This is a genomic window from Rhizobium sp. FKY42, assembly GCF_005222835.1.
GTDB lineage: Bacteria > Pseudomonadota > Alphaproteobacteria > Rhizobiales > Rhizobiaceae > Neorhizobium.
This window is the reverse complement of sequence record NZ_STGA01000002.1, coordinates 1-210,617: the sequence shown is the minus strand read 5'-3', so window position 1 is coordinate 210,617 and position 210,617 is coordinate 1. Positions and strand designations below refer to the sequence as shown.

Genomic DNA, 210,617 nt, shown 5'->3' with positions numbered 1-210,617 from the left:
GCACGAACACGATCACCACGATTGTGACGGCGCAGGACGGCACGACGACGAAGAGCTACACGGTGACGGTGACACGCGCGGCGCCTGTGACCCTGGTACCGAAAGGCGGCGCACTTGGGGCCGGCAAAGTCGGACAAGCCTATAGCCAGAACATTTCCGCAACCGGGGGAACGTCGACCTCTGGTCCCTACACCTTTTCGGTGACCGGTTCACTGCCTGCGGGGTTGATGCTGTCGACCGCCGGATCCATCACCGGAATACCCACGGTTCCGGGAGAAAGCAGCTTCACCGTCACAGCGACAGACGCAGACGGCTCGACGGGCAGCGCCATCTACACGCTGCTGATCGAGGGGCAGATCAGCCTGTCGCCAGGGGCAGGGTCTCTCTCATCCGGGATTGTGGGAACGCCCTACAGCCAGGGGTTCACCGCTACAGGCGGCAAGGCACCCTACAGCTTCACAGTCGGCGGGACGTTGCCCACAGGCTTGAGCCTTTCGAGCAATGGTGCCCTGTCTGGTACGCCGACGGCAGCCGGGAATACGAGTTTCACGGTGACAGTAACGGATGCGGATAAGATCACTGCGTCTGGAACCTACAGCCTTGCGATTGTTGCAGCCGCCATCAAGCTTTCACCGAGCGGGGGCGAACTGGCGAAAGGAATGGCAGGCGAGCAATACAGCCAGCCAATCACTGCGACGGGTGGTGTTGGAGCAATAACCTTCAGTCTGGCATCGGGCGCCTTGCCGAAGGGCATGAGCCTGAACCTATCGACAGGAGAGCTGACAGGTCCGCTCGAAATTGGATCGGAGGGAGACTACAGCTTCGCTCTTCAGGCCCGTGATAGCACGGGTAACCTGGGAGGGGGTTCCTACAGCCTGAAGGTTGCGCCGCGAAGCGTGACGGTAACCGACAAGCAAATCGAGGTTCAGGCGGGATCGACGCCCGCTGACGTTCCGCTTCACCGGGGAGCGACAGGCGGTCCTTTCGTTACCGCCGAGAAAACCTTTGTCGAGCCGCCGAACGCAGGCACAGCAACAGTTATCCGCGGCCAGTTTGCCCAGGCAACGCCGACGGCGCCTGTTGGCTGGTACCTTCAGTTCACACCGAACCCCAGCTATGCGGGGCAGGTGAGAGTGGGTTTCCGGTTGACGAGCGCACTCGGCATATCGAACACCGGAACGGTGACCTACACGATCGCATTCGACAAGAAGAAGATCACCGAGGAGATAAATGGCCTTGTTGAGGATTTCGTTCGCGCGAGACAAAATCTTCTCGCCTCAACCATCAAGGTGCCGGACCTGATGAAGCGCCGACGATTGGAGGCGGCCAACGACCCTGTGACGACGCGCATTCAGCCATCGGCCGGCGGCGTGACCCTCGGTTTTTCCACCAGCCTGGTGCAGATGGATTCAGCACGTAGCGAAGGAACGCGCGGTTCCGGTGGATCTTTGTCACCCTTCAATATCTGGATCGATGGCACCTTCATGGCCCATAATCGCGAGCAGAACGGCGATCGTTGGGGAAGCTTTGCCATGATCTCGACCGGCGCAGATTACCTCGTCACGGACAAACTGTTGCTGGGTCTATCCTTCCACTATGACCGTATGACGGACCCGACTGACACAGACGCCGAACTGACCGGAAACGGTTGGCTGGCGGGGCCTTATGCCTCGATGGAAATCGCCAAGGGCGTTTTCTGGAATGCCAATATTCTCTACGGCGGTTCGGTGAACGACATCGACACCGAGTTCTGGGATGGCGATTTTGATACCAGTCGTTGGCTGTTCGACAGCTCGATCAACGGTGAATGGCGGTTGGACGAAGACACCGTTCTGGTCCCGAAACTGCGCGCGGTTTATCTGTCCGAAACGGTGAAGGATTATACCGTCAACAATGTTCAGGATGACAGGCTGGACATCAAGGGTTTCACAACCGAACAGTTGCGGGTGAGCCTTGGCGCGGACCTGGCGAGGGATATCCATCTGGAGAACGGAATGGTTCTGACGCCTAGGATCGGGGTCACGGGTGGCTATTCCGGGCTCGACGGTTCGGGCGCATTTGGCCAGGTTTCAGCGGGTCTGTCTCTTAATGCGGATGCGGCATGGACGCTTGATTTCGATCTGCTTTTCAACATTGACAATGGGGGCGAGAGGTCAACAGGCGCGCGCGCTCGGATCGGCGGGAGGTTCTAGCGAGGAGTTCTACAGTATTCGGGTCTAAACCCGGAAGTCGATCCAGATATTCCAGGGTGTGAAGCCTTGATCGTGATGAAAATCCAGGTCGCGGGAAAGTTCGATCAGCTCGAACTTTCCTTGGTCATGAGAGGAAGACCGGTCAGTTCGGCCAGATGGTCAGCGATGCCAGGAGCTGCCGCAATCACGGGGCCGCCCATGACAAGATCCGCTGACGTGACGGGAAATGTTCCGGTAGAGCCGCCAGCTTCCCGCACCATAAGGAGGCCGCCGAGACAATCCCACGCATTCATGAAGTATTCGACGTAACCATCGGTGCGGCCTTCCGCAACCCAAGCAAGGGCGAGAGCCCCGGAAGCGCCACGACGAACAGAGGCGCCTCCGGCAAAGACAGAGGTGAAAAGCGAGATATACTCGCCCTCGGGCGTATGGTGAGACCAACCAAGTTCTATACTGGCGGTTTCCAGTGTAGATGTCGCTGCAACCCTTAGCGGGACACCATTCTTTGTCGCGCCGTGTCCCCTCCGCGCTGTATAGAGTTCGCCACTAACAGGATTGTAGGTCGCAGCCAGTTCGGTCTGACCGTCCTGCACATAGGCGATCGCCACGCAGAAATGATCAATCCCACGGGCAAAATTCGCCGTTCCATCGATCGGATCGACGACCCATAGTCTGGAGCCGCCGGATCCGCCACCGCTTTCCTCCCCCAGCAGAGAATCCTCCGGGAATCGCGCTTTCAGCTGCGCAAACACACGTGCCTCGACGAGCCCATCGGCCTCTGTCAGGAAATCCTGGCGGCCCTTGAGGCTGAAATCGCCCGGACGCCGTTTGCGATAACAATCGAGCGCCAGATTACCAGCATCGCAAATGATATCGTGAAGGGCGGTTTCGCGCTTAACGAGCGAAGTGCTGCTCATAACTGCCTCCGGACTGCCGAACAGTCCTATACCTGTCGGGACTGATTACGCGGATTTTTGTGCAAAGAGATCTGGAATATCGGACAGGATCGTCTGCGCGCCGCGCTCGAAGAAATGCTGCGCCACCTCCGGCTCATTGACGGTCGCGACGGCAAATTCGATCCCGCTATCGGCCAGGATCTTCAGGGAATCTTCCGGGAGAAAGTCCCTTTGCAGATGCAGAATCTGGCATTGCGTTTCGTCGAGGAGTGCCTTTGGCTTCTTTGGTGGGATGACCACGGCGTAAGCCCGCGGAACGTTCGGCATCAGCCGTGCCGCAGCATGAATGGAGCGAATGGAAAAGCTGGCAAGGAACAGTCCTTCGTGATTGGCAGGCCACAGATCCTTCATCAACGCCAGAGCCACTTCCGCGGTCTCGATGTCATCGCCGGGTGTAGGCTTTAATTCCAGCTGGAGATTGATGCCGAGATCAAGAACGGTCTCCACCAGTTCTTCCAGCGTTGGAACCTTCGTGCCAGCAAATTCCGGTGCAAAATAGGCGCCGGCATCCAGTGCCCTTATCTCTTCCAGGGTCATGTTGCCCACAAAGCCGGAGCCGTTGGTCGTCCGATCAACGCGATCATCGTGAATGATCACCGGCTGCATGTCGCGGGTGAGCTTGACATCGATCTCAACCCAGCGCGCACCTTTTGCGGCAGCCGCACGAATAGCAGGAATGGTGTTTTCAGGCGCCAGAAGCGGTGCGCCACGATGGGCGATCAAGGCATCGGGAACCGCCACGTTGCGGCGTGCAATGGTGGCGGCGGGTCTCGGGTCGGTCAGATACACGGGGATCTTCTTTCTGTTGATTGATAAAAAAGGGGTTGCGCCGCGGTCAGGCCAACCGCGGCACCTGATTCGCGCAATTGCGCTCAGTTCTGGGTAACCTGATTGATGAAGCCCTTCTTGATCTCATCGCCGAAAGGCTTGGCCGCCCAGACGATCGAAAATTTGCGATCGGCTGCCGGGATGAGGGCAACGGCGCTATCGGCTTCCGGATGCTGTGGCGCGATGCCGAAGGATTTGGCGAATTCGGTCTGTGTCTTTGCGCTGGTCAGCCAGTTGATCAGCACGAGTGCTGCGGCCTTGTTCTTGGAATTGGCCGGAATGGCAATGACATTGCCGCCGCCGGGAAAGCCGAAGGAGGGGATATACATCTTGATATCCTTTGAGATCTCACCCTTGCGCTGCAGGGCAGCAAGCTGATCTTCCCAGGCTGCGATGATCTTGAACTCGCCACCGTTCAGGCGGGTGACGCTGTCTGCATTCGAAGCAGTGATGATGTAGCCGTTGCGATTATCTTTGAACCATTTCCAGGCCGGTGCCAGCTTGGCGATCTTTTCCGGCGAAGAAGCACCCTGCGCGTAATCGATATCTGTAACGATTGCGCGTGTGACGCTTTCGATAAAGCCAGGACCAGAGCTCCCATTCTCGACATTAAAGCCAAGCTCACCCGGGTTCTTTCTCATGAAGGCGACGAAGTCATCCAGCGTATGCGGCAGTTCGGATTGCGACACCCGGGCTGGATTGTAGGCAATCGCTGTCTGGTTACCCCAGAATGCAGGCGCATAGCCCTTATTGTCCGTACCTTCCATGACATAGCGAAGCTTGGCACCTTCCGGCAGCAAGGGCTTCAGAGGTCCGAAGAGAAGTTCCTCTGCCTTGAAGTTCTGAATTGAAGATCCGCCCAAAGAAATGACGTCGATATCACCCTGCTGGCGGTTCCGTTCCGCCAGAAACTTGTCCATATTGGTTTTACCATCACCATCCGGAATGGTGACCTTGATGCCATATTGGGTCTCGAAGGCCTTGACCTGCTCGCGCATGGCCGGCTGCGAATACCAATGAAACCAGTTGATCTGCCCTTCTTTCTTTGCCTGGGCCACGATCTCATCCCAGCTCATCTGTGCAAGATCCTTGGCGGCGGCCTCAGTCTGGATGCCGGCCAGCGGCAGAACGGCGGCGAGTGCAAACAATGCAACTTTTCTAAGCATGGCATCAAATCCTTGAGTGTTGTGAGTGAGTAAGAGCATCGTCATCATCCCTTTCCGGTCATGACTGCCGGGTCCGCGCTTTTGAGAAGTCGCTCGGCGATCAGCATCAGGAGTACGTTGGGGACGACGAGGATCAGGGAAACGGCCGCGGCATTGGGCCGGATGAAATTGTAACCGAGGTAGGAGTAGAGAATGGTTGGGACCGTCGTAAAATCCGGTGCGCCGACAATGTAGGAGATCGCGAACTCTTCGATGGACAGGATGAAAACAATGATCAGCGCGGCAAGCAGTCCGGGTTTCAGCACCGGAAGATAAGCCGTTCTGAAAACCACCATTCGAGAGGCTCCCAGATCGCGGGCCGCATCGATGAGATCCTGCCGCACCATCGAGAAGGATACGCTGAGCAGCCGGATCGCATAGGGTAGGAGACCGACCGTATGGCCGATCAGAATGCCCAGAAAGCGTGAATAGAGGCCAAGCTCGATCAGGAGCGCCGAGAAGAAAATGGCACTGACAAAGCCTGGCAGGATCAGCGGAACGAGTGTCAGCATCTGCGCAACTGCCTTGCCGGGAAATTCCATGCGGCCGAAGGCATAGGCTGTCGGCATGGCGAGCAGCAGGGTAAGGATGGAGACGCACGCCGCCAGCGTGTAGCTGTTGTACATCGCTTGCGGCAGTGCGCTCGTCGTCCAGATTTCCACCCAGCGGCGCAAGGAAAGCACCGGCGGAAGCACTGCGGGATAGGCCCATGGGGTTGATGGGTCCACCAGAGACCAAAGAACCGCCATGCAGAAGGGAAGGACCAGGGCGACGAAGAAGACGGCGAGCGCCAGCAGGATGAGAAGTTGACGCTGCCAGAAGAGTGTGGAGCGGGAGAGTGTGGTCATCGATTATCTCCCCATCCGACGAACGATAAGCTGCATCAAGCCTGCAAGGGTAAGTGAGCCGAAGAGCGAGAGCGCCATCAGCATGACGGCCACGACCGCCGCCTCATTCCAGCCATGGGCGGCATTGTCTGACTGAACGCGATGCATGAACTGCGCCATGGACTGAATGTTGGTCGGCCCTGCCACCACCTGGAAGGACCAGTCCCCCGCTGCTCCGATAAAGATCAGAATGAGCGCCGCCTGCAAGGCGCGCAGCGTAAGCGGCAAGATGACCCGCCGAAGGCGTGCGAGGCTGCCGGCACCGAGATCCCGGGCTGCATCCAGAATGTCGTCACCGATGGCGCGAACGGAGCCGGTGATGACGAGGAAGGCCAGGGGCATATTTTTCCAGACCTGCAGGATTACAACGCCAATGGCATAGCTGTCGTTCTGCATGCGGATTGGCCGGTCGATGAGGCCGAGTTTGACCAGGGCGACGTTCAGAAACCCCTGAAAGGAAATGAAGTTGACGAAAAGGAAGGCGGCCACCAGACCGTGGACGAGAAGCGGTGCCTTGATCATGGCGCTGATCAGATCGGAGCCTGGAAAGGGACGCCTGAGCCAAAGCGCCACCGGATAAGCGAGCATGACCGAGATGAGAGAACTCAGGATCGCGATACGTGCCGAGTACCAGAACACCCGCCAGAACTGGTTTTGCGAGAGCATGCCTTCCCAAAATTCCAGCGAGAAACGGTCGTCACCCGCGAAATTGAAGTATCCTATCGACTGCGACACGGCCATTCCCACCACGAGCGACATGAAGGCGACGATGGGAAAGAGTCCTGGAAGCAAAAGAAGGTAGGGAGTGAGTCGCTGCCGTTTCATCGGACAGCCTCGGCGAGAAATCGGATGGCATCAGGCGCAATCACGACACCGATGGTTTCACCCTCGGAGACGGGAGCAAACCCATGGGTCTGGATGCGATAGCGGTTTGTTGCGTCACCAAGCGGGTGGACGGAAAAGTCGCACTGGCTTCCCAGGAAGGTACGTGTGGTGACTCTGACTTCGAAGCGGTTCTGCGCGTCTGCAGTGGGCTTCGTGATTTGCGCGTCCTCCGGTCGCCAGCAGGCATAGATATGATCTGAGACCGGCGGGGTGTCCGAACGGACAACTGCTTCGCCCAGAGGGGAACTGACCTTGTATTCGCCCCGCGTGCGATCAACGTCGAGAATACGCAGCGGCATAATGTTGGCCGTGCCGATGAAATCAGCCACGAAGCGGTTGGCCGGAAAACGATAGATGTCTTCCGGACGTCCCATCTGTTCGATGACGCCCGCCCGCATGACGATGACGAGATCGGACATGGCAAGCGCTTCTGCCTGATCGTGGGTGACGTAGACGGCGGTGAACCCGTGCTCGCGCTGTAGCGCCCGTATCTCCATGCGTACATGATCCCGTAGCTTCGCATCGAGGTTGGACAGAGGTTCATCGAAGAGCATGACGCCGGGGCGGACTGCCATGGCGCGCGCAAGCGCCACGCGCTGCTGCTGTCCGCCGGAAAGTTGCCCCGGCAGCTTGCCCAGTTGCGAGGACAGGCCGACCTGCTCTGCAACTGCGGCAACCCGCGTGGCAATGTCCTGTGCGCCAAGCCTGCGCTGGCGAAGGCCGAACCCGATGTTGTCGGCAACCGTCAGATGCGGGAAGAGAGCATAGGACTGAAAGCACATGGCCGTGTCGCGCTTCTCTGGCGGCACGTCCTGCATGTCCTGACCCTTGATCTCAACCGTCCCACCATCAAGCGGAATGAAGCCGGCAATTGCTTTCAGAAGTGTGGTCTTGCCGCAGCCGGAAGGGCCCAGCAGAGTAACCAACTGTCCCTGGGATGCCTCGAAACTGATTTCGCTCAAGGCTTGGAATGTGCCGTAACGCAGACTTGCGCTGCGAACGGACAAAGCGGTCGACGCTTGTGCCACGGTGTTGCCCTCCCTGTAGATGAGCTCAATTCTGACGTTGAGCTTCCTTTATCATGCTTTGTGTATAATATTTATGACAGGTTTTTGACAGTTGTAAATAGCGATATCATCGGTAAAATTCGTTCTGAATGATAGGGAACATAGGTTGTGACCTTATGTTTTTATGTTTACTGCATAATTTTTACGGTTGCCCTGTGAGTATATTGCCGAGGGCGCCAAAAGCCTCTAGGGGTTGTGCGTCCGGGCTTAAGAGGTAAAGGCTGAGATGTCTGAGAAGATGAGCGATCTCTCGGGAAACGAGCGGATGATTCTCGAGATCGTGCGTAGGGCACCCAATATTCTACGGTCTGCCGTTGCGCCTGCCACCAATCTAACACAGCCTTCTGTGCACAGAATCATCGATCAGCTTCTGGAGATGGAATTGCTCACTCTGGGTGATCCGGTCATTCACGGGCGGGGCAAGCCGAGCCCTTCGCTCAAGCTGAATGCTGAAGCACGTTTTACTATTGGCATTTCCGTCAATACCGACAGCATAGCGTTCGGATTGTGCGATTTTTCCTGCCGTATCGTCTACGAGGAAATGCTGGATGTCGCGCCGACCAACAGGCGAGATACGCTTTTCGTTTTGAAAGAAAGACTGCGCGCGGTTCTGGCGGAGCGGGGAATTTCACCCGATAAGGTCGCCGGTATCGGGTTTTCGATGGCGGGTTTCTTTATTGGCCCTGAGCGATATTTCAATGCGCCGGAACTCCTGCGCGACTGGTCGCTGGTAGATTTACGCAAGGAACTGGAAACGCTCTTCGATCTTCCGGTCTGGACCGAAAACAACGGTACGACAGGCGCCATAGGCGAATCTGCCGTTGGCGCAGGCCGCGACTTTTCTACCTTTGGCTACCTTTCCTTCAATTACGGTTTTGGTGGAGGGATCGTTCTGGAAGGCAAACCGTTCTTCGGCGCCTTTGGCAACGCAGGGGAACTTAGCCGGGTCTTCAACCTGGAGGAGGGACCTTCGCGTCCGGCTCTTGGCGAATTGCTCAAGCGGCTGGACCGTTCAGGCATCGCGATCGCGAATATTCGTGAGTTGCGACAACGTTTCGACCCCACCTGGCCCCAGGTTTCCGAATGGGTCGAGGAGATTGCGCCCACACTTAACAGAGCGATCGACATGCTGCGCGCGGTCATCGATCCGGAGGCGATTGTATTCGGAGGTGAACTTCCACCCGCCCTGGGTGAGATGCTGATTGCCGTACCCCCTTCGCCAACCAAACCGCGATATGGTCTGGAGGCGGCATATCCGCACCGGCTGCTGAGCCCCATTCAATCGGATCCGGCAATTCTGGGCGCAGCGCTCATTCCGCTTATGGATCAGTATTTCGCCTGGTCGCTTCCAAAACCGTGAACAAGTGTCGTTGTAGTGGAGCGGGATCGGCTGCCTGTCGAGTGTCGCTTTGCAGACAACGGCCCCATAGCCGCCAGCGGTCTCATCGGTTCCCGCCAGTACCGTAATGATCTGACCGGCAACGTTAAAGGCGTCGCCTTCCCCCTGGCGCAGGACATAGGCAACTGATTTTCCCGGTAGGGTACGAAGTGATCCCGACATAAATTTTTCACCTCAAAATACTACTGTTTCAGGCTACGCTCGAAGAAACGCCGCAGCGGCGGCGGTGCCAGCCGGGCCGAATGGGTGCTGGTCATTTTGGGATTATCTTCGCAGAACTAGAGATGCGCGGCATCTGGCAACTCGAGTGCGGTGACTGGATATCCCGCCTGACGGAGGGTTTCGGCGAAATAGGCCGACTGGCCGGGGGATACCTCGCGATCTGCCTGCCAGTGCGCCAGAAGATCATAGACTCCGTAGATCCCTGAGAACGCTTTTGGCGTCGGGCAATCAACGGACGAAAGACCTGCGAGTGCTGCCAGATGCCCACCTGCAGAAGCCCCCAGAATGCCGATGAACCTTCGCAAGTGGGAGTACTTCCTGAAGGCTGCAGAACTGGGCAATCTGTCGCGTGTCGCTGAATAGCTGATATTTCGCAGCCGCGCCGAGGGTATTTTGGAAGAGATTGCGCGGGTTCCGGAGGAGGTTGTGCACGCGGCCAACGCGCCTTCCGGTCGGCTGGCCTTCGGTGCGCCTCCCTTCATGGGCCGCATACTGACTGGCAAGCTGGTGGCGGATTTCTTGGAGACCTATCCGCATGTGCGTCTACGTGTCCGCGGTGCGCACTCGCTTCAACTGAGGGAGGCCATCTTTTTCGGGATATCGATGTCGGGATAATGGCAGCTCCATTGACTGAACCTGATCTCCTGATCGAGCCTCTCCTGGAAGAGCAACTTTACCTCGTTGGACCAGTCGGCTGTGGACTTCGCTCCAACCAGCCGATCAGCCTTGATGACGTCGCAGATTGCAAACTGATTCTGACGCCGCGTCCAGATGGATTGCGCACCTTGATCGAGGCGGAGTTTGCCCGTATCGGCCGCAGGATCAAGGTTGCGGTTGAGACCGAATATGCGCCTATGGCCGATCTCATCCGGGGCAAAGTGGGTTAGGCGATCATGCCGTTTCTGCGGAATGGTGGATTCGCCGCTGACAGAGTTTGAATGGGCGCCGATAGATGGTCTTAAGGTGACATAGGTCATCGCTTTGCTGGGCGCATCCGAGCGGACGCTTGCGCCGCTCTGTCTTGTGGACATGATCAAAACCTTGACATTCGCCAATCTTCAGTTCGGGCGTTGGAAAGGCGACTGTTTGTGTCATCAACCCCTTTGATGTCCTGCACACGCTTCGATTGCACTCGACTTTTCTCCAAGCAACTGTTAATCCAGATAAATTTTTATCCTTAGCCGAAGGGGCACCTGAGAGGCTGTGCCTGCAGATGCTTTGAAAGCGTAGTCGGCGGAGCCGAGGTCATTTTTGCGACTGTATATTATATATAAGAATTTTTATTTTTTACTATGAATGTGATTAAACGATTCCTCAATGAATGGGGATCAACTTCACGATAGATCCGGACATCACTGGGCTTGGGCCTTACTATTTTAGGGAGGAAATATATTTGCTTTCGCTCGAGAACTTATCGTTTCGAAAGTCGATTTCCACGCTGGCGCTTGTGCCTTTGGCAGCAGTGGTCGGATTAGGTGCTCTTGTCTGCTTCAACAGCTACAAGCACTATCACAATCTGAGCCGTGCGGAGTTCATGGCCAAGCTCGCCCACGCGGGCGGTGAAATGATGATGGTCATGCCGATGGAAGCCGCCGTGCCGGTTGCCGAGCGTCCGCAGGTCCGCGCTAAGTCCGACACGCTGTACAAGGATATCATCGAGCAACTGGATGCGTTGAAGGCTTTGGGCTACGACGACCCGCTGACCCAGTCGCTTCGGGCCAAATTCGAGGCTACCTACGCCAAGATTCCTGAGTTCCGTCAGCTGCTGGATGCCAACAATTCCGATCCGCTGATGCCGCTGCGCTATGCGCAACCTGTCGCCTCGGCGGCGCTCGATCTGGCTTCCCGTGCCGGTACGTTGACGGATGACGTGGCGCTTGCGCGTGACATTCGCGGCTATCAGGCCTGGATGAAGCTCAATGAAGGCTATCTGGTTCTGAACCGGATGGGCCAAGCCTATATTCAGAAGGGGAGCTTCGGTAAGCCTGAGCAGGCGCGTTTTGACGGCGCTCTCACGCAAATCAGATTGAATGAACAGGCGTTCCGCGAACTCGTTTCTCCGGCGCTGCTCAGCCGCTACGATGCCTTCTTTGCCACTGCGGAAGGCAAGACGGTCGTTGAACTCATTAAGGCCATGGAAAGCCTGCAAGACTTCGCGGGCAAACCAGAAGACCTCACCGCATTTGCAAAAGCCATGGTTATTCGACGTGACTATGTGGCCGATTTGCTGCGGGAAAACGGTCAGATTCTGATCAGCGGTGCCAAGGAACGTCTCGATACCGCTCGCACCTCCATGATTGCGATGATGATCGGTCTCTCGGCATTCATCCTCCTTGTGATGGCGCTCAGCACAGGCATCACCCGCGCTCTGTCCAGTTCCATTCGCCGGATCACCCGGTCAACAACGGGCCTTGCCGACGGAGATACCTCGAGCGCTATTCCCTACACGCAGCGCACGGACGAAATCGGCGAGATGGCTCGCTCGGTTGATATCTTCCGACAGGCGGCAATCCGCAATCTGCAGCTTGAAGCAGAGGCCGCTTCAAGCCGCCAGCGTGCCGAAGAGGAACGCGCCGACATGCAGGCTCGCGCCGAAGCAGAAGCGGCGGCTCATCTTAACGAAGCCACTTCTGCCTTTGCCCAGGCAATCCGGCGTCTGGCTTCCGGTGACATGCTCTGCGAAATTCAGTCGCCACTTTCGCCACAGTTCGAAACACTGCGCGCAGACTTCAATCTGTCCATCGAGCAGTTGCGTGGGGCTCTGTTGAGCGTCAGCAATTCTGCCTCTATGGTCACGAGCGGGTCCCGCGAAATTTCCGATGCTTCGGATAGTCTCGCCAAGCGGACGGAACAGCAGGCTGCCTCGCTTGAACAGACTGCCGCGGCGCTGGAGGAAATCACAGCCAACGTGGTCTCCACATCCAAACGCGCTGCTGAAGCTCGCAATGTGGTGCGGGATGCGCGCCACCAGGCGGACCAGTCCGGTACCGTGGTGCGTAACGCGGTTTCGGCCATGCAGCGGATCGAGCAGGCATCGCACCAGATCAATCAGATCATCTCCGTGATTGATGAGATCGCCTTCCAGACGAACCTTCTGGCGCTCAATGCAGGCGTTGAGGCAGCGCGTGCGGGCGAGGCGGGCAAGGGTTTTGCGGTCGTTGCCCAGGAGGTACGTGAACTCGCTCAGCGTTCCGCCAATGCCGCCAAGGAGATCAAGACGCTGATCGGCAATTCGACTGCTGCCGTTTCGGAGGGGGTCAAGCTGGTTTCCGATACCGGCGAAGGGCTTGGCGCCATCGAGCAGCTGGTCCAGACGATCAACGGCCATATGGAAGCGATTGCAACCGCTGCGCAGGAACAATCCTCGGGGTTGGCGGAGGTCAACACTGCCGTCAACCATATGGATCAGGCAACACAGCAGAATGCCGCCATGGTGGAAGAGATGAATGCCGCAGGTGCGGGCCTTGCGCAGGAAAGCTTCAAGCTGAGCGATCTCCTGTCGCGGTTCCAGCTCGGTCATTCCGTCCAGCAGCTGCAGCAGATTGCAGGAAAGATGCGAAATCCTTCGCAGTCCGCAGCGTCGGCCCGATACAGGACAGGGACAGGGTACTGAGCCTGCGTCACGCTCTTGAAGCGACGCAATAGACCAAAATCGACTATCCCGGACCATGCAAGTGGTCCGGGATGTCTCATGGCGGAGTGATCGGCCTTACTTTCGGGGTTGCGATCATTCACCCGTTTCCTCCGGAAGATAGGAAAACTCTAAAGGATGGCGACGGCGCGACACCACCCCGCCGAGCCACCCTTGATCTTCACCGGTAGGCAGGAAACGGTAAAGCCTGCGGGTGGAAGCTCGTCGAGCTGGGTCAATTTCTCCATATGCATGAAAATGCCTTCACGCCCTGCCTTGTGACCTTCCCAGATCAGTCCGGCATCTTTCGTCTCGGCAAAGCGCTTCGCTGTGACAGGGAAGGGGGCGTCCCAGGACCAAGCGTCCGTTCCTGCAATGTGAACGCCCTTGTCCATCAGCCACAATGTGGCTTCGCGACCAATGCCGCATCCACGCCCCAGAAAATCTGGTCTGCCATAGGCGGCGCCCGCCGCCGTGTTGATGAGAACGATATCGAAGGGCTGTAGATCGTGCCCCGTCGCCTTGACGGCTGCCTCAAGGTCTGCCGCGGTCGCGACATATCCATCCGGCAGATCACGAAGATCAAGCTTCACTCCGGGACGGATACACCAGTCCAGCGGCACCTCATCAATGGTCCACGCCTTTTCACCCTTGTTCATGGTGGATGCAAAGTGCCATGGCGCATCGAGATGCGTTCCGGCATGGGCCGTCAGATTGAGTTGCTCTACAGCCCAGCCTTCAGCTCCGGGAACATCCGCAATATCGAGGCCCGGAAAAAAGCGCAGAACCTCCGCACTGCCTTCGGCGTGGGTCGTGTAGGTGATTTTGGGTCCCAATCCGGGTGGGTCCGCCGGGACATCGTTTTCGATAGCGACGGAAAGGTCGATGATCTTCATGAATCAATCTCCGGAGAATGTGGCGTGAACCAGCGTTTCGAGGTCAGCATCGGCGCGGAAGCCCATTGAAATGGCCAGGTTCGCATCAAGCGGTGGCATGCTTCCGAAAATCCGCCGCAGCCTGCCATCATCGCCGTAATGGATGGCCGGCCGGTTGCCGGTCACGCGCATCGCCGCCTCCGCAACCTCGGCTATCGTCGCATGAAGAACCGGTGGCTGTACGGTCGCCCCACTGCTCGGTAATGTCGCCGCGTGAATCAGGTTTTCCACTGCCGCGCTCCGCGACATCCACCAGCAGACGCTATCAGCCGGGACCGGGCATTCGAACGGTTCATTCGTCCGGATCTTGTGGAGCAACTGGCTCATGAACGCCGAGCCATGTCCGTTATCTGCCAAAGGTCTGGCGACTATGCCAGGAAAGCGCAGGCTGATCGTGCTGAGAACATTGCGCCGGGCCATGTCTGCCAGCATGATCTCTGTCATGAGTTTGTGCGCACCATAGGTCAGTTGTGGATGGCAGGGCGTGTCGGGTGTTACCGTCTTCTGGCCGAGATCGCCGTAAACGGCGATGGAAGAGGCAAAGACCAGCCGTGTATCGGATCGGCGCGCAGCGAGTTTCTCTGCAAGCATCAAGGGGCCGAGCAGATTGACCCTGTGACCCAGCGCCTGCTCCCGTTCCGCAAGACTACCCGGCAGGCTGGCGAGGTGGAAGACGATATCGAACCCGGGTTCAGCCAGTTCATGAAGAAAGACCGGATCTCCCAGATCACCCGGTATCATCTCCACAGGCCCGACGCCGATCATGGGAGAGGTCAGATCCGTCAGCACGATGCGTTCTGCCGTGCCAAACCGCTTGCAAACCACATCTGCCAGTCCGCGGCCAAGAAAACCATTGGCTCCTGTCACGAGGATCCGCATTATGCCTTTACCACCGCTTGATCGATAAGGCCGAAGGGCGCGGAACCATCCGGCAGGCGCGCTTCCATCCGGATGCGATCGCCCCATGTCAGAAAGGGTGTGCGGGACACCCCTTCATCAAGCAGTTCAATAACCCGAATCTCGGAAATGCAGGACGATCCTGCGGCCCGATCCGCATTCGATACCGTTCCGGAACCAAGAATGGTTCCGGCGGAGAGCCTGCGTGTGCGTGCGCTATGGGCGATCAACTGGCCGAAGGAGAAGTGCATTTCCTCGCCCTTAGCCCGCCCGACTTCGCGACTATTGATTTCCACATGCAGCCGAATATGCACACGCCCCTCGGCCCAGCATTCGCCCAGTTCGTCGGGCGTGATTGCAACCGGTGCGAAAGCTGTGGAGGGCTTGGCCTGCAGGAAACCGAAACCCGCCCGCATCTCGCGCGGGCCAAGCTTGCGCAGAGACCAGTCGTTGATCTGCACCAGCAGCCGCACATGGTTCAGCGCCTGTTCGGCCGAGGTTCCCATGGGCACGTCCGAGAGAACAACGCCGAACTCGCCCTCCATGTCGATTCCCAGCCCGTCATCCGGGAATTCCATATCGGCATGGGGCCCGCGCAGATCATCGCTTGCGCCTTGATAGATCAGCGGAATTGTCTCGAAATCCGGATTGGGCGGATTGTCGAACGCCTTGTCCATCAGTCGGCCATGATTGAGGAAGGCCGACGCATCCAGCCACTGTGGTGCGCGCGGCAGGGGGGCTAAGCAACGCTTCGGATCGAACGGGGTTGCGAATGGCTCATCGCCTGCGTTTAGCCGGTCGGAGAGAATCTGCAGCTTTGGTGCGACCTTGTCCCAGGTCTCAATGGCCGCAAGCAGGCTGTCGGCAATGCCCGTTGCCGGAATGGCGCGCGAAAGATCGCGTGAAACCACCCAGAGCTGACCGTCACGGCTTCCATCGTGGTAGGTTGCAAACTTCATGTCGAGCGTAATCCTGTTGTTATGGCGTGAATCTCGTCCTGCCGACCGGAAAGTCTGGCCGCGTCAGTGCTCTGTCAGCTGAGCAGCAAGCCCTGCCTCATAGGTGCCGGAAACGAGAATGAAGAGCATGCGGCACATCTTGCCGGAGCGATTGGCCCAGGCATGGTTGGTGCCGCGCTGGATCACCACAGAACCGGGCTTCAGCAACGCTTCGCCGTCGTCCACCATAAGCGTCATTTCCCCTTCAATGACAATGCCGTAATCGATGGACTCGGTCCGATGCATCAGGGGATGGGGGGAGTCTGCCTTAACTGTGGAAGCGGCCTTGTCACCGATCTGCTCGAAGGCCTCTCCCATGCGTTGTGCGCCGGTTTTCAAGAAATCTTCTGTGTCCGGGGGAATGTCCACGAAACGTATCCTGGTGCCGCCGGGAGGAGGAGGCAGCACCAGGGGGCCAATTGTTGGATCCGGCCCATTGTCAACAGGGGCCGGGGTCTCCGTGGTCGACCAGACTTCATGAAACACCGTACCGGGTATGGCGGCAATTTCGACCACTGTCGGCAGCGGGCCTGCCTCGGTGATGATGGAGCGTCCATCGGCGTCATGACCGGTAACGATGCGGCGAATGGGAGGAAAGTCCGTCATGCAGTTGTTGCCTTCAAGGAAGCGCCAGCCGACCGGGCGAGCGTAAAGCAGCCAATGGAGGTCGCGCCGACAAGGATGGCTGCCAAGCCGAGCGCTGAGAAGCCGAGATTTTCGCCGAGTGCACCCCCGATGATTGGTCCGAGGGCGGCCCCGAACATCACCATGGCCGGTGTTGCAGCCGCAGCGCGTCCGGTTGGATCGTACTTCGACAGCAGGCCGAAGACGAAGGTGTGGGTGAAGATCTGAACTGCGACGAACACGGCAGCGGCGGCCGCCCAGATCGGAAACGCGGTCGCCGACGTGACGATGATGGCAAGCACGACCTGCAGGGCAGGGCCAATCTGCGTGACCAACGGCCCGGAAACGCGGTTCTGCAGGAAGGAGGCAAGCGGTGCCGGAACCAGGAAGTTGACCAAGCCGAGAGCGATCAGGGCGCCGAGCACATGCGCCGGTTCGAAACCGCGAGCCTTGCCGATGACCTCCACAAAGGAGAAGACCATTGCCTGATTGAACGTCATGATGCTGATACCGAGAATGGTAAACCAGATCACACGGTTAAAGGGCTTCTTCTCATGCACTGAAATGCTGCTCGGATTGCGGAAGAGCGTCGCAGAAGCGATCGCTGCAATGGCCATGATGCCACCGAAGACCTGGAACAGAACCGGCCCACCACGCGCGATCAACAACTGCGGAACGGCAGTGAGAAGAACAATCGCAAACAGGCCGAGAGCCATTCCGGCTGCGGCAAACAGGCGATGCGGGTTGGCGGTCTGAGCCATCGTGCCGTGAACCATGGATAGAGCCATTCCAGCCGAGACACCCGCAACCAGATGCAGGCCTGCCAGAATCGGGAAGGCATTTTGGACAGAGGCGATCAGAAAGCCGATTGCCGCGATGGCAAAGCCGCCCGCAGCCACGAACTTCTGGTTCAACTGGTTGAAACGGTGAGACGCGAGGATGCTGGCACCGACAGCGCCGAGCAGGAAGAGCGTCGCCAGTGCGCCCGCTTGCTGCGGACTGAAGCCGAAGCGTTCTACCAGAGCACCGACCCAAATGGGCAGCGCCACGAGATCCAGCATTCCTGCACAGTGGCCAATGAGAAGTGCTGTGGTTCCGGCAATGCCATATTTCTGTCCTGACATGATAACTCCTCCAATCAAGTGTGACGCGCCAGGGGCGGGCGCGCGGTCTCCTCAACCGCTGCGCCGACGCGTCGTGGGGTTCAGATTGCTTCCGCAAGGGTCTTCATTGACACCTGCATGATGGTTGCATGCTCTTCCCGGCTTCCGCCGTGAATTTCGATATCGGCCAGCCGGCCCGAGTTCTCGACGACCATCCGGCATCGCTCCCAGCGCCGATCTTCGAAGGCAGTGAGCGATGATTGGGGATCGTTGCCGCGTGCCAGTTCCTCGGCCAGCACCATGGCATCCTCGATGCCGATGCAAGCGCCAGCCGCCAGATGCGGTGTCGTGGCATGAACAGCGTCGCCAATCAGGACAATCCGGCCTTTCGACCACGGGCGTGGCAGAAGCATTTGCTCCAGCGGGCGGTAGATGATCTGGTTTTCGGACGACAGGTCAGAGGCGATCCTGCGAATGATCGGAGAGGGGAAGCGCTCCAAAAGTGCCCGCAGCGTTTCCACGAAGGTTTCCGGCGCAACGAAATCGTTCGTTTCCCGGTCCTCTGTCAGGAACAGATAAGCCTGATCCCGACCAACGCCGTTCAACCCAACCTTCAATTTCGGACCCATCCACATGGTCACGGTATCGATATCTTCCGGCTTGGGAAGAACCGCGCGCCAGACGGACTGGCCGATGAAACGCGGCTTCGGCGCCTCGGGAAAGAGTTTCGCTCGCACCGAGGAATAGAGACCATCGGCACCGATCACCAGATCATAGCGTCCCTCGCTGCCATCGCTGAAGACGACGGTGGCCCCATTCTGGTCTTGTGTGAAATTTGTGAACGTGACACCGAGGCGGACCTTTGCAGATGAAGCACGCACGGCCTCCGACAGGATTTTGGCGAGCGCAGGCCGCATTATGCCGCCACCCCCCGGAATATCCGGTCCGGCGACGCGCGGTGTCGGAATGCGCGCGACAACGCTATCATCGGGGCCACGAATGATCAGGCCGTCGCTGGCATAGCCCTCTTCCAGAAAGCGTTCGATCAGTCCCAGATCCTTCAGGACGCGCAGTGTCGAGCCGTGAAGGCTGATGCCAGCGCCATAGGATCTCCATCCGGCATCGATCTCCACGAGATCGACCTCGAAGCCCTGTCGGGACAGCTGAAGTGCAGCCGTCATGCCAGCAAAGCCGCCTCCGATGACCAATATTGTCTTGATGCCGGAACTCATATCAATCCTCCCTCGCCTGGTGCGGCGGCGTATACATCGCCGTCTTCGTCCACGACGATCTCTACACGTGTCAGTTTCTGTCCGAGGCACGGCCCCAGAATACATTTGCCCGTATCCATTTCGAAAAGGGCATTGTGTGAATGGCAGGTGAGGTGGGTCCGCTCGCCATTCAGGTAGGCATCGGTTTTCCAGGCCATCGGCGTGCCGGAGGAATAATGCGGGCAAGCATCGAGCCAGGCATGCAGGACCCCGTTCTTTCTTAGAACGATAATCTTGCGCCTATATCCCTCCAATGGACCGAAACCTTTCACATGGCCCTCCCGCACCTCGGCCGCATGGCAGAGATGCAGCTTCTCGGAGGAAGCGTGAGGAAGGGCCGGTGTGGTTGACATGGAAATCCGCCTGCCTTGGGAACCGGTCAACCCTTTGCGCCGGGTGGAGGGCCGCCAGCCGGAGACCATTTTTCGCGATATTCGAACAGAACGATCTGCGAGGCCTCGGCACCGTTCGGCGCCTCGCGTGCGACCCATGTATCGTCGTGCTTGTCCATGTCGGCGTCGTATTCGAAGTGACAGCCAAGCGGGCTGTTGAAATACCAGAACCAGTTCGAGCCAAACTTGTGGCGTCCCGGACCCCAGAAGCTCTGATAGCCCTTCTTCACGAAGCGCGTGCCAGCCACCATCAGTTCGGTAGGGCCGCCCATGTGGAAGGCAAGATGCTCACAGCCCTTCATGTATTCCGGAGTGCGGATGAAGAAGAGCGTGTGGTGGTCATCATTGGCCTTGGGCCGCAGGAAGGGTCCGGCACCTGTTAGAACATCGGTGATGACGAAACCCAGTCGGTCGCAATAGAACTTGGTGGCGATATCGATATCCGGAACGAAAAGCACCACATGGGAAAGCGTGCGGGGAAGCGCGGGCATGTCTTCCCAAACGCCGATTTCGTTCGGTCCACGCTGGGCGGGAGCGCCGGGTGCATTGATCTTTTCCGCAGGCATATCAAGCTCGCGGCGGATCGTGACCTGAAACTTCAGCTCAAAGCCGTGATCGTCTTTCAGCTCGATTGAGCCATTGGACAGACGTGTCACACGACGATCCTTGCCCAGTTCTGCCTCGATGGCATCCAGATCCTCTGCCGAGCGAACACCATAGATCTGCTGGCGCAGCATGTTCGAGGTCGGCAGCGGTGGCGGCAGCGACGGATCGGACTTGTGGCGAATGATAACCCCGGTGCCGTCCAGCGTTTCGAAGAGGCCGCCCTTGTCGGTTACATCGACAGGCTTCAGGCCCCAGGCCGTCAGATACTCGATGGCGGCAGCGACATCGTCGACGCCGAAAACGAGATAATCAGGACCAATGATATTCATCGTGTTCTACTCCCAGATCCGAACCAGACGTCCGGCATATTCAGATTGCGGATGATCAACTGATCGTCGTACGACCGCCAAGAACTTCGGCCACCCAGTCGGCGATGTAGGCGCCCGCATTGGCAGAATTGTCGAAGCTGGAATGCTGCACGCCGCCTGTGCGCTCATCAAAGATCTTCAGTTCGCGCCTCGGACTGTTGATCAACTGGTCATAGGTGGCATGAGCCCATTGCAGCGGAATCTGGCTGTCCTTTTCGCCATGTGTGACGAGGAAGGGCACACGGATGCGATCCAGAACGCCGTCAAGGTGGACCTTCTCCGCGATCTGCATGAAATCGTCCATGTCCTTGGCACCCCAGACCCACATGACGTGGCTCCAGTAGTGCGGCACGGGGAAATTGCCTTCGCGCGCAAGGCGCTTCTTCTGCACATCGCGCCAGTCGTGATTGGCACCCCAGACCACGCCGCAGGCAAAACGCGGCTCAAACGCAACCGCACGCGGGCAATAGTATCCGCCGAGGGAAACACCTTCCATGCCAATGCGCTTCGCATCGACCTCAGGCTGGGTTTCCAGCCAGTCCACCACTCGGCTTGCCCAGTGCTCGCTGTCAAAGCGCGCGGTCATATTGTGCAGGCGCAAGGCTTCGCCTGTGCCGGGCTGATCCACGATCAGCGATGCGACACCACGTTTCGCCAGCCATGCGGGCAGGCCCACCAGAAACTTCATTTCCTTGGTGCTGTCCAGGCCGTTGACCTGAACGAGCAGCGGAGCGGCGCCATCGACGCCTTCGGCAGGCACATAGAGAGCGGAAAGGTGCTTGCCTTCATAAGGGATCTCCACGCGTCGACAGGTGGAGCCAGAGAGCTTCAGCCCCTTCTCAAAGGCTGCGAGAAAGCGTTGATAGAGTGCTGCGCGCCCTTCCGAACCGTGGGCCAGAAGCCGCTCAGCGGTCAACATATAGTTTGCAGCGCGAATAAGCTTGTCGCCGGCGGAAATCAGTCGGCCGCGGGCTTCATCTTCATCTGCCAGCGAAGCGAGCTTGTCCGCCATCTTGATCCAGGTTTCGCGAAAGGCCTGCGTACCGGCCGCGTCTGGAGCCTTCGCGGCCTCCTGCAGCGGAGCGCACATCTCCTCGATCTCACCCATCCGCGCACCCATCTCGATCGACAGGTTGACCGAGAGGTTCCAGACGTAGTTGGTCGGAAAATACTTGAACATTGGGTCTCCTCGAACTCGCCCGTTCAGGCGAACTTATCGGCGGGAGGCCCGTCCAGCCGCACAGTGTCAGGCATGCGGCGACGACAATTCCTCCCGCCGTCACGTGTAACTGCAAATATACTGTTTACAAAATTGCTTCGGTGAATGATGTGTATTTACGTTGTAAATGCTTCGGGGAGGCTTGAATGCGATTCAAAAACCTTGATCTGAACCTTCTGGTCGCGCTTGATACGCTGATTCAGGTCCGCAATGTCAGCCGAGCCGCAGAGGAGATGTTCATCACCCAGTCGGCCATGAGCAATGCTCTCGGGCGTCTGCGCGATTACTTTGATGATCCGTTGTTGATCCAGGTCGGACGAACAATGGAGCTTTCGCCGCTTGCGGTTTCACTCGCGCAGCCATTGCGCGATATCATCGTGAGGATCGAGGCAGCCGTCGTTTCAACGCCTTCCTTCGTGCCGGCTGAAACGACCCGCAGCATGAACCTCATCGTCTCCGATTACACCCTCAGTACCATCATGCCGTCCTTTCTGGGTCTGATTTCAAGGCTTGCGCCCCAGATGCAGATCCACTTCAAGCCGCAACAGAATTATCCGCATCTGCTTCTGGAGCGCGGCGAAGCCGACCTTCTCATTGCACCCACCATCTTCTGTTCCTCCACACATCCGTCTGAAGTGCTTCTTGAGGATGAGTTGGTTTGCCTTGTCGCGACTGATGGACCCTTTGCGAAAACTGGCCTGACAAAGAGCGATTTTCAGAAAGTTGGGCAGATCGTCATGCAGCCGCCGAACGGTGGTGAGAGCTTTGCGCAGCGGGTATGCAATGAAGCAGGTATCAAGATCTGTGCCGAAATATCGACGTATTCCTTTGCTTCTCTACCCTTGCTGATCGCGGGATCGGCACGGTTTGCCATTGTGCAGCAGCGATTGGGTAGAAGCTTTGCCAGCATGGGTGCAGTGAAGGTTGTGCCTTCGCCAATCCCGTTGCCGCGACTGCAACAGTCCATGCAATGGCACAGCTATCGTACGCGAGACCCAGCATTGAGCTGGCTTCGAGAGCAGATCCATAAGGCTGTGGAATTGGGTGGCTCTGCTGCCCCTTGAACCGGGGGATGCATTAGGTATGTTTGGTATTTATCATGAAAATACCAAGCATCACAAACGGCGATTTTACAAATATCAACAATGAAATTAGCTAGGTTCAAGGGTTGGCCGCGTACTGGTTCGATACGGCATGCGGGCAGGGGACGACGTTAGCTAGATATTGAGCGCCTGATACTATTGCAGGCGCTGAATTGTCGGAATGAACAATAGAATTTCTATTCCAGCGTTTGGTAGTATTACCATGCACTGGCGACGGTTATCTATTGTCTGGTTGATTATTCCTCTGCTCATCGAAAGCATGTCCGGTTGTTCCCTGTGTATGGCAGGCATTGCAGCGCGTGGCCATCCAACGTTTTGTTGAGGAGGAATGGAATGAGCAATAGGCAGATCTTCAAGCGTCTTGCATTGGCCGCACTGGTTTCGTGTTCGGCAATCGGTACGGTGGAGGCAGCAGAAAACGGCAACACGCAATATGCTCCGGGTTCGCCGCAGTTCTTCGCCGGTGGAATTCCACCATTTCCGGGTCTCTATTTCCTGTCCCAGACCAGCTACTATACGTCCGATCGCAACAATGATGCGAACGGCAACCAGATGCCGATCAACTTCAAGGTCAATGCGCTGGCCGAAACGATGCGGTTTCTCTACGTCAGTGACCTGAAGGTTGCAGGTGGTGATGTCTGGGCGCAGTTGGTCGTGCCGATGGTTCATCTGGATCTGACGCTTCCAATCGGCAACGACAAATCTTTCGCACTGGCAGATATGACCGCTACTGTCGGCGTGGCCTGGCACGTAGACCGTAACAATACATTCCTCATCGGTCTCGATATCGCCATGCCAACCGGAGGCTACGACAAGGCAGATTTTGCCAATGTCGGCTTGAACCACTGGTCGTTCCAGCCAGCGATCGGTTACCATTATCTCGATCCGCAGGGACTTGAAGTCGGTGCAACCGCCCGCCTGATTTTCAATACCGAGAATACCAGCACCGACTATAAGACCGGTACAGAATTCGTTCTAGACTATGCTGTCGGCTGGAATTTCGACAAGTGGCGTCTGGGCGCTGTCGGCTACTATCTGCAGCAACTGACAGACGATAAGGGGCCACGCGTAGCTGCCGACGGTCATCGCGGCAAGGGTTTCGCGATTGGTCCATCGATCACCTACAAGTTCAATCCCGGCCTGGAGATCAGCGCGTCCTGGCAGCATGATCTCGTTGCGGAAAACAAGTCGCAGGGTGATACGGTCTGGTTCAACTTCGCAACGAAGTTCTGATTTTCTCGACAGGCCCGGTTGACATGGTCCGGGCCTGTATTCGTCTTGAGCCGATCTCAGGACACCCGTATGGTCCTTGCCTTGCCTTGCCTTGCCTTGCCTTGGTTTGGTTTGGACGAGCCAGCTTTGCAATTGTCAAGAAATGGCTGCTGGGATAACGGGCTGTGTCTCTCCCGCTTTTTTGTCCGCCCTCCTGATCATCCAGTGCATGATCACATACTGGTCAGGCGGTGACCCCGCCAGAGACTGGGGCCGAGAGTGACAATGAAGCGTCAAAGCTTGCGGGGAAAGAACAAGGAAGACAAGCTGCTGCGTATCAAGATGCCGCTTTCGACCTCTTCCTATCCAAAGGCTTCGACGATACCACAACGCGCGAGATTGCGGCACGTGCCGGCGTCGGCACAGTCTTCGTCTACGCCGAGACCAAGAGAGACTTGCTGTTTCTCATCGTCAACGATGGACTCGAACGATGCATCGAAGATTCGTGCCCCGGATCAGCGTCGATAACTCTCTGCTGACCAATCTCCTGATAATCCTCCGGCTGCATTATCACTATTTCGCCGAAAACCCCGCAGTGTTGCGAGCGGCGTTGCGCACGCCGTGGCGCCAAACGGTGGCCGACACATGAAAGTAGATCTTGCTGCGCTCCCCATCACACCGATGGAGTTCGCAGACTGTGCCCCGGTCTGCCTGCTCGCGGGGGCCAGGATGATCCACCTTCATGTGCGGGATGGTCAGGACAAACATTGCCTCGACGTGCAATGCTGCAGGGCCGCACTGGATGCGGTGCGGGCACGTGTCGGTGATCGACTGATCATTCAGGTCACGACGGAGATGCCTACTATCAGGCCTACGGTTTCTTTTTCCTAGGCCGTTTTCCATGTCCTAACCATCCCGCGAAGGAAGAGGCCTACCGCCTGGAGCTGGCGGCCTACGACAAATTCGGGGCGCTTTTCGAGCTCCCTATCGTGCCCGTGACCGTGCCATTCGAAGCCGAAGGGGCCTTGTTGAACGAAATCCGTTTCTACCTGTGCAAACCCTTGGGCGTGGAAAAGCCACCGGTCCTGATTATGTGGAGCGGTGGCGTCCACTACATGTTCCAGCCGGAATGGGTGGAGGGCTCCCGCTATCCAGATAGCTATCTGATGGAACTGGTGGAAACCCGAAGCTGTATGCTCGGCGCGAACATCGACGCCGAATACATCGAGGGTTTTCGGGTCCTGTCGCTGCTTGATCAGGAGCTGCTGTCAAAGCCTTGCGCGCCGCATTTGCTGGTCAATGGCAAACACCGCAAGTCATACGCCGGTGATTATGAATGCCCTATCGAGCATTGGTTGAAGGCGAAGCGTCGCGTCTTTGCCGGCAATCAGGCTTTCGGCGGATACTTGCTGCAGGAAGCACTGAAGGCTGATTTCGATCCGAGCTTTTCCATAGAAATGGTGCTGGATCATGGCTCGTTGACGCCGCTGGAGCTTGCCGGGTTCGATCCGGATTTGCCCATCGTGCCAATCCTGTTCAACTGCGTGCAGCCACCCATACCAACCATGCGTCGCTACTACCAGTTCGGCAAGTTTCTTGGCGATGCCATTCGCCGTTACGACGGAGTGAAGCGCGTTGCAATCCTCGCCACTGGTGGCATCAGCCATGATATCGCAACGCCTCGAATGGGGATGGTCAACCGGGAATTCGACGAAAACCTGCTACAGCTCCTGGAAGCGGGCGATCCGGATGCGGTGTTAAACTATGCCACCGAGCAGGTGCATACCGCCGGAAATGGCGCCGAAGAAATCCGCATGTGGATTGCGGCGATGGGTGCCCCCAATGGCTTGCCATTCCGCCGCGCTTACGACCGTGCGGTCAATGACTGGTACACGGGTATCGGTACGGTCACTTCGGCCAAAGCGAATTGGCAGCTTCGGTGAGCAACCATGGCTGATCGTCGTAAGGCTCTCGTCATCGGCGGAGGTGTTGCCGGCATGTCTGCGGCCATCTCGCTTCGCGAAGCAGGGCTTGAAGTTCACGTTTGCGATCAGGACCCGCATTGGCGGGTCTACGGGGCTGGCATAACAATCACCTCTTGAAAATTGTCGTGACTGTGCCGCAAGTCTCACCATGCCGGTCAATGTAGCTGTCGGAGAGTTCGACGAGGCGACGCCACCACAAGCTGCAAAGGCCTTGGCCGACGCCATTGTCGGTGCGCGTTTTCAGATCACTGAGTGAGCTGCGCATATCCCGCTTTTTGAGCGGGCAGAAGCTGTGAATGCGATCTTGCGCGGTTCGGTCAAGCGAGCCTGAGCCGCAGACTTTCACCGCGGGCTGGTGTCCTGTCCGGTCCGCACATTGATGAATGCATGGTCATCGGGAGGGAAACAAATGACCGACAACATTGTCGCTGCCGCGGCCGACCAAAAGCCACCTGGCGTTCTGGACGCATCAAACCGTCCTGCGATTGGCGCAACCTTTGCTGCTACCGTGGGTCTTGTCTTCGGGCCCAGCACATTCCTGCTTTTCGTCTTCGGGGTGTTTGTCGAGCCTTTGTCAAAGACCTTTGGATGGTCGAAGCCTTCCATTCTTTTTGCAACGACCATTGTCTCACTGGTGATCATGGTCGTGTCTCCCCTGCAGGGCTATCTCATCGATCGGTTTCGGCGCGATTGCCAATGGCGGCATTGGCCTTGGTGCCGCCATGCTGCCGCCCATCTCACTTACATTATCCTGAACGGTTCGGTGCAATGGGCCTATGTCAATCTGGATGTGATCGTTTTGCTGATCGCGCTGCCGATCAAATTATGCGACTGCAAAACTGGCTGTCAGAAACGACGGATCGGACAAGGCTCAGATCGGTATGCTGAGCAACGGCTGAATAAGCGGATTGGGAAAGCGCCGTTTGATGGTCACGGCATAGAAAGATTCAACCATTCCGGGCAGTGCATCAAATTCCACGAGCGTGCCCGCCTCCAGTTCGCCCTTGACGACAATCGGCGGCAGTACGGCAAGGCCTGCTCCCTCGCGCGCAAGAAGTCGCATCATTGCCATATCGTCCACTTCGGCGGCGATTTGCGGCGTGATGCCAAGCCGTGCAACAAGTGCCTCGAACTGGGCGCGGACGCCACTTTCGAGCGTCGGTAATATGACGGGATGTGTTTCCAGTAGATCCGCCAGACCTGCACCCGGATGCCCGTAGGAAGGTTTTCCAATCAGGCCGATACGCTGCTGGTATACATGTTGCGCAATAAATGGCGTGACGGAATCGGCCATTGGCGCCTGGTTCAGAAGCACGATATCGAGGTTCAGCGTCTCCAGCGCGCGCAAGAGTTCTGCGGTACTTCCCGAACGCAGGATCATGTCAACATCCGTGCGTCCAAGGATAGGGCGAAGGAATTCGATCTGGAAGTTGCGAGACAGCGTCGCCAGTGCACCGATGCGGATAGCCCGGCGATTTCTACCGGTTTCTTTCAAAGTCTCGATCAGTTCTTCGCCAGCGGCGAAAATGGTGTCGGCACGGTCAAGCGCGATGCGTCCTGCCTCGGTCAGATAGAGTTGTCGCCCCCGCCGCTCGAACAGCGCATGCCCGAGCCGTTCCTCCAACTGCTTGATTTGAATTGATAATGCCGACTGGGAAAGGTTCAGGCGCTGTGCTGTACGCGTCAAGTTGCCGTCATGTGCGACAGCGCGGAAATAGCGAAGATGGTGATAGTTCAATTCGGACATAGTTCTATTTTATAGAACGTTTTTGAAGAAACAATGTATTTTTATTGCGATCACGGGCCTGATAACTCCTCTGTGAACAGCCCCTGTGACTCCCAGACAGGGGCCAAGATCGGAGAAATGCCATGATCCATGCAATACCGCTTCTCGCACCTCTGCTTTTAGCTGGTGCATCCTGGTATGCCTTCCGGTCGCCCGGCCTTCGTCCACGCCGCGCCATTCGTCTTGCCGAGCTTGCCGCTATCGCCGCCATTCTGGTTGGGGTGCTGTCAGGGCTTGTGCTTTACGCTTATGGTGCCGGAACCAGTCCGGCGATCGGTTACGGCTATGTTGCGCTGGCAAGCAGGCTCGATTTCGTCAGCCTGGTCATGCTGCTGCTTGTCTCCTACATTGGCTGGGTGGTGCTGCGCTATGCCGGCACCTTTCTCGATGGCGAGGAAAGACAAGGAGCCTTTACCGGCTGGATGACGGCAACGCTCGCGGCAGTCCTTCTGCTCGTCCAGTCAGGCACGCTTTTGCAGTTGGTCCTGGGTTGGGTCGGAACGAGCCTGTTGCTGCACCGGCTTCTGCTTTTCTATCCGCATCGGATCGCGGCCCGTCGCGCGGCGCGCAAGAAATTCATCGTTTCGCGAATCGGCGATGGCGCGCTGATCGGCGCGGTCATCCTGTTCGCAATTTCCTTTGGGACCGGTGACATAGCTGCCATCCTCGCTGCCGCGCGGGAAGGCGAAGGCCTGCCATTGACCCTGGCCGGCGCTACGCTGCTTGCCCTGGCGGCACTGTTGAAGTCCGCCCAATTTCCCACGCATGGCTGGCTGACGGAAGTGATGGAAACGCCCACGCCTGTCTCCGCTCTCCTGCATGCTGGTGTCGTCAACGCAGGTGGCTTCCTCTTGATCCGGTTTGCGGATGTCATGCTACAGGCGCCAATTGTACTGGCGGTTCTGGTCATGGTTGGCGGCTTCACGGCGCTCTTCGGCAGTCTGGTCATGCTCACCCAGTCGGCGGTCAAGACATCGCTCGCCTGGTCTACGGTCGCGCAGATGGGTTTCATGATCCTGCAATGTGGCCTGGCTCTCTTCCCGATCGCCCTCCTACACATTGTCGCCCATTCGCTTTACAAGGCCCATGCTTTCCTCGGGTCAGGCTCGGCGGTCGAAACGGTTGCCTCCATCCGTCGGCCAGGGCCGGTGGCTATCCCAAATGCCAAGGCGGTTGGCCGCGCCTTCGTACTGGCGCTTGCCATCTATGCGGTGATTGGCGTGCTCTTCGGCTTTGCCGACAAGCCGCCGCAGGCACTGGCACTTGGCGCAATCCTCATCTTCGGCGTCGCCTATCTCATCGCACAAGGTTTGGCCGATGCCGCCCCTTGGGCGCTCACCTGGCGCACGTCGCTGTATTCCATGTCGGCAGCCACGGCTTACTTCGCCCTTCAGCGGATCTCCGACAAGATGATGCATGGCACGCTGCCTGCAACCCCACAGCCCGGTCCGCTCGAATGGACCCTGATGCTGCTCGCCGTCGTCACCTTCGCCGTTGTGGCCGTGGCACAGTCGCTGTTTCCGCTCTGGGCCTATCATCCGGCAGCGGCGGGTCTGCGTGTACACCTCGCCAACGGCCTCTATGTGAATGCCATTTTCGATCGCCTGCTCGGCGGCTGGACGCTGTCCCGCCCTGCTTCCGCAACGCCTGCTGCCATCAAGGAATGAACCGATGACCGAAACGACAATCGACACGCTGCATGGTGAAGCGCTTGCTAAGGCAGCAGATCAGGCTGTCCGCTCCATCCCCCCGGCTTGGCCCCTGACGGCGACCGTTGCCGTCAATCCTTTCCTCGGGCAGATCAGCGAAACCTTCGAACAGACCTCTGCGCGGCTTTCGCGCATTGGCGGGGTGCGGCTTGCGCTACCGCGTGCCCATTATGCCGAAAAGGTGAGCAAGGGGGAGATCACAGACGAAGATCTCACCGCGGCTCTGCAATCCAGTGCTGCCGCCCAGGGGCTAGATCTGGTGGGGCTCAAGTCGGCGCTGACAACGGAACCCGCGCCCGTTGCACCACTGCCTACCATTGCCGATCTTGCCGCGCAGGCAACGGGCAAGGATTGGCCGGGTCTCGTGAGTGAGCGGATCGGTGCCTTCGCGGCCGGTTTCTTCGATCAGGGTCAGGCGCTCTGGGCCGCGTCGCGGCGCAATGGTCTCTATGCCGCCTGGCGCGCCTTTGCGACCCATGACCTGACGCCGGAGATCCTTGGTCTGAAAGGCTTCAGCATTCATGTCGATGAAACGCCGGAAACGCCGCAGGGTGCAATTGAGCGTGCAGCTGTCTCTCTCGGCCTTGGGCCTGAACCGGGAACCTATTTCCATCAACTGCTGCTGACGCTGGGTGGCTGGGCGCAATATGCCCGCCACATACACTTCAAGGCAGAGGTCGAAGGTCGCACGGATACGACGGCGCTAGAACTGCTGGCGATCCGGCTCGTTTACGAAGAGGCACTTTACGCGCGGCACAAGCCATCCATCGAAGGACAATGGCAGCGGGTGCGCCGCATTCATGCCGAGCCGGTCTCCGTTGAACGGGAGACCGTGATCGATGGCGTCCTGCAGCTTGCCGCAGAGCGCGCTGCGCAACGGCGGCTTGCTGCCACGCTAGCCGCAACGTCAGCCGCGAAGGTTGTGGAGCTGCGGCCCATGCTTCAGGCGGCCTTCTGCATCGATGTGCGCTCGGAGGTCTTCCGTCGTTCGCTCGAAAGCCTCGATCCCGCAATCCGCACGTTGGGCTTTGCCGGCTTCTTCGGGCTTGGCGCAAGTCACAAGGGTTTTGCGTCTGATGTGTCCGAGCACCGGCTGCCGGTCCTGCTCAAGCCGTCCGTCTTCACTTGCAGCGCGGTCGATCACGATGAGGAAGCCGATCGGCAGGCACGGTTTGGCGCCCGCGCCGTGCGTGCCTGGGGCCGTTTCAAGCTGGCTGCCGTCTCATCCTTCGCCTTTGTCGAAGCCATGGGGCCAGTCTATGCCGGCAAGCTCCTGCGCGATGGTCTGGGCTTCGGCAAAGGCCAAGGGCCGGATAAGGCAAAGCCCCGTTTCGCAGCGGATCTTGATCTCGATACGCGGGCGGTCTTTGCTGAAACGGTGCTGAAGGCCATGTCCTTGACCGAGGGCTTCGCACGCTATGTGCTGATTTCCGGCCACGGCGCCAATGTGGTCAACAATCCCTATGCCAGTGCGCTGCATTGCGGCGCCTGCGGCGGCTATGCGGGGGATGTCAATGCACGCCTCCTCGCCGATCTGCTGAATGACGCAGAGGTTCGCCGGAAGCTCGTCGATAAGGGCATCGCCATCCCGGCCGACACCGTCTTCATCGGCGGTCTGCATGACACGACGACCGATAGCGTTACGCTGTTCGAGGAGGATCTGGGTCACGATGTCCGGGCCGAGGATCTGGTACGGATCCGGCAGTGGCTGAGGCAAGCTGGCGGGTTGACGCGGGCAGAGCGGGCGCGGCGTCTTCCACGGGCAACTGCCGAAAACGTCATGGCACGCGCAAAGGACTGGTCCGAAGTTCGGCCTGAACTCGGGCTGGCCGGGTGCCGCGCCTTCATTGCCGCACCTCGGTCGCGGACAGCGGGCCGGTCGCTGGAGGGGCAGGCTTTCCTGCATGATTATGTCTGGAGCAGGGACGAAGGCTTCAAGGTGCTTGAGCTTATCCTCACGGCCCCGGTCGTCGTGGCCAGCTGGATCAGTCTCCAGTATTTCGGTTCCTCGGTCGCCCCCTCGTTGTTTGGTGCCGGAAACAAGCTGCTGCACAATGTCGTCGGCGGGATCGGGGTCGTTGAGGGCAATGGCGGCAATCTGCGTGCTGGCCTTCCCTGGCAGTCGGTGCATGATGGCGAAGGTTTTGTGCACGAACCACTGCGGCTGACGGTTGCTGTCGAAGCGCCCAAGGAAGCGATTTCAGACATCCTGCGGCGCCATCCTCAGGTCCGTGCTCTTTTCGACAATGGCTGGCTTTCCCTCTTTGCCATAGACGATCAGGGTCAGCTCGGCTGGCGCTATGAGAAGGATGGGATCTGGAAACTGGCGCAGGTTGACAGCCATTCGGAACGACGGCGGGTCGGTTGAGGTCAATTCTGAAGGATCAAGGGGCTTGCCGCTGCCGATACATCTTGCAAAGGTCGCCTCAATGATCGGAAAGGATTAACCTGATGTTCACCGCATGCACGTGGCTCAACGAACCGAAGGTGTGGTCTCTTGCTGGAGAAACGCTTCACGTAACGACCGACCATAACAGTGATTTCTGGCGACAGACGCACTATGGCTTCACGCGTGACAGTGGGCATTTTTTCGGTGCCACATGCGAGGGCAGCTTTTCCGCCTCATTGCGCGTAAAAGCTCGCTACCAGTCTCTTTATGACCAGGCAGGAATTATGGTCCGCATAGATGAGGCGTGTTGGATCAAAGCCGGCATCGAATGGACAGATGGAGCAGCGTGTATCGGTAGCGTCTTGACTGTCGAGCAGTCTGACTGGTCGACAGCAGTCTACGCCGGAGACGCCACGGACATACATCTGCGTGTGACCGTCGATGCAGGTGTGTTGAAACTTCAGATGTCTGACGATGGGTCTCGCTGGCAGTTGATGCGTCTGTGCCCATTTCCACTTGCTCGATCGTACACAGTTGGCCCCATGTGTTGCACGCCGGAGCGAGAAGGGCTGGAAGTGAATTTTTCGGAGTTTCGTGTCGGCCCGCCGCTCGGCAAGGATCTCCACGATTTGACCTGATGAGGATTGCAGTCAGTCCTACTTCATGTCCTGTCAGAGAGATCATAACGAAGCAGATGCTTTCCTGCTTTGTGGACACTCGAACGTTTAGGGAATGGCATCGCCGAGGCAACGGGAGGGCAGTCGCCCTCCGCCACTTCAATCAATCATCTGTTCAGACCGCTTTTTTCAAATCCATGGACTTCGGGTCGTAGGCGCGGCCAAAGCGATTAGTGAGCACATCCTCGAGCGAAATTTCCTCCTGGCGCACGAAGCCTCGCTGAGGAAGCCTGTCATTCGTCAGCAGATCCAGGACGGTCGTTATACCGGCAGCGGTCGTGATCTGGATTGCACTCATTCTCTTTCCGGCCACGACGCCAGCATAAACCTTATTAGCATAGCTCTCTTGGAGATATCTCCCGTCCTTCCAGCCGCAGACAGTCACGAAGATCACCACCACATCCTGCATTGTGGCAGGCAGCGCGTTCTCGAAAAGATCCTTCAGAACATCGCGTCGATTTTTCAAGTTGAGGTCGTTTAGAAGTGCCTTGATGATCGCCTGGTGGCCGGGATACCGTATCGTCCGATAATTCATCGTACGTACGCGACCCTCCAGACTCTTGGCGAGTGTACCGAGGCCACCGGATGTATTGAAGGCTTCGTAGGTCACGCCATCCAGCGAAAACTCTTCACGCTCTTCCATGGCTGGAACCATGACGAATTTGCCCTCGACGATCGCTTCGCAGGGTTCGATGTATTCGTTGATCAGCCCATCCGTGCTCCAGGTAAGATTGTAGTTGAGCGCATTCGACGGATATTGCGGCAGCGCACCAACGCGCATGCGTACGCTATCCAGGCTGTCGAAATTCTTCGTAAGGTCGTTTGCGACGATGGAGATGAAACCCGGCGCGAGCCCGCATTGCGGTATGAATGCGACGTTGGCGCCTTGCGCCAGTTGCTCCACCCGTTTCGTCGTGGCGACGTCTTCGGTAAGGTCGAGATAGTGAACGCCGCTCACTTTGGCAGCCTCGGCAATCAAGCCTGTGAGATTGAAAGGAGCGGCAGAGAGCACGGCGAACTTGCCCGTAAGGGCCTCGGTCAATTCCGCCCGGTCCGAGATGTCGAGCCTGATCGTGGTAATCGCGGGATGCTTGTCCAGGTTCGCCAGTTGCTGTTCGTTGCGATCTGCCACCGTGACCAGATAGTCTCCTGTGGATGCCAGCATGATCGCGATGGCTCCACCGATCTTGCCGCCACCAATAACAATTATGTTTTTCACGAGCGCCCCCTTCAGATGTCAACATGAAGAGTGTGTAGGGAGAGACTGTTGATTCATAGCTGGATTATGAGCGATATGTGGTATCGTTTTCTGCAAATCGCCGAGCAATCTGACCATAATGATGTTTCGATGCTGACTGAAAAAGATCGCGAGCTGCTGGCACTTCTTGGTGAGAATAGCCGTATCCCTGTAGCGACCTTGGCAAAGAAGCTCGGCCTGTCGCGAACCACGGTTCAGGCGCGGATAGAGCGGCTTGAACGCGAGGGTGTGATTGCGGGCTATGGCATCCGTCTGTCAGAACAGTATGCCTCCTCGCTCATCCGCGCCCATATCCTCATTACGATTGCACCCAAGGCCCTGTCACAGGTCGTTCGCGCGCTCGATAGGTTGAAGCCGGTGACTACTCTTCATTCCGTCAGCGGCAGCTTTGATCTCATTGCGCTCCTCGCCGCGCCATCCATTCTCGAGCTGGATCAAGCCATCGACGAGATCGGGAACATCGACGGCGTGGAGCGGACGCTGTCTTCAATCATACTTTCAACGCGAATCGCTCGATAAGCACGCAAGAGCAAAGGTCGTGCCTTGGCCAACCGATCGTCAGCGCTGATCGCTGACGCGCAGATTATAAACCAGCCTGGCGAGCCAATCCACGAATACCCTGACCTTGTTCGACAGGTGACGGGTCTGCGGATAGACGATATAGAGCGCCAGGCTCTCGCAATGCCAATTCCGCAAAACCTCGACAAGCTCTCCTCGCTCCAAAGCGTCTCGCACCATGAAACGCGGTGACTGCACGACGCCTAGCCCGGCGATAGCCGCAGTGACGTAGGACCGCGCATCGTTGACCGAGACCACGTAGCGCGGATTGATTTCGATCTTTTCCTCATTGTTCTGAAACTCTGCCGACATGACCCTGCCAGAGGTTGCGTTGAGATAACCAACGGAAAAATGATCCTGCTCCAGATCTCGCGGATGCTGCGTATGTGGATCGATCCCCAGAAGGTTGCCGAGCATGGTCTGCCGCAAGCGACGTCTCTAATGCCATCCGTAGCCAGAACGTTCAGGCTGCCGCAGGCAGGACTGGCGCATCGCCGAGCCAGCCGGGGGTCAATCTGCAATTGAACGTCAACGCGCAGGGCCGTCTGCGCACGCCGGAAGAGTTTGGAAATATCATCGTCAAGAGCGGTGCCAACGGAGAAATCACGCGTCTGCGAGACGTCGCCCGGATCGAACTCGGTGCCGCCGACTACTCGCTGCGCTCGCTGCTTGACGGTCGTCCGGCTGTGGCCGTCGCAGTGCTTCAGGCGCCGGGCTCAAATGCCATCGAGATTGCTGATAACGTCAAGGCGACGATGGATCAGCGGCAGCTCGCAATGCCGCAGGGCGTGAAATACGAGATCGTCTACGACACCACCAAGTTCGTGCGGGCCTCGATCGAAAAGGTCGTCGATACCCTGCTTGAAGCTATCGCGCTCGTCGTTCTCGTCTTCCTACAGACATGGCGCGCTTCCATCATCCCGCTGATCGCCGTTCCGGTGTCCATCATCGGTACCTCCGCAGTGATGTACGCATTCGGCTTTTCCATCAACGCGTTGACGCTGTTTGGTCTTGTTCTGGCGATCGCAATTTCGACCGTGATTTCAGCCATCAATTCGCTGACGCTGTCCGCCGCGCTTGCAGCACTTCTGCTCAAGGACCACCACGCCAAAAAAGATTGGCTGACAAGGTTCATGGATGCGATGTTCGGATGGTTTTTCCGCGGCTTCAATCGTGCGTTCGGCGCTGCATCCAACGGATATGGACGAACGGTCGGCGGGCTTTTGTCGCGCAAAAGTCTGGTCATGATTCTTTATCTGGCACTTGTGGGCGTGACCTACAGTATGTTCAGCGCGGTGCCGAATGGCTTCGTCCCGGCTCAGGACAAGCAATATCTCATCGGCTTCGCACAACTGCCCGATGGAGCAACGCTCGATCGCACTGAGGCTGTAATCAAACGGATGAGCGATATCGCGCTGGAACGGCCTGGCGTTGCCCATGCCATCGCCTTCCCAGGCTTGTCGATCAACGGGTTCACCATCGGCTCGAATGCAGGCATCGCCTTCGCAGTGCTCGATGACTTTGAAGAGCGCAAGACGCCTGAGCTTTCAGGTGGCGCCATTGCCATGGCACTGAACCAGAAGTTTGTCGGAATCCAGGATGCCTATATTGCCATGTTCCCGCCGCCGCCCGTCAACGGCTTGGGCACCACAGGTGGCTTCAAGCTCCAGATCGAAGATCGTGCCGGGCTTGAAAATCAGGCTTTGAACGAAGCGACCAAGGCAGTCCTCGCAAAGGCCTATCAGACACCGGAACTGGCCGGGATATTCTCGAGATTCCAGATCAATGTACCTCAGCTCTACGCCGATCTTGATCGTGGAAAGGCCAAGCAACTGGGCGTTTCCGTTCCTGATGTATTCGAGACGTTACAAATTTATCTGGGCTCGCTCTATGTCAACGACTTCAACGCTTTCGGGCGAACCTACAGCATCAGGGTTCAGGCAGATGCGAAATTTCGCGCCAAGCCGGAGGATATCGGCCAGCTCAAGGTTCGCTCCCAGTCTGGACAGATGATCCCGCTTTCGGCGCTGCTAAAGGTGGATGCCCAGACCGGCCCGGAACGCACGACCCGTTACAACAGCTTCCTTGCCGCTGATATCAATGGTGATCCGGCACCTGATTCTCTTCCGGTCAGGCAGAGGCGGCAATCACCAAGATCCTGATGACATCCATGGCCTTCATCATGGGGGTCGTGCCGCTCGTGCTTTCAACGGGTGCCGGCGCGGAAATGCGAGCTGCCATCGGGATCGTCGTCTTCTCGGGCATGATCGGCGTCACTTTCTTCGGGATTTTCATGACGCCCGTCTTCTACATGCTTGCCCGTTTGCTGACCGGCAGCCGCCCTCTGCGGCAGCATGGTGGTGTGCCAGCTTCTCCGGGTTTATCTCCAGCGGAGTAAGTTGGCATCCATGCCGCGCGGGCGCTTTTAGGAGAGGCCCGCGCGGTAATTTATCTTCAAGCAGGCCGCCATTCGACTGTGGTGTTATTTGCCGCCGATTGTTCAGATATGCCCGCTGTCCATAGCCTCCAGCAGGGCGGCGATGTAGCCATAGCAGAAGCTGAAGGCGACGCCGACGGGATCACGGCCGGAAATCGTTGGAACATGATCGGGCATGATCATGTATTTGTAGCCGACTTCCTTGTAGACCTTGAGCGAGCGAACCATGTCCATGTCGCCTTCGTCCGGGAAGGTTTCCATGAAGGACAGCTTGCCGCCGCGTATGTTGCGGTAGTGGACGTTGAAGATCTTGTCGCGGCTGCCGAACCAGCGAATGATATCGTCGATTTCGTCATGCGGATTGTCCAGCATTTCGCCGATCGACCCTTGGCAGAAGTTGAGGCCGTGGTAGGGGTTCTCGCGCATCAGCACGAATTTTTTCAGCCCTTCGACTGTACCCAGAACGCGGGTTACGCCCTTGTAACCGGGGGGCGTGTAAGGATCATGCGGATGGCACGCAAGACGAACGCGATTGCTTTCAGCTACGGGAACGACCCGTTCGAGGAAGTAGTCTATTCGCTCCCAGTTCTCGTCTTCGGATAAGACGCCTGCAAGGCCAGGCGCAGCATTCGGGTCGGCCTTTTCCCAACGCCATGCCTCGTTTAGTGAGCCGCCGCGACCTCGCTCCATCTCGGTGCGGGGAATGCCAATCAGATTGAGATTGTACTTGGCTGCAGGAATGCCGGCTTTCGCAATGTTTTCGATCATGCAGCACACCGCATCGATCTGCCGATCACGATCCGGTCCTGCGAGAAGAATATCCGGATAGGATGCCTTTTCGATTGGCTGCGAGGGCAGAGGTAGCTGGATCATATCGAGGATGAGTTCAAAGCTCTCGACCTTGTCTCTGTGCCGCTCAATATCATCCAGCGTCCAGCTTGCCGGGTCTCCCGGCGGATCGGCGCAGATGTGTTTCAGTCCCAACTGCGCCCAGACGCGAAAATCATCGTCGTCCCGTGCCGTGACCTGTGTACCAACATACATTTCGAATTCATCCCTGCTGATGATGCGTGACTGACGACAGCGCCTTACGGAGCCGGAACTGGCGGCGCGCGCTACAAACGCGGCGCGCCGCCTGTCACTCTAGGTCTGTCGTTTAGATAAGTCATCCATCATATGATGCGGAATGTTACCAAATAGAGGGCAGTCAGAGCACGCTGGCAGTCTGGTTGATCTCGCCGAAAAGCGGTTGGCCGCCAGGTAGCCTGGCCTCCATGCGAATATGTTCTCCGTTACGCATAAACAGGGTCGAAGCTTGACCATGATCCAGGATCTCGATGCCACACCGCTCCGCTATGCACGAAGAACCGACTTCGCGGGAAAAGGCGGGCTGTATAAGATGCGTTTTGCGCGCCGCTGCGGAGACGGATCTCAGCCGCAGTATGGCTTCAAGTGCACCCACAAGGTTCAGATCAAGTGCTCTGAGACGCATGTCTTTCCCCTGTCGAACTCGCCTGATTGTGACCGTTTTCCAAACGCATGACAACCCGACATGGGACGCGTGATGCTAAAGCGCGGCGCACTTTATTGGATTCAGTAGAGCCACGCTTTCGATCTTTTCTTGCCGCATGTACGTTATCGTTCAATCGAGGACGATTGAACGAGACATCCTGTAGGCTTATCCTTCGAAGCCAAGTGAGCGGGAGGCCTCGGAACCGGCATCCTTCAAAAGCGCAATATATTCCGGCTTGCGGTCTTCCTGGAAACGGAAGAGGGGAAACGAAATCGACATGGCTGCGATCGGTTTTCCAAGATGGTTGAAGATCGGAACGGCCATGCATCGTACGCCTGCTTCGCTTTCCTCTATCTCTTCGGCGAAACCACGTTCACGTGTCTTCTTGAGTTCTTCCGTGAAGCGACCGCGCTCGGTAATCGTGTTTGGTGCGAGAGGCATGAACTCCATTTTCGCAACACGATCGTTAATCTCTTCATCATTGCGCCATGCAAGAAGCGCCTTGCCAAGTGATGTGCTGTGGAGTGGGTTGCGGAGCCCAAGCGTTGATTTCATTGAAAGATTGAAGACGGAATCGTATTTGTGAATGTAGACCACGCGCTGGTCGCGATCATCCAGAATGCCGAGATTAACTGCCTCGCCTGTGGCGCGTGACAACCTCCCCATGGCGGTATCGGCTACTTTGAGCATATCTGCATGCTCGTTCAGCGAGCGCGCACCGAGGCTGAACAGCTTGAGCGTCAGGCCATATTTTTCCGTTTCCGGATCCTGTTCGACATAGCCCAGCTCTACCATCGTTTGTAACAGGCGATGGGCCGTGGTCTTGGACGTCATCGCTTTTTGCGCGAGATCGGCGAGGCTCGCCCGCTTGTCTTCAACGAGCGCCTCCATCACCGCGAAGACCTTCAGAACGGCGGCAACATTTTCGGTTTTGACTTGAAGATCTGACATGGGGTGCGTTTCACAAAAATTGGAATTGCATTCTGAAATTTAAAGTTCAGTCTGTCAACCAGCTGACCTGCTAAGCGTTCAGCAGAGCCTTCTTTCACAAGCCTAACCGAAAAAACAGGATTGAAAAGCGTCAAGGGATGTGATTTCTTATTTTCCGGAATGATATTCCGAAAATTTTTTTATGCGAGGAAGTGTTGCATGCATCCGCTGCTGAGGCAGAAACAGCATTTTATTCAGCGAGCGGAAGTCTGCGCTCTGATCGAGCGTTTGACGCATAATCTCGTCAACATCGAAGACAAGACTGGCGAGTTCCTGCTCCGCCTTGAAGATGGCCGCGTGATCGACACGAAGGGCTGGGCGGGCTGGGAATGGACGCACGGTATCGGTCTCTATGGGCTGTTGAAGTACTGGCAACTCACCGGCAGCAAGCAGGCGATGGATACCATCACCGGTTGGTTTGAGGCGCGGCTGGCAGAAGGCACGCCGACCAAGAACATCAACACGGTTGCGCCTTTTCTCACGCTTGCTCACCTGATGGAGCTTTCACCAAACCCACACTGGAAGCCCTACCTGGAAACCTGGGCTGAATGGGTGATGTACGAAATGCCGCGCACCCGCGAGGGCGGCTTGCAGCACATCGTCTACAACAACGTGAATGATCAGCAGATGTGGGACGACACGCTGATGATGAGCGTTCTGCCGCTTGCCAAGATCGGTCTCGTTCTCAACCGCCCGGAATTCGTCGAAGAAGCAAAGTATCAGTTTTTGATCCATACGCAGTATCTCATGGATACGCAGACAGGTTTGTGGTTCCACGGTTGGACGTTTGACGGCAATCACAATTTTGCCCGCGCTCGCTGGGCACGCGGCAATAGCTGGATCACGATCGCAATTCCCGAATTCATCGAGATGCTGGATCTGCCGGAGGCTGATTTTCTGCGGCGGCATCTGCTGTCTGTGCTTGATCGCCAAGCCGCAGCGCTCAAGGCACATCAGCATGCATCGGGTCTCTGGCATACCCTGATCGATGATCCGGGCAGCTATCTGGAAGCGTCCGCGACGGCAGGCTTCGCCTACGGCCTGATGAAGGGCGTTCGCAAGCGCTACCTGAGCCGCGACTATCTCGAAACAGCGGAACGGGCGATGCGCGGCGTTGTGGAGAAAATCAATCCGGAAGGTGAGTTGACGCAGGTGTCTTTTGGAACCGCCATGGGCAATGACCTCGATTTCTACCGTGAGATCAAGCTGACATCCATGCCCTATGGGCAGGCGATGGCCATGCTCTGCCTGACGGAACTTCTACGCAGCCACATTTGAGGTGAGTACATGCAGACGCATCTTCGGGAGGAAGGTGCGGGTGGGTGAACAAGGGTGAACAAGCGGCGAAGGCCGCCGGATCGATAAATCCGAAATCTGGAGGAGGATGACATGATGGAATTGACACGTCGGCGGCTTTTGGGAGCTGTCGGGGCAGGCGTTGCAGCAACTGCGCTTTCGGCCGTGCCCGCCAAGGCCGCAACGCGTATTCGCCACTACTGGTGGGGCAATCCTGAGCGTGACAAACGCACATTTGCCGTCATCGATACCTTCCAGAAGGCCAATCCCGGGATAGAGGTTTCCGGCGAGACGATTGGCTGGGGCGACTACTGGACAAAAATGGCAACCCAGACCGCGGGCCGTAATATGGCGGACCTCGTGCAGATGGATTATCGCTATCTGTTCGAATATGTACGCCGCGGTGCCCTGAAGCCGCTGGATGAATATGTCGGCAAGAGCCTGATGATCAAGGATTTCGATCAGGGCCCAATCGCCGGTGGCATGGTAGACGGCAAGCTCTATGCCCTGAACATTGGCTCCAACAGCCAGGTCATCGTGCATAACACGCGCGTCTTCAAGGAAGCCGGCGTCGATGTGGATCTGATCAACTGGACCTGGGATGACTTCGCCAAGGCCTGCGAACAGATTACCGCGAAGAGCGGCGGCAAGGTAAAGGGTTCCGACGACCTGTCGCTGATGATCGAGGCTTTCGAATCCTGGGTACGTCAGAACGGTCGCGAGTTCTACGGAGCCGATGGCAAGGTTGCGGCCACTGTGGACGATGTTGCCAGCTATTGGCAAATGTGGGCGGACCTTCGCAAGAAGGATGTCGTGCGCTCCAAGGACAAGACGGTCATCCTGGATCCGCCGCTCGCGGAATCCGGCGTTGCCGTTGGCGATACGGCCATGTCGCACTATTGGTCGAACCAGCTCGTCGGCATTCAGGCAGTCGCCAAGGACAAGATCGGTCCGGCCATGGTTCCGCATAAAAAGGGCGGCAAGCCTGGCCAGTTCATCAAGCCTTCCATGTTCATGTCGCTCTCGCGTGACACCAAGGATGCCGAAAGCGCGATCAAGTATATGAACGCCTGGGTCACGGATCCGGCCATTACCAAGATCCTCGGTCTCGAACGTGGTATTCCGGCGTCCAAGGCGGTTCGCGATGCGCTGGCACCGGGCTTGAACGAAACCGAAAAGCTGTCGGTCGCCTATTTCGATGCGATCCAGAGCAAGGTTGGACCGCTTCCACTTCCGGCTCCGAAGGGTGCGGGAGAGGTGCGGGACGCCTTCATGCGCATCGGCACCAGCGTTGTGCTCGATCGGGCCAAGGTGAAGGACGCGGCGGAACAGTTCATCGCCGATGCGTCCGATATCGTGGAACGCGCCCAGTAAAGGGTTTGATCTGCAAGAGCCCCGCAACAGGTGTGGCGGGGCTCCATCTCCCCACTGAAAGCAAGTTTCATGAGACGTTTCATCGCGCGAAACGCGCCTGCCTATGCCTTTTTGACGCCTTGGCTGCTCGGCTTCTTCCTGCTGGCGCTCGGCCCCATTCTGGCGTCGCTCTATCTGTCGTTCACGCGCTATGACATGGTCAACGCCCCCAGATGGGTTGGTCTAGCCAATTACGAATACATGTTCACGCGTGACCGGCGTTTCTGGAAGGCGTTAGAGGTGACCTTCACGTATGTGGCGCTGGCTGTTCCGGCCCGCCTGATCATGGCGCTCGGTGTCGCCATGCTGCTCGACAAGGGGCTGCGTACAATCGGCCTTTACCGCGCCATCTTCTATCTGCCGTCGCTGCTGGGTGCCTCGATTGCGATTGCCATTCTCTGGCGCCAGCTGTTTGCCGCCGATGGTGTGGTGAATGCTGTTCTTGGCTATTTCGGCATTCAGGGTGCCGCATGGATCACCAATCCGGATACGTCACTGTACACGCTCGTCGTGCTGGCCATGTGGCAGTTCGGCTCGCCGATGCTGATCTTCCTCGCCGGTTTGCGCGGTATTCCGAAGGATTTGTATGAGGCTGCGGAAATCGATGGCACGCCGAAATGGCGGCAGTTCACCCGCATAACGTTACCGCTTCTGGCGCCGGTCATCTTCTTCAATCTTGTTCTGCAGACGATTGAGGCATTCAAGACCTTTTCGAGCGCCTTCATCATTTCGAACGGCACCGGCGCACCGGCAGACAGCCTGCTGTTCTACACCGTCTATCTGTTCAACGAAGCCTTCAAGTTCTTCCGTATGGGCTATGCCTCGGCACTGGCCTGGGTTCTGTTGATCATCATTGCGATCTTCACGGCCATCTCATTCCTGACCTCGAAATACTGGGTGCATTATGAAAACGAGCGCGACTGACATTACCCTCGCGCAGGAGATGGAGGAAGCCGCGCGCGTGGCGCATGAGATGCGCGTAAAGCGTGACCAGCGCGCCCGGATGGGGCGTCTGCTCAAGCATCTCTTCCTGATCAGCGTCTCGATTGTGATGCTCTATCCACTGCTCTGGCTGCTTGCCTCATCACTGAAACCCGAGAATGATATCTTTGGCAGCCTCACGCTGTGGCCGACGGAATTTCAGTGGCACAACTATGTCGATGGCTGGCACGGCCTGCCTGTGAGCTTTACGATCTTCTACATAAACTCAACGATCGTGACGGTCCTTTCCGTCATCGGAAATTTGATTTCCTGCTCCTTTGCCGCCTATGCCTTTGCGCGCTTGCAGTTCACGGGACGCACGTTTCTGTTCGGCCTGATGATGATGACACTGATGATCCCCTATCACGTCGTGCTCATACCTCAGTATGTGCAGTTTCTGCGCCTGGGATGGGTAGATACCTATCTGCCGCTCGTCGTGCCACGCTTTCTGGCATCGGATGCATTCTTCATCTTCTTGATGGTGCAGTTCTTCCGCCAGTTGCCGCGTGAACTGGATGAGGCGGCGATGATCGATGGCTGCTCGCCCTTCAAGATTTATTGGGCGATCATTCTGCCGCTCTCACTCCCGGCGCTCGGCACAGCGGCCATCTTTTCACTGATCTGGACCTGGGAGGATTTCCTGGCTCCGCTCATCTATCTCAATGACATCAAGAGCTACACCGTGCCTTTGGCGCTGCGTCTTTTCCTCGATCAGGAAGGCCAGTCCTCCTACGGGCAGATGTTTGCGATGTCTGTTCTTTCGCTGGTTCCGGTGGTGATCGCCTTCCTCCTGTTCCAGAAGCTGATTGTTCGTGGCATCGCCACCTCCGGAATGAAGTAAGGAATCGCTTGAAATGGCTGGATTGACGCTTCGTAATGTCGGCAAGCGCTATGGCGCGCTGTCGATCATCCAGGGCCTGAACCTGGACATCCATGATGGTGAGTTTCTTGTGCTGGTTGGGCCATCCGGCTGTGGAAAGTCGACACTTCTGCGCATGATTGCTGGTCTGGAAGATATCAGCGAAGGAACGGTGGCGATCGGCAACAAGATCGTCAACGATCTGCCGGCTTCCAAGCGAGAGCTTTCGATGGTGTTCCAGTCCTACGCACTCTATCCGCACATGAGTGTGGCCAAGAACCTTGCCTTTGGCCTGCAGAATTTCAAGATGCCGAAAGCGGAAGTCGATAGACGTGTCGCCGAGGCAGCACGTATTCTGCAGATCGAAAAGCTAATGGATCGCAAACCGCGCCAGCTTTCCGGTGGACAGAAGCAGCGTGTTGCCATTGGCCGCGCGATTGTCCGTGAGCCGAAGCTCTTTCTGTTCGACGAGCCCCTTTCCAACCTTGATGCGGAACTGCGCGTTCAAATGCGCGCCGAGCTTGCCTCGCTTTATACGCGTCTCGGCACGACGATGATCTATGTTACGCACGATCAGGTGGAAGCCATGACCATGGCCAGCCGTATCGTGGTGCTGCGCGGCGGCAAGATAGAACAGGTGGGAACGCCGCAGGAGCTATACGAGAAGCCGCAAAACCTGTTTGTGGCAGGCTTCATCGGCTCTCCGAAGATCAACATGCTGAAGGCGAAGGTTTCCAACAACGAAGCCGTTGTGGATGGTCTGCCCGCGTTCGCGCTGCCTGTCCTTGGCACGACGGATCAGGAATTGACGCTATGCATACGCCCGGGAAGTGTGCGGATCGGCTCAGGTAAGGTCACTGCCGGTGGTACGATCAAGCTCGTCGAGTATCTTGGCAATGAAACGCTCATGCATGTCACCCTTTCATCCGGGCAAGTGCTTCTAGTCAGCGATAGTGGCAAAGTTAGCTATCGAATTGGAGACTCTGTCACGATTGGCTTTGACCCATTCGACCTGCATTATTTCAATGCGGCTGGGCAACGCATTGAACCCACAGAGAATGAAGGCAGAATACAGTGAAAATCGCTATTGTAGGATGCGGATCGCGGCACAAGATGTTCCGCGATTCCGTGATCGATGACTACGCCGATAAACACGAGATCGTCGCGCTTTGCGACAGCAATCCGCATCGGTTGAGCGAAGCGGCGCAAGCAGCCTCACAGCCGGGCACGAATGGCGTTGCAACCTATCTGGCCGATGATTTTGATCGTCTGATTGCCGAGCAGAGGCCAGATACAGTTGTTGTCGCAACGCCCGATTTCCTGCATTCGGATTATATCGTGCGCGCTTTCGAGGCAGGTTGCGATGTGATCTGCGAGAAGCCGCTGACGATCGATCTGTCCCGTCTGAAGATGATTATCGATGCGCAGAAACGCACCGGGCGTCAGGTCAAGGTCACTTTCAATTATCGTTACTCCCCAGCCCGTACGCAGATCCGCGAACTCATCGCGTCCGGTGCGATAGGAACCGTAACCGCTGTCGATTTCCGCTGGCATCTGGATCGCGTCCATGGCGCGGATTACTTCAGGCGCTGGCACCGTCAGAAGGAAAACTCGGGCGGGCTTCTGGTTCATAAATCCACCCACCATTTCGATCTGTTGAACTGGTGGCTGGGAACGGTTCCGACGCACGTATTCGCTTCAGGAAAGCGTGTCTTCTATCGTCCGGAGACTGCCATCGAATTTGGCCTCGAAGGACGCGGCCCTCGCTGTGCGGACTGTCCTGTCGCACATAAGTGCGACTTCGAGCTGAACATGGCGGAAGATGCTGCTTTGAAGAGCCTTTACCTCGATGCGGAGGCGGCCGATGGTTACTACCGCGACCTCTGTGTCTTCGACAAGGAAATCGGCATCGAAGATACGATGCAGGCGCATATCCGTTATGCATCCGGTGTGACGGCGAATTACACCCTGACGGCCTATTCGCCATGGGAAGGTCTGGAGATCAAGTTCCAGGGCACCAAGGGTGACATTACCCACCGCCACGTCGAGGTGCACGGAGTCTTCGGGGGCGAGCGCGCGCATGCGGACGAGGATGCGATCACCACGGAGCTTCATCTGGCGGGTGAGCAGCCGAGGATGCTGGACGTGCCCAAGGCCAAAGGGCATCACGGCGGAGCTGACCCCGTGATGCTGGGCTATATCTTCGATCCAGAAGGCATGGAGCCGGATCGCTTCAATCGCGCATCCGATCACGTAGCGGGTGCCTGGTCCATTCTGACCGGCATAGCGGCAAATGCTTCGATCGAAACTGGTTCGGTCGTCGATATTCAAGCCATGCTGCGGGCACGCGGCATTGAATTGGAGCGATAGCGATGAGGCCGCCCCTCAAGTTCGGCGTCATCGGCATTGACCACAACCATATCTATGGAATGATCAATGGTCTTGTGGGCGAGGGGGCGGAATTTGTAGGTTGGGCGACCAGCGCCGAAACGCCGCTCACACAGTGCCGCATGTTTGGTGAAGCCTATCCTGATGTGCCTATGCTGGAGCCGGAAGCGCTGCTTGAGGATGCTTCCGTCCAGCTGATCGTCTCTGCCGCAGTCAACGACCAGCGGGCAGGCATCGCGATTGCCGCTATGCAGGCGGGCAAGGACGCATTCGTGGACAAGCCCGGCTGCACATCACTTCAAGAGCTTGCCGCGATCCGTCGGTGCACCAACGCCACAGGCCGAAAATGGATTGTGTGTTTTTCGGAACGCCTCCAAGTCGAAAGCGTGACGCTGGCCGATCAATTGATTGCGGAAGGTCGTATCGGCAAAGTGGTGCAAACGGTGGGCTTGGGGCCACATCGCCACAATCCGCACCTGCGTTCGGACTGGTTCTGGGAGAGGTCTCGCTATGGCGGGATCCTGACGGATATCTGCGCCCACCAGTTCGACCAGTTTCTGCATTTCACCGGTTCGACTGAGGCGCGCGTTGTGAGCGCACATATAGGGAATGTGGCCAATCCAGATCGTCCAGATTTTCAGGACTTCGGCGAAGTTCTGCTGGAGGGCAATGGCGGACGTGGTTATGCGCGCGTGGATTGGTTGACCCCGGACGGGCTGCCGACCTGGGGTGATGGGCGCATGACGATACTCGGCACGCATGGCACTCTCGAGCTTCGAAAATACATTGATATCGCGGGACGACCCGGCAAGGATCATGTGTTTCTGGCGGATCAGAAAGGTGTCGAGCATTTCGAAGCGACCGGCGCCGGACTGCCATTCTTCGGTAAATTCTACACCGATATCATCGAGCGAACCGAGGTTGCGATGACGCAGGCCCATGCGTTTCTTGCGACAGAACTCGCGCTTTTGGCGCAGGCAAAGGCAGAAAGTCAGCAGTAATATGAGCAGTCGATTTCGCGTGGCAGTCATCGGAGCCGGTATCGGCAAGGCTCATGTGGTCGGATATCTGCAACTGCCAGAGGCGTTTGAAGTCGCCTGCGTTTGCGATCTCAATTTTGCCCGTGCTGAAGACGCAGCCAGCCTTGCACCCAGTGCGCAGGCCGTAACCAGTTTTGATGCGGTGCTTGCTGATCCGTCCATCGATATCGTCGACATTTGCCTGCCGCCGGGGTTGCACGTTTCCATGTCGATCAAGGCGCTTGAGGCGGGCAAGCATGTGGTGTGCGAAAAGCCCTTGGCCGGTTCGCTTGCAGACATGCGAAAGCTGATGTCGGCAGCCGAGAAAAGTACCGGTCGGCTGTTCCCGGTGTTTCAATATCGCTATGGCCAGAGCTATCTCGCAACGCATCGGCTGAAACAGGCAGGACTTCTTGGGCGTCCCTATGTGATTTCGCTGGAAACCCATTGGCAGCGCGGCGCGGATTACTACGCAGAGCGCTGGCGAGGAACTTGGGCGGGAGAGTTGGGCGGCGTCATCGTCAGCCACGCTTGCCATCTGCACAATCTCGCCACGCACCTGGCGGGCAATGTATGCGAGGTCGCCGCGTTTCTGGATACGCGGGTCAACCCCATCGAAACAGAGGATTGCGCTGCCATTTCCATGCGCACCACCGAAGGTGCAATGGTCACCTCGTCGATTACGCTGGGGTCTGCCGGAAACATTTCGCGCTTCAGGGCATGCTTTGAACAAGTGACGATCACGTCAAGCGATGAGCCTTACAGTGTCTGCTCAGTGCCGTGGACATTCAAAGCGCGTGACCCATCGCTCCAGCCTGAGGTGGATGCCATCGTGGCGCGTACGGAAGAGGTGCCGCCGCGCTTTCCCGGTTTCTTTGCCGATATCCATCGTGCACTAACGGGACAGCCGGATATATATCTCCCGACAATTGCGGAAGGCTTTCATTCTGCGGAGCTGATGACCGCTATCTATGCCTCTGCTCGTGGAAAATCCATCGTCCAGCTCCCGCTCGCAGAAGATCACGACGATCGCGATTTTCAACATTTGCTGATCTGAAAGGCGTGGGCAAACGGCCACGCTTGCTGAAAGTTTTATCGCTGTCGTTTCCGAACCTGAAAAAACATCGGATTGGCACTCAGAATCCCTTGGACAAAACCGATTGCGCACCATATCACGCCGCAGCGATTTTCCTTATATTTGGGGTTTCTGATGAGCCTTCAGTTCGTGTCCGCGCACTGGCCTCTCGGCGGCGGTGAGACCGGTGAACTCATTCGGCAGTTCGACTGGTCGCAGACTTCATTGGGGACCATATCCGAATGGCCGCAGCATTTGCGCATAAAGGTGAACTCCATCGTGAATTCTCCCATCCCGCAGGTTCTGATGTGGGGCGCGGATCATGTGATGATCTACAATGACGCCTATGTCGCAATTGCCGGTAGTTATCACCCAGGCGCTCTGGGTGCGCGCGTACAGGATATCTGGCCGGAGATCTGGGACTGGAACCGCAAGATCCTGGAAGCCGGTTTTCGCGGCGAGGTGCAGTCTTTCCGCGATCAGGTGATGACACTTTACCGGCACGGTGACGCGGAAGACGTAATTTTCGACCTATTCTATACGCCGATCTATTGCGAAGACGGCCGTGTGGACGGCGTCCTTTGCACTGTTCTTGAAAACACCGAGAAAGTCATTGCAGTTCGCGCATTGGCGGAAAGTCGCGAAGAACTGCGCCGACTGACCGATGCGATGCCGATCCTCGTCGGGTTTCTCGATCGCAACCACGTCTATCGCTTTGCAAATCAGGGCTACATCGAGTGGTTCGGGCTGAACGCAGACGAGGTTGTGGGCAAACACGCCCGAGAGGTGATTGGTCAAGCTTATTACGAAGCTCGAAAGCCGCTTCTCGACCGTGCACTGGCGGATGAGGTTGTGATTACGGACACGGTCATCCGGCGCCCGGACGGCGAGAGCCGCACAGCCGAAGTCCGCTATATCCCGCGCTCGACGTCCGAGGGCATGGTCGACGGCCTCTATATTCTGATCATCGACATAGAAAGTCGCAAGCAAAGCGAGATTGCACTTCGCCGGAGCAATGATCGATTCAAGGCGGCGGTCAATGCCGTTCATGGTGTGCTTTGGACCAACACAGCTGACGGGCGCATGGTTGGCCCACAGCCAGGATGGTCGTCTCTGACGGGCCAGAATTTCGAAGAATACCAAGGCTATGGTTGGTCCAATGCAGTCCATCCGGACGACAGGGCAGGCTCGATAGCCAGTTGGCGGGAAGCAGTCGCCGGAAAGACTACCTATGTATGGGAGCATCGTGTTCGCCGTCATGATGGCGTCTATCGCACGTTTTTCATCCGCGCGGTTCCAATTCTGGATGGTCAGGGTGAAATCGAGGAATGGGTCGGCGTTCATACGGACATTACTGAGCAGCGTCAGGCAGAACTTAGCCTTCAGGAACATGCAAGCAGCCTTGAACGCCAAATTCGTCATCGTCAGCGCGCCGAGGAACAGCTAAGGCAGCTTAATGAAAGCTTGGAAGCCCGCGTCGAATCTGAAATGGCAGAGCGTCGGCAGGCAGAGCGCGCACTTCAGCAGGCGCAGAAGATGGAAGCCATTGGTCAATTGACCGGCGGCGTTGCGCACGACTTCAATAACCTGCTGCAAGTGGTTCAGGGTAACCTCCAGCTTTTGCTGAAGGATGTTGCGGGCAACGGTCGCGCCGAACGGCGCGTCAGCAATGCGCTGGCCGGTGTCAGCCGTGGCGCGAAGCTTGCCAGCCAGCTTCTTGCTTTTGGACGGCGTCAGGCACTGGAACCGAGGGTCATCAACATCAGCCGTTTCATTGCCGGCATGGATGATCTGCTTCGACGCTCGTTGGGCGAGGCAATCGAGATCGAGGTCATAACGTCCGGCGGTCTATGGAATACCTATGCGGATCCAGCGCAGGTCGAGAACGCACTGCTGAACCTTGCGATCAATGCGCGCGATGCCATGGATGGTTCCGGCAAGCTGACAATCGAGGTTGGCAATGCAAGCCTCGACCAGGATTATGCGCGCACCCATGCGGAAGTCTCGCCCGGTCAGTATGTCATGCTGGCCGTCACCGATACCGGTTCGGGTATGCCTGCCGAAATTCTCGAAAAGGTCTTTGAACCGTTTTTCTCCACCAAGCCCGAAGGCAAGGGAACAGGCCTCGGACTGTCTATGGTTTACGGCTTCGTCAAGCAGTCCGGCGGACATATCAAGATCTACAGCGAAATCGGGCAGGGGACGACGGTCAAGATCTATCTTCCACGGTCCGTCGCTGACGAAGATCGCGAGGTCACAATCCAGACCGGTCCTATCGTTGGCGGTACGGAAACCGTTCTTGTTGTCGAAGATGACGAAGAGGTGCGCAATACTGTCGTCGAAACTCTTGCCGATCTCGGTTATCGGGTTCTCACGGCCAAGGATGCGCAGGCGGGCCTGAATGTCGTCGAGAGTGGCCTGCCCATCGACGTCATCTTCACCGACGTCGTCATGCCGGGTCCGATGAAAAGCCGGGAGATGGCGCGCCGCGCGAAGGAACGCCTGCCAAACCTTGCTGTCCTTTTCACGTCTGGTTACACAGAAAACTCGATTGTGCACGGCGGAATTTTGGATGCAGGTGTAGAACTTCTGTCCAAACCCTACTCACGGGAGGCGCTTGCGCGACGCATTCGCCATGTAATTGCCAACCAGAAGCAAACGGAGGTTGCTGAAACCGTGCTGCGTGATCGCACAGCGGTCGTGCCGCAAGCCTTGGCAAGCGAAACGATTGTCCTGCTGGTGGAAGACGATGTGCTGATCCGGTCGAGCACAGCGGAAATGCTTGCAGATTTCGGTTATCAGGTCATCGAAGCCGCCACCGGCGCTGAAGCTCTGGCGGCACTTGCGTCCGAACCAATCGACGTTCTCGTGACCGATGTTGGTCTCCCCGACATAGATGGCGGAAGCCTTGCGAAACGTGCGCTGGAACATAAGCCGGCGCTGCATGTGGTTTTCGCAACGGGTGAAACACATGCACCCCCGGGCGCGCCGGAGAAATCTACCCTTTTGCGCAAGCCTTACCATCAGGAACAGGTCAAGATTGCGCTGGAGAAAGTACTGACGTCTCAAGCGATTTGAGAACCTGGCGCCTTTCGTGGTCTGAGGAAACTGTGCCATAACATGCGCAGTTTTCTCAATAGCGCTTGTCTCCATGACCACAATGCAGCAACAACCGGTTGATCAGCGTCATGCGATCATATGGACCGGTGAATTTCGTGACCGTGATGTCGAGGCCCGCTATGCAGAAACTGCTCGGGCCGAGACACTCAACATCGCCCGCCTCTGCGTCATCGCGACGACAGTCGCGAGTGTATCCTTCGCCCCGATGGACCTGATGATGATCGAGGCGCCGGCACTCTACGAGTTTCTCGGCATTCGTTTCGGTCTTTCCGTTTTGTGCGTGGCAACCCTGCTTGCTCTGGCAAAAGCAAACTCTCAGCGGGAGATCGTGTTCGCGAGCTATGCGCAAACCATTATCTTCTTCTTTTTCAATGCGCTGATCTTCAATCATCCGGCTCTGACGCGGCACGGTGGTACGCTTATACCACTGATCGCAATCGCGCTGCCAATGTACTTGCCTGGCCGCGCTCTTCCGGTTGCTCTGGCCAGCGCCTACGCCTGGATTATCAGCCTGGTTTTTTGGGGCGTGTTGCGGCCCGATCCAGAAAGTCTGCTGGATCTTTCTTCCATTTTTCTGGTGGCGACTGTCGCTTATGTCGCAGGCAACATGGCCCGTATCCAGTTGAACCGCATGCGACGCGTCGAGTTCTTGCACATGGAGGAGATGCGACACATCAACCGCGAACTGATTGCTGCGAAGGATCGGGCCGAGGCAGGGGAACGGATCAAGAGCGAGTTTCTCGCGGTCATGAGCCATGAAATCCGCACGCCGATGAACGGCATCCTTGGGATGATTCAGCTCCTGCTGGGCGAGAAACTGAGCGCCTCGGTGCGGGAACGATTGAGCGTTGTACGTCGCTCCGCAGAGGCTTTGCGCGCCATTCTGGATGATGTGCTGGATCTCTCCAGTCTGGAACGCGGTGTGGATGTCGTTCTACATGAACCGGTCGATCTCGGGCGCCTGACGCAAGACGTTGTGGACCTTATGATGCCGCGCGCAAGGGAAAAAGCCATTGAATTGAGGCTTGTGCAGGAGGCAGCCTCCATTGGCTGGGTGCTGGGCGACGCGGCACGTCTGCGCCAAATCCTCTTCAATCTGGTAGGCAATGCGGTCAAGTTCACCGAGAAGGGCTATGTCGCTATCGATATACAGCGGGATCCGGTAGGGGATCGGGTCACGATTGGAGTCAAAGATAGCGGAATCGGCATCTCGCCGGACGAGATTCCCAACCTCTTCCAACCATTCGTGCAGGTTGATGCGACCATCAAGCGGCGTTTTGGCGGTTCGGGACTTGGCTTGGCTATCGTGCGGCGTCTCGTAGAGACCATGAAGGGAACGATCACGGTTCAAAGCGCGCCGGGAGAGGGGAGCGCTTTCCTCGTGAGCCTGCCACTCTTGCCAGTGGCGCCGGAACTCACCGTCGTCAATGCTGCCGGTGTCGACGAAACGATTGAAAAGCCGCGACTGAATATCCTTATCGTCGAGGACAATCCGGTGAACCAGGCTGTTGCATCCGGCCTTTTGACGGCGGCGGGGCATCGTTGTGAGGTTGTCGACGGCGGCCTGTCGGCACTCGAACGTATCCAGCAGCATTCATTCAATGTCGTCCTGATGGATCTGCAGATGCCGGGAATGGATGGTTTTGAAGCCACCCGACGAATTCGGGCGCTTGGCGGTGAAATCGGTGCGCTGCCGATCATCGCTCTGACGGCCAATGCTATGCGTGACGATATCGAGCGGTCACTCGCCGCAGGTATGGATGGGCATCTTTCCAAACCGATCGACATCGACGGCCTTTTGCGTCTTCTGGCGTCTTTACCGGAGAGAACGATGTCGATTTGTCCTCTAAAAAGAGGCGACGACATATTGCTCGTCGGAGATCTTCCGAAGACGCTCCAATTGCGGTTGCGCAGACTGGATTTGCGTTTGTTTCCCGCGCGGGACCTTTCGGCTGCTCGAACCATGCTGAAAGCCAAGCCCTTCGCAGCAGTGGTTGTAATCGACGGGTCAGACGATCTGCGAGATCTCAAGCCGCTTCTGCCCGCATCAACCTCCCTCGTCGTCTTCACGAACGAAGTATCCGTGTCAGGCGGCAAAGATCCTGAGCAAAATCGGGCAATTTCGCTCGGCTTGAATATCTCTGACGAGGAACTCGCCGCGCGTCTGCTGGGTGCACCAGTCGACGAAGATTCAATTATTCTGCCCGGCGAACAGACATATTCTAACGTGAACGACCTGTTCCTGAAGCACCTCGCAGATGAGTACGACCTTCTTCAGAATGCTGACATCACCGACGTCGGGCTGCGGGACATTGCCCACAGGTTGAAAGGAAGTGCGGCGAACATGGGAGATCAGATACTTGCCGAAGCCGCAGCGCAGGCGTTGACAGCAGAACCACAGCATCACATAGAAACTTGCTCGAAATTGCGGAACGCCGTTTATTTCAGCATATCCCGAATAAACGCAGTCAGTGCCGCAAATCAGCGGCGGAGTATCGAGTAACGTCATGAGTACAACGGTTCTTGTGGTTGAAGATGCGCCTGAGAGCCTGGAGCTGATCTGCTCATTTCTCAGACAGAACGGCATGACAACCTTCGCAGCCCGTTCCCTGGCGGAGATGCGCCAACGATTGCAAAGCCATCAGCCTGATATCATTCTTCTCGATGTGAACCTGCCGGATGGTGACGGTATTGAAGCTGCTCGCAAGCTCAGGCTCGGTTCTCTTTATGGGCTGATTTTTGTCACCGCGCGCGATTCCGATGACGATATTCTGGCAGGCCTGGACGCTGGAGGTGATGATTATGTTACCAAGCCCATCAATCTGAAAACGCTTCATGCGCGGATTCGAAGTGTGCTCCGGCGCTCACGGGAGCCGGTGATCACGTTCGACGGATGGATACTTGACGTCGTTCGCCGCGAGCTCTTTCGCCCGAATGGACAATTGCTTGAATTGACCGCCGGTGAGATGAACATACTAGTCGCCCTTGCCTCAAGGCCGGGTGAGCCACTTTCGCGAGACTTTCTGCTAGACGTCATAGCCAATCGCGATCCGACCTCGATCAGCGGACATACCGTCGACAATCTCATCGCCCGTCTACGAAAGAAGATGCAGTTGGACGGGAAAGACGCGCCGATAGCGACAGTCCGTGGTGTCGGTTATGCGCTCATCGTAGCCGCGACATAGGCATCGGATCGATTTCAATCGGTGATCGACCTAGCTGAATTAGCTCGAAATCCCGCCGACGCAGATTGAATTATCGGCGACGTAAACGAACCGAACGCCACCCGCTTCAAATGCTTGCCGAAGTTGTGCCTCGGTCGCACGATGAACATCGTGACGGCTGCCCTCGTAATCACGGATCGTGCTTCGCGACACACCGGATCGGTCAGCCAGATCCGTCTGCGTCCAATCCAGAAAGCCACGGGCCGCGCGACAGAGCGCAGGCGTCAAAATTTTGCTGCTATCGGGTTGACCCATCTCACTAAGCTGCCCATATTGGTCGACAGTGATCATATAGATCGTTTCTGCGCTGATTTCCAGAGGCTCTGCTTTGCAAGTCTGGATGGCGTGTTCTCAACCAGAAAGGTTTAAATCCTTGGGATAACGCTCGGGCCCTACATTCTTGTACTCATTGTTCTGTTGCCGTTTCTTGGCAGCCTGGCGTCGGCGTTCATTCTCAATACGACTTCTCGCGATCTACCAGTTGCGGTTGCAGCAACGGTAACCGCCTGCTGTCTCGCCCTTTGTATTCTGGCTTATCCGAACGTCGTCGACGGAAACGTGCTGCGCTTCGAAGCGGAATGGCTCCCGCAGTTCGGCCTTAACTTCACGCTGCGCATGGATGGTTTCGCCTGGATTTTCTCCACGCTGATCACCGCCATCGGTTTGCTGGTTGTTCTGTATGCCCGTTATTACATGTCGGAAGACGATCCGATCCCTCGATTCTTCTCGTTTCTTTTGGCGTTCATGGGCGCCATGCTTGGGATTGTCGTATCCGGCAACGTTATCTTGCTCTCCGTATTCTGGGAGCTCACAAGCATTTTCTCGTTCCTGCTGATCAGCTACTGGCACCACAATGCTGCAGCCCGCGATGGTGCGCGAATGGCGCTGACCATCACCGGTATCGGTGGCTTTTGCCTGCTGGTCGGTATGCTTCTGCTGGGTAACATCACCGGCACATATGATCTCGACAAGATCCTTGCTTCCGGCGACATGATCCGCGAACATCCACTCTATCTTCCGACACTGATTTTCATTCTTCTCGGCGCTTTGACCAAAAGCGCGCAGTTTCCGTTTCATTTCTGGCTGCCAAATGCGATGGCGGCACCGACCCCGGTTTCGGCCTTCCTCCACTCGGCAACCATGGTAAAGGCCGGCGTGTTTTTGCTGGTCCGTTTATGGCCCGCGCTTTCCGGTACATATGAATGGTTTTTCCTGGTCGGCCTTGCCGGAATGCTAACGCTCTTGCTGGGGGCCTATTTCGCCATTTTCCAGCAGGACTTGAAGGGGCTTCTGGCGTACTCGACAATCAGCCATCTAGGACTGATCACCACTCTGCTGAGCCTCGGTAGTCCGCTCGCGACCGTGGCCGCCATTTTTCATATGCTGAATCACGCGACCTTCAAGGCCTCGCTTTTCATGGCTGCGGGGATCATCGACCATGAAACGGGAACACGTGACATGCGCCGTCTCAGCGGCCTTTTGCGCTACCTACCCATTACGGCAACGCTTGCAATGGTCGCAAGTGCAGCCATGGCTGGAGTGCCGCTGTTGAACGGCTTTCTCTCGAAGGAGATGTTTTTCGCAGAAGCCGTCGAAACGCACGCCGATTCCTGGCTTGACCGGATCCTCCCCTATGTGGCGACGCTTGCTGGCGCGTTCAGCGTCACGTATTCACTTCGTTTCATTCATACCGTGTTTTTCGGACCGAAGCCTGAAGGTCTGCCAAAGTCGGAGCCGCACGAGCCGCCGCACTGGATGCGCTTCCCGATCGAGTTTCTCGTCATCGTCTGCCTCATCGTCGGGATCGTCCCCTCGATTTCTATCGCACCCTTTCTGTCGACTGCGGTCATGAGCGTACTCGGTGCAAAGACGCCTGAATACAGCCTTGCGATCTGGCACGGTTTCAACATCCCTCTTCTGATGAGCGCCATCGCTCTCATCGGTGGTGTCCTGATCTATGTTGCCATTCGTCGCTATCTGGCGACGTGTGAGGATGGACCGCCCTTCATTCGCCGTCTGCGCGGGCAGCGAATATTCGAGCGCGTTCTCGTTGCCGTTTCCTGGCGCTGGGCACGCTGGGCTGAGAGCAGGATTGGCACCCGCAATCTTCAGCCGCAACTGCGCTGGATTGTTTTTATCGGGTTCCTTGCCGGGTTGTTACCGCTATGGTTTGCGGGTTTCGAAGCGCGGCCTTTCGTCTTCACCGGCGTCGACCCAGCCTTCGCCGTGCTTTGGGTGCTGGGTGCGGGAATGTCGCTGGCTGCAGCCTATCTCGCCAAGTATCACCGGCTGGCGGCACTTGTCCTCCTGGGCGGCGTCGGCCTGGTCGTTTGCATAACATTCGTCTGGCTCTCTGCGCCTGATCTGGCGATCACCCAATTGCTGGTAGAAGTCGTGACGACCGTTCTGATTCTGTTGGGTTTGCGCTGGCTACCAAAACGGAATGCGCAATTGGTCGACCAGATGACGATTCGCGCACGGGCGCGGCGTTTCCGGGATCTGGTGCTCGCTGTTTCCTGCGGTATCGGCATGTCCTTCACCGCGTTTGCAGTCATGACGATGCCGGTGCCCGATGCGATTGCCAATTATTTCCTTGAGAATGCCTATTCCGAAGGGGGCGGGCGTAACGTCGTCAATGTCATTCTGGTCGATTTTCGCGGCTTCGACACGATGGGCGAAATTGCTGTGCTTGGTGTCGTCGCGTTGACCGTCTATGCGCTTCTGCGACGTTTCCGCCCAGCTGCCGACAGCTTTGCCGTGCCTGAACAGCAACGTATTCAGGCTCGGTTCGATGAGGAGCAGCCGGAACGTGCTCCGGGCGACACTGTGCGCGACTACCTGCTCGTACCATCCGTGATCATGCAATGGATGTTCCCCGTCATCATCACATTCGCGGTCTATCTTTTCATGCGCGGACATGACATGCCGGGCGGTGGATTCTCGGCGGGATTGACGATGTCGATCGCCTTCCTTCTCCAGTATCTCGCTGGGGGTACGCGCTGGGCGGAGGATCGCATCCGTATCCTGCCGCTTCGCTGGATGGGGGTCGGCCTCCTGACTGCAATGGCAACAGGAATGGGGGCCTGGCTGCTGGGCTATCCCTTCCTCACCTCGCATTTCCAGTATCTCGACCTGCCTCTTGTCGGCAAAGTACCGGCAGCGACCGCGCTCCTGTTCGATCTCGGCGTCTTCATGCTCGTTGTGGGCTCGACGGTGCTCATACTCGTGGCACTCGCGCACCAGTCGATCCGCATCAATCGCTTGCGGGCCATTGAAGCGGCCAAGGCGGAGGAAACCTGATGGAACTCATTTTATCTCTTGCCATCGGTGTGATGACTGGCTGCGGAGTCTGGCTGATCCTGCGTCCACGTACGTATCAGGTGATCGTCGGGCTTTCGCTTCTGTCCTACGCTGTGAATCTTTTCATTTTTGGCGTCGGCGGGGTGAAGAGCAACATGCCTCCGATCCTGTCGGACGATGTTCTTCCTGCCACACTTTCCGATCCGGTTCCGCAGGCATTGGTGCTGACGGCTATCGTCATCGGTTTCGCAACGACAGCTTTGTTCCTCGTTGTTCTTCTCGCATCCCGCGGGCTGACCGGTAACGACCATGTCGACGGACGCGAGGAACAGCGATGATCCAGTGGTCGCATCATCTGATTATCGCACCCATCCTTGTGCCTCTCCTCGCAAGCGCTCTGCTGCTCTTTCTGGACGAGCGTCAACGCGTCGCCAAAGCAATGATCAGCGTGATCTCGACGCTGCTTCTCGTAATCATCGCTTTCATACTGTTGAAGATCGAAAGTGGACCGAACGACTTTGGCGGCGTTTATCTGCTCGGGAACTGGGCTGCGCCATTTGGCATTGTCATGGTTCTGGATGGGCTTTCCGCACTCATGCTTTTCCTGGCGGCACTTCTCGGGATTGCGGCGCTGGTCTTCTCGCTTGCACGCTGGCATGCCAAAGGCGCGCATTTTCACAGCATGTTCCAGCTCTTGCTTGCGGGCCTGAACGGAGCCTTTCTAACCGGTGATCTGTTCAATCTCTTCGTCTTCTTCGAAGTCATGCTGGCTGCGTCCTACGGGCTCATGCTCCACGGATCTGGTCCGCTTCGCGTCAAGGCGGGCATGCACTATATTGCGGTCAATCTGGTGGCCGCACTCTTCTTCCTCATTGGTGTCAGTCTGATCTATGGAACGGCCGGCACGTTGAACATGGCGGATCTCGCCGCCCGCCTTCCGCAGATCGAGCCGGATCGCCTCATGCTATTGCAGGCAGGGGCGGGCGTACTTGGCGTGGCATTTCTCATCAAGGCCGGAATGTGGCCACTCTGCTTCTGGCTCCCAACCGCCTACAGTGCCGCCTCGGCCCCCGTCGCTGGAATTTTCGCAATTCTCAGCAAACTCGGCATTTATGTCATCCTTCGGCTGACAATGCTGTTGTTCGGCGATGGGCCGCTGGATGGATTTGGCGCGAACGCGCTTTTGCTAGGTGGCATGGTCACCTTGGTCTACGGCATTATCGGGGTGCTCGCTTCCCAGGCCCTTGGTCGCTTGGCCGGATTTTCGGTTCTTGTGTCATCCGGTACACTCCTGATGGTTCTCGGTATCAATGATGGCGTCGTTTCATCAGGCGCTTTGTTGTATCTCGTCAGTTCGACCTTCACTATCAGTGCGTTTTTCATGCTGATCGAGCTTGTGGAACGAGGTCAGGATGCGGGCGCGAACGTGCTCGCTGTTACCATGGAAGCCTATGGCGAGGGTGACGAGGAGGGTATCGAGGAAGCCGAAGGCGTGACGATGCCTGGAACAATGGCAATTCTCGGACTTTGCTTTGCCGCCTGTGGCATATTGCTTGCCGGACTGCCGCCCCTATCGGGTTTCATAGCGAAATTCGCCATGCTCTCAGCCATGTTCGGTGCTGGCGCAATCGGGGTGCCACCGACCGCTGCGGTATGGACCTTGATCGTTCTCGTTATCCTGTCCGGCGTTGCATCGCTGATCGCCATGACGCGCGTCGGTATCCGGACGTTCTGGAGCTCACTTGAAGGAACCGTTCCACGGGTCCTGGTCATCGAACTGACGCCTGTCATGTTCCTGCTGGCGCTGACTTTGCTGCTGACCGTATGGGCGGGGCCTGCGATGCAGTACATGGATACGACAATCCGCACACTGGGCAACCCTGCCAGTTACATTGAGGCCGTCCAGAAGGCGTATCGGGTTCCGGGATATCAGAGCGCACCGACGAAGGTGGGAGCCCCCTGATGCTTCCGTTCCCCATCCTAACCTTCTGTTTGATGATCATGTGGATGCTTCTCAATGGCTTCACGCTTGGTCACCTTATCCTCGGCTCTTTGGTCGGTTTTGTGGCTGGCTGGGCGCTCGCTTCCTTGCGTCCGGAGAAGCCTCGTCTCAAAAAATGGTATCTTTTGCCGAAACTGGCGGCGATCGTGATCGTAGATATCGTCCGCTCGAATTTTTCCGTGGCTCGATTGATAGTCATGGGAAAGAAAAGGCCTAACTCCTCCGGGTTTATCCTTTTGCCCGTTCAGACGGAAAATCCTTTTGCGCTCGCAGTTCTTGCCGTCATTCTGACATCCACGCCCGGATCGGCCTGGCTGGAATATGACTCACGCAACAAGACGGTGCTTTTGCATGTGCTCGATTTCATCGATCGAGACGAGTGGGTTGCGATGATCAAAAACCGATATGAAGTACTGTTGCTGGAGATTTTTGAATGAGTGCAATCATTCTGCTGACAGCCGTCTCTTTGGCTCAACTCATATTTGCACTTGCAATGGTCATCGCCTCCGTTCGGATGTTACGCGGACCGCGTGCTCAGGATCGGATTATCGCGCTGGACACGCTTTACATCAATGCAATGCTGCTTCTTGTCACATTCGGGATTGGGACAGGAAGGACAGCCTATTTCGAGGCGGCGCTCGTCATCGGAATGTTGGGTTTCGTGGCGACGGTCGCCATGGCGAAATTCCTGATGCGCGGGGAGGTGATTGAATGATGCAGCCGATTTCAGATTTTCCTCTTTGGGCAGCAATCGCGGTCGCCGTCTTTCTCCTGCTTGGTGCGATATTGACATTGATTGGAACGATCGGGTTCCTTCGCCTGCCTAGCTTTTACGAGCGGCTTCATGCGCCCACGCTGGGAACGAGCTGGGGTGTTGGCGGCACGATGGTTGCCTCCATGATCTTTTTTACGGTCGGCACGGAGCGATACGTTATCCACGAGATCCTCATCGGCGTCTTCGTGACAGTGACGACGCCGATAACCTTCATGCTTCTGGCACGAGCTGCTCTTCATCGCGACCGAGCGGAAGGCGATCAGCAGGTTCCTCATAAGATGGATCTCGGAGGTACGCGCGATGCCGACTAATGCATGTCGCGCTCAACCGGATTTGGTTGGGCGGAACGAACACATCAAGTCAAGGTCTTACAGCGTCGTTCGCGCGTTCAATTGAACGCGCCGCGCTGTAGGCGATTGCTCCCCTATAACGCGTCGAATTAATATAAATGGTAACTTATATATACCTAAATATTGCTAATTGATGGCGTGGTCCCGTCTGAGTATATTCGCAGTCAATGGTGAAGCCGCAAGCAAACTATTTGCTACTGTCTATTTCACCAAATTCGGATTCACTGACGTAACCGTTCAGAGGAAACAAAGATAATTTGAAGCATCTACTCGGGCCGCATGCATTTGCGGCCCTTTCTTTTTGCTGCATTACTTCAAATCTATGTCCGATGTGACGATGGCCCATTGTGCCATCTCGCCGAGCGTGGGTCCGGAAGAGAATGACTCCTTGATGGATTCATGCCTTTGAGGCGATTCCTCGCCCTTGCAAAACATGCTGACCAGAACCTCCAGTATTCGCGCCACGCGCGCATCCGCAATGGAATAGTAGATCTGCCGTGATTCGCGACGCGTCTGAACCACGCCTGCCTGCCGCAACTCTGCCAGTTGCTGGGAGAGGCCCGGCTGTTTGAACCCAAGTCCTTCTTGGATTTCGCCGACTGAGGCTTCGCGTCCAGACAGGAAGCAGAGCAGCATCAGTCTGCTTGAGGTTGAAAATAATCTAATAAATTCAGAGGCTTCGCCCGATGCTTCTATCATTTTCTCGAGTGGCAGGCTCGTTTTTGTCATCGTGAGCGCTCCCTGAAGTACCAGATATCCCCCGGTGGGATATCAGATGCGTCGTCAAGCGAAGTGGCGGCAGGCTCCATGAGCTTGTCGCCAACCTTCCAGCCTTCAGGGGTGAGCGCCTGCTCCCGATCCGATGTCTGCAAGGCCTCAACCAACCGCAGAAGCTCCGCAACAGAACGCCCAACCGTCATCGGATACCATACGATAGCGCGGATGATGCCGGTTGCATCGATGACGTAGGTTGCACGGACAGTGGCGCTTCCGGAAGAATGCCGGTCGAGCATGCCGTAGGCACGCGCAATAACCATGCCGGAGTCTTCGATCAGCGGGAAATCAATCCTGACGCCAAATCGCGTCTCTATATCCTGCAGCCAGGCCAGATGAGCATAGAGACTGTCGACCGAGAGCCCCAGAAGGGCACATTTCACACGTTCGAATTCAGGGGCCGCCTTTGCGAAGGCGATGAATTCGCTTGTGCAGACGGATGTAAAGTCGGCTGGATGCGAGAAGAGAAGCAGCCAGCGCCCTCTGTAATCTGACAGCCTCACGAGACCGTGTGTCGAACGTGCTGTGAATTCGGGGGCGGGATCATGAATGCGCAGGGTAGCTGCGCGTTCGGCGGTGCAATCTTCTGACAAGCGAATCTCCTGTTTTGCCAAAGAAATATATCGCGGTCGGCGTCAAACCCAAACCAAACATACATAGTTGCATAGTTACCGTAAATATGTATTAATTGACCAAACGGAGATTGTCGCTATGTCGGATGCGCCGCTGGAATTTGCCTCGAGTATCGTTGTTTCGTCCCTGGAGGAGTCGTCTTCCAGACCGTCGGTGAAATCGTTCTTTGATTCTGCGACCTATACGGTCACGCATGTCGTGCGTGATCCGCGCTCGAGCGCTTGTGCCATTATTGATAGCGTTCTCGATTACGATCCTGCATCAGGTCGGACAATGAATGCATCAGCGCGTGCAGTAATTGATTACGTAAAATCCGAAAGTCTCGAGGTTCAGTGGCTTCTTGAAACGCATGCGCATGCCGACCACCTGTCTGCCGCCCCGCTTTTGCAGAAAGAGCTTGGTGGACAGCTGGCGATTGGTCGCGAAATCATTCGTGTCCAGGAAGTCTTCGGCAAGATCTTCAATGCGGGGACGGAGTTTCAGCGCGACGGCAGTCAGTTCGACCAACTATTCCAGGATGGTGATCGATTCAAGATCGGCTCACTCGATGCGACTGTTCTTCATGTTCCAGGCCACACGCCTGCATGTCTTGCCTATGTGATTGGAGATGCGGTCTTCCCTGGCGATACCTTATTCATGCCGGACTACGGCACTGCCCGTTGTGATTTCCCCGGCGGTGATGCCCGCACCCTGTATCGCTCAATCAGGCGGTTGATGCAGTTGCCCGGTTCTGCGCGCATGTTCCTGTGCCATGACTACAAGGCGCCGGGCCGTGACAATTATGCGTGGGAAACTACGGTCGCGAAGCAACGTCAAGGCAATATTCATGTCCATGACGGGGTAACCGAAGACGAATTTGTGAAAATGCGGACAGAGCGGGACGCGACACTTGCGATGCCGAAGCTCATTCTGCCGTCGGTGCAGGTCAACATGCGCGCGGGCAAGCTGCCTGCGGCGGAAGAAAATGGCGTGCAGTACCTGAAAATTCCGATCAATACGCTTTGAGGACGGCAGTCAGCCATGTCTTATAGTTCATTCTTCTGGCCACTGGCCGGTGGCCTGTTGATCGGTCTGTCGGCCGCAATTTATCTTCTCCTGAATGGCCGCATTGCCGGGATTTCCGGTCTTGCCGCGTCCGCCTTTGGATTGACGGGCTCAGGCATCAGCGGGCTCGGCGTAGGCTTTCTAGGCGGAATTCTTGCAGGGGCAGCACTGGCAGCTTCATTCCTGCGGTTCCCCATTATTGAAGTGTCCTCATCGCCGGTTCTTCTGGTCGCGGGTGGTCTCATCGTTGGCTTCGGCACGCGGCTCGGCTCCGGGTGTACCAGCGGTCACGGTGTGTGCGGTCTGGCGCGCCTGTCTCCACGTTCCATCGTCGCGACAGTGGTTTTCATGTCGGTCGCTGCGGCCACGGTCCTGATCATGCGTCACTTTCCGGGGGGGCGCTCATGAATGCTCGGATTATCGTCGCCGGCGTCGCGGGTATCCTTTTCGGTATCGGTCTGGTCCTCTCGGATATGATCAATCCGGCGCGCGTTCTTGCCTTTCTCGATGTTGCCGGCGATTGGGATCCGTCCCTCGCTTTCGTCATGGGCGGTGCATTGATCCCATCGGCAATCGCGTATCGCATCAAGGCTCGCCTCCAAGCTCCAGTGTTCGATATCTCATTTCATGTTCCTGAAAATCGAAAGCTGGACCGTAAGTTGATCGCAGGCTCTGCCCTCTTTGGACTGGGCTGGGGTCTCGTCGGGTTGTGTCCGGGGCCGGCTTTCGCAGGTCTTGTTTTTGGCAGATGGGAAATCGTTCTTTTCGTCGCCGCGATGATCGGTGGCATGGGAATCCATCGCCTGTTCCAGAACCGTTTTGCGTGACGGCGGGAGATGAGACATGGTTCTTGATCCGATACAATACGGACTAGGGGGGCTCTCAGGTGCGCTGGTTGGCTTTACCCTTGGTCTCTTCGGGGGCGGGGGCTCGATCCTTGCGGTTCCACTTATGGTTTATCTGGTTGGTGTCCCGAATGCGCATATGGCAATCGGTACCAGCGCCTTTGCCGTCTCTGCCAATGCCTTCACAAACCTGTTGGGCCACGCTCGCGCCGGTCATGTGAAATGGCGGTGTGCTGGCGTGTATAGCGTTGCCGGTATTCTGGGAGCATTGGTCGGCTCCACTATCGGTAAGCTCGTCGATGGTCAAAAGCTGCTCATACTGTTTGCCTTCCTGATGATTTCCGTTGGAGTCCTCATGTTCTGGAAGCGCGGAGCGGAGGGGGATCCCGGTGCCCAATGTTCGAGAGAGAACGTTTCCAAAGTCGCTGGCTTTGGTGGGTTAACGGGAATTTTGTCCGGTTTCTTCGGCATTGGCGGAGGTTTTTTAATCGTACCGGGCCTGATTGCGTCTACAGGCATGCCCATTCTGTTCGCCGTTGGTTCTTCCCTTGTGGCAGTCACGGCCTTTGGGCTCACGACCGCCCTGAATTATGCGATCTCGGGTTATGTGGATTGGGCGCTTGCGGGAATTTTCATTGCGGGGGGTGTCGCAGGCGGGTTAGCCGGTGGGGTCGTTGCCGATCATCTGTCTACAAAAAAGGGAACTCTGAATACCCTCTTTGCCGGATTGATTTTCGCGGTCGCTCTTTACATGCTTTATCGTGGTTTCTGGGAGATTCTTGCCTGATACCCTTCAGGGTTGAACTACGAGGTCTTTGATTCTCTGGCTTGAAATGTTCTGGAATCTGTCGGTATGCTTTAGGAAGCGGTGGGCCTTGAGCACGCTTGGTTCACCCGACCTCCCCAGAGAAGGAACAACAAGATGACCTATTCGAACCGCCTGCGCGCTTCTGCGGTGGCGCTTGGTATTGTCATGGCCGGCACTTTTGGTGCGGCCGCACAGGCCAAGACCCTGACAATCTCATGGTGGGGCTATAACGGCGACAAGCTGAATGCCAACATCATCGCGCCGTTCAAGAAGATCTGCGGCTGCGACATCGTTTTCGAGACCGGCAACAACGCTGATCGTCTCAACAAGCTGAAGCTCCGCGATGGAAAGGGCGTCGATGTCATATACCTGACCGACAGTTTCTCGCAGATCGGAATCGCCGAAGGCCTCTTCCAGAAGGTTGATCCAGCAAAGCTGCCGAACCTCGCCGATCTCTATGATATCGCCAAGAACCCGCAAGGCGGTTACGGCCCCGCCTATACCATTGGGCGTGTTGGCATCGTCTACGACAGTGCCAAGGTCAATCCACCGATTACCTCTTGGAACGATCTTTGGCGGGCCGACCTCAAGGGTGCCGTCACGCTTCCGGGTATCACGACGACGGCTGGACCGATGGTGGTGCTGCAGGCTGGCAAAAACGCCAAGGTTGATGCTTTCAGCGATGCGGACAAGGCGTTCGAATCGATCGGCAAGCTGAAGGCCAACGTTACGAAGAACTACAACACCGGGTCGGAAATGGTGAATCTCGTCTCCACGGGCGAAGCCAAGGTTGCCGTCACGCAGGACTTCACACTGGCCTCGCTGAAGGCTGCAGTCCCGACAATGACTTGGGCGCAGCTCTCGGATGGCGATATCGCGACGCTCAACACAGTCAATATTCCGAAGGGCTCGGAGAATGTCGAACTGGCCTATCAGTTCATCAACTTCATTCTCTCCAAGGAAATCCAGCAGATCGAGGCGGAGCAGGGCGTTGACGCGCCAGTGTCGACGAAGGTGCAACTGACGCCGGAGCAGGCCAAAATCTGGACCTACGGGGCAGACATGATCTCCAAACTGAACCGTTTGGACTATGTGAAGCTGAACCAAGCGAAAACCGATTGGATTGATCGCTGGAACGAAATCTTCAGCAAGTAAGTCCGGATATTTGATGATATTTGGTGTCGGCCCGGTATTTTGCCAGGCCGACACACTTGATTGCACTGCAACATTTGGGCATTCTTGCTCCCTGGACGCGGCATGTGCCGTGAAAATTCTCCATTGAAATCTGGAAATCGCTCCCAATGAATGCTTGCGGACAGGTGGCTTCGAAACAAGATGGTTAAACGTTTAAGCCCTTGGCTTTTGGCGGGTCCCGCGACATTTCTGGTTCTGATCTTCTTGATCTTTCCTGTCGGTTCCACACTTTTGGCAACGTTGACGGATGCCAAGGGTTGGCTCGCTCCATATACGGCTTTCTTCAACAGCAGCCTGCGCCGCACGGTCCTGATGCGCACAATCGAGATTTCACTCATTACGACGGTTATCTCGGTCGTTCTTGGTTTTATCGCCGCCTATGTGGTTGCGCATATGCCGGGACGCCTGAAGAGTATCATGATTATCGCCGCTGTCTTTCCGCTTTTGACGGGCGTCGTGGTCCGTTCATTTGCGTGGTTGATCCTGCTTGGAAAGAACGGAATTTTGAATTCGGCGCTTCTTTCGCTTGGGCTGATCGCGGAGCCGTTTTCCATGCTCTACACCAAGGGCGCTGTCATTGCGGCCATGGTTTATCTGTTCGTACCGTTGATGATCCTGACCCTTGCAGGTGTCCTGGAAGGTATCCCCAAGGATGTGGTTGAGGCCGCGTCTTCGCTGGGCGCCACGCCGTTTGCCGTCTTCCGCCAGGTCATCCTGCCGCTTGCCATGCCGGGCCTCATCATTGGCGCCGTACTGGTTTTCACCGGAAGCTTTACCTCCTATGCCACTCCGCAACTTTTGGGCGGCGAACGCCAGATGATGATGGGAACCTTCCTCTATCAGCGGGCGATGGTGACGTTTGACTGGACTGGAGCCTCAACGGTTGCCGCCATCATGGTTGTCGTGACGATTGCCATCGTTGTCCTGATGACGCGGCTTGCGCGCCGCATGAACCCCATGGCGGCATGATCATGCAGACGAAACTTCACCCCGCACTGATTGCGATTGCCTCTCTGATTTTCCTGATTTTGATCGCGCCCTTGTTCATCATTCTGGGAGCGGCCGTCAGTGATACGCCATTCCTGACCTTTCCGCCTCAGGGTTTTACGCTGAAGTGGTTCAGCAATATCTTCCAGATCGAGGCCTTCCGCACCACAGCCATCACCAGCCTCCAGATCGCGTTTCTCGGAACATTTCTGGCTCTGCTGATCGGTATACCTGCGGCATATGCCTTGAACAGGTTCAAGATCCGTCTTCCATCCTGGCTTTCCAACGTCTTCGTCCTGCCAATTCTCGTGCCGGAAATTGTGCTTGGATTCTCTTTGATGAAGAACATCACGATCGGTCTGCAATTGCCGGTCTACACGACGCTGCTGCTCGGTCATACACTTCTGGTGCTGCCCTATGCGGTGCGAGTGGTGGGCGCGAGCCTCGCATCCTTTGATTTCTCCATTGAGGAGGCGGCAATCAGCTTGGGGTGCCCGCCGTTGAAAACCTTCCTCACCGTTGTGCTGCCCAATATCAGCGCCGGTGTGGTCGCCGCATTTATTCTCGCCTTCATCACATCGATCAACGATGTTTCGATCTCGCTTTTTCTCACCGGCCCAGGAGTTTCCACGCTGCCGATCCAGATTCTTGCGCATATGGAACAGTTCTTCGACCCCACCATCGCCTCGGTCTCGGTTCTCCTGATGCTGCTGACCGTTGGCGTGATGGCCATTGTAGAAGCCACCCTTGGCCTTACCTTCCTGACAAAGTGAACCGCTGTGACCGTATCTCTGACGCTCGAAAATGTTTCCGCCCATTACGGCTCCACGCAGGTGCTGAAGGATCTCACGCTTGCGGTGGCTGCCGGTGAACTTGTGTCTCTTCTGGGCGCCAGTGGGTGTGGCAAGACCACGACATTGCGGCTTGTGGCCGGGTTTCTTCAGCCAAGCAGCGGGACGATCCGCCTTGGCGACCGGGATCTTACACGCCTTCCCGCGCATCAGCGCGATATCGGCCTGGTATTCCAGAATTACGCCCTGTTCCCGCATCTTTCTGTCCGCGACAACGTGGCATTCGGATTGAAGCAGCGGGGAGTTGACGCGGCGGAGCGGAAAAAGCGCGCAGACCGCATGCTGGAGCGCGTCGGTCTTTCGAGCTTTGCAGACCGCATGCCCGCTGCCTTGTCCGGAGGTCAGAAGCAGCGCGTCGCGCTGGCCCGCGCTCTCGTCATCGAGCCGCCTCTGCTGATGTTCGATGAGCCGCTCTCAAATCTTGACGCTAAGCTGCGTGTCGACATGCGTGTCGAGATCCGACGCCTGCAACGGGCGAATGGCACGACCTCGCTCTACGTCACGCATGATCAGGAAGAGGCTTTTTCGATATCCGACCGTGTCGCCATCATGAATGCTGGCCGCATCATGCAGCTTGATACGCCGGAAGTGCTGTACCAGCGACCAGCCAATAGCTTCGTCGCGCGGTTCGTCGGGTTTGAAAATCTGATCGACATGACCGTCGTTGAGCGTCTCGGCGAAACGGTCACGGCCCGCACCAGGGACGGCGCACTGCTTCAGCTGTCGCAGGAACGCCTCGGGGCAATACCGGATCGATTCATTCTGGCTGCACGACCGGACGGTTTGGCCGTAGCGCGAGACGGAAGCGGAATTCCGGTAACCCTGGGAATCCGCACCTATCTTGGCCGCGCCTATCAGTACCAGTGCACAGCCGAGGGGCAAAGCTATCTCGGGAATGGCTCTCTCAGCGAACCGCTGGAGACGGGGGATCGCGCCGTTCTTTCACCAGTCCCGGAACAGTGCTGTATTCTGCCCGCAGACGTGTGATTCTCAGTCAGCCGGTCAGAAGACGACCGGCTGCACCTGTCCTGTCTGAACGTTTACGAGCCCTTGCGGAGCGTAATCGCTTGGCGCAACGAGTACCCAGCGCCACGGTGCGCATGTGAGAGTTGCAAAGGCCAAACGCTCTGGAAAACCGGGAAACCAGCGTGGGCTGAAGGTCGGTTCATACATCCAGTCGATTTTTTCGCCTTCCGCATAAAGCGTCTGCATCTCCTCATGCAAGGCTTGTGGCGGGCGGCACGTCATCAGTCCCGCCACCTCGTAGCGAACGGTCGCGACCACCTCTCCATCTCTGACAAGCGCCCAGCCACCGTCATTGGCGGCAATGGCGTTCACGGCTTTCGCCATGGCTTCATCAGAGGAGCCCACGCACCAGATATTATGCTTGTCATGCGCCATGGAGCAGGCAAGAGCCGTATTCTGCGTGCGAGGTCCGCAACCGATCCAGAACATTTTCGAGACGGCGCCCTTGCCCGAAAAGCGATCGACCACCGAAAACTTGGTAATGTTGCGGCTCTCGTCCCGCTGGACCTGCCCATCCGCGACCGGCAGTTCGAAGGTCAGAAAATCGTCATTCCAGTGAAACGGGCGCAGGATCGCGGCATGCATAGTTTCGCGCCCCGGCTCAGCATGGATGGCAAAATCCGAAGCGGTGAGGTCGCGTCCAATATTGATTGTCTTGGTCGCCCATTCCGGCCAGTCGATCTTTGGAACATCGAGCAGATACCTCTTGCCCTCAGAAACGTGCTGCCCATCAGCCCAGACTTTTGCGATCTCGAACCTCTGTACATCAGACAAGAGAACGATATCCGCGTAACGTCCCGGCGCGATCGATCCGACCCAGGGCGTTAGTCGCATGTGGCGAGCGGGATTGATGGTCGCGCACTGGATCGCGATTTCGGGTGCCAGTCCAGACTCGATAGCCAGCCGGACGTTATAGTCGGTTGCACCGATTTTCAGTGTATCCGATGCGCTGCGATCGTCCGTGGTGAAGGCGATCTGCGACCAGTCCTGGAGGCCCTTCTCCAAGAGACCCTTGATCACATCCGGCAGGCTGTGTGGGCGCAATTCCATGAACAGTCCATGGGTGAGCTTGTCCCAGAACTCTTCGAACGTCCACGCTTCGTGATCTGACGAAAGTCCGGCAGCGGCGAACGCGTTGATAGTGGGAATGTCGCGAATGCCAGCGGCATGTCCTTCCACGACGCCGCGCTGCTCGAAGGTGGCGCGGATCATCCCCCATAGCCGTTCATAAGAGGGATTGTCGCGGTTCCAGACGGCGGGCCAGTCCATAACCTCGTCAAGACCGGCAACCATGAGGCTTTCCTTGAGAAAGGCCTTCTGCTCGTCATAGCCAAGAAAGCCGCCACCGTGCTCGTATCCTGTTGGCGGTACGGCAGAGCCAGGCAAGGGAAAGATTTTGAGCGGCGATCCGGCCTCGCGTGCCTTCAGCCAGAATTCCAGCGTCTTGGCACCGTTCACGTTGGAAAACTCGTGGCTCGCCTCGCAGGTCCAGGTGTTGCCGCGGGGAAGCACAAGCGCTGCCTCGTATTCCGGTGTCAGATGTGAACTTTCGATATGCTTGTGGACCTCGCCCAAACCAGGGATTGCCGCCAGATCCGGTTCATGGACGCGCCGTGCGGTCTGGCCCGGATAGGTTCCTGCCGGACCGACATAGGCGATACGCCGGCCTTTGATGACGATCTCCTGATCCAGGCTCCAGGTGCGAGTCGCCACATCCAGAAGACGACCCACACGCAGGGCGATATCCGCAGGCTGTTTGCCGAGTGCAACGAGCGTCAACTCCTGACGGATTGCCACCTCTGCCGCTGAACTCGGGTTGATGTCCAAAGAGTGGCGGTTGGACGTACTGGTCATCGGGAAACTCCCTCGCTGGATGCGAGTACTGAAGGAAACTAAATCAGTTCAATGGAATAGATGCTTCACCGTAGTGCGGCAACTGCCAAATTAGCCGGTGGATCTCATACCGTGACACCTTCTTTTCCGTCTTCTTCGATGCGGCGGATAATCGGATAGACCACCTGACCGTCCTCTTCCCCGCGGGGAAAGTGCCCATCCCGGTGTCGCTTTTCGGCTTCCTTGTAGCCTGCGGGGCTGACGCCAATGTAGTGCTTGAACATGCGTGAGAAATAATAGCTATCCGCATAACCCACCATTTCCGCTGTATGTTTTACCGAGCGGCCAGCGGCCAGCAGGCCCATGGCACGTTCCATGCGCTTGAATTCCTGATATTTTGTTGGGGTTAGTCCAACTTGCCTTCGGAAGACGCGGCGGAAGTAATCGAGGTTGTAAGGAATCGAGGCTAGTACGATATCCACGATTGAGTCATTCAGCGGCTCGGCGGCAATACGGCTTGCGGCCACCATCACGGCGAGCGAAAGCGCGTCCGGGTTATCCACCGCCGGTTCCACCTGCTGGCGCCAACCAATGAACGCCGCCTCGATATACGCGATGAGAAAGACCATGAACATATGATGCTGGGCGAGGGTCGTCGATGAGAGAGGAGCCGTCTCCCGATAGTGGCTGACGAGCGGTTCCAGCATCTCCCAACGCGGCAGATGCACTGCGCGTCGTAGCTCCATCTGCTGGATCATATCCATTCGTCCGAATACATCCAGCGTAAAGTGTTGCGCGGCGCCGGTGTAAAGTTCGGATGACGTAGAGCGGCCGATGAAGCGGGTATTGGCGTCGATCAACAGGGCCATTCCGGGCTTCATATGCACGATCTCATCGCCGACCGAATAAGTCGCAGAGCCTGTAAGACATATGATAAGATCATGGACGCTATTTGATTTATCGATCATCCACGTCGGGGTGTGTAACATCTTGATAGTAGAGCGGGTAAGCTTCAAGGTCAGGGCGTGGACCGGAATAGCGCCGAGTGTGCCATGTTCGCTTTTATCCATCTTTTTGTCCCGAAGCCTCTATTCTCTTAAACTCGTATGACAAGGATATTACGCCCAACTGACGGAGTTGAACAGCTCCGTTGCCTGTTCAACGGGAGGAGCGGGTCAAGATCGTACCAATCACGCGAATTTTCGCTGTGCAGGTGGGGTTTTACCGACGACTTTAGATGCAGATTTCAGACTATAAGATTGTTGATCGTCCGGCCAATTGCGTGAGTGCTTCTAGACTCAAGTCTGGGGCTGGTCCGATGACGCAAATGCCGAATGCAGATTGCCCGAACTCGTATGACATGTTCTTCGGGCGCAGGAAATCCGGAGGTTCGGCATGAGCGGAGACAGCCGTTTCCTGGGGCTGGTTTACCTATCGCCCTACATCATCGGCCTGCTGGTGTTTACGGCACTGCCGTTCGCCGCATCCTTCTATCTGAGCTTTACGGACTACAACCTCATGAGCGCGCCGGTGTTTACCGGTATCGAGAACTACGTAAAGCTGTTTACCAGCGATCGTACGTTCCGCAAATCGCTCTGGGTGACGCTTGTCTACGTATTCACCACTGTTCCGCTGAAGCTTGCCTTCGCGCTCTTCATCGCAGTTATCCTGAACTACAAGCTGAAGTTCATCAATTTCTTCAGAACCGCCTTCTATGTGCCGTCGATCCTGGGTGGCTCCATCGCCATCGCCGTCATGTGGCGCTATCTGTTTGCCGATGTTGGCATCGTGAACATGGGCCTGGCTGCCATCGGCTTCGAGCCGGTCAACTGGTTCGGCGATCCAACCAATGCGCTGTTCACCATCACGCTTCTGCGGCTCTGGCAATTCGGCTCGGCCATGGTGATCTTCCTTGCGGCTTTGCAGAGCATCGACAAGTCTCTCTATGAGGCTGCCTCGATCGACGGTGCAGGCAAATTTGCCACCTTCTGGCACATCACCATGCCGCTGATCACGCCAGTCATCTTCTTCAACCTGATCATGCAGATGGTTCAGGCCTTCCAGGAGTTCAACGGCCCCTACATCATCACGCAGGGCGGTCCGCTGAAATCGACCTATCTCCTGCCACTCTACATCTACGAAGAGGCCTTTAAGCGCTTCGACATGGGTTACGCCTCCGCGATCGCCTGGGTTCTCTTTGCCATCATCATGGTCCTGACCGTCATCGCCTTCTGGTCCTCGCGCCATTGGGTTTACTACGCCGGCGACAAGAGGAGCTGATCCCGTGACAGATCACGCACTTTCCACTCCACTTTCCGTTGATCGCGAAGCGGAGCAGATCTTGAAGGCGCAGCGTCGCCGCCAGATCATCAGCGCCACTCTTCGCTATGGTGTGCTGTTTTCCGTTGGCCTGGTCATGCTCTATCCGCTGATCTGGCTGATTGGGGCTTCGTTCAAGCCAAACTCTGAGATCTTTGCAGGCGCCGGCTTCATTCCGCATGAGGGAACGGTCGCCGGTTATGTCAACGGCTGGCAAACATCGACGCCCTACACGTTCGGTCGCTTTTTCTGGAATACCTTCCTGATCGTGATCCCGAAGATCATCGGCACGGCGATCTCCTGCACCGCCGTGGCCTACGGTTTCGCCCGCTTCGATTTTCCAGGCAAGAAGATCCTGTTCGCGTCATTGATCGCGACGCTGCTCTTGCCGAACGTCGTAACGCGCATTCCGCAATATCTCTTGTTCCGCGATCTGGGCTGGCTTGATAGCTTCCTGCCGCTGTGGGTTCCATCTGCCTTCGCGGGTGATGCCTTCTTCGTCTTCATGCTCGTTCAGTTCCTGCGCGCCATTCCGCGCGACATGGAAGAGGCTGCTCGCGTGGATGGCGCTTCCACCTGGCAGGTTCTGCTGTTCATCGTGGTGCCGCTTCTGACGCCTGCTTTGATCTCGGTCTGCCTGTTCCAGTTCATGTGGACGATGAACGACTTCCTCGGTCCGCTCATCTACATCTCGTCGGTCGACAAATTCCCTGTCTCGCTGGCGCTCAAACTCTCGATCGATACCACCGAAGCCTTCGAGTGGAACCGCATCCTGGCCATGTCCGTGCTCACCATCATGCCTGCGCTGATAGTGTTCTTCGTGGCTCAGAAATATTTCATCGAAGGCATCTCCGCCGGTGGCGTGAAAGGATAAGACCATGGCTCGCTTGCAGCTTAGAAATCTTGAAAAGGATTATGGCGGCTTCAAAGCCGTGCATGGGATCAACCTCGATGTGAACGACGGCGAGTTCATGGTTCTGGTCGGGCCATCCGGTTGCGCCAAATCTACGACCTTGCGCATGATCGCGGGTCTTGAGCGGGTCACGGGCGGAGAAATCCGTATCGGCGATAACCTCGTCAACGACAAGGCACCCGGCGAGCGCGGTATTGCCATGGTGTTCCAGAATTATGCCCTTTATCCGCACATGAAGGTGCGAAAAAATCTCTCTTTCGGTTTGCGTCTGAAACGTCGTCCGAAGGATGAGATCGAGCAGGCGACCCGCGACGTGTCCAATATTCTCGAAATCGGGGATTATCTGGAGCGCCTCCCAAAGCAGCTTTCCGGTGGGCAGGCGCAGCGCGTCGCAGTGGGCCGCGCGCTCATCAAGAAGCCGCAGGTCTTTCTGTTCGATGAGCCGCTTTCCAACCTCGATGCGAAACTTCGCGCCTCAATGCGCGTCCGTATCACTGATCTTCACAAGCAGCTAAAGGCGGATGGTCTGCAATCCACCGTTGTCTATGTGACTCACGACCAGACGGAAGCCATGACCATGGGCGACCGCATATGCGTGATGAAAGAAGGCCGCATCATGCAGGTGGCCGATCCCGTCACGCTGTATAATCGTCCGGCCAATGCCTTTGTCGCAGGCTTTATCGGCAGCCCTGAAATGAACCTTCTGGATGCGGAACTGGCAGATACCACTCTTTCTATCGGCAGCCAGCGCCTTCTACTTGGATCGGACGTCATGGCGCGTTTGAGCCAGACCGCAGCGAAGCGCCTGACGCTTGGCGTTCGTCCGCAGCACTTCCGCGTGGCGTCGCCCGAGGAGACCGGCACGCTTGCTGGCAAGGTTTCCCACGTCGAGTTCATGGGCCACGAGGTTTATCTCTACGTGAAGGTCGAGGGCTGCCAGGTCATCGCCGTGGTGCCGTCTGCCCAGTACGATCGTAGCAAGATCAGCGGCGATACGGTCTATCTCGCACCGCAATCGGAAAACATCCATTTGTTCGACCGCATGAGCGGCGAGAACATCTCACTAGCCAAGCTTGATTAAACGCGTTCGGGGAGGAACGACCATGAAACTGACGAAACTTTTGCTCGCAACAGCCTTCGCAGCCACCAGCCTTGGGCAGGTTAGCCAGGCTGCCGATCTGCGAATGTCCTGGTGGGGCGGGGACAGCCGACATAAGGTGACACAGGAGGCTCTAAAGGTCTGCGGCGAGAAGTATGGGCACAAGATTGCTGCCGAGTTTACCGGCTTCGACGGCCATCTGGAAAAGGTGACCACGCAGATCGCAGGCGGGACCGAAGCCGATATCATGCAGATCAACTGGCCGTGGCTGCCGCTCTTCTCTATCAAAGGCGATGGCTTTGCCGATCTCAACCAGTTCAAGGATGTTATCGACCTCAGCCAGTGGTCGGCTGACGATCTGGCTGCTGGCACGATGAACGGCAAGCTGAACGGCTTGTCTGTATCGACGACGGGCCGCGTGTTCATGTTCAACAAGACGGCGCTCGACAAGGCAGGCGTTGCAATTCCCACCACCTGGGACGAACTCTTCAAGGCCGCCAAGGCGGTGAAGGAAAAGATCGGCCCTGATGCCTATCCGATGAATGCGGTCAAGGAGACGGCGGTTCTTCTAATCTCGCTGAATGCGACACAGTCGACGGGCAAGGATCTGGTCGATCCCGCAACCAAGAAGGTCGCCTGGAGCGCAGCGGAGCTAGCCAAGTCAATCGATTTCTATGGCAAGCTGGTGAAGGACGGCGTGGTCATGTCCCAGAAGGCGGTTGCCGCGGAAGGGAACCTCAACCTGTTTGAAAGCCCCAAATGGGCGGATGGCCGCATTTCCGGTTCCTATGAATGGGATTCGACCTTCTCCAAATATGCCGATCCACTGAAGGGCCAGAAGCTGGAGCCTGTCGCCATTCTCAAGGCAAGCGATGCGAAGACCGATGGTGTCTATCGCAAGCCCTCCATGGTCTTCTCGATCTCGAAGCGCTCGAAAGACCCGAAGGCTGCCGCCCAAATCGTCAACTGCTTGCTGAATGAGCCGGAAGCCATCAAGATCCTCGGTACTTCTCGCGGCCTTCCCGCCAGCAAGATTGCAGCCAAGACCTTGACGGATGGCGGTAAGATTGAGGCGGAACTTTTGAAGGCGCATGACATCATCGTCAAGGCGAGCGGCCCGACGGTCTCGCCGCTGAACGAGCATCCGGAAATCCGCTCCGTCTTCCTCGATGCGCTTGAAGAATACGCTTACGGACAGATTGATTCCAAGGAAGCCGCAGAAACCATCATTGATGGCGTGAACGGCGTCCTGAAGAAATTCTGATCCTCCCAGGGCCTCGCGCGCGCATGTCGCGCGGGGCCATCCTCTTTCCTTCCGAGGACATATCCATGTCGCGACTAGCGCTGATTGCCGTGAGCACCCGCACGGCGACCGTCAGCATCGATGCCGAACAGAGCCACTTTTTCCTACCCGCACTGGTAGACTGGTGTCTGATCAATGATGAAAATGAGACCGTTGCGACCGGGGTTGCCGATCGGGCCGTATTCACGATCCACGATCTGCAACCTTCGACACGATATCGCCTCCTGTGCGACAGAGAAGAGCTTGGTGTCGAAACGAGTAGGGAGAGCAGGCTCGTCAACATCGTCAACGAGGGTGCATCACCGGAATTGGACGATAATGCGCCACGTATACAAGCGGCGATCAATATGCTTCCGAATGATGCCACACTTGTCATTCCCGCTGGTACGTTCCGCACCGGGCCTCTGTTCCTGAAGAGCAGAATGACTTTGCTTCTGGAGGAAGGCGCTGTTCTCCTCGGTCATGAAAACCGGAAGCACTATCCTATCTTGCCTGCGCGACATGCCGACGGTCGCATTCTTGGAACTTGGGAAGGCGTGGCGGAAGCCTGCTTCGCCAGTCTCATAACCGCCATCGATTGCCAGAGGCTCAACATCACGGGTGCCGGTGTGATCAACGGTGGCGCCGATGCAGCCGATTGGTGGACGTGGCCGAAGGAAACCCGCGATGGCGCAAGGCGTCCCCGCACACTGTTCGTTTCGCATTCTGACCAAGTCCACGTGACTGGTTTGACGATATGCAATTCACCTTCCTGGACCGTTCATCCCGTCTTCTGCCGGGACTTTCTGGCTGCGGATCTGGACATATCCAACGATCCCCATTCGCCTAACACCGACGGTTTGAACCCGGAATGCAGCCGGGATGTTCGGTTGACGGGCATTCATTTTTCGGTCGGCGATGACTGTATCGCCATTAAGGCGGGCAAGAGAGATCCGAAAGGCGGACTGGACCAACCTTGCGAAGGCATTCTCATCGAGAATTGCCATATGCAGCGCGGGCATGGCGGCGTCGTCATCGGAAGCGAGATGAGCGGCACGGTGCGGGACGTTACGATCCGCAGATGTTCGCTGCGGGAAACTGATCGTGGCCTGCGCATCAAGACGAGGCGCGGACGCGGTGGTCAGGTGAGCAATGTTTCGCTGGACGATTGCTACATGGACCAGGTTGCAACGCCGCTCGTGATCAACGCATTCTATTTTTGTGATGCTGACGGAAAGTCCGATTACGTTCAGTCCCGCTCTCCGCTTCCTCTCACCGATGCTACGCCGATGATCTCCAGGATCCATCTTCGAAATGTCGTGGCGGACAACGTGGGCGTTGCCGCAGCCGCATTTTATGGCCTGCCAGAAGCGCCCGTGACAGGCATTTCAATCGAGAACTACCGGGTCACATTCGATCCGAATGCCAAACCGGATGTGCCGGACATGGCCTGCGGGTTCCTCCCCATCCGTCATGGCGGGATCATTGCAGAAAATGCCGAATTCGATCGCCGTGATGGCATTGTACTGACACCTACTTTGCTGAGTGTTTCCGCATGAACATAAACCTGCCTGACTATTTCGATGCGTATGCCCGAGACTACAGCCTCTACAAGGGAGGAGCCTCCTGCTACGAAGACGGCTGTCTGTATCGCGGTCTCATCATGCTGTACGAGGCAACGGGCGAGGAGCGCTGGTTCCGTCATCTTCAGCGGCTCGCAGACGCGCAGGTCGGGCCGAACGGTGAGCTGGCTGGCTATACGGCCGATGAATACAACATCGACAACGTGCTTCCTGGTCGTGCGTTTCTCTACCTTGCGGAGCGCACCGGCGACGATCGCTATCGCAGAGCGGCGGATCTGCTGGCGAAACAGCTGGAAACACATCCGCGGATTGATGCCGGACCGCATTGGCACAAACTACGCTACCCGCATCAGGTCTGGCTGGATGGCCTTTACATGGCTTTGCCATTCAAAGCGGAATATGCGGCTGCCGCCCGGCAGCCTGGGCTTGCCGAGCAGGCACTTGGCGAAATGCTGACGGCGCTTCGCCTGACTGAAGACAAGGATGCCAATCTCTATCGCCACGGCTACGATGAATCGCGGCAACAGAAATGGGCTGATCCGGTGACAGGTCTTTCACCCGCACATTGGGGACGCTCCCTCGGCTGGTTGGCCATGGCGCTCGTCGATCTGATCGACGCCTTGCCACCCGGAACCTCTACCGATCAGCTTTCTGCTAAGTTGCTGTCCCTTCTGCTGCGGCTACAGGAACTGCAACTTTCTGATGGCCGCTGGCTGCAGGTCATCGACCAGCCGGAGCTCCCCGGCAATTATGCAGAGAGTTCCGCGACGGCGATGCTGGCCTATGCGTACATGAAGGCTGCGCGCCTGCCCGGATTTTCACCCGCTTTGGCTAATGCCGGTCAAAAAGCTCTGGATGGGTTGATGGCCAGCGCCATGATCAAGAACGCAGATAGCCGAACCGTTCTCGGGAACATCTGCTGCGTGGCGGGGCTTGGTGGTTTCGATGGTAATTACCGGGACGGCACGCCCGAATATTATTTGACCGAGGTTCTGCGAGATGACGACATCAAGGGTGTCGCACCGCTTATGATGGCCTACGCGGAACTCTTCAGCGCAGGCGATGCAATGGCAAGGCAGGACAGGATACCTGCATAGACTTTGCCTATAGTTCGTGGATCTGAACATCCGGAACCACGGATTTTGCAATATCGCACAGATGTCGGTGATGGGTCAGGTAGATCACCTGACCCATGGTCGCCATCTGTCCGAACAGTCGAAAAACTTCCTCGGAACGAGGTTCGTCGAATGTTTCCATGATGTCGTCAGCGACAAAAGGGACGGACGGGCGAACGGCCGCGAACTCTTCGTAGCCGGCCAGTCTCAGCGCCAGATAGAGCTGATAGCGCGTACCCGTCGACATGGCATCCGAAAGTTTGGAACCCCCATCCCTGGTCACGCCGATTAGAATTTCCTTGCCACCATCGGGCTGGGTGCTGAGGCCTGAATATTCGTTTCGGGTCATTTGCCGAAACGCCGCAGAGGCCTTGGTCATCATCGAACTGCGATGCTTCTCGCGATAGAGGCTCAAGGCACTCTCGGCAGCCATGGTGCCGGCACGCAACCGAAGATACCGCTGGGCTTGCTCCTGAATATCGAGGATGATGGTTGCGCGCCGTGCTTCGAGGCGCGCAACCGCATCGTCTCCACCAACCGCGTCGATCCTGTCCTGCGCACGCGTTAGCTCTGCGTAGAGTTCGCGCGATCGCTGAGACAGGTTCTCAATCGTTTGCGTCAGCTGCTGGACATCCGACGCCGCGCGTTCCGCATCCAGATCAGTCAGCATGCGAACAGCATCATCCAGGTTATCCGCAGACAGCATGTCCAGTAACTGATGACGTAGTTCAAGTGAGCGTGCTTCTAAACGGTCGCGCTCCGCTGCACGCTCCAGATGTTGGCTGACCGAATCCAGACTCTCGACTCCGAAGAATAACGTGAATTCTGCCTTGCGCGACGCATGGGCCGCAAGCCTTACTTCGACAGCTTCCAGAGCTTCCTTCTGCCTTGCAAGATCGGCAAGGCGGGACTGCCGGTGCAATTGCAGTTGTTCAACCTCTTGCCTGCCGCGTTCCAGGCGGCTGGCGAGTGCAATCACATCCTCATCTGTCTCAGCCCATCCAACGGATGCGCCAAGCTCTCTAACCTGCGCGGTAAAGCGTGCGATATCTCGTGCCATCAGTTCCGTGCGATGGGCCAGCTGATCGCGTTGTCCAATGAGGCGGGGTAGATCCGTCAGTCGGTCGAGAACGCCACGGACCGCGGCCGGGTCCGTCTCTTGCGCGAACCAGGTCCGGTTCAGCGCATTGGTCCACTCTTCGTGCCATTCGTTTTGCGCCTGGCGTGCGTTCGCCAGATCCTGCTGGCGCTCGCTCAGATCCCGCTGCAACTCGCCCAGCCTGGTAGTTTGCTGGTGCCGCTCCCGTGCCTGTTCTTGACCTGCAGCCAGCCAGTCGCTGATGACATCAAGTTTGCCCTCAAAATCGGTTGGTGAAGTTTCAATATCTGGAATGTCCGAAAGCAGCAGGTTCAATTCATCAAGCTGCTGCCGTTCCGTCTTCTGTAACTCTCCCACTTTATCGTTGGCTTCAGCCCAGCTGTCGTAAGCGGAAAGATAGTCTGTCCGCGCTCTGGAGAAGCCGTCAATCCAGGATATCAGGGCCGGGATGTCTGCCCCTCTGCCGCGTTCGAAAGGCAGCACCTCCACCAGACGGTTCAGTAGATCCGTTCGTTCCTGGCTGATCTCGGCGAGTACCTCTTCGGTTTCGCGAAGTTTCACCGAAAGCGCCTGTCGCTCCTGCCGCAGCCGCCGCCACTCCACCAAATCCCCGGAGTGTGCAAGACGGCTGTCGCTGACCTTATCGTGCTCTTGCATCAGGGCGTCAAAGGCCTGAGCGGTCTCTGCGGTTAAACTGCTGAGATGCAGGTGCCATGCCTCGTTTCGACGTTGGCGTAGCGTGGATGCGGATGCGTCGTCGAAATTTTCCACTTCGCTTCGCGATGCTGCAAAACGTGCCTCGGTCTCCGCAAGCCGCGTTCGGGTTTCGCGCAGGCTTTCCTTCATCCGAGCCGTCTGCCTGTCCAACTCCGCAGACTGCTGTCGCCAAGCCTCCATCTGTCGAGGATCGGGCACTATCAGGGATCTAAGCTCGTCGGCGGTTCCCTCCCACGGCAGGAGAGCGGTCGCGGTCTGTTCTACCTGCCGGCGTAGTCGATCCAATCCGCGCGTCTCAAGCGCAATAAGGGAACGGGTATCGCTTTTGCGGAGCCGCTCGAGGATCACTGTCACCTGCCGGTCCTTCTTCTCATCACGTTCAGACGAGGAATGACCAGCCAGTTTCGCATCGGCCAGTTCAATGGCGGCTTCGATGCGTTCAACTTCGCGCTGAACGGTCTTCAACGTCGCACTGATGCCCGACCGCGTTTCGATCAAATCGCGAAGCTTGCCCGTCAGGGCCGGTGAAAGAATGAGCGTTTCGGGCTGCTTTTCACCTTCTTTGCCGAGCGCCCGCAGAGCCTGCTGGAGAAGCGCCTGACTTTCGGCCAACTCAAGTTGCCGTCTCTCGAGATCCTTCACTCCGGTGATATGGCGCGCCTTTTCGACCGTCAGCGTGGAGATCGCATCGGCTGCATCGCGGATCCCGGTATCGATGACAATCGCCGCAATCTCGCTTTCAAGCCGTTCGATAGAGGCCAACAGGCTGGCCTTCTCTGTTTCAAGCTGCGTTTCATCACGCATCGCCTCCGAAAGAAGAGCAGCCCATTCTCTGGGCGGGCGCGGAAGATCTGCCAGGGGCGCCAGAGCTTCTTCCGTTCGCCGAAGTTCACGCAGTAAAGGCAGCGCGCGCAACTCCGCCCGCAATCGCAGCGCCTGGAGCTGCGAGCCTGAAAGTTCTTCAAGGACTGCGCTGTAGTTCTTCTGAGCTTGATCGCGGGTCGAAACAAGACCGGCAAAGGCCGGGGCATAGGTGTCGATTTCATCCCGCTCCGCCTTTAGCCCAGCCAGCCTTTGCTTGAGCTCGGCCAGTTGCGTGGTGCGGGCTCGCTTCTTGTGGAAGGCGAAAGCTTCTTCCTCGGTCGCGTTCAAAACGCGGCTCAGCTCGGCAAGGCCTGCGCTTGCGGAAAACAGAAGCTCCCCCAGATCTCCCTTGCTTTCTACGATTGCGCGACCGCCATCCTGCAGAGAATGTTCATCCAGTGAGAACATGGCTCTGTACGAGTCGCGCGTCAGCCCGCCGAGTGCTGACGCAATAATCGCTTCCGGCAGCGGCTGCCCAGAGTGATCGAGTAGCCCGTTTGTTCGCTTCTTGATGCGGGTGAAATCCTGCCCACGACCGTCGATCTCCAGTCGACCACCAATTTGCATGGCGCTATAGGCATGCAGAAAATCGTAGGAACTCTTGTCGGGAATACCGAACAGCAGGTCGAGATAGGCAGAAAACGCCGTCGACTTTCCGGCCTCGTTGAGACCGTAGACGATATGGAGATCCGGGAAACCTTCGCGACGTGCTCCAAAGTCGAGCATCCGATCTGTAAACTTGCCGTAGCGCGTGAGATCAAGCCGGGAGAGACGCATCAGTTCTTCTCCCGATCAACGGCGGCCATTCGGGAAAGGATGTCTTCGCTGCCCTGTGTGATCAGCTGATCGACGAGGCTGTCGAAACTTTCGGTATCCCTTCCGGCAAACTGCCTTGCTTCCGCTGGAAGGTCATCAAGAAGCTGTGTCACAAGCTCGCGCACCTGCTCCCTGTAACCCGTCGAGGGGATGACCTGACCGTGGATGATCTCCTTCAGCTCAACCACCGGATCGCCACCTGACACGCCGACGGGCGCCGAGGGTAGGCGCACATCCAGCTCAAGCTTTTCGATCCAGACTCGCCCAGTCCGTTCCGCGCGCTGCTCGGCTTCAGCCAGAAGGAGATCCGTGTCGCGGCGCATCGTCCAGGCCAGAGGCGTCTCGCCGATCAGACGCAGACGCGCGACGAGATGGGTGGAGAGAGTGCGCGTTCTTTCGCGCTCCAGAGTGGAGCCGATGCGTTCGGCAAGATCGGTCCACCCCGTCAGGCCCGACACATCAACGTCGATGCGGGCGAACTGTGCAATGCTCGTCAGGCGTTCTTCGATCGCCAGACTACCATCGTCGCGAACAGTAACCAGGGTAACGCTTTTCTCTCCTGCTTCATTGATGTCGCGCCCCTGCGGCATGCCGGGCATGATGACCGTTCGTTCTCCGGCGTGATGCGTTCGCTGGTGAATATGGCCAAGAGCCCAGTAGTGAAAGCCGGAGGCGTGCAGTTCGCTGACGGAGCAGGGTGCATAGAGGTCATGCCCCGGAGCGCCGGCGAGGCTCGTATGCATGATGCCGATGTTGATGGCGCCGGAAACCGCTGGTTTGTATTTCGGCAGAAGGCTTTCCGGGGCCTGTGGCTTGGCAAAGCTAAGGCCGTGGATGGCGACGGTCTGGTTCCCGGCGTTCAACTCAACACTTTCGGCGCGCCCGGAAAACACTTTGACCGAAGGTGGGAGCACCAGTTCTTGTGTGATGCGGGATAGAGCATCGTGATTGCCGCGGATCTTGAAGACGTCGATATTTGCCTCATGCAGCCGCTGCATCTGTGTAGCGAGGAAGCGTGCGGTTTTCATCGAGGTCTGGTCGCCGTCGTAAAGATCTCCGGCGATGATCAGCGCATCGACCCGCTCTTCAAGGCAAAGATCGACGATACGCACAAGCGCCTGCCGTGTGGCATCACCAATGAGTTCTGCCAGCTCCGGATTGCGCAGCGAAAGGCTCCGCAGTGGAGAATCGAGGTGGATGTCGGCTGTATGTACGAACCTGAAAGCCATGCTCCCGTCTAACCGGAATAGCATTACCGTTCAACGTCTATCGATCTTTGCACACAACCATGAATCGGTGTCTGCGATCGAACTTCCATCCATCCTACTTTTCATTGACAACGGCAGGTTTCTCGCCATATTCAGCGCAAATTCCGAGGGGAGCGCCTGTACGGTGCTGAGATGGCGGTGAGCCGGACCCTTGAACCTGATCCGGGTCATGCCGGCGTAGGAACGGAAAATCGCTTGCAAAGCGCTGCTTCGCTTCATCCGCTGATCCTGATCGAATGTGATGATCGGGGAGCGGGCCGTGGCTTATTGCCCTGCCGACATGTTTGACCGCTGTAGCTTGCAACGTCGTGAGTGGCTTGCATGACGGTTCAGCGCACGCTCCTTGCTGTCATTCTGCTCCTCCTCGTCTGGCAAGGCGTCATCGTTTTTCTGGGGCCGCCGCGCTATCTCCTGCCAACGCCAATGGCCGTACTTGATGTCTATCTGAAGCAGGCAGGCTTTTTATTCCATCACAGCCTGCTGACAGCTAGCGAGATTGTCGCCGGGTTGGTTCTGGGTGCGATGCTGGGTGCTGGCACTGCCCTTGGCGTTGCAGCCTTCCCGAGAGCAGGACAGATTGTGTGGCCGCTTGTGCTGGTCCTCCAGGCTTTTCCGGTCTTTGTGCTCGCGCCACTTCTGGTCATATGGTTCGGATTCGGGATAGCCTCGAAAGTAGCGATGACCGTCATCATCATCTTCTTCCCAGTCGCCTCAGCCTTTTACGATGGCCTGCGCCGAACCGATAGCGCCATGCTGGATGCCGCGGCGCTGACGCAGGCGAGCCACTGGCAAACCCTTCGATATCTACGCCTTCCGCTGGCACTGCCCTCATTGGTTTCCGGTCTCAGGATAGCTGCCCCGCTGGCACCGCTGGGTGCGGTTGTTGGCGAATGGGTCGGCGCAGCGGGCGGCCTTGGCTTTGTCATGATGCAAGCCAATGCGCGTCTGCAGACCGATGTGATGTTTGCCGCCATGGGCGTGCTGGCCTTTTACACGCTTGCTCTTCGTCTCGGAGTAGACCGCGTGACGGCGGGCTTCGCTCCCTGGGCGCGCGAGTTCAATTACAAAACTCCTTTTTCCGCTCAATTCAAACCGGGACTTTCTTCATGAAACGCTTTCTTGCAGCGCTCGTCGCGCTGGCTGCTCTTGCCGTGCCTGCGTCTGCCTATGCCGCAGACAAGCTGAATGTTTTGCTGGAATGGTTCGTGAACCCCGATCATGCGCCGCTGGTTGTGGCACAGCAGAAGGGCTATTTCGCGGAGGCAGGACTTGAGGTGAAGCTCATTCCGCCTGCGGATCCCTCCGCCGTGCCGCGTCTTGTATCGACGGGCGAGGCAGATATCGGCATCCACTATCAGCCCAACCTCTATCTCGATACTACCGCTGGATTGCCGCTGGTGCGCTTCGGTACACTGGTCGAAACGCCGCTGAACACGGTGACAGTGCTGGCCAATGGGCCAATCAAGTCACTCAAGGATCTCAAGGGTAAGAAAATCGGCTTCTCGGTCTCCGGGTTCGAGGATGCAATGCTGAAGCGCATGCTGGCCGGGGAGGGCGTACAGCTCTCCGAGGTGGAGCTGGTCAACGTCAACTTCTCGCTCTCGCCAAGCCTGATTGCCGGGAAGGTGGACGCCACGATTGGCGGCTTTCGAAACTTCGAGCTGACCCAGATGCGGATCGAAGGTCATGAAGGCAAGGTATTCTTCCCCGAAGAGCACGGCGTGCCGGTTTACGACGAGCTTGTCTTCGTGACCCGCAAACAGCTTGCTGCAGATCCCCGTCTTCCGCGTTTTCTCCAGGCCGTGGAAAAGGCGGCCGTATATTTGACCAATCATCCGGATGAGGCTCTCGCCCTCTTTCTCAAGGCCTATCCCGATCTGGACAACGAGCTGAACCGAAAGGCCTTTGTCGACACGCTGCCACGCCTTGCCAAGCGACCTGCCGCGCTGGATCGTGCCCGCTATCAGCGCTTTGGCACCTTCATGGCCGAGAGTGGCTTGATCCCCAAGGCGCCAGCTGTAGACGATATTGCGGTGGAGCTGAAATGAGTGGCGTCAAGCGGCAGCCGACTGCTGAAGATGCAGGAGCGCTTCTGACCCGTGTTCGGGCCCAGAGGCCGCGTGTCCATTGCCTGATGAACACCGTGGTCCAGAAGTTTACAGCAGATGGCATCACCGTCGTGGGCGGTATTCCTTCGATGACCTCCTCCCGCGATGAAATCGCCGACTTCGTAGCAAAGGCAGATGCGCTGACCATCAATCTCGGCACATTGGATGCCGAGCGCCGGGCCGTGATCCGTATTGCAGTCGATGTGGCGAATGCCGGCGGGAAGCCGTGGATCATGGATCCTGTTCACTGCGATTATTCACCCGGCAGGCTGGAGTTCGCTCGCGAGCTTATTTCACTCGGCCCCACCATCGTGCGCGGCAATCGGGCAGAAATGAGCGTGATTGGCGATACGCGCGCCAGCCTTCGCATCCAGACCGGGCCGGTTGATGAACTGGCCGATGGCGAGCGGCGTGTTTCGGTCCGCAATGGTCATCCCTGGATGGCACAGGTTACTGGTACCGGGTGCCTCTCAGGTGGCGTTATTGCCGCCTTCATGGCAGTTGAGGCCGATGCCTTGGTTGCCGCGGCCTGCGCGTTGTCAGTCACCGGCAGTGCCGCCGAGATCGCCGCCACCCATGCACGTGGACCCGGAACATTCGAGCCAGCCTTTCTCGACGCACTTGCGTCTCTTGACGCGACTGAACTCAATCATCGGGTAAGGATAGAAGCATGAGACAGGTGGACTACAGATTGAACGCCATTGTCGACGCATCCTTAAGCGATGTAGGCCACCTGCCTGAACTGGCGGCGATTGCTGCGCAGAGCGGCGCCACCATTCTGCAGTATCGCGATAAATCCGCTTCCACCCGGATGATGATAGAACGAGCCTCAGCAATACGGCAGGCTATCGCTGCAACAGGAGTTCCGCTCGTCATCAACGATCGGGTCGATGTGGCGCTCGCTGCTGGGGTGGACGGTGTCCATCTCGGCGCGGAGGACATGGACGCCGAAACGGCCCGTCGCTTGCTGGGGCCGGATGCGATCATAGGCCTTACGGTCAAGAAGCCTGCTGATGCCGACTATGCGGGAAGCGCGCCCGTTAATTACGCCTGCATTGGCGGCGTGTTCGAGACTCTGTCAAAGGTCAATCCTGATCCGCCGCTAGGCCTGGAAGGTCTGCGCAACTTGCGAGACCAGATCCGACAGTTGAACCCGTCTCTCCCGGTCGGAGCGATTGCCGGAATTTCGGTGGACCGTATCGGCTCGGTCATCGCGCAAGGTGCGGATGGTGTTGCGGCCATTTCAGCTTTGTTCAGGGCATCGAATATTGCCGAAGCGACCGCATCCTTCCGCAGAGCTGTGGATGCTAGTTTGAAGGATCATGCACAATGACTGCCATTGCCCTGACGATAGCCGGATCCGATAGCGGGGGCGGCGCGGGAATTCAGGCTGATCTGAAGACCTTTTCCGCACTCGGAGTATATGGCGCCAGTGTTGTCACGGCGATCACCGCGCAGAACACACGCGGCGTCACGGCTGTGGAGGACATAACCTCGGCCATGATTGCAGCACAGATGCGCGCGGTCTTTTCAGATTTTCCGGTCAATGCGCTGAAGATCGGCATGGTGTCACGCAGTGAAACCATTGCAACCATTGCCGACGAATTGGCCGCTTTTGCGGGGCCGATTGTCGTGGACCCGGTAATGGTTGCCACCTCTGGCGATCGTTTGCTGCGGGAAGATGCGATCGAAACGCTGAGAAACCGACTGATACCGCTCGCTGCGGTCGTGACCCCCAATCTGCCTGAAGCGGCCTTGCTGACGGGCAGGCCGGTCGCGGAAAACGCAGATGAGATGCAGGTACAGGCACGACAGATATTGTCCCTCGGCGCAAAGGCCGTTCTCATCAAAGGCGGGCATGGCAGTTCGGCTGAAAGTACGGATTTCCTGATCACGGCAAACCAGACAGTGGATTTGACGGCAGAGCGCATCGAAACCAGCAATGATCACGGAACCGGCTGTACGCTGGCTGCCGCGCTGGCCGCGGAACTGGCAAAGGGAGCCTCTCTCGAAAAAGCTGCCCAATCCGCAAAATCCTATCTTCACGCCGCCCTGAAAGCGGGTGTGGCGTTGAAGGTTGGTTCAGGCCGCGGGCCGGTGCATCATTTCCATGGCTGGTGGACTGCTTGATTGCGGGCTTTCGCGATAGGCTGGAGCGGTTGCTGGGGAACGCGCTTGCAGGCCTCATGGCAGTCCTGCTTGTGCTGGTGCTGGCAAACGTCGCCGCCCGCTACCTGTTCCGGACCGGCTTTCTCGGGCAGGAAGAATTGGCGATCTGGCTGCATCTTGCGCTCATTGCGCTTGCGATGCCGCTTGCCTATCGTGGCCCTCTTTCCATGCGGTTCGATATCTTGCGGCGGTGGCTTCCAAGCTCTTGTGGAAGCACATTCGATATCGCTGCAGATGCAATCTCGGTTACGGCTGCGCTCGGGTTGGTCAATGGGGCGTCGTCCAGCATTTCAGCGATTGGAGGGGTATCGCCCACGCTTGGGCTACCGGAATGGATACGATTTTCCTTCTTCGTCACGGGTGGTCTGTTATTGCTCGTCATGCTCGGCTGCGATCGCGTGCTTGCCGGTAAGATACGGGGACTGTTCGTATCGCTGGTGATTGCCGGACTGCTTTACGGGTCATCGAAAATCGCGACGGTTGATAGCGATTGGCCGCCCAGCCTTTTCATGGCGCTGATCGCCGGGTTCGGCCTCCTGGTTTCGGCACCACTGGCACATGCTTTCCTCGCCGCCGCCTGTTTCGCTCCACTCTTCGGAGGCGCATTGCCGGAACCGGCACTCGTTTCGTCCGCCATCAATGGAATGTCGCGCTTTTTGCTTCTGTCGATTCCCTTCTTCCTTCTGGCCGGTGCATTGCTCACGGTTTCCGGCACCGCGGAGCGACTGGTCGCCTTTGCAGCCTCCCTTGTCGGTCATCGAAAGGGAGGACTGGCGCAGACTGTCCTGTTGACCAGTGTCATTTTTTCAGGTGCGTCTGGCTCATCCGTCGCGAACGCTGCCTTTGGCGCGTCCACGTTTCAGCCGCAACTGGTGCGAAATGGTTATCCACCTGCGCAGGCGGGAGCGATCATCGCTGCCTCTTCCGTACTCGACAATGTCATTCCGCCCTCTATTGCATTCCTGCTGCTGGCCTCGGCGACAAATCTCTCGGTCGGTTCGCTGCTGGCCGGAGGTTTTTTCGCGGGAGGTCTGATGGCGCTCTGCCTCGCCGTTGCGATAAGCCTGTCCGTGAGGGCCGGGCCATCCATGAATAAGGCAAGCAGTCGGCAGAGGTGGAGTGCGGCCAGAAGCGCAATTCCCGCATTTGGATTGGGTATTATCGTCGTTGCCGGAATCCGCTTTGGCGTTGTGACGCCGACGGAGGCAGCGGCGCTCGCCGCAGGCTTCACGCTTCTGCTGTCATTCGCCGCGCGTTCGGCTTCCCGCAGCATATGGTCGTGTTTTCGACAGTCGGCGTTGGAAGCGGGAGCCATCGGCCTGCTGATCGGATCTGCCGCGCCCTTTGCGTTTTTGCTCGCGGTGGATGGCGTAGCAGCCTCGTTGACGCAAATCGTCCATTCGCTGGGCAGTTCACCGGGGCTGGTTCTGTTGATGGCGAACCTTGTTCTGCTGGTCGCCGGTCTGGTGCTTGATATCGGTGCAGCGATCCTGCTGCTTGGTCCTATTCTTGTGCCGGCTGCCGCCGCAGCCGGTCTCGATCCCATCCATTTCGGCGTCATTCTGGTCGTCAACCTGATGATCCATGGCCTGACCCCGCCGCTCGGCATGCTCATCTATGTCGTCTCGGGCGTAACGTCCGTTCCTGCATCACAGCTGTTTCGCGCCGTCCTGCCTTATTTGGCTGCGCTGCTTGTATCCCTGTTTTTAATGTGCCTTGGCACGTTGCTTTTCTGAAAGGTCTCAGAACATGTCTGCCATTTCGCGCCGTCTTTTTGTGACAAGCACCATGACCGCTGCGCTCGCCGCACCGTTTCTGGCCCGTTCGGCATTCGCCAAGACGACGACGATCACGGTTGCCTCTCTCCTTGGCGAGGACAAGCCGGAGACGAAGATCTGGCGCTTCATCGCACAGCAGGTTGAAGCAAAACTGCCCGGTCGTTTCCGGTTCAACATCGTGCCGAACGGCGCGTTGGGCGGGGAAAAGGAGGTGGCAGAGGCGAGCCGCCTCGGTTCCGTGCAGGCAAGCCTCTCGACCGTTTCGGCTCTTTCCGGTTGGGTGCCGGAACTGCAGATCCTTGATCTGCCTTTCCTGTTCAAGGATCCGGCACATCTTCGCCGGATAGTCACAGGAACAACTGGAACGGAGCTTCAAGCGAAACTCGCGACACAGAATTTCATTGCCACGGCCTTTATCGACTATGGTGCTCGCCACCTGCTGACAAAGGAGCCGATTACGTCGCCGGAAGGACTTCGCGGAAAACGTATCCGGGTCATTCAAAGCCCGCTTCATACCAAGCTTTGGAGCGCCTATGGCGCCTCTCCCATCGGTATTCCAATCACGGAAACCTATAATGCACTTTCGACCGGCGTGGCGGATGCCATGGATCTGACGAAGTCAGCCTATGCCGGGTTCAAGCTTTACGAGGTCGTGCCGTATCTGACGCAAACCGCTCATATCCGCGCTTCTGGCGTGGTCTATTTTGCAGCAAGCTTTTGGGCCGGGCTCTCCGCGGAAGAGCAGGCGGTTATGACCAAGGCTGCGCAGGAGGGGGCGGAGTATTTCAACCGGCTGATTGTCGAAGATGAGACCCGATCGATGGAGCAGGCTGCCGCAAAGGGTGGAAAGGTCTTGCAGCCGGAAAACCTGGATGGCTGGAGAAACGGCGCGAGGTCCGTTTGGAGCGATTTCAGCGCGATCGTTGGCGGTATGCAGAAGATCGAGGCCATAGCCTCGGCGTGAATTTCAGTGCCGGTCGCTTCACAGGACAGCATCCAATCCGATAAAACGGGATGATGGAAACAAGTGAAAGTGACGAGCAAGAGACGAAGCCCACGCCACGCATGCTGGCCTGGGCCAAGAATTCTGCGGCCTACCGTCTCTCGAAGCGGATGATGACCGAGCGACAATTGGCTGATGCTATTGCACGCAAGGCGCGCGAAAAATTCGAGGGTATTACTGTGGAGCAAATAACTGCTCTGGCAGCGGAAGCTGTCGCATTTGGTTACAGCGTGAAGGCGTTGGACGACAACGCCTATGCCGATATCCGCGCGCGCTCCTCTCAACGTGCCGGAAAATCGAAGAAGGCAATCCGCCAGACGCTGGTGCAGAAGGGTGTGGCTCGCGAAATTGCCGACGAAGCGGTGAGTGAAGCAAACGACCTCCTAGCAGCCGTCATCTATGCCCGCCGCCGTGGCTTTGGACCCTTCAGACGGACGGAGCTGGATGACAAGCAGAAGGCGAAAGAGCTTTCGGCTTTTGCCCGTCAAGGTTTTTCATTCGAGGTTGGGGCCAAGGTATTCGCCATGGATCGCGATGAGGCGGAAGACATGCTCTCAGAGCAATCCTTCGGGTAGGCTTGAAGAAGAAAAGTGAATGCTTACGCTGGAAAATTGGCTAAAAAATTATGTTTTTATTTCAGTTGCATAGCATCGCGTCACCTTGATTTTCATGGGCAAATTTCAGAGCTTTGCGACCATACCCTCACCCTAATCTAAAGGAGGCATTAACCTTTATTTTTTACTCATAGTGATGCCATTTTGTACGCGGTCGGTATCATGCAATTCAATCGAAACAACTTCCCCAATTCCCTTCAGAACGAATCTTCTGCGGAACCCGATCCGCAGGGTCAACCCGTTCGGGATAACCGGATGACGACCGCCGCGCGCCCGCCGGAGGTGCCACTGGATCAGGCGCCGTGGCAGGCCGCATTCAAGCTTGCGCCGAATGTTCGCTTTACGCGCACGCCGGAGAGCGCCATTCCAAAGCGCACCCGTAACGAGCTTTCACCGCTGGCGCCGGAAGAACGCAAGCCCGCTGCGGAAAGCCGCCTGGTTGAGCCGCTCGATATGGCCAAGCCTGAAGCGGTAGCCGAAACGCTAGCGCCGGAATTGCTGGTAAATGCCCTGCAGGGGGCAGCGCAGGCCATGCAGCAGCCGGTTGCCAACCAGCCGGTTCAGCCGAAGGTTCGGCCGCAGCCATCACCGCGAGCTTTGATCGTGAAGCGGGCGCGCCCGAACTATCAGCCGGAGGAGCCCGAACAGAAGGCGGAAGAGGCGAAGGTAGAGACACCGACGCCCTTGTCGCAAGCGGTGCAGCCATCAGCGCCGCAGAGCCCGGAGGCTTCCGTCCAGCCAGAGTTGGCACAGCCGATGACTGCAAAGCCGGAAACCAGCCTGCCATGGCTTTCTGACTTTGCGTTCTTCGAGGGTGATTTGCCGGTTGCCGACGTCGCTGTCACCTCTGCTCCGGTCGCGACGCCATTCCTGCCGCGTCGTCCGGCCGAAGTCATTCGCCAACCACGTCCTGCCTTGCAAAATTCGATCGTTTCCCTTTATCGCGAAGTAAGGCGCGCAGAGCCGCAGACATCGGTTGCCGCAGTCGAGCCGGCCCAACCTCCGCAGGTTTCGGCTGCTGAGCCGGTTGCACCTTATGTCGCCGTTGCCAATCAGTTGACGATTTCCAATACGGTATCCTTCAACTGGACCACGGTGTGGCAGGGCACTCATTCGCTTGATGACCTTCCGCTGCTCGTTGAAGAGACGGCTCAGTCGCTGATAACCGCCACCGAGCATCAGGTTGCCGCGCCTGTTCCGGAAGTGGTGTTCGAACCGCCCGTTGCACAGGTGGCTCAGCCGCCCAGAACCATCGTACCGATCTCATCACGTCCGACTATTACGCTTCCTGGCCTTGACGATCATCGTACCGTGCGTCCGAGCGACGAGAATTACGAATTCCCGCCGATTTCTCTTCTGCAGCAGCCGTATGGACAGCAGACCGAGGCGCTGCAACCTGACGCGCTTCAGCAGAGCGCGGGCCTTCTGGAAAGCATTCTGGAGGATTTCGGCGTCAAGGGTGAAATCATCGATGTTCGCCCCGGTCCCGTTGTCACGCTTTACGAATTCGAACCAGCTCCGGGTGTCAAGTCGTCCCGTGTCATCGGTCTGGCCGACGATATCGCCCGTTCGATGTCAGCACTTTCGGCGCGCGTTGCGGTAGTCCCCGGACGTAACGTCATCGGTATCGAACTTCCGAACGCCGTGCGCGAAATGGTTTTCTTCCGCGAACTCATCGAGTGCGAGGATTATTGGGAGACCAAGCATCGCCTGCCGCTGTGCCTTGGCAAGACGATCGGTGGCGAGCCTGTCATTGCTGAATTGGCGAAGATGCCGCACCTGCTGGTCGCCGGGACAACCGGCTCCGGTAAGTCTGTTGCCATCAACACCATGATTCTATCGCTGCTGTACCGGCTTCGCCCGGAAGAGTGCCGCATGATCATGATCGACCCCAAGATGCTGGAACTGTCCGTCTATGACGGCATTCCACACCTGTTGACTCCGGTCGTGACCGATCCGAAGAAGGCCGTACTGGCGCTGAAATGGGCGGTTCGCGAAATGGAAGACCGCTATCGCAAGATGTCGCGTCTCGGCGTTCGCAATATCGATGGCTACAATCAGCGCGCGGCACAGGCGCGGGAGAAAGGCGAGACGATCACGGTCAGCGTCCAGACTGGCTTCGACAGGCATTCTGGCGAGATCGTCTACGAAGATCAGGAACTCGATCTCTCACCGATGCCATACATCGTCGTCATCGTCGACGAAATGGCTGACCTGATGATGGTCGCAGGCAAGGAGATCGAAGGCGCGATCCAGCGTCTGGCGCAGATGGCGCGTGCTGCCGGTATCCACCTGATCATGGCCACACAGCGTCCGTCAGTCGATGTCATTACCGGCACGATCAAGGCGAACTTCCCAACGCGCATTTCCTTCCAGGTCACATCCAAGATCGATAGCCGTACCATTCTGGGCGAGCAGGGTGCCGAGCATCTGCTGGGGCAGGGCGATATGCTGCACATGGCAGGCGGCGGACGTATCATGCGTGTGCATGGACCGTTCGTTTCCGATGCGGAAGTCGAACATGTCGTGACACATCTGAAGGCGCAGGGTCGTCCAGACTACCTGGGTACGGTCACTGAGGATGAGAGCGAAATCGAGGCCGAGGCCGAGGAAGAAAGCGCAGTATTCGACCGCACCAACATGGGTGCGGACGAGGGTGACGATCTGTACGAGAAGGCGATCAAGGTCGTCATGAAAGACCGCAAGTGCTCGACTTCCTACATCCAGCGGCGCCTGTCTATTGGTTACAACCGCGCGGCCTCGCTGGTCGAACGCATGGAACAGGAGGGTCTTGTCGGTCCTGCAAACCATGTCGGCAAGCGCGAGATCATTTCTGGGCGCACGCCCGGTTCTGACGAAGGCTGAATTGGACGGGGTGGCTTCACGCCACCCCGGTCCTTACGTGTTGCGGGCCGCCACATAGCGGTTTTGCGGCATTGAAAGACCCATGCAGCGGACTTCCATAGCGCCGCGGGGTCGCGATGATGAAACCGAGAATGACGCCAAGCAACATCCATGCGATCCAGAGCGCCAGCTTGACCGCCGTGCCACTGATGATTTCGGGCATATGACGCAGGATGACGTTTGGATCGAACATCATTTCGTGCACCCGGAAGAGAGCGTTCGACATACTTGCCTGTCATCGCGACAATCCAGCAGATCGCCAGGTAGATGATGGCGGCAAATGAAAAGATCTCGATTGGTATGCAGGTTGCGGACGCCAGATCCTGCACCATGCGTGTTATCTCCACGATTCCTAAGACCGAGCCCAGCGAGGAGGATTTTAGGATCATGATGGCCTCGTTCACGAGGGCCGGGAACGTCAACCTTAGCGCAATAGGCGCTTTGATGCGCATGAAAATCTGCCGGGGTGACAGACCTGCAATATCGGCAGCCTTGCTGATAGGCGCGCCGGCCTTCTTGAGAATGGCCACAGTCGCCTGCGCGATCGGCGATGTGAAGCGATAGCGCTCTATGCGAGCCTTGGTAATAGTTGCCGGTCATGCGACGACATCGAACTTCCCGGCCTCCAGACCGGGCAATACGCCTTCCCACGGCAGGGTTACCCATTCAATTTTTACGCCCAGTTCCTTGCCCGGTTCGGCGAACAGATCGACGTTAAGACCCGAATGCGTACCGGCTTCAATGAAATCGAACGGCGCGAAAGCCGTCCCTGTTCCGACCTTGAGAACCCCGGCAGTTTTTGCCTTCGCAAGGATATCCTCGGCGTGGGCACTCAGAGATGCGCCCAGGAAGAATACGGCACAGGCGGCCGCCTTGAGGAAATGTCTTTTCAGCATGATGGCTGCTCCCGTTTTCGAACTTGGTCGCCCGCAGCGATGTTCCCCTCGGATCTATGTTTTCTGCCTCTTTTGACTATACAAACAGAACGCTGGTTTCGGTCCGCATCGATGCTTTGTTTATAATATTTGCGTGTCTAAGTTTTGTGCAAATTTTTTGCCATCGAAACAACGAAGAACCCTGCTTCGGTCGATGCAGCGAAACGGACACACCCGACCAAACTTTCGGCATTATGGCCTCGTAGGGGTATTTCAATCCGATTGGCTGCACGCACAAGACTTTGTATAGGTTCATTCTTTGAACCGTCTCGTGCTTCGGCCGTAAATCGGTTTGTTATGAGATCGATGAAACGCCGGCCATGGAACGCAACCTATTACGCTATATCTGGAAGCATACCCGGCGGCAGCAGGTCTTCATCCTGGCCATCGTGCTGCTTTCCATGATCCCTTATTTCGCCGCGTTTGATTTGCCGAAGCAGATCATCAACGGGCCGATTCAGGGAAGCGGTTTTGAAACGGCGGACTCTACGGCGCTGTTCATGGAGTTCACCCTTGCGGTCCCGTTCACCGATCTGAGCTGGAGTTTCGAGGGCTTCGAGCTGGATCGGATGTCCATGCTCATGGCCTTGAGCGGTGTCTTTCTGTTTCTCGTCATCGTCAACGGCCTCTTCAAATTCTACATAAATACCTACAAGGGCCGTCTGGGTGAAAGGCTGTTGCGACGAATCCGTTTCGAACTGGTAGACCGGGTTCTACGGTTTCCGCCAAGCGCATTGAAACAGGCCCATGGAGCCGAAGTCTCAACGATGGTCAAAGACGAGGTGGAGCCGTTCGGCGGCTTTACCGGAGATGCTTTCGTTCAACCGGTCATGCTCGGCGGGCAGGCTGCGGCGGCGCTCTTCTTCATTTTCCTCCAAAATCTTGCGCTCGGGATGATCGCCTTCGTCATGGTTGCCATTCAGGTGGGCATCATTCCGAAAATGCGGCGTCGGCTCATCGATCTTGGACGTCAGCGCCAGATCACGGCGCGTCATCTGGCAGGAAAGGTGGGGGAGATCGTCGACGGCATCGATACGATCCACACTTACGATACGAGCAATTATGAGCGCGCAGATATCGCGCATCGGCTCGGCCATATCTACAAGATCCGCTACGAGCTCTATCAATGGAAATTTCTCGTTAAATTCGTGAATAACTTCCTCTCTCAGCTGACGCCGTTTCTGTTCTATTCCATCGGCGGCTACTTCGCGCTCAAGGGTTCGCTCGATGTTGGCCAGCTGGTTGCCGTCATCAACGCCTATAAAGACTTGCCGGGTCCGTTGAAGGAGTTGATCGACTGGGATCAGTCTCGCCAGGATGTTCAGGTCAAGTATGAGCAGGTTCTGGAACAATTTGAACCGGGGCAACTCGTCGATCCGTCCCTGCATGAGGTGAAGCCTGTTACGCCTGCCCATACGGGTACGGTTCTCGCGGCCCAGAATTTGACGGTTATCGACGGAAGTGGCGCAAAGACACTGGACAATGTGACACTTAAGATCGAGCGCGGAGAAACCGTTGCCATCATCGACAATTCAGGCAACGGGGGGGAGAGCCTGGCGGAATCCTTCGCCCGTATTGTCTGGCCTGCGTCCGGTCGCGTTAGTCTCGGCGATACCGATTTGCTGGAACTGCCGGAGGCGGTTTCAGGTCGGAAGATCACCTATGCTTCGGCAGACAGCTACTTCTTTCATGGCAGCCTGAAAGACAATCTGCTCTACGGATTGAAACACGCGCCGACGACGACCGTTTCCTATAGCGGTGAAGAAGCGGCCCATCGAAGCTGGGAGATCCGCGAGGCGGAACTGGCTGGCAATAGCGCGTTAGACCTCAATGCGGACTGGATAGATCGTCGTTCGACGTCAGTTCTGCGCGGGTTTGATGACGACCTCAAGCAATCACTGATGCGTGCGCTGGATGCTGTTCAGCTGACGCCGGATGTCATGGAGCTTGCGCTCCACTCCTATCTGGATCCGGAGGAAAACCCTGCGCTGGCGAGTCGGGTCGTCGAGATGCGTCATTCCTTGAGAGAAACCCTTCAGGCTGAAGGGCTCTCGAATATTGTCGCTCATTTTGACCCCGCGGCCTATAACCCCGAAGCGACCGTTGCGGAGAATCTTCTGTTTGCTGCAACAAGCATTTCATCCAGCTCTGATGGTGACGTAACCGAAAGCGAATATCTTTTCGAGGTGCTCGAAATCAGCGGTCTTTACGACATGCTCTATGAGATGGGCTTGAAAATCGCAGACGATCTGGTCGAGATCTTTGCGGATCTGCCACCGGAGCATCCATTCTTTCAGCAACTCGACCGCATCAATGCAGAGGACATCGCCAGCTATCAGCAATTGCTGCAGCGCATGCAGTCCCGCACAGGAGCAGGCATAACGGAACAGGAGGCGCGTTCAATCGTCCGCCTCAGTCTTCACTATATCGAGCCGCGCTATCGTTTCGGCGTCTTGTCGCAGGATATCATGGATGCGGTGGTGGCCGCGCGGGACAAGTTTTACGCCAATCTGCCCGTAAACCTGCGAGACCGGATCGAGCGATATGATCCCCACCGTTACATGGCTGCTGCTACGCTGCGCGAGAACGTGCTCTTCGGTAAACTTTCTAACCGGGTGGCGGATGCCCCGGCAAAGATCAGGAAGATTGCCGGCGAAATCATGCGCGAAAAGGGATTGTTCGAGAGCTTCATTGCGCTTGGGTTGAGCTTCGAAGTGGGGACGGGAGGGCGTCGCCTGACCCTCACGCAGCGCCACAAGCTGAGCCTTGCGCGGGCGCTGGTCAGACGTTCGGATTTCTACATCTTTAACCGCGCCCTGCCAGGATTGGATAGACGCGTCCAGGAGGAGATCGTTAAGGCTGTTATTGATTTCCTGAAGGAACAGGACAATGATCCGACAGTCATTTGGGTTCTTTCTAACACTTCCCTGTCACGTTTGTTTCATCGAGTGATTGTATTCGACCGCGGCACGGTTGCTGAAGACGGGACGTTCGAGGCGCTGGATCGGGACAGTGGAATATTCAGATCGTTGGTTGCCTGAGTAGGGAGGCGGCCGGCGCGTGAAGGGGGTATGCGGCGCAATGTTGCTGAGGGAAGAAGTCGAGCTGTTGCGGAACATTCCGTACTTCAACCGGGTGGATCCTTGTAAGCTCAAACTGCTTGCATTCGCTTCTCATCGCATCTGTTATGAGCCAGGCGACACGATTTTCATGCAAGGCGATGTTCCCGAAGCGACCTTCGTTCTTCTGAGTGGGAACGTTAGGCTCACCGCTTCCAGTCCATGCGGACGGTGTGAAACGACGCAAGCGGAACCAAACTCCATGCTGGGAGAGATGTGCCTCCTTTCCGACCAGCCGCGAGCCATGACCGCGACCGCCCTGACGCAAGCCGAGGCGCTGAAAATCAGTCGCGACTGCCTGCTGCGGCTCGTTTCCGACAATCCGAGAATGAGTTTCGAGATCAGCCGCGTCCTTGCCGAGACGCTTCGGGACCGTATGGGTCCGGTCGGGAAGCAATTTGCCCCCGCAGCAATTGTTTAGTAGTCAGCGCCGTCTGTAGTAGAAATAGCGACCTTCCGTGATGCTGGGGAGGCGAGGGAGCAGTTCCAGGTCTGGATGATCGAGGGGCAGGCCGCTGACCGCCACGCCGCCGCTTTTCAGCATGCCGGACACCATTTGCGGAAGCCATGTCAGGGTAATCGCGTCCTTGTCATCATAGCCTGTGCCGATATCGGCATGCACCAGTGCGGCCCGTCGGTCAACGAAGGCCTGGCCCGTTTCCCGGATCTCGCCCTCGACAAAATCTTCCGCTGCAGGTGTTGCAGAGGCATGTGAAGCGAGCTTCCGGTCAAAGGCGATGACGCGCCGCTCCGGGAAATTTTCCCGCAGATGGCTATAGGTTCTGCCATTCCCGAGACCGATTTCGAAAATCTCGCCTCCTTCCGGTAAGGCCAGGTTATCACGCACATGATTCAACAGATCGCGCTGGGCGCTCATGCGGTTGATGAAACTATCGAGTCTGCTCAAAATCTTCTCCAGTCGATCAGGCCTTGATGAGCTTGTCCGAGGTAATTCCCCGCCGCCCGTAGACATTGCGGGTATCGATGATCAACGGAGCCCACTGTTCTAGGCTCGCATAGTCGACCGCATCATGGTCGGTCGCGATCACAATCGCATCGAAATCGCTGACGGTCGCCTGATCGAGGTTCGCCGATCTGCGGCCCTTGAGGTGCCCGTATTCGCGTGTTTTGGGGATCTCTTCGAGGTACGGATCGTGATACTCCACCTGCGCACCGCGCTCGAGGATCAACTCCATCAGGCGGAGCGAGGGGCTCTCTCGAATGTCAGGCACGTTCTTTTTATAGGCCAAGCCCATGATCAAGACGCGTGAGCGGCTGAGCGCTTTGCCGAGGCGACGGTCGAGCCCTTCGGCAAGCTTTTCCACCACATAGCGTGGCATGGATGTGTTGATCTCGCCCGCGAGTTCTATGAAGCGGGTCGGCTGCTCAAACTCGCGTGACTTCCAAGTCAGATAGAAAGGGTCGATCGGAATGCAGTGACCGCCAAGGCCCGGACCCGGATAGAAAGGCATATAGCCGAACGGCTTGGTTTTGGCCGCCTCGATCACATCCCATACATCGATGCCCATTGCGTCATAGACGAGCTTCAACTCGTTGACGAGAGCGATGTTGACGGCGCGAAAGATGTTTTCCGTTAGCTTAACCGCCTCAGCTGTCCGCACGGAAGTAACGGGGACAATTCTATCGACCACGGCGCCATAGAAAGCCTTCATCATTTCACTGGCAAGCTCGCCATCGCCCGCGACGACCTTGGGTATCGTGGAGGTGTTGAAGTCGCGATTGCCGGGGTCTTCTCGTTCAGGCGAATAGCCGAGAAAGAAATCCTCACCCGCCTTCAAGCCGGAGGTTTCCAGAATGGGGCGCATGATCTCATCGGTCGTTCCGGGATAGGTGGTCGACTCCAGCGCGATCAACTGCCCGGGCCGCAGCACTTTCGCGATCTGGCGGCAGGTGTTTTCAACAAAACTCAAGTCCGGGTCACGGTAACGCGTCAGCGGCGTCGGAACGCAGATCGCAATTACATCGCATTCTGCAAGGCGCGCAAAATCATCTGTAGCGGAAAAGCGGCCTGCGCCTCGTTCGGCAGCAAGAACCTCACTTGGCACCGCCTCAATGTAGCTTTTGCCCGCGTCGATCCGCACCATTTTGTCGGCATCGATATCGAAACCAAGCGTCTGGAAGCCGGCGCGTGAAATGCTCATGGCGAGCGGCAGGCCGACATAGCCCAGACCGATCACACCGGCCTTGATCGTCTTTGAGCGGATCGCGGTGACAAGAGGATGGTTCGCGATCTCTGCCTGACTCAAGGGGTTTTCTCCGTGATGCTGCGATGTTTTGCGTGCGATGGTGCACGAAGCGCTTTTCCGTCGCGCTCAGTTGAGGTTCCATACCACCTGTGTCAAGGGTGCGGTAAAGGTTAGATAGGCAAGCACGGGCAGAAGCGCATCAATTAATTCTGATCGGCAGACTTGCAAAGAGTGGCGCACTCGTTCCTATCTCAGCACTATGAAAATCGCTTTCTATGCTCCACTGAAGTCTCCTCATCACGCTGTTCCTTCGGGGGACCGGCTGATGGCCCGTCAGTTGATAAGGGCCTTGACTATGGCAGGTCATGAGGTGGACGTCGTTTCAGAACTGCGCAGTTATTCAGCGACGCCGGACGTTGCGGAACAGTTCGCCATGGATGCCCAGCAGGAAATACGCCGTATCGATACCCTATGGGCCGATCAGGGGAAGCCAGACCTCTGGTTTTGCTATCATCCGTACTACAAGTCACCCGATCTCCTCGGACCGGATCTCTGTCGCAGGCATGGTATTCCCTACGTCACTGCAGAGTCGTCCTACTCGCGGCGGCGCAATATCGGCAATTGGGCGCTCTCGCAAGAAATTGTCCTTGAGGGATTGAGGCACGCAGCCGTCAACATCTGCCTGACCGAACGAGACCGACGGGGCATTCTGGATGCCGCCCCGGAGGCACGTTGTGAACGGCTGGCGCCGTTCATTGATGTGGCACCATTCCGGGACCTCGTCCCTCAACCCGAACAAGGGCATCTGATTACCGTTGCGATGATGCGTGAGGGCGATAAGCTCGATAGCTATCGGGCGCTCGCATCGGCGCTACAGCTCATCAAGGATGAAGACTGGCGGCTGTCGATCATTGGTGACGGACCAGCAAGAGCGGAGGTTGAAGGCTGCTTTTCAAACTTTTCGTCAAGCCGGATATCGTTTCTCGGTCAATTGCAGCCGCAGCAGATTGCTGATCATCTGTCGCGCGCCGGGATTTATGTCTGGCCGGGGCATGGAGAGGCTTACGGCTTGGCCTATCTAGAGGCACAAGCTGCGGGCGTGCCAGTCATCGCAGAAGAAACCGCCGGCGTGCCTGAAGTCGTATCTCACGGAGAGACCGGGCTGTTGACCAAATCTTCGGATCCAGAGGACTATGCCAACGCCATCCGATTGCTGGTAAGAGATGACGAACTGCGATCGAGACTGGCCGAAAAAGCCCGGCAGCGCGCCGAGAGCATCCATTCCCTTGAGGCTGCTGCCGTCCGTCTGGATGCCATCCTCCGTTCCAATTTGAGGTGATCATGTTCGAAACTCTGTGGCGCGACCGTCTGGATCAATTGGCTGCCGAGGGCCGCACTCTCACGCTCTGGCTGCGAGATGACGATGCGGTGGACGTGACGCCTGCTCTCGACCGGCTGATGGCTTTATGTTTGCAACATTCTGTTCCGCCAACGCTGGCGGTTATTCCGGAAAAGACCGGATTTCCGCTTGTCGAATATCTGGCACGCTTTCCAGACGTTGAAGTCGCCGTGCATGGGTGGTCTCATCAGAGCTATTCGAAGCCGCCCGCAAAGAAGCAGGAACTCGGCAACGATCGTCCTCTTCCGGTGATCCTGAACGAGATCCAGGCTGGCTTTGGCAAGCTGCAGGTGCTGCATGTTCAGCGTTTTATTCCCATGATGGTGCCGCCGTGGAACCGGATTTCCTCCGAGATTGCAGGGCAATTGCCAAAGCTGGGCTATAGGTCCCTGTCTGTCTTCGGGCGCGAAAAATCATTCCCGCTGCCGCTTCTCAATACGCATGTGGACATCATGAACTGGCATGGCGTACAGGGAGGGAGAGACGCTGAGACCTTGTACAAGGAACTCATTGCCTATCTCGATCAGCCGGTTGAGGCACTTGGGATTTTGACCCACCACCTCGTTCATGACGATGCTGCGTGGGACTTTCTGGAGAATTTCCTGCGCATGACGGCTGAGCACAAGGCGTGCCAATGGCGCCGTGCGTCGGAACTCATGGCAGGCTGATCTACCAGGATTTCCAGCCGATCAGCAGACCGTTGCCGGAGGCGATCGCGGCTGTCTGTGCTACTTCAACATCTTCGATGGGCGCACGGCGGGTAAGATTGGCGGCGACGAAAGCTGCATCGGGAACTGTGAATGTCGTGCGCCGGAACAAAAGCGTCATGATCAGCGGTCCCGTGGACCACCAGGCCGGGCCATCCGGCAGCCTGCGTGTGGCTTCGGGAATGAGGTCGAGAAGACGCGCAAAAACCGGGTGGCGTGCAGGCGTCGCAATGAATGAATTGGTCAACAATGCACCGCCGAGCCCTGTTTCGCGCGGTATATTCTCCAGCAGGGCAGACAATCCAATGAGGGGCAGGACATCCGGAAAGCTTAGGTCATCGCGTGCCGGATACCAGTCGCAATCCAGATAAATCCCACCCTGTGCATGCAAGATGAAATAGCGCGCTACATCAACCGCTCCCGGCAGGTCTCCCGCCTCCATCATTTCGATGAAGGCAGGATGTCGAGGAACACTCAAAGCTTCCAGGTCCGCCTCCCGCCACAGCCGATAGCGAAAGCCATTCTGCTCAGCATGGCGTTTCCACTTTGCCGCCGAGGGCGGAACAGGCAATTGCCCGAGCCAGATCTGATGCAAAAGACGCGGGACAGGCTGGCGGTTGAGTTCGTTCATGGCCCTGCGCTCCTCCAGACTGAACTCCGTGAGCGGCAAGAGGAGCGATGGCGGCGGGACAAGCAAAAACTGAAGGCCAGCTTTGGTAACGCTGTCCGAACGGAGCTTGGCGATTTTCATAAGCGCAGATTGAACCTTGCGCGGCATGCCAAGCGCGGTTTCGCTTCCCAACCGCAAGGCGGGACCCGCCATCGACAAATCTGCAATCGACGCAAGGACTGTTTCCGCAGCCTCCCATTCCCCAGCAGAAATGAGCTTACGCGCCTCTTCCAGCCTTTCGCGCGGTTCCTTGTTCTGCAGTTCGGGCTTGGTCATCGTAGCAATTGATCCATCGCAAGGGCGGCTGACGTTCTGAGTGGCAAAACTGCGAGGCTTGCCAAACAATCTGAAGTCGCCGTCATCCTACCGAAATCTTTCCGGTGCAAATGGCGCATCAGGTCTGCGTTGTTGTAGGCTTGGAACATAGACATAGGCAATATGCTGCGATACGGTCTTAAAAAACAAAGGGAACCCGCCCTGATCAAGAGACCGGACAGGGCTGCCGGGAAATACGTGAATGAATGAGCAGACCGACTTGCTCCGCATCGAAGGACTATCGGTGTCCTTCCCGCTGTGGGGCGGCAGCATCCATGCGGTCAAGAATATCAGCATGCGCATCCGGCCCGGCAAGGTAACGGCGCTGGTTGGTGAGTCCGGCTCTGGAAAATCCGTGCTTGGTCGTGCCATCATGGGCATCGAGACCCCCGCCGCTCGAACGAGTGGCCATATCTTTTTCAACGATCCTGATACCAAAGAGCGCATCGACCTGCTGGCCCTGCCCAACGAGGGCCGCAAGATGCGCAGCATCCGTGGCAATCGTATCGGTATGATCTTTCAGGAACCGATGACGTCCTTCTCGCCGATGCATACGATCGGCAACCAGATCGAGGAGGTCCTCAAGGTTCACACCGTACTGTCTCCGAAAGAGCGGCAGGAACGTTGCGAAGAAATGCTGTCGCTGGTCGGGTTTTCCAATCCTGCCCGTGCCTTCAACATGTATCCATTCGAGCTTTCCGGCGGCATGCGCCAGCGCGCCATGATTGCTATGGCGCTTGTCTGTGGACCTTCCTTGCTGATTGCCGACGAGCCGACGACCGCGCTGGACGTGACGATCCAGGCGCAGATCCTTAAACTGTTGCGTGAGCTTCAGTCGCGCCTCGGCATGGCCATGCTGCTCATCACGCATGATCTGGGTGTCGTGGCAAGCATGGCCGACGAAGTGGTTGTCGTCTATCGCGGCGAGGTCATGGAGGCGGGGCCCGTCGATGCAATCTTCCGGAATGCGCGCCATCCATACACGAAAGGCTTGATGGCCGCGGTGCCAGACTTCGAAATGCCTCGCGACGCACGGTTGAAGCCCTTGCGAGAAATTGAAGTCGATGCGGTGGGTCTCGTAGACCGCAAAACGCACGCAGACGCTAAGACTGATGTGGTGTTGAGCGTTCGAAACATATCCAAATCATTTGTCACGAAACGCGGCGGCGGCTTTGGTCTGGGCGCATCGCCCGCGACGCTTGCTGTCAATGACGTGAGTTTCGATATCCGACGCGGCGAAACGCTGGGCCTTGTGGGCGAGAGCGGTTGCGGCAAGACAACACTCAGCAAGATCCTGATGCGAGGCGTGACCGCAGATGCGGGCGAGGTGCTGTTTCAAAGCGAGCGCGGACCGATCGACGTTCTGAACGCGCGTGGCGAAGATCTCAACCTGTTGCGCCAGCGCATTCAGATGGTGTTTCAAGACCCGATCTCTTCGCTCTCCCCGCGTATGACGGTTCGAAATATCGTCAGCGAGCCGTTGGAAATCCATCAGCGTGGTGACTCCAAGGCACGCCTCGACGCCGTAAAGCGGCTGATCAGAGCCATCGGTCTGCCGGAAAACGCCATGGGTCGCTATCCGCACAGCTTTTCCGGCGGACAGCGCCAGCGCATAGGAATCGCACGGGCTCTGGCGCTTGGGCCGGATCTGCTGATTTGCGACGAGCCGGTTTCTGCGCTGGACGTATCCATTCAGGCCCAAATCCTCAATCTGATGAAGGATTTGAAGAAAGATCTCGGGCTGACCTATTTGTTCATTTCGCATAACCTTGCCGTGGTGAACTACATGGCAGACAGAGTTGCCGTCATGTATGCCGGACGCATTGTCGAGATTGCGCCTTGTGACGTGATCATGCGCAATCCGGTACATCCCTATACGAAGAAGCTTTTGGCTGCTGTCCCGACGCCGAATCTGGATAGGCCCCTCGACTTTGCTGCAATCGGTCAGCCGAGTGCCGAGGCTAAGAAGCAATGGGCACGCCAGTTTCTGGAGGATGCGCCGGGCGATCTTGCGCATGCAGATCTCGGGGAAGGCCATCTGGTGCTGGCGCGCCGCAATGTCGATGTGCGGGAGTTGCGTCCATGATCAGCCGTCGGCATGCGCTTGCTCTTCTTGCATCAACTCTTGTGCCAAATCGTGTGTTCGCGTCCTTTCAGGACTCTGAGTTTCTGCAATCTGGCGCGAACGGCTCATCCTTGCCGCCTGTTGCAGAACGCCTGCCCAAAACTCCACGCATCGTGAAGCTTGCGGAAACCGGTAAGCTGCCGGGGCGGCATGGCGGTACCGTTCGCATGATGATCGGCAGCCAGCGCGACATTCGCTATGCGCCGATTTTTTCCTACTCGCGACTTGCAGGCTACGACGAGCATCTCGAACTGACGCCGGACATCCTCGAAAGCTTCGAGATCAAGGAAGATCGGATTTTCACCTTCCGCCTGCGCGAGGGGCACAAGTGGTCGGATGGTAGTGACTTTACGTCCGATGATTTCCGCTACGTGTGGGACGACATGTTCCACAACAAGAAGCTCTACAAGGGCGGTGTCCCCGCTAGCCTGAAGATCGGCGGCAAGCCGCCCAAGTTCGAGGTGCTGGACCGGCTGACTGTCCGCTACAGCTGGGACGATGCAAATCCGGATTTTATGGCGGATATCGCCTCGCCGTCGCCGCTGCGTCTGATGCATCCAGCCAGCTATCTGAAGCAGTTCCATGTGAACTACCAAACAAAAGAGAAGCTTGACGAACTAATCAAGCAGCAGGGCGTCGAGGATTGGGTTGCCTTGCACCAGAAGATGTCGCGCACCGTGCGTCCCGAAAATCCCGATCTGCCGACCCTTGATGCATGGCGACCGCGAACGGCGCCTCCGGCGGGCCGTTTTGTCTTTGAGCGGAACCCCTATTACCATCGTGTCGATGAGAACGGGCTTCAGCTGCCTTACATCGACCGGATATTCATGGATGTAAGCGCTGGCGATCTCGTCGCTGCCAAGACCGGAACCGGCGAAAGTGATCTGCAGGTCACAAACCTGGACTTCGCCGATTACACCTTCCTGAAGAATGCGGAGGAGCGCTATCCTCTCACCGTCGACCTTTGGAAGCGGATTCAAGGGTCGCGCGTGGTTTTCTTCCCAAACCTCAATTGCAAGGATGAGGTCTGGCGAAAGCTGTGGCGGGATGTGCGTGTAAGGCGCGCTCTTTCCCTCGCGATCAACCGGCGCGAAATTAATAAAGCGGCGTTCTTTGGCCTCGCGCGTGAGAGTTCCAATACGATCCTTCCTGAAAGTCCATTATTCAAGCCGGAATATCGCGAAGCCTGGTCGGCATTCGACCCCTCGCTTGCCAATAAGTTGCTCGACGATGCGGGTCTTAACAGGCGTGGCGATGAGGGTGAGCGGTTGTTGCCGGACGGTCGCTCAGCCCGGATCATCATTGAAACCGCAGGCGAAAACACGGTCGAGGGCGATGTGCTCGAACTCGTTCGTGACCACTGGTCGGAGATCGGGATCAAGATCTTTGTTCGCGTCTCGCAGCGCGAACTGCTGCGGCGTCGCGTCAAGGGCGGCGATACGATAATGACCGTTGCGCAAGGGCTAGACAACGGCGTGCCTACGGCGGACATGTCGCCGAAGGAACTGGCGCCCACGACCGACGACCAGATGCACTGGCCGCTTTGGGGCCTCTATCATCTCTCCGGCGGCAGCGATGGCAAACCTTCCGATCTGCCGGAAGCGATTGCGCTGTCGAAGCTCTTTGCCGCATGGCGCAGTGCTTCCAGCCATGGGGAGCGGGAGCAAATCTGGCACGAAATGCTGAACATCTATACGGATCAGGTTTTCACGATCGGAACCGTCAATGCAACGCTTCAGCCTATCGTTCATTCCAGCCGCATGAGAAACATTCCCAAGGATGGACTCTACGGGTTCGACCCCATGTCCTATCTGGGCGTCTACATGCCTGACACTTTCTGGTACGACCATGCGTGAGATGATCCGATACATCGCCTGGCGCTTCATGGTGATGATACCCACACTTCTGCTCATCTCGATGCTGATCTTCACGATCATCGAGCTACCGCCGGGCGACTTTTTCGAAAGCTATGTGGAAGAGTTGAAGGCCATCGGCGAGAAGGCCGATATGCAGGAAATCGAAGATCTGAAGGCGCGCTATGGCTTCGATCAACCGATGCCGATCCGCTATCTCAACTGGGTCGGCGGAATGCTTCACGGCGATTTCGGCTATTCCTTCGAGTACCGAATGCCAGTGTCGGACGTGGTAGGCGACCGCCTGTGGCTGACGATCCTTGTGTCCACCGTTACGATCATCCTCACCTGGCTGCTGGCGTTTCCCATCGGCATCTATTCGGCCACGCACCAGTATAGCTGGGGCGATTACGGGTTGACGCTCTTCGGGCTGATCGGTCTCGCTGTCCCGAATTTCGTTCTGGCGCTCATTCTGATGTATCTGGCCAATATCTGGTTCGGCACCTCCATCGGTCACTTGATGGATCAGAAATATCTCTCCCAGCCGATGAGTTGGGAGAAGTTCAAATCGATCCTCGAACATATTTGGATCCCGGTCATTATCATCGGAACGGCAGGAACGGCAGGCATGGTCCGGCGCGTGCGCGCCAATCTTCTCGATGAGCTTCACAAGCAGTACGTTATGACGGCGCGCGCCAAAGGCCTCCATCCTTTCAAGGTGCTGATGAAATACCCCTTCCGCATGTCGCTCAATTTCTTCATTTCCGACATCGGGTCGATCCTGCCTGCCGTCATTTCCGGCGCTGAAATAACCGCAGTGGTTCTTTCTCTGGAAACAACGGGACCGATGCTTATCCGGGCGCTGCAGGCGCAGGACATGTATCTTGCTGGCTCATTCCTGATGTTCCTGGCTTTCTTGACGGTCGTCGGCGTGCTGGTTTCAGATATCGCGCTGGCCATCCTCGATCCGCGTATCCGCCTGCGGGGAGGGAGCACGAAGTGACGACGAAGCCTGGCACTGACGGGGACGTTCTGCCGCATTACGTGCGCGAAGCACCTTTCGATCCTTACGCGGATGATGCCGCATCGGGTAGTTCTGCGCTTGACGAAGCGTCTCAACTGAAACTGATGTGGTGGCGCTTTCGGCGTCACAAGCTGGCATTGTTTTCAGGGATCGCTCTGCTGATCATGTATTTCATGATCGTGATCGTGGAATTCCTCGCACCCTACAAGGTGCATACAAGGAACATGGATCATATTTTTGCCCCGCCGCAGAGCGTACATTTGTTCCATGATGGCCGGTTTGTTGGCCCCTTCGTCTACGGGCAGAAGATGACGCTCGACATGACGACCCTCCGGCGCGTCTATTCCGACGATACCGGCGACGTGCAGAAGCTGCGCTTCTTCTGCCGTGGCGAGCCCTATCGATTCTGGGGGCTGGTCGATGCGGATCTTCATCTGGTCTGCCCCGCAGAAAACGGGCACTTCTTTCTGCTGGGGACGGACAGGCTGGGCCGGGACATCTTTTCACGTATCCTGTATGGCGCACGGATCTCGTTGACCATCGGGCTTCTGGGCGTTGCGACGAGCTTCGTTCTCGGCATTGTGATCGGCGGCCTGGCGGGCTATTGGGGCGGCTGGTTCGATCTTGTCGTCCAGCGCATCATCGAGATGTTGCAGTCGATTCCCACCATTCCGCTCTGGCTTGCGCTTGCTGCAATAATGCCCGTGGATTGGAGCCCGCTCCTGGTCTATCTCGGAATTACCTTTATTCTCGGGCTGTTAGACTGGACCGGCCTGGCTCGTGCCGTCCGCTCAAAGCTGCTCGCTCTCCGCGAAGAGGACTATGTCCTTGCTGCTCAGCTCATGGGGGCGAAAAGCCCGCGTATCATCGGGCGGCATCTTGTGCCCGGGTTCATGTCACATCTGATCGCCAGTGCGACGCTCACGATTCCGAGCATGATCCTTGGCGAAACCACCCTTAGCTTCCTAGGTCTTGGGCTCCGGCCTCCGATCACCAGCTGGGGCGTGCTTCTGACGGAAGCCCGCTCCGTCAGTGTTCTTGCGCTTTACCCATGGCTCTTGTTACCTGTCATTCCGGTAATATTTGTCATCCTCGCCTTCAATTTTCTGGGCGACGGTCTTAGAGATGCAGCCGACCCGTATAAATGAGTTTGACCGGATTGCGCGGGTCGCGTTTTCCAGCCAATCGAATGTTCTAGGAGAAGCCAAGATCCATGTCGAAACGTCTTGGAAACGCTCGCATCCTTATGTACAGCCACGATACGTTCGGGCTTGGGCATCTTCGCCGTTGCCGGACTATCGCCCATTCGCTGGTTGAGGATTACCGAGGGCTGAACGTCCTCATTATTTCCGGCGCCACGATTGCCGGTGCGTTCGACTACCGCGCACGCGTCGATTTCGTGAAGATTCCGAGCGTTATCAAACTGCGCAATGGCGAATATACATCGATGGACCAGCATATCGATCTTCATGAGACTATGAAGATGCGGCAATCCATCATTCGGCACACTGCGGAAACGTTTGAACCCGACATATTCATCATAGACAAGGAGCCTCTCGGTTTGCGAGGCGAGGTGGAGGATACGCTGGTCTATCTCAAGACCAAGGGTACGACGCTTATTCTCGGACTTCGCGACGTGATGGATGCGCCACATCTTCTGGAGGCGGAGTGGAAACGCAACGATGTTCTGCGAAAGATCGGTGCTCTCTACGACGACGTCTGGATCTACGGACCTCCTGATTTCTATGATCCGCTGACTGGTATCAATGTACCACAGAATGTGCGTTCGAAGATGAATTTTGTGGGTTTCCTCCAGCGGAACGCTTCCAAGGATGCAGGCTTGCCCAATCCGGAAAAAGGCGATTATCTGCTGGTGACGACAGGTGGTGGCGGTGATGGGGCGGATCTTGTTCGCGATGTGATCGCTGCCTATGAGGCGGATGCGAGCCTGACGCACAAGGCGGTTATCGTGCTTGGACCATACATGTCGGCTGATCTGCGTAACCGTTTCCGCGAGGCCTGCGATGCGCATCCTCTTCTGGAAATCATCGAGTTCGACAACCGCATGGAAGATCGCATTGCCGGGGCGAAGGCTGTCGTTGCCATGGGCGGCTACAATACCTATTGCGAAATTCTGTCCTTTGATAAGCCAGCACTGATTGTGCCGCGCACGCAGCCGCGTGAAGAACAGTTGATCCGCGCTACCCGCGCATCGGAACTGGGGTTGGTCAGCATGCTGTCTGCGGAAGAATCGGCGGATAGTCTGAAATTTGCCTCCGCCATCAAAGACCTGCTAAAGCGGGATCCGCCGTCGGTCAGTGCGCCGGGCATGCAACTGGAAGGCCTGCCGAATATCTCGCGTATTGTCGCTGACTTGTTCAAGCGAAAGGGTGAGAAACATTTGCAGGTCGTGCAGGGTTCAGCGCAGTGACTTCCAGAAAGAAAATCGTTGTCCTGCTGAAGGGTTATCCGCGCCTTTCGGAGACCTTTATCGCACAGGAACTGCTCGGATTGGAGCGTGGGGGCTATCCGTTGGAACTGGTTGCCATGCGCAGGCCGACGGACAAGAAGCGCCATCCGGTTCACGACGAGATCAAGGCAAAGGTCTGGTATCTGCCGGAATATTTGCACGAGGAGCCCCTTCGTGTGCTGAAGGCGCTGGTGCAGGTTTGCCGCGCCAAGGGATTTGTAGGCGCGTTGAAAGCGTTCTGGGCGGATGTGAGGCGGGATTTTTCGCGCAACCGCTTCCGGCGTTTCGGTCAGGCTGCGGTGCTTGTGGCGGAATGGCCGCGTGATGCAGCGTGGCTGCACGTGCATTTCATTCATACGCCAGCCTCGGTCGCGCGCTATGCCAGCATGATTGGTGGCACACCGTGGAGTGTATCGGCCCATGCCAAGGACATCTGGACATCGGCGGATTGGGAGTTGGAGGAGAAACTCGCACACGCTGATTGGGCGGTAACGTGCACGAGGGTCGGATTCGAACAGCTGACCATGCTTTCGCAAGGACGAAACAACGTACATCTGAGCTATCATGGACTGGATCTTGATCGCTTTCCGCATTTTGCGGGATCAAGGCCTTTACGAACCGGTGCGGATGCGTTTGATCCTGTGCAGATCCTCAGCGTTGGGCGTGCTGTCAAGAAGAAGGGTTACGACGTTCTTCTGAAGGCGCTTGCCAAACTGCCGCCCGATCTGCACTGGCATTTCACCCATATCGGCGGTGGTGACGAGCTTTCGGCATTGAAGGCGCTTGCGAAAGAACTGGGTCTCCAGAAGCGGTTAACGTGGAAAGGCGCGCTGGACCAGCGGGATGTGCTTGAGCATTACCGGACCAGTGATGTGTTTGCGCTTGCCTGCCGGGTGACGTCGGATGGTGACCGGGACGGCCTGCCGAATGTGATGGTCGAGGCAGCCAGTCAGGGTCTGCCCGTGGTGTCCACCACAGTCTCGGGCATCGTCGAGTTGTTCGAGAACGAGACCAACAGTCTTCTCGTGGAATCCGAAGATATCGACCAACTGGCTGGCGCACTGGATCGGATGATCCGCGATCCGGCGCTGAGAGCCCGCCTGTCCGCCACTGCCGAGGCCAAGGTGCGAAGCGAGTTTGACTACCACAACAGCATTCGCGATCTCGACAGACTTTTCACGACAAGCTGGTCCAAGATCCCATGATATCCCGCGTGCATTCCACCGATCGCCGCAAGCGCGTTTTCTTTTATGTGCAACATTTGCTGGGCATCGGGCATCTTGTCCGTGCAAGCCGTATTGCGAAGGCGATGGCACAGGCGGGGTTGGACGTTACCGTTGTCACTGGTGGCAGCATCATAGAAGGGTTTCCGGGGGAGGGGGTTCGCCATGTGCAGCTTCCGGTGATACTGGCGTCCAACAGCAGCTTCTCCGGGCTGGCGGATGCGCACGGCAATCCGGTGGATGAGCCCTTCAAGCGTTTGCGTGTTGAAACACTTCTCTCTGCCTTCAGGCAGGCAGATCCAGACGCCGTTATCATCGAAGCTTTTCCGTTCGGGCGTCGCCAGATGCGTTTCGAACTTCTGCCACTGCTGGACGCCGTTCGCTCGCATCCGCGAAAGCCGCTGCTATTCAGCTCAGTGCGGGATATCCTGCAGGAAAATCGAAAGCCCGGCCGGGATGAAGAAACCGCAGCCCTGATTGAAGAGCATTTCGACGGGGTTCTGGTACATGGCGACGAAAATTTTGTCCGTCTCGAAGACACTTTTCCGCTCGCGAACCGAGTTGCAGGCAAGGTCTTCTACACAGGATTGGTCGCGCCGGAGCGGCCGCAGCCCGGCGAGGATCGTTTTGACGTCGTTGTCTCGGCAGGTGGCGGCGCGGTCGGTGCGCAATTGATCGAGGCAGCGATCGCAGCCCACGCCGAGCTCTCAGACACACGTCGGTGGTGCATCATAACGGGCCCAAATATGCCGCAGGCAGATTTCGAGCGGATTGAGTGCGAGACGCCGTCAAGCGTCAGCCTATTTCGTTTCCGCAGAGATTTTCCGAATCTGCTGATGAATGCTCAATTGTCGATTTCGCAAGCAGGATACAATACCGTCTGTGACCTGTTGCGGGCGAGCTGCAATAACGTGCTGATCCCCTTTGCGTCGGGTGGGGAAACGGAACAAAGCGTTCGAGCCGAGAAGCTGGAAGCGCTCGGTTTTGCGACCGTCGTGACAGAGGCAGATTTGAATGGCGTGACCCTCGCAGCAGCTATCTCAGCTGCAGAACGCTCGCCGCAACGGATGAAGCCTGCCCTTTCGCTGGATGGTGCGGCAAACACTGCATGCAAAATTATGGAGAAATTAAAAATTTGAGCTGCCGTTCGTCGCAACCTTAAGACAATACAGGATCATAAATTTGTCCTGATGCCTTGCTTCTTGATGGCTAAACATCAGACTGGAAACGCGGTCTCCCGAATCGAAATCTGCCGCTGCCGTTTTGAAAGCTTTCTCCATGACACCGAATGATCAGTCTGATCTTTTTAATCTTGCGCCCATTGCAATGTGGATGGAAGATTTTAGCGGCGTACGGCGTCAGTTGCAGGCGTGGAGAGCGGCTGGCATCAATGATATTCGTTCCTATTTGCGGGCCGACCTTTCACGCGTTGCTGCATGCGCCAGCCTGATCCGGGTCGTTGCCGTCAATCGCAAGACTCTGGAGCTCTTCGGCGCGACCGACCAAGCCCATCTGGTTGAGAGCCTTGGGCGGATATTTCGCGGCGAAATGCTGGAGAGCCATATCAATGAGCTCTCAGCCCTTTTCGAGGGGCAGACCGAGTTCGCAGGGTCGGCTGTGAACTATACGATTTCTGGCCAGAGGCTCGATATCCAGCTGCGTGGTATTGTGATGCCGGGATACGAGAATACGCTGGAGCGTATCCTGCTGACGACTGAAGATGTGACCGAAAGAGAAACGGCGCGCCGCAGAGAAGCCGAAAACCGTCAATATGCGGAAGGTATCTTCCAGCATTCGCCGGTATCGCTCTGGGTGGAAGATTTCAGCCGCATCAAGCATATGCTGGAGGATCTGCGCGATCGCGGCATCAGCGATTTCCGTGTCTTTACGGATGTGCACCCGGAATTCATTCGCCAGTGCATGAGTGAAATCCGTGTCATTGATGTCAATCAGGCAACGCTCGACCTCTTTTGTGCACCCGACCGCAACACGCTCCTGCATCGTCAGGGTGAAATCTTTCGCGATGAGATGGAGAAGCACTTCAAGGAGCAGTTGATCGAGCTATGGAACGGCAATCTCTTCCATCAGCGTGAGGTGGTCAACTACGCGCTGGATGGCGCTGAAAAGCATGTTCTGCTGCAATTCTCCGTTCTTCCCGGTCACGAGGACGATTGGGCTCAGGTGCAGGTGGCGCTGACCGATATTACGGCGCGCAAAAAGGCGGAAGCCTATCTGGAATACCTCGGCAAACATGATGTTTTGACGAAGCTCCATAACCGCGCCTTTTACATTGACGAACTGAACAGGTTGGAACGCAAGCCGTTGCGTCCGGTCTCTGTGCTCATTTTGGACCTGAACGGCCTCAAGGAAACCAATGACACCATGGGCCACGACGCCGGGGACGCTCTGCTGCGTCGCCTTGGTGAGGTGGTGACCGGCGCCGTCTCCCGCCCCAATCACGCCGCCCGTATCGGTGGCGATGAGTTTGCTATCCTCATGCCTGGTGCAGACAAGGTCGCTGCGGCGGCCATGGCAGACACCGTAAATGAGCTTCTGAAGATCAATAATCAGTTCTATTCGAACATGCCTCTGAGCATATCGATCGGCGTTGCCACAAGTGAGGAAGGCGAAAAGATCGAGTCCGTCGTCCGGCGTGCGGATGCCTTGATGTATGAAAACAAGCGGGAGCAGCAAGCGTTCCGCCCCATGATCCGCGCTAAACGTTGAGTAAGCTCTCCGCTCATAGCCAAACGTCGCGCCCAAAAGTTGAAATGACGTCTGCAAGATCCTGACCGGATTGTTGAATCCCATGGTTCGCGACGTTTTCAACAAAAATTGCACAGCTTTGCAATCTTTCACTTCTCCTTCAGGCTCTGACATTCTAAAACAGTAATCTTGGAGGCTGGGGAGGTCCGCCACCAAAGAATGTGGCCCATCAAGATTTGAACGCCACGCCATGAAAAATGTCAGGGAGGAATGAATGTCCTATCGCACGTTCTATGCAGGCGCCGTCGCAGCAGGTGCAATTTTGGCAGCGACGCAAAGCTTTGCAGCTACCGAATTGCAGTGGTGGCACGCAATGTCGGGCGCCAACAACGAAGTTGTGGAGCAGCTCGCCAAGGAATTCAATGAAAGCCAGACCGAGTACAAGATCGTACCAGTATTCAAGGGCACCTATCCGGAAGCATTGAATGCTGGCATCGCCGCATTCCGCGCCAAGCAAGCTCCTGCAATTCTTCAGGTGTTTGACGCAGGCAGCGGCGTGATGATGGGTGCAGAAGGCGCGGTCATGCCTGTCGCTGACGTGCTGAAGAAGGGTGGTTTTACGTTCGACAAGTCGAAGTACCTGTCGGGTATCGTTGCCTACTATTCGAAGCCTGACGGTACGATGCTTTCGTTCCCGTACAACTCTTCCTCGCCTGTCCTTTACTACAATAAGGACACCTTCAAGAAGGCGGGCTTGAACCCGGATGCTGCGCCGAAGACCTGGCCGGAAATCTTCGAGGCCGCCAAGAAGATCAAGTCCAGCGGCGCTAGCCCCTGCGGCATGACATCCACCTGGCTGACCTGGATCCAGACCGAGAACTTCGCGGCCTGGAACAACGTGTCCTACGGCACGAACGAAAACGGCCTCGGTGGCACGGATGTGCAGCTCAAGGTCAACTCGCCGCTTTTCGTGGAGCATTTCGGCAAGCTGGCTGAACTCGCAAAGGACGGCACTTTCCGTTACGGCGGTCGTACATCCGAAGCCAAGCAGCTTTTCACCTCTGGTGAATGCGGCATCATGACGGAGTCTTCCGGTGGTCTTGGCGATATCATCAAGTCCGGCATGAATTACGGTATTGGTCAGCTGCCGTACTATCCGGGCGAAGGCCGTCCGCAGAACACGATCCCTGGCGGCGCCAGCCTCTGGGTTTTCGGCGGCAAGAGCGATGCTGAATACAAGGGCATTGCCCAGTTCTTCAACTTCCTCTCCCAGACCCCGATCCAGGCCCGCCTGCATCAGGTTTCCGGTTATCTGCCGGTAACTATGGCTGCCTACGAGGATACCAAGAAGTCTGGCTTTTACGAGAAGAACCCGGCTCGCCAGACGCCGATCCTTCAGATGATGGGCAAGGCGCCGACGGAAAACTCCAAGGGCGTGCGTCTCGTAAACCTCCCGCAGGTGCGTGACATCATGAACGAAGAGTATGAAGCTCTGCTCGCAGGCAAGCAGGACGCGAAGGCAACGATGGACAAGATCGTTGAGCGCGGCAACGCTGCCATCAAGCAAGCTCGTCGCTAACATCTCCAGAAGGCTCCCGCGACATGTATTTGTTGCGGGCTGCCTTTGCCGGGACAGGCAGGCCTTGATATGCCTGTCTTCCCTGATTTCAAATCGCGTGGACTGACCCGAAAGTACCTCTGCTTCCGGGCTCGCGCATTCACAGGACAGCCGCCGTGCAACGCGTCGTTTTTCCCAATAAGGTGCTGCCATATCTACTGGTCGCACCGCAGATCATATTGACAGTGATCTTCTTTTTCTGGCCTGCCAGCCAGGCGCTTTATCAATCGATGCAAAGGGAAGATCCCTTTGGTCTTGCAAGCGGCTTCGTTGGGCTGGATAATTTCCGGTACGTCCTGTCGGATGAAAACTACATTCATTCTCTGCAGGTAACCGTTGTCTTCAGCGCAGCCACGGCAATTCTTGCAATGGTGGTGGCGCTTGCCTTGGCAACGGCCGCCGATCGCGTCACGAAAGGCCAGGGCTTTTACCGTACGCTGCTCATCTGGCCGTATGCCGTGGCTCCCGCCATTGCAGGCATGTTGTGGCTGTTCATGTTCAACCCCGCCATGGGCACGTTTGCCTATATCCTGCGCCGCAACGGCATTGCATGGGATCCGCTGCTGAACGGTGATCAGGCGATGGTTCTGGTGGTCGTTGCAGCTGCGTGGAAGCAGATCAGTTACAACTTCCTGTTTTTTGTCGCGGGGCTGCAGGCTATTCCGAAGTCGCTTATCGAAGCTGCGGCCATTGATGGTGCGCGGGGCTCGCGCCGCTTCTGGACCATCGTGTTCCCGTTGCTGGCGCCGACGACGTTCTTCCTGCTGGTGGTGAATACCGTTTATGCCTTCTTCGATACGTTCGGTATTATTCATGCCGTTACCCATGGTGGCCCGGCAAAGGCTACGGAGACTCTGGTCTACAAGGTCTATAACGACGGGTTTGTAAACCTCGACCTCGGCTCTTCCGCAGCCCAGTCGGTCATCCTGATGATCATCGTCATTGCCCTGACAGCATTCCAGTTCCGCTTCGTCGAGAAGCGCGTGCATTATTCGTGAGGCCGAGATGATCGAAAGACGACCTATCGCAAACCTCTTCGGCCATCTGATGCTGATCATCGGCATCATCATAGTGGCATTCCCGATCTATTACACCTTCGTTGCTTCGTCGATGACGTCAGCGGAGATCCTCAGGCCGCCGATCTCGCTGCTGCCCGGCGACCATCTTGTGGAAAATTACACCAGCGCCATGACAGGCGGTGTTGAGCGTGTTGCTGGCGTCAGCCTCGAGCGCATGCTGTTGAATACGCTTGTGGTGGCTCTTGCCATTGCCATCGGCAAGATCATCATCTCATTCATTTCGGCCTATGCGATCGTGTTCTTCAAGTTCCCGTTCCGCATGGTCTTCTTCTGGATGATCTTCGTGACGCTGATGCTGCCGGTCGAGGTTCGCATCCTGCCGACTTACAAGGTGATCGTCGATCTGGGGCTGATCGATACCTATATGGGGCTGACGCTTCCGTTGATGGCATCGGCCACCGCCACATTCCTGTTCCGCCAGTTCTTTCTGACCATCCCTGGCGAACTGGTCGAAGCCGCACGTATCGATAATGCAGGCCCCTTCCGCTTCATGAAGGACATCCTGCTGCCCCTGTCGCGCACCAATATCGCAGCGCTCTTTGTCATCCTCTTCATCTACGGCTGGACACAATATCTGTGGCCGCTTCTCGTAACCAACGATGCGCGCATGTCGACCATCGTCATTGGTCTGCGCAAGATGGTGGATTTCGCAGACGCAGCAACCCCGTGGAACTATGTCATGGTCACGGCGATCCTTGCTATCATCCCGCCCATTCTGGTGGTTGTTCTGATGCAGCGCTGGTTCGTCAAGGGCCTTGTGGAGACTGAAAAGTAATGGCCAAGATTACCCTGAATAACGTACGCAAGACCTATGCGGGCGCGGTGGAGACCATCAAGGGCGTGTCACTCGATATCGCCGATGGCGAATTGCTCGTGCTGGTCGGCCCCTCCGGCTGCGGCAAATCCACGCTTCTGCGCATGATTGCTGGTCTGGAAGGTATCTCGTCCGGCGAGATCTCCATTGGGAACCGCGTTGTCAACGACCTGGAGCCGTCTGAGCGCGATATCGCGATGGTTTTCCAGAACTATGCGCTTTATCCGCACATGACGGTGCGCCAGAATCTGGCCTACGGCCTGAAGAACCGTAACACGCCGGCGGATGTCATCGATCAGCGGATCAAGAAGGCTGCCGCGACGCTGGAGATCGAGCAGTATCTGGAGCGCAAGCCGCGCCAGCTCTCTGGTGGTCAGCGTCAGCGTGTGGCAATGGGACGCGCTATCGTTCGCGAACCATCAGCGTTTCTGTTTGATGAGCCGCTGTCGAACCTTGATGCCAAACTGCGTGTGCAGATGCGCGTCGAGATCAAGCGCCTTCAGCGCGCACTGGGAACGACAAGTGTATACGTCACGCACGATCAGATGGAGGCCATGACGCTGGCTGATCGGCTGGTTGTGTTGAACGGTGGCAAGATCGAACAGGTCGGAACGCCGATCGAGCTTTACGAGCGCCCGGCAACAACCTTCGTTGCAACCTTCATCGGCTCTCCTTCCATGAACCTCATTGATGTTGCTCGCGGCGGCTTTACGTTGGGCGAGATCAGTGCCGGGACGGCGGCGACGATTGGTGTTCGTCCAGAAGATCTGAAACTGCAGGATGGTTCTGTTGCCAATGCCGCCTTCAACGCCGATGTGACCGTCGGTGCAGTAGAGCTGGTCGGTGCAGAAAGCTATGTCTACGGCACCCTGCCGTCCGGTGCGGATATCACATTCCGCGTTTCTGGCCGTTCGCGGATCGAAACGGGTGATAAGCTATCGGTCGCGGCGTCTGCGGCAGATCTCCACTACTTCGACGCAAATGGCGCTCGCATAAACTGAAATGCATCTGCTGTCGCTCGCGTGGTCTCTTGAGGTCGCGCGAGCAGCATCTTTCTGTACAGATGGTGATAGCATGTTCATTGTGCGAATCGTCAGGATCAAAGTGCACCCGGCGCTAACGTAACATTCAGAGTTTTGGCTGAATCCTGAGATACTGTTTGCTCGATTCCGATTGGCGAGTCAGAGAAAGAGACGCGAAATGGGCTCGACAGCCATCTTGATAAACCTGTTTGGAGCGGTGGCTCTGCTGCTCTTCGGTCTTACGCAGGTGAAGGACGGTGTTTCCCGGGCCTTCGGTGGCAAGCTCAGAACCGGTCTTGCATCCGGCACGAAAAATGGCTTCCGCTCTTTCTTCTCCGGCTTCTTCGCCACCATTGCCCTCCAAAGCTCTACGGCAACGGCCTTGATGACGGCTTCCTTTGTCGAAAAGGATCTGATTAAGCCGCGCATGGCGCAAATCGTCCTGCTCGGTGCCAATGTCGGGACCGCGATCACCGCCTGGATTGTCGGCTTCGGGATCGGCTGGCTTTCTCCACTTCTGATCTTTATCGGGATCGTCGTCTATCGCGGGCGCTCGACCAGCCGCCAAGGGCTTGGCGTCGCCCTCATCGGTATCGGCTTGATGCTCCTGTCTCTGCATCTGATGAGCGCTGCAACCGAACCGCTGCGGCATTCAGAGGCACTGGTGGCTTTCGTCGGCCTTCTGGACAATGCCTGGATCGTGGCGTTCGCTCTCGCCGCTTTCATCGCCTTTGTATCCTCTTCCAGTCTGGCGGCCGTCATTCTGATCCTATCCATGGCGGCGTCGGGAACAGTACCAACCGGACTTGTTGTCGTCATGGTGCTGGGTTCGAATTTCGGCGGTGCCATTCCACCTTTTATCGCTTCACTTGGCGGCGCGGCCCAGGCCCGGCGCGTCACGCTCGGCAATCTGGTGGTACGTGGTGTTGGATGCGCGATTGCACTTCCGCTTGCAGGGTATGGCGGTTCTCTGTTGGAAGCACTGCCAACGCCGCATTCGATGCTGGCGGTCGACGCACATCTTGCCTTCAATCTCTTGCTGGCCATGCTTGCCTGGCCGTTTTCCTCGCTGCTATCCAACGCAATGGCGAAGTTCATTCCTCAGGAGATCGAGAATGACACGCAGCCTCGGTTTCTCGACAAGGCAGAGCTGTCGACGCCCGTTGTTGCGCTGGCAAGTGCCACGCGTGAAGTCCTTGGTGTTGGCGACCTGATTGAACGGATGCTGATCAAGACATCCGATGCTTTCACCCGCGGCGACTTCTCGCAACTCGCAGACGTGGGACCACTGGAGAAGCGCGTCGATAATCTTCAGCAGGAAGTGAAGGTCTACCTCTCCAAACTGGGCCGTGTCGGGCTGGATGAGGAAAACAGCCGACGCTCGATCCATATCATCGACTATGCCATCAATCTCGAGCATATCGGCGATATCATCGAAAAGGGGCTCGTTCCACAGGTCAGCAAGAAGATTTCGCTTGGTTTGAAGTTTTCGGAAGATGGTTATGCCGAGCTGACCAAGCTCATGAACCTTACATTGGACAACCTGCGCGTTGCGCAGACCATTTTTGTTACCCGCGATTTTGCGCTTGCAAAGCGGATGATGGAAATCAAGGTGGAAGTGCGCCGGATGGAAAAGCAGTCCGCCGAGCAGCATCTGAAGCGATTGCAAGAGGGCAATACCGAGAGCCTCCAGACCAGCTCGTTGCACCTTGATTTGCTGCGTGACCTCAAGCGCATCAATGCACACATCGTTTCCGTAGCGCATCCCATCCTGGATGAAAGCGGGCTCCTGGTAGAAAGTCGCTTGAAAGCAGCGGAATAAAAATAATTTCACTATCGAGAGTATGGTGTCAGCGAATTTACCTTCGCTTCACCGGTTATTTTCACTTGTAAGGCTCGATAATCCGACTAAAACTCTCCTTCGTTGCTTCATTCGCATGCTTGGGGAGGACTGAACTGTGTCGCGCGATGAAAATGTTTTTATGGCCACGGAAGGCTGTCAAACTGTTGCGTTACAGGAAGCAATCGATCGGGCGGCGCGAGTTGGGGCGAGGCTGGTGCTGGCGCCCGGTCTCCACGTATCAGGAGGGTTGAAGCTGCGCAGCGGCCTCGATCTGCATCTGTCCGAAGGTGCGGTGCTCCAATTTCTGCCCAACTATGCTGCCTATTCGGACAACACGGTTGATGTCATTGCCGAAGACTCCAACACGGCGATGATTCTCGTGCAGGATGCTGCCGACGTGCGCATCTCCGGCAAAGGCGTCATTGAGGCGCCTGGGGCGGATTACATCGTCGGCCGGCTGGACGATATGGGAACGCATATTCCGGCAGCGCATCGGCCAAGGGTTCTCGTCTTCGATCGTTGCCGGAATGTGTCTCTCTCCGAATTCTCAGTCCAAAGCTCTCCAATGTGGACGATCCACCTGATATCGACACATGATGTGACGATCAGCGGCGTTGAAGTAGTTAATGATCGTGAGATGCCGAATACGGATGGCATCGTGATCGACTCCTGCGAACGCGTTTCCATCCGTGGCTGCGATATTGCAACTGCAGACGACGGCGTCGTTCTCAAGACCAGTAAGGGGTCGGATGGCAAAGCCATCGGTGCCTGCCGGGATATCACGGTTCGCGATAGCAGGATCGAAAGCCGAAGCTGTGCCTTGAAAATCGGCACCGAGAGCTATGGCGATTTCGAAAACATCCTGTTCGAGGATTGCGAGATTGTTCGCTCAAATCGCGCGCTTGGCATTTTTTCGCGAGATGGTGGGCGCGTGCGCAACATCGTTCATCGCAATATTCGCCTTGAGGCAAGCGAGACGCCGGACGGTTTCTGGGGATCAGGCGAAGCGATCACCATCAATGTCGTGGACCGGCGGCCCGGCACGCCCGCAGGCTCTGTCGAGGACATCGTTTTCGAAAACATCACCGGCGTGATGGAAGGTGCGATCAATATAATCGCTGACAGCGCGTCCGGCATTCGCAACGTGTCCTTCCGGAAGCTGACGATCGATCAACGGGATGGCCGCTTTCGCGGGCAACGATATGATATGCGCCCGACGCATTTCGATCTGGCACCTTCGCCAGATGCTGCAGGTCGCGCCAATGCTTTCGTCAAGGACGAGAACGGGCAGGTGATCGGGCTTGTGCCTTATCCTGGAGGCATGCCGGCTTTCTTCGCATCGAACGTGGTTGGGCTTTCGCTTTCCGAAGTCGAATTCCGGCGCCCATCGCCGCTTCCGTCTGGGTGGGGAGCAGAGGCTATCGTCGTGCGCGACCGCGAACCTGCAGTCTGGTCGTGAAAGTTACCGCTAGCGTGTCGCACAGACACATCTGCGCTCCTGACCCTAAATCCGGAATATTATTATGAAACGCCTCAAGAAGCTCGATAATCTGCTGGCGCGCCTGCGTGAGCACATATTCAGCTCGCTGAATATCGATGTGCCGCTGGTTTATGCGCCCGGCTCCGCAGCAGCGCGCCCCGCCATGGTGGCTAGCGATCGTGCCGGCTGGACCGCTGTGTCACGGGATCTCATCTGGGGCGAACCGGATGGCTATTACTGGTTCGGTGGCAAGATCACGCTTCCGCCCGAAGCCGAAGGGAAGCGCATTGCCGTTCGGGTCGAAGCCGCGTTTGGTAGTGTGATGGGCAGGAGCGATCCGCAATGTCTCGTGCGGGTCAATGGCGCTATTCGCCAAGGGGTGGACGGAAATCACCGCGAGTTTCTTTTGACCAATGAGGGGCGGGAAGGCGAGATTTTCGATATCCTGATTGAAGCCGGAACCATTGAAGATCGACGTCAGCTTGGTTTCGCCTGTGCTCTTTACGCGCATGATCTTGAAGTCGATGATCTTTACTACGATCTGCGTGCACCTCTGGATGTCGCACGCCTTCTGGCCGAAGACGATCCACGCCGTCATTTCATCATGAACCACGTGGAGAAAGCTCTGGATCTGGTCGATCTCCGCCCAGGCGATGATGTCCGCTTTCTCCGTTCTGTTGCCGCGGCACGGCTTGCCGCCCAACCCATTTATGAAACGCCGGATTTCGAGGCGAAGCCGACAATCACCGTCACCGGTCATACCCATATCGATGTTGCATGGCTCTGGCGGGTGCGGGAAACGCGCCAGAAGATGGCGCGCTCCATGGCGACAGCGCTAGCGCTGATGCAGGACTTTCCAGACTACCGCTTCATGTATAATCAATGCGTGCTTCTGGACTATCTGTCAGAGGACTATCCGGAACTGTTCCAGCGGATTGAGGCTGAAGTAGAGACGGGCCGTTTCGAGATCGAAGGTGGGTTGTGGCTGGAGCCGGATGTCAATATTGCCGGTGGAGAAGCCTTGGTACGCCATATCCTCTATGGCGTCGATTATCACGAAAAGACCTTCGGCATCCGCCCGCGCATGGTCTGGCTGCCGGACACGTTCGGCTATTCCGCTTCCCTACCTCAATTGATGGAAAAATCGGGCCTCGACAGCTTCGTCACGCACAAGCTTTCCTGGAACGATACCAACCGGATGCCGGACGAGACACTGTTCTGGCAGGGTATCGATGGCACTAAAGTGCCGGCCTATTTCCTGACAACGCAGCCTTATGACTCAAAAAGCATCGGCACCACTTACTGCCCTGATCTCAAGCCCAGCCACGTCATGGGCACCTGGCGCAGGCACGGCCAGCAGGAGTTGAACACCGAGCTTTTCTTGGTCTACGGCCACGGCGACGGCGGCGGCGGACCGACGCGTGAAATGCTTCAGAACATTCGACGCATGGAACGCGGCATTCCTGGCTGCCCGAAAGTTGAACACGCGCCGATGCGACCCTTCTTCGAGCGGTTGATCGAGCGGATGAAGGCAAATCCCGAGCAATATCCGGTATGGGTCGGCGAGCTTTATGCGGAGTTTCACCGCGGAACGCTGACATCGGTTGCCAAGAACAAGCGCAACAACCGTCTGGCGGAAATCGCCTTGCGCGAGATCGAAATGCTGGCTGTTCTCGCGCAGCATGAACAGGGTCACCCCTACCCATCAAAGGAAATTCGTGCACTTTGGGATATTGTGATGCTGAACCAGTTTCACGATATCCTGCCGGGTTCATCGATCGGCGCGGTCTATGATGATAGTGACCGCGACTATGCAGAGTTTTTCGAGACGGCTGCACGGCTGACTGCCGAACTACTCGATGTCTTGCGGAAAGCTGAGGGGCTTTCCGTGTTGAACACGCTGCCGCGACAGCGAAGTGGTCTTGCAATTACCACGCAGGACATTGGCGCTGCCTCTGAGCAGGTCATTCATCGCGCGGATGGCGCAGAAGAGTTCGCCATTCCAGTTGGCAACGCTACGCCGCTCGGCCTCAGTTCCCTAAAAGCCTCGCCGGAGCAGGGCTCTGCGCCGACGGTGACGCTGTCTTCGCTCGAAAACTCGCATCTCGTCGTGCGTTTCAATGAGACGGGCGGCATCACCTCGATTTTCGACCGTCTGGTAAATCGTGAATTACTGCCTTCCGGAGCGCTAGCGAACCAGCTCCAGATTTTCCGTGACATGCCTGTGCAATTCGACGCCTGGGATATCGACGCCGATTTCGAGGATCAGCCCTATGAGCTTGGTGCTCCTGTCGATTGCCGAATTGTCGAGCAGGGCCCTCTGCGTTCTGCTCTCCGCTTCGAGTGGGCTTATGAGAATTCGACAATTGTTCAGGTCATCTCTTTGGAGGCTGACGCGCGGCAAGTGGAGTTCGACACATACATTGATTGGCATGAACACAATACGCTGGTGAAGACTGCCTTCCCGCTGGCGCTCAACTCTGCTTCGGTCGAGGCTGAGATTCAGTTTGGCCATGTCAGCCGTGCAAGCCATCGTAACACGTCCTGGGATCGAGCACGGTTCGAATGTTCTATGCAGCGTTGGGTGTCCATGCGGGAACAGGGTTTTGGTGCGGCTCTGCTCAACGACTGCAAATATGGCTATGACGCCAAGGGCAATATGTTGAGACTGACGCTCCTGCGTTCCCCAACCTATCCTTGGGAGCAGGCAGATCAGGGTCAGCACCGCTTCCGCTACGCATTGATGCTGCATGATGGCGATCTCGTCGCAGTCCAGGAAGCAGCTGAGGAATTCAACAATCCGCTCCGACTTGTGTCCGGTCACTTTGCTGCTGTGCTGCCTTTCGCTGTTGAAGGAGAAGGTGTCGCGGTCGAAGCGGTCAAGCGCGCGGAGGCCGATGATGGCCTCATCGTTCGCCTGTGGGAGACGGGCGGACGACAGAGAACAATTGCGCTTCGGCTCCCTGATACCATCGAAACAATCGAGACCGTGGATCTCCTCGAACGTGACCTGCAGCCATTGCAGATCTCTCCGGATGGTCATGTGGCGCTGACGTTCAAACCATTTGAAATCGTGACACTGAAATTGACGGGAACTGACAAGTGATGAATGCGCCCTACCATCAGATCGACGTAACGATCGATACATTTCCTGAAGGCGAAAAGTCTTTCGTCGAAATTCCCTTCGAAGTTGGGCCGGAGGTGGACCGCATCGAAGTGAGCTATCACTATCCATTCGGTGGTGGTGGTAGCGTGATTGATCTCGGTGTAGCGCGAAACGGCCGAATGCGCGGATGGACTGGCTCTGAACGGGGCCACATCACGGTGGAAGAAGATCGCGCGACTCCTGGCTATGATGCAGGCCCGCTGCCCGGTTCGTGGCATGTCGTGCTCGGGATTGTGAAAATCGGGCCGAACTGCAAGGTTGATGTCCAGATCCGCTTGGTCAACAAACAGAAGCAGTGGCTGGTGGGAGAACTGCATAGCCATTCCGAGCACTCCGACGGCGGCGTGACTGTTCTCGATGCAATCTACCGCGCGCGTGCCTCGCGCCTGAACTTTGTATCCATTACCGATCACAACACGATTTCGCAGAATTTCATTCGCCCGGACGATCCCGACATTCTCGTCATCCCCGCGATGGAGCTAACCTCCTTCTACGGTCACACGAACTTTCATGGTGTTGCAAAACCTGTCGAAGACTGGCGTTGCCGCTCCCCAAAGGATGTCGCCGACAAGATGCTGGAGGCGAAGGCGAACGGGGCAACGATTGTCATCAATCACCCATTTCAAAATTCCGATGGCGGACGTTGGCAATCAGGTTTCGATGTCTGTTTCGATGCCTATGAGATCTGGAACGGCAACTGGTCCGTGATGAACGAGCAGGGCCTCGCATTCTGGCAGGAATTGCTGGTGCAGGGCCGTCGAATCCCTGCAACGGGCGGCAGTGATTTTCATTTGAAGAACCGTCGTCGTCATGGGCGGCCCGCAAACAGGCTTCTGTCGAATGGCCATTCCATTACGGCTATCCTTGAGGCGGTTCGAGCTGGTCGCAATGTCGTGTGTCATTCTCCGGATGAAGCGATGGCAAAGCCGTTTGGCGAAACTACTCCGGAATTCGGCTCTCAAGTGCCGGTTGGCAGTGATGTTCCGGTCGAATTCAGCGGCTTGAGCCGGGGAGATGAGGTTCGGGTGATTACCGAAAAGGGGCAGATTGGTGTACAACACGCCGATGCCGCAAACTTTGTTCTGGATCACCGCTTCGAGGGTCAGTTCCTGCGCTTCGAAGTGTGGCATGGCAAGGAACCCAAGCTGTTCACCAATCCATTTTACGCCGAATAGGGGATAGAATTTGGACCGCCGCACAGAGCGCAAGATCGGCATCAAGGACGTATCCAAGGAGGCGGGCGTTGCGCTCAGCACGGTTTCGCACGTTCTGAATGGAACGGCGCCGATTTCTGCCGAGGTTCGGATCAAAGTTCTGGAGGCGGCTCGAAGGCTGGGCTATCTCGCCAAGAGGCAGCAGAAAGGCGCAATCGCCTCCCTCAGCACGATCTACCTTGCCGTACCTCCCGGCAATCTGCCGCACAACGACATCAATCTGGTGTCATGGACATTGCTGACCGCGCTCTCTCGCGAATGCGAGCGGCGTGGTATCAAGATTGTCGCGCACAATGGTTCGCCTGAGTTGAACGCCGCAGAGATTCTTGCGGGCGCCAAAGCGGTCAACGCGGAAGGAATCATCCTCGTTTACGACGATAATCCCAAACTTCTGCGGCCGCTGGCTGCTTCGAACTACGCTATCGTCTTGCTCAATGGCGAAGACCCGACCATGTCGGTGGATACGGTTGCGCCCGCGAACCGCTATGCGGCACGGCTTGCAACGCAGTGGCTTCTCTCACGAGGACACCGGCGCATTCTTCATCTGACATGGCGCGGACGCAGCACCATCATGCGGCGCCTCGACGGTTTCCATGATGCCTATATGGAACAGAACCTTCCACTGGACCTTGGCCGCACGATTTATGCGGATGGGTATGAACCAGATCATGCGCGGGAGGCGCTGAGGGCGTTCATTGCCCGCCACGGCGGTCTGGATGGCCACACGGCCGTCTTTTGTGCCGCAGATAACCTTGCGATCGGGGCGTTGAGCGAGCTGCAGGCGCAAGGTTTCCAGATTCCCGGTGACATCGCGGTCGTCGGATTTGACGGGGTCGCCCCAGGTGACCTGACCGTTCCGTCTCTGACCACAGTCCGGGTTCCGCTCGATTCGCTCGCTGTGGCCACACTGAAGGCGTTGGAGCAGAGGCTTTCAATCAGCGGACACGATCACCCGACGCAACGGATCGAATTGGGTTGCCGTCTCATCGAGCGAGATAGCGCAGCATCGAACCTCCTTCGCTGATGCGAAAAATGAAAATATTTTTGTCCTTGATTTTCACACTCTGATGAAAGATCGTCCGTTTCAGGGCGATTTAACGGGAAATATAGTGGTTATCGCTGAAATTTTTCCATCTGGGAGGACGGGCATGCGCAATAATAGAAAAATTTTCATTGCATCAATAGTCGCTCTTCTGACGAGCTGTGCCGCTACAACGGCGCTTGCGTTTCAGGAGTCGCCGATGCTGGCCGAGCAGGTGAAGGCCGGGAAGCTTCCGCCGGTGGAGAAGCGTCTTCCTGCCAAACCCCGCGTCCTGGATCTTGGTGAGGCAGGTACATTTGGTGGTACGTGGCATCGCGCCTACAAGGGACCGGGTGACCGCTGGGGTCCGACCAAGCTTCTTGAGGAGCGCGCGTTAAAATTTGCCATGGGTGAGGATGGCAAGCTCGAGCTAATGCCGACTTTCATCGAAAGCTACAAGATGAGCCCGGATGCGAAGGAATTCACCTTCACGCTTCTTGAAGGCCTCAAGTGGTCCGACGGCCAGCCGGTAACGACGGAAGACGTCAAGTTCTGGTATGAAGACGTCTTCATGAACCGTGATATCGTGCCAGTGATTGATACGCTCTATGCGCCTGGCGGCAAGCCGATGAAGGTCGATATCGTCGATGCACGCACGTTCAAGGTTTCGTTCGAAACACCTTATGTCTACTTTCTGACGATCATGGCGAAGGACTCGATCGGAGAGCCAAGCCTCGACCGCCCATCCTTCATTCAGCCGAAGCATTACCTGAAGAACTTCCATCCCAAGTATGTCGACAAGGCCGCCCTCGACAAGGCGGTTGCGGAAAAGGGCGTCAAGAAGTGGCAGGATCTGTGGGGCTCCAAGGGGCCTATCACGGCCTGGAACCAGAATCCGGCTCTGCCAGTGATTACGCCCTGGAAGATCGTGACGCCTCCACCGGCAGATGTCATGGTCATGGAGCGCAATCCCTATTACTACATGGTCGATAAGGCCGGAAACCAGTTGCCCTATATTGATCGCGTGGAGCACAAGCTTTTTGATGCTCAGGAGAGCTTCAACCTTATGGTGGTGCAGGGACAGCTGGATATGCAGCAGCGTTTCACCAACAATGGTGACTTCACCTTCTACAAGGAAAACGAGAAGAAGGGGAACTACAAGGTTCTGAAGTGGACGAACTCCGAAGTCTGGTCGCTCGTGCCCAACCTCACCACCAAGAACAAGCAGTTGCAGGAACTGTATGCGAAGGCCGAGTTCCGTCAGGCGCTCAGCATTGGCGTCGATCGCGATACGATCAACGAGCTGGCCCAGTCCGGTCTTGGAGAAGCGCGTTCTGCATCGCCGGTTTCCGGTTCGCCTTACTATCAGGAAGACCTCGAAAAGCACTGGGCAGAGTTTGATCCTGATAAGGCGAATAAGCTGCTCGACCAGATCGGCCTGAACAAGAAGGATGCCGACGGCTACCGCCTTGGTCCGGATGGGAAACGTGTTACCATCGTTGTTGAAGCCAACCAGGATGCGTTTGCAAACACGCTGGAACTGGTTCGCAACAGCTGGAAAGACATCGGTATCGAGCTTCAGGCGCGCATTATCGACCGTACGGCGTTCGATGCGAACCGCGATAACAACGCCTTCGAGATGCAGTACACCTCCTTCGACCGCCTTTCCATCGTGCCTTCCGATCCCCGCCTCATCCTCGGTGACGATGGATACGGCCAGGAATACTACAAGTGGCACGAAACCAAGGGCGTATCGGGCATTGAGCCGCCGAAGGATCATCCGATCCGCAAGCTCTGGGCTGCGTGGGAAAAGGCTTCGGTCGCAGGGACGCAGGAAGAGGCAGACAAGGCCGTCAACGAGATGATCCGTACCTTCGTCGAACAGGGCTATGTCATTGGTCTTGTGGGTGAAACTCCGGCGCTCGTCATTGCCAAGAATACCGTGAAGAATGTCCGCGACGGTCTGATCAACGATGACGTGACGCGCGGTGAAGGTTTGTCCTTCCCTGCACAGTTCTTCTTCGCGAAGTGATGAAGAGGCGCCCGCGACACTCGGTGATCGTGGGCGCTATTTTCCATTGAACTGAACCGGACCAAAGCAGTCTCGGCGATGCTGTTGCCACCTGCGTGGTAACAGCATCCGTGACCGCGCGACCGGTGCCCGGAAAGGGAAGCCATGCTCAGCCTCATCGTGAACCGGATCTTGTGGGCCATTCCCACTCTGGTCTTTGTGTCATTCATTTCCTTCGTCATTATCCAGCTTCCACCGGGCGATTACGTCACAGCCTATGTGGCGCAGCTGCGGCATTCCGGCGAATACATCACCGAACTGCAGGAAGCGGCGATGCGCCAGGAGTTCGGCCTCAACGATCCGTTGCTGGTGCAGTACTGGCGCTGGATCAGCGCCATCGTCATGCATGGTGATTTCGGCAGGTCTCTCGAATGGAACATGGACGTCAAGGACATGATCTGGGACCGGCTGGGCCTGACGCTGGCAATCTCTACCCTTTCAATGATCTTCACATGGATCATCGCGATCCCGATTGGCGTCTATTCCGCGACCCGCCAGTATTCGTTCTTCGACTACATCTTCACCGTCTTCGGCTTTATCGGCAAAGGCATTCCGGAATTCATGCTGGCACTCATCCTGATGTGGCTGGGTTACGCCTATTTCAACATGGATGTCGGTGGACTGTTCTCAAGACAATACGAGACGGCACCATGGTCATGGGGCAAGTTCGTCGATCTGCTCGAACATCTATGGGTGCCGATCGTCGTTCTGGCGTTTGGCAGTACGGCGGGCCTCATCCGTGTCATGCGCGCCAACATGCTGGACGAATTGGGCAAGCCCTATGTCGAGACGGCCTACGCGCAGGGCTTCACCGAACGAACGGTTGTCTGGCGTTACCCTGTCCGCATTGCTCTCAACCCATTCATCTCGACGGTCGGCTGGGCGCTTCCTGCTCTGTTCTCAGGGGATATCATTGCCGCCGTCGTCCTCAACCTGCCGACAACCGGCCCGCTGCTTCTGAAGGCCCTGCAGATGCAGGATATGTATCTGGCCGGAAGTTTCATTCTCATCCTCAGCGTCTTCACCGTCATCGGCACGGTGCTGTCCGACATCCTGCTTGCGGTTTCCGATCCGCGCATTCGCATGGCGTGAGGAGACGCGATTCATGACCCAGATTTCCAACACCATGTCTGATCCGATTTACGATGCCGTCATGGCTTCCGAAGAACGCGAAGTGCCACCTCTTGCCGGTGAGCAGACCACGAAGGAAGGCCGCAGCTATACGGCAAAGCCGTGGACGCTCATCTGGTGGCGCTTCCGCAAGCACAAGCTTGCCATGGTCTCGCTGTTCTTTCTGATCTTCTGTTTCCTCTCGGCATTGTTCGCCGATTTCATTTCGCCTTACCGTCCGGCGGACATCGACAAGCTGAATACGTTCGTGCCTCCGGCGAGTATCCATCTGTTCCACGATGGCAAGTTCCAGGGCCCGTTCATCTATGCGCTGAAACGCTCCCGCGACCCGGAAACGGCGCGCGTGATCTATGAGCGCGATACGACAAAGATCGTACCGATCAGCTTCTTTGTCGAAGGCCCGGAATACGATCTGCTGGGCCTCGTTCCCACCAAGATCCATCTCTTCGGCGCTGCCGACAAGCGCCAGAAGGTTAACCTGTTGGGTACGGACTCGCTTGGACGCGACCTGTTCACGCGGTTGCTCTATGGCGCTCGCGTTACCCTGTCCGCTGGCCTGATCGGCGTGGCCTTCTCCTTTGTCATCGGTCTCTTCATCGGTGCGATCGCCGGCTATTACGGCGGCCTCATCGACGCTCTCATTCAGCGCCTGATGGAGTTCATTCGCTCGGTCCCGACAATTCCGCTCTGGATGGGGTTGGCGGCGGCGCTGCCGATCGCCTGGGATCCGCTCTTTGTCTATGTGTTGATCACGTTCATTCTGGCCCTGATCGGCTGGACACATCTGGCGCGTGTTGTGCGTGGTCGCTTCTTCGCTTTGCGTAACGAGGATTACATTCTGGCCGCGCGGCTGGCCGGTGCATCGGAATACCGCATCATCACGCGCCATATGCTTCCTGCCATGACGAGCTACATTATTGCCGCGGTGACGCTCGCAATACCGGAAATGATCCTCGGTGAAACGGCGCTCAGCTTCCTGGGGCTTGGGCTTCGGCCGCCGGTTGTCAGCTGGGGTGTGCTGCTGCAGGATGCGCAGAACTTGCGCTCCATCAGTCTGGCGCCCTGGCTGCTGTCGCCCGGCATCGCCATCATTCTGGTGGTGCTGGCCTTCAACTTCCTCGGTGATGGCCTGCGCGATGCGGCTGATCCTTACGGTCGCTGAGCGAGGAGAACATTATGATACAGTCCAACAATCCCTTCCCGCCGGAACGCCTGCTGCAACTGGATGACGTGAATGTTCACTTCCCCATGCGCGAAGGCTTGGTGAAAGCCGTCAACGGCGTGTCCTACCACATCAATCGCGGTGAAGTTCTCGGTATCGTCGGAGAGAGCGGTTCGGGCAAATCCGTCACGGCTCGCTCCATCATGCGGTTGCAGCCGAAACAGGCGCTTGATGCTGGTGGCTCAATCCGTTTTCGGCGCAAAAGCGGCCAAGAGGTTCTGATCTCTTCCGAAGACCGCCAGAGCTCCACCATGCGTGACCTTCGCGGCAACGAGATCGGCATGATCTTCCAGGAACCGATGACGGCACTGTCTCCGGTTCACACGATTGGCACGCAGATCATGCGCACCGTCATGTTGCACCGGAACGTGTCAAAAGCGGATGCGCGCGCTCGCGCCATCGAACTTTTGACCAAGGTGCAGATGCCTCGCCCGAACGATATTGTCGATCGCTATCCGCATCATCTGTCTGGTGGTATGCGCCAGCGTGCGATGATTGCACTGGCACTTGCATGCGATCCCACGCTCCTGATTGCCGATGAGCCGACAACGGCTCTGGATGTGACGACCGAAGCGCAGATCCTGCATCTGCTCAAGTCGTTGCAGCAGGAACTTGGCATGGCCATCGTCTTCATCACGCACAATTTCGGCGTGGTGGCGGACATCGCGGATCGTGTCGCGGTCATGTATCTCGGGCGTGTGGTCGAGACCGGAACCGTGGATGAGATATTCTACGAACCCAAACATCCCTACACGCAGGCCTTGCTTCGCTCCATTCCAAAGCTGGGCGGGCAAAAGGCTCGAAGGCTGAAGACCATCGCCGGCTCCGTTCCAGACCCATTCAACGTCCCTGACGGCTGTTCATTTCATCCGCGCTGCATGCGTGCGGTGGGCGGTGTCTGCAATGTCACGGCACCACCAGAGGTCAGGTTTCCAAGTGGCCAGATGTCGCGCTGTCATTTTGCCGAGGAGTTTCGTTCGGAGGCTGCAGAATGACCGTTACCAGTGAAAAGGCTATGCCCATGCAGGACGATACACTCATCTCTGTTCGGGGCGTGAAGAAGTACTTCCCCGTGCACGGCGGCTGGTTGCGAAAGAAAATCGGCGAGGTGAAGGCCGTTGACGATATTACCTTTGACATCAAAAAGGGTGAAACCTTTGGTCTCGTGGGGGAATCCGGTTCCGGCAAGTCTTCCATCGCGAGGCTCATTCTGCGCGCCTATGATTTGACGGATGGGGAAATTCTGTTTCGCCGCGCCAACGGGTCTATCGTCGATATTACTTCGCTTGGGGACCGCGAAATGCGCGAGATCCGCCGCGAAATGCAGATGATTTTCCAGGATCCCTATTCCTCACTCAACCCGCGCATGACGATTCTTGATCTTGTCGGGGAACCTCTCACGATCCACGGTGTGGGGAGCCCGTCCGAGATCGAGGATCGGGTTGCTGAACTGCTGCGTCTGGTCGGGCTTCGTCCCGAATACGTTGCACGGTATCCGCACGCCTTTTCCGGCGGTCAGCGTCAGCGTATCGGCATTGCCCGCGCGCTCGCGCTTAACCCCAGCTTCATCGCTGCGGATGAGGCGGTTTCTGCGCTTGATGTTTCGGTTGCGGCACAAAACATCAACCTGCTGCAGGATCTGCAGGAGCAACTTGGTCTTACCTATCTGTTCATTACCCATGATCTCGGGATGGTTGAGCACATCTCGGACCGCATCGGCGTGATGTATCTCGGTCGTCTGATGGAGGTTGGTCCGACGGAGGAAATGTTCTCCAAGCCCCTGCACCCCTACACCGAGGCACTTCTGGCCGCAGTGCCGCAGCCAGACCCGCGCGGCAACCGCGAGCGCAAGCGTGTGGCGTTGAAGGGCGAAATTGCCGATGCGATGAACATTCCGACCGGTTGCCCCTTCCACCCGCGTTGTCCCTATGCGGACGCCAAATGCAGGGCAGAGGTCCCGGCTCTGCGGTCCGTTGCAGGGGGAAGACAGGTTCGTTGCCACTATGCCGAAAGCCTCGATCTAACGGGGGTTGCTGCACAGTGAATGGGCTCGTTGCCATATTGGGTGATCTGGGAAGTCTCCGTGCGGAAGGTGCGGAGATGGATCTCGCCCATGCGCATCGTCCGCTTTTACGCCTGGATGATGCCGAGCCCTTTCTGCCCTTGGCTGCCGGGTTTGCGATCTATCGCGAGGCCGCCCAGTCCGTTTCCTCCAAATTCCAAATCGAGCCGGTTGCAGACTGCGTCATTGAATATGCGATCTGGTACGACTGGGATATCCAGCACCTCTACGACCTGGAACACGTCTGGCTGCATCTCGATCTGCAGGGCCAGATCGCGCTTGTCGAAGCGTCGCGCCATGGTTCGCGGCTCGTCATGCGGCGCGCTGACGGGAGCTCGCCGGTTGAAGGGGGCAGGCCGGTTCTTTTTCTTGAACCGGGTAAGCACGCTCACTGGGCGGATGGTGAGGCCATGCGTCTGCAAGCGGGCAAGCGCATCGAAGAGATGTGTGAAGCTCTGGCAGGTCAGCACGGCATTCATCTATCCAATCGCTTTTCCGAGGCAGGTCTCTTCTACGCCACGGAAGAGCAGGACCAAAACGCGCGCGCACAACTTCAGAGTTGGCGGTTCACGCCAAGCTGGATCTTCGCACGTACCAGCGATGACGTCGGTGATTACAGGATTGTTCCGTGGTCCGTGCTGGAGGCTTGGGTGCCGACGCGCGTCAAACACCTCATTTCTGAACTTTCGAAATACGACATAGACAGCCTTTCTTTCCACCGAAGTCAGGCGGAGACATGAGCATGAGCATCAACTCGACCCGCAAACCCCAAACGCCGCCGACCGGCTTCATCATCGGACAGGGGGATGCAGTGACCGCCTGGGCCATGTCGCCCATTCGCGCCAGCTATTATCCAGGCGAGATTGCGCTTGCGGAAGACCGGGTCAATTACCGCTTCATCAACGGTTTTGTTGATGTCGGTGATCTGCCGTGTCGTGTTGCCCTGTGGAAGGAAATCAAGTCTCGCACGGTCAATCTGCCCGATGTCATCCCGGTCGATGATCTCTACCTTCCCGGCTTCAATCGTCGTGTCGAATTTTCCGGTTTCTGGCATCGTCCCACCAAACTGGAGCGCTGGCTGAAGACCCGCATATCGGCCTCGAAGGAGGGGTCGGTTCCCTTCCGTCTCGCCACCTGCGGCGGCGTCCGCATCTGGGTGGATGGTGCGGAAGCCGTGGTCTTCGAGCCCTTCAAACGCAACAAGGAGAGCCAGACGGAAATCACTCTGCCGCTGAAAGTCACAGGAAGCGAGGTCGTGGTTCTGTGTGAGGAACTGGCAGAGCGCGATGCGCTTTGGTACTTTGAACTCACCTCACTTGGCACGGAGGATCTGCATGTCGAGCTTCCTGTCGATGCTTCCGATGCAACGATTTCCCTGCTGAAGGATCTGGCGACCGAGGTTCGTCCAACTCCCTTTCATTCGAAAGATGGTAAGGTCTCTCTCGTCTTTTCGCATGCGCCATCGGTTGATGTGCGGTTGCGGGCGAGTATCCTCCCAAGCGTCCACATGCGGGACAAGCCACCGCTCCTCGATGTGACTGTGGATCTGAAGGCTGGCGAAAGAATGCTTGCTTTGACCAGCGTCGACAGACTGCCGGATGGCTATCATCCGCTGGATCTTACTTTTTCGGTCGGTAACGTGTCCGTCTCTCGTCACATCGCGTTTGCCACGATGCGGGACGCTGCGCGAGACATGCGGGATCAATCATTGGCAGCGCGCAAGCTGGCGGCACTTACCTTTGCTGCGGATCATGGCGAGCAGCGCGCCGGCAAAGCCATAGCCTATCTCGCTCTGGGCCGTAAACCGGACGCCACTTTCCGCGAGATCATTGCCAACACTATCGCGGCCATCGACGAACGGAGGGATTGCTCCGATTTCGTGCTAGTGCCGCTTCTCTGGTTGGCAGGGGCCTATCGGAACCAGATTCCGGCGGATCTCTGGGAGCAGATTGAAACCTCGGTTCTGAATTATCGCTACTGGGTGGATGAGCCCGGAAATGATGTGATGTGGTTCTGGAGCGAGAACCACGTCCTATGTTTCCATGTCTCGCAATATCTGGCAGGGCGCCTTTTCAACGAAAGACGGTTTGCCTGCTCGGGCCGTACCGGCGATCAGCAGGCGGCGCTTGGCGAAGGGCGCCTGCTCAAGTGGTTCGATTCCGTCGAGACGCATGGGCTTGCTGAATGGAACTCCGCCGCCTATTACCCGATCGATTTCATTGGTTTGCTGGCGCTGGAGCATTTCGGGGACGGAGAAATCAAGCGTCGGTCGAAACTGTTGTTGGACCGATTGTTCACGATGATCGCGCTGCACACGTCCGGCGGAGTTCCGGCTGGCAGCATGGGCCGCGCCTATGACAAGGAGCTGCGCGCAGGTCCTTTGACCGAGCTTGCTCCCTTTGCGACGGTCGCGTTCGGTCAGGGTTTCCTGAACGACGGTGTGGCCGCTCTGACCATGTTCTGTGCAGGGACCTACGAACCGCCTGCGCATCTTTCGGATTATGTCGAGCCGAAGCCTGGCGTCGCCGTTCTTGCCCACTACGTTCAAGGACATGATGAGGCCGCGCGTCTTGCGCTTTATAAAACTGCGCATGTGCAGCTCTCCTCAATGGTGGATGGCAAACCTGGTGGCCGCGGTCACCAGCAGCATGTGATGGACCTTCGCTTCGCAGCCAATCCTTTCGCGCGGGCATGGGTCAATCATCCGGGCGAGGATGATCCCTGGGGAAGTCAGCGCCCTTCCTACTGGGCAGGTAACGGTTCCATGCCGCGGGCCGCGCAGTATGAGAATGCAAGCCTGATGCTTTACGACCTCGGCGACAACCCGCGCATCGGCTTTACCCATGCCTATGTGGAGGCCGCTGCCTTCGATCAGGTGGAGTTGGTTGATAACTGGCTGATCCTGACGAGCGGTAAGGGCATTGCGGCACTCACGGCAACGGGCACCATCACACCGGTGACTGCCGGTCCGGGTGAGGGCATCGAGTATCGCGTCGCGGGGAACCGCTGTGGCTGGATCACCATCGTGGGTGACGTCGCAGATGAGACTGCGCGCGAAGCTTTTGTCTCTCAACTGTCGGATATACGGCTTTCACTCGGCGGCAGCGATCTGACACTGGCGGTTTCGCTTCCCGGTAAACCTGACCTCGCCCTGTCGTGGAACGATGGGCTGCAGGTGGCTGGCAAAAGCTACGCCTTCCCTAATCGAACCATCGACCCTCTCGTGCGGACCGAAACCGCATTCTCCTTTTGATCCTTCGCATGCAGGAATCTGATCAATGCTGATGCAGCCCCATATCCTCTCCGAAACCCTTTCGCGCGTGGCAGTCGGTCTGGCGCGCCTCAAGGGTATGAACGATGCCGCCGCAGCGCCGGAAAATGGCTATGAACTCCAGTTCGATGAGTGGGACTGGGAAGTTGGCGTCGGGATCTACGGTCTTATTCGCCATGCAGAAGCCGTCGGCGACAAATCCCTCATGGAAGCGATCGCCCGCTGGTACGACTGGCAGATCGGGCGTGGGCTGCCGCCGCGGCAGGTTAACTCCTCGTCTCCCATGCTTCCTCTGGCCGTGTTGATCGACCATGTGGACCGACCTGATTTCGAGGCGCTGGTCAAAGATTGGGCCGATTGGCTGATGACAAAGCTTGCCCGCACGGAGGATGGCGGTTTCCAGCATGTCGTCAAAGAGCGAATGAATGACGGCGAGTTGTGGGACGATACGCTGTTTATGACATGCCTGTTTCTGGCCCGTGCCGGTCAGCGATTTGACCGTCAGGACTGGATCGAGGAAGCCTTTTACCAGTTCCTCGTGCATGAGCGCTTCTTGGCTGATCCGGTCACTGGGCTCTGGTACCATGGTTGGACCTTCAATGGACGCCACAACTTTGCAAACGCCTTCTGGGCGCGCGGCAACTCATGGATTACCGTTGCCATTCCGGAGCTGCTGAGCCTCGTCAAGTACGTGCCCGAGCATATGAAGCGGCACCTTACCTATGTGCTGAACGCGCAGGTTCGTACCCTTGCCCAGCACCAGCGTCCTAACGGCATGTTCTGCACGCTGGTCTGCGATGCCAATTCACCGGAAGAAACAAGCGCCACCGCTGGTATCGCCTATGGCATCCTGCGCGGCATCGATCTTGGTATTCTGGATGAGGACCTGAAGCCAGTGGCACGCAGGGCACTGGCTGCAGTGCTCGAACGGATCGATGAAACAGGCATTGTGCTGGAGGTTTCGGACGGGACGCCGATGGGCCACACGCTGGACTTCTACCGCCAAATCCCCAATGTTCCGGCTCCATACGGTCAGGCGCTCGTCATGCTTCTGCTCGTGCGGGTCATGGCCGAAAAAGACGGGCTGGAAGGATAGTACGAGAAAGAGCGGTCAAAGCTCCCGGCTCATGACCGTGTAGGCGATGCCGCTTTTTTCAAACACATCGCCTTCGGCGGTAAACCCTTGCCGAGCATAAAAAGGCAAGGCGCTGACTCTAGCATCGCACCAGATGCGGCGCTCGCCCTTTGTGCGCGACCATTCGATGGCATGGGTGAGGAGTTGCGTCCCAACTCCTTTGCCCTGCCAGTCAGGCAGTGTCGCAAACTTGCGGAAGCGGGTTCCCGTCGACGTTTCGAACAAGGAGATGACGGCGACAAGCGCGCCGTCGATCGATGCACCGAAATGCGTTCCGTCTTCATCCTCCGGTAGGATAACGTCCAATTTGGTCTTCTCGGGCCAGAGAACCGCATGGCGGATATCAACGGTCTTATCGGCCGATATCCGCTCTATTTCCAACAGGCCTTGCTTGGTCATTTTCCTTGAATTCAAGCTGCGTATCGCGATGCCGCGAGATCCTTGGTCTCGATCTCAGGCGTGCGACCACTGACGATATCGGCCAGTACTTTCGCAGAGCCACAGCTCATGGTCCAGCCCAGCGTGCCATGGCCCGTGTTGAGATAGAGGTTGCGCACTTTCGTGGCACCGATGACTGGCGTACCATCCGGTGTCATAGGGCGCAGACCCGACCAGAAGCTTGCCTTCGAAACATCGCCGCCGGGGAACAGATCCGTCACTGAATGTTCCAGTGTGCGACGACGGGCATAGCCGAGATCATTTGTGTAGCCCGAGATTTCTGCCATGCCACCGACGCGGATGCGGTCACCCAGGCGGGTGATGGCAATCTTGTAGGTCTCGTCCATCACGGTTGATTCCGGTGCGCGGCTTTCATCGACAATTGGAATTGTCAGTGAATAGCCCTTGACCGGATAAACAGGCAGGCGAATTCCATGCGGGTTTACCAGCAGTGGCGAATGGCTGCCGAGCGCGACCACAACGGCATCGGAGGATACGAGACCGCGATCCGTCATCACGCCTTTCACTTCGCCGCCCTGGACGTCGAGCGCCTTTATGTTCACGCCCCATTCAAAGCGGACGCCCATGGAGGTGGCCTTGTCCGACAGGATATTGGTGAACTTGAAGCAGTCGCCCGTCTCATCCTTCGGTGTCAGCAGACCGCCAACGATTTTTTCGCGCACATGGGCAAGCGCAGGCTCGACACGGATGCAGCCTGCCGGATCCAGAACTTCGAACGGAATGCCATCGGCTGCCAGTGCCTTCACATCCTTGGCTGAAGCATCGAGCTGCGCCTGCGTGCGGAAAAGCTGTAGCGTGCCCTGCATCCGCTGGTCATAGTCGACATTGGTTTCAGCGCGCACTTCTGCGAGCGCCAACCGTGCATAATCGGCAAGGCGCAGCATGCGGCTCTTGTTCAGGGCATAACGTTCGGAGGTGCAGTTGCGCAGCATTTGCAGCATCCACGAAATCATCGCCATATCGAGCTTCGGGCGAAGGATAAGCGGCGCGTGCTCCATGAAGATCCATTTCAACGCCTTCTGCGGAATACCGGGTGCAGCCCAGGGAGAGCAATAGCCGAAGGACACTTCGCCAGCATTCGCAAAGCTGGTTTCCAGCGCCGGACCGGGTTGACGGTCGAGCACAGTAACCTCATGACCGGCTTTCGCGAGATAATAGGCCGATGTGACGCCGATGACGCCCGCGCCAAGAATGGTGACCTTCATGATATTCCCCGTCTGCTGGTCTCTGAATTAGGTGTACTGTCTGTAGTAACGGTTGCCGATGGAGGTCAAAATCTCCCAGGAGATCGTGCCTGCCTGTTCTGCAACTTCTTCCAGCGTTTGGTCGGACCCGATGAACTCCACCCGGCTGCCGAGCTTTACAGCGTCTTCCGGCAGATCGGTGATGTCAATGATCGTGCTGTCCATCGAAATACGCCCGACGATCGGAAGCCGCACACCGTCATAGACGAATGCGCCCTTGCTGCTCAGCGAGCGCAGGATACCATCGGCATAGCCAAGCGAAACCGTCGCAAGGCGACGCTCTTCTTGTGCGATGTAGGTTGCGGAATACCCAACTGCCGTTCCTGCCGGAACGGTACGTGTCTGGACCACGGCACCCTCGATCCTCACGACAGGCTCCATCGGTTGTTCCAGCATGTCCGTGGGGCGTCCACCATAGAGCGCGATACCTGGGCGAACCAGTGCGCCACGAAATTGCTCGCCCAGAAATGAGCCGCCGGAATTGCCGAAAGAAACCGGTATGCCGGGGAAGATGTCGGCAATGCGCCTCATCTGCTCTGCCTGCATGGTGTTATGCACATCTTCCGCCTCGTCGGCGCAAGCCAGATGGCTCATGATATAGCGCACGTCGATGTTCTCCAGAAGCTGCGCATCTGCGGCCAGAGCTTCGGCTTCTTCAACGGACATACCAAGACGCGACATTCCAGTATCAAACTGCAGCAGTGCTGGAAGCCTGCGTCCGCTCAGGGTCGCCGTAGCACGCCAGCGGGCAACCTGTTCCAGTGAGTTCAGAACAGGGATGATGCCACGAAGAGCGCAGTCCGTTTCGGAGCCCGGCTGAAGCCCATTCAGCACATAAATCGCGGCATCCTTGGCGAGAACAGGGCGAAGCGCCACCGCCTCACCATATTGTGCAACGAAGAAATCCCGGCAGCCTTCCTGATAGAGCGCGCTCGAAACCTTCTCTGCACCAAGGCCGTAGGCATCCGCTTTCACCACAGCCGCAGCGCGCGCAGGCGAAACAGTGGAAACGATCCGTCTGTAATTTCTCTTTAGCGCCGACAAATCGACAGCGAGATAGCCGGGAGCGCTGGTTTTCTGCCATTCCGTGGATGAGACCATGTCCATCGCTTCTGCGCTCCTCCTGATCTGACGTACTAAATGGTAATGCTTTGATCGTGCATATTGTACGCAATTGTTGCTTGTTTCGTGCGTTTCTGATCAAATCGATCATCGAAACAGCGTTCTCGTAGTGGATTCTGGAATGAGCCAATCGCTCGATGCCATTGATCGCAATATCATACGTCTGCTGAGGCTGGATGCGCGCATGAGCAGCGCGAAGATGGCGGAGTCTGTTGGCCTGTCACCCTCGGCCTGTCTGCGCCGGATCAAACTACTGGAAGAGAACGGGATCATCCGTGGTTATACGGCGCTGATTGGTTCCGGTGAGGAAGGGAGCACAATTGCGGTGATGATCAACATTACGCTGGACCGCCAGACGGAAGACTCTCTCAACCGTTTCGAGGACGCAGTTCGTAAGCACCCCGAAATTCGCGAATGCTATCTGATGACGGGAGATTGGGATTACTTTCTGCGCGTCGAGGTGGAAAGTCCACGCGAGTTCGAGACCATCCACACGGATATTCTCTCGAAGCTACCGGGCGTCACGCGCATTCATTCGAGCTTCTCCATCCGCAACGCCTTGACGGCGCGCGGAAGACGGCGCTAGCCCGATCAGGTAGAGGTCATTCGTGCGTCCACGTGTGAATAGAGGATCTGCTTCAACTGACGAACGGTTGAGGCGTCTGTCCTCAGCATCTCGCGCGATGCGAAATTCAGCTTCACCAGTTGCGTGTCGTACTCGTTGAACCGCACGGAACAGGAGGCATGCAACTCCGTGACCCGTAGGCGCTTCAGAAGCTCGGCAGCATTCTGTGGCCGCACACCGGAGCCCGGCATGATGATGATGCGATCCTGGGCCTGCGTGATGAGTTGCTCCAGCATGTCCATGCCTTCAAGCGCAGTTGGCTTTCCGCCAGATGTCAGAATTCGGGAAAAGCCGAGGTCGATTGCATCCTCCAGCGCTGCCGCCTTGTCACCCACCATGTCGAATGCGCGATGCAGGGTTAGATCCAGGCCTTTTCCGTCGGTGCAGAGCCTTTGCAGGGTTTCGATATCCAGCGTGCCATCGGGCCGGTTTGCACCCAGCACCACGCCTTTGAGATTGGCGGCGCGGGCCGCATCAATGTCTGCGCGCATGATATCGACCTCTTCGTTCGAGAACACGAAGCTGCCGGCGCGCGGACGGATCATGGCGGTCACCGGCACGTTTTGCTTGCCTGCGAGTGCCATCAGTCCAAAGGAGGGCGTCAACCCACCGACGGATAGGGCGGAGCAGAGTTCGATGCGGTCGGCACCACCTTCGATGGCGGCAAACAGCCCCTCTGCGTTATCGACGCAGATTTCCAGAACGGGCGTTGATTGCTGGATGCCGATCATGATCTCTTCCTTGTCTTGTCGCTCTCTAAAACGAACAGCAGTATAATGCCGAAGCTGCCGACGATCGCCCCGAGGATGGAGGCGAACGAGTAGTCTCCGATCCTCGTGCCGATTGCGAAGATTCCCGCACTGAGACCGGCGCTGAGGAAAATGTTCACGGCGATCAGCGAGCTTCCGAGGCCTGGTCTATCCGCAATCAAATCCTGCAAATGGGTGATGGGAAGGCTGATGATCGCCGCTGCCGCCAGCCTTGCCTGTCACGATGAGTGGACGGACAGCATCGTTGATATGCAGCATAGAACAGATCAGCGCGATTGCCATGACCCGCATGGCGATGCGCGGATCCAGAACCTCCCCCAGGGATGCCAGAAATCGCGAGCGTGCTTCGCCGCCCTTGATCTCAATCTTGGGAGCGGAAGGCAGGAAGAAGGCGCCGAGGATGGCAGCCAATGTCGCAATAAGATAGGCCGGAAGCATGGAACTGGCACCAGCCAGCATTACCCCGACAACGCCCGGCATCAGAACCCAGGATAGCGAAATCGTCGCGCGGATTGTGGAATTCACGCCGATCAGTTGGCTGCTTGATAGTCGGGCGGAATTGGCACGTACATTGGCGAACGCATAGACGATGCCAAGGCCAAAGACGCCGAAAAGCGACACGTAGAGAATTGAGGTCCGATAATCGCCCATCCGGTCCGCGAGAATGCCCATCATGACGCTTGCGGAGACGTTTATGATCGCTGCCGCAAACATCAGGGCCGCGTAGACGCTATCGCTCAAGCCCAGCTCTTGAATGCCGATCAGGGTTTGATAGGGCGATGTCGCCGCGCCGGTTGTTCCGAAGAAGAAGATGGCAAGGGCAGATGTTCTGAGGCTTTTGTCTGCCCAAGTCGTTTTCAGCGCATTGCTCACCGTCGATCAATCCACCGGCTTGAATATCTTGCTTCGGCCGTGAACTCGAAATCCTTCTGGAATGGATAGCAAGGTCTCTGGCGACGCTTGTTGGAAATGCGCTCAATGTCCTGATTTATCACTCCATCGGTCAGCGCCATGATGTTCGGATTTGCGATTGGAGCAAGCTCAGGAGACAGATAGCCGGATTTTACGACCAGCAGCCGCACAGCTGCCGGGTTGATGCCGTGGCGCGTAAAGTCCGCTATATTGTGATAGGGGCGACGGCGAGCGGCGAGGATCACGGTAGTTCCTGCAATCCTCACCACAGCCTGACGCTCCGGTTCAGCGCCCGGATCGTCCAAGCTTACCACCTGAGCCTCCACTTCGACACTGGGGCTTGCGGGATCAAGTGAGCCGCCAATCGTAAGCTTGAGTGTGGACCCTGCGCCCATCTTGAAACAGACTTCGACTGCGGGGCGGTCCGTTATGCCGCCGATAACCGCACCTTCAAACTTTCGGGCAAGGAGCGCCTTCAGCACATCAGCACGGTCACCAACGCCGCCGCCGGTAGGGTTATCACCGGAATCTGCCAGAATGACCGGCCGGGTTTCTGTTTTTTCGGCACGATCCAGAACCTCGTCCAGTGGGGCTGTTACCGGCCCAAACTGAAAATCGTTGCGCGCGTTCCAGTAGGATTGAGCGATGGTCGCAGCCGCCTTTCTGGCTGCTGTCTTGTCCGTTGCTGTCACCACGGCGCAGGCCGTCCCACGCGGTTCGTCGGCCCAGACATAGCCGACCATCAGGTTGGCATCCCAAATTCCCTCAAGTGCATCGTGTTCCGGCAGCTTGGCGTAGAGGCTCTTGGCCGGCTCATCTTCCGTTGAAGTCCGCTCGCCGGGAAGCAAAACCGGAACCGGCGCCCAGGCAACGCCCGGTTTTTCTCCGGTTGTCAGGGTGCGGATCAGCATTGACCAGGCGCGGACCATCGTCTCCCGCACATCGATATGCGGTGCTGTACGATAGCCCGCAAAGATATCAAGCTGATCGATGATCTTCTGGGTCACGTTGCCGTGCAGATCGTAACTGGCGGCAATCGGCGTGTCCGGCCCTACCACCGCGCGCGCGGCGGACATCCAGTCGCCCTCCGCGTCATCCATGCCCTCTACATTCATGGCTCCATGCATGGCGAGATAGAGGCCATCCAGTGGAAGGCTGGCCTTCAGCAATTCAAGGAACTCCGCTTTGAATGCCTCATATGTGTGGCGAGCCACCGGACCGCCGGGTACTGCACGAGCATGCAGAAGCGGCAGGTGATCGACTTCATCGGCAGTGAGAAAACTGAAATAGTCGGCGTTCAGAAGATCATCTGCGCGCAGCACGCGGAAATCCTCCGGCTGCATCAGGACTGGTGAGGAAGTGGAGCATTCGGTGTGAATGCCTCCGACGGCGATACGAAGGGTCATCTGGTATAAATCCTCACAGCTTCGGCATGAGCGGGCTTATAGCCGCAAAGCGAAGCCAGTTCTTGCTGTCTTTCGGCGTCCAGCCAGCTTCGGCGATTGCCCCGAGCCGAGGGAAAACCAAGTGGTTGAAATAGTCTCGGTTGAGGAAATGCATCAGACCAGATGCAGGCCTGCACGCCTCGCATGCGAGGGGTGAGTTCAAGTGGGAATTCACCAACTGCTTCATAGGTGTAGGTATGCATCGGCGGCACAGTGCCCATCCAGCTTGCTCCCGGCTCATGAAAGGCTTCATAGCTCTCCTATTTGCAGCATCGCCTGTTTGTGGGCAAGCGCTGTGCCTTCTGCCGGATAGAGCGCGACCGGCACCACTGACGCTGCGGACAGTTTGTAAAAAAGCAGGCCACGGCAGCAGCGAGAATGGCTGGGTAACTTCACCTTTCGGCATGAGAACAGGTGCAGGCTCCGGCGGACGCCCCGAAAGCAGGGTATCGTCAACGCTGACCGGCACATGCGATCCGTCGGAAAGGGTCACATAGGCTGATTTCGCGCCATCGGTCCGATGGCGAGCCGGCCGCCAGAGCGGTGCAACCGTAAAGCGCCAGCTTTCGCCCGGCAGCAGCACGAAATCATCTGCCGGAGCGAATTGATGGAAGTTGGCATTGCGGCGCAGAAAGACTGCGTTGTCACACCGTGGCACTTCCGAATCCTTGATGCGGGTGAGTGAGGTATAGGCAAGCTTGAAACCGCTGAGTGGCGCTTCCGACAGATTGATGAGATTTAAGATGAAGCGGCCGCATGCGTCGCCGTCCACGGGCTCCCAGCCGTTTTCGAGGCGAAAGAGTGGAATGTTCATGATGGTTCGCTTTCTGGATCGCGTCCGGTCCCGGCTCTTGGCTGGCCGGTTTCTTTTCGTGTGATGGATCAGCAATGTTCGGATTGTGAAAAGGTGCGCGCCAGTTCGGCCTGTCCGGCAGTCAGTCCGCAATCGAGGGGAAGAAAAACCCCGGTGATCGCTGCAGCCTGTTCGCTGGAAAGAAAATAGACAGCATTAGCAACATCCAGCGCCGTTGCGATGCGGCGCAATGCGTACCAGCGCTTTGCTTCTTCGAACGCTCGCGGGTTGGCGGCGGCTCGCGCCTCCCAGGCCTGCGTGCGGACCGTTCCCGGTTCAACGGCGTTGGACCGGATACCAAACTTGCCGTATTCAAAAGCCACCAGCCTGGTGAAATGGATGAGGCCAGCCTTTGCCGCGCTGTAAGCTGGATGGCCGAACACGGCCATGCCGTTGACCGAGGCGATATTCACCACTGAACCGTTTGTTGCCTTCAAGGCGTCTTCCAGCGTGCGAAATGTCAAAAAGGCGGCTTCGAGATTAAGCCTTGCATCCTGGCGCCAGATTTCGGCTGTCGTATCATGAAGGGAAACCGCGCGCCGCGCCTGCATTGTTCACCAGCGTTCTGGCCTGCTCGAGACCCGCAATCCGGGCTGCCATGGCGGCAACGCTGTGCTCGCTGGTGACGTCGCAGGCGACCGGGATAAACTTCTCAGTGCCTCCAAGCGACTTCCAAGCATCGTTCAGAGCCGTGGCGTCAATATCCAGAAGAGCGACGAGATCGTGCGCATCCGCCAGTCGATGGGCAATCGAAGGTGAGGCCGCATTGGTTCGCAAGAAATTCGATGGGGGCATCAAGAAACCAGACGGTACGCTGGACGTCATGAAATGGCAGACATTGTACTACTGCCGCCTGCATAAAGGGCGCTAGAAAAATTCCGGTTTTACCGGCTATTTGCCGAATCCTATGGGTTGAACCTTTCTACCGACCGATTGAAAAACAAGAGCAGACAATACTGTGCGTATCTTTACCGCCGCTCTGGCAACGGAAACCAATACACTCGCCCCGATCTGTATTGATCGACGTGCCTTCGAGGAGTCCTTGTATGCGCCTCCGGGGCAGCATCCGGTTACGCCCACGCTCTGCACGGCGCCGATTACTGTTGGCCGCAAGGTTTGCGCGCAGAAAGGTTGGACGCTGATTGAGGGAACCGCTGCCTGGGCGGATCCACCTGGTCTCATCAATCGGCGCGCATTTGAAAGTCTGCGCGACGAAATCCTGGATCAATTGCGTGAGGCAATGCCCGTAGACGCCGTAGTTCTTGGCCTGCACGGCGCCATGGTCGCGGATGGCTATCTAGATCCGGAAGGAGATCTGCTTGCGCGCATTCGGCAAATGGTCGGGCCGGACGTTCTCATTTGTGCCGAGCTCGACCCGCACAGTCACCTGACCGAAAAGCGCTGTGCCGCGGCCGATTTTTTTGTCGTCTTCAAGGGGTTTCCCCATGCGGATTTCGTCGAGCGTGCCGAAGACCTCTGGCGGATTGCTGTTGATACCCTGGAGGGCCGCGTCAGCCCCGTCATGTCCGTGTTCGATTGCCGGATGATCGATGTATTTCCCACCTCACGCGAGCCGATGCGGTCCTTCGTCGACAGACTGCCAGAGATTGAGCAGAGCGATGCTGATGTGCTTTCGCTCTCGGTCATTCACGGCTTCATGGCGGGCGATGTGCCGGAGATGGGGACAAGGATGATAGTGGTGACCAACGGCAAGCGGGAAAAAGGCGAGGCGCTGGCACAGAGGCTCGGGCTTGAGCTGTATTCAAAACGCGGAACGTTCATGATGCCGTGGATCAATGAGAAGGAGGCGGTCGAAAAAGCGCAGGCTAGCACAGTTGGCCCCGTGGTGATTACCGATATGTGGGACAATCCGGGCGGCGGCACCGCAGGCGATGCGACCGTTGTTCTTGCTGAACTCCTTTCGCAAGGTGTGACGAACGCCGCCGTCGGGATGATCTGGGATCCGATCGCGGTCCAGATCTGCATGGCGGCGGGTGAGGGTGCCGAGATTCCGCTTCGTTTCGGTGCGAAATCTGCTCCGGGAACTGGCAATCCGATTGACGGATTGGTCACGGTGGTCAAACTTCAGCCGAACGCCGAGATGAGGTTTGGGGACAGCATTGCGCCCTTTGGAGATGCGGCGCATATCCGGCTGAACGGCATCGACATCATCCTGAGTTCGGTGCGTGTGCAGAGCTATGACCCGTCTCTTTTCACGGCGCTCGGCGTGGATCCGTTAACGAAACATATACTGGTTATCAAATCGACCAACCATTTCTATGCGGCTTTCTCAAAGATTGCATCCGAGATTCTTTACTGCTCTGCCGGGACGCCCTATCCGAACAATCCCGCGGCGAATCCTTATCGCCGCGCCAGACGCGACATCTGGCCGATTATGGCCAATCCGCATTCAATAGAGGCCGCCTGACATGGATTTCGCAAAGCACTTGTCCGCTAAACCGCCGATGCCGAAACCGGGCGACCTGCTGTCTAACCTCTCCACGCCGCTGCCGGTAATCGATGAGGAGATTCTGGCGGCGAACATCGCGCGGGTTCAATCCTATATGGATGCCCATAATCTTGCATTCCGGCCCCATATCAAGACGCATAAGATACCGGCTCTGGCTCGACAGCAGGTCGAGGCAGGTGCGCGCGGCATCAATTGCCAGAAGATAACGGAGGCCGAAGTTTTTGCTGATGCCGGTTTCGAAGACATTCTGATTACCTTCAATATTCTGGGTGAGCAGAAACTGGCGCGGCTTGCGGCGCTGAATGAGCGCGTCTCGGATTTGAAGGTCGCCGCGGACAGTATCGTTACCGTCACCGGCCTTGCCGCTTACTTTACGGGACGCAAACCGCTGACAGTCCTTGTGGAATGCGACACCGGCGGCGGGCGCTGCGGCGTCCAGACAGCGGACGAAGCCGCTGCTCTCGCGCGAGGAATCGTCGCAAGCCGGAGCCTGAAATTCGGCGGCCTGATGACCTATCCGAAGGCGAACACGGAGGATGCCGTCGAGCACTTCTTCATCGCAACCATGGCTTACCTTGCGGTAGACGGGATAAACTGCGCGATCCGCTCGAATGGCGGTACACCCAGTCTTTTCAACGCCCATCTGGTTCCCACAGCAACCGAATACCGCGCTGGGACCTACATCTATAATGATCGATCCATGGTAAGGGCAGGGCATTGCGCTCTGGAAGATTGTGCCATGCATGTTCTCGCGACGGTCGTTTCCCGACCAACGCCAGATAGGGCCATACTCGATGCAGGATCGAAGGCGCTCACATCTGACCTGTTGGGCTTCGCCGATTACGGGCTAATTCTGGAATATCCAGATGCCAAGATCGTCGGCTTGTCAGAAGAACATGCGACGGTCGATTTGTCTCGCGTCGACGGCATTCGCCCGGATATTGGCGAGCGTATACGGATTGTGCCCAACCACACCTGTGTCGTTTCAAACCTGTTCGATACGATGATATTTCATCGAGAGGGCGTTGTTACACGCGTTGAGACTGTTGCGGCGCGTGGGCTCGTCTGGTGAACCACAGGCCGTCGAAAGACGACCGCTGCTCGTCAGACCTGAGTGCTCATCACAGAAATGGCAGCAACGCCGAGGACAAATGCCATCCAGGCGAAATTGATTACAGAAATCTTCCAGTTTGATTTCTCGACGCGAAAAGCGGCCATCTTGTCCTCATCTCACCGCGCTCCGAGGTTGCTGGGGCGGTTTTCTGTTGTCTGAATTTAGGGAACGTCACGAATACCTGTCCGAAACATACTATGTATCGGATCGGTTCCGCTTCGATCGAATTGCAAGCTGAAATTACGTGAGCGGACGATCTGCCTTTAGCGATTGAATCCTGAACGGCACATGAATATTTCGGAACAGGAACGTTTTCTTCGCGTTTGGAACATGTGAAAGCGTGAGGTAAATGCGCCATGTTCCTGTCTTCGTCTCTCTCGGTTCCTTCCTTCTTTTCAACCTCCTGCTGGAAGCTTCATTCGCTGGCTGCCGAATTGCGCTACGCCCTGTCTGGTCAGTTTGATGAGGTGACGATAACGCAGGACGGTCGACATATCGTTTTGACTGGATACGTGGCTTCCGAAGAACTTCGCGGAGAGGTCTGCCGGCTGGCGCATGAACTCGCCTCCGGCGTACCTGTTCTATGCATGCTTGCAGTGCTCACCGAGATAAACATGATGTCTCTCTAATAAAAAGTGGCGCCCGCGAGGGAGGCGGGCGCCGGTGCCTGATGCAGCGTCAACGGTTGGGGGAAGACGCTTTAACGCCTGTATCAGGCAGCAGTAACTTCCGGCATTCAGAACTACGATCCGGTCAGCCATCGTCATGGCCTCCACCTGATCGTGCATGACGTAGATCATGGTGGCTTTCAAATCGCGGTGCAGTTTCGAGAGTTCGATGCGCATGTCTGCACGCAGTGCCGCATCGAGGTTCGACAGCGGCTCATCGAACAGAAAGATCTTTGGCTCGCGAACGATCGCTCGCCCGATTGCGACGCGCTGGCGCTGGCCGCCGGACAGCATGCCGGGTTTTTGCTTCAGCCGCTTGTCGAGTTGAAGGATCTTCGCGACCGTTCCCACTTTCTCGCGGATCTTTTCCCCCGGCAGTTTTTCGACGCGCAGCGGAAACGCAATGTTGCGACCTTCATGATGGTCAGTTCCCCACTGCGTAATTACTTTTTACAGATTGTTTTAGAGATGCGAATTCGTCAACCAACAATCCGAAAATTATCGCTTTGATGAAATTCATTTTCAGAATTCGATCTAGGTGACATTCCCGGAGGGTTGCATGCCGGGCGCGCTGACGACTGTTCCGCTCATTCAACTTTTTGTTAACATTTAATACCAAAAACAGTCCAATCGTCTAGATGAATCTTCTCTATTTGAGTGTTTTTGCGTTCAGCCTAGAAAAATCCGTTTTGAAATAGGATGATAGGATTGAGAGTTCAGTTTCTCTCTGTGTTGCAGATAGAACCAATTGCCTATTTGGAATTTGATTGGTATTGTCTTCTCGATTTTTGGAGTGCGTCTATCGCGGTTGCGGGCTCTTGCTCTTAAACGCCGCGCCTGGAGGAATTTTTGAGTGAAGTGGCTTTGCCTCTTGAGCAGTTGCAGGCGTCAAGCGGCGGGCCGCTGTACGTCAAGCTCAAGAATATGATCGAACAGGCCATGAAGGATGGTCGTTTGAAGCATGGGGACGCATTGCCAGCCGAGCGCGATATCGCGGATGCAGCCAGGATATCGCGTGTCACTGTTCGAAAGGCTATCGACGATCTCGTCGATCAGGGGCTTCTGGTGCGCAGACGCGGCTCTGGCACCTTCGTCAGCAAGCCGGTTCCTCGTATGCAGCAATCGCTGACGCGGCTCACGTCATTCTCGGAAGACATGCGCAGGCGAGGAATGACAGCAGGTTCCCGCTGGCTGGATCGAGGTCTGTTTCATCCGACGCCGGAGGAAACCATGACGCTTGGACTGAGCGGTAATGCCCGTGTTGCGCGCCTGGTGCGCCTGCGTACGGCCAACGACATGCCGATTGCTCTGGAACGCACAAGTCTTCCGGACGACATTCTTCCAGAACCTGATGCCGTCGATAATTCGCTGTATCAGGCACTGTCTGCACGCCGCATCCAGCCGGTTCGCGCCAACCAGCGTATTTCGGCAGTGCTTCTAAAGGAAGAGGAAACGGAATTGCTGGGCGTGCCTACGGGTTCGGCGGCACTCAGCGTTCAGCGTATTGCCTATCTGGATTCGGGTCGGGTGATGGAAGTCTCGACCGCCCTTTATCGCAGCGACGCTTACGATCTCGTCGCAGAACTTACGATCGGCGCCTGAAGGCGCACAGGAATTGAAAGGCCAATCATGACATCGATTATGCGACAGGAGATCGATCAGATCCCGGCGGCAACTGCACGGCTGCTGAGTGAACAGGCTTCTATTATGGCTGATGCCGGTGAAGCACTGAGGGCGCGCGATCCTGCGGTGGTGGTCACCATTGCGCGCGGTTCCTCCGACCATGCAGCGCACTTTCTGAAATACGCGATCGAGCTGGAACTCGGTATCCCGGTTGCCTCCGTTGGCCCATCGCTGGCCTCGATTTACCAGTCACCTCTGAAGCTTTCTCGCGGCGCCGCAATTGCGGTGTCACAGTCGGGCGCAAGCCCGGATATCGTTTCCTTGACAAAAACGGCAGTTGAAGGCGGGGCGTTGACGATCGCGCTGGCCAATACAGTGCCATCCCCACTCAGCCAGGCGGCGACGGTCGCTGTCGATATCGCGGCGGGACCGGAGCTTGCCGTGGCGGCGACGAAATCCTTCGTCAACTCCATCGTGGCTGGTCTGGCAATCATCGCCCACTGGAAGAACGATGATACGCTTATCGATGCGGTGACGGCTCTTCCGGCGCATTTCGAGGCTGCGTTGGAACTGGATTGGAGTGCGATTCTCGGCCCTCTCGCATCGGCTGAGTCCCTCTACATGCTGGGTCGCGGCCCTTCGCTTGCCATCGCCTCTGAAGCAGCGTTGAAATGCAAGGAAACATGCGAATTGCATGCGGAAGCCTATTCGTCTGCGGAAGTTCTGCACGGACCGGTGTCGCTGGTTGCTCCTGCATTTCCTGTGATCGCTTTTGCCGCGCGGGACAAGGCCGAAGCATCGATTGCGGAAACAGCGTCCAAGCTGGTTGCCAAGAATGCCAAGACCTTTGTTACCTCACGTCTTGCAACCGGTGCGGAGCAGCTGCCATTCGTGACGACAGGCCATCACCTGACGGATGCCTTGTGCCTCATTATCCCCTATTATGGCATGGTTGAGCAGCTATCCCGCCAGCGCGGGTTCAATCCGGATAAGCCCGCCGCCCTTCAGAAGGTGACGGAAACTCGATGAAAGAGTCGCTTGCCGTCGCTTGCCATCGCATTTTCGATGGTGAAGCCCTCTTTCACGATCATGCCTTGCTGATCGAGGGCGGAACCGTGAGCGACATCGTACCGCAATCGGAAGTGCCGGATGGCTTCGATCTTCGCCATGCGGGAGATCGCCTGCTTGCACCTGGTTTCGTCGATCTTCAGGTTAATGGCGGCGGCGGTGTACTTTTCAACAACCAGCCGGACGTGGCCGGTATAGAGACGATCTGCAGGGCGCATGCCGCTTACGGCACAACCTCGGTCATGGTTACGCTGATTACCGATACGCCTGACGTTCGCGATCAGGCTCTAAGAGCCGGCAAGGCTGCATTCGAACAGCAGGTGCCGGGCTATCTTGGTCTTCATCTGGAGGGGCCGCATCTATCGCTCGCCAGAAAAGGTACGCATGATCCGGCTCTGATCCGACCCATGCAGCCGGATGATTTGTCCGCATTGGTCGCAGCCCGTGGCTCTTTCGGACAGGCACTGACAACCATTGCGCCTGAGAGTGTGACCACCGAACAGGTCCGCTCACTGGTCCACGCCGGCTATGTCGTCAGCCTCGGCCATACTGACGCATCGGCTCAATCGCTTGTGCCTTATGTCGAGGCCGGGGCGTCGATGGTCACCCACTTGTTCAACGCCATGAGCCAGATGGGAAGCCGCGAACCGGGACTCGTCGGTATCGCACTGGACGATGGTCGTCTGTCCTGCGGGCTAATCGCAGACGGATTCCATGTCGATCCAGTCTCGATGCGGGTGGCCATTCGCGGCAAGGGCGGGCCGTCTCACATCTTTCTCGTCACCGATTCCATGTCAACCATCGGCACTGACGATGACGGATTTGAACTGAACGGGCGCCGGATCTATCGCAATGGCGGACGCCTGACGCTGGCGGATGGCACGCTGGCAGGAGCGGATATCGATATGTTTTCCTGCGTGAGATATACGCATCTCACGCTTGGTTTGCCGCTGGTTGAGGCGTTGCGTATGGCGGCCCGTTATCCGGCAGAAGCCATGGGGCTCATCAACAAGGGCCAACTGCGGCGGGGTTTTGACGCGGATTTTGTCATTCTGGATCGTGATTTGAGTTGGCACTCGACCTGGATTGACGGGTCTCTCGTCTCTGGCGGCGCGAACGCAATTGATGTGGTGGCTCCATGATTGTCTGTTTCGATATTGGAGGTACGGCGATCAAGGGCGCGCTTGCCTTCTCGGCGGATGATATCCGACCCGTACCAAGGCAGGCGACGCCCATTCATGATTTCAATGCCTTCGTGGCTGTTCTCAAGTCCGTCATCGCCCTCAGCGACGAACGGCCTGAGTGCGTCGCGCTATCCATCGCGGGGATCATTGACCCTGAAACAGGCCAAGCAGTGGTTGCCAATGTGCCCTGCATACACGGACGTCGGTTGGGTGCCGATCTGGAGGCCGCACTCGGCTTGCCGGTCCTCGTTGCCAATGATGCGGATTGTTTTGTGCTGGCGGAAGCAGGCATTGGTGCCGCCAAGGGTCATCGCGTGGTTTTCGGCGTCATTCTCGGCACCGGCGTGGGTGGTGGGCTGGTTATCGATGGTCAGCTGATCAACCGCGAAGGCGGCTTTGCTGGCGAATGGGGCCACGCTCCTGTGGCGGCAACGGAAGCAGGCAACCCTCCGGTTCATCTGCCGCGATTTGCCTGCGGTTGTGGGCTCAGCGGCTGTATAGATGCGATTTGCAGTGCGCGCGGCATGGAAAAACTGCACAGACATCTGCATGATGAAGACCTGTCCAGCGAGAGCATTGTCGCGAATTGGCAAGCGGAGGAGGTGCGCGCCTCCCGCACGATCGACGTTTACCTCGATGTGCTGGCAGGGCCGCTGGCGCTTGTCGCCAATGTTACCGGCACGACAATTATCCCGGTTGGTGGCGGTCTTTCGAATTCTATCGCATTGATCGAGGCTATAGATCGCGCCGTCCGCGCTCGCATCTTGCGAAAGTTTCAGCGTCCGCTTGTCGTTCCCGCGCAATGTCAGATCGAGCCAGGGTTGATTGGCGCTGCCATCCTTGGCTTGAGTTCGCACGGGGCACTAGCGACATAGGTGCTACGGCCAATCGTGATATTCCAGACTTGCGGCGGCTGATTGAATTCGATCGGCAGCCCCTGGCTGCGTCTCTAAAGGCGGAAGGCGATTGGCCGCATTTGTTTTTAAAGAGTCTGCGGAAAGGCGCAGGATCCTTGAAGTTCAGCGCCGCGGCAATGGTCAAGTATCATAGCAGTGTATGGGAGCCGCAAACCGCTGTTGAGGCAGTTCGTTTTGCTGCGCCTTTGCTGATTGGTGGCAAGTCGCCGCAGATGTCTTCTGATGCCTGTTTCCTCCGCTCCGGTCCGTTGTCCGCCACCCCCGTCACTTGCGCGGCGTCTGCCACGCCCGCCGATGTTGAACCGGCGGCGGTTTCTGCGGCAAGAGCCTTCGGCGACTGGTCCAGGACCACGTCAACGCATCGCCGCAAAATTCTTCGGACAGCAGCCGGGCGGCTTGCGGAAACGACGGATCTCTGGCGCAGGTCATGATGGCGGAGACGGGTGCCACTCGCCAGAAGTGCGAATTCAATGTTGAGCTAGCAACACGGATTCTCCAAGAGGCGGTGAATGCTGCCGTATTCGGCTGCTATATGAACTTGGGCCAGATCTGCATGTCGACCGAGAGGCTGATCGTGCATGAAAAGGTGGCGGATGAATTCGCCGCCAAGCTTTCCGCCACGCGTTGCAGCTTCCGGCCGGTGATCCAAGGGGGCACGTGGTGCTGGGGTCTCTGGTCAACCCGGATGCTGCTAAAAAGATGCAGGCCTTCATAGATGACGCTGTGGCCAAAGGAGCGACGCTTGCGGCAGGTTGCGAGATCGAGGGCAGCGTGGTTTCCGCAACACTGTTGGACCATGTTAAGGACGGAATGCGCTCCTTCGATGAAGGGAGCTTAGGCCCGGTGAAGCCCGTGATTCGCGTCGGTAGCAAAGAGGAAGCCATCCGGATCGCCAACGAAACGGATTACGGTCTCTCCTCAGCCATCTTCAGCCGCGACATCAAGCGGGCGATGGAACTGGCCTCTCGCTTGGAAGCGGGTATTTGGCATATCAATGGCCCAACCGTGGCAGACGAAGCGCAGATGCCATTCGGCGGCGTGAAGAGTTCAGGCTACGGGCGCTTCGGCGGCAAGGCTGCCATTGCCGAGTTCGCAGACCTGCGCTGGGTGACCATTGACGATCCGAACCAGCACTGCCCGTTCTAATTAAAAATCACACTAAATTACCGATCGGTGGAAAATCGCACCGATCGGTCTTTGGGCGTACCGCTGTGGCATTTCTCAGACTAGTCAGCGGTGCTGGTGACGTGTACGCCTAGTCATCGGCCGAAATTACCGGCCGGTTTCAGTCTGCGTGGGGATTGATGGCAGAAGCAGTTATCCAGGCATAGAGGGTGCCGGATACTTGGGAGCGGGATATAAAGATGAAAATCGGTTCTCCGAAAGAAATTTATCCGGGTGAGGCCAGGGTCGCAATGACACCTGACAGCGCCCTTCAGCTTCAGAAGCTGGGTTATGAATGCTTGATCGAGACGGGTTCTGGCAAAGCCGCCGGTTTCTCCGACGAAGCCTATGCCAAGGCAGGCGTGACTGTGGTGCCGAACGCAGCTGCTCTCTATGGTGCGGCTGATTTCATTGCGAAGGTGCGTCCGCCGGAGCAATCCGAAGTGGAGCTTCTGGGGCCCGGTAAGACTCTGATCTCTTTCTTCTATCCCGCCCAGAACAAGGAGCTTCTCGAAGCGGCTAATGCAAAGGGCGCGAACGTCATCGCCATGGACATGGTGCCACGCATTTCCCGCGCACAGAAGATGGATGCCCTGTCCTCCATGGCGAACATCGCCGGTTACCGCGCGGTGATAGAGGCCGGTAACAATTTTGGCCGCTTCTTCACCGGTCAGGTTACGGCGGCAGGAAAGATACCGCCCGCCAAGGTACTGGTCATTGGCGCGGGTGTTGCGGGTCTCGCTGCTGTCGGTACGTCGGTCTCGCTTGGCGCGATCACCTATGCTTTCGACGTTCGTCCGGAAGTGGCCGAGCAGATCGAATCCATGGGCGCAAATTTCGTTTTCCTTGATTTCGCAGGTCCCGCCCAGGATGGCGCCGCAACGGGCGGCTATGCCGCACCGTCCTCGCCAGAATTTCGCGAGGCGCAGCTCAAGAAATTCCGCGAACTCGCGCCCGAGATCGATATCGTCATTACGACCGCCCTCATTCCGGGCCGCGATGCACCGAAGCTCTGGCTGGAAGACATGGTCGCGGCCATGAAGCCGGGCTCAGTGATCGTGGACTTGGCCGCAGAGCGTGGCGGCAACTGCGATCTGACTGTGGCGGACCAGAAGATCGTGTCTCCAAACGGCGTGACCGTCATTGGCTACACGGATTTCCCCAGCCGCATGGCAACGCAGGCTTCCACGCTTTATGCGACGAACATTCGACACATGATGACGGATCTGACACCCGCCAAGGATGGTGTGCCGGTTCACAACATGGACGATGACGTGATCCGCGGGGCGACGGTAACGAAGGATGGTGCCATAACCTATCCGCCACCGCCGCCGAAGATTCAGGCGATTGCGGCAGCCAAGCCCAAGGAAAAGGTCAAGGAACTGACGCCTGAAGAAAAGCGGGCAGTGGAAGCTGCAGCCTTCAAGGCGCAGACCCGCAACCAGTTCACGCTGCTTGCTGTCAGTGGCGCGCTCATTCTGCTGGCGGGCCTTTATGCTCCGGCCAGCTTCATGAGTCATTTCATCGTCTTCGTTCTTTCTTGCTATGTCGGCTTCCAGGTCATCTGGAACGTGTCGCATTCCCTGCATACCCCGCTGATGGCGGTCACGAACGCGATTTCGTCGATCATCATTCTTGGCGCGCTGATGCAGATCGGCTCGGGCAGCATTCTCGTGATCATCCTGGCCGCACTCTCCGTCTTCATGGCGGGGATCAACATCTTCGGTGGCTTCATGGTCACCCGGCGCATGCTCGCCATGTTCCAGAAGTCCTGAGGCGGGGAGAGCTACAATGGAATACGGATTTACAACAGCCGCCTATGTCGTTGCGGCGGTTCTCTTCATCCAGTCCCTGGGCGGGTTGTCCGGGCAGGAAAGCGCCAAGCGCGCCGTCTGGTATGGCATTGTCGGCATGGGGCTTGCCGTTCTGGCCACGCTTTACGGCCCAGGCGCTGGCAACTGGTTCCTGTCGCTGGTCATGATTGCAGCCGGTGGCGCCATCGGCTGGGTCGTGGCGCAGCGGGTGCAGATGACGGAAATGCCGCAACTCGTGGCGGCCATGCACTCGCTGGTCGGTCTTGCGGCGGTGTTCATCGGCTTCAATGCGCATATCGAGCTCAGCCGCGTTCTGGCCATGGACGATGCAACGCGTCATTCGCTTGAAGGGTTTGCCGCCATTCTGGCCCATAAAACTCATGTCGAACAGGTCATCCTCAGGGTCGAAGTCTTCCTCGGCGTGTTCATCGGTGCTGTTACCTTCACCGGTTCCGTCATTGCCTTCGGCAAGCTGGCGGGCAAGGTGGATGGCAAGGCCACCAAGCTTCCGGGCGGTCATCTGCTCAATGCGAGCGCCGCAATCCTGTCTATCATCCTGCTGTTTCTCTATGTCGGCGGTGCGGGCATCTGGACACTGCTGCTGATGACGTTGCTGGCCTTTTTCATCGGCTACCATCTCATCATGGGGATTGGTGGCGCGGATATGCCGGTCGTCGTTTCCATGCTCAACAGCTATTCCGGCTGGGCGGCAGCGGCCATCGGCTTCTCCCTTTCCAACGACCTTCTGATCGTCGTCGGCGCGCTCGTCGGTTCGTCCGGTGCCATCCTGTCCTACATCATGTGCAAGGCGATGAACCGCTCGTTCGTATCGGTCATCCTTGGAGGGTTCGGGGGAACGACCGGCCCTGCGATGGAGATCAGCGGCGAGCAGATTGCGATTGATGCCGAAGGCGTTGCAAATGCGCTGAATGAGGCTGACAGCGTCATCATCGTTCCGGGCTACGGCATGGCGGTTGCGCAAGCGCAGGGCGCGGTGTCTGAACTGACCCGCAAATTGCGTGCAGCCGGCAAGGAAGTGCGCTTCGCCATCCATCCGGTGGCAGGCCGTCTGCCGGGGCATATGAACGTGCTTCTGGCCGAAGCCAAGGTGCCTTATGACATCGTTCTGGAGATGGACGAGATCAACGAGGACTTCCCGAACACGGATGTCGTTATCGTCATCGGTTCCAACGACATCGTCAATCCGGCTGCACAGGAAGACCCGAACTCTCCGATTGCCGGCATGCCAGTGCTGGAAGTGTGGAAGGCGAAGCAGGTCTTCGTGTCCAAGCGCGGTCAAGGTACAGGCTATTCCGGCATCGAGAATCCGCTGTTCTTCAAGGAGAATACGCGCATGTTCTACGGTGACGCCAAGAAGTCAGTGAATGAACTGCTGCCGATGATCAAATAAGAACCATCGATCAGGCGCAAATTGGGAGGCGGAGCTGGCAACGGCTCCGCCTCTTTCGCTTGACTTGTGATAAATCTTCGCTTTCCATTTGGATGAAACAAAAGAAAGCGAAGCGAAAATGCTGCTCACCCCCCGGCAAGAAGAGATCGTGGCATTGGCTAAGACGTCAGGACGCGTGTCCGTGGAGGATCTTGCGGTGCGTTTTTCCGTCACCCCGCAAACGATCCGCAAGGATCTGAACGACCTTTGTGATGCACGGGCACTCACACGTGTCCATGGCGGTGCGATCTTTCCTAGCGGAAACGAAAACGTGGAATACGAGGCGCGGAGGGCCATAGCTGCATCCGAAAAACAGGAGATCGGGCGGGCGGCTGCGGCCCTCATTCCCGATAACTCATCACTGTTCATCAACATCGGCACCACTACGGAAGCGGTGGGGGATGCTTTGATCGAGCGGCGCGGGCTGATGGTGATCACCAACAACATCAATGTTGCCAACCGCTTGCGGGTCTTTCCGCAGATGGAAGTGGTTATCGCGGGTGGCGTTGTGCGTGGATCGGACGGTGGCATCGTGGGTGAGGCGGCGGTCGATTTCATCCGTCAGTTCAAGGTGGATTTCGCTGTCATCGGCGTCTCTGCCATCGATGAAGATGGCGCGCTCCTGGATTTCGATTTCCGCGAAGTGAAAGTTGCGCAAGCCATCATCGCCAATGCCCGCCATGTAATCCTGGTTTCGGACTCCACCAAGTTCGAACGCACGGCGCCGGTACGGATAGGCCATCTATCGCAGGTCCATACGTTTATAACCAATCATTGTCCGCTTGAGCGCATAAGAACAATCTGTGCGGACAATGACGTCCGGCTGATCGAAACTCGAGAATAAGTCGCTTTCGGAACGTTTTCGTATAATCTTCGTTTGACATTCGTTTTTGATGCGATTTTAATAATCGCTGTTTTCGCATGCGGATGCGCGTGCTGGCTGGAGATGAAGTGTGAGCGACGTTCTGGATCTTTTCGTCATTGGTGGCGGCATCAACGGCTGCGGCATCGCGCGCGATGCAGCTGGACGCGGCTATTCCGTTGGACTGGCCGAGATGAACGACTTTGCTTCCGGCACCTCCTCCGGCGCAACAAAGCTCATCCATGGCGGCTTGCGCTATCTGGAGCATTATGAGTTCCGCCTTGTCCGTGAAGCACTGATGGAGCGCGAAGTGCTTTGGGCCATGGCGCCGCATGTTATTTGGCCGCTGCGTTTTGTGTTGCCCTACCAGAAGGGCGGCGTGCGTCCGGCTTGGCTCATCCGGCTCGGTCTGTTTCTGTATGATCACCTCGGCGGACGCAAGCTATTGCCTGCCACCAGGACACTCGATCTCAAGAAGGACGAGGCGGGTAAAGCGTTGAAGCCGATTTTTGGACGCGCCTTTGAATATTCTGATGGCTGGGTGGATGATGCCCGCATGGTCGTTCTGAATGCGCGCGATGCCGCAAATCGCGGAGCAAAGATCTTCAATCGCGCCAAGGTTATATCCGCTCGCCGTGAAGGCGGCATCTGGAATGTGACTTTACGGCATGCTGAAACAGGTGAGACTTCGTCGATCCAGGCCCGTATGCTGGTGAATGCGGCGGGGCCCTGGGTTGATCAGGTCTTGAACGGCGTCATGGGGAAGAACAACGCTCACAATGTCAGACTTGTGCAGGGTTCGCACATCATCGTGCGCAAGAAGTTCAACCATTCGCGCGCCTACTTCTTCCAGAATCCGGATAACCGCATTTTCTTTGCCATCCCTTACGAAGGCGAATTCACCCTGATCGGCACGACAGATCGCGACTACAAGGAAGATCCGAAGGACGTCCGCATCAGTGCTGAGGAAATCACCTATCTTTGCAACGCGGCCAGCGAGTACTTTGCGGAACCGGTTCGCCCATCGGATATCGTCTGGAGCTACTCCGCCGTTCGTCCACTCTTTGATGACGGAGCCTCCAAGGCACAGGAAGCAACTCGCGATTACGTTCTGAAGATCGAAGGTGAAGGTGCCGACGCGCCGCTGCTCAATGTCTTTGGCGGCAAGCTGACGACCTATCGACGTCTGGCTGAACACGCGCTGGAGAAGATTGGCGAAAAGATCGGCAACAAGGGACCGACCTGGACTGCCGGCAGCAAATTGCCGGGAGCCGATTTCGCCGTCGATGGCTATGAGGCGCAGGTTCGCCAGCTTCGTTCGCGCTTTCCATTTCTGGAGAGGATCCATGCGGAACGCCTTGTCCGCTGCTACGGCACGGATGCGAGCAATATCATTGGTTTGGCCAGCGTGCCTGCAGACCTCGGCCGCCATTTTGGCGGTTCGCTTTACGAGTGCGAAGTTCGTTGGTTGATTGAGAAGGAGTGGGCCCGCACGGCGGAAGATGTTCTGTGGCGCAGAACCAAGCAGGGTCTGTTCCTTTCGCCGGAACAGGCGACCGAGCTAGAAACCTATATGGTCGAGAAGTGCGGCAGGCTTCAGTAGTCTCGCCGCCACAGCCCAGGCTGGACCGGTGAAACTGTGCGCTTGAGTCCTTCATGATTGGTCGCTAAATCGATCCCGTAAATGGAGGATCACCATGAAGGCCATGTATTTCGAAAAGTTCGGTCAAACGCCGGAAATCCGCAATCTGCCGGATCCGGATCCGACCTTCGGAGGTGTGGTTCTCGAGGTAGCAGCCACTGGCCTGTGCCGCAGCGACTGGCACGGCTGGAAGGGCCACGATCCTGATATCACCCTGCCACATGTGCCGGGTCACGAATTGGCCGGCACAGTCGTTGCGACTGGAAAAGGTGTCATGCGTTTCAAGGTCGGTGATCGCGTCACCGTTCCTTTCGTTTCCGGCTGCGGCCATTGCAGTGAATGCCATTCCGGCAACCAGCAGGTATGCCCCAGCCAGTTCCAGCCCGGATTTACCCATTGGGGTTCCTTCGCCGAACTCGTGGCCATCGATTATGCCGATACCAATCTTGTCCATCTGCCGGAAGAAGTGGATGATGCGACCGCAGCGAGCCTGGGTTGCCGGTTTGCCACCTCGTTCCGTGCTGTTGTGGATCAGGCTCGCACGGGTCCGGGAGACTGGGTTGCGGTTCACGGCTGCGGCGGCGTGGGCCTTTCGGCCATCATGATCGCGGCAGCTCTTGGTGCGAACCCGATTGCTATTGACCTATCAGAGGAAAAGCTGGAGGCCGCGCGACAGTGCGGCGCGGTTGCCTGCATCAATGCTGCAAACGTGCCGGATGTTGTCGAAGCGGTGCGTGAGATCACCAAAGGGGGCGCGCATGTGTCCATCGATGCCTTGGGCCATCCGACAACCTGCTTCAATTCCATCAAGAACCTGCGCCGTCGAGGTCGCCATGTTCAGGTGGGTCTGATGGTGGACGACTATGCAACGCCGAAAATCCCCATGGCGCAAGTGATTGGCCATGAATTGGAAATCTACGGCAGTCATGGCATGCAGGCGTGGCGCTATGACGCCATGATGGCAATGATCCTGTCAGGCAAGGTGAAACCGCAGCAGATGATTTCCCGTCGCATCAGCCTGGAAGAAGCAGTCCCGGAACTCGTTTCGCTGGATCAGGCAAAAGGCACCGGCATCAGCGTGATTACGCGGTTTTGACCCGCCTGACGTTCAGCCGCTGAACCAGTTTGAGAAACTCCTCGACAGCCGCTTCAAGATCGCGGCTGTTGTCGATCGTGTGAACCGGCAGTTGACAGGGGACGCAAAGATCTGCGCCTCTTTTCAGACGCTGCGCAATCTGCTCGGCATCTTCTCGTCCGCGCGATGCCAGCCTTTGGGCGATCACTTCCGGGTCAGCCGTTATGTTGACCACAATTGTATTGCAGAAACATCCGGAAAATAGCGGAAGTGCGGCGCGGGAACCGTTGACGACAACGGTCTTGCCCGCGTTATAGGCTTCAGCTGCCGAGCGAAGAATGCCGTAGGAGAGACCGTGGGCTTGCCAATGGACGGCAAATGCGCCATTGGCTACGAGTCTTTCGAACTCCGAAACGGTTACGGCGTCATGGTCTTCGCCGCCAGCATCGGCCGGTCGCGTAATGACACGCCTCACGAAATGAACGCTGGCGTCCGCATGCAAGCGGGTTCGAAGAGCATTGATCAAACTGTCCTTGCCCACGCCACTCGGCCCGACGACTGCCAACAAAGTGCCGTCCGTGTTCGCGCCACTCGAAACCATCAGGCTACCCGCTTTCCTTCACGCCATACAGATCGCACCACCGGCACACCTTCGTGCCTGCGAACCCGCACCAGATCCGCACGCAACCCTTCGTCAATTCGACCGCGGTCATCAAGCCCAACCGTGCGTGCTGGCGTAGATGTTACCATGGCCAGCGCTTGCGGCAGAGAGATCGTCTCAATTTCATCGGCCAAAATGAACGGCGCGTGAAGCAAGCTGAGCGGCACGTAATCGGAAGACAGGACATCCAGCACGCCAAGGTGGGCCAGTTCCTTGGCTGCAATATTGCCGGAATGGGATTTGCCGCGCACGATGTTCGGCGCGCCCATCAACACACTCATGCCAGCCTTGTGCGATGCTTCGGCTGCCTCAAGGCTGGTCGGAAACTCCGCAAGGCGCACGCCGTGTTCGATTGCCTCGTCCACATGGTCCAACGTTGCATCGTCATGGCTGGCAATGGTTATGCCACGTTCACGGCACTGTTCGACAAGCGCCATGCGATGTGGCGCTGAGTAGCGTTCAGAAAGCGCAACGCGGCGCGCCACGAACTCAGCAAACTCCGCATCTGTCAGACCACGCTTGGATTTGTAGTAGAGGATGTATTGATCCATCGATTGGAACTGGCGCTGGCCCGGCGCATGATCCATCAGCGAAACGAGGCGCACGAAATCGTCTTGCGCGAAATCTGCGAAGTGCTCCAGAACATTGTTGGAGGACACCTCGCACCGCAGGTGAAACAGATGGTCGGCGCGCAGGCGCTCATCTTTCTGGGCCTGCTGGATCGCTGTGCCGAGTTCGCGCATTTCGCCCTGCTCGAAGCCGCCATCTTCATCGGAGCCCATGCGCAGGCAGTCGAACACGGTCGTAATCCCGGACGTCACCACTTGTGCATCATGCGCCTGAATGGCAGACGTCGTATGCCAGCGTACGCCGGGGCGGGGCGAATAATGGGTTTCCAGATGGTCTGTGTGCAGTTCCACGAGGCCGGGGATCAGATAGTCACCGCCAAGATCTTCGCCCTTCTGCGTCGGCTGATCATCAATCTCGACGATCTTGCCGCCGCAGATCCTCAGCGAGCCTTCGACGATACGATCTTCAAGCACGATGCGGGCATTGGTGAATATAGTTTCGGACATGTTCCTGACCTTGCATGGGCTGCTTGCGCAGCGTGATTGTGTGTTGCTCGCTTAGTGGCGTGCCGTTCCGATGAGCCGGGACCGCAGCGCGTTCGAGATGCCATCGAAGATGAAGACGACGAGGAGGATGAGAAGCACCATGTAGCAAACGTTCTCCCAGTTGGAGTTCGTGCGCATGGCTTCCCAGAGTTTCAAACCGATACCGCCCGCACCAACCGCACCGATAATGGTGGCGGAGCGCGTGTTCGATTCCCAGAAATAGAGCGCCTGTGATGCAAACACGGGCAAAACCTGCGGCACGACACCGTAACGCTGGATGGCAAGCGGGGAGGCACCGACGGATTTCACGCCCTCGCGCTGCTTGTCATCGAGGTTCTCTAGCGCTTCGGCGTAGAGTTTGCCCAGTGTACCCGTATCGGTGAAGAAGATGGCCGAGATGCCAGCCAAGGGTCCGGGACCGAAGGCGCGGGTGAAGAACAGTGCCCAGATCAGCATGTCCACCGACCTCAGGAAGTCGAACAGCCGCTTGGTGAACTGGTTCAGCACTCGATTGCGGGTAATGTTTCGGGCCGCGATAAAGGCAAGCGGGAAGGAAAGCAGCGTGGCCAGAACCGTGCCGACAAAAGCCATGACCAGCGTTTGCAGCAACTTGCTCCAAACATCCAGATGCTGCCAGGACGGGTTATAGAGAATGTCGTTCCAGGCGAGCGAAAGGTTGCTTTGGCTCGCATCAATGCGCGGGCCACTGATTACAAGAGTAAAAACCTCACCAAGAGATTTGCCGAAAAAGGCCGAGTTGATGTCAAAGAAAAAGTTCGCCCAGCCGAAGAAGCGGTTGTGAATACGCACACGGTCCGCAGACACTTCCGCCCAGCCGGCGAAGCCGAAATAGGCATAGGCGCGACCACCGGCCATTCGCTGCTCTACCCATGTCGGAAGCGGCGCCTGAGCTGTTACTGTACCGGCGGCATTATCCAGCCTCAGTTCCACGGTTTCGCTGCCGCGCGTGAGAATGACAGACTGATGATCCACCACGATCTTTGCACTGCGACCAAGGTCGATGGTGGACTTGACGATGGCTGTTTCCGTGACCGGAGCTCTGGCGACGGTCGTTGCGCTGGCTGCTGCTTCGGCCTTTGGCGCGTTTGCCATGAAGTTGAAGGCGGGGGCCGCAGGGGCGGGTGCTGATGCGGCAGGTGCCTCCGGCTGCGCACTCGCAACAGGCTGTCGGGTGACGGTTGCCGTTTCGGACTTCATCCAGTCCGGGTTCGGGTTTGGCCCGATGGGATCGAACCGCGAATAGGTGATGGTGATGGCACCATCGCGATCTATGTTGAGCTCCGGGCGGATTTCGTAGGAAACCCAGTCCGCGAGGTAATTGCCTGCAATGCTGTAGTTGGCGCTCCCCAGAACCTTGCCGATGGAGAAGAACCACCAGCAGAACATGAAGTAGACAATCAGGCCCGTGGCGAGGAGAGGAGCGCGATAGGTCTTCCAGGCGCTCTGCGTTAGAAGGTGCTCGTGGCGGGCGGCCAGACGTTCGTATTCGGGTGTCGAAAGCAGGGTCATGGCGGTCACGCACTCATGTGGAAGGATTGCTCGCCCACCAGCTTCTTGCGCAGCCAGGCGGAAAACTGGTCTACCGCAATCACGGTCAGGAGAAGCAGAATGATCATGGCGATGGTTTTGGCCGCATCGCCCCGGCTGATGGAAAGACGCAGAGCCTCACCTATACCACCGCCACCCACCGCGCCGATGATGGTGGAAGCGCGCACATTGATTTCGAGGCGAAGAAGAATATAGCTGGAAAAGTTCGGCATCACCTGCGGAACCATGCCGAACCACAGCCGCTCGAGCCAGTTGCCGCCGACGGCACGCAGACCCTCATCCGGCTTCATGTCCGCGTTCTCGACGACTTCGAAGAACAGCTTGCCCAGCGCACCGATGGTATGGACGGAGATGGCGACAATGCCGGGAATGGGTCCGATGGAGAAGATCGCCAAAATGAAACCGGCAATGACCACTTCCGGAAATGCGCGCAGAACTTCCATAAACCGGCGCACCGGCCAGCGAAGCCAGCGGCTTGGCGTCATGTTGCGTGCGGCCAGAAAGCAGAGGCAAAAGCCGCCCAGCGCCCCGATGATGGTGGAGAATATGGCAATGTTCACCGTCTCCAGCATCCGGTAAAAATATTCCGGAATGTAGAAGCCATCGGTCAGGTAGTGACGGCCGTCCGGATAGTCGTATTTCAGGCTGCCATCATCATATGGGGAGGGCAGATCGAACATCGCGCGGAAGATTTCCATGCCGTCGCGGGGAACGAACACCTGCAGAAAATCGAAAAGATGCGGCAGCCGATCGAAGAATTTGCCGGAATTGGCATCGTTGGCATACCAGAGCGAACCCGAAAGAGCGAGCAACAGGGCAAGGCTGCCGAGCACCGTGTAGGTCCGGCGGCGGCCATTCAGCTCCCGCCAATGCTGCTCAACAAACTGGCCGCTTTGCGAAAGCACAGGGCCTGACATATTGCTGCTGTTCATGATCTGGCTCATCCTGCGCGAAAAAGGGAACGGCGGCCCCGACCAGCAAGGACGCCGCTTAATCAATTGGCTGATCAGCCGCCGATTGTGGCTTTGCGTGCGTCGATGATCGGCTTGTAGAAGTCGACGTTTACTTCGGCATAGCCCTTGAACGCGCCGCCCTGGATCGCTGAGAAGCAGGCTGCGTCCTTCTTCGGCAGATCCATCATGAAGGCAGTAATCTTCTTCTTCATGTCAGGCGTGATCGAGCTGCGAACAACGATCGGGCCATTCGGGATCAGCGGCGACTTCCAGAGTTCGACGAGGTCATCCATGTTCAGAATGCCCTTTTCCACCATCTTGCGCAGATTGCCAGAGGTGTAACCGTCCTTGAAGTTGCCAACGCCAGAACCAAAGGTCGTGCCGGCATCGAAATTGCCTTTCAGCACTTCGAGAACGAGGTTTTCATGACCGCCGCCAAAGCCGGTGGAACCGACATACTGCTTGACGGGGACGTTGCCGATGGCAGCGGGCAGCGTGACGGTCGGGATCAGATAGCCGGAGGTGGAGTCCGGATCGGCAAAGCCGAGCTTCTTGCCCTTGATATCGGTGACCTTGGTCATACCGCTATCCTTGCGCGCAACCATGATCGAGTAATAGCCCATGGAGCCATCGGTCTGGACCGTCGTGAAAATTGGCTCGACGGCCTTCGGATCTGCCAGATAGGCCTTGGCATAGCCGGCCGCACCAAGCTCTGCATAGTCCAGCGTACCGCCGAGCAGACCCTGGATGACACCGTCATAGTCTGCCGCCGGGAAGAGCGAGACCTTCTCGAAGCCGAACTCCTTCTTCAGGTGATCGACAAGGCACTGGTTGTTGCGCAGGCGGTCCGCTTCATTCTCGCCGCCGATCAGGCCAATGCGGAATTCCTTCATGTCTGCGGCAGATGCACCACCCACCAGCGAAAGAAGTGCTGCGGCGGCAAGGAGGGTTTTCTTCAACATGGTTCGATCCCCTGTAACGGATGGATTGGATTGAAAGAGAAGCTTGTGCCCTTGACGCGGGCCTTCGATCGTTGCGGCTTACGCCGTGCCGGTTGCCCAGCGTATCTGCCCCGCAGATGACTTGGGCTCGCTCAGTGCGGCGCCCGGAATAGAAATGGAGGTTGACGTCATCGCCTCGTCGATGCCGCTCTGTTCGGAGCCATAGATGCGACATACGGCATCGGCATCCAGTTCGTTCGGCGTACCGTCAAACACCACCTTGCCCTTCGCCATGCCGATAATGCGCTCACAATAATTGCGAGCCGTATCCAGCGTGTGCAGGTTGGTGATGACAGTAATGCCTTCGCGCTCGTTGATCTCGCGCAGTGCATCCATCACGATCTTGGCGTTCAGCGGATCGAGCGAAGCAATCGGCTCATCCGCAAGCACCATCTTTGGCGCCTGCATGAGAGCACGTGCAATGGCGACGCGCTGCTGCTGCCCACCGGAAAGCGTTCCTGCTGGCTGCAGTGCGGTTTGTTCGATCCCCAACCGTTCAAGCGCAGCAATTGCCATCAACCGCTCCTCGCGGCTGAAAATGCCGAGAATGCTCATTGCCGTGGATCGGTGGTTCAGACGACCAAGAAGCACGTTTGTCAGAACATCGAGACGTGGCACAAGGTTGAACTGCTGGAAGATCATGGCGCAGTCCCGATGCCAGCGGCGAAGGTCTGCACCCTTGAGGCTGGATACCTCGGTATCGCCGAAGCGGATGTGACCTTCAGAGGGATCGACAAGCCGGTTTATCATGCGCAGGAGGGTTGATTTTCCTGCACCCGATCGACCGATGATTCCGACCATCTGGCCCGATGGAATGTCGAGGGTGACACTGTTGACGGCGGTGTTTTTGCCAAACTTTCGTGTCACATTTTCCAGCTGAAATCGCATGATATGTCCTTCGTCCTTCATTGACGCTGGACCCAAGCCATAGTGCGCCAATGTAAAGTGCCGATGTCCGTTTTGTGTAAGAAATATAAAATCTTCTAACGCCCTGATCCGACTACGCTTCAGGCGTATTTTTGCAGGAATGCGTCAGCATCCAGATTGCGAAAATCGTCCAGAGATTCGAACAGAAGATCGTGGCTCCAGTCCCACCATGCCAGCCGCTCCATGCGCTCTGCCACGTCAGCCGGAAAGCGCTCGCGGATGAGGCGTGCAGGCACTCCACCCACCACCGTATAGGGTGCAACATCTTTCGAGACGACTGCGCCTGCACCCACCACGGCACCATTGCCGATCTTCACGCCCGCCAGCACAGTTGCACCGTGACCGATCCAGGTGTCGTGGCCGATCATCACCCGGTTGGCGCGGCGAGCGGCGAAGAAGTCCTCTTCATCCTCCGCTCGTCCTGGCCAGTAGTTCCCGGCGCGGTAGGTGAAATGGTGCAATGTGGCACGCTCCATTGGGTGGTGCGTGGCATTCATTCGTACGAATGCGGCAACGTTCGAGAACTTGCCGATCTCGACATTCCAGAGATGCCCGTGCTCCATAATGTAGGAGTAATCGCCAATCGCGCAGTCGCGAATACGGCAGAACTCTGCCACTTCGGTGTATCGACCGAATGTCGTGTTTTCGACCCTTGCCGTTTCGTGAACGCTTGGTGCTTCCTGCAAGATGCGGCTCATGCTGCGACCTTTCGCGGTGAGAACTGGGAGACATCCAGAATTCGGTCAGCCACAGCCTCGCGCACTTCCTCATCGTGGAAGATGCCGAGCAGCGCGACACCCTGTTCCTTCTTGGCCTGGATCATATCCACCACGATGGCGCGATTGGCTGCATCGAGTGAGGCGGTGGGTTCGTCCAGCAAAAGAATGCGATGATCAGTGATGAAACCGCGCGCAATGTTCACGCGCTGCTGCTCACCACCGGAAAATGTCGCAGGCGGAAGCTGCCAGAGATCTTTTGGAAGGTTGAGCCGTGCCAGCAGTTCCTCGGCCCGCTCACGGGCGTCACCGGCAGGCGTACCGCGTGCAATAAGCGGTTCTGCCACAACATCCAGCGCAGAAACGCGGGGAACGGTGCGCAGAAACTGGCTGACATAGCCCAACACGTCCCGGCGAGTTTGCAGGACCACACGCGGCTCCGCCGATGCCAGATCAATAATCTGGTCGCAGTGTCGGACCAGAATCTGGCCGGAATCGACAGCATAGTTGCCATAGAGCATCTTGAGGATCGAGCTCTTGCCGATGCCGGATGGACCACCCAGCACAACGCATTCACCTCGGGCAAGCGAGAACCTGACATTGGCAACGACCGGCAGGCGCAAGCCTCCGCGCAGGTGCATGGTGAAGCTTTTCGAAACGTCGGAGACGATGAGGGGAGTGGTCACGACAAAGCTCCTAAACCTGAAGGATCGAAGAAACGAGAAGCTGGGTGTAGGGTTCGCGCGGATCATCCAGCACACGATCCGTCAGGCCCTGTTCGATCACTTTGCCGCCCTTCATCACCATCATCCTGTGTGAAAGAAGCCGCGCCACAGCGAGATCATGCGTGACGACGATGACAGCAAGACCAAGATCGGAAACCAGACCCCGAACCAGATCGAGCAGACGCGCCTGCACCGACACATCCAGACCGCCGGTCGGCTCATCCATGAAGACAAGCCGTGGCGAGGTCACGAGATTACGGGCGATCTGTAACCTTTGGCGCATGCCGCCAGAAAAGGCACGCGGCTGGTCGTCAATGCGGTCTTGCGCAATTTCCACCCGTTCTAGCCAGTCGCTGGCTGTAGTGCGGATGTTGCCGTAATGGCGATTGCCGACAGCCATCAACCGCTCACCCACATTGGCACCGGCTGAGACAGTCATCCGCAGGCCATCCGCCGGGTTTTGGTGCACGAAACCCCAGTCCGTGCGCATCAGAAACCGGCGCTCGGCATCACTCATCTGGTAGAGATCGCGGAGATTGCCACCCCGCATGCGATACTGCACGCAGCCTGTCGTCGGCATTAAACGAGTTGCAAGGCAATTCAGCAGCGTTGTCTTGCCGGAGCCGGATTCTCCCACGATGGCGAGAACCTCACCAGGCCAAAGATCGAAGCTGACATCCATACAGCCTACACGGCTGCCGTAGAATTTCGAAACGCCGCGCACATTCAGGAGAGGTTGATCGCTCATTCTGCCGCTTCCTTGATATCGCCCAGCATTTCGCCGCGATGGCCCTCTTCCCGACGCGTTTCACAGAAATCCGTGTCAGAGCAGACGAACATGCGGCCGCCCTTGTCATCCAGAACCACCTCGTCAAGATAGACGTGGCGCGCACCGCACAGCGCGCAGGGCTTCTCGAAGGTCTGCACCTCAAAAGGATGATCTTCGAAATCGAGGCTGACCACATCCGTGTAAGGCGGCACGGCATAGATGCGCTTTTCACGTCCGGCGCCGAAAAGCTGAAGGGCCGCCGACTGGTTCATCTTCGGATTGTCGAATTTCGGCGTAGGCGACGGATCCATGACATAGCGCCCGGCAACTTTCACTGGATAGGCATAGGTCGTGGCGATGCGGCCATGGCGGGCAATATCTTCATAGAGCTTCACGTGCATCAGCCCGTATTCTTCCAGCGCATGCATTTGCCGCGTTTCGGTTTCGCGCGGCTCCAGAAAGCGCAAGGGTTCCGGGATCGGCACCTGATAGACCAGCACCTGGTTCACGCCGAGGGTTTCCTCCGGAATACGGTGGCGGGTCTGGATGATCGTTGCTTCCGAGGTTTTCGTGGTGACCGCAACATTGGCGACTTTCTGGAAGAACGCCCGTATGGAAACCGCATTGGTTGTATCATCCGCGCCCTGATCAATGACTTTCAGCACATCGTGAGGACCGAGGATTGAAGCCGTCACCTGCACGCCGCCTGTCCCCCAGCCATAGGGCATGGGCATTTCGCGGCTGGCAAAGGGAACCTGATAGCCGGGAATGGCAATGGCCTTCAGGATGGCCCGGCGGATCATCCGCTTGGTCTGCTCATCCAGATAGGCGAAGTTATAGTCTGCCAGCGCGGTCATTCGGCGGCCTCCTGATGGTCATGAGGTTGGGCGTGCTTCGCGCGCATACGGCGCACAAGATCGAGTTCGGCCTGGAAGTCCACGTAATGCGGCAGTTTCAGGTGCTCTACGAAGCCCGTCGCTTGCACGTTGTCGCAATGGGAAATAACGAATTCCTCGTCCTGCGCCGGGGCAACGACATCCTCGCCAAACTCTTGCGTTCTCAGCGCCCGGTCCACCAGCGACATGGACATGGCCTTACGTTCGCTCTGGCCAAAGACGAGGCCATAGCCGCGGGTGAACTGCGGCGAAGCCTTGGCGGATCCCTTGAACTGGTTCACCATCTGGCATTCTGTGACGAGGATTTCACCGAGCGAGACGGCAAAGCCGAGTTCCGGTACATCGAGTTCAATGTCTACCAGACCGATGCGAATTTCGCCGACAAATGGGTGAGTGCGCCCGTAACCGCGCTGCGTGGAATAGCCGAGCGCCAGCAGAAAACCTTCATCGCCGCGGGCAAGCGCCTGCAAGCGCAGATCACGCGTCATGGGAAATTCCATCGGCTCTCGTGTCAAATCGCCCGCCACGTGATCAGCAGGAAGTTCACCATCCGCTTCGATCAAGCCCTCGCCCGCCAGAATTTCGCTGACCCGCATCACCGGTTCGTCGGCATCTGTCCTTCCGGCAGGGGCCTCAACCGGCGTGTCGTGCAGAAGGTCCGGATCTAGCAGGCGGTGCGTATAATCGAATGTAGGCCCCAGAAGCTGTCCGCCGGGAAGATCCTTGTAAGTGGCGGAAACGCGACGCTCGATCTGCATCCTGGCTGTATCGATCGGCTCGGATGTACCGAAGCGCGGCAGCGTGGTGCGATAGGCTCGCAGCAGGAAGATCGCCTCGATCAGGTCCCCGCGTGACTGTTTCACGGCTAGCGCTGCCAGCGAGCGATCATAAAGCGAAGCTTCAGCCATGACGCGATCGACGGACAGTGCCAGTTGCTCGACAATCTGCTCGATGGCAATGGCCGGAAGCTCGCGATTGCCCCGGCGGCGGTCAGCCAGAAGTTGATGGGCGTTGGCGATGGCAGTTTCCCCGCCTTTGACGGCAACATACATGGTTCAGCCCTCCAGAGCCTTGATGTTGACCGTGCGTGGCAGGCCGATCAGACGGTTGCTGCAGGTCAGGATCAGGTCGATGCCACGTGGAAACAACGCTCGGTTGACGCGCCATTGATCGAGGAAAGTCGCAGGCAATCCGAGCGGCGCAATTTCCGTGGCGCCATTAATGCCGGGGCCAGAGAGAGAAAGCCGTGCGCCGCCTTCGAGGCTGGCAACTTCGAGGATGATCGTGGTTGAGCGGTCAGGATAATCCTGCGTGCCTTGAGAAAAATGGCCAAACGCGGGCAGGGTGCTGCCCTTTTCGAAGAAGGCGAAGGCGCAGGTCGATTTGTCGCTCGTGATCTTCGCTCCTGCATGAAAGCCAAGCCAGCCGGGAACCACACCCTGCGCCAATGCGGCCGACAAATAGACCGGCGTATCGTAATCGCAGAGCGTCAGCATCAGAGCTGCAGACGCAGCGCAGAGGCCTTTTGGCGGGGTCAGCGGGCAGCCAATTTGCTGGATCGTACCGGGACGCGCCAGCGCATCCATGGCTGCGCGAAAGACGGCCTGCGCATCGAAAACAGGATCTGCAAATCCAGGTAGAAGAGTTGCTGTTGCGACCATCAGTCTTCGCCCCTCACCATTGTAAAGAAATCAACCTTCGTGGCCGCTGTTTGCTGGCTGCGGGTGCGGGCGTCCGCTTCAGCACGCTTTTCGACCGGGCTCAGCAGCGTGCTCTCGATGTGTTGCCGATGATCGTCGCTTTGCCAGAGAGCATGGAGAACCGCACCCAGTTCAGCGGCAGCCTTATCCGTCCCCAAGCGATAGCTGTGGCCGATCACACCTGCATCCGTCTCAATGGACGCGCGGCAAACGCTTGCCTCACCCAGATTGAACGGGTCGCCACCGCCGCCAATGCGGCCCTTGACCATGACGAGCCCGACTTCAGGCCCACGGATCTTGCGAAATTGCGGCTTTGCCGGAAGGCCATCCCAGACTTGCTTCAAGGTCTGATGGTCAGCCCGTGCCAACAGCGCCAGTGCGCGCTTGGCGTCCAACGGATCGGAAGGATGAGTTCCTGCTATTTCGATCACAGCGCTTGACTCCACTTGTCTAGTTATCTAGACATCTAGACAACTGTTGAGAGTTTTAGAATCTGTGCGTGACACGCATATGACAGGGGCGGACATGCTGCAGCGTCAAAAGGGCGTCGCCATCTGGCGACAGATCGCAGATCGTATTCGCACGAACGTCTCGGCTGGCCTTTATGATCAAACGGGCGTTCTGCCGTCCGAAATGCAGTTGGCGACGGAATTCGACGTCAACCGCCACACCGTCCGTGCGGCCATTGCGGCGCTTTCAGACGAGGGCTTGCTGCTGGTCGAAAAGGGGAAGGGCACCCGCATCGCCCGCAAAGACCGCTTCGATTTTCCCATTAGTCCTCGCACGCGCTTCACCGCTGGTTTGGCGGATCAGGCACAACAACTCAGCGGCGAACTGCTGCGGGAATGCGTGGAACAAGCCGACGCCGAGGTGGCGACTTATCTGGGCTTACCCGTTGGTGCGGATGTTTGCCGGCTGGAAACCCGCCGCAGCGCCGACGGACAGGCGGTCGGCCGCTCCATCACCTGGCTGCCGGGCCAGCGCTTCGCAGGCTTTGCGGACGCTTTCAGACGTAAACAATCGATCACCAAAGCTTTTCTGGATTTTGGGGTGACCGATTATCTGCGCAAATCGACCGAGGTTTATGCCGTGCACGCCGATCAGGAAGATCTGGATATTCTCGGTCTCACGCCGGGTGCAATCATGCTGGTGACGAAATCAATCAACACGGATCTGGCCGATCAGCCGATCCAGTATTCCATCACCCGGTTTCCGGCGGATCGCGTTCGCTTCAGCATCCGGTTTTAAAGCGCGGTTACTTCCATTCGTAGATACGCTTGCCGTTATAGGGGCGGTCAGCGATCAGCATTTCCGGCGAATCGATGGACTTGGCATAGGTCAGTGCATCAACTTCGTCGTTGAAGGCAATGAAAATCATCACCATGGACCTCGCCTTCGGACTGCCCTTCCTGCGATAGGAAATTCTGACAGCGCAGTGCGGAAACTCGTCACTGAGCCGAAGCGTATCCGAGGCTTTGTCCGTCAGTGCCAGAAACTGGCCAAGCGAGAAAAAGCGGCTCACTGCGTTAAAGGCCGTTTCCTTCGAAATCTTCTGGTTCGAAGCGCTGCCCTTCGGGCGACCGTAAAACAGGCTGTCCGTCAAACCTTTGCGCCGCTTGCTTTCATAAACGATCAGGCTTCCAGCAGCCGCCAGTTCGATGTGCACATCAAATGTCTGCAAATCATCCGCTGAACCATCGACTTGCCCCAGCAAAGTTTGAAGGTCTGCGATGTAATCGGCATAGAAGGCAGGTGTCATAGTCCAAGCGGCCCGTTTTGTTCTAGAAGCGAGCCGCTCCTATCATGGCATCCTTCAGCAGGATACGTGAAAATCACATCATGTCCCGTGGCTGCGGTCATAACCGTTGACGGTCGGACTCTTCCATCCGGCTGGTGCCTCGCGTGGGCGGTAGATTTCAACGATCATCGGGTAGCAGGCGGCAGTATCCGACGAATGCTCGGCAGAGCAGTCTCCGCCGGGGCAGGCAGACATGCATCCGAGCAGATCGATCTCTGCAAAGAATTCCAGATAGTCTCCCGGACGAACGGGGCTGGCCTTCATGAAATACTGGCCCGTGTCGCGGGTAAAGCCAGTGCACATGAAAACGTTCAGGACATCATGCACGTGCGGTTCTGCTTCCGGCAGGGTGAGGCCGGTTTTCTCCGCCAGAGCACGCGTCAGGTTGGAATGGCAGCAATGGTGATACTGACCGCCATGGCTCAGAAGATTGTGTGTGTATGGGTCGCAGCGCGTTCCGATCACATCATGCACGGAACCGCCAAATTCATCGAAGCCATACCAGTCCAGCGTGTCGTAAGTGATGGTTGCGATGGGGCGCAGATAGGGAAGGCTGGAAAAAAGCTGATCGCCAACGCCTACATGAGTGCCGTTCAAAGCGCGTGTCTTTCCACTGTAGAATCGCTCAGAAAGATCATGCAGATTGAAAAGGTTGAGATCACCGACCTGCGGGCCTTCCGTGCAGACCATGCGGCAGAAGTGACCCGCCGGAACCTCCCACGTCTTGGCTTCTCGCGGAGGGATGACAACCGTTTCGATGAGTTCAAGATCGCCGCGCAGTGCCTGATAGGCTCCGATATTCGGGCGGGGGAGCGTCTCTGTCGGATAACAGATAACCGGCTTCACCGATCTACGCTGAAGTGCGTCGCTGGGTGCTGGGTGGGCTGCCTTCGGCTTCACAGACATATCCTTTTAATCATGGCGCTGCACGCTGTAATGGCGCAGCCTGAACTCAAGAGGATACATTAGGCAGCTATAACATCTTCCTGCAAGGCAACTTCGAGTTCATCCCCGATCGGTCCAATCTCGAGCGTAGTGAGAATGTCTTGCGCGACCGTTGCGCCGATTTCTGCCGAAGACACAATGCCCTGAACGAAGGGTCGGTCATGCAGCAAGTAGGGAAGAGCCGCCAGGTAAACGCGCTTGTGCAGTGACGACGGCGAGACCAAGGCAAACTGCTCATCGACTTCCGGGATGTCCTGGCCATCCTCCATCAGGGTCTGACGCAGGTTCGAGAACTTCAGGTCTTCGGTCCGCAGGGCTTTTTGTCCGCGTGCGTCGATGAAAACATTGAAGACATGCGATTCCCGGGCGGACAGGACTGTCGTGGTTGTCTCAGATCGGATGAGTTCATAATCATCGTCCAACGTCACGACATCCAGAATATTTGCATCCCACAAAGCAAGAAGGCGCCGGATGGAGGTCGCAGGTACCGCGGCGTAGTTGTCGCTGAACACCCGCTTCAGGCCTCGCTCAAAACGCGAGAGGTCGCTATCCGAGAAGAACGGCACCAGCTTTTCAACTTGCTCATGCATGCGCAGGATAGCGTATCGCCATTCTATGGTTCGCTTTGCGGCCTTGTTTCGCTCCACTTCAGCCAGATTCTTCCTCGCATAGGCAAATGCATCACCTTCCATGCGTTCCGCGAAATAGGCTTCAGAAAAGCTATCCGCATCGAGGTTGGCCAGATTGATCCTCGCTGCATAGGCTGGATCGGCGAGAGTGATCTCCTTGGCGAACAGATCAAAAATAGCATCGAGTACGTTCGGCTTCGACGTGCAGGCCATGAGCGAGGCTTCTGTCATGATCGTCGTCGGAACATACGGAATTGGGCAGTAGAAGTCGGCCTCAGGAAGGATTCCGTTGCGCGACATGAAGCTGACCTTAAGTTCTTGCTCCTCGGTGCGATAGGTCAGTTCACCCTCATCGCTTTTGACGAACTCACCATGTTGGGCAACAACTGCGAGGCATGCATCAATCGCACTGAGAGAGGTGCCCATGATGCCGATACGAGCGGCTGGAACATCTGCCGAGAGCAGGCCGCACCAGGGGTTTGGATAATAGGAGGAACTTGCGCTGTCTTTGCCGAAATCATGCCCGGTCGCGACGATCACCCGGTCAAAGCCCTCATCCACGCCGCCGTCAGACCTTTCGATCCGGAAGCGACCGGCCGCTTCTGCTATGTCGATGATGGTCGTCTTTTCGTGCAGCCTTACAATATAGCCGCGATGTTCTGCCTGCTGCTGCAAGGTCAGGAGTTGATTATGATAATAGCAACCGATGAGCAGACGTGGCGTGAATAGTCTCTCGTTCAGATCATCCTGCTCTATGCCGAAATCGGAGAGTATTCGGGGCGGGCAGGATTTCAGCCAGTCCAGATAGCTGACGCCATTGAGTGCCGGAATTTCGATGCTGGCGATGTTCGCCAGCATGAGACGGCTGGCCCCTTGGCGAGAATAAGGTGTACCGGCACCAGCCCACTCACCTTCGTCATAGATGGTGATGTCCATGGAAGCGCCAGCATGTACGAGTTCAGAAAATGTATAAAGTCCAGTCGGTCCAAGGCCAACGATCGCAATTTTCACGGTACACGTCCTGACAAAGCATGATTGCAACTGGGAAACGCTGCCAAAACCAGGTGGTTCCGTGGACGGCTCTCAGATCGGGTTCTTCGTCATCTCCGTGACGATCGCATCGTCGACAGGCGTATCGTAAGTCATGAGAATGCCGCCGAGGACAATGTAGAAGCCGACTGTCGCGATCAGATCGAAAACCGCCTCCTGACCTATAATGTGCTCCAATTCTCGCTCGAGTTTAGGGGGGATGTGATGTTGGTCGAATATCGCATCAACCGCGCGCACGATCAGCCCATCCTCTCCGTCAGGCATGGCGGCTACTGCGCGAATCCGCTCATCGGAAAAGCCAAGCTGGCGTGCTCGGCTGACGTGATGCGCCCATTCGTAATGGGAGCCGAGGCGGTGACCCGTGCGAAGAATGACCACTTCGGAGCGCTCAGGCCCCAAAGCACTGTCTTTCACCAGATGTTGGCGCAGAGGTGCCCACGCCCGCAGAAGTGCGGGATTGTGCGCCATGGTTCGGTAGATGTTCAGTTGCCCGGCAAAACCCGAACGCAAGTCTTCAATAGACTTGGGCCAAAGGTCATCGCCAAGCGGTGGACATGGTGAAAGCGCCATCCTTTTTTCTCCTCCTTCCGGTGTCGGCCTGCTTAAACGGCTGGCAAAACGAAGTCTTTCCTTGGGCAATTGCATCGTCAGGGAGCAACCCCAAAAATCGCAACATCAGCAACTCAAAATAGACTTTACAAATGATATAAAGTGATAACAATAGGGATTAATGAAAAGCCGATCCGCTGGGGATAAGCCCGAATGGGCAATGATGCGGACGGCGCATGAATGCAGGAGGCCCAAATGGAATTGTCGTCGCTCACTGCTCGTCAACTGTATGAGCAGGCCAAGGCCAACCCTACGCGTAAGCGGTTCGGTTTCGGGCGCAAGCCGATGCTGATCAACATCGATCTGCAATGCGCCTATACCCGCGTCGGCGAGTTCGTAACGGCCTATGAGACGGACCCGAAGCAGCTGGATTACGTCAACACACTTTCCGGTCTGGCGCGTGAAAAGGGTCTGCCGATCACCTGGACCTATGTGGCCTATATGGAATCCGGCGAGGATTGCGGTGTCTGGGGCACGCGGACAAACACGCCGGACTCGCTGCAGAACATCAAGGTCGGCTCGCGCCGGGCAGAGTTCGATCCGCGTCTGAAGATCGATCATGTCAAGGACATCATCATCAACAAACGGATGGCATCACCGTTTCATGAAACAAACCTGCAATCGCTCATGGTGTGGCACCAGTGCGACACGGTGGTGCTGACGGGCGGATCGACCTCTGGCTGCGTTCGTGCCTGCGTGGTGGATTCCATTTCTCGCGGCTACCGCGTCATCGTTCCGGAGGAATGCGTGGCCGACAAGCATGAGAGTCCCCACTTCGCCAACCTCTATGACATTGCGATCAAATACGGCGACGTGATCCCCGTTGCAGATGCCATTGCCTGGTACGAGGCCTATCAGCCGGAGGCGCGCTGAAATGTCTGCCGAACCGATGAAATCCGATCTCGGTCTTTACGATTATCTTCCTTGGCCCAACCGCCCGAAGATCGTTTGGCCCGGAAACAAGAAGATTGCAGTCTGGATCGCCCCGAATATCGAATTCTACGAATACAATCCGCCGAATAATCCAACGCGCACGCCCTGGGCACGGCCAAACCCGGATGTACTGCAATATTCGCACCGCGACTATGGTAATCGCGCCGGTTGGCAGCGCATGATGGCGGCGATGGATCGTGCCGGTTTTCGCGGTTCCGTGTCACTCAATGTCGCGCTTTGCGATCACCACCCGGAGATCATCAAGGCGTGCGCCGACCGCGGCTGGGAGTTTTTCTCCCACGGCATCTACAACACGCGCTACGTCTACAATCTGGATATTGAGCAAGAGCGGGAAATCATCCGCGATGCATTCGATACAGTGCGTAAGCATACTGGGCAGGAACTGGCGGGCTGGCTTTCACCGGCTCTTTCCAACAATTTCTGGACGATGGATATCCTGTCCGAGGCGGGCATTCAGTACACCTGCGACATGTTCCACGATGACCAGCCAATGCCGGTCAAGGTGAAGAGTGGCAAGCTGATCTCGATGCCCTATTCGCTCGAGATGAACGACGTCATCGTCTACAACACGCAGAAGGTCACGCCACGCCATTATGGTGAAATCATCAAGCGGCAGTTCGACCAGCTCTACAAGGAAGGCGATGAGAGCAGCACCGTCATGTGCATTCCGCTGCATCCTTATCTCGTCGGCCAGCCACATCGCATCGATGCCTTTGCCGAAGCGATCGAATACATCGCAGGCCATGAAGGTGTCTGGCAGACGACGGGCCGCGAAATTGCTGCGGCTTATCACTCCACCGGCGCCTATGACGCGATGAGCGCGGCGATTGCCGCCCATAATGCAGGGCCCCATGATGTGGGGAAGGAGACACGCTGATGTCGATGCCCGAAGACTATCTGAAGTATCCGGAACGCCATTACGGCATGGATCATGACCGCTACGACTGGAGCGACCTGTTTCAGCGTGCTCCTATCGTCTGGCCGAACGGGGCGCGCATTGCGCTGTCCATCGTCACCCATGTGCAGCACTTTCCACTCGACATGCCATCCAAGCCGTTCAAGGCTCCGGGTGCTCTGTCCATGCCCTATCCGGATTTTCGCTATTATACCAACCGCGATTACGGCAATCGGGTCGGCATTTTCCGCATTCTCAAGCTGTTCGGCGAGAAGGGATTGAAGGCAAGCTTTGCGATCAACGGCATCATCGCCAGCCGCTATCCTGCTCTGCTCGAAGCGGTGGTTCAGGGCGGGCACGAGGTTGTTGCCCATGGTCTGGACATGGGCAAGGTGCACCATTCCGGTCTGTCGGAAGATGACGAAAACGCCATCATCGCGGAGGCTCTCTCACTGCTTCGCGAGGCAAGTGGCCAACAGGTCGAAGGCTGGCTTTCGCCCGGACGAGCCCAGGGCTTCAACACGCCAGACCTGCTGGCAAAAAACCGCGTAACGTTTGGTCTTGACTGGGCGAACGACGACTTGCCCTACGAGATGCGGACGAAAAACGGACCGCTGATAGCCGTGCCGATGGCCTACGAGACCGACGACCGGGTGGTGGCTGACGAGTATTTCCAATCTGAAGCGGACTGGGTTCAGCAGGTCAAGGATCGCTTCGATGTGCTTTACCGCGAGAGTGAACACTATGGCGGCCGAGTCATGAGCCTGCCGATCCATAGCTGGGTTTCGGGCATGCCCTACCGCATCGAATATCTGCGGGAAGTGCTTGATTACATTCTCTCGCGGGAAGGCGTGTGGAACGCTTCCGCGGGGGAAATCTCTGCCGCATTTCGTGAGATTGGCCAAACGGCCTGATCCGCAGGCAAAGGGGCAACTCCCCTCTGCCACGGCTTCGTTATCGAATGGGAAGACCAAGATCATGGCGCATATGAATGCACCACGAACGATGCTGGCTAAAATCTGGGACGAGCATGAGATATTGCGCCATCCCTCCGGCCCTTCATTGCTCTACATCGACCGGGATATGATCCATGAGGGGAGTTTCCACGCTTTCGCTGACCTCAAGCGGCGCGGTTTGAGGCCGCGCCGGCCGAGACAGATCTTCGGCGTGGCAGATCATTACGTTCCAACGCTGGGTCGCACGTCCAGGGATGCTGCCAGTCCGGCCATCGCCCGGATGATCGACACGTTCGATGAGAATATGGAGTGGGGCGGCGTTCGCCACTTCGGACTTTCCAGTCGCTCGCAAGGCATTGTTCACGTGGTCGCGCCGGAACAGGGGATCACGCTGCCGGGCCTGACCATCGTCTGTTCCGATAGTCATACGTCAACGCAAGGGGCACTGGGCGCAATTGCTTTCGGCATTGGCCAATCGGAAAACGCGCATGTGCTTGCGACGCAAACGATCTGGCAGCTGAGGCCGAAAACCATGCGGGTCACGATCAACGGCACATTGGGGCAGGGCGTCACCGCTAAGGACGTGATGCTGGCGCTGATTGCAAAGATTGGCGCTGCAGGCGCAGGTGGTCACGCCATCGAGTTTGCGGGACAGGTGGTTCGTGACATGTCGATCGAAGGGCGGCTGACGCTCTGCAACATGTCGATCGAGGCTGCCGCCCGCTTCGGCATGGTGGCGCCTGACGAGACGACATTCAACTACGTTCGCGGTCGCAACTACGCACCGAACGAAGAGGAGTGGGATGCAGCGGTCAGCCATTGGCGAGAATTGGTCAGCGATGCCGATGCAGTTTTCGACCGTGAAGTCGTGCTTGCAGGCGCGGAGATCGCGCCGATGGTCACTTGGGGAACAAGCCCGGAAGATGCGGTTTCCATCGAAGGCCGTGTGCCGGATCCATCAGCCTTTGACAGTGCGGATAAACGCAAAGCCGCCGCCAAATCACTGGAATACATGGAGCTTGCACCGGGAACCGAACTTTCTGGCCTGAAGCTCGACAAGGTTTTCATCGGATCCTGCACCAATAGCCGGATCGAGGATCTGCGCGCTGCGGCTGCCATCCTCAAGGGGCGCAAGGCAAAGATTCAGGCCATCGTCGTTCCCGGTTCCACACAGGTGAAGGAGCAGGCCGAGGCAGAAGGCATTGCGACGATCTTCCGCGAGGCAGGCTTCGAATGGCGCGATTCCGGCTGTTCCATGTGTGCCGCCATGAATGGCGATGTGGTTGGCCCCGGCGAACGCTGTGCGTCTACCTCCAACCGCAATTTCGTCGGGCGACAGGGACCGGGCGCGCGCACGCATCTGGTCAGCCCCGCAATGGCCGCGGCGGCGGCGATTACCGGTTGTCTGACAGACGTGCGGCGAGTGTGAGGAGATGGTGATGAAGGCATTTACCAAGGAAACCTCAACCGTTATCGCTGTGCCCGGCGTCAACTGCGATACGGACCAGATTATCCCCGGCCGTTTCCTGAAAGCAGACCGAGCGCAGGGCTATGGTCAGTTCCTGTTCCACGATATCAGGCGCACCGAGGCGGGCGAGCTCGATCCATCATTTCCGCTGAACCAACCGGGCGCGGTCCGCTCTACCATTCTTCTGGTCGAGGATAATTTCGGCTGCGGATCTTCGAGAGAGGGTGCCGTCTACGCTTTGGTAGATCATGGCATTCGTGCGATAATCGGCCCGAGCTTCGGCGACATTTTCTTCAACAATGCGCTGAAAAACGGTCTCGTGCCAGTGCGTTTGTCTGCTGAAAATTGCGATAGGCTGGCGGATTACCTGTCTCGTTTTCCCGAGGCGGAGGTCACAGTCGATCTGGAGAATTCAGAACTCGTTCTTCCCGGCAATCTGGGCCACCATCCTATCGTCATCGATGCCTTTGCGCGGGAATGCATTTTGCAGGGTCTCGACGAGATCGAGATGACTTTTACCTACATGGAAAAAATCAAGGCGTTCGAAACTGAACGAATGGCTTCGCATGCCTGGCTGGCCCGTTGACGGGCGGATCAGCAGGTAACTTTCGCCGTCATAAAAAACTGGGAGCATAAAGAGATGAGCTACAAGATTGATCGCCGCGACCTGTTGAAGGTGTCCGGCGCTTTGGTTGCAGGCCTTGCGGCACCTTCCATCCTGCGCGCGCAGACATCCACCATCAAGGTGGGCGTGATCGAGCCGCTAACCGGTAACCTTGCCTATAACGGCACCCAGAGTGCAGCCGGCGCAAAGTTTGCCGCAGAAGCAATCAATGCTGCTGGCGGTATCAAGAGCATGGGTGGCCGCAAGATCGAACTGGTCGTCGTGGATGCGCAGAGCCGTCCGGAAGCGGCGGCCTCCGGCGTCGATACCCTCGTCCAGGCAGGCGCTTGCGCCTTCACCGGCGCAACAGCTTCCGCTCTCGGTCTTGCCTCATCCCAGGCAGCTGCGAAATACAATCTTGCTCAGGTCTTCTCGATCGGCACCGCAGAAACCGTCGTCTCCCGTGGCCTTCCCAACGTGTTCCGCTTCACGCCCGGCGTGAACAAGTGCACGAGCGTTGCCCTTGAGAACCTGAAGCTGCTCAATCAGGGCGCTGGCAATATGGTGAAGACGGCAGCCATCGTGCACGAAGATGGCCCGTTCGGCTCTAACATGGCAAAAATCCTTGCGGAGCAACTGCCGAAGCAGGGAATTCAGGTTGTCGAAACCATCTCGCACCCGACACCACAGCGCGATTTCTCCAACATTGCGCTGCGTGTGAAGGCGTCGAAGGCCGACATCCTGATCCCGTCCAACTACCTGAACGAATATACGCTGATGGCGCGCGCACTGAACCAGCAGCGCGTCGAGCTGAAGGCGATCTATTCGATCCTCGGTGGAGCGGCATCCAACATCAAGTTCGTTCGCGAGAACAACGAAGTCGCCCAGTATGTGATGGACTGCAACCATTGGTACGATCCGACAAAGGACGAATCCAAGGCACTTGCTGCCAAGGTGGCAGAGGCGAAGCTGGACCTGACCTATGACGTCATGGTGTCCTACGCCACCATTCAGGTTATTGCCGATGCATTGGAGCGCGCCGCGACGGATGATCGCCAGAAGATGATCGAAGCGCTCGCTGCCTCGACCTTCGACAAGTCGATCATGCCTTATGGTCCGACGAAGTTTGTCAACGGCGATAACGTGAACTCGCAGCCGGTCAACACGCAGATCCGCGGCGACAAGATCGAACTCGTCTTCCCAAAACAATATGCCAGCGCAGAGGCCGTCTTCCCGATCCCGGCGAAGAAGTGATGTAATCCCGCCTCCGGTCGACCAAGCTGACCGGAGGCGTTCTTCCTGAGACGGAGAGGCGAGCCCTGATGTCGAGTCTGATCTTTCCCGCTGTGTTGAGCGGCCTGATGATGGGGGCAGTCTATGCGCTGGTGGCGCTGGGCCTGACCCTGATTTATGGCGTGCTCCACATCATCAATTTTGCACATGGAAGCCTGCTGATGCTGGCGCTCTATGCGGTTTATTTTCTTTGGTACCATCTGGGTATCGACCCTTATCTGGCGATACCGATCGTACTGCCAGCCTTCTTCGCACTGGGCTATGCGCTGCAACGTGGTCTGATTGCGCCGATGAGCAGCGGCTCCGAGCAGAACGTTCTGCTGATCACGCTCGCAGTTTCGATGATCATCGACAATCTCGCACTCTATTTCTGGACCTCCAACACCCGCACGGCGGACATCGCCTATGCCTATGATACGGTTGAGATCCTCGGCGCCTATCTGCCGCTGGGCCGTGTGATTGCATTCTGTGCAGCTATTGCCGTTGCGCCGCTTCTTTGGTGCTTCATGGCCTATACCAAAACGGGTTCGGCCATTCGTGCGGTTGCAATCGAAAAGCGCGGCGCGGAACTCGTTGGCATCGACGTGAACCACACCTATGCCATCTGTTTCGGCATCGGTACGGCGTGTGTTGCGCTTGCCGCCTGCCTTCTGCTGCCAACCTTCTATATTACTCCACAGGTCGGTTACACTTTCGTACTTGTTGCCTTCACCACAGTTGTTCTGGGCGGCATGGGCAGTCTGCCGGGTGCGCTGATCGCGGGTCTGTTGCTGGGTGTCATTGAATCGCTCTGCGGCTTGTTTCTCGGCGAAAGCCTCGGCCAGATCGGCATATTCCTCGCCTTCATCCTCATCCTTCTGTTCAAACCGTCAGGTCTTCTGGGGAGGGCGCGTTGATGAAATCCCAATCTATCGGCCAGCTCGCACTTGCTGCCGCCGCTGTCGCCTATCTCTTGAGCGTCTATTTCGCCTCATCTCCGGTCTGGATGGGCTTTACCATCAATGCCTTGATCATCGCGGTCGTGGCCATGTCATGGAACATAACCGGCGGCTTCGGCGGACTTTCTTCCTTCGGTCATGCCGCACTCTACGGCACTGGGGCTTATGCCTCGGCCATTCTTCAGGTCAAATATGGCGTCAATGCCTTGGTCGGATTTGCAGCTGGCATTCTGGCGGGTGCCGCAATGGGTGCCTTCATTGGTGCGCTGGCGTTCCGCTATGGTCTTCGCGGCTCCTATTTCGCGCTCGTCACGCTTGCCTTTGCTGAAGTGCTGCGCATCTGCGCGTCATCCTTTGAATTCACCGGCGGTGGCAGCGGCTTGCAGCTGAAGCTTGCGCCCGGTCTGGCAAATCTCCAGTTTGCAGATCGCACCGTGGTATACACCGCGCTTCTGATTGTCGTGGCCGTGGTCATGATCCTGACCGCACTCATCAAATATTCCCGCTTCGGGGCCTATCTCATCGCCGTGCGCGAGAATGAAGATGCAGCGCGAGCTCTCGGTATTGATACCTACCGCATCAAGGTGCAAGCCATGGCCATTTCAGGTGCCTTCGGTGGTCTGGCGGGCGTACTTTATCTTCAGCTCTGGCTCTTCATCGATAGCACCGTGGTCTATGGCAGCGCCGTTTCCGTGGAAGCACTCATTGGTCCGATCATCGGCGGTGCAGGAACGGTCTGGGGTCCGCTACTGGGAACGCTTGGCCTGCATCTGCTGGGCGAGGGTGCCAAGCACCTGCTGCCCAACGCGCCGGGTCTGAACTTCGTGCTGTATGCGGTTGTACTTATCTGCGCGCTTCGCTTCCTGCCGCAGGGTCTGGTCGGGCTTGCTGGAAAATTTGGTGCCTTCACGAAGAAGCAGGAGGCAGACGATGCTTGAGGTTCGCAATCTCTCCAAGAGCTTTGGCGGTCTGAAAGCCGTCACCGATGCCTCGCTGGATGTTCCAGAAGGCTCTATTGTTGGCCTGCTGGGACCGAACGGCGCTGGCAAGACGACCTGCTTCACAATGATTGCAGGCTTCACCAAGGCCGATGAGGGCACAGTCCGCTTCAAGGGTCAGGATATTACAGGCCTGCCGCCGCACCGGATCTGTGCGCTCGGCATGATCCGTACATTCCAGATCGTGCAGCCTTTCGCCGGTCTGACGGTGCAGGAAAACATCGCGGTGGGTGCCTATCTCCACCATCACAAGCGGCAGGAGGCCATGACGGTGGCCCGCGATGTGGGCAAAAGGCTCGGCATGGGCGCGATGCTGGATCGGCCCGCCTCGTCTTTGACGATTGCCGGTCGCAAGCGGTTGGAACTGGCGCGAGCGCTGGCAACAGGCGCAAAGCTTCTGCTGCTGGATGAGGTCATGGCAGGGCTTATTCCCTCCGAGATCACCGAGATCGTCGGTATCATCCGCAAGATCCGTGACGAGGGGCATACGTTCCTGATGATTGAACACGTGATGCAGGCGGTGATGAGCCTTGCGGAAACGGCCTATGTGCTGAACCAGGGCAAGATGATTGCCCACGGCCCGCCACGTGAACTGGTGCGAGACCCATCCGTCGTGGAGGCCTATCTTGGCCATGGCGCCGCCGCACGCCTGCAGGAGGAAAGCCATGCTTGAGATTTCTGGTATCAAGGCGGGCTACGGTTCGATGGCCGTTCTTCAGGGCATCGACATGCGTGTCGAGGCAGGCGAAATCGTTGCTCTTTTGGGCTCCAACGGCGTCGGCAAGACGACGCTGAACAACGTTATTTCCGGCTTCATTCGCCCGAGTGCAGGAAGTGTTTCCTTCAAAGGCGTAACGTTGACCGGCAAAAAGCCGCGCGATGTTGTGGCGATGGGCATTGCCCATGTGCCTGAAGGCCGCAAGATTTTCCCGAACCTTTCTGTGGCGGAAAACCTGAAACTCGGTGCATTTCGGCGGGCTTCCGGCAATGTGAAGAAGAATTTCGAGCATATCTGCGCGATCTTCCCACGCCTTAAAGAGAGGCTGGATCAGTTGGCGGGCACGCTTTCCGGCGGTGAGCAGCAGATGCTGGCCATCGGCCGCGGCATGATGTCCGAGCCGGAACTGATCATCCTCGATGAACCGTCACTGGGGCTTTCCCCGCTGATGGTCGAGGAGATGTTCGGCCTGATTACCAAAATCAATGCGGAAGGTGTTGCGGTTCTGCTGGTCGAGCAAAACGTCATGCAATCGCTGACCGTTGCCAAGCGTGCCTATGTCATCGAGCAGGGCCGGTTTGTGATGCAGGGAGAGGCCGCCAAGCTGCTGGCCGATCCGCAGCTGCGTCAGGCCTATCTCGGAATGTGAACGAGGTTCCGGCCTCGCAACCTTTGGCCGGAACCTTCTGATTTTACGGAGAAACGGAGAATACGATGTCTCTTACCCGGACCCAACGCCTGCGACAGGCTCTCGCAGGTGAACGAGCCCTCATGGCTCCAGGCGTGGTGGACGCCATGTATGCACGCCTTGTTACTGAGGCTGGCTTTCAGGCCATGTATATGACTGGTGCTGGCACGTCCGCCACGCGTCTCGGCTACCCGGATGTCGGTCTGCTGACCATGACGGAGATGGTGGATAACGCGACCCGCATCGCCGATGCCTCCGATGTTCCGCTGATCGCGGATGCTGACAACGGTTTCGGCGGACCGCTCAACGTTCGTCGCGCTATTCAGCTTTACGAGCGTGGCGGCGTGGCAGCTGTGCATCTGGAAGACCAGGTACTGCCAAAACGTTGTGGCCACCTGGCAGGCAAGCAGTTGATCTCCGCGGAAGATATGGTCGCCAAGGTCAAAGCCGCCGTCGACGCCCGCATCGACCCGAACTTTGTGGTGATTGCCCGAACTGACGCGCTGGCGCTTCATGGGCGAGACGCAGCGTTCGACCGTGCGGAAATGTACCGCGAAGCGGGTGCCGATGTCATCTTCATCGAAAGCCCCGGTCCTGATGACCTGCCGCATATCGCGCCGCGCTTTCCCGGTATTCCGCTGCTCTACAACATGGCGACCTCCGGCAAGACGCCGTTCCTGACGCGTTCTGAGATCGAGGCTCTGGGCTTCAAGCTCATCATCTACCCGAACTGGTTGCTACTTTCCGCCTGCGAGGCCGCACGCAAGACGCTGGAGGTTCTCAAGACCGAAGAGACGATTGCCTCGATCGCTCCTAACGTCATGAACTTCAAGCAGTTCTTCGACATGGCGCGCATGCCGGAGATCCAGGAGCTGGAGGCGCGTTACGGCACGCCGGAAGAAAACCGCACCACCTACTAATGCCCCGCGCAGGAGAATGATCATGGCATTAATTTCCGCCGACGGCGTCGAGTTCGATTTCGAAGTTCCGGTCGTCATTGTCGGGGCGGGGGCTTGCGGGCTGGTGGCAGCTCTTGCGGCGCATGATGAGGGGCAGGAGGTTCTGGTTCTGGAGCGGGATGAAAATCCGACGGGTTCGACTTCTCTCTCCGCTGGTCTGATCCCGGCACCTTGTACAAGGCTTCAAAAAGAAGCGGGTATCGAGGATAGCCCGGAACTCTTCGCGCAGGATCTCGTCGCCAAGACGCATGATCACACGCCTTACGATCAGGCTCTTGCCGCAGCCAAGGCGGCAGGACCCATGATCGACTGGCTGATGGAGAAGCATAAGGTCGAGTTCGAATTGGTGACCGGCTTTCTCTATCCCGGCCATTCGCGTCTGCGCATGCATGGACCGAAAAGCCGCACAGGGGCTGATCTGGAGCAGAACCTGCTTTCGGCAGTTTCCAATGCAGGGATTGACCTGATCACCGGAGCGTCGGTGGAAGATCTCTATGTCGATGCCGCTGGCCGGATCACCGGCGTGAGGTTCAGACGCCCGGATGGGGCAGTGGAAATGTTGGGGTGCAAGGCCCTAATTCTCGCCTGCTGCGGTTTTGCCGGTGACGCCGAAATGGTACGGCGATACATTCCCGAAATCGCGGACGCCGAATGCTGTGGCCACCTTTCCAACACCGGGGACGCGGTGAAATGGGGTGAGGCGCTTGGCGCCGGGTTGGCTGACATGGGTGCCTACCAAGGCCATGGCTCCGTTGCGCATCCGCATGGCCTGCCACTGACCTGGGCGGTCATCACCAAGGGCGGCATTCTGCTGAACCTGGAGGGCAGGCGCTTTTCCAACGAAATGCGCGGCTATTCCGAACACGCGGCGGAGGTGGCGGCGCAGCCTGGGAATGTGGCCTGGGATATCTATGGTGCTTCGGGCGAAAACGCAGCCATGGGCTTTCATGATTATCGCGAACTGCGCAAGCTGGGCGTCGTGAAAACTGCTGCCAACGTTGAAGAACTGGCTGCGACAACGGGGCTTCCGCTCGATATCGTCTCCGAAGAATTGCGGGCGGTGGAGCAGGCGGCTCAAACGGGAGAGCCGGACCGCTTCGGTCGGCACTTCACGCAGGAGCAACTGCTCAAGCCGCCCTACTACGCCGTCAAGGTGAACGGTGCCCTCTTTCACACGCAGGGTGGGCTGGTGATTGATGCCGAGGCCAGAGTGCTGCGCGAGGACGGAACACCGTTACCAAACCTGATGGCGGGCGGCGGCGCGGCGCGCGGGGTCTCCGGCGATTCCAATTACGGCTATCTTTCCGGCAACGGCCTCTTGAGTGCAACGGCCTTCGGCCGACTGGCGGGCATCAGTGCGGCGAGGATTGCAGCAGCAACGGCATGATCACTCAGAAAGAACATGAAGTGGAGGAACAGCTTATGAAGAAGGTTATGGTCATCGTGCCATTCCCGATGGGCGAGGAGGATCTGGCCCGCAGGCAGGCGCAGATGCAGGCGGTGGATCTGGGACCGGGTATCGAATTCCACTACCGTCCGGTTCGCGTTGGCCCGAAAAATTATTCCAGCCAGCACGATATGGCACTGGCCGACTTCTCCATTCTAGATGCCGGTCTGGATGCCGAGAGCCAAGGTTTCGACGCGGTCTGCATCGACACCATGTCCGATAGCGGCATGTCCATGCTTCGATCTGTTCTGAGGATTCCAGTCATTGCACCAGGCCGCCACTCCATGCTGGTGGCGCAGATGCTGGGGGACAAGTTCTCCATCCTGATGATGTGGGACCGATGGAAGATGCTCTATACCAAGACGTTGGGCGAACTTGGCATGGAGCACAAATGCGCTTCCATGCGCTCGATTGGCGTGACGCCGGATAACAAGAGCCTGCTGTCCGGCAAGGAAGATCAGGTGTTTCCGCTGCTTCTGGATGCGGCGCGAAAATGCGTGGAACAGGATGGCGCACAGGTTTTGATCCTTGGTTCCACGACCATGCACGAAGCGCATTCCTGGCTTTCGGAACGCATTGGCGTGCCCGTTATCAATCCCGGCCCGTTGACCTACAAGCTGGCTTCCATCGCGCTGGATCTCAAGCTGACGCACAGCAAGGCCACATGGCCTGCACCGCTTTCACCCAAGCATGACATGATCCGCGCAATTGGTGCGGCTGGAGCCGACTATCTGGAGTCAAACCCATGACACGCATTCTGGTTATCGTTCCGTTCGCGCTTGATGAAGAGGGCGTGAAGAACCGTCAGGCTCAATCCCGCTACGTGCCGCTGCCAGCAGACTGGGAACTCACTTACCGCCCTGTCACTTGCGGGCCGACATCCTTCATGTCACCGCATGACTGGGGCCTTATGGACCTCGCGATATTCGAAGCAGGGTGTCGCGCGGAAGCGGAAGGCTTCGATGCAGTCTGCATCGATACCATGTCCGATAGCGGCATGGTGATGTTGCGTTCCGTTCTCTCGATCCCGGTCATCGGTGCGGGCAAAGCCTCGATGCTCTACGCGCTGACGTTGGGCGGAAAGTTTTCCGTGCTCGCCCAGTGGGAGCCGGCATTGCCGCGTTACCGGAAGGCCATTCGAGAATATGGCTTTGATCGGCAATGTGCTTCTGTTCGCAGCTTCGATCAGCCGCCGGATTTCGCCAATCTTCTGGATGGCAAGGAAGATAAGGTATTCCCGCGCATGCGTGACGTAGCGATGCGCTGCATTGAGGAAGATGGCGCAGAAGTCATCTGCCTTGGTTCGACAACCATGCATCAGGCAGGTGAATATCTGGCCGCGAACCTGCCGGTCCCGGTGGTCAACCCCGGTCCGCTGACTTACAAGCTGGTCGAGACCTTTCTAGCGCTTGGCCTGACACACGGACGCGATGTCTATCCGGCACCCGTCGAGCCACGGCTCGATATGCTGCATGCCATGATGAAGGCAGGCGCGGCGGCCGAGCAAGCGAAGAAGGCCTCTAATTCCCCAATGAGAAATCCTTGCCGTCCTCTCTCTTGAGCGACACGCGATATTCGTACCGGTCCGCGCAGTAGAAGATCTCGGCAACGTAGAACGGTTTGAGATCTGCATTGAAGAACAACCGGTTGACAAGCATCAACGGTGCGCCAACCGGAATTTCCAGATGCTTGGCGGCGTAATCGTCAGCGAGGGTCGCAGTCAATGTCTGCTCGACCTGCTCGACTGTCGCGCCCGCCTCATGGACCAGATCGATCATGTTGGTGGTTGCGAGATCCTGCCGCTTCAGCGTTTGGCCGATCTCAGGCAGGAGATAGGCAATGGACAGGGAATAGGGTCGCTTGTCGAGGAAGCGAACGCGCACCGCTCGAACCAGCGGGGTTGTTGGCGAAACACCCATTTGCGCGCAGATGCGCGGCGGGGCCTCGCCAAGATCAAGGCTGATAACCTTTAGCCGCGTGCTCTGGCCAACCGCGTTGAGATAGCTGAACAGACCGTTGATGTTGGATACCACGGCACGGTTGAGCTTGTTTTCTTTCGTGCGGTCGTTGACGAACGTGCCGCGCCCGCGGGTTCGTGTCACCAGACCTTCGGCCGTCAGCATTTCCATCGCCTTGCGGATGGTGATGCGACTGACCGAAAAACTCTCGGAGAGTTCCGCCTCGCTTGGGACTGCAACATCGCTGGGATAATAACCCTTGATGATCCGCTCACGCATGACGGCATAGATGCGATGATAGAGCGGCGTTGGCGAATGAATTTCAGCCATCTAGAGATCGGTCCAGCATGAATAGAGGTTGGTTATTGGAGCGAGAATTTCGGTCGTTGTAAAGAATGCAGTCACAGCCGTTTTCCTTTCAAGGCGCGTTGTATGGAGATAAGCGCCTCATCTCTTTGCACCTCGAGATCGGCGATTGATCTGCCACGGGCCTCCAGTTCAATGCCATCAACCAATTTTTGCTGCGTTGCCATGTCCAGACGGGGTGAGCCGAGATCCTGCCAGCGCTTTTCCTGACTGGGGCCAAGATGCGCGAGATAGTGTGTTATCCCGCCAGGGCCGCCGCCCAGATGATAGGCCATATGGGCACCGATGACAGACCATCTGAGGCCTGGACCATAGACAAGTGCCTCATCGATATCGGAAACGTCGGCAATGCCTTCCGATACCATGTTGACCGCTTCGCGCCATAAAGCTGAAGAGAGCCTGTTGGCAATATGGCCGACAGCTTCCCTTTTCAGGCGGACAGGGTGACGACCGACCGAGCGATAGAAGTCCGCGGCAGCGTCCATGCGGTCGCTATCTATGCCGAAGAGTTCAACGAGTGGCATCAGGTGCGGCGGATTGAAAGGATGTGCCGTGATGAGCCTCGAGGGATCAGCCATTTCAGCAATCAGATCCGACCAGACGAGGGAGGATGTGCTGGATGCGATAGTTACATCTTGAGGAGCAGTCGCTTCTATGTCGGCATAAAGCTGTCGTTTCAGCGGAACATTTTCAGGGGCATTCTCCTGGATCCAGACGCAACCTTCGAGGGCCTCTGCTAGAGTCTGCGTGCATGTCAAAGAACCAGTGTCTGCAAGGTCCGGAGACAATGTCGTAACCTGTTTTCTCAGTTCATCGACACGCGAGAGAATAGAACCCCGTGCATCTTGCGTCGGCTCAAATAGACGCACATCCAAGCCGTAGGCCACGAAAAGAGCCGACCAGCTGATACCAATCAGTCCGCCTCCAACTACCGCTACTGAATCTTTCACAGACCGAGCCATCCCAATGCTTTGCTTAGCGCAAGTTCGATTGTTGGACTGTGTCACAACGGAGCGGAATACGTCAATCCAAAGATTATAACGTTATGTCTTTTATACCTTTAAAACGCGTGTGTGAGTCGCGACCCGCAGGTAGCGCGGGAATCAGGAACGAACCGAAAAGTTGCTTCACATTAGTTTGAGAAGAGCCGGCCTAACCGTTTTCGGCTGCGGTTCTAGTTCACGCACTTGCCTGGTGGGTCCTGCGAAATCGGCAATGGGAGTGCCACATGCCAAGACTGGTTCATCTTGAAGTTTCGAGACGTGACCTACTTAAATCATCGGCCGCAACCATTGCGGCAACCGGAGTCGCCGGTGTTGGGGCGGCGCAGCCTGCGGAAGACAAAATGAAGTCATCAAACACTGTCTCTTTCACCGTTAACGGCAAAGCCGAGAAGTTGGAACTCGACAATCGTACCACGCTGCTGGATGCTCTGCGCGAGCATCTGCATATGACTGGTACGAAGAAGGGCTGTGATCACGGCCAATGCGGTGCGTGCACTGTTCTGGTTGCCGGACAGCGCATCAATTCCTGCCTTTCGCTGGCCGTGATGCATGAGGGTGATGAGATCACCACAATCGAAGGTCTCGGCCAGCCCGGCGCTCTGCACCCCATGCAGACTGCGTTCGTCAAGCACGACGGTTTCCAGTGCGGCTATTGCACGCCGGGACAGATCTGTTCTTCGGTGGCAGTTCTTGAAGAGATCAAGGCCAACATTCCAAGTCATGTCACCAAGGATATGCAAGCCAAAGTGACTGCGACGCCAGAAGAGATCCGGGAGCGCATGAGCGGCAATATCTGTCGATGCGGCGCCTATTCGAACATCATTGAAGCGATTACGGACGTTGCAGGGAGCCGCGCATGAAAGCCTTTACCTATGAGCGGGCGACCTCGGTGCAACAGGCTGTGTCGATGGCCGCTTCGAACCCGGACGCACGGTTCATTGCAGGAGGAACGAACCTCCTCGATCTGATGAAGCTTCAGATCGAAACGCCCTTGCATCTCATCGACATCAACCACGTCGGCCTCGACAAGATCGAAGCGACGGATGACGGCGGATTGCGCATTGGCGCAATGGTTCGAAATACAGCACTTGCAGCGGATGAGCACGTGAGGCGCGATTACTCCGTTCTAAGTCGAGCGCTTGTCGCAGGCGCTTCCGGCCAGTTGCGCAACAAGGCAACGACCGCCGGCAATCTTCTGCAACGCACGCGCTGTCCTTACTTCTACGACACGAACCAGCCGTGCAACAAGCGGCAACCGGGCAGTGGCTGTTCCGCCTTTGGTGGCTTTTCACGGCAGCATGCAGTCGTCGGAACGAGCGAAGCCTGTATTGCAACGCATCCGAGCGACATGGCGATAGCCATGCGGGCGTTGGATGCGAAGGTAGAAACAGTAAAAGGCGACGGTACCCGTAGGACGATACCAATTGCCGATTTTCATCGGCTGCCGGGCGATACGCCACACATCGAAACCAATTTGGAACGTGGTGAATTCATAACAGCAGTTACTTTGCCTGCGCCAATCGGTGGAAAACAAATCTATCGTAAGGTTCGCGATCGGGCGTCCTACGCTTTTGCGCTGGTATCAATTGCGGCGGTTGTCCAACCGGATGGAACAGGCCGCTTTGCAATTGGTGGCGTGGCGCACAAGCCATGGCGCATGGGCGAGGCTGATGCACAGCTGAAAGCAGGCGCCAGAGAGGCAGCCAGAGCGGCATTGGCCGATGCACGACCAACCGAGCAGAACCGTTACAAGCTCGACCTTGTCGAACGCACGCTGGGCGCAGCCCTGGCAGAAGCAAAAGGCTGAACAGATGAAATTCGAGAAACCCGCCGAAATGAACCCGATTGACCGGATGAAGGTCGTCGGCCAGCCGATCCGCCGCATTGACGGTGAACTCAAGGTCAGTGGTCAGGCGAAATATGCCTATGAATGGCATGACCCTGCGGGATCCCATGCCTATGGCTATCCGGTCGGATCCGCTATCGCCAAGGGGCGTATTCTGTCGATCGATAGTAAAGCGGCTCAGAGGTCGCCAGGCGTTCTCAAAATTGTCACGACCCTTGATGTCGGTGATCGCGAGAAGGGAAAATTCAATACAGCCAAATTGTTCGGCGGCAGCGAAATCCAGCATTATCACCAGGCTGTTGCGGTTGTCGTGGCGGAAACCTTCGAACAGGCCAGAGAAGCGGCCGCGCTTTTGAAGATCGAATATGCTGAAGAAGCCGGATCTTTCTCGCTGAAAGAGGGTAAGTTATCGGCTGTTAAGCCGAAAGATGCGGGTGGTTCTGAACCAGATACATCCGTTGGTGATTTCGCCGGTGCCTTCCGTTCTGCGGAGGTGACGCTTGACGAGGAGTATTCGACGCCCGACCAGTCCCACTCGATGATGGAGCCACACGCCTCGCTTGCCGCTTGGGACGGTGACGAGCTGACGCTGTGGACTTCCAGCCAGATGATCGACTGGTGGCGCGGTGATCTGGCGGCCACATTGGGCATCGACAAGGGAAAGGTCACCCTCATGTCACCTTTCATCGGTGGCGGTTTTGGAGGGAAATTATTCTTGCGCGTTGACGCGGTTCTCGCCGCATTCGCCGCCAAGGCAATCGGACGTCCGGTCAAGGTAGCGTTGCCGCGCCCTCTAATGGCCAACAACACTACCCATCGTCCGGCTACCATACAGCGCATCCGCATCGGGGCCTCGAGAGACGGTAAGATTTCAGCGATCGGTCATGAAAGCTGGTCTGGTGATCTTGCTGGTGGCCAACCGGAAGCAGCAGTGATGCAGACCCGTCTGCTCTACGCCGGCGAAAACAGAATGACGGCCATGCGGCTTGCGACTTTGAATTTGCCCGAGGGCAATGCCATGCGTGCGCCGGGCGAGGCGCCGGGTCTTATGGCTCTGGAGATCGCCATGGATGAAATGGCGGAAAAACTCGGCATGGATCCCATCGAATTCCGCAAGCTGAATGATACCCAGGTGGATCCGGAAAATCCGGACCGTCCGTTCACGCAGCGCAATCTCAATGGATGTCTTGATCTCGGCGCTGAGCGCTTCGGCTGGAAAAATCGGGGCAAGCCTGGGTCTCGCATGGAGGGCAACATGTTGATCGGCATGGGTGTTGCTGCGGCCTTCAGGAACAACCTGCTGCTTCCATCTGCTGCACGCGTTCGGCTCGATCGAAGTGGTATCCTGACGGTCGAGACTGATATGACGGACATTGGAACGGGCAGCTATACAATCATCGCGCAAACTGCTGCTGAAATGCTCGGGCTTCCCATCAACCGCGTGGCGGTGCATCTGGGTGACAGCCGCTTCCCGGTGTCCGCTGGCTCAGGTGGGCAGTTCGGCGCCAATTGTTCCACCTCCGGCGTTTATGCGGCTTGCTTGAAGTTACGGGAAGCAATCGCCGCAAAGCTTGGCTTCAACTCGGCAGATGCGGTGTTCGCGGATGGTGAGGTGCGGCTTGGAAACCGCACTGTGCCTCTGACTGATGCGGTCGGTCCAGATGGGCTCACCGGCGAGGACGGGGTTGAATGGGGTGATCTTTCAGAGACCCATCAGCAATCGACCTTTGGTGCGCACTTTGTCGAGGTCGGCGTCGATAGATTTACCGGTGAAACGCGCATTCGCCGCATGCTGGCTGTCTGTGCGGCTGGCCGCATTCTCAATCCGATAACCGCCCGAAGCCAGATCATTGGTGCAATGACGATGGGTGTCGGCGGTGCGCTGACAGAAGAGCTTGCTGTCGACGAACGCCGCGGCTTCTTCGTCAACCACGATCTGGCGGGTTATGAGGTGCCGGTTCATGCCGATATTCCGCATCAGGAGGTCATCTTCATGGACGAGGCCGATCCTTATTCGTCGCCCATAAAGGCGAAGGGTGTTGGCGAACTCGGTCTTTGCGGCGTGTCTGCGGCGATTGCCAACGCGATATATAATGCCACAGGCGTACGGCTGCGCCGTTATCCGCTCACGCTGGACAAGATGTTGCACCAACTGCCTGAGGTGGCATGACCTAGCGAAGATGGCCCGGCCAATCTTGGGACCGGGCCATTGTCTGTGCTGATCGTTCAAGATCGCGGGTGCGGACCCGACGATGCGGTCAGGTTCGTCTTTGCTCGAACAGGGCTTCGAATTTCTTCAGTTGTGGCTCACGCAATTCGCGTGCTTCATCGCGCGGGACGAATACCTTAAACATGGCGCGCCCCTGGTCGTTCATGAACCAGACGGAACATGAACGACGGCCGTGAAACGGTCGATCCACCAAAGCGATACCTGAGCAGTTTGCCTTGCGGATATGTCCACCAATCGGGCTGTCGCCGTGAATGTTGAACCAGCCATGGCTCTCGCTGCCTTGCGGCAACGGACCGTCAACTTCCAAAACGATATCGGACGTATGGACGATGAAAAGAACATCGCCCCAAGAGGCAAGGTCTGACCACACTGCCTCGAAGTCCTGAGCCGGAAGTCTGACCACTGAACCAGCAGGCAGAATAGCCAGAATATCCGCAGGACTGACGCCCGCCTGCTCGGCCAAAGCTTCAACCACGCCATCCGGTTTTTCAGAGAGCGCGGCCCGTGCTTTTGCTAGCCGATCCTCCTCATGGAAAAGAGTATTGGCCGTCATGCAGCCTCCGCGCTCTTGCCACTGCGGTCTTCATGAATGATGACCTCGAAGCCCTCGAAGTGCGGACCGGTCAGATATTCCACCTTGCCACGGTTCTCGCCTGCACGCGCGTGCGCCGCCCTGAATTGCTCAGATTTGGTCCAGGCGGTGAAATGCTCTGCAGTTTCCCAAACCGTGTGGGATACATAAAGCGTATGATCTTCCTGCTTGGCTCCCTTCAGCATGTGGAATTCGATATATCCAGGCATGGTTGAGAGATGCCGTTCACGCGTGCGCCAAATTTCCTCGAACGCTTCTTCATAACCAGTGACGACGCGGAAACGGTTCATAGCGATATACATTCTCGGTCCCTTTTAAGTGGTTTATTGCAATCAAGATATATGTTGCCATGACACCTGGGAAGCCCTAATAGTGGATTTTAACAGTCATGTTTAATTGTGACTTCGCATATCCATCAGCATACGGAGGATGATCGTGCCTCACTCACGCATCGGCAGTTCCCTATTGGCCGTCTTCGCAGTTTTGATCACCTGGACTATGCCCGCTGCAAGGGCGCAGGAGAACAAGTCATTCCCAGAGGCAAAGCGGATCGTTTCCGTTGGAGGCACCGTCACGGAAATCCTCTATGCGCTGAACGCTCAAGATCGGATCATCGCCGTCGATGCCACGAGCATTCATCCGCCGCAGGCGAGAGAAAAGGCGGATGTGGGCTATATACGAGCCCTTTCTCCGGAAGGAATTATCGGGCAAAATCCGGACCTTATTCTGCTACAGGAAGGTTCAGGCCCGCCGGATGCCATTTCCGTTCTGCGCGCCAGCGGTCTTCCGGTCGTTACAATCGCGTCCAAACCAAACGCACAATCGGTTTCGCAAAAGATCCGAGATGTTGGAGCGGCAGTTGGTCTAGACGCTCAGGCATCCGCCATCGCTGACAGAGTAGGCAGGCAATTGCAGGCTGCGATAGCCGAAAACGCCAATTGGGCGGCCGCAAAAAAGCGTGTCCTGTTTGTGCTCTCGCTCGCGAACGGACGTGTTATGGTCGGCGGTAGAGATACGGAACCAGCCGAACTCATCCGCATGGCAGGTGGCATCAACGCCGCCGAGCAGGTTTCAGGTTACAAGCCGATGACAGATGAGGCGATCATCGCCGCTAAGCCTGACTTCGTGTTGGTCATGGAGACCGGCAATCATCGGTTCACACCCGAACAAGTGTTCGACTTGCCTGCTTTCAAGTCGACGCCCGCCGGAGAGACACGTGCTCTTCTTGGCATGGACGGACTGTTGCTGACGGGGTTTGGTCCACGCACACCCGATGCGGTTCGCCTGCTCGCCGCGAAACTGTATGGTGGGAGTCAGTAAGGTGGTAGAAGCGGCGCTGCGGCTTCTGAAGCTTCAAGAAACCGGCGATCGGTCTCGCCTTGGCTTCCTTACGCTGGTAGGCCTGACGATCCTGCTGCTTGCAGCCGCATCACTTTCGCTCGCGGTCGGGGCAACGGGCGTTAATCTCTGGCATGTCTGGCAATATATGAACGGGCAGGGCAATTCTTTGGCACTGCAAGAGCGCGTCGTGCTGGAAGCCGTCCGTCTGCCGCGAACCGCACTTGCAATGCTGCTGGGTGCAGGTCTTGCCGTTTCTGGTGCCATGATGCAGGGCCTGTTCCGAAATCCGCTTGCGGATCCGGGGGTCGTTGGCGTGACATCTGGTGCTGCCCTCTTTGCTGTGATGGGTATTGTAATGGGAGGAGGGCCGCTCCTTGCGATATCAAGCGTTCTCGGCAGTCATTTTTTGCCGTCTATGGCATTCCTCGGCGGATTGCTGAACACTTGGCTGCTCTACCGGATCGCCACCAGTGGCGGCCAGACCCAGACGGCAACGCTCATTCTTTCCGGGATCGCAGTCGGTGCCATCAGCGCCGCCATCATGGGTCTGTTGATTTTCGTCGCAGACGATCGACAGCTGCGCGACATAACGTTCTGGTCGCTCGGTTCGCTCAGTGGAGCGTCATGGGCGCGCGTTCTCTCTGTCCTGCCGTTTGTTTTCATGGTTGTCGCCATCACGCCGTCAGTCGCGCGCGGCCTAGATGCGCTGGTTCTGGGGGATGCAGCTGCGTTTCACATGGGAATCCCTGTGCAGAGGCTGAAGCGCCTCATCGTTCTGGCCGTTGCCGCTGCCTGTGGCGCGACGGTTGCGGTGGCCGGTTCCATCGGCTTCGTCGGGATCATTGTCCCGCATCTTCTGCGAATGGTCATCGGGCCGTCGCACCGCTTTCTTCTGCCAGCATCCGCGCTTGGTGGCGCTGTCCTTCTTCTGGTTGCCGATAGCGTTGCCCGCACGGTTGTCGCCCCTGCGGAATTGCCGCTCGGCATTATCACGGCTCTGTTCGGTGCTCCTGTGTTTCTCATGCTGTTGCTGGCGCGACGCGCCTCAGGACCTGTGCTATGATCACCGTTCAAGCTTTGTCTGTCGAGCGCTCTTCGCGCCGTCTTCTGCATGACATCACCCTTGATCTTCAGCCTGGAAGCTTCACCGCCATCATTGGTCCCAACGGAGCGGGTAAATCTACTCTCCTGAAGGCGATCACAGGCGAAATCCCCGCCTCCAGCGGCTCGATCCGGTATGGGATAGAAGACCTTGCAGTGCTGGATGCCCGAGCTCTGGCGCAGCGAAGGGCCGTATTGCCGCAAACTCTTGATGTTTCATTTCCATTCACCGTGCTGGAAATCGTCCGCATGGGCGCAGTCGCATGCGGAGCCATGGAGCCGGATCGCGAGGCGGAAAAGGCCTTGATCAAGGTCGGTCTTGCAGGTTTCCGGCATCGTCTCTACCAGACTCTCTCCGGCGGTGAACAGCAGCGCGTGCAGTTTGCACGCACCCTTGCGCAACTTCCCTCGCCCACCTGGCAGGGTAACGCCAGAGCACTGTTTCTGGATGAGCCCACCTCCAGCCTTGATCTACGCCATCAGATCGGCGTGCTGGAAATCGCCCGTCGTTTTGCCGATGATGGTGGCATCGTGATGGCGATCCTGCACGATCTCAATCTCGTGGCTGAATTCGCCGATCAGATCGCTGTTCTGGACAAGGGCAGGCTGGTTGCGCTTGGCGATCGTTCAACCACATTGACGGATTCTGTCATTGCTCCCGTCTACGGAATGTCGGGTGTTGTTGGCCGTCTGCCCAAAGCCGACGTGCCATTTGTTCTGCCACAGGCGCGATATCGCTGAATCGGCGGATAACCATCCCACGCAGCTTTCAGAAGACTCCATAACAAGAGAAGGGCGCGACTCCCTTTCGAGGCGCGCCCAATTTGCTGGTTAGAAACGCTGCGTCAGCGATATCTTGAAGCTGCGACCAGGTTCCGAATAGAATTCGCTGGCCTGGGTGTTGGCATTGCTCCGCACCGACGCGTAGTCGTAATAGGTCTTGTCGAACACATTGTAGACACCGGCATTGATGCGCAGCCCCTTCGTCTGCTCTGGCTCCCACCAGGCTGTCAGATCCACAAGACCATAGCCGTTCGTCGGGAAGTAGGTGCCGCCCCTGCCATCGTCCTTGCGCGATGCGCCAACGCCGATCAGATCGACACCGACGCCCCATGTGGAGGTGTCATAACCGAAGCTCGCCACCGCCTTCATAGGCGCAACGGACCGGATGAACGTGTTGTTGTCCAGATCCTTGCTTCCCAAGGCAGCCAAGCTTGCGCCGATGCGGAAGCCATTGTCGAATTTCTTCTGGCCGGACATCTCGAGGCCGTAGATTTCGGCGTCCGATATGTTGCGATACTGCGTAATGCCGCCTTGGCGATAATCTGAAAGCGAATAACCCATGGCGGCGGCTTCAGTAGCTGTCAGGCTGCGGCTATCGATGAAATTCTGGTAGCGGTTGTAGAAGAGGCTGACACGCCCGCCCAGCCTATCATCGCCCAAGTTGGCTCCAAGCTCAAAGCCCTGGCTCGTTTCGGATTCCAGCGCGGCATTACCAAGGCGGAGATAGGTGCCTGACGCGCCGAAACTGCTATAGAGTTCACCGGCGGTTGGCGCGCGGAACCCCATGGCCCATTGCGCATAGAGTTCTGCCTGTGGCGCGAGATCATAGGCGAGCCTGAGTTTCGGCGAAATGGCCGTGTCGTCAAAGGAGCCGGGTAGGGAAGGCTTGGACGCATTGCGGGCAAAGGCTGCCGTCATCTGCGGTTCATAGCTGACCCAATCGAACCGGACGCCCGGCGTTAGGCGGAAGCCGGATTGTCCAAGCACGATTTCATCATCGACATAAAAGCCAATGCGATGGCCGTCGACCTTGGGCGTATCGGCCTGATTGGTATGCAGATTGTTGCAGGCGGTGGCAGCGCCCGTATAGACGCCGCTGGCAGGCTTTGCCGGGCATGCGTCATAGCCTGCGGAATACTGTTCGCTCGTCAGGCGTGCCAGATCGAAGCCGAAGGTGAAGCGGTGCTCGAAGCCCCCCAGATCGAGGCTTTTCTGGGCAGCTCCAATCAGGCCAAACTCTTTCTGATCCGTCGTGTTTTCGCGCCCGATGCCGCCGATGATGCTGGTGGAGCGATAGCCCGTATACCCATCCATGATGCCGAGCTTCTGATAGTAGAGCGATGCCCAAATTGTATCGACGAAGCTGTTATCGCTCTCGCTCTCGAATTTGTAGTCAATTGAGGCGCGGTCGCGATCATTGTCTTTCTGCGCATTGTAATTGCCGGGGCGATAGTTACCGTTCACCGCCTGCAAAGTGCGCATGTCGGTGTCGCGATCCTTGCGGTAGCGCTCCAGGGTCAGTCCAATCGCATGCCCGTCCGACATTTCCTGACGCAGCTTGAAGAGCAGGTTGTTTTCGCTGAAATCAGACGGATTGGCTTTCGTCCGGGTAGCGCCATAATCGTCTACGTTGCCCGTTGTTTTTGTTTCATGCCCCTTGCGGTAGCTTCCCTGAAGAAGCGCCGATGTGCCGCCCATGCGGCCCGCAACGGCCGCTGCACCCTGCCAGCTCTTGTCAGAACTGTCATAGGTGGTCTTCGCAAGCCCACCCCACTGGCGACCCTCGCCAATCAGATCTTCCGGTTCAAGCGTACGATAGGCCAGAACGCCACCAAGCGCGCCGCCACCGGCACGGCTGGAATCCGCCCCCTTCATGACGTCTACCGCAGACAGAGCGCTGAAATTGACTGTATCGCTGCCGCCACTCGCGCCGCCGCTAGTCAGGCCCCGCGTCACATCGCTTAGGTAAGGCAGCGGAATGCCGTCGATGGTGGTCAGCACCCGAGTTCCTTCCAACCCACGAATGTTTACAGCACCCGTCGTACGATTGAAATTCACACCGGGCTCCGCGACACGCCCGAGATCGGAAAGACTGGTAATCTGTCTGGCGTCGAGCGTATCACGTTTCACCTCGGTGGCCAGCGGCGTATCGGTGGCGCTGCCTTTTGGAACCGCCCGCCGATCACCCTTCACACTGACACGGTCCAGAACTGTTTCAGCGGCACGGTTCTCTTCAGCAAACGCAGCCGTCATCAGGCTCACGGTGATAAAGCTGGTGCACGCGAGCAGGCGGTGGGCGGAGCGGGTGAGCATCATAAACCTCTTCACAGCAATAGGGAGCGCGCACGCAAAAGCGGCCGCGCGAATGGCACGTCGATGTCGAGAAATCTAGGCAGCTATCCGCCGCCTTATTCTCGTCGAATAAAAAACATGATTTACATTGTCAAGTTATTTGTCATGAGGCGATCCATCACCGTGCCGTGATGCTTGGTGTGAACAGTCCCTTGAAAAAATGGAAGCACCAGTTCTAGCGACGCCACAAGCTACGGTTCTGCCCTCTTCCTTCACCCAAGTGATGGCGAGACTAACTCGATCACAATCTGTATGACATTTAGAAATAACCTATTTGACAGGTTGGCCGATATATCGCTACAATCTGCATGACAACAATGGAGAGGTTCTCCACTCACCGCAGGTAGCTTATGATTATCACCGAAGTCTCCGCCCAGGTGTTCCGCACCACGACGCGCCGCCATTCAGATAGCGCGGGGCATGCGCATCCCGGCCCGCCGCATCAGGTCGAGCAGGCAATTCTGACAATCCTGACTGAGGATGGGCAAGAAGGACATTCGTTTACTGCGCCTGAAATCGTTCGGCCGCATGTCATCGACAAATTTGTCAAGAAGGTTCTGATCGGACAGGATTACAGGGATCGAGAAAAGCTGTGGCAGGAACTGGCCCATTGGCAGCGTGGATCTGCTGCGCAACTCACCGATCGGACCCTGGCCGTTGTTGACTGTGCACTTTGGGATCTTGCGGGCCGCGCGCTGAACACACCTGTATACAAGTTGATCGGCGCTTATCGTGACAATGTTCTCGCCTACGGATCGATCATGTGCGGCGATGAACTTGAAGGTGGTCTCGCCACGCCGGAGGACTATGGGCGCTTTGCGGAAACCCTCGTCAAGCGCGGATACAAGGGTATCAAGCTGCATACATGGATGCCGCCGGTTAGCTGGGCTCCGGATGTCAAGATGGATCTCAAGGCCTGCGCCGCTGTGCGTGAAGCGGTAGGCCCCGATATTCGCCTGATGATCGATGCTTTTCACTGGTATTCCCGCACAGATGCCCTCGAGCTTGGACGCGGACTGGAAAAGCTTGGCTTCGACTGGATCGAAGAGCCCATGGATGAGCAGTCTCTCTCCTCCTACAAATGGCTTGCAGACAATCTGGATATTCCCGTTGTCGGGCCGGAGAGTGCCGCCGGAAAGCATTGGCATCGCGCCGAATGGGTGAAAGCTGGCGCCTGCGATATCCTGCGGACTGGCGTCAACGATGTCGGTGGAATTACGCCCGCATTGAAGACCATGCGCATGGCAGAATGCTTCGGCATGGAATGCGAAGTGCACGGAAACACAGCCATGAACCTGCACGTGGTTGCAGCATCGAAGAACTGCCGCTGGTACGAGCGCGGTCTGCTGCATCCCTTCCTCGAATATGATGACGGACACGACTATCTCAAATCGCTATCTGACCCGATGGACAGGGACGGCTTCGTTCACGTTCCCGATCGTCCGGGACTGGGTGAGGATATCGATTTCGACTTTATCGCCAACAACCGCGTTCGCTGAGGCCGGCCATGAAAACGATTCTGGCGTTCGGTGACAGCCTGACCTGGGGCGCCGATCCCGTAAGCGGTATGCGCCATCCCGCGGAATTGCGCTGGCCTAACGTGTTACAGTCGAAGCTGGGCGGCGGAGTGGAGGTCATCGCCGAAGGACTTGGCGGACGCACGACCTGCTACGATGATCACACGGGTCCGGCCTGTCGCAAAGGCGCCAAGGCACTTCAAGTGGCGCTTGGCAGCCATATGCCGCTCGATCTCGTGATCATCATGCTGGGTACCAACGATCTTAAGCCTGTACATCGCGTACGAGCAGAAGCAGCCTAACCAAGCAGCGAAGCGGGCAGGATAAGATGGTTCAAGGCAGACCAGAATACATCCATTTCACCGGCGAGCAGACTGTCAATCAGCAGGAAGCCCGCGCGATCTTCGACAAGACCGATGTAGAACTGGTCCATACGACCGCTACCGCCGACGAGGCCCAGGTGAGCGTAGAAGATGATAAGCGCAATCATGCCGGTCCAGAAGATCGGCATCGAATGGCCCATCAAGCTCACGACGCGGATGACATGGTCTGGCCACCGGTCTTTTTTGACTGCCGCCAGAACTCCCATCGGTACACCCAGAGCAGCGCCGATGATTATGGCAAAGGTCGCAAGCTCGATGGTGGCCGGCATCACGTGGATGATATCCTGAATGACCGGCTGACCCGTTCGGATGGAGGTTCCGAAATTGCCTGAAAAGATATCCCGCAGGTAATAGATGAACTGCTCCCAAAGCGGCCGATCGAGACCAAGTGACCGATAGACCTGCTCGTAGGTCTCCCGTGTGGCATCTTCACCGACAATGGCGCGGACTGGATTAGCTGGCATCAGCCTGCCGATGAAAAAGGTCAGCATCAACAGACCAAGCAGGGTGACTGCAATGCTGCCGATCTGACCCGCAGCGCCGGTAAGGCGCGGGCGATTGAATGACATTCTTCCTCCAGACGGCCGCCGACCTCTGTCGGGGCCATATCCTGTCAGCCATATTTGATTAAACCTGTCACAGGGGGCTTCATGTCAAGCGAGCGTTAAAGCCCGTGCAAATGTCAGAGGGATAGAAAATCGTCGCGCCGCGGGGTGAAGCAATCGATGAGTTCACCTTGCTCCAGACACTGGCATCCGTGTTCAACATTGCCGGGTATAACAAGACTATCGCCTTGATTGAGAAGAATAGCCTCACCACCACGGAAAAAGCGGAATTTTCCGCTGGCAACGTAGGTAGACTGGACATGCGGATGACTGTGCAGCTTGCCTTCAGCGCCTTGGTCGAAACGGAATGAGACAACCATCAGATCGGCGTTCTCGGAGAGCACGCGGCGCGTGACGCCAGGATCGGGATAGGCGGCTGGAAATACGGGGAGGGACATGGATACCTCAATCAAGTTGCGATCAACCTACCATACATGCCCACTATCCTGTGTGACAAGCTTTATAGCCGAACCTCGACGCGTGCACTTGTCTGCGAACGCAGCAAAGCCCGGTATCTTTCCAGGCTACCCTTGAGGTGAGCGCGCATGTGAACCCGTGCTGCTTCAGGGTCGCCCTCGATGATTGCATCGACAATGGCCGCATGCTCCTGCTGAAGATGCTGATTGTAATCCTTTGGTCTGGCTCCGGGAGGGGAACCCTGCAAGTCGCCACGTGGTATGATGCCCGTGCGGATTAATTGAAGGAATTCCGGAAAACGCCGGTTCTGTGTTGCCTGTGCGATCGCCATATGAAAATTGAAATCGGCATCGCGGGTTGGGGCGCCGGATCTCAGGCATTCGCCAACAATGCGATGCACCTCCACAATCTCCTCAATCTGCGTGGCGGAACGTCTGGACGCTGCAAGCGCTGCGGCCTCGACCTCGAAGACCGTGCGCAATTCCAGAAGTTCGATAACCGACGAAATCCGCTCAGTGGTCAGATCATGGAATGGCTGTTCAACAACAGGAGCAGCGGCAAGCGCGAAGACTCCGGCGCCTTTGCGCGCCTCCACCAGCCCGTCAGCGCGCAGGATCGCGATGGCTTCACGCACCACGGTCCTGCTGACGGAATACTCTCGCGTGAGCGTGCTTTCACTCGGGAGGCGGTCCCCCACGCGGAAAACGCCGTTCACAAGATCGCGGCGCAGCGCAGAACTGATACGGAACGCCAGAGATTTGTTCTGCGCCTCCGCAGGCATTGCTTCCAGATCCATCGGCTTCCCCCTCAAACACTTACTTGTCAGGCATGTTTACGCGAGGAGGGCACGACTGCCAAGATGCGGGACCAGATAAGAGTGCGGAGGCGGGGATTGAGATCGCCGCAAGCTCGCGAAGATGCTCGGCGGTCGTTTTCGGAAAGCCGAAGAATTCGAGGTAGGCAGGGATCTGCTCAAACAGCATATCTACCCCGACCTGGAAATCGCAGCCGTGTGGCCTGAAAGACCGCAATATGGCCGGCAACTGTCGTTTCCACCGGTCGGATACCGCAGGTCGGGCCAGTGCAATGAGGCGGCCTGCAATGCAACCGCACATGAAACCAACCACGGCAAGAGAAAGCGTTCACTTAAGGCCGATCAGCAGGAAGACGAATTCATCGTGATCCATAGTCTTCTCCTCACTTGAACGGATAGGCGAAGTAACGCGCCAAGAAGAATGCGAAGAGCGGCATCATGAGCCACGAGATCAGAATATAGAAAATCGTCACGGTGAAATAGACCTCGAAGCAGCGGAAGCTATCGGATTCGATCTGCTCAGATACGGATGTCAGTTCCTAGGCGGAAATTGCCGACGCGATACTTGTGGTGAGTGTCAGGAGAACGAACTGGCTGGTCAGCGACGGAAAGATTGCACGCAGAGCCGGTTTTAGAATGATGAGCCGGAACACTTGCGCCTTATGCAGTCCCAGAGGGAGACCAGCTTCCATCTGCCTCTCGGGAATGGATTGCACGCCACCTCCAATGATTTCATTCGCGTAGGCTCCCGCCGTTGATACCCAACGCGAGGATTTCTGTCGGCGTTGGTCAAGTCGAATTCCTGCAAGAGGAATCGCAAAATAGATGAAGAAAATCTGGACCAGGAATGGCGTATTACGGTTCAGTTCCACAAAGCCGATAACCATTCATCGCAGGGGTCCAACCCGCCGGATTGATGATGATTCCGCAGGCCTCTCGTCTGGCGGCGTGGACCGCTTCGATCAATTCGCCTTCGAAGTTCGTCTGTCGAAAATCCATCTCGAAGCCGGAGGCGTAGCGCGCATAGGTAGATAGGCCCGACACGTTCTCAATCGCCGCGATGTGGATGTGCGCCGACACAGGCAGATCGGTTAGTTCCATAACTTTCCTTACACAACCCAAATGTATAGCAGCCATTTAGTAATGCGACAGTTGGGCCAGTTAGAGATGCGACAGTTTTCGCCCTTCTAGCTG

General features: G+C 57.2%; 180 protein-coding genes, 12 pseudogenes and 1 riboswitch. Of the genes and pseudogenes, 121 read left to right on the top strand and 71 right to left on the bottom strand.

The features are described from left to right. Positions 1 to 2,192 (top strand): putative Ig domain-containing protein (locus E8M78_RS01060; RefSeq protein WP_170973281.1); only part of this gene is annotated, 2,192 nt, incomplete at its 5' end. A gap of 104 nt (positions 2,193 to 2,296) precedes the next feature. Here the strand turns inward: E8M78_RS01060 and E8M78_RS01055 are convergent. The 6 genes from E8M78_RS01055 to E8M78_RS01030 form a co-directional block, all read right to left on the bottom strand. Next, positions 2,297 to 3,109 carry an inositol monophosphatase gene (locus E8M78_RS01055; protein ID WP_137133279.1) on the bottom strand — a complete coding sequence of 271 codons (813 nt, stop codon included), beginning with the start codon at positions 3,107 to 3,109 and terminating at the stop codon, positions 2,297 to 2,299. Between the two features lie 45 nt (positions 3,110 to 3,154). Then, entirely contained in the window at positions 3,155 to 3,937 is a 783-nt protein-coding gene (locus E8M78_RS01050; protein ID WP_205910207.1) for a glycerophosphodiester phosphodiesterase family protein, read from the bottom strand. Positions 3,938 to 4,020: 83 nt separating this feature from the next. Continuing rightward, positions 4,021 to 5,142: an extracellular solute-binding protein gene (locus tag E8M78_RS01045; RefSeq protein WP_246658174.1), complete on the bottom strand. Its 1,122-nt coding sequence runs from the start codon at positions 5,140 to 5,142 to the stop codon at positions 4,021 to 4,023. A gap of 44 nt (positions 5,143 to 5,186) precedes the next feature. Then, positions 5,187 to 6,029: an ABC transporter permease gene (locus E8M78_RS01040; protein ID WP_137133278.1), complete on the bottom strand. Its 843-nt coding sequence runs from the start codon at positions 6,027 to 6,029 to the stop codon at positions 5,187 to 5,189. 3 nt (positions 6,030 to 6,032) lie between these two features. Beyond that, complete coding sequence (locus tag E8M78_RS01035; RefSeq protein ID WP_137133277.1) at positions 6,033 to 6,893, bottom strand: ABC transporter permease; 861 nt, start codon at positions 6,891 to 6,893, stop codon at positions 6,033 to 6,035. Beyond that, the gene (locus E8M78_RS01030) at positions 6,890 to 7,981 is read right to left on the bottom strand and encodes an ABC transporter ATP-binding protein (protein ID WP_205910205.1); all 1,092 of its coding nucleotides are present in this window, start codon (positions 7,979 to 7,981) and stop codon (positions 6,890 to 6,892) included. The genes E8M78_RS01035 and E8M78_RS01030 overlap by 4 nt, the downstream gene beginning before the upstream one ends. A 265-nt stretch (positions 7,982 to 8,246) precedes the next feature. On the opposite strand from E8M78_RS01030, the gene E8M78_RS01025 reads away from it, so the two are divergent. Further along, entirely contained in the window at positions 8,247 to 9,380 is a 1,134-nt protein-coding gene (locus E8M78_RS01025; protein ID WP_246658173.1) for an ROK family transcriptional regulator, read from the top strand. 317 nt (positions 9,381 to 9,697) lie between these two features. Here the strand turns inward: E8M78_RS01025 and E8M78_RS01020 are convergent, their stop codons facing one another. Further along, entirely contained in the window at positions 9,698 to 9,946 is a 249-nt protein-coding gene (locus E8M78_RS01020; RefSeq protein WP_137133276.1) for a hypothetical protein, read from the bottom strand. Between the two features lie 121 nt (positions 9,947 to 10,067). Between E8M78_RS01020 and E8M78_RS01015 the strand changes: the two genes are divergently transcribed. From E8M78_RS01015 to E8M78_RS01005, 3 genes are all read left to right on the top strand, one after another. Continuing rightward, entirely contained in the window at positions 10,068 to 10,256 is a 189-nt protein-coding gene (locus tag E8M78_RS01015; RefSeq protein ID WP_137133275.1) for a LysR substrate-binding domain-containing protein, read from the top strand. 11 nt (positions 10,257 to 10,267) lie between these two features. After that, positions 10,268 to 10,528 (top strand): LysR substrate-binding domain-containing protein, encoded by a 261-nt coding sequence (locus E8M78_RS01010; RefSeq protein WP_170973280.1) that lies wholly within the window; start codon positions 10,268 to 10,270, stop codon positions 10,526 to 10,528. Positions 10,529 to 11,034: 506 nt separating this feature from the next. Beyond that, a complete protein-coding gene (locus E8M78_RS01005; protein ID WP_246658172.1) occupies positions 11,035 to 13,254 on the top strand; it encodes a methyl-accepting chemotaxis protein in 2,220 nt (739 codons plus the stop codon). Positions 13,255 to 13,403: 149 nt separating this feature from the next. Here the strand turns inward: E8M78_RS01005 and E8M78_RS01000 are convergent, their stop codons facing one another. From E8M78_RS01000 to E8M78_RS00960, 9 genes are all read right to left on the bottom strand, one after another. Continuing rightward, on the bottom strand, positions 13,404 to 14,168 hold the full coding sequence (locus E8M78_RS01000) for a cyclase family protein (protein ID WP_137133273.1): 765 nt from the start codon (positions 14,166 to 14,168) through the stop codon (positions 13,404 to 13,406). 3 nt (positions 14,169 to 14,171) lie between these two features. Further along, positions 14,172 to 15,074 carry an NAD-dependent epimerase/dehydratase family protein gene (locus tag E8M78_RS00995; protein WP_205910204.1) on the bottom strand — a complete coding sequence of 301 codons (903 nt, stop codon included), beginning with the start codon at positions 15,072 to 15,074 and terminating at the stop codon, positions 14,172 to 14,174. Between the two features lie 11 nt (positions 15,075 to 15,085). Then, the gene (locus E8M78_RS00990) at positions 15,086 to 16,063 is read right to left on the bottom strand and encodes a fumarylacetoacetate hydrolase family protein (RefSeq protein WP_137133271.1); all 978 of its coding nucleotides are present in this window, start codon (positions 16,061 to 16,063) and stop codon (positions 15,086 to 15,088) included. 63 nt (positions 16,064 to 16,126) lie between these two features. Then, a complete protein-coding gene (locus E8M78_RS00985; protein WP_137133270.1) occupies positions 16,127 to 16,708 on the bottom strand; it encodes a cupin domain-containing protein in 582 nt (193 codons plus the stop codon). Then, the gene (locus E8M78_RS00980) at positions 16,705 to 17,850 is read right to left on the bottom strand and encodes an MFS transporter (protein ID WP_137133269.1); all 1,146 of its coding nucleotides are present in this window, start codon (positions 17,848 to 17,850) and stop codon (positions 16,705 to 16,707) included. The genes E8M78_RS00985 and E8M78_RS00980 overlap by 4 nt, the downstream gene beginning before the upstream one ends. An 80-nt stretch (positions 17,851 to 17,930) precedes the next feature. Then, entirely contained in the window at positions 17,931 to 19,061 is a 1,131-nt protein-coding gene (locus E8M78_RS00975; protein WP_137133268.1) for an FAD-dependent oxidoreductase, read from the bottom strand. Then, positions 19,058 to 19,453 carry a Rieske (2Fe-2S) protein gene (locus tag E8M78_RS00970; RefSeq protein WP_137133267.1) on the bottom strand — a complete coding sequence of 132 codons (396 nt, stop codon included), beginning with the start codon at positions 19,451 to 19,453 and terminating at the stop codon, positions 19,058 to 19,060. Before E8M78_RS00970 ends, E8M78_RS00975 begins: the two co-directional genes overlap by 4 nt. A 26-nt stretch (positions 19,454 to 19,479) precedes the next feature. Beyond that, the gene (locus tag E8M78_RS00965) at positions 19,480 to 20,427 is read right to left on the bottom strand and encodes a VOC family protein (protein ID WP_137133266.1); all 948 of its coding nucleotides are present in this window, start codon (positions 20,425 to 20,427) and stop codon (positions 19,480 to 19,482) included. Positions 20,428 to 20,482: 55 nt separating this feature from the next. Next, a complete protein-coding gene (locus E8M78_RS00960) occupies positions 20,483 to 21,646 on the bottom strand; it encodes a prolyl oligopeptidase family serine peptidase (RefSeq protein ID WP_137133265.1) in 1,164 nt (387 codons plus the stop codon). A 185-nt stretch (positions 21,647 to 21,831) separates the two neighbouring features. Between E8M78_RS00960 and E8M78_RS00955 the strand changes: the two genes are divergently transcribed. From E8M78_RS00955 to E8M78_RS00930, 4 genes are all read left to right on the top strand, one after another. Continuing rightward, a complete protein-coding gene (locus E8M78_RS00955) occupies positions 21,832 to 22,749 on the top strand; it encodes a LysR family transcriptional regulator (protein WP_137133264.1) in 918 nt (305 codons plus the stop codon). 372 nt (positions 22,750 to 23,121) lie between these two features. Next, positions 23,122 to 24,021, top strand: a complete 900-nt coding sequence (locus E8M78_RS00950; protein WP_137133263.1) for a transporter — start codon at positions 23,122 to 23,124, stop codon at positions 24,019 to 24,021. A gap of 968 nt (positions 24,022 to 24,989) precedes the next feature. Then, positions 24,990 to 25,943 carry a hypothetical protein gene (locus E8M78_RS00935; RefSeq protein WP_246658171.1) on the top strand — a complete coding sequence of 318 codons (954 nt, stop codon included), beginning with the start codon at positions 24,990 to 24,992 and terminating at the stop codon, positions 25,941 to 25,943. A gap of 6 nt (positions 25,944 to 25,949) precedes the next feature. Further along, positions 25,950 to 26,102: an FAD-dependent oxidoreductase gene (locus E8M78_RS00930; RefSeq protein WP_137133260.1), complete on the top strand. Its 153-nt coding sequence runs from the start codon at positions 25,950 to 25,952 to the stop codon at positions 26,100 to 26,102. Between the two features lie 754 nt (positions 26,103 to 26,856). On the opposite strand, the gene E8M78_RS00925 is transcribed toward E8M78_RS00930, so the two are convergent. After that, a complete protein-coding gene (locus E8M78_RS00925) occupies positions 26,857 to 27,732 on the bottom strand; it encodes a LysR family transcriptional regulator (protein WP_137133259.1) in 876 nt (291 codons plus the stop codon). 122 nt (positions 27,733 to 27,854) lie between these two features. Here E8M78_RS00925 and E8M78_RS00920 point away from each other — a divergent pair, with 122 nt between their 5' ends. The 3 genes from E8M78_RS00920 (at position 27,855) to E8M78_RS00910 (ending at position 32,507) form a co-directional block, all read left to right on the top strand. Next, positions 27,855 to 29,438, top strand: coding sequence for a proton-conducting transporter membrane subunit (locus E8M78_RS00920; RefSeq protein ID WP_137133258.1), 1,584 nt, complete (start codon positions 27,855 to 27,857; stop codon positions 29,436 to 29,438). Positions 29,439 to 29,442: 4 nt separating this feature from the next. After that, the gene (locus tag E8M78_RS00915) at positions 29,443 to 31,848 is read left to right on the top strand and encodes a DUF2309 domain-containing protein (RefSeq protein ID WP_137133257.1); all 2,406 of its coding nucleotides are present in this window, start codon (positions 29,443 to 29,445) and stop codon (positions 31,846 to 31,848) included. 83 nt (positions 31,849 to 31,931) lie between these two features. Continuing rightward, the gene (locus tag E8M78_RS00910) at positions 31,932 to 32,507 is read left to right on the top strand and encodes a DUF1349 domain-containing protein (RefSeq protein WP_137133256.1); all 576 of its coding nucleotides are present in this window, start codon (positions 31,932 to 31,934) and stop codon (positions 32,505 to 32,507) included. Between the two features lie 154 nt (positions 32,508 to 32,661). Here the strand turns inward: E8M78_RS00910 and E8M78_RS00905 are convergent, their stop codons facing one another. Next, complete coding sequence (locus E8M78_RS00905) at positions 32,662 to 33,765, bottom strand: saccharopine dehydrogenase family protein (RefSeq protein WP_137133255.1); 1,104 nt, start codon at positions 33,763 to 33,765, stop codon at positions 32,662 to 32,664. A gap of 129 nt (positions 33,766 to 33,894) precedes the next feature. Here E8M78_RS00905 and E8M78_RS00900 point away from each other — a divergent pair, with 129 nt between their 5' ends. Next, a complete protein-coding gene (locus E8M78_RS00900) occupies positions 33,895 to 34,323 on the top strand; it encodes an Lrp/AsnC family transcriptional regulator (RefSeq protein ID WP_137133254.1) in 429 nt (142 codons plus the stop codon). A gap of 39 nt (positions 34,324 to 34,362) precedes the next feature. Here E8M78_RS00900 and E8M78_RS00895 read toward each other — a convergent pair whose 3' ends face one another. Next, entirely contained in the window at positions 34,363 to 34,674 is a 312-nt protein-coding gene (locus E8M78_RS00895; protein WP_348640104.1) for a LysR substrate-binding domain-containing protein, read from the bottom strand. 66 nt (positions 34,675 to 34,740) lie between these two features. Between E8M78_RS00895 and E8M78_RS00890 the strand changes: the two are divergent. Continuing rightward, positions 34,741 to 36,760 (top strand): annotated as a pseudogene (locus E8M78_RS00890) (efflux RND transporter permease subunit); the annotation flags it as partial. Between the two features lie 102 nt (positions 36,761 to 36,862). Here the strand turns inward: E8M78_RS00890 and E8M78_RS00885 are convergent. The 3 genes from E8M78_RS00885 to kdgR form a co-directional block, all read right to left on the bottom strand. Continuing rightward, positions 36,863 to 37,843 (bottom strand): mannonate dehydratase, encoded by a 981-nt coding sequence (locus tag E8M78_RS00885; protein WP_137133252.1) that lies wholly within the window; start codon positions 37,841 to 37,843, stop codon positions 36,863 to 36,865. 163 nt (positions 37,844 to 38,006) lie between these two features. Further along, positions 38,007 to 38,291, bottom strand: a complete 285-nt coding sequence (locus tag E8M78_RS00880) for a hypothetical protein (RefSeq protein WP_137133251.1) — start codon at positions 38,289 to 38,291, stop codon at positions 38,007 to 38,009. Positions 38,292 to 38,477: 186 nt separating this feature from the next. Then, on the bottom strand, positions 38,478 to 39,263 hold the full coding sequence (kdgR, locus tag E8M78_RS00875; RefSeq protein ID WP_137133250.1) for a DNA-binding transcriptional regulator KdgR: 786 nt from the start codon (positions 39,261 to 39,263) through the stop codon (positions 38,478 to 38,480). Positions 39,264 to 39,461: 198 nt separating this feature from the next. On the opposite strand from kdgR, the gene E8M78_RS00870 reads away from it, so the two are divergent. The 11 genes from E8M78_RS00870 to E8M78_RS00820 all read left to right on the top strand — a co-directional run bounded on the left by E8M78_RS00870 (position 39,462) and on the right by E8M78_RS00820 (position 54,638). Further along, a complete protein-coding gene (locus tag E8M78_RS00870) occupies positions 39,462 to 40,580 on the top strand; it encodes a glycoside hydrolase family 88 protein (protein ID WP_137133249.1) in 1,119 nt (372 codons plus the stop codon). A gap of 111 nt (positions 40,581 to 40,691) precedes the next feature. Continuing rightward, positions 40,692 to 41,972, top strand: a complete 1,281-nt coding sequence (locus E8M78_RS00865) for an extracellular solute-binding protein (protein ID WP_137133248.1) — start codon at positions 40,692 to 40,694, stop codon at positions 41,970 to 41,972. 69 nt (positions 41,973 to 42,041) lie between these two features. Next, entirely contained in the window at positions 42,042 to 42,935 is an 894-nt protein-coding gene (locus E8M78_RS00860) for a sugar ABC transporter permease (protein ID WP_137133247.1), read from the top strand. Positions 42,936 to 42,984: 49 nt separating this feature from the next. Beyond that, positions 42,985 to 43,833, top strand: a complete 849-nt coding sequence (locus tag E8M78_RS00855) for a carbohydrate ABC transporter permease (protein ID WP_246658178.1) — start codon at positions 42,985 to 42,987, stop codon at positions 43,831 to 43,833. Between the two features lie 13 nt (positions 43,834 to 43,846). Continuing rightward, the gene (ugpC, locus tag E8M78_RS00850; protein WP_137133245.1) at positions 43,847 to 44,929 is read left to right on the top strand and encodes a sn-glycerol-3-phosphate ABC transporter ATP-binding protein UgpC; all 1,083 of its coding nucleotides are present in this window, start codon (positions 43,847 to 43,849) and stop codon (positions 44,927 to 44,929) included. A gap of 35 nt (positions 44,930 to 44,964) precedes the next feature. Next, on the top strand, positions 44,965 to 46,221 hold the full coding sequence (locus E8M78_RS00845) for a Gfo/Idh/MocA family oxidoreductase (protein ID WP_246658170.1): 1,257 nt from the start codon (positions 44,965 to 44,967) through the stop codon (positions 46,219 to 46,221). 2 nt (positions 46,222 to 46,223) lie between these two features. Then, the gene (locus E8M78_RS00840; protein WP_137133243.1) at positions 46,224 to 47,240 is read left to right on the top strand and encodes a Gfo/Idh/MocA family oxidoreductase; all 1,017 of its coding nucleotides are present in this window, start codon (positions 46,224 to 46,226) and stop codon (positions 47,238 to 47,240) included. Between the two features lies 1 nt (position 47,241). Continuing rightward, positions 47,242 to 48,315 carry a Gfo/Idh/MocA family oxidoreductase gene (locus E8M78_RS00835; protein WP_137133242.1) on the top strand — a complete coding sequence of 358 codons (1,074 nt, stop codon included), beginning with the start codon at positions 47,242 to 47,244 and terminating at the stop codon, positions 48,313 to 48,315. A gap of 153 nt (positions 48,316 to 48,468) precedes the next feature. Beyond that, on the top strand, positions 48,469 to 51,411 hold the full coding sequence (locus tag E8M78_RS00830) for a PAS domain-containing protein (RefSeq protein WP_137133241.1): 2,943 nt from the start codon (positions 48,469 to 48,471) through the stop codon (positions 51,409 to 51,411). A gap of 73 nt (positions 51,412 to 51,484) precedes the next feature. Beyond that, on the top strand, positions 51,485 to 53,956 hold the full coding sequence (locus E8M78_RS00825) for an ATP-binding protein (protein ID WP_137133240.1): 2,472 nt from the start codon (positions 51,485 to 51,487) through the stop codon (positions 53,954 to 53,956). A 4-nt stretch (positions 53,957 to 53,960) separates the two neighbouring features. Further along, a complete protein-coding gene (locus E8M78_RS00820) occupies positions 53,961 to 54,638 on the top strand; it encodes a response regulator transcription factor (protein WP_137133239.1) in 678 nt (225 codons plus the stop codon). Positions 54,639 to 54,677: 39 nt separating this feature from the next. On the opposite strand, the gene E8M78_RS00815 is transcribed toward E8M78_RS00820, so the two are convergent. After that, entirely contained in the window at positions 54,678 to 54,968 is a 291-nt protein-coding gene (locus E8M78_RS00815; RefSeq protein WP_137133238.1) for a helix-turn-helix transcriptional regulator, read from the bottom strand. 87 nt (positions 54,969 to 55,055) lie between these two features. Between E8M78_RS00815 and E8M78_RS00810 the strand changes: the two genes are divergently transcribed. From E8M78_RS00810 to mnhG, 6 genes are read left to right on the top strand one after another with little or no spacing between them, the layout of a single operon-like run. Beyond that, on the top strand, positions 55,056 to 57,977 hold the full coding sequence (locus E8M78_RS00810) for a monovalent cation/H+ antiporter subunit A (protein WP_137133237.1): 2,922 nt from the start codon (positions 55,056 to 55,058) through the stop codon (positions 57,975 to 57,977). Beyond that, positions 57,977 to 58,315, top strand: a complete 339-nt coding sequence (locus E8M78_RS00805; protein ID WP_062556794.1) for a Na+/H+ antiporter subunit C — start codon at positions 57,977 to 57,979, stop codon at positions 58,313 to 58,315. Before E8M78_RS00810 ends, E8M78_RS00805 begins: the two co-directional genes overlap by 1 nt. After that, the gene (locus E8M78_RS00800) at positions 58,312 to 59,940 is read left to right on the top strand and encodes a monovalent cation/H+ antiporter subunit D (RefSeq protein WP_137133236.1); all 1,629 of its coding nucleotides are present in this window, start codon (positions 58,312 to 58,314) and stop codon (positions 59,938 to 59,940) included. Before E8M78_RS00805 ends, E8M78_RS00800 begins: the two co-directional genes overlap by 4 nt. Then, on the top strand, positions 59,940 to 60,416 hold the full coding sequence (locus E8M78_RS00795; protein WP_137133235.1) for a Na+/H+ antiporter subunit E: 477 nt from the start codon (positions 59,940 to 59,942) through the stop codon (positions 60,414 to 60,416). Before E8M78_RS00800 ends, E8M78_RS00795 begins: the two co-directional genes overlap by 1 nt. Then, entirely contained in the window at positions 60,413 to 60,694 is a 282-nt protein-coding gene (locus tag E8M78_RS00790; protein WP_137133234.1) for a K+/H+ antiporter subunit F, read from the top strand. The genes E8M78_RS00795 and E8M78_RS00790 overlap by 4 nt, the downstream gene beginning before the upstream one ends. Next, complete coding sequence (gene mnhG, locus E8M78_RS00785) at positions 60,691 to 61,065, top strand: monovalent cation/H(+) antiporter subunit G (RefSeq protein WP_137133233.1); 375 nt, start codon at positions 60,691 to 60,693, stop codon at positions 61,063 to 61,065. Before E8M78_RS00790 ends, mnhG begins: the two co-directional genes overlap by 4 nt. Before the next feature lie 348 nt (positions 61,066 to 61,413). Here mnhG and E8M78_RS00780 read toward each other — a convergent pair whose 3' ends face one another. Both E8M78_RS00780 and E8M78_RS00775 read right to left on the bottom strand, forming a co-directional pair. Continuing rightward, a complete protein-coding gene (locus E8M78_RS00780; RefSeq protein WP_281405041.1) occupies positions 61,414 to 61,803 on the bottom strand; it encodes a metalloregulator ArsR/SmtB family transcription factor in 390 nt (129 codons plus the stop codon). A 26-nt stretch (positions 61,804 to 61,829) separates the two neighbouring features. Then, on the bottom strand, positions 61,830 to 62,471 hold the full coding sequence (locus E8M78_RS00775; RefSeq protein ID WP_170973277.1) for a peroxiredoxin: 642 nt from the start codon (positions 62,469 to 62,471) through the stop codon (positions 61,830 to 61,832). Positions 62,472 to 62,589: 118 nt separating this feature from the next. On the opposite strand from E8M78_RS00775, the gene E8M78_RS00770 reads away from it, so the two are divergent. The 8 genes from E8M78_RS00770 (at position 62,590) to E8M78_RS00735 (ending at position 69,227) form a co-directional block, all read left to right on the top strand. Beyond that, complete coding sequence (locus E8M78_RS00770; RefSeq protein ID WP_137133231.1) at positions 62,590 to 63,516, top strand: MBL fold metallo-hydrolase; 927 nt, start codon at positions 62,590 to 62,592, stop codon at positions 63,514 to 63,516. A gap of 15 nt (positions 63,517 to 63,531) precedes the next feature. Continuing rightward, positions 63,532 to 63,963, top strand: coding sequence for a YeeE/YedE thiosulfate transporter family protein (locus E8M78_RS00765; RefSeq protein ID WP_137133230.1), 432 nt, complete (start codon positions 63,532 to 63,534; stop codon positions 63,961 to 63,963). Further along, positions 63,960 to 64,382, top strand: coding sequence for a YeeE/YedE family protein (locus E8M78_RS00760; RefSeq protein ID WP_137133229.1), 423 nt, complete (start codon positions 63,960 to 63,962; stop codon positions 64,380 to 64,382). Before E8M78_RS00765 ends, E8M78_RS00760 begins: the two co-directional genes overlap by 4 nt. A gap of 16 nt (positions 64,383 to 64,398) precedes the next feature. Further along, positions 64,399 to 65,187, top strand: a complete 789-nt coding sequence (locus E8M78_RS00755; RefSeq protein WP_137133228.1) for a sulfite exporter TauE/SafE family protein — start codon at positions 64,399 to 64,401, stop codon at positions 65,185 to 65,187. A 186-nt stretch (positions 65,188 to 65,373) separates the two neighbouring features. Further along, positions 65,374 to 66,363, top strand: a complete 990-nt coding sequence (locus E8M78_RS00750) for a polyamine ABC transporter substrate-binding protein (RefSeq protein ID WP_246658177.1) — start codon at positions 65,374 to 65,376, stop codon at positions 66,361 to 66,363. 180 nt (positions 66,364 to 66,543) lie between these two features. Then, entirely contained in the window at positions 66,544 to 67,371 is an 828-nt protein-coding gene (locus E8M78_RS00745) for an ABC transporter permease (RefSeq protein WP_137133226.1), read from the top strand. After that, the gene (locus E8M78_RS00740; protein ID WP_062556927.1) at positions 67,371 to 68,162 is read left to right on the top strand and encodes an ABC transporter permease; all 792 of its coding nucleotides are present in this window, start codon (positions 67,371 to 67,373) and stop codon (positions 68,160 to 68,162) included. The genes E8M78_RS00745 and E8M78_RS00740 overlap by 1 nt, the downstream gene beginning before the upstream one ends. Positions 68,163 to 68,168: 6 nt before the next feature. Then, entirely contained in the window at positions 68,169 to 69,227 is a 1,059-nt protein-coding gene (locus E8M78_RS00735) for an ABC transporter ATP-binding protein (RefSeq protein ID WP_137133225.1), read from the top strand. A gap of 15 nt (positions 69,228 to 69,242) precedes the next feature. Here E8M78_RS00735 and E8M78_RS00730 read toward each other — a convergent pair whose 3' ends face one another. Then, a complete protein-coding gene (locus tag E8M78_RS00730; protein WP_137133224.1) occupies positions 69,243 to 71,120 on the bottom strand; it encodes an adenine deaminase C-terminal domain-containing protein in 1,878 nt (625 codons plus the stop codon). 104 nt (positions 71,121 to 71,224) lie between these two features. Then, complete coding sequence (locus E8M78_RS00725) at positions 71,225 to 72,169, bottom strand: AraC family transcriptional regulator (protein ID WP_137133223.1); 945 nt, start codon at positions 72,167 to 72,169, stop codon at positions 71,225 to 71,227. 325 nt (positions 72,170 to 72,494) lie between these two features. Here E8M78_RS00725 and E8M78_RS00720 point away from each other — a divergent pair, with 325 nt between their 5' ends. From E8M78_RS00720 to E8M78_RS00695, 6 genes are all read left to right on the top strand, one after another. Next, a complete protein-coding gene (locus tag E8M78_RS00720; protein WP_137133222.1) occupies positions 72,495 to 73,379 on the top strand; it encodes a sugar ABC transporter permease in 885 nt (294 codons plus the stop codon). Positions 73,380 to 73,515: 136 nt separating this feature from the next. After that, a complete protein-coding gene (locus E8M78_RS00715; protein WP_082547355.1) occupies positions 73,516 to 74,292 on the top strand; it encodes a carbohydrate ABC transporter permease in 777 nt (258 codons plus the stop codon). A 4-nt stretch (positions 74,293 to 74,296) separates the two neighbouring features. After that, positions 74,297 to 75,412, top strand: a complete 1,116-nt coding sequence (locus tag E8M78_RS00710; RefSeq protein WP_137133221.1) for an ABC transporter ATP-binding protein — start codon at positions 74,297 to 74,299, stop codon at positions 75,410 to 75,412. 22 nt (positions 75,413 to 75,434) lie between these two features. Then, on the top strand, positions 75,435 to 76,694 hold the full coding sequence (locus tag E8M78_RS00705; RefSeq protein WP_137133220.1) for an ABC transporter substrate-binding protein: 1,260 nt from the start codon (positions 75,435 to 75,437) through the stop codon (positions 76,692 to 76,694). A 65-nt stretch (positions 76,695 to 76,759) separates the two neighbouring features. After that, positions 76,760 to 78,271 (top strand): glycoside hydrolase family 28 protein, encoded by a 1,512-nt coding sequence (locus E8M78_RS00700; RefSeq protein ID WP_246658168.1) that lies wholly within the window; start codon positions 76,760 to 76,762, stop codon positions 78,269 to 78,271. 2 nt (positions 78,272 to 78,273) lie between these two features. After that, positions 78,274 to 79,392 carry a glycoside hydrolase family 88 protein gene (locus E8M78_RS00695; protein WP_170973282.1) on the top strand — a complete coding sequence of 373 codons (1,119 nt, stop codon included), beginning with the start codon at positions 78,274 to 78,276 and terminating at the stop codon, positions 79,390 to 79,392. Between the two features lie 7 nt (positions 79,393 to 79,399). Here E8M78_RS00695 and E8M78_RS00690 read toward each other — a convergent pair whose 3' ends face one another. After that, positions 79,400 to 82,867 carry an AAA family ATPase gene (locus E8M78_RS00690; protein ID WP_137133218.1) on the bottom strand — a complete coding sequence of 1,156 codons (3,468 nt, stop codon included), beginning with the start codon at positions 82,865 to 82,867 and terminating at the stop codon, positions 79,400 to 79,402. Next, positions 82,867 to 84,135, bottom strand: a complete 1,269-nt coding sequence (locus tag E8M78_RS00685) for a DNA repair exonuclease (protein WP_137133217.1) — start codon at positions 84,133 to 84,135, stop codon at positions 82,867 to 82,869. The genes E8M78_RS00690 and E8M78_RS00685 overlap by 1 nt, the downstream gene beginning before the upstream one ends. 136 nt (positions 84,136 to 84,271) lie before the next feature. After that, positions 84,272 to 84,375, top strand: a riboswitch (TPP riboswitch). Between the two features lie 120 nt (positions 84,376 to 84,495). On the opposite strand from E8M78_RS00685, the gene E8M78_RS00680 reads away from it, so the two are divergent. From E8M78_RS00680 to E8M78_RS00640, 9 genes are all read left to right on the top strand, one after another. Then, positions 84,496 to 85,284, top strand: coding sequence for an ABC transporter permease (locus E8M78_RS00680; RefSeq protein ID WP_137133216.1), 789 nt, complete (start codon positions 84,496 to 84,498; stop codon positions 85,282 to 85,284). Then, entirely contained in the window at positions 85,281 to 86,222 is a 942-nt protein-coding gene (locus E8M78_RS00675) for an ABC transporter substrate-binding protein (RefSeq protein WP_137133215.1), read from the top strand. The genes E8M78_RS00680 and E8M78_RS00675 overlap by 4 nt, the downstream gene beginning before the upstream one ends. Next, on the top strand, positions 86,219 to 86,956 hold the full coding sequence (locus tag E8M78_RS00670) for a hydroxyethylthiazole kinase (protein ID WP_137133214.1): 738 nt from the start codon (positions 86,219 to 86,221) through the stop codon (positions 86,954 to 86,956). The genes E8M78_RS00675 and E8M78_RS00670 overlap by 4 nt, the downstream gene beginning before the upstream one ends. After that, a complete protein-coding gene (thiE, locus tag E8M78_RS00665; RefSeq protein WP_137133213.1) occupies positions 86,953 to 87,615 on the top strand; it encodes a thiamine phosphate synthase in 663 nt (220 codons plus the stop codon). The genes E8M78_RS00670 and thiE overlap by 4 nt, the downstream gene beginning before the upstream one ends. Continuing rightward, positions 87,612 to 88,412, top strand: coding sequence for a bifunctional hydroxymethylpyrimidine kinase/phosphomethylpyrimidine kinase (gene thiD / locus E8M78_RS00660; protein WP_137133212.1), 801 nt, complete (start codon positions 87,612 to 87,614; stop codon positions 88,410 to 88,412). The genes thiE and thiD overlap by 4 nt, the downstream gene beginning before the upstream one ends. 56 nt (positions 88,413 to 88,468) lie before the next feature. After that, positions 88,469 to 90,187: a TRAP transporter large permease subunit gene (locus E8M78_RS00655; protein ID WP_137133294.1), complete on the top strand. Its 1,719-nt coding sequence runs from the start codon at positions 88,469 to 88,471 to the stop codon at positions 90,185 to 90,187. A 13-nt stretch (positions 90,188 to 90,200) separates the two neighbouring features. Continuing rightward, entirely contained in the window at positions 90,201 to 91,193 is a 993-nt protein-coding gene (locus tag E8M78_RS00650) for a TRAP transporter substrate-binding protein (protein WP_137133211.1), read from the top strand. 53 nt (positions 91,194 to 91,246) lie between these two features. Then, positions 91,247 to 91,807 carry a recombination regulator RecX gene (recX, locus tag E8M78_RS00645; RefSeq protein WP_137133293.1) on the top strand — a complete coding sequence of 187 codons (561 nt, stop codon included), beginning with the start codon at positions 91,247 to 91,249 and terminating at the stop codon, positions 91,805 to 91,807. Between the two features lie 294 nt (positions 91,808 to 92,101). Further along, the gene (locus E8M78_RS00640; protein WP_246658167.1) at positions 92,102 to 94,711 is read left to right on the top strand and encodes a DNA translocase FtsK; all 2,610 of its coding nucleotides are present in this window, start codon (positions 92,102 to 92,104) and stop codon (positions 94,709 to 94,711) included. A gap of 16 nt (positions 94,712 to 94,727) precedes the next feature. Here the strand turns inward: E8M78_RS00640 and E8M78_RS23220 are convergent, their stop codons facing one another. Together E8M78_RS23220 and E8M78_RS00630 are read right to left on the bottom strand one after the other, a co-directional pair. Next, on the bottom strand, positions 94,728 to 94,976 hold the full coding sequence (locus E8M78_RS23220) for a hypothetical protein (protein WP_170973275.1): 249 nt from the start codon (positions 94,974 to 94,976) through the stop codon (positions 94,728 to 94,730). Positions 94,977 to 95,223: 247 nt separating this feature from the next. Beyond that, positions 95,224 to 95,646, bottom strand: a pseudogene (locus E8M78_RS00630) (transporter substrate-binding domain-containing protein); the annotation flags it as partial. A gap of 359 nt (positions 95,647 to 96,005) precedes the next feature. Here E8M78_RS00630 and E8M78_RS00625 point away from each other — a divergent pair. After that, entirely contained in the window at positions 96,006 to 98,726 is a 2,721-nt protein-coding gene (locus E8M78_RS00625; RefSeq protein WP_137133208.1) for an ABC transporter transmembrane domain-containing protein, read from the top strand. Positions 98,727 to 98,766: 40 nt separating this feature from the next. Beyond that, entirely contained in the window at positions 98,767 to 99,225 is a 459-nt protein-coding gene (locus E8M78_RS00620) for a Crp/Fnr family transcriptional regulator (protein ID WP_137133207.1), read from the top strand. A 3-nt stretch (positions 99,226 to 99,228) separates the two neighbouring features. Here E8M78_RS00620 and E8M78_RS00615 read toward each other — a convergent pair whose 3' ends face one another. Together E8M78_RS00615 and E8M78_RS00610 are read right to left on the bottom strand one after the other, a co-directional pair. Further along, on the bottom strand, positions 99,229 to 99,711 hold the full coding sequence (locus tag E8M78_RS00615; protein WP_137133206.1) for a class I SAM-dependent methyltransferase: 483 nt from the start codon (positions 99,709 to 99,711) through the stop codon (positions 99,229 to 99,231). 16 nt (positions 99,712 to 99,727) lie between these two features. Then, complete coding sequence (locus E8M78_RS00610; protein ID WP_281405040.1) at positions 99,728 to 101,071, bottom strand: nucleotide sugar dehydrogenase; 1,344 nt, start codon at positions 101,069 to 101,071, stop codon at positions 99,728 to 99,730. A 265-nt stretch (positions 101,072 to 101,336) separates the two neighbouring features. Between E8M78_RS00610 and E8M78_RS00605 the strand changes: the two genes are divergently transcribed. Next, the gene (locus E8M78_RS00605; RefSeq protein WP_348640103.1) at positions 101,337 to 102,350 is read left to right on the top strand and encodes a glycosyltransferase family 4 protein; all 1,014 of its coding nucleotides are present in this window, start codon (positions 101,337 to 101,339) and stop codon (positions 102,348 to 102,350) included. Positions 102,351 to 102,352: 2 nt separating this feature from the next. Then, positions 102,353 to 103,078, top strand: a complete 726-nt coding sequence (locus tag E8M78_RS00600; RefSeq protein WP_137133203.1) for a polysaccharide deacetylase family protein — start codon at positions 102,353 to 102,355, stop codon at positions 103,076 to 103,078. Between the two features lies 1 nt (position 103,079). Here E8M78_RS00600 and E8M78_RS00595 read toward each other — a convergent pair whose 3' ends face one another. After that, the gene (locus E8M78_RS00595) at positions 103,080 to 104,063 is read right to left on the bottom strand and encodes a glycosyltransferase (RefSeq protein WP_246658166.1); all 984 of its coding nucleotides are present in this window, start codon (positions 104,061 to 104,063) and stop codon (positions 103,080 to 103,082) included. Positions 104,064 to 104,304: 241 nt separating this feature from the next. On the opposite strand from E8M78_RS00595, the gene E8M78_RS00590 reads away from it, so the two are divergent. The 25 genes from E8M78_RS00590 (at position 104,305) to E8M78_RS00470 (ending at position 139,613) form a co-directional block, all read left to right on the top strand. Continuing rightward, positions 104,305 to 106,188: an ABC transporter ATP-binding protein gene (locus E8M78_RS00590; RefSeq protein ID WP_137133202.1), complete on the top strand. Its 1,884-nt coding sequence runs from the start codon at positions 104,305 to 104,307 to the stop codon at positions 106,186 to 106,188. Next, positions 106,185 to 108,083, top strand: coding sequence for an ABC transporter substrate-binding protein (locus tag E8M78_RS00585; RefSeq protein ID WP_137133201.1), 1,899 nt, complete (start codon positions 106,185 to 106,187; stop codon positions 108,081 to 108,083). Before E8M78_RS00590 ends, E8M78_RS00585 begins: the two co-directional genes overlap by 4 nt. A 1-nt stretch (position 108,084) precedes the next feature. Beyond that, positions 108,085 to 109,083 (top strand): ABC transporter permease, encoded by a 999-nt coding sequence (locus tag E8M78_RS00580; protein WP_062556754.1) that lies wholly within the window; start codon positions 108,085 to 108,087, stop codon positions 109,081 to 109,083. After that, positions 109,080 to 110,252, top strand: a complete 1,173-nt coding sequence (locus E8M78_RS00575; RefSeq protein WP_137133200.1) for an ABC transporter permease — start codon at positions 109,080 to 109,082, stop codon at positions 110,250 to 110,252. Before E8M78_RS00580 ends, E8M78_RS00575 begins: the two co-directional genes overlap by 4 nt. Before the next feature lie 65 nt (positions 110,253 to 110,317). Further along, positions 110,318 to 111,535 carry a glycosyltransferase family protein gene (locus E8M78_RS00570; RefSeq protein ID WP_137133199.1) on the top strand — a complete coding sequence of 406 codons (1,218 nt, stop codon included), beginning with the start codon at positions 110,318 to 110,320 and terminating at the stop codon, positions 111,533 to 111,535. Continuing rightward, positions 111,532 to 112,779 carry a glycosyltransferase family 4 protein gene (locus tag E8M78_RS00565; RefSeq protein ID WP_137133198.1) on the top strand — a complete coding sequence of 416 codons (1,248 nt, stop codon included), beginning with the start codon at positions 111,532 to 111,534 and terminating at the stop codon, positions 112,777 to 112,779. The genes E8M78_RS00570 and E8M78_RS00565 overlap by 4 nt, the downstream gene beginning before the upstream one ends. Before the next feature lie 8 nt (positions 112,780 to 112,787). Further along, positions 112,788 to 113,936, top strand: a complete 1,149-nt coding sequence (locus E8M78_RS00560) for a glycosyltransferase (RefSeq protein ID WP_137133197.1) — start codon at positions 112,788 to 112,790, stop codon at positions 113,934 to 113,936. Between the two features lie 139 nt (positions 113,937 to 114,075). After that, complete coding sequence (locus E8M78_RS00555; protein ID WP_137133196.1) at positions 114,076 to 115,524, top strand: sensor domain-containing diguanylate cyclase; 1,449 nt, start codon at positions 114,076 to 114,078, stop codon at positions 115,522 to 115,524. A 253-nt stretch (positions 115,525 to 115,777) separates the two neighbouring features. Then, the gene (ugpB, locus tag E8M78_RS00550; RefSeq protein ID WP_137133195.1) at positions 115,778 to 117,082 is read left to right on the top strand and encodes a sn-glycerol-3-phosphate ABC transporter substrate-binding protein UgpB; all 1,305 of its coding nucleotides are present in this window, start codon (positions 115,778 to 115,780) and stop codon (positions 117,080 to 117,082) included. Between the two features lie 155 nt (positions 117,083 to 117,237). Next, a complete protein-coding gene (ugpA, locus tag E8M78_RS00545) occupies positions 117,238 to 118,119 on the top strand; it encodes a sn-glycerol-3-phosphate ABC transporter permease UgpA (protein WP_062556748.1) in 882 nt (293 codons plus the stop codon). A 7-nt stretch (positions 118,120 to 118,126) separates the two neighbouring features. Further along, positions 118,127 to 118,975 (top strand): sn-glycerol-3-phosphate ABC transporter permease UgpE, encoded by an 849-nt coding sequence (gene ugpE / locus E8M78_RS00540; protein WP_137133194.1) that lies wholly within the window; start codon positions 118,127 to 118,129, stop codon positions 118,973 to 118,975. Beyond that, entirely contained in the window at positions 118,975 to 120,015 is a 1,041-nt protein-coding gene (locus tag E8M78_RS00535; protein ID WP_137133193.1) for a sn-glycerol-3-phosphate import ATP-binding protein UgpC, read from the top strand. The genes ugpE and E8M78_RS00535 overlap by 1 nt, the downstream gene beginning before the upstream one ends. A gap of 199 nt (positions 120,016 to 120,214) precedes the next feature. After that, the gene (locus tag E8M78_RS00530; protein WP_137133192.1) at positions 120,215 to 121,858 is read left to right on the top strand and encodes a Na/Pi cotransporter family protein; all 1,644 of its coding nucleotides are present in this window, start codon (positions 120,215 to 120,217) and stop codon (positions 121,856 to 121,858) included. 136 nt (positions 121,859 to 121,994) lie between these two features. Continuing rightward, positions 121,995 to 123,338, top strand: a complete 1,344-nt coding sequence (locus tag E8M78_RS00525; protein WP_246658165.1) for a glycoside hydrolase family 28 protein — start codon at positions 121,995 to 121,997, stop codon at positions 123,336 to 123,338. Positions 123,339 to 123,402: 64 nt separating this feature from the next. Further along, positions 123,403 to 126,465 (top strand): glycoside hydrolase family 38 C-terminal domain-containing protein, encoded by a 3,063-nt coding sequence (locus tag E8M78_RS00520; protein ID WP_137133191.1) that lies wholly within the window; start codon positions 123,403 to 123,405, stop codon positions 126,463 to 126,465. Then, entirely contained in the window at positions 126,465 to 127,700 is a 1,236-nt protein-coding gene (locus E8M78_RS00515) for a CehA/McbA family metallohydrolase (RefSeq protein WP_137133190.1), read from the top strand. The genes E8M78_RS00520 and E8M78_RS00515 overlap by 1 nt, the downstream gene beginning before the upstream one ends. A 10-nt stretch (positions 127,701 to 127,710) precedes the next feature. Then, positions 127,711 to 128,763 carry a LacI family DNA-binding transcriptional regulator gene (locus E8M78_RS00510; protein WP_137133189.1) on the top strand — a complete coding sequence of 351 codons (1,053 nt, stop codon included), beginning with the start codon at positions 127,711 to 127,713 and terminating at the stop codon, positions 128,761 to 128,763. Positions 128,764 to 128,887: 124 nt separating this feature from the next. Beyond that, the gene (locus E8M78_RS00505) at positions 128,888 to 130,792 is read left to right on the top strand and encodes an ABC transporter substrate-binding protein (RefSeq protein ID WP_137133188.1); all 1,905 of its coding nucleotides are present in this window, start codon (positions 128,888 to 128,890) and stop codon (positions 130,790 to 130,792) included. A 144-nt stretch (positions 130,793 to 130,936) separates the two neighbouring features. Next, positions 130,937 to 131,923, top strand: coding sequence for an ABC transporter permease (locus tag E8M78_RS00500; RefSeq protein ID WP_137133187.1), 987 nt, complete (start codon positions 130,937 to 130,939; stop codon positions 131,921 to 131,923). A gap of 13 nt (positions 131,924 to 131,936) precedes the next feature. Continuing rightward, the gene (locus E8M78_RS00495) at positions 131,937 to 133,124 is read left to right on the top strand and encodes an ABC transporter permease (protein WP_246658164.1); all 1,188 of its coding nucleotides are present in this window, start codon (positions 131,937 to 131,939) and stop codon (positions 133,122 to 133,124) included. Positions 133,125 to 133,138: 14 nt separating this feature from the next. Then, the gene (locus E8M78_RS00490; RefSeq protein ID WP_137133186.1) at positions 133,139 to 134,179 is read left to right on the top strand and encodes an ABC transporter ATP-binding protein; all 1,041 of its coding nucleotides are present in this window, start codon (positions 133,139 to 133,141) and stop codon (positions 134,177 to 134,179) included. Beyond that, positions 134,176 to 135,228, top strand: coding sequence for an oligopeptide/dipeptide ABC transporter ATP-binding protein (locus E8M78_RS00485; protein ID WP_281405039.1), 1,053 nt, complete (start codon positions 134,176 to 134,178; stop codon positions 135,226 to 135,228). The genes E8M78_RS00490 and E8M78_RS00485 overlap by 4 nt, the downstream gene beginning before the upstream one ends. Then, positions 135,225 to 135,986: a hypothetical protein gene (locus tag E8M78_RS00480; protein ID WP_137133185.1), complete on the top strand. Its 762-nt coding sequence runs from the start codon at positions 135,225 to 135,227 to the stop codon at positions 135,984 to 135,986. The genes E8M78_RS00485 and E8M78_RS00480 overlap by 4 nt, the downstream gene beginning before the upstream one ends. Positions 135,987 to 135,988: 2 nt before the next feature. Continuing rightward, positions 135,989 to 138,499, top strand: coding sequence for a hypothetical protein (locus E8M78_RS00475; protein ID WP_205910203.1), 2,511 nt, complete (start codon positions 135,989 to 135,991; stop codon positions 138,497 to 138,499). A 25-nt stretch (positions 138,500 to 138,524) separates the two neighbouring features. Then, entirely contained in the window at positions 138,525 to 139,613 is a 1,089-nt protein-coding gene (locus E8M78_RS00470; RefSeq protein ID WP_137133184.1) for a glycoside hydrolase family 88 protein, read from the top strand. A gap of 15 nt (positions 139,614 to 139,628) precedes the next feature. Here the strand turns inward: E8M78_RS00470 and E8M78_RS00465 are convergent, their stop codons facing one another. From E8M78_RS00465 to alr, 3 genes are read right to left on the bottom strand one after another with little or no spacing between them, the layout of a single operon-like run. Continuing rightward, positions 139,629 to 140,051, bottom strand: a complete 423-nt coding sequence (locus E8M78_RS00465) for a GNAT family N-acetyltransferase (RefSeq protein WP_137133183.1) — start codon at positions 140,049 to 140,051, stop codon at positions 139,629 to 139,631. Positions 140,052 to 140,062: 11 nt separating this feature from the next. Then, on the bottom strand, positions 140,063 to 141,316 hold the full coding sequence (locus E8M78_RS00460; RefSeq protein ID WP_137133182.1) for a D-amino acid dehydrogenase: 1,254 nt from the start codon (positions 141,314 to 141,316) through the stop codon (positions 140,063 to 140,065). 27 nt (positions 141,317 to 141,343) lie between these two features. Continuing rightward, complete coding sequence (gene alr / locus E8M78_RS00455) at positions 141,344 to 142,462, bottom strand: alanine racemase (protein WP_137133181.1); 1,119 nt, start codon at positions 142,460 to 142,462, stop codon at positions 141,344 to 141,346. 136 nt (positions 142,463 to 142,598) lie between these two features. On the opposite strand from alr, the gene E8M78_RS00450 reads away from it, so the two are divergent. After that, positions 142,599 to 143,063, top strand: a complete 465-nt coding sequence (locus E8M78_RS00450) for an Lrp/AsnC family transcriptional regulator (protein WP_137133180.1) — start codon at positions 142,599 to 142,601, stop codon at positions 143,061 to 143,063. A 5-nt stretch (positions 143,064 to 143,068) separates the two neighbouring features. Here the strand turns inward: E8M78_RS00450 and E8M78_RS00445 are convergent, their stop codons facing one another. From E8M78_RS00445 to E8M78_RS00425, 5 genes and pseudogenes are all read right to left on the bottom strand, one after another. Further along, on the bottom strand, positions 143,069 to 143,833 hold the full coding sequence (locus E8M78_RS00445) for a copper homeostasis protein CutC (protein WP_137133179.1): 765 nt from the start codon (positions 143,831 to 143,833) through the stop codon (positions 143,069 to 143,071). Beyond that, positions 143,830 to 144,745 (bottom strand): annotated as a pseudogene (locus E8M78_RS00440) (MFS transporter). The gene E8M78_RS00445 and the pseudogene E8M78_RS00440 overlap by 4 nt, the downstream one beginning before the upstream one ends. Beyond that, the gene (locus E8M78_RS00435; RefSeq protein WP_137133178.1) at positions 144,742 to 146,190 is read right to left on the bottom strand and encodes a M81 family metallopeptidase; all 1,449 of its coding nucleotides are present in this window, start codon (positions 146,188 to 146,190) and stop codon (positions 144,742 to 144,744) included. Before E8M78_RS00435 ends, E8M78_RS00440 begins: the two are co-directional and overlap by 4 nt. A 13-nt stretch (positions 146,191 to 146,203) precedes the next feature. After that, positions 146,204 to 146,480, bottom strand: a pseudogene (locus E8M78_RS23725) (family 20 glycosylhydrolase); the annotation flags it as partial. A 631-nt stretch (positions 146,481 to 147,111) separates the two neighbouring features. Then, positions 147,112 to 147,877 (bottom strand): annotated as a pseudogene (locus tag E8M78_RS00425) (SDR family oxidoreductase). A 163-nt stretch (positions 147,878 to 148,040) separates the two neighbouring features. Between E8M78_RS00425 and E8M78_RS00420 the strand changes: the two are divergent. The 3 genes from E8M78_RS00420 to E8M78_RS00410 all read left to right on the top strand — a co-directional run bounded on the left by E8M78_RS00420 (position 148,041) and on the right by E8M78_RS00410 (position 151,295). Then, positions 148,041 to 149,510 carry a M81 family metallopeptidase gene (locus E8M78_RS00420; protein WP_137133177.1) on the top strand — a complete coding sequence of 490 codons (1,470 nt, stop codon included), beginning with the start codon at positions 148,041 to 148,043 and terminating at the stop codon, positions 149,508 to 149,510. A 1-nt stretch (position 149,511) separates the two neighbouring features. Continuing rightward, positions 149,512 to 150,624 (top strand): D-TA family PLP-dependent enzyme, encoded by a 1,113-nt coding sequence (locus E8M78_RS00415; protein WP_246658163.1) that lies wholly within the window; start codon positions 149,512 to 149,514, stop codon positions 150,622 to 150,624. Positions 150,625 to 151,022: 398 nt separating this feature from the next. Continuing rightward, positions 151,023 to 151,295 carry a BON domain-containing protein gene (locus E8M78_RS00410; RefSeq protein WP_137133176.1) on the top strand — a complete coding sequence of 91 codons (273 nt, stop codon included), beginning with the start codon at positions 151,023 to 151,025 and terminating at the stop codon, positions 151,293 to 151,295. Positions 151,296 to 151,306: 11 nt separating this feature from the next. Here the strand turns inward: E8M78_RS00410 and E8M78_RS00405 are convergent. Then, positions 151,307 to 151,742, bottom strand: a pseudogene (locus E8M78_RS00405) (ATP-binding cassette domain-containing protein); the annotation flags it as partial. 441 nt (positions 151,743 to 152,183) lie between these two features. Here E8M78_RS00405 and E8M78_RS00400 point away from each other — a divergent pair. The 11 genes and pseudogenes from E8M78_RS00400 (at position 152,184) to E8M78_RS00350 (ending at position 164,154) form a co-directional block, all read left to right on the top strand. Beyond that, positions 152,184 to 152,936, top strand: a complete 753-nt coding sequence (locus E8M78_RS00400; protein WP_137133175.1) for a GntR family transcriptional regulator — start codon at positions 152,184 to 152,186, stop codon at positions 152,934 to 152,936. Between the two features lie 27 nt (positions 152,937 to 152,963). Then, positions 152,964 to 153,986, top strand: coding sequence for an SIS domain-containing protein (locus E8M78_RS00395; protein WP_137133174.1), 1,023 nt, complete (start codon positions 152,964 to 152,966; stop codon positions 153,984 to 153,986). Continuing rightward, on the top strand, positions 153,983 to 155,167 hold the full coding sequence (nagA, locus tag E8M78_RS00390; RefSeq protein WP_137133173.1) for an N-acetylglucosamine-6-phosphate deacetylase: 1,185 nt from the start codon (positions 153,983 to 153,985) through the stop codon (positions 155,165 to 155,167). The genes E8M78_RS00395 and nagA overlap by 4 nt, the downstream gene beginning before the upstream one ends. Then, positions 155,164 to 156,084, top strand: coding sequence for an ROK family protein (locus E8M78_RS00385; protein ID WP_137133172.1), 921 nt, complete (start codon positions 155,164 to 155,166; stop codon positions 156,082 to 156,084). The genes nagA and E8M78_RS00385 overlap by 4 nt, the downstream gene beginning before the upstream one ends. Next, positions 156,012 to 156,557 (top strand): aldehyde dehydrogenase family protein, encoded by a 546-nt coding sequence (locus tag E8M78_RS24105; RefSeq protein ID WP_348640102.1) that lies wholly within the window; start codon positions 156,012 to 156,014, stop codon positions 156,555 to 156,557. The genes E8M78_RS00385 and E8M78_RS24105 overlap by 73 nt, the downstream gene beginning before the upstream one ends. Positions 156,558 to 156,628: 71 nt before the next feature. Continuing rightward, positions 156,629 to 157,272: pseudogene (locus E8M78_RS23515) on the top strand (aldehyde dehydrogenase family protein); the annotation flags it as partial. A 218-nt stretch (positions 157,273 to 157,490) separates the two neighbouring features. Continuing rightward, positions 157,491 to 159,065 (top strand): Re/Si-specific NAD(P)(+) transhydrogenase subunit alpha, encoded by a 1,575-nt coding sequence (locus E8M78_RS00370; RefSeq protein WP_137133170.1) that lies wholly within the window; start codon positions 157,491 to 157,493, stop codon positions 159,063 to 159,065. A gap of 16 nt (positions 159,066 to 159,081) precedes the next feature. Next, positions 159,082 to 160,515 carry an NAD(P)(+) transhydrogenase (Re/Si-specific) subunit beta gene (locus E8M78_RS00365; protein ID WP_137133169.1) on the top strand — a complete coding sequence of 478 codons (1,434 nt, stop codon included), beginning with the start codon at positions 159,082 to 159,084 and terminating at the stop codon, positions 160,513 to 160,515. A gap of 118 nt (positions 160,516 to 160,633) precedes the next feature. Next, positions 160,634 to 161,398 (top strand): DeoR/GlpR family DNA-binding transcription regulator, encoded by a 765-nt coding sequence (locus E8M78_RS00360; RefSeq protein ID WP_137133168.1) that lies wholly within the window; start codon positions 160,634 to 160,636, stop codon positions 161,396 to 161,398. Between the two features lie 109 nt (positions 161,399 to 161,507). Then, a complete protein-coding gene (gene glpD / locus E8M78_RS00355; protein ID WP_137133167.1) occupies positions 161,508 to 163,019 on the top strand; it encodes a glycerol-3-phosphate dehydrogenase in 1,512 nt (503 codons plus the stop codon). A gap of 94 nt (positions 163,020 to 163,113) precedes the next feature. Further along, complete coding sequence (locus E8M78_RS00350; RefSeq protein WP_137133166.1) at positions 163,114 to 164,154, top strand: zinc-dependent alcohol dehydrogenase family protein; 1,041 nt, start codon at positions 163,114 to 163,116, stop codon at positions 164,152 to 164,154. On the opposite strand, the gene phnN is transcribed toward E8M78_RS00350, so the two are convergent. The 13 genes from phnN to phnG all read right to left on the bottom strand — a co-directional run bounded on the left by phnN (position 164,141) and on the right by phnG (position 175,596). Beyond that, positions 164,141 to 164,734 (bottom strand): phosphonate metabolism protein/1,5-bisphosphokinase (PRPP-forming) PhnN, encoded by a 594-nt coding sequence (gene phnN, locus E8M78_RS00345; RefSeq protein WP_137133165.1) that lies wholly within the window; start codon positions 164,732 to 164,734, stop codon positions 164,141 to 164,143. The two genes, E8M78_RS00350 and phnN, sit on opposite strands and share 14 nt — an antisense overlap. Then, positions 164,734 to 165,870: an alpha-D-ribose 1-methylphosphonate 5-triphosphate diphosphatase gene (locus E8M78_RS00340; protein WP_137133164.1), complete on the bottom strand. Its 1,137-nt coding sequence runs from the start codon at positions 165,868 to 165,870 to the stop codon at positions 164,734 to 164,736. The genes phnN and E8M78_RS00340 overlap by 1 nt, the downstream gene beginning before the upstream one ends. A gap of 51 nt (positions 165,871 to 165,921) precedes the next feature. Beyond that, positions 165,922 to 167,439, bottom strand: a complete 1,518-nt coding sequence (gene phnE / locus E8M78_RS00335) for a phosphonate ABC transporter, permease protein PhnE (RefSeq protein WP_137133163.1) — start codon at positions 167,437 to 167,439, stop codon at positions 165,922 to 165,924. A 5-nt stretch (positions 167,440 to 167,444) separates the two neighbouring features. Continuing rightward, on the bottom strand, positions 167,445 to 168,410 hold the full coding sequence (phnE, locus tag E8M78_RS00330) for a phosphonate ABC transporter, permease protein PhnE (RefSeq protein ID WP_137133162.1): 966 nt from the start codon (positions 168,408 to 168,410) through the stop codon (positions 167,445 to 167,447). Between the two features lie 74 nt (positions 168,411 to 168,484). After that, the gene (gene phnD, locus E8M78_RS00325; RefSeq protein ID WP_137133161.1) at positions 168,485 to 169,393 is read right to left on the bottom strand and encodes a phosphonate ABC transporter substrate-binding protein; all 909 of its coding nucleotides are present in this window, start codon (positions 169,391 to 169,393) and stop codon (positions 168,485 to 168,487) included. A 78-nt stretch (positions 169,394 to 169,471) separates the two neighbouring features. After that, a complete protein-coding gene (gene phnC, locus E8M78_RS00320; RefSeq protein WP_137133160.1) occupies positions 169,472 to 170,320 on the bottom strand; it encodes a phosphonate ABC transporter ATP-binding protein in 849 nt (282 codons plus the stop codon). A 119-nt stretch (positions 170,321 to 170,439) separates the two neighbouring features. Beyond that, entirely contained in the window at positions 170,440 to 171,057 is a 618-nt protein-coding gene (locus E8M78_RS00315; RefSeq protein ID WP_137133159.1) for a DapH/DapD/GlmU-related protein, read from the bottom strand. Next, entirely contained in the window at positions 171,054 to 171,761 is a 708-nt protein-coding gene (gene phnL / locus E8M78_RS00310) for a phosphonate C-P lyase system protein PhnL (RefSeq protein ID WP_137133158.1), read from the bottom strand. The genes E8M78_RS00315 and phnL overlap by 4 nt, the downstream gene beginning before the upstream one ends. Before the next feature lie 10 nt (positions 171,762 to 171,771). Then, the gene (gene phnK / locus E8M78_RS00305) at positions 171,772 to 172,548 is read right to left on the bottom strand and encodes a phosphonate C-P lyase system protein PhnK (protein WP_137133157.1); all 777 of its coding nucleotides are present in this window, start codon (positions 172,546 to 172,548) and stop codon (positions 171,772 to 171,774) included. Further along, entirely contained in the window at positions 172,545 to 173,426 is an 882-nt protein-coding gene (locus tag E8M78_RS00300) for an alpha-D-ribose 1-methylphosphonate 5-phosphate C-P-lyase PhnJ (protein ID WP_137133156.1), read from the bottom strand. The genes phnK and E8M78_RS00300 overlap by 4 nt, the downstream gene beginning before the upstream one ends. Beyond that, positions 173,423 to 174,517: a carbon-phosphorus lyase complex subunit PhnI gene (locus E8M78_RS00295; RefSeq protein ID WP_137133155.1), complete on the bottom strand. Its 1,095-nt coding sequence runs from the start codon at positions 174,515 to 174,517 to the stop codon at positions 173,423 to 173,425. The genes E8M78_RS00300 and E8M78_RS00295 overlap by 4 nt, the downstream gene beginning before the upstream one ends. Positions 174,518 to 174,520: 3 nt before the next feature. Next, the gene (phnH, locus tag E8M78_RS00290) at positions 174,521 to 175,126 is read right to left on the bottom strand and encodes a phosphonate C-P lyase system protein PhnH (protein WP_137133154.1); all 606 of its coding nucleotides are present in this window, start codon (positions 175,124 to 175,126) and stop codon (positions 174,521 to 174,523) included. Beyond that, the gene (phnG, locus tag E8M78_RS00285; RefSeq protein ID WP_246658162.1) at positions 175,126 to 175,596 is read right to left on the bottom strand and encodes a phosphonate C-P lyase system protein PhnG; all 471 of its coding nucleotides are present in this window, start codon (positions 175,594 to 175,596) and stop codon (positions 175,126 to 175,128) included. Before phnG ends, phnH begins: the two co-directional genes overlap by 1 nt. Positions 175,597 to 175,675: 79 nt before the next feature. Between phnG and phnF the strand changes: the two genes are divergently transcribed. Continuing rightward, the gene (gene phnF, locus E8M78_RS00280; protein WP_137133284.1) at positions 175,676 to 176,413 is read left to right on the top strand and encodes a phosphonate metabolism transcriptional regulator PhnF; all 738 of its coding nucleotides are present in this window, start codon (positions 175,676 to 175,678) and stop codon (positions 176,411 to 176,413) included. 7 nt (positions 176,414 to 176,420) lie between these two features. Here phnF and E8M78_RS00275 read toward each other — a convergent pair whose 3' ends face one another. The 4 genes from E8M78_RS00275 to E8M78_RS00260 all read right to left on the bottom strand — a co-directional run bounded on the left by E8M78_RS00275 (position 176,421) and on the right by E8M78_RS00260 (position 180,157). Next, a complete protein-coding gene (locus tag E8M78_RS00275) occupies positions 176,421 to 176,924 on the bottom strand; it encodes a hypothetical protein (protein WP_137133153.1) in 504 nt (167 codons plus the stop codon). A 78-nt stretch (positions 176,925 to 177,002) separates the two neighbouring features. Then, positions 177,003 to 177,869: a DUF1989 domain-containing protein gene (locus E8M78_RS00270; protein ID WP_137133152.1), complete on the bottom strand. Its 867-nt coding sequence runs from the start codon at positions 177,867 to 177,869 to the stop codon at positions 177,003 to 177,005. Between the two features lie 59 nt (positions 177,870 to 177,928). Then, entirely contained in the window at positions 177,929 to 179,548 is a 1,620-nt protein-coding gene (locus E8M78_RS00265; RefSeq protein ID WP_170973276.1) for an FAD/NAD(P)-binding protein, read from the bottom strand. Positions 179,549 to 179,620: 72 nt separating this feature from the next. Next, entirely contained in the window at positions 179,621 to 180,157 is a 537-nt protein-coding gene (locus tag E8M78_RS00260) for a carboxymuconolactone decarboxylase family protein (protein WP_137133150.1), read from the bottom strand. Positions 180,158 to 180,391: 234 nt separating this feature from the next. On the opposite strand from E8M78_RS00260, the gene E8M78_RS00255 reads away from it, so the two are divergent. The 14 genes from E8M78_RS00255 to E8M78_RS00190 all read left to right on the top strand — a co-directional run bounded on the left by E8M78_RS00255 (position 180,392) and on the right by E8M78_RS00190 (position 193,675). Then, entirely contained in the window at positions 180,392 to 181,069 is a 678-nt protein-coding gene (locus E8M78_RS00255) for an isochorismatase family protein (RefSeq protein ID WP_137133149.1), read from the top strand. 1 nt (position 181,070) lies between these two features. Next, positions 181,071 to 182,027, top strand: coding sequence for a polysaccharide deacetylase family protein (locus tag E8M78_RS00250; protein ID WP_205910202.1), 957 nt, complete (start codon positions 181,071 to 181,073; stop codon positions 182,025 to 182,027). Further along, positions 182,027 to 182,959: a polysaccharide deacetylase family protein gene (locus E8M78_RS00245; protein WP_137133148.1), complete on the top strand. Its 933-nt coding sequence runs from the start codon at positions 182,027 to 182,029 to the stop codon at positions 182,957 to 182,959. The genes E8M78_RS00250 and E8M78_RS00245 overlap by 1 nt, the downstream gene beginning before the upstream one ends. Before the next feature lie 64 nt (positions 182,960 to 183,023). Beyond that, positions 183,024 to 184,430 carry a 3-isopropylmalate dehydratase large subunit gene (leuC, locus tag E8M78_RS00240; RefSeq protein ID WP_205910201.1) on the top strand — a complete coding sequence of 469 codons (1,407 nt, stop codon included), beginning with the start codon at positions 183,024 to 183,026 and terminating at the stop codon, positions 184,428 to 184,430. 10 nt (positions 184,431 to 184,440) lie between these two features. After that, positions 184,441 to 185,055, top strand: a complete 615-nt coding sequence (leuD, locus tag E8M78_RS00235) for a 3-isopropylmalate dehydratase small subunit (RefSeq protein ID WP_137133147.1) — start codon at positions 184,441 to 184,443, stop codon at positions 185,053 to 185,055. Positions 185,056 to 185,109: 54 nt separating this feature from the next. After that, positions 185,110 to 186,327 (top strand): ABC transporter substrate-binding protein, encoded by a 1,218-nt coding sequence (locus E8M78_RS00230; RefSeq protein ID WP_137133146.1) that lies wholly within the window; start codon positions 185,110 to 185,112, stop codon positions 186,325 to 186,327. A gap of 68 nt (positions 186,328 to 186,395) precedes the next feature. Continuing rightward, complete coding sequence (locus tag E8M78_RS00225; RefSeq protein WP_137133145.1) at positions 186,396 to 187,262, top strand: branched-chain amino acid ABC transporter permease; 867 nt, start codon at positions 186,396 to 186,398, stop codon at positions 187,260 to 187,262. Further along, a complete protein-coding gene (locus E8M78_RS00220; protein WP_137133144.1) occupies positions 187,262 to 188,242 on the top strand; it encodes a branched-chain amino acid ABC transporter permease in 981 nt (326 codons plus the stop codon). Before E8M78_RS00225 ends, E8M78_RS00220 begins: the two co-directional genes overlap by 1 nt. Further along, positions 188,235 to 188,975, top strand: coding sequence for an ABC transporter ATP-binding protein (locus E8M78_RS00215; protein WP_137133143.1), 741 nt, complete (start codon positions 188,235 to 188,237; stop codon positions 188,973 to 188,975). The genes E8M78_RS00220 and E8M78_RS00215 overlap by 8 nt, the downstream gene beginning before the upstream one ends. Then, complete coding sequence (locus E8M78_RS00210; protein ID WP_137133142.1) at positions 188,968 to 189,669, top strand: ABC transporter ATP-binding protein; 702 nt, start codon at positions 188,968 to 188,970, stop codon at positions 189,667 to 189,669. Before E8M78_RS00215 ends, E8M78_RS00210 begins: the two co-directional genes overlap by 8 nt. A gap of 65 nt (positions 189,670 to 189,734) precedes the next feature. After that, on the top strand, positions 189,735 to 190,628 hold the full coding sequence (locus E8M78_RS00205) for an oxaloacetate decarboxylase (protein ID WP_137133141.1): 894 nt from the start codon (positions 189,735 to 189,737) through the stop codon (positions 190,626 to 190,628). 22 nt (positions 190,629 to 190,650) lie between these two features. Further along, positions 190,651 to 192,054, top strand: a complete 1,404-nt coding sequence (locus E8M78_RS00200; RefSeq protein ID WP_137133140.1) for an FAD-dependent oxidoreductase — start codon at positions 190,651 to 190,653, stop codon at positions 192,052 to 192,054. Further along, positions 192,051 to 192,863, top strand: coding sequence for an aspartate/glutamate racemase family protein (locus tag E8M78_RS00195; protein ID WP_246658161.1), 813 nt, complete (start codon positions 192,051 to 192,053; stop codon positions 192,861 to 192,863). Before E8M78_RS00200 ends, E8M78_RS00195 begins: the two co-directional genes overlap by 4 nt. Further along, the gene (locus tag E8M78_RS00190) at positions 192,860 to 193,675 is read left to right on the top strand and encodes an aspartate/glutamate racemase family protein (RefSeq protein ID WP_137133139.1); all 816 of its coding nucleotides are present in this window, start codon (positions 192,860 to 192,862) and stop codon (positions 193,673 to 193,675) included. Before E8M78_RS00195 ends, E8M78_RS00190 begins: the two co-directional genes overlap by 4 nt. Here E8M78_RS00190 and E8M78_RS00185 read toward each other — a convergent pair. Both E8M78_RS00185 and E8M78_RS00180 read right to left on the bottom strand, forming a co-directional pair. Continuing rightward, positions 193,635 to 194,402: a GntR family transcriptional regulator gene (locus tag E8M78_RS00185; RefSeq protein WP_137133138.1), complete on the bottom strand. Its 768-nt coding sequence runs from the start codon at positions 194,400 to 194,402 to the stop codon at positions 193,635 to 193,637. The genes E8M78_RS00190 and E8M78_RS00185 overlap by 41 nt on opposite strands. A gap of 71 nt (positions 194,403 to 194,473) precedes the next feature. Continuing rightward, complete coding sequence (locus tag E8M78_RS00180; protein ID WP_246658160.1) at positions 194,474 to 195,388, bottom strand: 3-hydroxyacyl-CoA dehydrogenase NAD-binding domain-containing protein; 915 nt, start codon at positions 195,386 to 195,388, stop codon at positions 194,474 to 194,476. A gap of 278 nt (positions 195,389 to 195,666) precedes the next feature. Between E8M78_RS00180 and paoA the strand changes: the two genes are divergently transcribed. Genes paoA through paoC form a run of 3 tightly spaced genes read left to right on the top strand, consistent with a single transcriptional unit; the run spans position 195,667 to position 199,458 of the window. Next, on the top strand, positions 195,667 to 196,302 hold the full coding sequence (paoA, locus tag E8M78_RS00175) for an aldehyde dehydrogenase iron-sulfur subunit PaoA (RefSeq protein WP_137133136.1): 636 nt from the start codon (positions 195,667 to 195,669) through the stop codon (positions 196,300 to 196,302). Beyond that, entirely contained in the window at positions 196,299 to 197,249 is a 951-nt protein-coding gene (locus E8M78_RS00170; RefSeq protein WP_137133135.1) for a xanthine dehydrogenase family protein subunit M, read from the top strand. Before paoA ends, E8M78_RS00170 begins: the two co-directional genes overlap by 4 nt. Positions 197,250 to 197,253: 4 nt before the next feature. After that, a complete protein-coding gene (gene paoC / locus E8M78_RS00165) occupies positions 197,254 to 199,458 on the top strand; it encodes an aldehyde oxidoreductase molybdenum-binding subunit PaoC (protein WP_137133134.1) in 2,205 nt (734 codons plus the stop codon). Between the two features lie 88 nt (positions 199,459 to 199,546). On the opposite strand, the gene hutX is transcribed toward paoC, so the two are convergent. Continuing rightward, positions 199,547 to 200,071 carry a heme utilization cystosolic carrier protein HutX gene (hutX, locus tag E8M78_RS00160; protein ID WP_137133133.1) on the bottom strand — a complete coding sequence of 175 codons (525 nt, stop codon included), beginning with the start codon at positions 200,069 to 200,071 and terminating at the stop codon, positions 199,547 to 199,549. Further along, positions 200,068 to 200,412, bottom strand: a complete 345-nt coding sequence (locus tag E8M78_RS00155) for an antibiotic biosynthesis monooxygenase (RefSeq protein ID WP_137133132.1) — start codon at positions 200,410 to 200,412, stop codon at positions 200,068 to 200,070. Before E8M78_RS00155 ends, hutX begins: the two co-directional genes overlap by 4 nt. 127 nt (positions 200,413 to 200,539) lie before the next feature. Here E8M78_RS00155 and E8M78_RS00150 point away from each other — a divergent pair, with 127 nt between their 5' ends. The 3 genes from E8M78_RS00150 to E8M78_RS00140 are packed head-to-tail and all read left to right on the top strand — an operon-like array spanning position 200,540 to position 203,293. Then, on the top strand, positions 200,540 to 201,430 hold the full coding sequence (locus E8M78_RS00150; RefSeq protein WP_137133131.1) for an ABC transporter substrate-binding protein: 891 nt from the start codon (positions 200,540 to 200,542) through the stop codon (positions 201,428 to 201,430). Continuing rightward, on the top strand, positions 201,414 to 202,514 hold the full coding sequence (locus E8M78_RS00145; protein ID WP_137133130.1) for an iron ABC transporter permease: 1,101 nt from the start codon (positions 201,414 to 201,416) through the stop codon (positions 202,512 to 202,514). Before E8M78_RS00150 ends, E8M78_RS00145 begins: the two co-directional genes overlap by 17 nt. Continuing rightward, complete coding sequence (locus E8M78_RS00140; RefSeq protein ID WP_137133129.1) at positions 202,511 to 203,293, top strand: heme ABC transporter ATP-binding protein; 783 nt, start codon at positions 202,511 to 202,513, stop codon at positions 203,291 to 203,293. Before E8M78_RS00145 ends, E8M78_RS00140 begins: the two co-directional genes overlap by 4 nt. A gap of 90 nt (positions 203,294 to 203,383) precedes the next feature. Here E8M78_RS00140 and E8M78_RS00135 read toward each other — a convergent pair whose 3' ends face one another. Continuing rightward, positions 203,384 to 205,651 carry a TonB-dependent hemoglobin/transferrin/lactoferrin family receptor gene (locus tag E8M78_RS00135; RefSeq protein ID WP_348640100.1) on the bottom strand — a complete coding sequence of 756 codons (2,268 nt, stop codon included), beginning with the start codon at positions 205,649 to 205,651 and terminating at the stop codon, positions 203,384 to 203,386. Positions 205,652 to 206,037: 386 nt separating this feature from the next. Between E8M78_RS00135 and E8M78_RS00130 the strand changes: the two genes are divergently transcribed. Both E8M78_RS00130 and E8M78_RS00125 read left to right on the top strand, forming a co-directional pair. Then, positions 206,038 to 207,186 carry a mandelate racemase family protein gene (locus E8M78_RS00130; protein ID WP_137133128.1) on the top strand — a complete coding sequence of 383 codons (1,149 nt, stop codon included), beginning with the start codon at positions 206,038 to 206,040 and terminating at the stop codon, positions 207,184 to 207,186. 8 nt (positions 207,187 to 207,194) lie between these two features. Continuing rightward, positions 207,195 to 207,503 (top strand): annotated as a pseudogene (locus E8M78_RS00125) (GDSL-type esterase/lipase family protein); the annotation flags it as partial. Between the two features lie 2 nt (positions 207,504 to 207,505). Here E8M78_RS00125 and E8M78_RS00120 read toward each other — a convergent pair. The 6 genes and pseudogenes from E8M78_RS00120 to E8M78_RS23715 all read right to left on the bottom strand — a co-directional run. Continuing rightward, positions 207,506 to 208,156, bottom strand: a pseudogene (locus E8M78_RS00120) (ABC transporter permease); the annotation flags it as partial. A 113-nt stretch (positions 208,157 to 208,269) separates the two neighbouring features. Next, on the bottom strand, positions 208,270 to 208,590 hold the full coding sequence (locus E8M78_RS00115; protein ID WP_137133126.1) for a cupin domain-containing protein: 321 nt from the start codon (positions 208,588 to 208,590) through the stop codon (positions 208,270 to 208,272). A 62-nt stretch (positions 208,591 to 208,652) separates the two neighbouring features. Further along, complete coding sequence (locus tag E8M78_RS00110; protein WP_137133125.1) at positions 208,653 to 209,405, bottom strand: FadR/GntR family transcriptional regulator; 753 nt, start codon at positions 209,403 to 209,405, stop codon at positions 208,653 to 208,655. A 100-nt stretch (positions 209,406 to 209,505) separates the two neighbouring features. Further along, positions 209,506 to 209,619, bottom strand: a pseudogene (locus E8M78_RS23720) (shikimate dehydrogenase); the annotation flags it as partial. A 187-nt stretch (positions 209,620 to 209,806) separates the two neighbouring features. Beyond that, a pseudogene (locus tag E8M78_RS00100) lies at positions 209,807 to 210,310 on the bottom strand (amino acid ABC transporter permease); the annotation flags it as partial. A 10-nt stretch (positions 210,311 to 210,320) separates the two neighbouring features. Then, a pseudogene (locus E8M78_RS23715) lies at positions 210,321 to 210,431 on the bottom strand (type II 3-dehydroquinate dehydratase); the annotation flags it as partial. Positions 210,432 to 210,617 lie beyond the last annotated feature (186 nt).

Excerpts from the sequence above, each read along its gene's own strand:
- paoA (WP_137133136.1), top strand. The coding sequence starts at position 195,667 with ATGCCAAGACTGGTTCATCTTGAAGTTTCGAGACGTGACCTACTTAAA.
- E8M78_RS00300 (WP_137133156.1), bottom strand. The coding sequence starts at position 173,426 with ATGACCGCGCTGGCAGACTATAACTTCGCCTATCTGGATGAGCAGACC.
- E8M78_RS00315 (WP_137133159.1), bottom strand. The coding sequence starts at position 171,057 with ATGAGCCGCATCTTGCAGGAAGCACCAAGCGTTCACGAAACGGCAAGG.
- E8M78_RS00515 (WP_137133190.1), top strand. The coding sequence starts at position 126,465 with ATGAATGCGCCCTACCATCAGATCGACGTAACGATCGATACATTTCCT.
- E8M78_RS00625 (WP_137133208.1), top strand. The coding sequence starts at position 96,006 with ATGGAACGCAACCTATTACGCTATATCTGGAAGCATACCCGGCGGCAG.
- ugpB (WP_137133195.1), top strand. The coding sequence starts at position 115,778 with ATGTCCTATCGCACGTTCTATGCAGGCGCCGTCGCAGCAGGTGCAATT.
- E8M78_RS00225 (WP_137133145.1), top strand. The coding sequence starts at position 186,396 with ATGTCGAGTCTGATCTTTCCCGCTGTGTTGAGCGGCCTGATGATGGGG.
- E8M78_RS00585 (WP_137133201.1), top strand. The coding sequence starts at position 106,185 with ATGATCAGCCGTCGGCATGCGCTTGCTCTTCTTGCATCAACTCTTGTG.
- E8M78_RS00820 (WP_137133239.1), top strand. The coding sequence starts at position 53,961 with ATGAGTACAACGGTTCTTGTGGTTGAAGATGCGCCTGAGAGCCTGGAG.
- E8M78_RS00830 (WP_137133241.1), top strand. The coding sequence starts at position 48,469 with ATGAGCCTTCAGTTCGTGTCCGCGCACTGGCCTCTCGGCGGCGGTGAG.
- E8M78_RS00965 (WP_137133266.1), bottom strand. The coding sequence starts at position 20,427 with ATGAATATCATTGGTCCTGATTATCTCGTTTTCGGCGTCGACGATGTC.
- E8M78_RS00275 (WP_137133153.1), bottom strand. The coding sequence starts at position 176,924 with ATGACACCTGCCTTCTATGCCGATTACATCGCAGACCTTCAAACTTTG.
- E8M78_RS00815 (WP_137133238.1), bottom strand. The coding sequence starts at position 54,968 with ATGATCACTGTCGACCAATATGGGCAGCTTAGTGAGATGGGTCAACCC.
- E8M78_RS00860 (WP_137133247.1), top strand. The coding sequence starts at position 42,042 with ATGAGACGTTTCATCGCGCGAAACGCGCCTGCCTATGCCTTTTTGACG.
- E8M78_RS00145 (WP_137133130.1), top strand. The coding sequence starts at position 201,414 with ATGGTGGGAGTCAGTAAGGTGGTAGAAGCGGCGCTGCGGCTTCTGAAG.
- E8M78_RS00605 (WP_348640103.1), top strand. The coding sequence starts at position 101,337 with ATGGCCCGTCAGTTGATAAGGGCCTTGACTATGGCAGGTCATGAGGTG.
- E8M78_RS00700 (WP_246658168.1), top strand. The coding sequence starts at position 76,760 with ATGTCGCGACTAGCGCTGATTGCCGTGAGCACCCGCACGGCGACCGTC.
- E8M78_RS00115 (WP_137133126.1), bottom strand. The coding sequence starts at position 208,590 with ATGTCCCTCCCCGTATTTCCAGCCGCCTATCCCGATCCTGGCGTCACG.
- E8M78_RS00410 (WP_137133176.1), top strand. The coding sequence starts at position 151,023 with ATGTTCCTGTCTTCGTCTCTCTCGGTTCCTTCCTTCTTTTCAACCTCC.
- E8M78_RS00195 (WP_246658161.1), top strand. The coding sequence starts at position 192,051 with ATGATCACTCAGAAAGAACATGAAGTGGAGGAACAGCTTATGAAGAAG.
- E8M78_RS00185 (WP_137133138.1), bottom strand. The coding sequence starts at position 194,402 with ATGGCTGAAATTCATTCGCCAACGCCGCTCTATCATCGCATCTATGCC.
- E8M78_RS00110 (WP_137133125.1), bottom strand. The coding sequence starts at position 209,405 with ATGGATCTGGAAGCAATGCCTGCGGAGGCGCAGAACAAATCTCTGGCG.
- hutX (WP_137133133.1), bottom strand. The coding sequence starts at position 200,071 with ATGACGGCCAATACTCTTTTCCATGAGGAGGATCGGCTAGCAAAAGCA.
- leuC (WP_205910201.1), top strand. The coding sequence starts at position 183,024 with ATGGCGCATATGAATGCACCACGAACGATGCTGGCTAAAATCTGGGAC.
- E8M78_RS00535 (WP_137133193.1), top strand. The coding sequence starts at position 118,975 with ATGGCCAAGATTACCCTGAATAACGTACGCAAGACCTATGCGGGCGCG.
- E8M78_RS00205 (WP_137133141.1), top strand. The coding sequence starts at position 189,735 with ATGTCTCTTACCCGGACCCAACGCCTGCGACAGGCTCTCGCAGGTGAA.
- E8M78_RS00970 (WP_137133267.1), bottom strand. The coding sequence starts at position 19,453 with ATGTCAACCACACCGGCCCTTCCTCACGCTTCCTCCGAGAAGCTGCAT.
- E8M78_RS00885 (WP_137133252.1), bottom strand. The coding sequence starts at position 37,843 with ATGTATGTTGGTACACAGGTCACGGCACGGGACGACGATGATTTTCGC.
- E8M78_RS00505 (WP_137133188.1), top strand. The coding sequence starts at position 128,888 with ATGCGCAATAATAGAAAAATTTTCATTGCATCAATAGTCGCTCTTCTG.
- E8M78_RS00500 (WP_137133187.1), top strand. The coding sequence starts at position 130,937 with ATGCTCAGCCTCATCGTGAACCGGATCTTGTGGGCCATTCCCACTCTG.
- E8M78_RS00270 (WP_137133152.1), bottom strand. The coding sequence starts at position 177,869 with ATGTCTGTGAAGCCGAAGGCAGCCCACCCAGCACCCAGCGACGCACTT.
- phnN (WP_137133165.1), bottom strand. The coding sequence starts at position 164,734 with ATGGTTTCGAGTGGCGCGAACACGGACGGCACTTTGTTGGCAGTCGTC.
- E8M78_RS00415 (WP_246658163.1), top strand. The coding sequence starts at position 149,512 with ATGGATTTCGCAAAGCACTTGTCCGCTAAACCGCCGATGCCGAAACCG.
- E8M78_RS00835 (WP_137133242.1), top strand. The coding sequence starts at position 47,242 with ATGAGCAGTCGATTTCGCGTGGCAGTCATCGGAGCCGGTATCGGCAAG.
- E8M78_RS00150 (WP_137133131.1), top strand. The coding sequence starts at position 200,540 with ATGATCGTGCCTCACTCACGCATCGGCAGTTCCCTATTGGCCGTCTTC.
- E8M78_RS00155 (WP_137133132.1), bottom strand. The coding sequence starts at position 200,412 with ATGTATATCGCTATGAACCGTTTCCGCGTCGTCACTGGTTATGAAGAA.
- E8M78_RS00730 (WP_137133224.1), bottom strand. The coding sequence starts at position 71,120 with ATGACCAGTACGTCCAACCGCCACTCTTTGGACATCAACCCGAGTTCA.
- E8M78_RS00670 (WP_137133214.1), top strand. The coding sequence starts at position 86,219 with ATGAGTGGCGTCAAGCGGCAGCCGACTGCTGAAGATGCAGGAGCGCTT.
- E8M78_RS00680 (WP_137133216.1), top strand. The coding sequence starts at position 84,496 with ATGACGGTTCAGCGCACGCTCCTTGCTGTCATTCTGCTCCTCCTCGTC.
- E8M78_RS00855 (WP_246658178.1), top strand. The coding sequence starts at position 42,985 with ATGCGCGTAAAGCGTGACCAGCGCGCCCGGATGGGGCGTCTGCTCAAG.
- phnD (WP_137133161.1), bottom strand. The coding sequence starts at position 169,393 with ATGTTGAAGAAAACCCTCCTTGCCGCCGCAGCACTTCTTTCGCTGGTG.
- E8M78_RS00990 (WP_137133271.1), bottom strand. The coding sequence starts at position 16,063 with ATGAAGTTTGCAACCTACCACGATGGAAGCCGTGACGGTCAGCTCTGG.
- E8M78_RS00840 (WP_137133243.1), top strand. The coding sequence starts at position 46,224 with ATGAGGCCGCCCCTCAAGTTCGGCGTCATCGGCATTGACCACAACCAT.
- E8M78_RS00910 (WP_137133256.1), top strand. The coding sequence starts at position 31,932 with ATGTTCACCGCATGCACGTGGCTCAACGAACCGAAGGTGTGGTCTCTT.
- E8M78_RS01000 (WP_137133273.1), bottom strand. The coding sequence starts at position 14,168 with ATGAAGATCATCGACCTTTCCGTCGCTATCGAAAACGATGTCCCGGCG.
- E8M78_RS00650 (WP_137133211.1), top strand. The coding sequence starts at position 90,201 with ATGTCTGCCATTTCGCGCCGTCTTTTTGTGACAAGCACCATGACCGCT.
- alr (WP_137133181.1), bottom strand. The coding sequence starts at position 142,462 with ATGGACATGGTCTCATCCACGGAATGGCAGAAAACCAGCGCTCCCGGC.
- E8M78_RS00760 (WP_137133229.1), top strand. The coding sequence starts at position 63,960 with ATGAATGCTCGGATTATCGTCGCCGGCGTCGCGGGTATCCTTTTCGGT.
- thiE (WP_137133213.1), top strand. The coding sequence starts at position 86,953 with ATGAGACAGGTGGACTACAGATTGAACGCCATTGTCGACGCATCCTTA.
- E8M78_RS00135 (WP_348640100.1), bottom strand. The coding sequence starts at position 205,651 with ATGATGCTCACCCGCTCCGCCCACCGCCTGCTCGCGTGCACCAGCTTT.
- E8M78_RS00470 (WP_137133184.1), top strand. The coding sequence starts at position 138,525 with ATGCTGATGCAGCCCCATATCCTCTCCGAAACCCTTTCGCGCGTGGCA.
- E8M78_RS00755 (WP_137133228.1), top strand. The coding sequence starts at position 64,399 with ATGGTTCTTGATCCGATACAATACGGACTAGGGGGGCTCTCAGGTGCG.
- E8M78_RS00985 (WP_137133270.1), bottom strand. The coding sequence starts at position 16,708 with ATGACGGACTTTCCTCCCATTCGCCGCATCGTTACCGGTCATGACGCC.
- E8M78_RS00800 (WP_137133236.1), top strand. The coding sequence starts at position 58,312 with ATGATCCAGTGGTCGCATCATCTGATTATCGCACCCATCCTTGTGCCT.
- E8M78_RS01055 (WP_137133279.1), bottom strand. The coding sequence starts at position 3,109 with ATGAGCAGCACTTCGCTCGTTAAGCGCGAAACCGCCCTTCACGATATC.
- E8M78_RS00960 (WP_137133265.1), bottom strand. The coding sequence starts at position 21,646 with ATGTTCAAGTATTTTCCGACCAACTACGTCTGGAACCTCTCGGTCAAC.
- E8M78_RS00555 (WP_137133196.1), top strand. The coding sequence starts at position 114,076 with ATGACACCGAATGATCAGTCTGATCTTTTTAATCTTGCGCCCATTGCA.
- E8M78_RS00920 (WP_137133258.1), top strand. The coding sequence starts at position 27,855 with ATGATCCATGCAATACCGCTTCTCGCACCTCTGCTTTTAGCTGGTGCA.
- E8M78_RS00130 (WP_137133128.1), top strand. The coding sequence starts at position 206,038 with ATGATTATCACCGAAGTCTCCGCCCAGGTGTTCCGCACCACGACGCGC.
- recX (WP_137133293.1), top strand. The coding sequence starts at position 91,247 with ATGGAAACAAGTGAAAGTGACGAGCAAGAGACGAAGCCCACGCCACGC.
- E8M78_RS00595 (WP_246658166.1), bottom strand. The coding sequence starts at position 104,063 with ATGACCAAGCCCGAACTGCAGAACAAGGAACCGCGCGAAAGGCTGGAA.
- E8M78_RS00880 (WP_137133251.1), bottom strand. The coding sequence starts at position 38,291 with ATGCGTCTCAGAGCACTTGATCTGAACCTTGTGGGTGCACTTGAAGCC.
- E8M78_RS00955 (WP_137133264.1), top strand. The coding sequence starts at position 21,832 with ATGCGATTCAAAAACCTTGATCTGAACCTTCTGGTCGCGCTTGATACG.
- E8M78_RS01040 (WP_137133278.1), bottom strand. The coding sequence starts at position 6,029 with ATGACCACACTCTCCCGCTCCACACTCTTCTGGCAGCGTCAACTTCTC.
- E8M78_RS00900 (WP_137133254.1), top strand. The coding sequence starts at position 33,895 with ATGCTGACTGAAAAAGATCGCGAGCTGCTGGCACTTCTTGGTGAGAAT.
- E8M78_RS00845 (WP_246658170.1), top strand. The coding sequence starts at position 44,965 with ATGTTCCGCGATTCCGTGATCGATGACTACGCCGATAAACACGAGATC.
- E8M78_RS00930 (WP_137133260.1), top strand. The coding sequence starts at position 25,950 with ATGGCTGATCGTCGTAAGGCTCTCGTCATCGGCGGAGGTGTTGCCGGC.
- E8M78_RS00370 (WP_137133170.1), top strand. The coding sequence starts at position 157,491 with ATGAAAATCGGTTCTCCGAAAGAAATTTATCCGGGTGAGGCCAGGGTC.
- E8M78_RS00710 (WP_137133221.1), top strand. The coding sequence starts at position 74,297 with ATGGCTCGCTTGCAGCTTAGAAATCTTGAAAAGGATTATGGCGGCTTC.
- E8M78_RS00790 (WP_137133234.1), top strand. The coding sequence starts at position 60,413 with ATGAGTGCAATCATTCTGCTGACAGCCGTCTCTTTGGCTCAACTCATA.
- E8M78_RS00450 (WP_137133180.1), top strand. The coding sequence starts at position 142,599 with ATGAGCCAATCGCTCGATGCCATTGATCGCAATATCATACGTCTGCTG.
- E8M78_RS00340 (WP_137133164.1), bottom strand. The coding sequence starts at position 165,870 with ATGTCCGAAACTATATTCACCAATGCCCGCATCGTGCTTGAAGATCGT.
- phnK (WP_137133157.1), bottom strand. The coding sequence starts at position 172,548 with ATGAGCGATCAACCTCTCCTGAATGTGCGCGGCGTTTCGAAATTCTAC.
- E8M78_RS00655 (WP_137133294.1), top strand. The coding sequence starts at position 88,469 with ATGGCAGTCCTGCTTGTGCTGGTGCTGGCAAACGTCGCCGCCCGCTAC.
- E8M78_RS00825 (WP_137133240.1), top strand. The coding sequence starts at position 51,485 with ATGACCACAATGCAGCAACAACCGGTTGATCAGCGTCATGCGATCATA.
- E8M78_RS00980 (WP_137133269.1), bottom strand. The coding sequence starts at position 17,850 with ATGTCAGGACAGAAATATGGCATTGCCGGAACCACAGCACTTCTCATT.
- E8M78_RS00435 (WP_137133178.1), bottom strand. The coding sequence starts at position 146,190 with ATGACCCTTCGTATCGCCGTCGGAGGCATTCACACCGAATGCTCCACT.
- E8M78_RS00870 (WP_137133249.1), top strand. The coding sequence starts at position 39,462 with ATGCATCCGCTGCTGAGGCAGAAACAGCATTTTATTCAGCGAGCGGAA.
- phnE (WP_137133163.1), bottom strand. The coding sequence starts at position 167,439 with ATGACCCTGCTTTCGACACCCGAATACGAACGTCTGGCCGCCCGCCAC.
- E8M78_RS00770 (WP_137133231.1), top strand. The coding sequence starts at position 62,590 with ATGTCGGATGCGCCGCTGGAATTTGCCTCGAGTATCGTTGTTTCGTCC.
- E8M78_RS00745 (WP_137133226.1), top strand. The coding sequence starts at position 66,544 with ATGGTTAAACGTTTAAGCCCTTGGCTTTTGGCGGGTCCCGCGACATTT.
- E8M78_RS00260 (WP_137133150.1), bottom strand. The coding sequence starts at position 180,157 with ATGGCGCTTTCACCATGTCCACCGCTTGGCGATGACCTTTGGCCCAAG.
- E8M78_RS00360 (WP_137133168.1), top strand. The coding sequence starts at position 160,634 with ATGCTGCTCACCCCCCGGCAAGAAGAGATCGTGGCATTGGCTAAGACG.
- E8M78_RS00805 (WP_062556794.1), top strand. The coding sequence starts at position 57,977 with ATGGAACTCATTTTATCTCTTGCCATCGGTGTGATGACTGGCTGCGGA.
- E8M78_RS00465 (WP_137133183.1), bottom strand. The coding sequence starts at position 140,051 with ATGACCAAGCAAGGCCTGTTGGAAATAGAGCGGATATCGGCCGATAAG.
- E8M78_RS01045 (WP_246658174.1), bottom strand. The coding sequence starts at position 5,142 with ATGCTTAGAAAAGTTGCATTGTTTGCACTCGCCGCCGTTCTGCCGCTG.
- E8M78_RS00590 (WP_137133202.1), top strand. The coding sequence starts at position 104,305 with ATGAATGAGCAGACCGACTTGCTCCGCATCGAAGGACTATCGGTGTCC.
- E8M78_RS00200 (WP_137133140.1), top strand. The coding sequence starts at position 190,651 with ATGGCATTAATTTCCGCCGACGGCGTCGAGTTCGATTTCGAAGTTCCG.
- phnF (WP_137133284.1), top strand. The coding sequence starts at position 175,676 with ATGACAGGGGCGGACATGCTGCAGCGTCAAAAGGGCGTCGCCATCTGG.
- ugpE (WP_137133194.1), top strand. The coding sequence starts at position 118,127 with ATGATCGAAAGACGACCTATCGCAAACCTCTTCGGCCATCTGATGCTG.
- E8M78_RS00190 (WP_137133139.1), top strand. The coding sequence starts at position 192,860 with ATGACACGCATTCTGGTTATCGTTCCGTTCGCGCTTGATGAAGAGGGC.
- leuD (WP_137133147.1), top strand. The coding sequence starts at position 184,441 with ATGAAGGCATTTACCAAGGAAACCTCAACCGTTATCGCTGTGCCCGGC.
- E8M78_RS00925 (WP_137133259.1), bottom strand. The coding sequence starts at position 27,732 with ATGTCCGAATTGAACTATCACCATCTTCGCTATTTCCGCGCTGTCGCA.
- nagA (WP_137133173.1), top strand. The coding sequence starts at position 153,983 with ATGAAAGAGTCGCTTGCCGTCGCTTGCCATCGCATTTTCGATGGTGAA.
- E8M78_RS00245 (WP_137133148.1), top strand. The coding sequence starts at position 182,027 with ATGTCGATGCCCGAAGACTATCTGAAGTATCCGGAACGCCATTACGGC.
- E8M78_RS00690 (WP_137133218.1), bottom strand. The coding sequence starts at position 82,867 with ATGCGTCTCTCCCGGCTTGATCTCACGCGCTACGGCAAGTTTACAGAT.
- E8M78_RS00495 (WP_246658164.1), top strand. The coding sequence starts at position 131,937 with ATGACCCAGATTTCCAACACCATGTCTGATCCGATTTACGATGCCGTC.
- E8M78_RS00210 (WP_137133142.1), top strand. The coding sequence starts at position 188,968 with ATGCTTGAGATTTCTGGTATCAAGGCGGGCTACGGTTCGATGGCCGTT.
- E8M78_RS24105 (WP_348640102.1), top strand. The coding sequence starts at position 156,012 with ATGTCAGATCGAGCCAGGGTTGATTGGCGCTGCCATCCTTGGCTTGAG.
- E8M78_RS00215 (WP_137133143.1), top strand. The coding sequence starts at position 188,235 with ATGCTTGAGGTTCGCAATCTCTCCAAGAGCTTTGGCGGTCTGAAAGCC.
- E8M78_RS00530 (WP_137133192.1), top strand. The coding sequence starts at position 120,215 with ATGGGCTCGACAGCCATCTTGATAAACCTGTTTGGAGCGGTGGCTCTG.
- E8M78_RS00675 (WP_137133215.1), top strand. The coding sequence starts at position 85,281 with ATGAAACGCTTTCTTGCAGCGCTCGTCGCGCTGGCTGCTCTTGCCGTG.
- E8M78_RS00765 (WP_137133230.1), top strand. The coding sequence starts at position 63,532 with ATGTCTTATAGTTCATTCTTCTGGCCACTGGCCGGTGGCCTGTTGATC.
- E8M78_RS00250 (WP_205910202.1), top strand. The coding sequence starts at position 181,071 with ATGTCTGCCGAACCGATGAAATCCGATCTCGGTCTTTACGATTATCTT.
- E8M78_RS00520 (WP_137133191.1), top strand. The coding sequence starts at position 123,403 with ATGAAACGCCTCAAGAAGCTCGATAATCTGCTGGCGCGCCTGCGTGAG.
- E8M78_RS00600 (WP_137133203.1), top strand. The coding sequence starts at position 102,353 with ATGTTCGAAACTCTGTGGCGCGACCGTCTGGATCAATTGGCTGCCGAG.
- phnE (WP_137133162.1), bottom strand. The coding sequence starts at position 168,410 with ATGAACAGCAGCAATATGTCAGGCCCTGTGCTTTCGCAAAGCGGCCAG.
- E8M78_RS00350 (WP_137133166.1), top strand. The coding sequence starts at position 163,114 with ATGAAGGCCATGTATTTCGAAAAGTTCGGTCAAACGCCGGAAATCCGC.
- E8M78_RS00485 (WP_281405039.1), top strand. The coding sequence starts at position 134,176 with ATGACCGTTACCAGTGAAAAGGCTATGCCCATGCAGGACGATACACTC.
- E8M78_RS00720 (WP_137133222.1), top strand. The coding sequence starts at position 72,495 with ATGAGCGGAGACAGCCGTTTCCTGGGGCTGGTTTACCTATCGCCCTAC.
- mnhG (WP_137133233.1), top strand. The coding sequence starts at position 60,691 with ATGATGCAGCCGATTTCAGATTTTCCTCTTTGGGCAGCAATCGCGGTC.
- E8M78_RS00140 (WP_137133129.1), top strand. The coding sequence starts at position 202,511 with ATGATCACCGTTCAAGCTTTGTCTGTCGAGCGCTCTTCGCGCCGTCTT.
- E8M78_RS00295 (WP_137133155.1), bottom strand. The coding sequence starts at position 174,517 with ATGTATGTTGCCGTCAAAGGCGGGGAAACTGCCATCGCCAACGCCCAT.
- E8M78_RS00685 (WP_137133217.1), bottom strand. The coding sequence starts at position 84,135 with ATGGCTTTCAGGTTCGTACATACAGCCGACATCCACCTCGATTCTCCA.
- E8M78_RS01025 (WP_246658173.1), top strand. The coding sequence starts at position 8,247 with ATGTCTGAGAAGATGAGCGATCTCTCGGGAAACGAGCGGATGATTCTC.
- E8M78_RS00460 (WP_137133182.1), bottom strand. The coding sequence starts at position 141,316 with ATGAAGGTCACCATTCTTGGCGCGGGCGTCATCGGCGTCACATCGGCC.
- E8M78_RS00255 (WP_137133149.1), top strand. The coding sequence starts at position 180,392 with ATGGAATTGTCGTCGCTCACTGCTCGTCAACTGTATGAGCAGGCCAAG.
- E8M78_RS00490 (WP_137133186.1), top strand. The coding sequence starts at position 133,139 with ATGATACAGTCCAACAATCCCTTCCCGCCGGAACGCCTGCTGCAACTG.
- thiD (WP_137133212.1), top strand. The coding sequence starts at position 87,612 with ATGACTGCCATTGCCCTGACGATAGCCGGATCCGATAGCGGGGGCGGC.
- E8M78_RS23220 (WP_170973275.1), bottom strand. The coding sequence starts at position 94,976 with ATGTCGAACGCTCTCTTCCGGGTGCACGAAATGATGTTCGATCCAAAC.
- E8M78_RS00975 (WP_137133268.1), bottom strand. The coding sequence starts at position 19,061 with ATGAGTTCCGGCATCAAGACAATATTGGTCATCGGAGGCGGCTTTGCT.
- E8M78_RS00445 (WP_137133179.1), bottom strand. The coding sequence starts at position 143,833 with ATGATCGGCATCCAGCAATCAACGCCCGTTCTGGAAATCTGCGTCGAT.
- kdgR (WP_137133250.1), bottom strand. The coding sequence starts at position 39,263 with ATGTCAGATCTTCAAGTCAAAACCGAAAATGTTGCCGCCGTTCTGAAG.
- E8M78_RS00725 (WP_137133223.1), bottom strand. The coding sequence starts at position 72,169 with ATGGATAAAAGCGAACATGGCACACTCGGCGCTATTCCGGTCCACGCC.
- phnH (WP_137133154.1), bottom strand. The coding sequence starts at position 175,126 with ATGGTCGCAACAGCAACTCTTCTACCTGGATTTGCAGATCCTGTTTTC.
- E8M78_RS00795 (WP_137133235.1), top strand. The coding sequence starts at position 59,940 with ATGCTTCCGTTCCCCATCCTAACCTTCTGTTTGATGATCATGTGGATG.
- E8M78_RS01035 (WP_137133277.1), bottom strand. The coding sequence starts at position 6,893 with ATGAAACGGCAGCGACTCACTCCCTACCTTCTTTTGCTTCCAGGACTC.
- E8M78_RS00780 (WP_281405041.1), bottom strand. The coding sequence starts at position 61,803 with ATGATAGAAGCATCGGGCGAAGCCTCTGAATTTATTAGATTATTTTCA.
- E8M78_RS00220 (WP_137133144.1), top strand. The coding sequence starts at position 187,262 with ATGAAATCCCAATCTATCGGCCAGCTCGCACTTGCTGCCGCCGCTGTC.
- E8M78_RS00570 (WP_137133199.1), top strand. The coding sequence starts at position 110,318 with ATGTCGAAACGTCTTGGAAACGCTCGCATCCTTATGTACAGCCACGAT.
- E8M78_RS00230 (WP_137133146.1), top strand. The coding sequence starts at position 185,110 with ATGAGCTACAAGATTGATCGCCGCGACCTGTTGAAGGTGTCCGGCGCT.
- paoC (WP_137133134.1), top strand. The coding sequence starts at position 197,254 with ATGAAATTCGAGAAACCCGCCGAAATGAACCCGATTGACCGGATGAAG.
- E8M78_RS00385 (WP_137133172.1), top strand. The coding sequence starts at position 155,164 with ATGATTGTCTGTTTCGATATTGGAGGTACGGCGATCAAGGGCGCGCTT.
- E8M78_RS00475 (WP_205910203.1), top strand. The coding sequence starts at position 135,989 with ATGAGCATCAACTCGACCCGCAAACCCCAAACGCCGCCGACCGGCTTC.
- E8M78_RS00640 (WP_246658167.1), top strand. The coding sequence starts at position 92,102 with ATGACGACCGCCGCGCGCCCGCCGGAGGTGCCACTGGATCAGGCGCCG.
- phnC (WP_137133160.1), bottom strand. The coding sequence starts at position 170,320 with ATGCGATTTCAGCTGGAAAATGTGACACGAAAGTTTGGCAAAAACACC.
- E8M78_RS00915 (WP_137133257.1), top strand. The coding sequence starts at position 29,443 with ATGACCGAAACGACAATCGACACGCTGCATGGTGAAGCGCTTGCTAAG.
- E8M78_RS00620 (WP_137133207.1), top strand. The coding sequence starts at position 98,767 with ATGTTGCTGAGGGAAGAAGTCGAGCTGTTGCGGAACATTCCGTACTTC.
- E8M78_RS00580 (WP_062556754.1), top strand. The coding sequence starts at position 108,085 with ATGATCCGATACATCGCCTGGCGCTTCATGGTGATGATACCCACACTT.
- E8M78_RS00950 (WP_137133263.1), top strand. The coding sequence starts at position 23,122 with ATGAGCAATAGGCAGATCTTCAAGCGTCTTGCATTGGCCGCACTGGTT.
- E8M78_RS00895 (WP_348640104.1), bottom strand. The coding sequence starts at position 34,674 with ATGTCGGCAGAGTTTCAGAACAATGAGGAAAAGATCGAAATCAATCCG.
- E8M78_RS00170 (WP_137133135.1), top strand. The coding sequence starts at position 196,299 with ATGAAAGCCTTTACCTATGAGCGGGCGACCTCGGTGCAACAGGCTGTG.
- E8M78_RS00705 (WP_137133220.1), top strand. The coding sequence starts at position 75,435 with ATGAAACTGACGAAACTTTTGCTCGCAACAGCCTTCGCAGCCACCAGC.
- ugpC (WP_137133245.1), top strand. The coding sequence starts at position 43,847 with ATGGCTGGATTGACGCTTCGTAATGTCGGCAAGCGCTATGGCGCGCTG.
- E8M78_RS00865 (WP_137133248.1), top strand. The coding sequence starts at position 40,692 with ATGATGGAATTGACACGTCGGCGGCTTTTGGGAGCTGTCGGGGCAGGC.
- E8M78_RS00365 (WP_137133169.1), top strand. The coding sequence starts at position 159,082 with ATGGAATACGGATTTACAACAGCCGCCTATGTCGTTGCGGCGGTTCTC.
- E8M78_RS00395 (WP_137133174.1), top strand. The coding sequence starts at position 152,964 with ATGACATCGATTATGCGACAGGAGATCGATCAGATCCCGGCGGCAACT.
- E8M78_RS00715 (WP_082547355.1), top strand. The coding sequence starts at position 73,516 with ATGCTCTATCCGCTGATCTGGCTGATTGGGGCTTCGTTCAAGCCAAAC.
- E8M78_RS00750 (WP_246658177.1), top strand. The coding sequence starts at position 65,374 with ATGGCCGGCACTTTTGGTGCGGCCGCACAGGCCAAGACCCTGACAATC.